This window comes from Streptomyces sp. KM273126, assembly GCF_004337435.2.
GTDB lineage: Bacteria > Actinomycetota > Actinomycetes > Streptomycetales > Streptomycetaceae > Streptomyces > Streptomyces acidicola.
This window is the reverse complement of record NZ_SJXB02000002.1, coordinates 2,639,901-2,817,282: the sequence shown is the minus strand read 5'-3', so window position 1 is coordinate 2,817,282 and position 177,382 is coordinate 2,639,901. Positions and strand designations below refer to the sequence as shown.

Here is a 177,382-nt window from a genome sequence, read left to right as displayed (position 1 = left end):
CATGTAGTTAAGGTTAAACAGACGGACTTTAAGAATAGAAGACCTGAACAGCAACGTCTGCCGACGGTGTGCCGCGCACGCCTGCCTCTGCTGACAAATGGCCAGGCGGTGGCTCGCCGACGTCCGAGCCTCAGCACCATGCGGTGGCCACGCGCCAGCCTGACGGCGGGCAGCCTGTGCCGGGCTCCTGCCTGGGCGCGCGGCCGCCCCGCCGGCGGGGGCGGAGACCCAGGGGTGGCAGGCCGCGGCTGTCGGCCGACGGGGCGCCGGTCGCCGGGGGGCCGATGGCGCTCCCCACCGGCACCGGCGGCGTGCCCGCGGGCTGCCGGCGGGCCCGCGGCCGCGGGCCGAGGGGCCACGGCCGCCGTGGCCCGGCCGGCCTCGCCACGCCCCCCGTTCCCACGATCACAGGGGCCGGGGGCCGCCGACCGAAGAGACGGCGGCAGCTCGTCGGGGTGCGCGGGCGGGCACACTGCCGTCGCTGCGGACAGCCCGCGCGGTCAGCCGACGCGGGTCGGCTGGCGTGTATGCAGTCGGCGCCGTGCCGCATCGCCTGACCATCTTGATGACGGGCCAACGCCGTGGCCTGCGCGTGCCTGACTAACCGATCCGGCTGTTGGTCCTGTCACGCGAGGGAGCCCGCCGCGGCGCCACACACGACGCCGGTCGTGGTATCCGGCGTCGCCAGCCGGGATTCGCCAGACAGCCCGGGGCCAGCTCGCTGGACGCGGCCGCCGACCACACGCGACCGGTACGCCGGATGCCCACGACCAGTGCCCGTCACGCGGTCCTGTCGCAGGCCGGCACAGCTCAGCTGCCGCGATCCCAGGAAGTACGGGTGTCATCATCACGGCTCGCGACGGTGACTTCGCTGTGCCGTAGTGACAGACCGCCAGTACGAAAGCACGGCGCTGTGTCCGGTCAACGCGGCCTCACAACCCGAACTGGTGAGATCCGCCCGGCTGGCTGCCGGCCGCGGTCGGGGCAGACGCCCTTCGCAAAATAGCCCGCAGTCCTGTCGCCGACGGCCATCTCGGAGGCGTAACAGTCCGCCCATGCCTCCCCAGGCGGCCTCCGCAGCAGCCGCACCATACGCGCCCGCGGGCGGGGAGATCCCGAAGAAGGACGCGGCCGAACGCAGGGACCAGCCCTCAAAATATATATTGACGGTCCTGGTCGTCCCAGCCCGGTAAACGCGGAGATCGCGGCCGCCGCCCACCAGCCGCCACAGATCCCGCGACACCGGGGTAAATGGCAGGCCGCACCGTGACAGCCGCAACGTCTCTGCTCACCTGAGCTGACTGGGGGGGGCCCGCGCGCCGGCAAAAGGGCCTCCCACCCGCCTGCCTGTAACGCCCGCCAAGGGCGCGGGTGACGATCCCCGGGGCCGGGCGCCCGGGGCGGGATGCACGAAGTCCACCAGCCCGGCCCGGTCGCCCCGGCGAGGCCTCCGAAACAGGGCTGAACCCGACAATAAGACCCGGCCCGGCGTGTACTCGGGTGACTGACGCGGGCGACACGAGTGAGGTCACAGCCGCCGACGCCGGACGCGACGCTTCGGCCGGCACGGCGGCGGGCAGGCCCGGGCTGCTGCGGCGGCCAGAACGGCACTGGCCGCGGCACCCGCGCGTCTGTCACTACCCGCCGGAACGTCGGCAGACGGACCCGACGTTCTCCGTCCCCCCGACCGGGGCGGCCCCAGGGGGGCGGCATCGTTGTCCAGGCCACAGGCCGGCGCAGCGCCGGTTCGGCGGCGACGGAGTGCTTGAGCCACCATCGCCGAGCAGACGTTGTCGGGGCCTTGCCTGAGAGGACGGTTGCGCCGCCTGCGCCTTCCGGCTCCCGGCGCGGGCCCGGGTAGGCCGGGGCCGCGGCCGCCGCCGGTTCCCGCCCAGGGGGGGGGCGGGCCGCCGGGGCCGCGGACGACGGGGGGAGCCTGGTGGCTCCCGGCGGACACCCGGCGGAAATCGCCGAGCATCCCCGGGCCATGCGGAGTGAGCGGGAACGTCTCCCGGTCCAGGGACGGCAGCGGCGGTCCGTGTCCCGGACAGCACGAGGGTCGGGCCGCTTCGCCACCCGCCCGGCCCCGCCGGGCCCTGGTCCGTACGGCATCGGCGCCCGCGGCGCCGGACGACCACGCGCCCGGCTCGCGCGCGGCATCGGCGAGGACAGACATGGGCGGCGGCATCGATCGAGGTAGCCCGGCGAGAGGCCGGCCGCACGCCCCACGACCCGAACAGTCGCACGACCTCGACGGCGGCGGCTGGTACCGTCCTCGGTCGGCCTCGCCGGCGGCGGACGACCCCGCAGCGGCCGCCCGGGGGAAGGGCCGCGCGGACACCGTGCGGAGCGGCGGCGCGAACACCGGGGAAGACCCAAACTCAGTATTCTGCCCGGTGAAAGGACCACAGCGCCGGCGCCCTCGCCCCGGCGGCGGGGCGTTCCCGACGTTAACGCGCGGAAGCCCGCGACCAGCGTTCCGGTCGGCGGCCGCCACGACACCTCTCGGTGATCGACGCGCCGACGGAGGCGTCACCGTGCTCTCGACGAACGGCGCGCGCAGCGCTCTGCCCTGGGCGCCTGGAGCCCTGACCACGACGGGCAGCACGAACGCGCGCGCGCGTCCGGGCTCCTTCGCGCACCGGGCGCCTGCTCATGACCACATGGCCAGTTGGTGCCGCCCGGAACTCCACGCCGGCGACCAGGCGCTGGGGCCATCTCGTCGGCTGTCCGCGACAGGCTGGAGCGGGCGAGGATCCGGGGGTTGGCGTACGGAGTTGACCGGCGGGCGATACGGCGATCCAGGACCACCTTCCCGGCGCGCCCGAGGCGCCTGATGCCTGTCTTCACCGAAGCCTCAATTTCCGCAAGGCGGGCTGCCGGAGCGGCCGATCGCCGCCTGGGCGCGGCGGCCTGATCGTCGCCGACTGGGGTTCCGTGCTGCGCAGGCCGACGTGCTGCCTCCAGCGTCCGCACGACCTGCCCGTGTTGCCGGGCGAGCGGGACCACCCCGGAGGGCGGGCACGGCGAGCCGGGCGTGCCGTCGTTGTTGACCATGCTGCCGGCGCCAGCACCTCCGGCCGCCGGCCAGGGCCCGCGCTTGAGTGTCGCCGAGTTCGCCGCGCACATAGCTGCTTGCCCGGGCGTCGAAGGCGAAGCAGCACCTGTCCGGGGAGCACTTCGCAGCGCTCGGCGCTCATCATTCTTCGCCGTTGAGGCCGCCAGTTCTGTAGCAGGCACGGTCAGCGAGTCAGAGTGCGTCGACGGCGAGTTGGCCCGAGCGAGACCTGGTTGGCGATGCCGCGGCGGGTGCCGGTGTGCTGGGTGATGGCGGCCGGTAGATCCTGCGGCGGTCGCCGCGGGGGCCGTCGAGGGTCGGGCCGCGACATGTTCTCCAGCAGGTGATCTTCCAGCAGCAGCCGTTGCCGGGTCGACGACGGACCGCGACCGAAGAAGGCGGCGTCGACCTCCTCGACGGCGGAACTCCCGCCTCGGTGTATTTCGCTGTTGCCGAGATCGGCCCAATTTGGTGCCCGGGCATCTGCGCGACGGCGTCCCTGTTCTCCTCACCTCGGGGATGCGGCGCTGGCCAGAGGCCGACGACGGCGATCGGTTCCTGCCGATCCAGTACATTGCTGCGGAGGTCACCATTTTCGCTGCCCTTTCCATTACTGGAAATCACCTGGCAACGACCATACGTTTCGGCGAGTGTATCCGGAAGTTTTTTTTTGAGCCGGCTATCGCGCCGTTTCGCCTGAAGGGTCGACCGCTGACGACGGCCAATACCGGAGATAAAATTCCCGAGACTTACTGGAGAGCGGGGAGCACTCATATTTTTAGTAGAATCGGCAGGTAGGGAGATGCGGGGGTCGTTAAAAATGGTCGGGCAGAAAACAATCGGAGAGGAAAATGAGAAGAACTGGCGGACCGTGGATGGCTGTCTCACTGGACTCGGTGTGAATGTCCATCCAAATTTTCAGGGAAACACCCTTCTTACCGCGAGTGGGTCCCTGTCCTCGACCTGGTGGAGCCATGGCTCGGCGACTGGGCGATCGGAACCGGAGATCTACGCCGCGCCCTGCTCGACCAGGGGACCTGTCTGTTTTGTTCTTCGTAGCCAATCCGCCTGGTCGGCCGCACTATCTGCCACAGCAGGCGCCGAGGTCGTCGAGGTGGCGGGTCGCTGTCGCCGAGCGACTGCGATGAAGCCGAGTCGAGGCCATCCTCGATTTGTATTTTGCGCGGTGGCGGTCCTCGGCGCTCCGCACGCCACGCCGACGGCGTTGGTTTTCGGTACTGACGTGCCGGGGGACGCCGCGACATCGCCTTGCTGACGCGGTCCGGGCCGCCGCGCGACGTCCGCCTGCCGGCGCTCTGCGGCCTGATTCACGGCAAGCTGGTCGGCAGCGTCCAGCCACCCACAACGGGCCGGTCGGCACCGCCGTCTCTGCCGACTGTCGGCGCGCTGGAGAAGCATCGTGGCGCGCAGGACGGCCCTGGACGCCACCAGTCGAGGACGGCGTCAACGGGTTTCCACCGACGAATTTTCATCTCCTCGAATCTTGCCCAGGGCGAGGCCGGTCCGGGCCTCGACTGGGCCGCCGTATCGCCGGGTTCAGGAGGGCCACGATCGACTGCCGGATCGAGTGCAGAGCGGCATGGGGCCGCTCCGCGTTCTCGCCAGCTCGCACCCGGCCCAGGGCGACGACCTGTTCATCATCTCCGCCAGTCGCGTCATGAGGGGGCCCGCTACCGCACCGACTTCATCCGTCCACAGCCTACCTACGGGCGATCAGCGGGACCCAGCTGGAAAGCCCTCCGCCGATCTGCGCGCTCGGTTATCGTGCTCGGCCGGTTGAGGAGGAGTTCATGACAGTCAAGGACGTCCGCGGCAGTGGCCTGATGAAGTCTGGAGACCGTCCACCCGCGGACATCCGGCGGCGGGTCTCCTCGGCTGCCCTTCGAGCATCGCTGCGTCCATGATCCGCATGTTTCACGCGAAGCGCCACGAACACCTCCGGCCGCCACGGCCTCACCGCCTGGGCCGACAGCCTGCGAGCCTGATCGCGCCCGCGCAGCACGGCGAGAGCCGCCGCATTACGAAATGCCGAGATCGCGCGCACGGACATGGGAGCGCGGGGTCGGCCGTCGGCCCCGAACCCAGCCGGGTCCGGGGCCGACGGCCGTTCCCGCGCTGCGCTTGCCGTCTGTCACCGGCGGTGACGCGGTCGACCGTCATCGTCACACCCGGCGGCCGTCGCCGCCCGGCGGGCTTCGTCCTGTGCTTCGGCGGCGACTCAGACCAGCGCCCCATCCGGGCCTCGTGAGCCTGGCCCGGTGAGCGTGGCGACGTTCCCGGCGGTGGCCTGCGCCGGTCACTCCAAAGGCCGGCCTGCCACCTTGTCGCGCCTGCCGGTGGACATGGGATGCGCTTCGCCGGCCGGGAGAGAACGGCTGAGCCAGGGGGAGGGCTGGGGCCGCCCGGGTCCGCCTGACGGTCGCGGGTTATCATCGATTACCCGCGTTTATAGTGATAGGGTTGAAGGATGCCGGTAACGCCTCCCGATTATCATAACCCCGTCAATATATACGCCCCGCCGCCCCCCCGGTCCTCACAGGTGACTCCGCGGGGGCCCACCGGCAGGGGCGCCGGGGCCTCCGTGCCCGGTGAGAGGCCGGTGGTCCGGCGGGCTACGGGCGGGGCGTTGGGGCGGGTCCCGCCGGCGGCCGATGGCGGGTCGCGGGGCTTTATCCGATGGCGGGTGATGCCGTCCGTTCGTGAGCCGCGGCGGGCCGCGTGACGCGGGGCGGACTCGCGGGGAAATGGGTAATTGCCGAGGGCGCTGGTGGTGCGCCGCCCGCTGGAGCGGCAGGCGGGCGAACCGGCTGGCATGCGCGGTTGGAGCGAAGCCTTCGCGAGTCCGCGAGTCCACCTGAAACAAGATCGCCGGACTCAACGAAACCTGGGGCAGCTTCATACTGCCTGACTGTGTGACTGACCGCTACATACCGCTGGCAGAGGTCTGCGTGTCGCGGGATCCAGCATCGGCCGGTGCCAGCCGGTCGCGCCGGGCGGGCGGCCGGTGGAGAGGGCGGCGGGCTGCGACCTGGCGTCCGGTGCGGCGCGAGACTACCGCGGATTTCTGTAGTCAGCCCAGGAGAGCGGAGCGTTCGGCCGGGGACTAGGGTTCCGGCCGCGGGGGCCCATTATGGCGCCGCCGGGCCCGGGCAGCCGCGGACGAGGACGCCTCCATGCGCAGCCATGGGCGAGGGAGCCGGGCCGGGGGACGGTGGCGGGGGGGGGCACCGTCGTGCCGGCGGCACCTTTTCAGCGGGCCGGTGGGCTCCAAGGCCGGGCCCCGGCCCGGGCACGGCGTCCTCAGAAGCCGACCCGAGGGGGGCCATGGCCGAGGGGGGCGGGCGGGCCGGAGGCTGGGGTCGCGTCGGGCCGGCACGGGGGGGCGGGCGGCGGCGTCGTCCCAGGGCGAAGCGAAACAGCCAATTTTTCCGGGCCGTTTCCGTCGCCCGCCCCGGGCGCGGTCTCCAGAAACTACGCCCCTCCCGGACTGGCCGGTCGCCGCGCGGGCCGTCTCGCGGACCGCGGGGCGCTTTTTCGGACGCACGCGGGCATTTGGCCGCCGAGGCCCCGGAGCGGTCGTCGATCCGCGGAAAACCCCAATCGCCCGCCCGCGGGGGCGGTGGGGCCGGGACCCGGGGTCTCCCCAGCCGCCGATACGGGCCCCCCGGGCCCGCAGCGCGAGCCCCTCGGCACTTTCGGCAGCCGGCTCAGCGCTCCCGGAGGTAGCCGCGCCGGTCGCAGCGGCCACGGGGGGCGCAGGCACGCCCAGGTTGACCAAGATCATCTCTCCCTGGCCTCGAGGGAAGGCTCAGGGCCAGGCGTTGATGCGGTCGTTTCCGATAGCGGCCCCGGTAGGCCCCACCCCGCGGGCCCGGCGGGCCCGGCGCACACGTCGCCACCACTCGAGGCGGCCGCGCCCCCATCCCGTTGCGACTCCGCGGCCGCCGCGGGGCGCCCGCGTGAATCGCCACAGGTCGCCACACACGGCGCGGGCGCGGTCTCGGCTCCTGACCACTGCACTGCCGTCACCATGCCGGTGGTCGGCGAACACGCGGAGGGGCGCGCCCAGGCTCGACGGCAGGGTAAACGAGGTGGATTAACCAACAGGCAATCCTGCTGCCGCTGCCGCACATCAGCCAATGGGTGAGGACCACGGCCAGCTTGCGGGTTTTCTGAGGCTTTCGTCCGAGATGCGCGACCTGCGGCGTGTAAACGCGCAGGGAGATCACGAAAACCCAGTTCCCAGATGGGGCGGCTGGCGGTCAACCCACATTTTTCGCCGGCGTGCAGGGCGCGTCGTTGAGCGCTGCGGCGGTTCATCGTCATGGCACAACAGCCTGACGGAGGCCAGTTGTCAGGCAGGGCGTGGTAGGACTATAGTAGAGGCGCGCACCGCCGTCGCTTCAGTCCCTCGCCGGTGGAGATGGCATAATCGGCGAGTCAGTGACAGGTAGCCGTACTTTTTGCCATGATCCGCAGCGCCGCGGTAGGCGGCCGCAAGCGGGCACACGCAGACGACAATTTGATGGCGTTCTTTCGCCACTGGGTCTGAGCTTGCCAGAGACACAGATCATTCTCTGCGCCGTCGCGCGACCAGCCGGGCAGCAGACTCCGGCTTGTGGGCCTCACGACTCCCGGCGAGTCGGGCGCGCCTTCATTCAGCTTCGGCCGCGTTGGCGTTGCGTTCAGGACGATGAGTACTGAGGTCGCTCAGCGCGAGCGATTGGCGGCGCGATCCGCTCGGGCGCATCGCGCCTCGCTGCTGCTACTCTGATCATGGCGGCCGAAGCCTGCAGCTCCCTGAAGATCTCGCCGTCCGGGATCTCCGACCGGTGGCTCGGCAAGCGCCAACGCCGCCGCCGTACCTGCAGTGGCCGACACGATCAGCGCCTGTGACCCAGCCTGATCACCGAGCAGCGTTCAACGACACACGTTGGTATTCGCGAAGTACACAACATCACGGGGTATGTTGGCGCCACGACACCGGAGAAATGCGTAGTTGCCTGCCTGCAGAAATGCTGGTGACGTCGGCCGCCTGGTTGCTCGTCTCCGACCTGCATATCTCGCCATCTCGCACGCCTTCTTCCCCATCTTATTTGCGGAAGGTCGCGCTGGGTGGTCGTCTTCGGCATTGCCCGCGATACTCCTCGGTGAGTTTTCGAACCTGATCAACATCGCAGGTGACATCTGTTTTATAAATGACGACATTTGCGCAAGAGATTTCTCGAACACATGCGCCAGCCTGAGCGCTGATTTCCATCATCCATGGGTAGGGCTGTCTCGTACCCGCCCAGCGCATTCTCGAATCATTCGGCTGACGCAATCGTTACCTAACTTTTTGGTTCAGGACGGTGGCGACCTAGTGGGCATGACGATATCGCGCAGGTCATACCAACGTGTACTCGATTATGCCGTGTTTCCTGTTTTTATGGGGCAGGGTCAGATGGGGGGAGGCGCCGCGCACTGCCCCACTCTGATCTGAACCCCGATCTGTGGAGAACGGGTCTCCCCTGAAGCCCAGGCGACTGACTCCGCACAGCCCCGCCTGGTCAGGATCAGGAGGTCCGGCGCGACCACGAACGCCGGGCGATTACGCGAACTTCACCCCGGAGTGACGGCCTACCTCAACGTTATTCCCGTCCCTGCTCGGCTCGCCGAGGGGGTGGCGCATCCGACGACACTGTAACTCGCCGTGAAATTCGGTGTTCGCTGCCACATCGGATAGAGCGGCAGCGAGCCAGATGGCCGCAGCCTGCGTCCCACGGCGCGGCCTGAAGCCGCTCCCGGCGGGCCTTCGGCTGCCGTGCACCACACTTCCGGTGCCTGGCGTTACCAGCCGCGGCTCCGGTCCACCTGGCCTGCCGCGGCGGCCGTCGCGATCAGTACCAGTTCCGCTCCAGGGCGACCTTCGACAGCCGTCTATCGTCGAGGGCCGCGCGCTGGTTGCCGATCCAGCAGCACCGCTGCCAACCGGAGCCTGGTCTCCGCTATCGCTCACGTGCTTGCGAGGACGCCCAGATAGCCTTCACGCCGAACTGCGGCCGCGAAAGTTGGCGATCACTTGTCAGTCGTCTGGCGCGGCTTGCTTTCGCATATTCGATCCGAGGACCTTCGCAGCATCCGCATCGGCAGTGACGAGTCGCTGGGCAACACGTCCGTCTCGGCGCACGACGTCGCCCGGCCGGTCGGCAAGCACCGCCTGCGCAGCGGCGGATCGCTGCCACTACCGGGCACACGACGCCGAGGTCGTCGCTCGACAGCCGGCACGACCGGCAGTAGTTCGCGTCGCTGCCGCCCTCGGCTGCCTGGCGGGCGGTACCCGGGCGCTCTGAGCCAGATGCTCACTCTGCGCTCCGGAACTATGTTTATAGAATTTTCGGCAGCCTGCCTGCGGGCGGCGGACAGACCCCACATGACGTCGAGACCATCATGCCGAGCCCAGCGTCTCGCCCATGGCTGGCGGGCGTGGGGTGAGGGCGCGCATGCCGCGATCATCACCTGCGTTAGCCAGCGAGGCTTCACGCCCCTCGGTCCGGTCGACGCGGGGCGTGAACGGCACCTTCAGGTCGCCGACCCGCGCGCAGCCAGCACGGAGGCCTGATGTGTTGCCAAAGTAGGATAATCATCCCAGTTGGGCGCCCCTGCCGATGTGCTTTCCGCCGCCTTCCCGTTCCTGGACGGGTCAGCGGCTTCGCTCGACGATGCGGGCAATGTTCTGAGCGCCTCCAGCAGTTTTCGCCAGCCTGCCGAACGCCCGGCTGGCGAGTCCGCCGTTCCCGGGTCGGCATCCACACAGGGCGCGCCGCCGTGCACCCAGCGCCCGGCCCACCGCCTGGACAGATCCGGCATCGACCTCAGCACGTCGGCGAAGTATACCGGAAGTCGCAGCCGCGGGCGTCGACGCCCTCCCCAACCGAGCTGAGGGAACGTCAGGCCGGGCGATCAGGAGAGCTAGCCGGCGGTGAGCGCCCAGATCGCCGCAGCTTCAGCCCACTGCCGGGCCTGATCGGCGGTGCTGCGCCGCGACATCCGGGCCCCGGCCGCATTGGCTTGACGACGTGGTAACGACGAGCGTGTGCTGAAGGCTCCGGCTGACGCCTCGAAATGGTGCCGTTCGGAGCGCAGGCGGACCGCGCGCACCGGCTCTCGGCGTCGAGCAGCTGGCGGCCTGGAGCTGCGCGGGCCGGCGATGTCCACGCACACGACCAGTACGGCGCACAGATCTCCGATCGATTTCGACAATCGTTATGAAACAAGCCGCCGAACGGCGAGTTGGGGCGGTTCCTCCATCGAGCCTGAGCCGCCGGCAGTTTCCAACCAAATAGCCGGGGGCGCGGCTGTCATGCTATCGCCGGCGGGGATCGCGTTGCCAACGACCGCCTGCCGGTTTTCGACTGCCCGAAGTCCATCGACCACGATCAGGTCGTCCTGTCGGCGGCACTCGGCTCAAAGGCCAGTCCACATCCGGTGTTGTACGAGGGAGGGAGACACCATTTGAGGTGCCTTCGTGCCAATGTCTTCGTCTGGGCAGCAGATCCAGCGAGGGCACGAGGACACAGCACACGGCTCATGCTAGTGTGACACCCGGCGCATCTCTCCTGACCTCGGCCCGCATGATCACCCAGGCTCCGCAGAGCTGGCAATCAGCGATCTGTGAGGGAACGGAGGAGCATCAGTCGGCTCGCTGCACGCGGCTCACCGCTGATCTCGTGCGGCCTGTGGTCGACATCTCCTGTCCGTTTTCTCCTGGAGAGGGCGAAGGCAGAAATCAGGTCCCGCATCAGGTGAGTGCTGCAGGTTATGGCTGACGCGCTCGCCTCACCGAGCACTGACAGCGTTCTCCGGTAGGGCCCATGTTCCCGAGCGCTCAGAAGGGCGTGCTCTGCGTCCAGACGGTCTCGGACTTAAAGAGTATAGACTGCAGAAAAACTCTAGCTGGTGGGCCGCTGACGCAACTTCACGTCGGAAGACAGCCTATCTCGTTTCTGTCCAAGAGCCGCCGAGGGGTCTCCGTCACCATCCCGGCCTTTTCGCGGAATCGGCCCTGAGGTCTGGGAGCGGAGCGACGGCCTGTCAACTATCGAATTATATAGGCGCGGCGAGAGTTTCGTCAGGCTTGATTGTTCTGCGTTGTCTAATGGTGCAGGGCGTGTGCACGACGGTCTCGTCAGTGCTGCATGGCAGGGCGCGGTGACTCCGACTGTATATACAGGGGGGTCAAACGGGACGGAAGGGTGCTTACGGCTGACACTTCTCCACTCGCGGGTCCTGCGTCGGCGGTGTTGCGCGCTGTTGCACGATCGGAGAGCCGGATGGACTTTTGAGGACTTCACCGACTTCCTTTTGGACGGCGATGACGGCGTGGCCTCAGCATTCTGACGAAGTCACCTGTCGGCGGTATTGTGAACCGACCGCTCTGCCCCCGCATCACCTGCTCCCGGGTTCACGGGCCACTCTTCAGCCGCCACCAGTGGTACAGCCATCAGCACGGAGCGGTGCCGACTGAGCGAAGGGAGTCGCCGATCGGGCGAAGCCTGAGTCCAGCCGCAACGCGGCCGGGACTTCAGAGCGCAGCGGCGAGCGCACCTGCTGGCTGCGTCAGTAGGTTGGGCGGCGAGCTTCGCTCGCCGCCCAACCTGCTGACGCAGCCAGCAGGTTGACGCTCCTTCCGCTGCGCTCTGGGAGCGAGTCCGGCCGCGTTGCGGCCGGACTCGGGCTTCGCCCGGTCGGCGACTTCCGCTTCGCTTCAGTCGGCACCGCACTCCGTGCGGTGAAACCGGGCATGCCGCCCGGGTGGCGGCAAGAGGGTGGCCCGTGGACCTGACGGGGCGGGGTGATGCGGGGGCAGGGCGGTCAGTTCCCAATACCGCCGACCAGAAGTGGCTTCGTCAGGATGCTTGGTGTGAAGGCCACACCCGTCATCCTCGCCGGTGTCAAAGAAGTATTCGGAGGTCCGGTTGGAGAGTCCTCAAAGTCCATCAGCTCTCCGATCGGTGCAACGAAGCACCGCAACACCTCGGCCGGATCAAGCCGGTGGAGGAAGGACACGGTGAAGATTTCGCCCATCGGGCCATCAAAGCCGCCCAGCCAGCGGAACGGCATCAGAGCATCGGACACGGTGCCCCCTGTAGAAGTCTCTAATCTGAGTCAGGTCACCACACCCTGCCATGCAGCACTGACGAGACCGTCGTCGCACGTACCGCCATGGGAATAACACAGAGCTGAGCGTTCCGCAGCGCTCCAAGCCTGACGAAACTCGCTTCTCTTGCCCGCGCCTGCCCAACCACTCTCTTCGTGGACTTGACGGGCCGTCCGCTCCGCTCCCGGACCTCAAGGCCGATTCCGCCCGCGAGAGGCCGGGAGGTGGTGACGGGAGGCCTCAGCGAGAGAAGCAGTCCGGGACTGGCACCCAGACAAGAAACGGGTTGATGGGCTGTCAAGGCACCGTTCGACTTGCGATGAGACCCCGTCAGCGGCACCGAGCTACGTTCGAGGGATTTTCTCTGCAGTGCTGCTTCTTTTTTAAGTCCGAGATAGACTCTGGACGCAGAGCGCACCACTCTTGGAACGCTCGGAGGCTTATGGAGATCTACCGGAGAGCCTTGTCAGTGCTTCGGTGAGGCGGAGCAGCCGCGCCAGATCAGCCGTAACCCTTTTAGCACTTCTACGTGCAGGTTTACCGTTTCCTGCCGCTTGAATCGACCGGACACCGCCCAGGAGAAAGCAGACAGGAATGTCGACCACGAACCGCGCAGATCAGCGTGAGGCCGCCCAGCGAGAAGCCATTGATGCGATCCTCCGTTCCCTCGAACTTCCTGCAAGATCGCTGGTGCCGGAGCGGGGTCTGCGGACACAGGTGATCATGGCGACCGGGTCCGGGAAGACCCGGGTGGCGGTCCGCAGCGCTGAGGAGCTCCACGCGGGCCGTGTGCTGGTCCTCGTGCCCTCGCTGGATCTGCTTGCCCAGACCGAGGCTGCGTGGCGCGAGGGCGGCCGCAGGGGCCCGATGATCGGTGTCTCCTCCCTGCGGGGTGAGGAGGTGTCCTTCCCCAACACCACGGATGTGGACGAGCTGGTGGAGTGGACGAGGGGCCTGGACAAGGTCACTGTGTACGCCACGTACGCCAGCCTCGGTCTGGGCACGCTGGAGCGGGCGCACGCCGCCGGCCTTTCGGCCTGGGACCTGATCGTGGTCGATGAGGCACACAGGACTTCGGGCCGGATCGGGAAGCCGTGGGCGGTCGTTCACGACAACACCCGCATCCCGTCCCTGCGGCGGCTGTACATGACGGCCACGCCCCGGCTGTGGCAGCTGGACGAGGACCAGGAGCAGGGCAGCGCGCCGGGCGAGCTGGTGGCCTCGATGGAGGACCACCCCAACTCGCCGTTCGGCAGCAGGTGTTTCACCCTAACGTTGTCGGAGGCGATCGATCGGGGCATCTGTGCGCCGTACCAGGTCGTGTGCGTGGACATCACCGACACGCAGCTCCAGGCCGCCATGCTGCTCGGTGCCGAGGGCCGGTCGGACCAGGTGCGCGGGGCCCGGCTCGCCGCGCTCCAGACGGCACTGGTGAAGGCGTCAGCCGAGGAAGCCTTCAAGCGCACGCTCGTGTTCCACCACGTCGTCAAGGAAGCCGAAGCGTTCTCGGCCGGGGCCCCGGATGTCGCGGCGCAGCTGCACGCCGCCGATCCGGAGCTCTACCCGGCGACAGTGTGGGCGGACTGGCTGTGCGGCGATCACAAGGCGCTCCACCGCCGGCGCGTGCTCGGGGAGTTCTCCTCCCTGATCGCCACGGACGGCACGGTGGTGGAGAAGGCGTTCCTCAGCTCGGTGAAGGTGTTGGGCGAGGGCGTCGACACCCGCAACTGCGACTCCGTGTACTTCGCCGACGTGCGCGGGTCGATGCCGGATCTGGTCCAGGCGGTGGGCCGGGCGCTGCGGATGCAGCCCGGCGAGGGCAAGATGGCCTCCCTCGTGGTGCCGGTGCTGCTGGCTCCCGGGGAGACGGCGGACAATATGCTCACCAGCCGGGCGTTCGGCGGGCTGGCGAAGCTGCTGGAGGCGCTCAGAGCGCACGACACCCGCATCGTCGAACAACTGGCCCAACAGCAGGCCCCGAGCCGCTACAAGCCCGTCCAGAAGGACGCCAAGGGCAAGGAGAAGAGCGGCGGCGGGGAGGGGTCCGGCGGTCCGTCCGCATCGGCGAAGGCGCTGCTGAAGTTCTCCACGCCGCGTGACCCGGCCGCGCTGGCCGCGTTCATCAACCTGCGGGTTCTCAACCCCGAGCACGAGCACTGGCGGCGCGGCATCGAGGCCTCCGTGCTGTACGCGCGCGAGGTCGGCGACCTGAAGGTGCCGTTCACGTACCGCGTGCCGAAGGGGACCGAGGCAGTGGAGGCGGGGTGGCCGGCCTCGCTGGCCAACTTCCCGCTGGGGCAGTGGATCGCCGACGCCCGCCGCTTCTACGCCCGCGGGGACATGGGCGAGGACCGCGTCCAGCAGCTGGAGAAGCTCGGCATGATCTGGTCTCACTTCGACGTCGCGTGGGAGGAGGGTCTGTCCGCCGCCCGCGGGTGGGCTGCCGAGAGCGGGCACCTTCTCGCCCCGCTGGACGCCACCTACCAGGGCGCGAAGGTGGGCATCTGGCTCAAGAACGCCCGGGCCGCCGCCCGTAAGGCAGCCGAGATCGAGCAGCGGCGTGCCGAAGGCCTGCCGGTCGTGTCGTCGGCCGGCGCACTGTCAGACGACCGGCGCGAGCAGCTGGAGGAGATCGACCCGTCGTGGTGCCCCACGTGGCCGGTGGAGTGGCAGCGGGCGTTCCACCTCACCCGGCTGCACCTGGACGAAGGCGGTGCCCTGCCGACCGAGCCGGGCGACGTCGTGCGCCAGGGCGAGGACCTCGGGCGGTGGGTACGCACCCAGCGGCTCGGCTTCGGCAAGCTCACCGCCGTGCAGCAGTGGATGCTGGAGCAGGTCCTCGGGATCGAGCCCGCCACCGAGGACGAGAAGCCCAAGCCGCGCCAGACGCAGGCTGACAAGTGGTCCGCCAACCTCGCGGCCGCCACCCAGTTCTACGAGCGTGAGGGCCATCTGAACGTCCCTCGCAAGCACGTGGAGACGGTGCTCTCCGAAGAGGACTGGGAGCTCCAGTTCCGCCTTGGTGCCTGGATCGGCAACCAGCGCTCCCGCGCGGCCTCGTTGTCGAAGGAGCGCATGGAGCAGCTGTCGAAGATCGGGATGCGGTGGTCATGACCCTGGGCGGAACGAACTTACTGATCGCGACGGCCGCCGTGGCGCTGGTGCTGGGCTACCGGGTGGACCGGGTGCGGCCGTGGCAGCGGCTGGGCAACTGGGCTGAGGACCAGGCGCAGTTCACCGGAGTGTGGGTGCACGGCGGCCGGGCCCGCCAGGGGCGACGGCCCGAACCCCGCCGTGTCCCAGGACACGGGCCTCTGCGGCCATCAGCAGCCGTCGCTGCCGCTCATCCAGATGTGGCAGCAACACCGAGAATTTCACGGCGAGTTGGGTACAGATGTCGTCCGGGATGCGCATACCACATCAACGAGCCATAGGACGGGAACCAACACGTTGATGATCTGCAAGCCCTTAGGTGGCCGTCACTCCCTGGGGACGACCGGGAGTTCCATGTCTCGCGTAATCGCCCAGCGTTCGTGGTCGCGCCAGACCTCCCTGATCCTGATGAAGCCAGGCGAGAGGCCCTCTCTGCGGAATCCGAGTCGCCGCACCAGGCTCAGGGAGGCCACGTTCTCCGGCTGGATATCAGCTTCCACTCGGTTCAGGTCAAGTCGTTCAAAGGCGTAGTGCACCGCCAGCGCGACACCCGCTGACATGTAGCCCTGCCCCGCATAGGGCAGGAACACGGCATATCCGAGTACACCTCGTTGGTATGACCCACGCACGATGTCGTTTATGTTGATCATGCCCACTAGGTCGCCGCCGTCCTTGAGGCAAAGGACCATGCAGACGGCGGTGCCCTGATCGGACTTCTTCAGGTATTCCGAGAATGCGCTGGGCGTACGGGGCAGCCCCACCCATGGATGATGGAGATCAGCGCTCAGGCTGGCCAGTTCGAGAAATCTTGCCTCGTCATCGGCTGCTACCGGCCGGAGTGTCACCTGCGATGACCGATCAGGTTCGAAACTCACCGGGGAGATTGTACGCGTCTACGCGGGCAGGAATCGAGAGTCTGCGAGAGGCGGCCATTTGCCCCGCCCGGGGACGCGACCTTCCGCCTTAGGCGATGCGTGGCATAGGCTCTGGGGAAGAACGTGCGAGAGGACGCTGATGGCGGACTCGTTACCGGGTCAGGAGACGAGCAACCAGGCGGCCGACGTCGCCGGAGGCGTCCTGCAAGGACGAGATTTCCAAGGCAATACCTTCCATTTCTCCGGTGTCGGCACGGAGCTCCCCGGGCCCCGGCAACTGCCCCGTGATGTTGTGTACTTCACGGGCCGGCACAGCGATGTGGGTCGGTTGGACGCGCTGCTCGGTGATCAGACGGCTGGGTCACAGGCGCTGATCGTGTCGGCCCTTGCAGGTACGGCCGGCGTCGGGAAGACGGCGCTTGCCGTGCACTGGGCCCACCGAGTCAGGGATCGGTTCCCGGACGGTGACCTGTATGTGAATCTTCAGGGGTACGGGCCTGGCCCGCCCTTGGCACCCGGTCAGGTGCTTGAGAGCTTCTTGAGGGCCATGGGCGTACCGCCCGAGCGGATCCCGCGCGAAGTCGAATCGCGAGCAGCCCTGTACCGTACGTTGCTGAGCGGCCGCCGGGTACTCATCGTCCTGGACAACGCCAACACGGCCGAGCAAGTGAGGCCTTTGCTGCCCGACTCGCCGGAGTCGCTGGTCGTGGTTACAAGCCGGAGTCTGCTGCCCGGCCTGGTCGCACGCGACGGCGCCCGCAGGGTGGTCCTGGACATGCTGTCTCCTGGCGAAGCGCAGACCCTGATGAGCAAGATCGTTGGCGAGGACCGTATCGCTGCCGAGCCCGATGCGTCCGCACGTATTGCCGAATTTTGCGGCCACCTGCCGCTGGCGCTGCGGATCATGGCAGAGTACGCGGTGACACACCCACGCAGGTCACTGTCCGAACTCGCGCAGGCACTCGCCGACGAGAACGGCCGATTGGATGCCATCTCCACCGGCGAGGACGAGCTGACGACGGTGCGCACCGTCTTCTCGTGGTCCTACCACGCCCTGCCTGACGAACTGGCCCGCCAGTTCAGGCTGTTGAGCCTGCACCCCGGCTCTGACATGTCCGTGGAAGCCGCCGCAGCGCTCAACGACATATCACCAGCAGCCGCACGCCGGCTCATGGACAGGTTGACCGCCAACCACCTCATCGCAGAACCCATCGAGGGTCGCTACCGCTTTCATGATCTCCTGCGCGTTTACGCCCTGGAGTGCGCTGCCGCGGACGAGCCTCCAGAAACCCGCAAGCAGGCCGTGGATCGCGTTCTCCTGTGGTATGTGCATGCGGCGGCGGCAGCCAGGATTGCCCTGTTGGTGGGCGATCCTGATACCTCGTTTACCCTGCCGTCGAGCCTGGGCGCGCCCCACACTCCCGTTCCCGTGTTCGCCGACCACCAGCAGACGCTTGCGTGGTGCGATGGCGAACTCGACAACTTCGAGGCAGTGGTCAGGAAGGCCAGGCAAAACGGACGCCATGATGTGGCGTGCTGGTTGCCTGTGGCGATGCACCCGTATTTCCAGCGCCGTAATCCCTTCGGCTCCTGGACGGCCACTCACACAACAGGGCTGGAAGCGGCTCGGGTGGTGGGCGACGTGTGCGCCGAAGCAGAGCTGCACCGGGGCCTGGGTGGGGCCTACTACTACCAGGGCCGCTATCAGGAAGCTTTGACCCATCAACGCCTGGCCCTGGACTGCTATCGCTCCCTCGGGCGCCAGGGAGAGATGATCTTGGTCAACCTGGGCGGTGCCTGCGCCAATCTTGGCCGCTACGACCAAGCTTTCAACTACCTCCAGGAAGCGCTAGTGACAGCACGCCGAACCGGCTACCGAAGTGCCGAGGGCTTCGCGCTGCAGAGCCTGGGGGCCACATATCAGCGGCTGGAAAGATTCAAGGAGTCGGCACCGTACTGCAGGCAGGCGATTGAGGTTTTCCGCGAGATCGACGACCGCTTCGGCCTCAGCATGGCGCTATCACGGCTGGCCTATGCCCACATGCGTCAGAAAGAACTGCCGCAAGCGATCGAATTCCTTCGGCAGGGACTGGACAACGCACGTGACATCGGCGACCGGCCCGGAGAGGCATGGTTTCTGGAGACGCTGGGGACCGCGCTGCACCAGGCTGACGACAAGAACACAGCCCAGGAAGAATGGCTGGGTGCGCTCGCCCTGTACGAACGGCTCATGAACGACGACGCCGCCGCCCGCTTGCGTGCGCAGCTCTCCCGGCCTGACCAGCCTCCAGCAACGCCGCTACCTCGACTATGAAGTACCTCGGGTCACGACTCTGAGGACGCCGGCGGAACGCCGAAGGAGTTGCCGGAAAAGTCCCGGCCTTGGAGTACCGGCCCGCTGAAGGTGCCACCAGCGACGGTGTTGTGCGTGCCACCGTCACCCGTGCGCACGAGCTTGGCTCCCTCGTACCACTGCCGTAGCTGCGCATGGAAGTCCTCGTCCACGGCTGCCCGTACGGCGAGCGCCGTGCTCAGAGACTGCGCACGACTCGCGTCGCCCGGAGCCTGTCCCAGCCGAACCAGCTCCGCTTCTCCTGAACTGACTACAGAGAATCCACGACCGTCCTCGCCACGTCGCAGCGGACGCCGAACCAATGTGGTCAGCCCCGTCCAGGCTTGCCGGCCAACCTCTCCACCGGCACCGCCCGCCAACGCGACCAACAACCCGGCCGATACTGGATCCACTGGGCCTCCTCCGCACCGAGACCTCTACCCAGCGGCAGCCTGTAGCAGTCGGGTCAGGACCGCACAGTGGGCAGTATGAGCTGCCCCAGGTTTCGTTGAGTCCGGCGATCTTGTTTCAGGTGGACTCGTGGACTCTACGAAACTCGGGGCAGCTCAACCGCACGCACATGCCGGGTAGCCGGTTCGCCCGCCTACTGCCGCTCCAGCAGACGGCGCACCACCAACGCCCTCGGCAGTACAGCGCCCCGGCCGGCTCCCCCACCTTGATCCACCCCACGATCACACCGGCCCTGCCCGCCCCACCGCATCCGAACTCACGAACCTGAGACAGCATCACCCACCATCGGATAAAGCCCCACGACAGCGATCCCGCCCATCAGGCTCTCGCCTCGTGACAGTGCCCGCCCTACCCAACACCCCACTGGCCAGCGCCAAAACACCAACCACCAGACCAGCACCACCGACTCTCACCAGCACCGACCCCAAGCCGAGAGGCCGCACCCGAAGAATGGCTGGCTCATGCCGGTGGAGTACACCGGGATCGCCCTGGTATGAAGGTCAAGGAAGGGCGGCAGCACGCCTGCGCCAACCTCAAGGTGATACGAAAGGTTGATAATCGGGGCATGACCGCTACATCCTTCAACCCCCATGCGCTGCTCGCGAAGAGCCAGATCGGTGTGCTTGCGACCATCAAGGCGGACGGGCGGCCCCAGCTCTCCCCTGTCCAGCCGTTCTACGACGAGCCGGCGAGCGTGATCTATGTGTCCACCAGCGCGGGCGCGGCCAAGGTGGCGAACCTGCGGCGGGACGCCCGGGCCACGCTGGAGGTGACCAGCCCCGACGGCATGTCGTGGGCCACCGCCGAGGGCATCGCCACGCTCACCGGGCCGGGCACCGCCCCTCACGGGCCCGAGGTGGAGGCGCTGGTGAACTACTACCGGGTCGCCGCCGGGGAGCACCCGGACTGGGACGAGTACCGGGCGGCGATGGTCTCCGGCCGCCGGGTGCTCATGACGATGACGGTCGACCACGTCTACGGGGCCGACATCAGCTGACGGGACGGCAAGCGCGGGAACGCCCCCGCGTTCACGGGAACGGCCGTCGGCCCCCGGACCCGGCTGGGTTCGGGGGCCGACGGCCGTTCCCGCTTTCCCTTGTTGCTTTCCCTTGTCCGTGCGCGCAGTCGCCGCTCAGGCGTGCATGTGCAGCAACGTCTCGCCGTCCTGCTTGCGCAGGACCGCGATCAGGTCGCGCAGGCCCTTGTCGGCCCGGGCGATCTCGTCGTCCGTGAGGTACACGGACGGCTCGAGGCGGAGGGTGTTCGTGGCGCTCGCGGTGGGGAACATGCGGATCGCGTGGGCGCGCAGCAGGTAACCGGCGAAGAGATAGCCGAGGAGGCCCGCCTGCGCCTGGTCGCGGATGATCTCCGAGGTGGACTCGGACTGGTCGTGGAACTCCAGGCCGATCATCAGGCCCTTGCCGCGGACGTCCTTGACGATGTCGCCGAACTCCTCCCTCAACCGGCCGAGCATCGCGAGGAGTTGGTCGCCGCGCTCGGCGGCCAGCCGGTACGCCCTGCCGTCGTCGGCCTCCAGCAGGTCCACGGTGCGGCCGGCGATGAGGGTGGAGAAGCTGTCCTTGGCGTAGGTGGAGCTGTGGACGAGTTCGAAGTCGGTGCGGTAGCGGGAGCCCCGGATCAGGGTGAGCGCGGCCTTGGCGATGCCGCCGCCGAGGCTCTTGGCGAGGGTGTAGTAGTCGCCCTGGAGGCCGAGGTGCGAGCTGGCGAAGAACGCGCCGGAGCGGCCCATGCCGCTCTGCACCTCGTCCACGATGATCGGGCAGTCGATCGTGGCGCAGACCTCCTGGACCCGGCGTACGGCGGCCCGGTCGAGGACCCGGATGCCGGCCTCGCCCTGGATGGGTTCGAGGATGAAGGCGCAGATGACGGGCAGTTGCCGTTCGGTCAGGCGGACGACGCCGTCCTCGACGGTGAGGTCCAGGACCGTCCTGCGCTCCTGCGCCACGGTCTTCTCCAGCGCGTCCGGCTGGTCGAGCGGCACGAAGCGGCACTGGGCGGCCAGGGCGGTGAACGGGGTGCGGTAGCCGACGTTGTGGGTGAGCTGGACGCTGCCGACCAGCTTGCCGTGGAAGGAGCCCTCCGGGGCCAGGAACACCGGACGGGCGGACATGCGCTTGCTGTTGGCGGCCCGGACCGCGTCGAGCAGGCGGTCGATGTCGCCGGCGTCCCCCGGCGCGGCGTCGGGGCCGAGGAGGTCGGTGGCGCCGTCGGTGGCGATGCGGGCGCCGGACCGTACCGCCGCGCGGGCCTCGTCGAGGTGGGCCTCGATCTCCTCCGTCAGCTCGGCCAGCTTCATCACCCGGTCGAGCTCGGCGTGCTTGACCGCCACCTCGACGGCCTCGGCGCCGCTGTTGGCGAAGACCGCCGAATAGTGCTCGTCGGTGCCGAACTCCCGCTGGAGGATGCCGTTGATCTTCCAGGCGAGGTCGTTGGCATACGGGTGCCGGGAGAACTGGGCGTGGATCGGGGTCCCCTGGTCGAGCAGGGACTTGGCGTAGGCCACGATCTCCGGGTTGTTGTGCCCGAGTATCGCCGAGCCGTAGCCGCCCACCAGGTCGAGGACGGGGATTTCCGTGCCCTGGTCGTCGCGGTAGAAGAGGGTGTTTCCCTGGGAGCGGATGTATTCGACACCGAGTCCGAGTGAGGACAGCCATCCGGCAAGGTGCGGTTCCGCCAGTTCGAGTTTCTCGACCACCGGGTTTTCCTCTCCGATTGTTTTCTGCCCGACCGATTTCGGCAGACCCTAACATTTACATCTCCCACCTGCCGGTTCTGCCGTAATGAGTCAGTAACGTCCCACTCTCCGGTAAGTCTCGGGAACATCTCCGGTAATTGGCCGTCCTCGTGGCACGTTCATTCCGGAGCGAACGGCGCGTTACCGGGCCGGGACTGGGCTTTGGGCCGACTCGAAAAAACTCCGGATACGCTCGCCGGGAGCGCATGGTCGTTACCCGAGGTGATTTCCAGTAATGGAAGGGCAGCCGAGCGAAAATGACGAGTGAGCGACACTCCGCAGCAACCAAGCCACTGGATCGGCAGGAACCGATCGCCGTCGTCGGCCTGTCCTGTCGGCTGCCCGGCGCCGCCGGTCCCGAGGCGTTGTGGAGGCTGTTGCGCGAGGGCCGGGACGCCGTCACGCAGATGCCCGAGCACCGGTGGGAGCCGATCTCGGCGGACGCCCGCAGCGAGATACGCCGGGGCGGGTTCCTGGACGCCGTCGAGGAGTTCGACGCCGCCTTCTTCGGGATCTCGCCCCGCGAGGCCGTCGTCATGGACCCGCAGCAACGGCTGCTGCTGGAGATCACCTGGGAGGCGCTGGAGGACGCGGGGATCGTCGCGGCGAGCCTCGACGGCAGCCCCACGGCCGTGTTCGTCGGCACCGCCCGCGAGGACTACACGAGCCTGCTCTACCGGCAGGGCTCCGCCGCCATCACCCAGCACACCGTCGCCGGCACCCACCGCGGCATCATCGCCAACCGGGTCTCGTACGCGCTCGGGCTGAACGGGCCCAGCCTCACCGTCGACACCTCCCAGTCGTCCTCGCTGGTCGCCGTGCACCTCGCGTGCGAGAGCCTGCGCGCCGGAGAGGCAGAACTGGCGCTCGCGGCAGGCGTCAACCTCAACCTTCTGGCCGAAGGGGTGGTGGGCGCCGAGCGGTTCGGCGGGCTCTCCCCGGACGGGTGCTGCTTCACCTTCGACGCCCGGGCAAACGGCTATGTGCGCGGCGAGGGCGCCGGCATGGTCGTACTCAAGCCGCTGCGGCGGGCCCTGGCCGACGGCGACCGGGTGCACGGCGTGATCCTCGGCAGCGCGGTCAACAACGACGGCACCACGCCCGGCCTCACCGTGCCCAGCGCCGCCGCACAGGAGAAGGTGGTCCGGCTCGCCCAGCGGCGGGCGGGGGTCGTGCCGGACGCCGTCCAGTACGTCGAGCTGCACGGCACCGGAACCCCAGTCGGCGACCCGATCGAGGCCGCCGCGCTCGGGGCGGCGGTCGGTGCGCTCAAGGCACCCGGGGACCCGCTGCGGGTGGGCTCGGTGAAGACGAACATCGGGCACCTCGAAGGGGCCGCCGGCATCGCCGGGCTCATCAAGACGGTCCTCTCCGTCCGCCACCGTATGCTCCCGCCGAGCCTCAACTTCCGTACGCCCAACCCCGAGATCCCGCTCGACACGCTCAACCTGTCGGTCAACGACCGGCTGGGCGAGTGGCCGCACCCCGAGCGCCCTCTGGTCGCCGGCGTGAGCTCCTTCGGCATGGGCGGCACCAACTGCCATGTGGTCGTGGGCGAGGCGCCCGGTGCGCGGGAACCCGAGACCGCCCCGCGCACCCGCCCCGCGGACGCCGTGCTGCCCGTCGTGGTCTCCGGGCGGGGTACAAAGGCGCTGCGCGCCCAGGCCGGGCGGCTCGCCGAGTTCGTCGAGAGCCACGGTGACGCCGAGCCCGCCTCCGTCGGCCGGTCGTCGGTTTTCACCCGGTCACGGCTCGGTCACCGGGGTGTCGTGCTGGCCGCCGACCGGGACGAACTGGTCGCCGGGCTCCGCGCGTTGGCGTCGGGGCTGCCCGCCGCCGGGGTGGTGACGGGGGCCGAGGCGACAGGCCGGCTTTCCATGGTCTTCACCGGGCAGGGTGCCCAGCGGATCGGGATGGGCACCGAACTCCACGCCGTCTTCCCGGTGTTCGCGGCCGCCTTCGACACGGTGTGCGCCCATCTCGACCCGCTGCTGGAGCGGCCGCTGCGCGAGGTCGTCGCCACCGGCGAGGGACTCGACGAGACCCGGTACACCCAGCCCGCGCTGTTCGCCGTCGAGGTCGCGCTGTTCCGGCTGTTCGAGTCGTGGGGCGTGCGGCCCGGCCTCCTCGCCGGGCACTCGATCGGTGAGGTCGCCGCCGCCCATGTCGCGGGGGTCCTCTCGCTCGCCGATGCCTGCGCGCTGGTCGCCGCCCGGGGCCGGCTGATGCATCAACTGCCCGCCGCGGGCGCCATGGTCGCCGTACAGGCCGCCGAGGACGAGGTGCTAGGGCTGCTGGCGGGCCGGGAGGGCGAGGTGGCGGTCGCCGCCGTCAACGGCCCCGCGGCCCTCGTGCTGTCCGGGGACACGGACGCGGTGCTGGAGATCGCCGCCGTCCTGAAGGACCGGGGACACAAGACCAAGCGGCTGACGGTGAGCCACGCGTTCCACTCGCCGCACATGGACGGGATGCTCGACGATTTCCGCCGGGTGGTCACCGGGCTGGCCTTCCACCAGCCCCGTATCCCCGTCGTCTCCACGGTGACGGGCGAGATCGCGGCGCCCGAGCTGCTGACCTCCCCCGAGTACTGGGTCGAGCAGGTCCGCCGGCCGGTGCGGTTCATGCGGGCCGCGCGGACCCTGGAGGCGCAGGGCGTACGGACCGTCCTCGAACTGGGGCCCGACGGCGTCTGCTCGGCGATGGTGGCCGAGAGCGTGCTCGACAAGGACTCCGTCGCCGCCGAACCGGCGCTGCGCTCGGGGCGGCCCGAGGAGCGGACGGCCTGGACGGCGCTGGCGCGGGCGTTCGTCCGCGGTGCGGCGGTGGACTGGGAGGCCGTGTTCGAGAGGGCCGGGGGGCGTCGGATCGATCTGCCGACGTACGCGTTCCAGCGGGAGCGGTACTGGGTGACGGATCTGGCCCGCGCGGAGGATGCCGCGGCCGGTGGTTCCTCCGTGCCCGCGCTCGGGCCCGGAGCCCTGCCCGCCGCCGTGCGGCCGAAGCGCACCGTCGCGTCCGGGGCGGCGGGTGAGCGGTCGGCGGCCGAGCTGGTGACCTCGCATGTCGCCGCAGTCCTGGGGTACGCCGCCGGGCGGGCCGTCGAGATGGACGTGCCGTTCCGGGACCTCGGGTTCAGCTCCCTGATGACCGTGGAGCTGCGCGAGAACCTCGCCGGGGCGACCGGGCTGCGGCTGCCGACGGGGCTGGTGTTCGACCATCCGACACCCAGGGCGCTGGCGGAGTTCGTCGCGGCCGGGCTGGCGGGGGCGGACACGGGCGGGGCCGGTGAGGTGCTGCCGGGCGCGGTGGCCGGGGCCGGTTCGGGCTCGGGTGGGCAGGACGCGTACGACGGGCCGATCGCGATCGTCGGCATGGCCTGCCGGTACCCCGGTGGTGTCGCCTCGCCCGAGGATCTGTGGCGGCTGGTGGCCGAGGGCGGCGACGCGATCTCCGCGTTCCCGACCGACCGGGGCTGGGCCGAGGACCTCTACGACCAGGACCACGAGCGGTCCGGCAAAAGCTATGTCCGCGAGGGCGGGTTCCTGCACGACGCGGGCCGGTTCGACGCGTCCTTCTTCGGGATCTCCCCGCGCGAGGCGCAGGCCATGGACCCGCAGCAGCGGCTGCTGCTGGAGACCGCCTGGGAGGCGCTGGAGCGGGCCGGACTGGTCCCGCAGGAGCTGCGCGGCAGCCGTACCGGGGTCTTCGTCGGCGCGACGGCCGGGGACTACGGGCCCCGGATGCACGACGCGCCCGAGGGCGTCGAGGGGCATCTGCTGACCGGCGGCGCGGCGAGCGTGATGTCCGGGCGGATCGCCTACCAGTTCGGGTTCGTGGGGCCCGCGGTGACCGTGGACACGGCGTGCTCGTCGTCGCTGGTCGCGCTGCATCTGGCGGTGCAGTCGCTGCGGCGCGGCGAGTCGGGTCTCGCCGTCGCGGGCGGGGTGACGGTCATGTCGACGCCCGGCATGTTCCTGGAGTTCTCGCGGCAGCACGGGCTGGCGGCGGACGCGCGCTGCAAGGCGTTCGCGGCGGCCGCCGACGGGACCGCGTGGGCGGAGGGCGTGGGCCTGCTGGTCGTGGAGCGGCTCTCCGACGCGCGCCGCAACGGCCACCGGGTCCTCGCGGTGGTGCGGGGCTCGGCCGTCAATTCCGACGGCGCGTCCAACGGGCTGAGCGCCCCGAACGGGCTGTCGCAGCAGCGGGTGATCCGGCAGGCGCTCGTCGACGCCGGGCTCACCACGGCCGACGTCGACGTCATGGAGGCGCATGGTACGGGCACCGCGCTGGGCGACCCCATCGAGGCGGAGGCCGTCCTCGCCACGTACGGGCGGGACCGGGCGGGCCGGGATCCGGTGCTGCTCGGTTCGCTGAAGACCAACATCGGGCACGCGCAGGCCGCGGCCGGGGTCGGCGGCGTCATCAAGATGGTCCAGGCGATGCGGCACGGCGTCGTACCGGCCACGCTGCACGCCGACGAGCCGACCCCGCACGTCGACTGGACCTCCGGCGCGGCCGAACTGGTCCGCGAGCGACGGCAGTGGCCGCACACCGCCGCACCCCGGCGAGCCGCCGTGTCGTCCTTCGGGATCAGCGGCACGAACGCGCATGTGATCGTGGAACAGGGGGACGTGGCGGAGCCGGCCGGGGCGGACACGGCGGCCGTGGCGCCGCTGGGAGGCACGGCCGCGGCGGCGGGTCTGGCCGCCGACGGCCACGAGGCACGCACCGCCGGTGCCGACCTGGCCCCCGCGGGCATCGCGCATGCGGCCCCGGCGACCGGCGCGGACGCGGTCCCGTCGGCCGACACAGCCGCGGCCTGCCCTGCCCCCGTGTCCCCTGGGTCCTCTCCGCCCCCACCGAGGACGGCCTGCGCGCGCAGGCCGGGCGGTTGCGGGAGTTCGTGGGGGTGCGGGCGGGGTGCGCGTCGGGGACGTCGGGCTGGCGCTGGCGACCACGCGGACGGCGTTGCGGCGGCGGGCCGTGGTGCTGGGCTCGGACGTCGGCGAGCTGCTGGCCGGGCTGGACGCGGTCGTCGACGGGGCGGGAGCGCCGAACGTCGTGCGCGGCACCGTCGGCGAGACGGGGCGGACGGCGTTGCTGTTCACCGGGCAGGGCGCCCAACGCCTCGGGATGGGCCGGGAGTTGTACGAGGCGTTCCCGGTGTTCACCGAGGCGCTGGACGCGGTGTGCGCGGCGCTCGACCCACATCTGGAGCGGCCGCTGCGCGAGGTGCTGTTCGCCGAAGAGGGCAGTGCGGCGGCGGAGCTGCTGCACCGCACGCGGTACACCCAGCCCGCGCTGTTCGCCGTGGAGGTGGCCCTGTTCCGGCTGCTGGTCGAGCGGGACGGGGTCGTGCCCGAGCTGCTCGCCGGGCACTCGATCGGCGAGCTGGCGGCGGCCCATGCCGCCGGCGTGCTGTCGCTCGAGGACGCGGCCGCGCTGGTCGCGGCCCGGGGCCGGCTGATGCAGGCGGCCCGCTCGGACGGGGCGATGATCGCGATCCAGGCCGACCCGGACGAGGTCGCCGAGTCGATCGCCGGGCACGCCGACGCCGTCTCCCTCGCCGCCGTCAACGGGCCCCGTTCCGTGGTCCTCGCGGGCGACGAGCCGGTGGTCACCCGGATCGCGGAGGAGTGGCGCGAGCGCGGCGGCCGCACGCGCAGGCTCCAGGTGAGCCACGCCTTCCACTCGCCGCACATGGACGGCATCCTCGACGAGTTCCGCGAGGTGGCCCGGTCCCTGGCCTTCCACCCGCCCACGATCCCCGTCGTCTCCACGGTCACCGGGGAACCCGCCGGGCCCGAGCTGCTGTGCTCCCCCGGCTACTGGGCCGACCAGATCCGCGCCACCGTCCGCTTCCACGACGCCGTACGGTCGCTGCGGGCGCTGGGGGCCGGGCTGTTCGTGGAGGTGGGCCCGGACGCCGTCCTCACCGGCATGGCGCGGGAGGCGTTCGCCGAGGACGAGGACGACGGCGGCTCCGTGACGAGCGTCGCACTCTCGCGGGCCGGGCGGCCGGAGGCGGACACGTACACGACCGCCCTCGCGCACCTTCACGCGGCCGGCGGCGAGGTCGACCTGACCGCGTACTTCCCCGGCGCCGCCCGGATCGACCTGCCGACGTACGCCTTCCGGGGCGACCACTTCTGGCTGGCCCCCGGCGCCCGCTCCGACGCGCGCGGGCTCGGGCTGGACCCGGCCGGTCACCCGCTGCTCGGCGCGGCGGTGGAGATGGCCGGCGGCGAGGACCTCGTCCTCACCGGCCGGTTGTCGCCGCGTACGCACCCTTGGCTGGCGGACCACGTCGTGGAGGGCGCGGTGCTGCTGCCCGCCACGGGCTTTCTGGAGCTGGCCTTCGCCGCCGGGGAGCGCGTGGGCGCGGACACGGTCGAGGACCTCACCCTGGCGACACCGCTGGTGCTGCCCGAGCGGGACTCGGTGCGCGTCCAGGTCAGGGTCACCGGCCCGGACGGCACGGGCGCCCGGTCGTTCACGATCCACTCGCGCCCGGCCACCGCCAACGACGACACGGCGGCGGACCGGCCGTGGACCCGGCATGCCACCGGTGTCCTCGCGCCGGCCGCCGGTCCGGCCGTGACGGCCGGGGACAGGGGCGCCTGGCCGCCCGCCGGCGCGGTGGCGCAGCCGGTCGACGACGCCTACGCCGTGCTGCGGGACCTCGGCTACGGCTACGGGCCCGCGTTCCAGGGCGTGCGGGCCGTGTGGCGGCTCGGCGACGACCTCCTCGCGGAGGTGGCGCTCGCCGGCGAACAGCGCGAGGGGGCCGCCCTGTTCGGGCTGCACCCGGCGCTGCTCGACGCCGCGCTGCACCCGCTGCTGCCGTCGGCGGCCGAGGACCCGGGGCGGATCCGGCTGCCGTTCTCCTGGGCGGGGGTCCGGCTGCACGCGGCCGGGGCCACCGCGCTGCGGGTGCGGATCTCGCCCCTCGGCACGGACACCTTCCGGCTGACGGTCGCCGACGGCACGGGCGCTCCCGTCGTGACCGTCGACTCCCTCGCGCTGCGCCCGGTCGACCGCGGCAGGCTCGCCACGGCCACCGCCGCCCGCGACGACTGCCTGTTCACCGTCGACTGGCCCGCGCTGCCCGCGCCGGAGGTCCCCGCGTGGAGCCGGAGCGACCTCGCCGATCCGGCCGGCCTGTCCGCCGTCGCACCGGCCGACCTCGTGGTGGTCACCCTCGCCGCGGACGGGGAGGCGACGCCCGCCGCCGCGCGCGCCGCGACCGTACGGACGCTGGAGCTGGTTCAGCGGTGGCTGGACGACGAGCGGTTCGCGGGGTCCCGGCTGGTCGTCGTGACCACCGGTGCCGTCGCCGCGCTGCCCGGCGACGACGTGACCGACCTGGTGCACGCGCCCCTGTGGGGTCTGCTGCGCACCGCGCAGGCCGAGCACCCGGACCGGATCGTGCTCGTCGACCTCGACGGGAAGGGCGACGCGCGGGCACTGGTGGCCGCCGCCGTGGCCACCGGGGAACCGCAGATCGCCGTACGGGACGGGCGGTCGCACGCCCCGAGGCTGGCCCGCGCCACGGACCGCCGCACCGATCCGCCGCGTCTCGACCCGGACGGCACGGTGCTGATCACCGGCGGTACGGGCGGTCTCGGCGCGCTGTTCGCCCGGCACCTGGTGACCGGGCACGGCGCCCGCCGGCTGGTGCTGACCAGCCGGCGAGGACCCGACAGCCCCGGCGCGTCCGCGCTCGCCGAGGAACTCACCGGGCTGGGCGCGCGGGTCCGGATCGTCGCCGTCGACGCCGCCGACCGCGGCGCCCTGGCCGAGCTGGTCGCCGGCATACCGGCGGAGCATCCGCTGACCGCCGTCGTGCACACGGCCGGTGTCCTCGACGACGCCACGGTCGGCTCGCTGACCGGGGCGCAGGTGGAGACGGTCCTGCGGCCCAAGGTCGACGGGGCGTGGCATCTGCACGAGCTGACGCGCGGTCACGATCTGGCGGCGTTCGTGCTGTTCTCCTCCGTGTCGGGCATCACCGGTATGGCGGGCCAGGCCAACTACGCCGCCGCCAACACCTTCCTCGACGCGCTCGCTCACCACCGGCGCGCGCAGGGCCTGCCGGCGCACTCGCTGGCGTGGGGGCTGTGGGATGCGACCGCCGGCATGGGCGGCACGCTCTCCGAGGCGGACGTGGCCCGCTGGACGCGGACCGGTGTCGTACCGCTGGACGCGGAGCGGGGGCTGCGGCTGTTCGACGAGGCGCTGGCCGGCCCCGGGGCGCTCGTCGTGCCCGCCGCGCTGCGGCCGGGGCGGGCCGGTGCGGGCGCCGGGCAGGTCCCGGCCGTCTGGCGGGGCCTGGTCCGCACCCGCCGGGTCGCGCGCACGGCGAGCGCCCCCGGCACCGGGGACTGGCCGGCGCGGATCGCCGCGCTGCCGGAGGAGGAACGGTACGCCGCGGTGCTCGCCGTGGTGCGTGCGTGCGCCGCCCTGGCCCTGGGGCACGCCTCCGGTGACGCCGTGGACGCCACACGGGCGTTCAAGGAGCAGGGCTTCGACTCGCTCACCGCCGTCGAGCTGCGCAACCAGGTGAACAGCGCGACCGGGCTGCGGCTGGCGTCCACGGTCGTCTTCGACCATCCGAGCCCCGACGCGCTGGCCCGCCATCTGCTGGGCCGGATCGCGGGCGAGGCCCCGGCCGCCGTGGCCGAGGCGCCGTCCGCGACCGGCAGCGACGAGCCCATCGCGATCGTCGCGATGGCGTGCCGTTACCCCGGCGGGGTGGGCTCGCCGGAGGACCTGTGGCGGCTGGTGTCCTCCGGGACGGACGCGATCAGCGGCTTCCCCGCCAACCGCGGCTGGGACCTGGAGAAGCTCTACGACCCGGACCCCGGGAGCACCGGCACGTCGTACGTCCGCGAGGGCGGGTTCCTGCACGACGCGGACCTCTTCGACCGGGAGTTCTTCGGGATCTCGCCGCGCGAGGCGACCGCGACCGACCCCCAGCAGCGGCTGCTCCTGGAGACCGCCTGGGACGCCTTGGAGAACGCGGCGATCGACCCGGCCGCGCTGCGCGGCAGCAACACCGGGGTGTTCGTCGGCGCGATGTACGACGACTACGCGTCGCGGCTGCCGTCGGTGCCCGCCGAGTTCGAGGGGTTCCTGCTGGTCGGGAACACCTCCAGCGTGATCTCCGGGCGGCTCGCCTACGCGTACGGCCTGGAGGGTCCCGCGGTCACCGTGGACACCGCCTGCTCGTCGTCGCTCGTCGCCCTGCACCTGGGGGCGCAGGCGCTGCGGTCCGGGGAGTCCGACCTGGTGATGGCGGGCGGGGTGACCGTGATGGCGGGGCCGGGCTCGTTCGTCGAGTTCAGCCGGCAGCGGGGGCTCGCGCCGGACGGCCGCTGCAAGTCGTTCTCCGCGCACGCCGACGGCACCGCGTGGAGCGAGGGCGTGGGCCTGCTGCTCCTGGAGCGGCTGTCCGACGCCCGGCGCAACGGGCACCAGGTGCTCGCCGTGCTGCGCGGGTCCGCCGTCAACCAGGACGGCGCCAGCAACGGGCTCACCGCGCCCAACGGCCCCTCCCAGGAGCGGGTGATCCGGCAGGCCCTCGCGGGCGCCGGGCTGCGGGCCTGCGACGTCGACGCCGTGGAGGCGCACGGCACCGGCACCGCGCTGGGCGACCCGATCGAGGCGCAGGCCCTGCTGGGCACGTACGGCGCTGACCATGACGCCGAGAACCCGCTGTGGCTGGGCTCGCTGAAGTCCAACATCGGACACGCGCAGGCCGCGGCCGGGGTCGGCGGCGTCATCAAGATGGTCCAGGCGATGCGGCACGGGGTGCTGCCGAAGACCCTGCACGCCGAGGAGCCCTCGCCGCACATCGACTGGGACAGCGGCGCCCTCGCCCTGCTCACCGAGGCCCGTGAGTGGCCGGAGGCCGGGCGTCCGCGCCGGGCCGCCGTGTCGTCGTTCGGAATCAGCGGCACCAACGCGCACGTGATCATCGAGCAGGCGGAGGAGGAGCCCGCGACGGCCGGCGCCCCGGGTTCAGGGGACGTGGCGGGCGCCGGGGATCCGGCGGGTGCCGTCGCCACCCCGGGCTCCGGGGATTGGGCGGCGGCCGAGGACCGTCCGGCCCCGGGCACCGCCCTGGCCTGGCTGCTGTCGGCCAAGTCGGACACGGCGCTGCGGGCGCAGGCCGAGCGGCTGCGGGCGTTCGTGGCCGAGCGGCCCGGGCCCGCACCCGTCGACGTCGGTTTCTCGCTGGCCACCGGCCGGACCCGGCACGAGCACCGGGCCGCCGTGCTGGGGCACGACCGGGACGAACTCCTGCAGGCCCTCGACGTGTTGGCGCGGGGCGAGGACACACCCTGCGTCGTCCGTGACGGCGGCGGTACGAGGGGCAGGACGGCGTTCCTGTTCACCGGGCAGGGCAGCCAGCGCCCCGGCATGGGAGGCGACCTGTACGCGGCCTCCCCGGTGTTCGCCGCCGCCTTCGACGAGGTGTGCGCCCACCTGGGCGCCCACCTCGAACGGCCTCTGCGAGACCTCGTGTTCGACGGCGGGGACGAGCTGAACCGCACGGTGTTCGCGCAGCCCGCGCTGTTCGCGCTGGAGGTCGCGCTGTTCCGGCTCGCCGAGTCCTGGGGCCTCACGCCCGACCATCTGCTGGGCCACTCGGTCGGCGAGTTCGCGGCGGCGCATGTCGCCGGGGTGCTGTCGCTGCCCGACGCGTGCGCGCTGGTGGCGGCCCGGGGCCGGCTCATGGACGCCCTGCCGGAGGGCGGCGCGATGCTCGCTGTCGCGGCGGCGGAGGACGAGATCACCCTGCCCGACGGGGTGAGCCTCGCCGCCGTCAACGGCCCCGAGGCGGTCGTGGTCTCGGGCGACGAGGACGCGGTCGCGGCGCTGGAGGAGCACTGGCGGGCCGAGGGACGCAAGGTCAAGCGTCTCGTCGTCTCGCACGCCTTCCACTCCCACCGCATGGACGGCATGCTCGACGCCTTCGCCGAGGTGGCCCGTGGCGTGACCTTCCACCCGCCGACGCTGCCGATCGTGTCGACGGTCACCGGTGACCTGGTCGACGCCGCGCGACTGTGCACCCCGGAGTACTGGGTGGCGCAGGTGCGTCAGGCGGTGCGGTTCGCGGACGGGGTACGGCGGCTGGAGGCCGCCGGGGTCACCGACTATGTGGAGCTGGGCCCCGACGGGGTGCTCTCCGCGCTGGTCGAGCCGTGTCTGACCGCACCGGCGGGGACGGTGGTCCCGCTGCTGCGTGCCGGACGCCCCGGAACGCGTACCGTCGCCGCTGCTCTGGCGCTGCTCGCCCTGCGCGGGGCCCGCGTCGAGTGGAACGCGGTCTTCCCCGGCGCCCGCCGCACCCCCCTGCCCGGCTACGCCTTCCAGCGGCAGCGCTACTGGCTGACGGCCCCGGCCGCCTCCGGTGACGCCACCGACCTCGGCCTCGACTCCCCCGGCCATCCGCTGCTGGGCGCGGCGGTGGAGGCGGTCGACGGCGACAGCATCGTCCTCACCGGCCGGGTCTCCCCGCGTACCCACCCGTGGCTCGCCGACCACGCCGTCATGGGCAGCGTGCTGCTGCCGGGGACCGCGTTCGTGGACCTCGCGCTGCACGCCGCCCGCCGGGCCGGCTGCGCCCGGGTCGACGAACTCGCCCTGACCGCGGCGCTGGTGCTCCGCGAGGACGACGACGTACGCATCCAGGTGTCCGTCGGCGCCCCCGACGACTCCGGCCGACGTCCGCTGACCGTCCACTCCCGTCCCGCGCGGGCCGACGGCGACCGCCGCTGGACCCAGCACGCCGAGGGAACGCTGAGCACGGGCGAGCCCGCCATGGCCCTCCCCGAGGGCGTACGGCGGCCCGCCGACGCCGTGGAGATCGACCTCGACGGGGTCTACGACGCCCTCGCCGAACGGGAGTACGCGTACGGTCCGCTGTTCCGGAACCTGCGCCGGCTCTCCCGCCACGGGGACGACCTGCACGCCGAGGTCGCCCTCGCCGAGGAGCACCGGGCCGAGGCCGCGCGCTTCGCCCTGCACCCGGCGCTGCTCGACGCGGCCCTGCACCCGCTGCTGCCGGGGGTGGCGGACGTGGCCTCCGGGCCGATGGTGCCGTTCTCCTGGTCCGGCATCAGCGTGCCCCCGGCCGGAACGGACCCCGGCGCGCTGCGGGTCCGGCTCGCGGTGACGCAGTCCGACGACACGACCGTGGTGGTCGCCCTGCACCTCGCCGACGAGACGGGGCTGCCGCTGGCCACGATCGACGAACTCCGGCTGCGCCCCCTTTCCCCCGGCGACCTGGCCGCCGCGGGCGCCCGGGCCCGGGAGGGGCTGTACGGGGTGCGGTGGACCCCCGTGCCGACCGACCCGGCCATCACCGCCGACGACGGCCCCTGGGCCGTGCTGGGCGAAGGGCGCCCGCTGCCCTTGGGTGCCCGGCCCGTCCCGTCGTACGACGACCTCGCCGCGCTGCGGGAGGCGGTCGACGGCGGCGCCGAGGTCCCGTCGACGGTGCTGCTGCCCCTGCTGCCACCGCCGGCCGGGGACGGGCCTGAGAGTACGGCCGCCTGGGACGGTGCGGCGAGTACGGGCAGGACGACCGGCGGGGACGGTGCGGCGGGCGCTGGGGCTGCGAGCAGTGCGGTCGGTGCGGACGCTTCGGGCGGTGGCGGCGGGTTCGCCGGGCGGGCCCGGGCGGTGCTGCATGAGTTGCTCGGCACCGTACGGGACTGGCTGGCCGACGACCGGTTCGCGGCGAGCCGGCTGGTCGTGCTCACCCGAGGGGCCGTCGCCCCGGACGGTGAGGACGTCACCGATCTGGCGCGCGCCGGGGTCTGGGGTCTGCTGCGCTCCGCCCAGGCCGAGCAGCGGGACCGGTTCACGCTCGTCGACCTCGACGGCCACCCCGGCTCCCATGAGGCCCTCGGCGCCGCGCTGCGCACCGGCGAACCCCAACTCCTCCTCCGGGCGGGCGAGGTGCTCGCCCCGAGGCTGGCGCCGGCCGAACCGGGCACCCCGGCCGGGCCCGGCGGGGCCGGGCCGGGCTGGCGGCGGGGCACGGTACTCGTCACCGGCGGCACCGGCGCCCTCGGCACCATCCTCGCCCGGCACCTGGTCACCGAGCACGGCGCCCGTCGCCTGCTGCTGACCAGCCGACGCGGACCCGACGGCCCCGGCGCCCGGGAACTGGCCGAGGAGCTGACCGCGCTCGGCGCCCACGTCGAGATCGTGGCCGCCGACGCCGCCGACCGTGATGCACTGGCCGCGCTGCTCGCCGGCATCCCGGACGACCACCCGCTGACCGCCGTCGTGCACACCGCCGGCATCACCGACGACGCGACGGTCACCTCGCTGACACCGGACCAACTCGACGGCGTACTGCGGCCCAAGGTCGACGGCGCGTGGAACCTGCACCAGCTGACCAAGGACGCGGACCTGTCGGCGTTCGTCCTGTACTCGTCCGTCGCCGGTGTCGTCGGCACACCGGGTCAGGCGAACTACGCCGCCGCCAACACCTTCCTGGACGCGCTCGCCCACCACCGGCACGCGAACGGCCTTCCCGCGCACTCCCTCGCGTGGGGGCTGTGGGCCGAGGGCAGCGCGCTCAGCACCCATCTGTCCGACGCGGACCTCAACCGTCTGGCCCGCCTCGGACTGCTGCCCCTCACCAACGCCGAGGCCACCGCGCTGTTCGACGCGGCGCTCGCCCTCGACCGGCCCGTGCACGCCGTCACCCGGATCGACACCGGTGCGCTGCGCAGGGCCGAACACCTGCCGGCGGCGTTGCGGGGGCTCGCCCCGCGTCCGGCGCCCCGGGCCGAGCGGCAGCAGGTGCCGCTCCCGCAGCGGCTGGCCGGGCTCCCGCCGGCGGATCAGCGGCAGGTGCTCACCGATCTGGTGCGGGCGAGGACGGCCGCCGTCCTCGGGCACACCGACGCCACCTCGATCGGGACGACCCGCGCCTTCAACGAGCTGGGCTTCGACTCGCTCACCGCGGTCGAGCTGCGCAACCAGCTGAACAGCGCCACCGGGCTGCGGCTGCCCACCACGGTCGTCTTCGACCACCCCAACCCGGACGCGCTGGCGGCGTATCTGCGCGCGGAACTCGTCGCGGAGGTCGCCGGGCCGTCCCCCGCCGATCCGGTGCTGGCCGACCTCGACCGGCTGAGGGCCGCGCTGCCGGACGCGCTCTCCGACACGGCGGCGCACCGGAGCATCGTCGACCGGCTGCGGGAACTGCTCGACCTCGCCGACGACGACCTGCCCGACCTCGACTCCGCCACCGACGAGGACCTGTTCGCCCTGGTCGACGAACTCGACTAGCGCGCAGGGCCGCACGGCCCAGGACCGTTCCCTCCCCCGGACGGGCCCGGGCGACCCCACGACTTCTGTGCCGATTTCCCCATGGAGCTGAGACGACGTGACGACCGACGAGAACCAACTCCGCCAGTACCTCAAGCGTGCGGTCGCCGACGCCCGCGCGAGCCGCAAGCGGCTGCGTGAGGTGGAGGAGCGGGAGCAGGAGCCGATCGCGATCATCGGGATGGCGTGCCGCTACCCCGCCGGCGTGCGCTCTTCGGAGCAGCTGTGGCAGGTCGTCGCCGACGGCGTCGACGCGGTGTCGGCCTTCCCCGAGGGCCGCGGCTGGGACGTCGACGACCTCTACGACCCCGACCCGGACGCGGTCGGCAAGTCGTACACCCGGTACGGCGGTTTCCTGCACGACGCGGACCTGTTCGACCCGGAGTTCTTCGGGATGTCGCCCCGTGAGGCGCTGGCCACCGACCCCCAGCAGCGGCTGCTCCTGGAGACCGCGTGGGAGGCGTTCGAGCGGGCGCGGATCGTGCCGGAGTCGGTGCGGGGCAGCCGTACCGGGGTGTTCGTCGGGGCGATGTACAACGACTACGGCTCGCGGCCCCATCTGCCGGCCGAGGAGTTCGAGGGCTACCTCTACGGCGGCAGCGCGGGCAGTGTCGCCTCGGGTCGGCTCGCCTACACCTTCGGTCTGCAGGGCCCGGCGGTCACGGTCGACACCGCGTGCTCGTCCTCGCTGGTCGCCCTGCATCTGGCGGCGACGGCGCTGCGCCGGGGGGAGGCCGATCTCGCGCTGGCCGGCGGGGTGACGGTGATGTCCACGCCCACGTCGTTCGTGGAGTTCTCCCGGCTGCGCGGGCTGTCGCCCGACGGGCGGTGCCGGTCCTTCGCCGCGTCCGCCGACGGCACCGGCTGGGCCGAGGGCGTCGGTCTGCTGCTGCTCGCCCGGCTGTCCGACGCACGGCGCGAGGGCCGTCCCGTGCTGGCCGTGATCCGGGGGTCGGCGATCAACCAGGACGGCGCCAGCAACGGGCTCACCGCGCCCAACGGTCCCGCCCAGGAACGGGTGATCCGTCAGGCGCTCACGAGTGCGGGGCTGTCGCCGGCGGACGTCGACGCGGTCGAGGCGCACGGCACGGGGACGACGCTCGGCGACCCGATCGAGGCGCGGGCCCTGCTCGCCACGTACGGCAAGGAGCGGCCCGCCGGCCGGCCGCTCTGGCTGGGCTCGCTCAAGTCCAACATCGGACACGCGCAGGCCGCGGCCGGCGTCGGCGGCATCATCAAGATGGTCGAGGCGATCCGCCACGGGGTCCTCCCGAAAACCCTGCACGCCGAGGAGCCCTCCCCGCACGTCGACTGGGACACCGGTGCGCTCGCCCTCCTCACCGAGCACCGCACCTGGCCGGAGACCGGACGCCCCCGCCGCGCCGCTGTCTCGTCGTTCGGCTTCAGTGGCACGAACGCCCACGTGATCGTGGAGGAGGCGACAAAGGACACGACGACGATGGAGGCCGGTGAGGGGGTCGACGGCGGGGCCGGGGCCGGCGGCCCGGCCGGGGCCGGCGGCCCGGCCGGGGGCGTGGCCGCCGGCGGCGTTGGCGGGGTCGCAGGTGTGGGCAGGGTCGGTGCCGGAGCCGGCATTGGGGTGACCGCCGAAAACGGCGAGGGCGGCCCCGCGCGGGCTCCGCAGCGTCCCGCCGGAGGCGAGTCCTCCGCCTGGCCCGGCCGCCCCCTGCCGCTGGTCCTGTCCGGCAAGGGCGAGCGCGCCCTCGCCGCGCGGGCCCGGCAGTTGCTCGGCCTCCTGGCCGTCGGCGAGACCGCTCGGGTCTCCGACGGCAGCCCCACCGCCGGCGCCGGCCTCGCCTCCGTCGGCGGCCCTGGCAACGCCATCGGCCCCGCCCCCGTCACCGACATCGCCCACGCCCTGGTCACCACGCGGGCCGCGTTGGACGACCGGGCCGTGGTCGTCGGTGCCGATCTCGACGCGCTGACCGCCGGGCTGGCCGCGCTCGCCGAGGGGAGCGGGGCTCCGAACGTGGTGCGCGGTGGTCGTGCAGGGGCGTCGCGGGTGGCGTTCGTGTTTCCCGGGCAGGGGTCCCAGTGGGCCGGTATGGCGGCCGAACTGCTGGACGCCTCACCGGTGTTCGCGGCAGCCATGGCCGACTGCGGGGCGGCGCTGGCACCGGTCACCGACTGGGATCTGATCGAGACCGTACGGGCCCGGCAGCCGCTGGAGCGGGTGGACGTGGTCCAGCCGACGCTGTGGGCGATCATGGTGTCGCTCGCGGCGGTGTGGCGTGCCCACGGGGTGCGGCCCGCCGCCGTGATCGGCCACTCCCAGGGGGAGATCGCCGCCGCGTGCGTGGCCGGCGCGCTGTCCCTGGCCGACGGCGCCCGGGTCGTGGCCCTGCGTGCCCGCGCCATCGCCGAGGACCTCTCCGGCCGGGGCGGCATGATGTCGGTCGCGCTGCCCGAACCCCGCGTGCGCGAACTGATCGACGGCTACGGCGGCCGGGTCGCGGTGGCCGCCGTCAACGGCGCCGCGTCCGTGGTGCTCTCCGGTGACGCCGACGCCCTCGACGAACTGCGCGAGACGGTCGTGGCCGACGGCGGCCGCGCCAAGCGCCTCCCGGTGGACTACGCCTCGCACTGCGCGCACGTCGAGTCGATCCGTGAGCGGCTGCTGGCCGACCTGGCGGGCATCGAGGCCCGCCCCTCGCAGGTGCCGTTCTACTCCACCGTCACCGGCGGCCTGTTCGACACCGCCGGTCTGGACGCCACGTACTGGTACACCAACCTGCGGCAGAGCGTGCTGTTCGAGCCGACCACGCGGACCCTGCTGGACGGCGGCCACGGTGTCTTCGTCGAGTGCAGCCCGCACCCGGTGCTGCTGCACAGCATCGAGGAGACCGCCGACGCCGTGGGCACGGCCGTCATCGGCGTCGGCTCGCTCCGCCGTGACCAGGGCGGGCCCGACCGGGTGCTGGCCGCGCTGGGCGAGGCATTCGTGGCCGGGGTTCCGGTGGACTGGCCGGTGGTGTTCGAGGGCCTGCCGGTGCGCCCCGTCGAGCTGCCGACGTACCCGTTCCAGCGCGAGCGGTACTGGCTGGAGCAGTCGGCGCCCGCGTACGCGGCGGGCCCCGGCCCCTCGGACCACCCCCTGCTGGGTACGGCGGTCACGGTGGCGGGCGCCGACGAGGTGCTGTTCACCGGCCGGGTCGCGGCGGCCGCCCAGCCGTGGCTGTCCGGGCACACCGTGTCCGGCACCGTCGTGCTGCCGTCGGCGGCCCTGGTCGACGCGGTCGTCCGGGCGGGCGCCGAGGTGACCTGCCCGGTGGTGGACGAACTGGCCGTGCGGGCCCCGCTCGCCGTCCCCGACACCGGTGAGGTCCCGCTCCAGGTGCGGGTCGGCGCACCGGACGACTCGGGCCGGCGCACCGTCACCGTGCACGCCCTGCCGGACCCCGGCACCGGGCAGTGGGCGGAGCTGGCCTCCGGGACCCTGCGCGCCGAGGACGGCACGGCCGCCGGCCTCGCGGGGAGCGCCGGCGGCGTCGAGGTGCGGCTCCCGCAGGAGCACGCCGCCGACGCCGGCCGTCACGTCCTGCACCCGGCGCTGCTGGAGGCCGCGCTCGCGGTGGACGGGGGCGAGCCGTTCGCGGTCCGCTGGCGCGGGGTGCGGCTGCACGCCCCCGGCGCGACGGCCGTACGGGCCCGGCTCGCCCCGGCCGGGGAGAGCGCCGCGGAGGAGGGGGCCGTGTCCGTCGTCCTGACCGGCCCGGACGGGGCGCCCGTCGCCACCGTCGACTCCGTCGTCCGGCGCTCCCCCGAGCCGTCGGAACTCATCGGCGGCCCCGGCCCGCTGCGGGCCCTGCACCACGTCACCTGGACGCCGCTCACCCCCCGCCGGCCGGACCGGCCGGTCGCCTGGGCGGCCCTCGGGCGCCTGCCGGACGAGGAGCCCGGTGTGTCGTACGCGGCGCACCGGGCGTACGACGGCGAGTCCGGCGTCCCCTACTACGAGGACCTCGCCGCTCTCGGCCGGGCGGTCGAGTCCGGTACGGCGGTCGATGCCCTCCTCGTCCATCTCCCGGCGGCCGGCAACGACACCGAGGTCGTGGACGGTGTGCACTCGGCGACCGGGAGGGTGCTGGCCCTGCTCCAGGCCTGGCTGGCCGACGAGCGGCTGGCCGCGACCCGGCTCGTGCTGGTCACCAGGGGCGTGGTGGCCGCCACGGCCGGCGAGGTGCCGCACCTCGGCGCGGCGGCGGTCCGGGGTCTGGTGCGCTCGGCGCAGTCGGAGAACCCGGACCGGATCGTCCTCGTGGACGCCCCCGGCACGGGCGCGGACGCCGTGCATGTCCCCCCGGCGCTCCTGGCCGCCCTGCTCGCCTCGGACGAACCGCAGGCCGCCGTACGCGACGGCCGGCTCCTGGTGCCCCGGCTGCACCGGGTCGCCCGAGCCGACACGGGCGACGGCATGGCTCCCCGCTGGCGCCCGGACGGCACGGTCCTCGTCACCGGCGGCACGGGGGCGCTCGGCGCCGCGGTGGCCCGGCACCTCGTCGTCGAGCACGGCGTCCGGCGGCTGCTGCTGGCCTCCCGCCGGGGCGAACGGGCGCCGGGGGCCGAGGAGTTGCGTGCCGAGCTCACCGGGCTCGGGGCCGAGGTGCGGATCGCCGCGTGCGATGTCGCCGACCGTGACGCGCTCAAGGCACTGCTCTCCGAGATACCGGCCGGGCACGCGCTGACCGGGGTCGTGCACGCGGCCGGGGTCCTGGACAACGATCTGCTCCCGGCGCTGACGTCCGGTCAGCTGGACGCGGTGCTGGGTCCGAAGGCGGACGCCGCGTGGCATCTGCACGAGCTGACCCTTGAGGAGGAGCTGGCGGCGTTCGTGCTGTTCTCCTCGGTCGTGGGCGTGTTCGGCGGTCCGGGCCAGGCCAACTACGCGGCGGCCGGGGCCTTCCTGGACGCGCTGGCCGAGCGGCGCCGCGCCGAGGGCCTGCCGGCGAGCTCGCCGGCCTGGGGGCTGTGGGAGGTCGAGGGCGGGATCAACGCGGGGCTGACCCCGGCCGACCGGTCCCGTTTCGCCCGCGACGGCTTCGTACCGACGAGCACGGCGGAGGGGCTGGCGCTGTTCGACGCGGCGTTGACGGTACGTCACCCGGTGCTCACGGCGGTGCCGTTCGACCTCGCGGCCGTACGGGCCTCGGGCGGTCCGGTTCCGCCGCTGCTGCGGGCCCTGGTGCCGGTGGCCGACCGCCGCCCGGAGCGGACCGGCGCCGAGGGGGGCGTGCCCCTCGCAGAGCGGCTCGCCGGGATGAACGCGGGCGAGCGGCGGGAGTTCGTGCTGGGCCTGGTGCGCGGCGAGGTGGCCGTCGTGCTGGGCTTTGGCGACCCGGCCGCCGTCGAGACCCAACGGCCCTTCCAGGAGCTGGGGTTCGACTCGCTCACCGCCGTGCAGCTGCGCAACCGGCTGGGTGCGGTCAGCGGCGTCCGGCTGCCGGCGACCGTGGTGTTCGACCATCCGACCCCGGCGGCCCTCACCGCGTTCCTGCTCGCCGGGCTCGGGTCCGGGGAGGAGTCCGCCGGGCGGTCCCCGCTCCTCGCCGAGCTCGACAAGCTGGAGGAAATCCTCTCGACGGCCGGCGACACCGAGAACGCCGGTGCCGCCGACGCGGACGAACGCGCCGCCGTCACCGTCCGGTTGCAGACGATCCTGTCGCGCTGGATGGACGCCTGGGGCGGCACGCCCGGCGACGCCGGCCCGGAGGACCCGCTGGAGTCGGCCTCGACCGACGAGCTCCTCGACTTCATCGACAACGAGCTCGGCCGCGCGGGCAGCTGATGCCCCGCGCGGAACCGTCGTCCCGCACGCCCCCGGTGTCCCGCACCGCTGTCACTGCCGTCACTGCCGTCCCCGAGAAGATGTGAGTTGTCCCATGGCGGATGAGAAGAAGCTGGCCGACTACCTGAAATGGGTCACGGCCGACCTGCGGAAGGCACGCAGCCGCATCGCCGAGCTGGAGTCCGGGCGGCTGGAGCCGGTCGCGATCGTCGGCATGGCCTGCCGCTACCCCGGCGGGGTGGCCTCGGCCGACGATCTGTGGCGGCTGGTCTCCGAGGGTCGGGACGCCATCTCGGAGTTCCCCGCCGACCGGGGCTGGGACCTGGAGGGGCTGTACGACACCGACCCGGACACGCCCGGCACGTCGTACACCCGCGAGGGCGGGTTCCTGGACGGCGCGGCCGACTTCGACGCCGCGTTCTTCGGGATCTCCCCGCGTGAGGCGCTGTCGATGGACCCGCAGCAGCGGGTGCTGCTGGAGACCGCCTGGGAGACCTTCGAGCAGGCGGGCATCGACCCGACGGAGCTGAAGACATCCTCCAACGTGGGTGTCTTCGTCGGCGCGGTGGACCAGACGTACCTCGGCCTGGAAGGGCCCGAGGAGTTCGAGGGCTATCTGATGACCGGCAAGCTCAGCAGTGTGGTCTCCGGCCGCATCTCGTACTCGTTCGGGTTCGAGGGGCCCGCCGTCACGGTGGACACGGCGTGCTCGTCGTCGCTGGTCGCGCTGCATCTCGCGGCGCAGTCCGTGCGCAGCGGGGAGTCGGCGCTCGCCCTGGCGGGCGGGGTGACGATCAGTGGTACGCCGGGCGGGTTCGTCGACTTCTCCCGGCAGCGGGGCCTCGCCGCCGACGGCCGGTGCAAGTCGTTCGCGGCCGCCGCCGACGGGACCAGCTGGTCGGAGGGCGTGGGGCTGCTCCTCGTGGAACGGCTCTCCGACGCCGTACGCAACGGACATCGCGTCCTGGCCGTGTTGCGGGCCACCGCCGTCAACCAGGACGGCGCCTCCAACGGGCTCACCGCGCCCAGCGGCCCCTCCCAGGAGCGGGTCATCCGCCAGGCGCTCGCCGAGGCGCGGCTGGACGCGGCCGACGTGGACGCGGTCGAGGCGCACGGCACCGGCACCCGGCTGGGCGACCCCATCGAGGCGCAGGCGCTGCTGGGCACGTACGGTGCGGCCCGCCCGGCGGAGCGCCCGCTGTACCTGGGGTCGCTGAAGTCCAACATCGGGCACGCGGTCGCCGCGGCCGGGGTGGGCGGCGTCATCAAGATGGTCCAGGCGATACGGCACGGGGCGCTGCCCAGGACCCTGCACGTCGACCGGCCGACACCGCTGGTCGACTGGTCCGACGGCGCGGTGGAACTGCTGGCCGAGGAGCGCCCCTGGCCGCACACGGGCCGCCCGCGCCGCGCCGCCGTCTCCGCGTTCGGGGTGAGCGGCACCAACGCCCACGTGATCATCGAGCAGGCCCCCGAGCCGGCGGAGGCACCGGCGGACACGACGCGCCCGGCGAACGCCTCGACCGCGACGCCGTCCTCCGGCACCGCAGCCACCGCCCCTTCGGCCGCCCCCTGCACGGACACGGCCTCGGACGCCGGCACCCCCGCTCCCCCGGTCCCCCTCCCCGCCATCCCCTGGACCCTGTCCGCGCGGACGGCCGGTGCCGTGCGGGGGCAGGCGGAGCGGCTGGCCGAGTTCGTCGAGCGGCATCCTGAGGTGTCGGCCGAGGACGTGGCGCACGCGCTGGCCACCACGCGGGCCGGGCTGGAGCACCGGGCCGTGGTGGTGGGCGCCGATCGCGCCGAACTCCTCGCCGCGCTAAGCGCGTTCACGCCGGACGCGGTGGCCCCGGCCCTGCCGCGCGGCGCGACCGGCACGGGCAAGCTGGGCTTCCTTTTCACGGGGCAGGGTACCCAGCGCGCCGCGATGGGCCTCGAACTGCACGCCGTGTTCCCGGCGTTCGCGGCGGCCTTCGACGAGGTGTGCGCGCACCTCGACCCGCTGCTGGACCGGCCGCTGCGCGAGGTGATCGCGTCGGGCGACCGGCTCGACGAGACGGGTTACGCGCAGCCCGCGCTGTTCGCCGTCGAGGTCGCGCTGTTCCGGCTGTTCGCGTCATGGGGCGTACGGCCCGACCTGCTCGCCGGGCACTCGATCGGCGAGCTGGCCGCCGCGCATGTGGCGGGCGTCCTCACCCTCACGGACGCGGCGGCCGTGGTGGCCGCCCGAGGCCGGCTGATGCAGGCCCTGCCGAGGGGCGGGGCGATGGTGGCGCTGCAGGCCACGGCCGACGAGGTCGAGCCGCTCCTCGCCGGGGCCGGCGGACGCGTGGGCGTCGCGGCGCTCAACGGCCCGTCGTCCACGGTGGTGTCGGGCGACGAGGACGCGGTCGCCGGGATCACGTCCACGGTCCGCTCCTGGGGCCGTGCGACCAAGCGGCTGGTGGTCAGCCACGCGTTCCACTCCCCCCTGATGGAGCCGATGCTGGAGGAGTTCGGCCGGGTCGTGCGGGGCGTGACCCTGAGCGCGCCGGAGATCCCCCTGGTGTCCACGGTCACCGGCCGCATCGCCACCGAGGCGGAACTGCGTTCGCCCGACTACTGGATCCAGCAGGTACGGCAGCCGGTCCGCTTCGTGGACGCGGTCCGCACCCTCGCCGAGCGGCAGGTGACCACCACCCTGGAGCTGGGCCCGGCCGGGGTGCTCACGGCGATGGTCGACGACTGTGTGTCCGGCGTCGGCGCCGTGACCGCCGTGGCCGCCGTACGGTCCGGCCCGTCCGAGCCCATGGCGGCGGTGGCGGCGCTGGGGCGGCTGTGGAGCGCGGGCGTGCCCGTGGACTGGCCGGCCTTCTTCGCCCCGGCGGGGCCCCGGCGGCGGGTGGACCTGCCGAGCTACGCGTTCCAGCGGAAGCGGTACTGGCTGGAGGCCGGCCCCGCCGAGGCGTCCGGGCGTTCCGGGGGCGCGGCCGGCCATCCGCTGGTGGACGCGGCGGTCGGGATCGCCGGCCGTGACGAGCTGGTCCTCACCGCCCGGCTCACGGCCCGCTCGGCCCCGTGGCTCGCCGGGCACACCCGGCACGCCGAGGTCGTGCTCCCCGTCTCCGCGCTGCTGGACGTGGTGGTCCGCGCGGCCGACGAGGTCGGCTGCACGGTCGTGGACGAGCTGACCGTACGCCGCCCGATCGTCCTGCCCGAACGCTCCCGTGTCCGTGTCCAGTTGGCCGTCGGCGCGCCGGACGCCACGGGCACCCGCGCCTTCACCGTCCACACGGGCGCCGACGAGGACCACCCGGCGTGGACCGTCGCCGCCTCGGGGACCCTGAGTCCCGTCGGCCGGGAGACCCCGTTCGAGCTGGGGGCGTGGCCGCCGGCGGGCGCGGAGGCCCTGGACGCGGCCGACGGGGAGCGGGCGGCGTACCCGGGTGTCTCGGCGGCGTGGCACCGCGACGGGGAGCTGTTCGCCGAGGTCGCGCTGGACGAGGACACGGACGTCGACGGGTACGGGCTGCACCCGGCGCTGCTGGAGGCCGCCCTGCACGGCACGCTGCTGGCGGCCGGGCGGGGCGGGGTCGTCACGGAGGTGCGCGGGGCCCGGCTGCACGCGGTCGGCGCCTGCGCGCTGCGGGCGCGGCTGACCCCCAGTGCCGAGGGCGGCTGGGCGGTACGGCTCGCCGACCCGTCCGGGCGGCCGGTCGCGTCGGTCGCCTCGGCCGTCGCCCGCCCGGTCGACGCGGCCGAGGTCGCCGTGGCCCGGTCGCGTCCGCTGGACTCACTGTTCCGCCTCGCCTGGGACCCGGTCGTTCCGCAGGGCCGGGACCGCGCCGCGCTGGCCGTGCTGGAGACGGGCAGCGGGGACCTCGGGGTGGAGGACGTCCGCAGGTTCGCCGATGTGGACGCGGCGCTGGACTCGCCGGTCCCGTTCGACGCGCTGCTCGCCCCGTTCGTGTTCGCGCCGGGCGGTGATGTGGCGGCGCGGGCGCAGGAGGCGACACGGCGGGCGCTGGCCCTCGTCCGGTCGTGGCCGTCGGACGAGGGGTCCGCAGACACCCCGCTGGTCGTGGTGACCCGGGGCGCGGTCGCCACCGGCCGGGGCGCCGACCGGCGGGCCGGGGTGTCCGACCTGGTCGCCGCCCCGGTGTGGGGTCTGCTGCGCTCGGCCCAGTCGGAGATGCCCGGCCGGATCGTGCTGGTCGACCTGGACGACGACCCGGCGTCGGCCAAGGCCCTGCCCTCGATCGTCGCCTCCGGCGAACCCCAGGTCGCGGTGCGCGGCGGCACGGTGCTGGTCCCGCGTGTGTCCCGCCTGGCGCCGGCCGACGACGAGCCGGCGCCCGCGCCCTGGCGGCGCGACGGCACGGTCCTGATCACCGGCGGTACGGGCGCGCTGGGTGCCCTCTTCGCGCGGCACCTCGTCCGGGAGCACGGGGTGTCCCGGCTGCTGCTGGTCAGCCGCAGCGGCCCGGCGGCCCCCGGTGCGGACGAACTCGCCGACGAGCTGGCCGAGCTGGGCGCCAAGGTGATGATCACGGCGTGCGACCTGGCGGACCGGGAGGCCCTCGGCGCCCTCCTCGCGACCGTCCCGGCGGAGCATCCGCTCACCGGGGTCGTGCACACGGCCGGGGTGAACGACGACGGGATGATCGCGGCCCTGACCCCCGAACGGCTGGCGGCCGTGCTGCGCCCCAAGGTGGACGCGGCGTGGAACCTGCACGAGCTGACGCTCGGTCATGATCTGTCGGCGTTCGTGCTGTTCTCGTCGGTGGCGGGTCTCGTGGGCGGTCCCGGCCAGGCCAACTACGCCGCCGCGAACACCTTCCTCGACGCGCTCGCCGAGCACCGTGCCGCGAGCGGTCTGCCCGCGGCCTCGCTGGCGTGGGGCCTGTGGGACGCGGCGGGCGGCATGGGCGGCGTCCTCAGCGAGGCCGACCTGAAGCGGATCGCCCGCACCGGTCTGCTGCCGGTGACCGAGGAGCACGGCCCGGGTCTCCTCGACGCGGCGCTGCGGCTGGGCCGGCCGGCGCTCGTGGCCACACCCCTCGACGTGGCCGCCCTGCGCGCCCGCCCCGCCCAGGTCCCGATCGTCCTCGCCGGTCTGGCGCGGACACCGGCCCGCCCGGCCGCCCGGGACGACGCCGCGGGCACGCGGTCGCTGGCGCAGCGCCTCGACGGGCTGCCGGAGGAGCGGCAGCGGGGGGTCGTGGCGGAGTTCGTGCGCGGCGAGGTCGCCCTGGTGCTCGGGCACCGCGACGTGTCCGCGATCGGCGCCGACCGGCTCTTCACCGAACTCGGCTTCGACTCGCTGATCTCGGTGGAGCTGCGCAACCGGCTCGGCGCCGCGACGGGACTCCGGCTCTCCGCCTCCGTGGTCTTCGAGCACCCCACCCCGGCCGCGCTGACGGAGCACCTGTGCGCCGAACTCCTCACGACCGCCGCCGCAGCGGCCCCCGCCACCGCCGCCGTGGACTTCGCCGCGGAGGTGCGGCTCGACGACGACGTACGGCCGGCCGACGAGATCAGCCGGGTCTGTGTCGACCCCCGCGAGATCCTGCTGACCGGCGCCACCGGGTTCCTCGGGGCGTTCCTCCTGCGTGACCTGATGCGCTCGACGCGGGCCCGTGTGCACTGCCTGGTGCGCGGCGCCGACCGGGCCGACGCCGAACGGCGGCTGCGAGCGAACCTGGAGTGGTACGAGGTCCTCGACGAGGTGGACCCGGACCGGATCTGCGTGGTCGTCGGCGACCTCTGCGCGCCCCGGCTGGGGCTGACGGAGGACGAGTTCGACGATCTGGCGCGCTTCGTCGACGTCGTCTACCACGCGGGCGCCACGGTGAGCTGGCTGCGGCCGTACACCGAGCTGCGGCGGTCCAACGTGGACGGGACGCGGGAGGTGCTCCGGCTGGCCGCCCGGCACCGCACCGTGCCCGTGCACCACGTCTCGACGAGCGGGGTCTTCCCGGCGCCGGCGCCCGGCGCCGAAGGCGTCCCGGCGAAGGTGACCGACCCGACCGGCCCCGCCGAGGAGCTGTGGAACGGGTATCTGCAGAGCAAGTGGGTCGCCGAGCAGGTCATCGGGATCGCGCGGGAGCGCGGGCTGCCGGTCTCGATGTACCGGGTGGACGTGGTCTGCGGCGACCAGCGGGCCGGTGCCTGCCAGACGAAGGACTTCGTCTGGCTGAGTCTGAAGGGCCTGCTCCAGGCGGGCGCGGTGCCGGACCGGCTCGCCGGGTCCTTCCACATGGTGCCGGTGGACTACGTCAGCGGGACGATCACCACTCTCGCGGCGCGGGAGGAGGCCGCGGGCGGCACGTTCCACCTGTTCAACGAGCAGGACCAGGCCTTCGCCGACTTCGTCGGCCATCTGAGGTCGTGCGGCTACGAGTTGCCGGTCCTGGACTGGGACAGCTGGCGGGAGCGGGTGCGGGCCGACCGCGACAACGCGCTGGTGCCGCTGCTCGACGCCTTCGAGGCCCTCATGGCGGGCGACGGCCGCGCGACCTACCCGCCGCTGGAGGTGTCGGAGACAAAGCGGGCGCTGGCCGGCACCGGCATCGCGTGCCCGGAGATCGGACGCGAACTGTTCGAGAAGTACGTGGGGTTCTTCGAGCGCGCCGGTTACTTCCCGAAGGCCGGCGCCCACCTGGTGCCGGCGGCCGGCGCATGAGCCGCGCCCCCTTCGCGTGGCTTCGGATTTCTACACAGTGAGGAGCGACAACCGTGGGGACAGCTGAGCGGAACCGCGCGGTCGTGCTGGGCGCGAGCACGGCCGGGCTGCTGGCGGCGCGTGTGCTGGCGGACGCGTACGACGAGGTCGTCGTGGTGGACCGGGACGAGCTGAGGGACGACGACCTGCCGCGCAAGGGCGTGCCGCAGGGCAACCACGTCCACGCACTGCTGGCGCGTGGCCGGCACATCATCGAGGAGCTGCTGCCCGGCATCACCGACGAGCTGATCTCCACCGGCGCGGTGAGCGGTGACGTCACCGGGAATGTGCGCTGGGTCATGGAGGGGCAGCGGATGCCGCAGCCCCACTCGGACATGCTGCTGCTGTCGATGAGCCGGCCGCACCTGGAGCAGCGGGTGCGGAGCCGGGTGCGGGCGTTGCCGAACGTGTCGTTCCTGCGCCGGCACGACATCACCGGGCTGCTGACGTCCAACGACCGGCGGACGGTCGTCGGGGTGTCGGTGGTGGAGGACGGCCGGTCGCGCGAGCTGGCCGCGGATCTGGTGGTGGACGCCACCGGGCGACGCTCCCGCACCCCGGCGTGGCTGGCGGAGCTGGGTTTCCCGGAGGTGGAGGAGGACCAGCAGCGGATCGGGGTCGGTTACACCACGCAGTACTTCCGGCTGCCGCCCGAGCTGATGGACGACGACATCTCCATCGACGTGGTGGCCTCGCCGGACACCGGGCGCGGCGCGATCTGCGCCACCATCGAGGGCGGCCGCACGGTGGTGACGGCGTACGGCTTCCTCGGCGACTACCCGCCCCATGACCCGGAGGGGTTCCTCGCGTTCCTGAAGTCACTGTCGGGGACGGACATCTACGACACGGTGAAGGACCACGAGCCGCTGGGCGACCCGGTGGCGTACCGCTTCCCGGCGAACCTGCGCCGCCGCTACGAGCTGATGACCTCGTTCCCGGCCGGGCTGCTCGTCCTCGGCGACGCGGTGTGCAGCTTCAACCCGGTGTACGGGCAGGGCATGACGGTCGCCGCCCTCGGTGCCATGGTGCTGCGCGACCATGTGTCCCGGCCGGGCGCGCCGCGTGCCGAGGAGTACTTCGCCGGCCTCGCGGAGGGGGCGGTGGACGCGGTGTGGTCGATGACGACCGGCGCCGACCTCGCCTTCCCGGGTGTCGAGGGCGAGCGCACCGAGGAGTGGCGGGAGGAGCAGGCGTACGTGGGGCAGCTCCTGGAGGCGGCCACCCGCGACCACTCGCTGCTGACCGCGTACGCCCGCGTGGTCTTCCTGGTCGACCCGCCGGAGGCGCTCGTCGCCCCGGAGATCCAGTCGGCCGTCCGCGCGGCGTCCCCGGACGCCCCGCTGGTGGCCGAGCCCCACTGACCCTTCGCCTCCGGCTTTTCCCCGGACTTCCCCGACAGCTTCTCTGTGACGGCTTCTCTCTGATGGCAGGTGACATGAACGACACTCCCGTTCTGGTACTGGGTGGTACGGGCAAGACGGGCCGCCGTGTGGCGCGGCAGCTCGCCGAGCGCGGGCGTACGGCCAGGGTGGCGTCCCGCTCGGGCGCCCGGCGGTTCGACTGGCGGGACAAGGAGACGTGGGCGGCGGCCGTCGAGGGCGTCGAGGCGGTCTACGTGGTGGACGAGCAGGGGCCCCACGCGGCGGAACTCCTCGCCGATTTCGCCTCGTTCGCCATCCGGCGGGGTGTCGGGCGGCTGGTGTTCCTGTCCGCGCGGACGCTGGAGCAGTGGGCGCACGAGGAGGGCCGGTTCGCCGCCGAGCGGGCGGTGCGGGAGTCGGGGGCTCAGTGGACGATCCTGCGGCCCACGTGGTTCTCGCAGAACTTCAGCGAGGACCGGCTGCTGGCGCCGGACGTCGCCGCCGGCGAGGTGATCCTGCCGGACGGTCAGGGCGTGGAGCCGTTCATCGACGCCGAGGACATCGCGGCCGTCGCCGTGGCCGCGCTCACCGAGGAGGGGCACGCGGGCGAGCTGTACGTCCTGTCGGGGCCGCGGCTGATGACGTTCGCCGAGTGCGTCGACCTGATCGCCGAGGCGGCGGGCCGGAAGATCCGCCCGGTCGTGGTGGACCGCGAGGAATACGCCCGGCATCTCGTCGGGCGTGGCTACGCACGGGATTTCGCGGATTTCATGAACGAGCTCTTCGACACCATTCGTGACGGCCGGACGGCTTATCTCTCCGACGGTGTGCGGCGGGCTCTCGGCCGGGAGCCGCGTGACTTCCGCGTATACGCAGCCGACACGGATTGGGACGCGGTCTCGGCACGGTAACCGCCGGCTCTCCACTGCTGGTCGGGGGTGGTTACCGGGGTGTGGTCCGGTCGTTCCGGGCGGCCAGTAGCGTTCAACGGGTCGAAATGCGCGGCGCGATGCCCAATCCGCCCGATGTCCATCTGTCAACTCTCGTCCGACTCCCTCGCGGGGGAATGAATGGAGCGGCTCATCCATGGCCAGCGGAAAGTACGACAAGTATTTGTCGAGCGACATCGCGACGCATCAGGAGATGTTCGGCGAGGCGTTCAACTCCGGTGACGCGGACGCCGTCAACTCGATGTACACCGAGGACGCCGTCGGCGTCTGGGACCCGGGTGTGCCGCTGACGGGCCAGGCCCGTCGGGACCGGGTCAAGGAGTTCATGTCCTACGGCCCGACCGTGGACGCGAAGGTGCTCCAGACCCTCGTGAGCGGTGACACGGCGATGCTGATCGTCGAGTGGTCGATGGAGACCAAGGACGCCGACGGCAAGCCGGAGCACCTGGAGGGTGTCGCGGTGGACGTCCTCCAGCGCGGCGAGGACGGCAACTGGCGTTACGCCGTGGACAACCCCTACGGCGTCAGCGGCCCCCGCACCGCAGAGGAGGCCGCCGGGGCGTAGCCCCTGCGGGGCCCGGGCGCGACGGGCGCCCGGGCCTCCGTGGGTTCAACGGCGCCCGTCGGCGAGGGTGCTGCGGCGGGCCGGGGCCGCCCCGAAGGACTGGCGGTAGTCCGTGGGCGTCACCCCGACGTGCAGGGTGAAGTGGCGGCGCAGATTGGCCGCCGTGCCCAGGCCGCTGAACTCGCTGACCCGCTCGATCGGCAGGTCGGTGGTCTCCAGCAGGGTCTGCGCGTGCGCGAGGCGCTGGTTGAGCAGCCACTTGAGCGGGGTCATCCCGGTGGCGGCCTGGAGGCGCCGGAAGAAGGTCCGGGTGCTCATCCCGGCCTGCTTGGCCATGCCGTCGACGGTGAGGGGCTGGTCGAGGCGGCGGGCGGCCCAGTCCATGACGGGGGCGAGGCTGTCGTCGTCGGTGACCGGGACGGAGAGGTCCACGAACTGGGTCTGGCCGCCGGGCCGGTGACCGGAGACCACCAGCCGGCGGGCGAGCTGGTTGGCGACATGGGCGCCGAGGTCATGGCGCACGATGTGCAGGCACAGGTCGAGTCCGGCCGTCATACCGGCGCTGGTCAGGATCCGGCCCTCGTCCACGTAGAGGACCGAGTCGTCGACCTCCACCTCGGGGTAACGCTTGGCCAGGTCGGCCGTGTTCAGCCAGTGCGCGGCGGCCCGGCGGCCGTTCAGGAGACCGGCCTCCGCGAGTGCGAACGCCCCGGTGCACAGGGACACCATGCGGGCGCCGGCGTCGTGGGCGCGGCGCAGCGCGTCGACGAACTCGGCCGGGAGGGACTCCCCCCGGTTGACGACGGCGTCCGGCACCGAGGGCACGATCACGGTGTCGGCGGTGACGAGGTCCTCGACGCCGTGGGTGGTGCGGACGGAGAACCCCCGTGCCGGGCCGGCGGCGGAGGGCGGGGTCACCGAGCACGCCCGCAGGTCGTACCAGGGGTCGGCGAGGTCCGGCTGGGGATCGCCGAAGACCGCGTAGGCGATGGCCGTCTCGTAGACCTCGCACACCTGCATGTCCGTGTCGTTGACCAGAGCGATGGCGACAGACCCAGGATTCATACCGCCAAGCCTACGGCAGGAATTTTGCGAAGGTCGGCACTTCTGCCACTGTCCGTCGCCCGCACCGCGGTGCGAGGGTTGCGGGCAGCGGGTTGGTCATCGCCGAGATGCAAACCATGCAAACCACAGTGTGAATTGGAACGGGAGTACGCAATGTCGAACACCAACGCAGCCCAAGCTCCGGTGTCGGTCATCGGCCTGGGTCTGATGGGCCAGGCATTAGCCGCTGCTTTCCTCAAGGCGGGACACCCCACCACTGTGTGGAACCGCACGACCGCCAAGGCCGACCAGCTCGTCGCCGAGGGCGCTGCCCGCGCCGGTTCGGTCGCGGACGCGGTCGCGGCGAGCCCGCTGGTCGTTCTCTGCGTCACGGACTACACCGCCGTGCGCGAGCTGCTCGACCCGCTGGCCGGCTCGCTCAAGGGCAAGGTCGTGGTGAACCTGACGACGGGCACCTCGACGCAGGCCCGCGAGACCGCCGGGTGGGCGGCGGGTGTGGAGACCGCCTACCTCGACGGCGCCATCATGGCGATCCCGCCGGACATCGCCACCGACGCCGCCGTCCTGCTGTACAGCGGCCCGAAGGCGGCCTTCGAGGAGCACGAGGCGACGCTGCGCGCGCTGGGCGCCGCCGGCACCACGTACCTGGACGCCGACCACGGGCTGTCCGCGCTCTACGACATGTCGCTGCTGGGCATCATGTGGGGCATCCTCAACGGCTTCCTCCAGGGCGCCGCCCTGCTGGGCACCGCCAAGGTGAAGGCCACCGCCTTCGCCCCGCTGGCCAACACGATGATCAACGTGGTCACCGAGTACGTGACCGCGTACGCCCCGCAGATCGACGAGGGCAAGTACCCGGCCGGCGACGCCACCATGACGGTCCACCAGGACGCGCTGGAGCACCTCGCCGAGGAGAGCAAGACCCTCGGCATCAACGCCGAACTGCCCCGCTTCTTCAAGGCGCTCGTCGACCGCGCGGTGGCCGACGGCCACGCCGACAGCGGCTACGCGGCGCTGATCGAGCAGTTCCGCAAGCCCTCCGCCTGACGGACGCGTTCCACCCGGCCTCCGGGGTACGGCCCACCAGCCGTACCCCGGAGGCTTTTTGTATTCCACCTGCACGTAATTCTCACATTTCAATCCTCGGCAATCCCCCTGCCGTCCGCCAAACGGAATTACCCGCGGAAGACCGAAAATCGCCGCTGCTCGACTACGTTTGGCAGCGTTTTCCGGACACAGTCCGAGGATCCGGGGGAGTGCCCGGCATTCATGCCGGCGACACATCGAGGAGAAATGTGAGTACACCCAACGAGCACGGCGCGATATCGGCCAACGAGAACGCGGCGTCCGGTTCCGGCCGGACCGCGTCGCGGCTGCCGCGGCGCACCCTGCTGAAGGCGGTCGGAGCCACCACGCTCGTCACCGCGGCGGGTGCGGCCGTCGCGCGTCCTGCCGCGGCGGCGGAGCTGAAGGAGGACTTCGACGTCATCGTCGTCGGCGCCGGCCTCGCCGGGGTCACCGCCGCGCGCGAACTGAAGGCCCAGGGCAAGCGCGTCCTCCTGCTGGAGGCGCGCAACCGCATCGGGGGACGGACCTGGACCGACACCTACCAGGGGCAGCAGATCGAGCGCGGCGGCGCCTGGGTCGACCCGCTCCAGCCGTACGTGTGGCGGGAGCTGGACCGCTACAAGGTCCCGATCGTCGCCGACGCAGGGGTCGAGCGAAGCATCCTGCCCACCCTCGACGGGTTCCAGGAGTACGACCCGGCCGAGGCGTACGCCCGCCAGAAAGAGCTGTTCACCCCGTTCTTCGAGGACGGCAACCGGGAGTACTTCGAGCGCCCCTACGAGCCGCTCCACCGCGAGGACCTGGTGCGCAAGCACGACGGGTTCTCGCTGCGCGACCGGCTCGACCAGCTGACGTACGCCCCTGAGGAAGAGATCCGGCTCACCAGCACGACCTCACTGTACGGCGGCTCCAGCAAGCGCGGCGCGCTGACCCACCTCACCCAGTGGTGGGCGCTGTCCGGCTGGAACTTCGACGGCTTCCACGGCGTCAACACCTACCGTCCGAAGGACGGCACCATCTCCCTGCTCAAGGCCATCCTGGCTCAGGCTGCGCCCACGCTGCGCCTGAACTCCCCGGTGGCCTCGGTCGAGCAGGACGGCAGCCGGGTCCGCGTCGTCACCCGCGCCGGGGAGCAGTTCGTCGCCCCCGAGGTCATCATGGCCGTACCGGTCAACGTGTGGAAGACGATCGAGTTCACCCCGGGGCTGCCGGAGGCGCACCGCACGGCCTCCACCGCGGGCATCGGCGTGCCGCACGAGAAGAAGCTGTGGCTGGACCTGAAGCAGCCCGCCGACCGCTTCGTCGCGGAGGCCCCGGAGGGGCACCCGATCTGCATCATGGGCCGCTTCGACGTGGGCCAGCCGGTGGTGGCGTTCAGTGTGAAGGACACCTTCGACGCAGGGGACGGCAAGCAGGTCGAGGCGGCGGTGAAGGACATCCTGCCGGACGCCGAGCTGCTCAGCTACACGGCCCACGACTGGCACGCGGACGAGTTCGCGCTGGGTGTCGGCGCCTTCCGCCAGCCGTTCCAGCTGACCCGGCTGCACCGCGACATCCAGAAACCGCACGGCCGCGTCAGGTTCGCCGGCGGCGACATCGCCGACGGCTGGAGCGGCTACATGGACGGCGCCGTCGAGTCGGGCATCCGCGCGGCCGGCGGCAAGCTCCTGACCGCCGCCGAGATCAAGCGTCTGACGAGCGCGGCGGCCCTGCGGGCCCCGCAGGTCGACCGCCGGCTGTACCGCTCGATGTCGGCGTTCTGACCCGCGCTCCCGGCCTGGTCTCCTCCTGATCTGCCGGCGGTCTACGGGCGGTCTTCGGAAACCGGCGCCGCATCACCGGCAGCGGACTTCGGTCCGCTGCCGGTTTCAGATCTCTCACGCATTCCTTTTATGCCCGCGGAATTCACCGTGGGCCGAGAAACGCGAGGATAAGGTCAGGATCATGAGCATAACTTCGGATACTCTCGCAAAGGATCCGGCGGAGTCGCTGTTCGCCTGGTTCCGTTCGATGCTCGACACCCGGCCGGTGTACCGGGACCCGGAAAAGGGATGGCAGGTGTTCGGTCACGCCGACATCTCCCGGATCCTCGCCGACACGACCACCTTCTCCTCGGACACCGCCCGCGCGTTCAATCCGCCGCAGCCCGATCTCGACTTCTTCGACACGGGCAATCTGGTGACGACGGACCCGCCCCGGCACCGCCGGCTCCGCTCGGTGATCAGCTCCGTGTTCACCGCGCGGGCCGTGACCGGGCTGACGCCCCGGATCGAGAAGATCACCAACGTCCTGCTCGACGGGGTGGGCGGCGCCGACCGCTTCGACCTGATCGACTCGCTGGCCTACGCCCTGCCCATCAATGTGATCCTGGAACTGCTGGGCCTGCCGGTCGAGGACGAGCCGCTGTTCCGGGTGTGGGGCGAGGCCCTCGGCACCGTGGACGCCGCGACCGTCCCCCCGGAGCAGCTTCAGAACGAAGTCGTCCCGGCGGTGCGGGAGATGAACGCGTATCTGCTGGAGCACGTACGGCGGCTGCGCAAGAACCCCACTGACGATGTGCTCAGCAGGCTCGCGGGCGCCCAGGCCGACGGCACGTACCTGGACGACGGTGAGATCGTCGGGGTGACCGGTCTGACCATGTTCGCCGGGCACGCCACCACGATGGCCCTCATCGGCAACGCCGTCCTCCTCTTCGACCGGCACCCGCAGGCCGGGGCCGCGGTGCGCGCGGACCGCTCACTGCTGCCCGGCGCGCTGGAGGAGGTGCTGCGGCTGCGGCCGCCGTTCCCGAGGCTGGCCCGGATCACCACCGCCGACACCGAGCTGGGCGGTCACACGATCCCCGCCGGGTCGCTGGTGACGCCGTGGATCGGGGCCGCGAACCGGGACGGCTCCCGGTTCCCCGACCCCGACCGGTTCGACATCCACCGCACCACCAGCCACCTGGTGTTCGGGCAGGGCATCCACTTCTGCCTCGGCGCGCCGCTGGCCCGTCTTGAGGCGAAGCTCGCCCTGAACATCCTGATGGACCGTTACCGGGACATCGCGGTGGACGAGACCGGCTCCCTGGAGTTCGAGAACCCCAGGCAGCTGATCTCGCCCACTCGGCTACCGGTACGGGTGTCCGGCTGACCTCGGCAGACACAGGTCCGGCGCGGCGGTCTGCAGGCCGCCCGCGCCGGGGCCGCACCGCTCGTCCCTGAGGGAGGCCGAGCCGGATGCCAGGATGCGGCGCAACTGGGTGCGACGGGCGGCCGGATCGTCACCCGCCCCCTCCAGCAGCGCCTCCAGCAGTCCCCCGGCGGAGGTGTTCAGACCGCCGGCCGTGGTGGACATCAGGAACTCCAGCAGCCGGTCGACGGCCGCGTCGGAGATCGGCTCCAGGGTGAGCGTGAGTCCGTGCCGGATACCGCTGCCCCACTCCGGGCGCCGTTTGAGCAGCTCCGGCCGGGCGGTGGCGATCACCAGCAGCGGCAGTGAACCCACCGGCGGCGCAAGGTCCTCGACGAAGTCCACCAGCACGTCGTCGGCCCAGTGCAGGTCCTCGAAGACCACCACGAGCGGGCCCCGCCCCGCGATCTCCGCGAGCAGCTGCCGCGACGCGGCCAGGACGTCGCCGACCGCGACCCGAGTGCTCGCGCAGACCTCCGCGTCCAGGAGCGGGGGCAGACACGTCAGCATCCACTGCCGCTCCTCCTCGGCCTCGACCAGCCGCTCGACGGTGGCGGTGAGCTTGGCCCGTGCCGTCTCGGCCGAGTCGCCCCGCAGGATCCCGCAGCAGGACGCCACCAGGTCGTACAGGACTTCCAGCGGCTCCTCGCCGATGACGGGCCGGCTGCGCACCACCAGCAGCCGTACGGCCTCCGGGTTGGCCGCGAGCCGCCGCTCGAACTCCATGATGAACCGGGTCTTGCCGATGCCGGGCTCCCCCAGCACCGTCACCAGATGGGGCGTCGCCTGGTGCCGGGTGCGCTGGAGCAGACCGCGCAGCACGTCCAGGTCGTACTCGCGGTCGATCACGGGTACGGCGTGCAGGGCGACGTACTCCTGGCGGAAGCCCCCGACCTGCCAGCCGGGCGAGGAGTCGCCGCGGTGGTAGGTGACCGCGAACTCGGTGGCACGGCGGGTGTCGTCGCAGACCCGGATCTCCCCGGCGGGGGTGAGGGACAGCAGAGTGTGGCACTCGTCGAGGAGAGCGCCGTTGACCGACGGCGGGACCTCGCCGCGGTCGGGCTGGTAGCGGACGAGCGCCCCGCCGGTGGCGACCGCCGCCTGGATGGAGACGCCGCGCGCGGCGGCCGTGGCCGGTCCGGCGGGGGCCGCCGCGACACCGAGGCGGTCGCGGATCGTCATCGCCGCGTGCACCGCCCGTTCGGCGTCGTCCCCGCCGGTGCGGGGCACCCCGAACAGGGCGAGCCAGATCGGGCCGATCGAGGCGGTGACCGTACCACCGAGGCACTCGACCTCCTCACGGATGACCATGGCCGCGTTCTCGGCGGCCTCATCGATCCGCTCGGGCACGCTGTCGCCCTCCCCCGGGCTGAGCCGGGCGCGCACGATGAGGACGCTGACGTCCTTGCGCTCGGCCACCATGGTCCGCAGCACCGGCGGCACAGGCGCCGCCGTGGCCGGCAGATCGACGGTCGGCAGCCGGGTGGCCGGCTCCTCGCAGGCCATACCCTCGTCGCCCCGGCGGTCGCGGGGCACGGCCGGTGCGGCGAGCGTCCCCGGCTGCGCGGATACGGTGTCCAGGCCGCCCGAAACGCCCTGGAGGGCCGGCTCCGCGCGGTCCTGGGAGGCGCCCGTCATGAGCAGCTCGATCTGCTGCCGGACGCCGACCGGGACCAGTACCGGGTCATGGACAAGGATGGCCTGCTGCAATGCCTTGAGGGCATGGCCCGGTTCGAGCCCGAGTTTTTCCACCATTTCAGCGCGGGCACCGTGATAAACATCCAAAGCGTCCGTCTGCCGCCCCGATCGGTAGAGCGCCAGCATGAGCTGTCCGAGCAGCCGTTCCCGCAACGGCTCGGTAGCAACCGTTTTCTCCAACTCGCCGAGGATGCGGTGATGATGACCACACGCCAACTCCGCCTCGAAATAGTGCTCCAGAGCATCCAGCCGGGCGTTCCTGACAGAAGTCAGCTCAGGCCAGTCGATTCCGGTTTCCACCAGATCCGCCAACACCGGTCCCCGCCACAGAGCCAGTGCGTCACGCAGCAGCAGAGAAGCGTTCTCCGGCGATCCCGCCGCCAGTTCCACACGGCCCTTTTCGACCAGTCCCCGGAAGTTGTACAGGTCCGTCCGGTCCGGCGCGACCCGCAGCATGTAACCCGGAGCCTGGCTCAACAGCTCCACACAGCCGGCATCGCGCTCGTCCGGAGAGAGCGCCCTGCGCAGTCTCCACACGGAGTTCTGCAGTATTTTCCGGGCCGACTTGGGCGCCTTGCCGACCGGCCACAACGCCTCTATCAACTGACTGCTCGCCACCACCCGGTTGGTGTTCAGCAACAGAAACCCGAGTGTCGCGCGCTGTCTCGTTCCACCCAGTCCGACCAACTGGTCACTGCAAACGACCTCTAACGGGCCCAGCATTCGAAACCGCATCGCTTTCCCCCACTACAAGATTGCTCAAGCTCTTGCAAGCGATCGCCTTCGAGGTCCCCTTGCACGGGCATACCCAGGTGTCAACCGTGCCACCCCCGTGTCCCCCGTCTCCGCAAGTCGACGCGCCGAGTCGATCACGAATACCCGTCCTCAAGTGACACACGAGCCTTGTGTTCCGGTCAAGTTTTCTCAGGAGGCGGAACGTTTTATGGCCGGATCCACGCGGCTCACAGGCTCCGCACAGCCGGAGGCCGGTGACAGAGACCGGCCGCCACCGGCCGCCCCGGCCGGTGACCGTCCACCCCGGCCGGTGACCGTCCACCCCGGCCGGTGACCGTCCACCCCGGCCGGTGGCCGTCCACCCCGGCCGGTGACCGTCCACCCCGGCCGGTGGCCGTCCACCCCGGCCGGTGGCCGTCCACCCCGGCCGGTGGCCGTCCGCCCCGGTCAGCCGGCGCGGGCCGGCAGCAGTCCGCGGATCAGGCCGATGACGTCCCCGGCATGGTCGTTGAGGAAGAAGTGACCGCCCTCGAACACCCGGGTCCGGAAGTCGCCCGAGGTCTGCTCGCCCCAGGTTCGGACCTCCTCGACGGCCGCCTCCGGGTCGCGGCCGCCGGCCAGGGCGACCACGGGACAGGACAGCGGCCGGCCGGGGGTGTCCTCATAGGAGGCGAGGGCCCGGTAGTCGCCGCGCAGCGCGGGCAGGATCAGCTCCAGCAGCTCCGGGTCGTCGAGGACCACGGCGTCCGTGCCGCCCAACCCGCATATCCGCCGGACCAGTCCGGCGTCGCCCACAGGCCAGTCCCGGTTCCTTCCCCGGGCGGCGGCCGGTCCGCGGCGGCCCGACACGACGAGCAGTTGCGGCTCGCCGCCGGGCAAGCCGTACAGCCACCTCGTACGCGAGCGAAGCCCCCATGCTGTGCCCGAATAGCGCCCGGGGCCGGTCTCCCGACGGGCCCAGCGCCCCGGCAATCAGGTCGGCCAGCAGATGCAGATCCTCCACCGGAGCCTCACGCAACCGGTCCAGCCGCCCCCGATACTGCACAACCGCCACATCCACCACCGGAGCGAGCGCGACAGCCAAGGGCCGCCAGTAGGAGGCGAAGCCACCCACGTACGGGAAACACACCAGCTCACACGCCGCCCCACTGCCACTACCAGCAAGCGCACTCCCCGCCGATACGAAAACGTCGAAACCAGACGTTCCCTTATTGGCTCACCTCGACCCACCCCACGATCACGCACCCAACAGCCACCCCACAACACCTACTTCACGGCACCTTCCCACCCCACCACACACCCAGGGACCTCCCGAACCAGCTCGCGCACCGCGCATCCAACCGCATCGCCACATCCCCACACCACGCCCCGCCCGGCAATTCCTTCACCACCCCCCACCATGCCCCACCTGCCCATCCCCCACCGCAATCACACCAACACCACCACGCCCGACCCCACACACACGCACGCACGGCCACCCCATCCCCGAACCGGCCAATGACACCAACACCCGCCCCACCCCACCCCCGGCCCCCAGCAGCGCCAAGCCACGCAGACCTCCTTGACGCTCCAGCCCCGCCCAGAACCCATCACGGCATTGCAACCCAGCTCAGCAGCCCGACCGGAATATTGACACCCTTCAGGCCTCAGCGAGATCATCCAGCAGCCGGGATCCGGCTTGGCCACCCCCGCGCCCGCCTGTGGAGACAACGAGCTGGATACGTGACTCCGTAGCGTGCACGTAGAAAGTGCCTTTCTGCTGGGCTGACCGGGACCTTAGGAAAGTCTCGTCGTCCCAGCTCAGAAGGCACTTTCGCGTTCCCACTCATGATCCGGACACGGCCGCAAGTGAAACACGCAGGCTGGTGCGCCTGATGTGCCGGCCTGACGGCTATGCCAGCCCGTTCCAACGGGCGCCTCCCCAGCGGGACAGCGCGGTGGCGATCTCGGGAGGCACGCCAGGTTTGTCACCGAGTCCCCAGATTGTGATCCAGCCGTCCCGGTCCGGGGTGCGGCCGGGCGGGGGCACGCGGTCCGGGGCGAGGCGCACCTGGATGCCGTACGCATGGCCGTCACGGCCGAAGGCTCCCAGTGCTCGCACGGAAACCTGCTCCACGTCCAGCCACCGGAGGCTGAACGGTTCGTGGCCGATGATTTCGATCAGCTCCTCGTCGAGGCGCAGTTCGATTTCGTGCCGGGGCACACGCCTGGCGGCGAGCCAGAGCAGTGGTGGCAGCGCGATGAGGAAGACCGCGAACCACCAGAGGACGGGGCGCTCGGTCACGGCGAAGTAGGTGCAGAGTGCCCCGCCGAGCCAGGGACCGACAAAGGTCGTCGGACCTATGGTGACCGCTACGCTGCTGGCACCGCTGACACGGACCTCCCGTGCCGTCTCCTGCCGCTCCGCCTCCCAGTCGTTCGCTTCCTGGCCGCCCAGCCGCTGCTGAAGCCGGGCGTGGCGGAACTGGTAGACGCCGCCCACCTGACGGAGGATCCCCAGCCGGTGGGCGTCCCGAAGGAAGACTGTTACCGACCACGGCAGCCGACTGCACAGGGCCAGCACGGTCCGGGCTGTGGTCCACCGTCCCCAGCGGCTCGTCGCCACGAGCCCCGCGGCAGCCAGGAGCCAGGTGGTGAGAGCCATTCCGGTCAGGACGGCGGTCTCGTTACTCGCCCGCAGGTACGACACGGTGAGTCCCGCGAGGGCGGGCGCGATTACCAGTGCGGAGACCAACGCCACTCTGCGTTCGCCGCGCAGCAGCGTGTCAGGCCCGACTGGCGCGTCGCTGTCCACCGGCCGGGTCAGCACCACGCCCAGTGCCAGCGGAAGCAGGGCGCCGAGCCGCAGTACGAAGGGGTGTTCGGCGCCCATGGCCATGACGGCGGTGAGTGAGGGCACCAGGACGGCGGCCGACACCACCACCGCCGTGGGCCGCGCGGGCCGGCGCGGCTGACCGCCGCCCGTACGATGCAGCGCCTCGGCGATCTTTCCACCGACCAATCCCAGGATCACGGCCAGCAGGGCGGCCACACACAACCTGAGCACCGTCACGACGTCCTGGGCGCGGCCGGCGAGGACCGCGGTGGCAAGGTATCCGGCCCCCACTCCGAGCGCCAAGGCCGGTAAGGCACCGAGTACGAGCGTGAACTTGCTCATGGCGGTCCGAGAGGACGGCCCGCGCAGCCGCCACCACGCCAGGTCCCGGGTGTGCAGGCGGTCGAGGTGGGCCGCGAAGAACCGAAGCCACAGGTCCGCCGATCGCGGATCCCACTGCCGTACGGGTCTTACCTGGTCCGGCGACGCCGGACCGTATGTGAAGACAGCCGGGACGAGTCCCTCAAGCAGGTGTTCCTCGATCGCCGTGGCGCTAGGGAAGCGGTGCCGGTCGGTCAGTTCCTCGGGGCGAGTTGCCGGGCCCGCGTACACCTGGGTCGCGAGCCACAGGATCAACGGAGACGAAAGGACCGAGGCCACAGGGCCCCGCGGGTCGGCGGCCATGTCGTCGAAGACCCGCTGCCACAGTGGGAGCCGCCGGGGGTGGACCATGGCGCGCAGGTGGGCAAGGACGGCCTCAGTGGGTACGGGCAGGGCCTCGATGACTGCGGCGGAGTCCACAACGCGTTCGCTGCCCGCGGCCGCCGCGTACTCAGCACTCCGTGAGGTCAGCACCACGGAATCGCCCTGCCCCAGGGCCCGGTTGAGACCGGTCAGGGCCGCCGCCCTGCGCGATTCCGGAAGCTCGTCCAGGCCCTCCAGCACGGGAAGCACACGCCGGTCCCGCACAAGACGCCTCACGCTACGCCGGTCCAGGCCCGGTGCCCGGCCGGCATAGTCCTCCGCGATACGGTCGGCGAGCCAAGCGTCCAGGTGTTGCTTCGCCGGGTCCCACGTCGTCAGCAACAGAATCACGGGAACCGGATCGTGTGTCCCGCGCTCTCTCAGCAGTTCGAGCGCAAGCAGTACGGCCAGCGACGACTTCCCCGAGCCCGGAGGTCCAAGAACGACCAGCCTGCGCTGCGGCAGTGCCCGGAAGGCGGTGGCCAGTTCAGGTAGTCCGTCCCCGCGGCCAGGCACCTGCGCGCCTGCCTTGCCACGGTGGTCGGCGATGGACCAGTCAGCCTGCCAGGGTACCGACAGCCCCGCCGAGCCGCCCAGGCCACGCAGTGCCGCCTCGTCCCGCCACTGGGCGTGCACCAGGCTCGCGAGTTCGCCGGCGACCCGATCCAGCGGCGTGGTGTCCGGCGCGGCGTGGACGTGGATGTCTCCGCTGATCTCACCAGCCTGGATCACATAGTGTGCGGTACCGGAGAACACGTTGCGCACCTCACGCGTCATGCCGTGTCAACGCCGATCCACCATTCCGAGTTCCCCACTCAACGAGAGCGCCCGGAGCAGTTCAATCAGCCGCAAGCGGCCCGCGCCGACTTCGACCGCCTCGCCGAAATCGTCACCGGCGCCTACGCACGCATCGGAACCCCCGCGGCCGGGAAGCCTGGCTCCAGGCCTCCTCCATCACCCGCCGCGCGCTGCGCGTGCAGAGCCACGGCGACCTGGTCAGCTGGCTGTTCCAGCCGCAGCCCGGCCGGCCGAGGGGCTGCCCGCGATGGCCTACGCCGTCGCCAGCGCACCGCTGGTCTCGCACCCGCATCACCAGCCTCGTGCAGGTCACCATCACCCTGCACCTGACCTGTTCAAATCGGCTGCCAGGTTGGCTTCCGCAGCGGTCGCCTCGACCTGGCTCCTCTTGTGCTCCGTCCCCGATCTGCGGGGCCGAAGCGGGTCGGCCGACTGGTCCGTGCGGGAAAAACACATCAGGCGATTCGGCGGAACTCAGCCGACCATTGCGACCGTGCTGCCCTCGCTGTCCCAGCGGCTGCGAAATTACAGCCGTATGTCGGCGGGATGACATCCGAGTTCTTGTGACCAGCGCAACAGCACTTCTAGGGTCCGTGCACTCCTGCGGCACCCAGGCCGCAGCACGCGCGAAGGAGCGCCATGCGAGATCGGTCCCTACTGATTGCAGATGTTCGGATCACCCCGATCCTGATCGAGGATGCGCCGCTGTTGAATCTCCAGGGCGTCCACCAGCCGTGGGCGACTCGGGCGATCATCGAGGTGGAGACGTTCGGGGGCACCGTCGGGGTGGGCGAGACCTACGGTGACACCGAGCATCTGGAAGCACTCGAACTGTTTGGTGCCGAGCTGGTGGGGATGTCGGTCGCGTCGCCGAACCTGCTGTGGAAGGTGGCCGAGCGCGTCCTGAAGCCCGGGGCGGTGGCGTCGTCGCTGACTGATGGCAAACCGAGTAGCTGGGTGACGGGCGTTGCCAGCGTGCGCAAGCTGCACGCCATATGCGTGTCCGCGTTCGAGGTCGCCTATCTCGACGCGCTTGGCCGTTCGCTGGGCCTGCCCGTCCATGAGTTGCTGGGCGGCAAGGTCCGCGACCGCGTGGACTACGCCGCTTATCTCTTCTACAAGTGGGAGAAGCACCCGGTTCCGGGGGCACCTGTCGACGACTGGGGCGCGGCTCTCGATCCCGTCGGCGTGGTCGCTCTTGCACACCGGTTCATCGACCGTTACGGCTTCAAGTCGATCAAGCTCAAGGGTGGTGTGTTCGAGCCCAGCCAAGAGGTCGCCGCGATCAAGGCGCTCAAGGAGGAGTTCCCGCAGCTGCCCGTGCGCCTGGACCCGAACGGGATCTGGTCGCCGGAGACAGCTACCAAGGTGGCTCGTGAACTGTCCGGTGTCGTGGAGTATCTGGAGGATCCCACCAGCGGGCAGGAGAACATGTCAGCCGTCCGCAAGGCCACCGGTATCGACCTGGCCACCAATATGTGCGTGACGACCACGGACGAAATCCGTTCCGCGGCGGAACTGGACGCGGTACAGGTCATTCTGTGTGATCACCACTTCTGGGGCGGCCTGCGGGCCACACACCAGCTCGCCGGGATCTGCGAAGCTCTCGGGCTCGGGCTGTCCATGCACTCCAACACCCATCTCGGGATCAGTCTCGCCGCCATGACTCATGCCGCTGCGGCCGCTCCCGGTGACCTCTTCGCTTGCGACACACACCGTCCGTGGCAGCCCGAGGACGTCATCGAGTCCCCGCTGGAGTTCGTCGACGGCGCAGTCGTGGTGAGCGATGAACCCGGACTCGGGGTGGAACTCGACCGCGACAGCCTGGCCCTGCTGCACAAGCGCTGGCAGAGCAGTGACGTTCGCCGACGCGACGACGTCGGGGCGATGCAGGTAGCCGATCCGTCCTGGGTCAAGCCCGAGTTTCCACGCTGGTAAGGGGACATCATGACCAGCATCACTACGCCCCCGGCTCCAGACGCCAGAGTGATCCGCAAGGTGGCTCTCGCAAGCACGGTCGGCAGCATCATCGAGTGGTACGACTTCGCGCTCTTCGGAGTCGCGGCAGGCGTCGTCTTCAACAAGCTCTTCTTCCCCGCGGACGACCCACTCGTGGGCACCATGCTGGCCTTCGCGGTCAACGCCGTGGCCTTCTTCATCCGCCCGGTCGGCGGTGTGATCTTCGGCCACTTCGGAGACCGGATCGGCCGCAGGAAGGTTCTCGCGATCACTCTGGTGATCATGGGCGCCTCCACGACGCTGATCGGTCTCCTGCCGACGTACGAGCAGATCGGTGTGGCTGCTCCGGTCCTCCTGATCCTTGTACGTTGTCTGCAGGGACTTGGAGCGGGGGCCGAGTTCAGCGGCGCCGTGATCATGGTTGCGGAGTACGCCCCCGAAAAGAAGCGCGGCCTTTACACAAGCCTGCCCAACACCGGCGTTGCCGTCGGTCTCCTGTTGGCAACAGGCCTCTTCACCCTGGTGCTGCAGCTGCCCGAGGCGGCGCTGCTGTCGTGGGGCTGGCGTATCCCCTTCTTGATCAGCGCGGTCGGTGTGGGCATCGGTTTGTACATCAGGCTCCGTCTGGACGAGACACCCGAGTTCGCGGCGCTCCAGGAAAAGGAGGACAAGCCTCGGCGCATGCCGGCGATGCAGCTTCTGCAGACGCAGGGCCGTGCCGTGGTTGTCGGTATTCTCGCCTGCTTCGCCGAGTCGAGCACCAGCTATCTGGCGAAAACGTTCGTGCTCGCCTACGTGGCGGACCAGCTCGGACTCTCCGAGCAGATAGGGCTCACCGCAGTCATGGTGGCCTCGGCCGTCAGCATCGCGACGATCCCGTTGTTCGGGCACCTCGGCGACCGGTTCGGCCGCAGGCGCGTCTACCTGGTGGGCACGGTCTTCGTCGGGTTGTTCGTGGCCCCGTTCTTCCTGCTGCTCAATACAAAGTCGTCCATGCTGATCGTGCTGGCTGTCGTCGGCCTCTACGCACTCGGAGTACGGGCCATGTCGGGCACGCAGGGGGCATACCTGTCTGAGATGTTCAAACCGGATGTCCGGTTCTCCGGAGTCGCCTTCGCCCGGGAAATCTCCAGCCCGCTGGCAGGCGGTGTCGCTCCGCTGATCGCGACAGCTCTGCTGGCGGCGACGGGAACGTGGTGGTCCGTGGCTGCATACATCGCGGCGATGTCTGTCATCTCTGCAGTCGCTGTGATCATCGGCCCCGGGACGCCCAAGCCGGCACGGCCACAGGCCCCAGAGGTCGTGGTGGAGCAGGCAGCCACAGCGACCGGGGCCTGATCGCGGAGAAGACCCATCGGATACCGAGCGCGTTGTGTGCCTTGACGCCCTGGCGCGGTTGCCGTCGCCAGGGCATCAGGCCTGCTGGTAGCCCAGCCGGCGGGAGATGAGTGCTGCCGTGCTGGCGACGACGGGGCCGATCTGCTCGGCTCTGCGGGCAACGCGGCCGATCGGGCCGGAGGCACTGATGGCCGCGATCGGCCGCCCCTGGCCGTCGAGAACCACTGCCCCGCAGGCGGCGGTGGCGGTGTTCACTTCGCCGTTGTCCAGCGACCATCCGCGGCGGCGCACGAGCGCCAGATCCCGCTCCAAGACGGAACGGCTGTTCAACGTGGCAGGCGTGTGCTTCTCCAGAGGGTGCCCGAGCAGGACATCGCCCAGTTCCTCCGCGGGCAGCGCGGCGAGCCACGCCTTGCCGACGGCTGTGCAATGCAGGGGCCGTACCGCTCCGACACGGGCGCTGACCGGGCTTGGACGTGGCCCGGGCTGGCGGTGCACAAACACCATGGTCCGGTCGAGCCGCACGGCCAGGCCTGTGGTTTCCTGCGTCAGATCCGCGAGGTGACGCAGCGGTTCGGGTGCCACATGCGCAACCTGGGATCGCTGCAGAACCGACAAGCCCAGCCGCAGCGCTTCGGGGCCGACGACCCAGCGTCCCGGTTCGTGGTGTGGCTGGAGCATTCCCCACGCCTCAAGGCGATGCGCGAGGCGGTAGACCGTACTCCGACTGGTTGATGCGGCCCCGGCAAGATCGGCGACAGTCGCCTCGTGTGCTGTCGCCATGTAGCGCAGGATGAGCATCGCGCGGTCGAGAATCCCTGCGCCAGGCTGGTCTCCGCGAGGGTCGGTGTTGTGCAGCATTGCAACGCCTCCACAGTGCTTTGGGCGTTCATCGGTCGACGCGCAGATCAGGCCGTTCACCAGCCGGGCGAAGCGGGCACACATCCGAGTCGCACCGAAAGGGCCTCGGCAGAAGTTGTACAGGGGGCCGACTCGTGCGAGCCAGCTCTCGGGGCCTGTCCCCGAGTGGTTGAGGTGAGCTCTCGGCGATCCTGCGGTGACCCCGTGGCCGGGTGTCGCCCGGCACGGTGCTGACAGGGTAAGTCATCGCTCGTCGCAACAGATTCGGGGGAATGCACCGAGATCGTCCAGTGCATGTGCGCCTTGCCCCTACGACAGAACAACCAGACAATACGCTGAACCGAGGTGCGATGCCGTGACCACTTGGAGAAAAGGTGGGATTCGGCGAAGTCTGCCAGCCCATGATTGCGGCCGCGCCAGCTACACCTTAAGGCCGGCCGACACGACCTTAACCTCGCGCTTTCATGAAGCGGACTGTCCGGCAGGCGGTCAGGAAGCAGAAAGTGCCTCTGCCCAGCAAGAATGAGGATTGTCGAGGTCCCTGTTCCTGCTGAAACCAGAGGCATTTCCCAGGTGAAGCACTCTATCGGGTCCTACCCCCGTGTCCGCGTCCAGGACGACGGCCGCCAGGTCGTCTCCCAGGCTGAGTCGGTCCTGCTCGTCGAAACGGTCCACAAGACCGGTCTTGACCAGGTCATATCCCAGGCTCTGGCTCCGTGGCGGAAGCCGCGGGCCGTCCACGATCCCGGCAAGGCCCTCCTGGACGTCGCCCTGGCGGTCGCACTGGGCGGGGACTGCCTCGCTGGACGTCGCGATGCTGCGGTGTGAGCCCGCCGTCTTTGGCCCGGTCGCCTCCGACCCGACCATCTCCCGCCTGATTGACACCCTCGCCACCTCCGGCGAGGAGACCCTGCAGGCCCGCGCCCGGGCGTGAGGGGGGCGGATGCCGTCACGCGGTCAGTCGGGCGGGGTGGTGCGGTGGTCCAGTAAGTCGGCCACGTACAGTGGCCGACCAGCGTGGATGTCGCCGGGAGCGGCGCAGCGGGTGACCTCGAAGTGCCAGTCGAAGTTCCCCCGGGTGTGCGCCTTGTACGCCTCGGTAAGCGCCAGGGCCTGGTCTCAGCAGCTCTCGTCGATGCCCGCCGCCGCGAGCTGGGACGGCAGCTCCCGCTCAGCCGTAAGGAATGCGTGCACACAGTCGGCCAGCATCGCGTTGACGCGCTCGCGCGCCTCGGCGACCGTCACCCGGTCGTGGTGGAAGACGAGGGCGACCGCGTTGTGGAAGTAGCCCACGGGCTCTTCCTTGATGAGCGACACAATGTCGTTGAACAGCCCCTGGTGCCGGGCCGCGGTACTGCGCATCACCTTGAGCGCGGGCAGCCGGTGGACACTCTCGGGCAGATCGATGCCGGCGCCCATCTCAGACAAGGCGAAGAAGAGGTGCTCCGCGGCACCGATCTCACGGTGAAGACCGCACTCGGTCAAGGTCTGATAGCGGGACGTGACCCGGTCCAGGGTCTCGGTGTAGTAGGTCCACAGCCAGGCGGTGGTCCAGGCCACGAAGTTGCGCCGCCAGCGGTGCGATCTCCCTGCCGCCAGGCGGCGCCACAGATCTGCTCCAGCAGCCTCCAGACGGCGCTCGCACCCCCGTCCGTCGAAGAAATCGGACCAGCGAGCCGGATGTGCTCCCCGCGCGAGCGTGGATGGTCCCTCGGCATCCAGCTCGCGGAAGCCCGTTCGACCGCGCTGTTCCAGCTCGCCACCGAACTGCCCGCGCGGTCCTCGCCCGCACCCTCGGTATCGGCATCACCGTCGCCGCCAAATGGCAACGGGCTGCCGCTGGAGACTGGACTGCCTACGCAGCCAAAATCAGTCGCCGCACCTCACCGCAACCTACGATCCAGGAAACAGGAGTACCGACGTGAGATTCGACGATCGCCGCGTGGTCATCACCGCCGCCGGCCGCGATTTCGGACGCACTTTGGCCATCCGGCTCGCGGACCTCGGCGCCGAGGTCTTCCTCTCCGCGCGCACGCGCGCCGCCGCTGAGCGTGTCCGCGACGAGATTCGCGGCCGAGGGCCCCAGCAGGTCCACGCCTTCACCTGCGATCTGACGGACCCGGCCTCGATCCGCGACTTCGCTGCCGATGTCGGCCGACACACCGACCGCATCGACATGCTGATCAACAACGGCTCCCGCTATCTCCAAGGACCAGACCTTCAATCCGCCTCCGATGCCGACGTCGTCGACACCATCGCCTCCGGTGCCACCGGCACCGTCCTGACCGTGAAGAACTTCCTCCCTCTCCTTCTTAACTCGGACAAGCCGGATGTGGTGAACATGGTCTCTGCCTGCGGAACGGCTGGTCATCACCGCTCGGAAGCGCACGACGCCTTTTACGCGGCCAAGAGTGCCCAGGCAGGGTTCGCCGAGATCCTCTCCAAGCGGCTGCGGCCCCAGGGGGTCCGGGTGATTTCCCTCTACCCGCCGGACTTCGTCAACCCTGATCCGCTTTCCGAGGAATGGGAGAACACACCGCGCCAGGCCAAGGACGCGCTCACCGCGCAGTCGCTCGTGGAGTGCATCCTCTTCGCCGCGGCCCAGCCGCGCGACTGCTTCATCAAGGCGTTCCACTTCGAACAGGTCTGACTGGCTCCTGGCACGTCCATGCCCGGCGACTAACACCGGGGTCCGGGGCGGCACATGGGCCCCGAGCCGAGGGCATTCAGACAGTTCCAATACCCGAGCACACCATTATCGGGCCTGCTGGGCATTCCGGGTCATATCGGCCTCGTTCAGACGTACGAACAGTCACGCCGGACATCGGCCTGGCCCTGCAGCCACTGATGCGCGTCGCGCACGGCGTCGGCCAGCTCCGTCTCGTGTTGCCGAACTGGCCCCGGTCAGCTCGGCTATCTCACGGCACACCCGATTCACCACGACTTCGGACTCCACCTTGCGGGCAGTGGCCAGCTGTCGCAGCAGCACCTGCGCTCGCGCGCGTGCGTCCGGGACCTTCCTGACCTTGCCCACGCTCCACCGGGAGACGGGCCGGGTGCTGCGGGAATGCACGATCTGTTCCACCGCCGGTGTAGACAGACCTCGCTCCGTCATCCCGCATTCGTCCAGTGCGAACCACTCGGTGGACCGCGCGAACGCCTCGGTGCCGATACGGACCCGGCGGGCGGTGCCTTCGCTGTCCAGCCGGATGCGATGGATATACCAGCGGCGGGTCAGCGTGTCCCGGTCCACCGGCACCGACATTCCGAGCACCGGCTCGCGGCCGTCCTGGTCCCACGACGGTTCCACCGCCTGGTCCAGGTGCACACGCAGCCCGCCGTGCTGGAACCGGATGTCCACCACCGAGCCGATCGGCACCCCTTCCGGCCGGACGAACTCGAGTCGGCCTCCGGGTCCCGGCTCCGGAGCCAGGCAGCGGCCGCCGACTTCACATACAGGTAGTCGGCACTGTTCACCCCACGGGCGCGACGGCCGCACAGGTGAGGGTGCCCGTCGGGGCCCGGGTGGTGGGCGAAGCGGCAGACCCGGTCGGTGTCAGCTTGGCTGTCAGCTGAAGGCCGCAGCCTCCGAGCAACAGACCGCACCAGAACGTGTCGTGCTCGTGACGGCGGCGGAAGGCATCCAGCTCGATCGCCTCCGGCGGCAGCATCAGCGGCTCCTCCGAGTCCGCACCACCCAGCACCGCCGTCTGAATCTGCCGCCTGTCACCCCGCACGAAACCCCCCACCTTCCGCCCCAACTCGTCGTGCCACTTGAGACGTTGTGAACCTTCCCCTTGATCGTGGACACCCGGAGACTGGGACATGAGGTTCCAGAGGAAGTAGTGCCAGGTGGGAAGCAAGAGCAACCGCAGCAGGCGGTACACGGAGGAGTTCAAACGGGACGCGGTCGCGCTCGTGCGCTCTTCTGGGAAGACCGTCACCGAGGTGGCCCGGGAGCTCGGGGTCAGTGCTGAGGGACTGCGGAACTGGGTCAAGCAAGATGCGATCGACTACGGGCAGGGGGCGCCGGGAGAGCTGACGACAGCCGAACGCGAAGAGCTGCGCCGGCTGCGGAGGCTGGCCGCCGAGCAGGCGGAGACGATCGAGGTACTGCGAAAAGCGGCGGTCTTCTTCGCGAAGGAGAGCGATCGATGAACGAGGTGTACGCGTTCATCGAGGCGGAGAAGACCACCCACCATGTTGCCCTGTTGTGCCAGCTGCTGAAGGCGGCCCGCTCCTCCTTCTATGCGCGGCTGGCCGGTAAGAAGACCCGGCGGGCGAAGCAGGCCGCTGTGCTGAGGGGTCTGATTCGTCATGCCGCCTCCCCGGCCAGCTCCTGGATGGGGAGCGGGCGCACACGCTGCAGGTGGGCAGGGGCTCTGGCCTTCCGGACGACGTGACACACTGACGGCTCAGGCAGCGGAGAACGGGGGTTGATCCGGTTGGGTCTGGAGATCGAGAGCCGGCCGTCGGAGCTGCCGCACATCGAGCGGGTGTGGCGCAGCCGCAGCGACGACGTGAGCCGGATGACATCGATCGCGACATCGCACTGGGAGCTCGTCTTCTGGGAGCACCACGGTCAGGTCCAGGCGGCGGTACTGGGCCCGGAGCCCAAGGCCTGCCTGGCCCCCGTCCCCAAGGACGCCACGTTCTTCGGCATCAGCTTCGCCCTCGGCACCTCGATGCCGCACATACCGATCAGCCGGCTCGTGGGCGGTAGCGCGGAGATACCCGACGTGACGCGGCGCTCCCTCTGGCTGAAGGGCTCTGCTTGGCACCCGCCCGATTACGACAACGCGGAGGCGTTCGTACAGCGCATGGTGCGTGAGGGCATCGTGGACTGCGACCCGATCGTGCCCGCCGTGCTCGGCGGCGCCGCCCCTGATGTCTCCAAGCGCACCCTCCAGCGGCGCTTTGTCGCGGCGACGGGCCTCACCCGGGGCGCCATCCGGCAGATCCGCCGCGCCCGCGAGACGGCGGTACTGATCCAGGAGGGTGCTCCGGCCCAGGACGTCGTGCACCGGCTGGGCTACTTCGACCAGCCGCACCTGGCGCGGTCCTTGACCCGGTACATCGGCCGGACCGCCACTCAGCTGAGCGCTCCAGGCAGGGCCGAGCCCTTGTCGCTTCTGTACAAGACCTCAGTCTCGATGCCCGCATAGTCTTCCTGGCGTAGCCGACGGGGTCGGCTCCTCCCGGTCAGAGGGCCGTCCCGGCCGGGACCGGGCAGACGCCCCCGAACTCATCACGGAGGAATCATGCGCAAGGTCGTTTCGGGTCTGTTCGTCTCGCTCGACGGTGTCGCGCAGTCGCCGAACGAGTGGCAGTTCGCTTTCGACGAGGAGATGGGCGCGGCGCTGGAGGAGACACTGGAGACGGCCGACACGATTCTGCTGGGCCGGGTGACCTTCACCGAGTGGGCCGGGTACTGGCCGACGGTGACCAGCGGTGAGGACGCCGGTTTCGCCAAGTGGATCAACGATTCGCCCAAGTACGTCGTCTCCTCCACGCTGGACAGCGTCGAGGACTGGGCGAACAGCACGCTCATCAACGGCGATCTGGCGGCCGCGATCGAAAAGCTGAAGGCAGGCGAGGGCAAGGACATTACCGTCGCGGGCAGCCCGACGCTGGTGCGTTCGCTGCTGGAGCAGGACCTGCTGGACGAACTGGTACTGCTGATCCACCCGGTGGTGGCCGGCGAGGGTCGCAAGAAGCTGTTCGCCGACAACGCCACCCTGAAGAAGTTGCAGCTGGTGAGCGCCCAGCCGACCAGCAGCGGCGTGATCATCGCGACCTACCGTCCGACGCGCTGAGCGCTGCTCGGCGCGGGCTTGGTACAGGGACGGGCAGGAGATCGATCCGCTTGTCCATGTCGAGGTGGAAGGTACCGTACGGGTTGATGTTCGACCAGAAGAGCGCGGTCAGCCCGCGCCGGTCCTCATCCGAGCTTCTCGGCACCGATGCCCTCGACCTGCTGCATCCCGTCGATGGCGGCCCCTACGCCCGCGCCGCAGCCCTCGTGCACACCCTGGGCCGATGCCGCTGGCTCGAACACTCCAACCTGACCGTTGCCTGCGCGCTCGCCGTCATGTACCTCGAAGCCAGCAACATCCCCGTCAGCCCCACCTGCGAGCAACTCACCGCACCCGCCCACGAGTTGAACAACCCGGGCTGCACCGCCGAACCCATCGCCACCTTCCTGCCCACGCGGAAACCCTGACGCAAGTGAACAACTCCCCACACCCTCGGAGATGATCCCCAGCCCACGGCCTTGTGGCTTTGTTCATGAGAACGTTCACCACTTCGGGAGCTGGTGGAGCCCATCGATGGATTCGAACGGCGCTTGAGTTCCCGGTCCGGATCCATGACAGTCTCAGGGAACGCCCCCGAGCGTTGTCTCCCGCAGGAGGCTGTCAGTCCCTGTTCGTAGGATCACGGCATGTCTGATGCCTTCACCGTCTTGTGGACCCATGACACGTGCCGTGCGCTGCGCAAGGCAGGGCGCGTGGGCGAGCGACCGCCGGTCGCCTTCAGCGGCGCTCACTCCTCCTTGCCCGCGTGGTCGGGTGCTCGTGCTGGGGACGAGGTGTACGCGCTGCACGTCGAGCAACACGAAATGTTCGTGGTGAGTCAGATGCGAGTGATCGACGTGGAGCGTCGCGACTGCTGCGGCATAGCCCCCGCCACCTGGGAGGACCCTGCGTATCCCGGGCATGACGACTGGTCCATGCTCGGCGCTGGCGGCTGCGGGGGTCAGGCGGTGCACGTGGACGCGACGCCCGTACGCTTCGACGTAACCGTCTCCGGTGAACTGCTTACCAGACTTACCTGGCGCAACCGGCGAGGGCAGACTCGCCGTCTGAAGCACGTGGTGGATGGTCGCCTCGAAAGATCGATCAGCCTCCAGGGGTTCTACCGTCTGACCCCCGAGGTCGCTGACGCGCTGGCGGAAGTCGTCAGCAGTACTGCCCCTCGATATTGACCGGCGAGCGCGGCATCAGCCACTCATCGCACCCCTATCTGCAGCAGCTGTAGAGAGTCGAACAGGACCGAGCTCCACTACCTCCCGAAGTGGTGAACATCCGCTGTCTGTTCTCAGGTTCTGGCTCGCTTTCCGTGATGCGGCCACGCTGAGTAACGTGCTGAGTGTGGAGAGTTTGACGGCTCATCGCAGTAGAGGGTGCAGCCGGGGTCTGAAGCCGCCGGTGTCAAGCAGCCTGCGCGTAATGTAGTTGGTCAGGTTGCGGAAGCCGAGGGCGGTGTCGCGCAGGTGTTCGAGTCGGCCGTTGATGGCCTCGGTCGGACTGTTGGACGTGCCGGGTCGATCGAAGTAGGCCAGCACGTCAGCGGCGCGCTGTTTCAGTGTTCTGCCGAGTCGACTCAGTCCGGCCGGGACGCCGTGGCTGATCGTCTTGATGACGGCGGCGAGTTCGGTCTTGCCGGCGCGGCGGTCGGGTTGCCGGTAGGCGGACACGATGCGCTGGTAGGCACCCCAGGTCGCCTCGACCGCAGCGTGCTCATCAGCAGTGAATACACTGACGAGTCGGGCGTGTTGGCGGTCGGCGAGCAGGCCGACGCCGGTGCGCAGCACTCTGCGGATGCCGTAGAGCGGATCACCGACCCGGCCGCGGTGCCCCGGCGGTCTTGAAGCCGGTGAAGCCTCCATGGCCACGATCTTGATCCCGTCGTGGAACGCTGGTGTCTGGGCCTTGAGCCAGGTTTTGAACACCTGCTTGGATCGGCCTTCGACCATGTCCAGCAGTCTCGACGGTCCGGTGCCGTCGCGGACCGGGGTGAGATCGATGATGACGGTGACGAACGTGTCCCCGCGGCGGGTGTGGCGCCACGCGTGCTCATCTACGCCCAGGACTTGGACACCGTCGAAGCGGGTCGGGTCGGCGATCAGCAACTGCTGGCCGATAGCGAAGACGGCGTCGTTGGCGGTGTGCCAGGACACCCCGAGCCCGGCGGCGATCCGGGCGATCGACATTCGGTTTAGAGGAAATCTCATTTGGCGGGTTGGGTAGCCTGCCTGTGTGGGAATTGTTGAGCGGCTGGTGCCGGACGAGCTGTGGGAGTTGTTCCAGCGAGTGGTGCCAGAGGCGCCAGTTCGGCCTCAGGGCGGTGGCCGGCGTCGGCATGGCGACCGGGAAGTGCTGGCCGCGATTGTGTTCGTCGCAACGTCGGGCTGCACATGGCAGCAGTTGCCGACGGCGCCGTTCGGTCCGTCGGGAGCGACAGCTCATCGGCGCTTTGCGGAGTGGTCGAAGGCCCGGGTGTGGGCGAAGCTCCATCGCCTGGTCCTTGACGAACTCGGCTTGCCCGAGACGGTCGGCGGAGGCCTTCTGCCCGCCGCCGGAAGTCGCCCGGACGCATTCGACCTCGCATCGAGGACACATCATGATGCACCGCTGCGCGTTCATTCCACCGCACATACTGGACCACATCGCCCAGGCGCAGGCCCGCGAAGGCCTTGAGCCCACGGCCGCCCAGCGTTCGGCTGTGGTGTCCGCACAATTCCGCAGGATCCGACAGAACGTGGCCCCTGAAGTCCCGGGCACGCCGCCCGTTCAGGAGGTGCCGCGGAACATCCCAAATACGCTGACCTTGCCCCCGCCCGGATCCGCGGGACGTCTCATCTACGACGACCAGAACCTGTGGAGCTACAACGTCCAGCTGGTCCGAGGCGAGGGCGACCCCGCAGTGGCCGAGGAGAACGCCAACCAAGCGTACGACTACCTGGGCGCCGTACGGGACTTCTACAAGAACGTGCTCGGCCGCAATTCGATCGACAACGCCGGCCTCAACCTGGTCGCCAACGTCAACTACGGCCAGCAGTTCGACAATGCGTTCTGGGACCCCAGCGCGTTGATCATGGTCTTCGGGAACGGCGACGGCGTGATCTTCAAGGACCTCACCACAGACGTCGACGTCCCCGGTCACGAACTCACGCACGGCGTCACCCAGTTCACTGCGGGGCTGAACTACACTTCCGACCAGACCGGCGCACTCAACGAGTCGTTCAGCGACATGATGGGGTCCGCCATCGACGCCCGATTCAACCATCACGACGCGGACACCCACAACTGGCTCATCGGCGAGGACATCATGGCCGATGACCTGTACGGCGAGGCGCTTCGCAACATGGCAGAACCCGGGACCGCCTATGACAACCCGGTCCTGGGCCGCGACCCGCAACCGCGGGACATGAGCGGGTACTACGAGCCAGCCGATCCGCACATCATGTCGGGGATCACGAACCGCTGGTTCTACCTGATCTGCAAAGAGGTCGGCATCGAGACAGGAGCTCTGATCATGTACCAGACGCTCCAGAACCTGTGGCCGACCGCGGTGTTCAGCGATGCGGCCGTCGTGGCCGCGACGCAGGCCCGCATCCTGGCCGAGAACAAGCAGGTGCCCCCGGAGGCTGCCCAGGTGGTCCGCGCGGCCGCGCGCCAGCAGGGCTTCTGGTAGACAGACAGGCGCGGAAGCGGAAGGCAGAGAAACGTGGTGCGCGTGTCGCTGGAGCGCAGCGGGGGCTACACGGGCCTGCGCACCACTTCCTACCTGGACACTGAGCAACTCCCGGCGGAGCAGGCGGCCGAGGTCCAGCATGCCCTCGAAGTACTCCGCTCAGCACCGCCGGTGACGGCGGGCAGGGCCAAGAGCGCAGTTCCCCGCTACCGGCTGACCATCCACTGGCCATCCGGTGACCAGGCCGTGGAAGTGACCGAACCCGACGTCTCACCGGTCATCCGCCCACTGCTCACCGAACTCGCCAGGCGTGGCCTGGGAAAGTAGACGGAACGCCCTGGTGCTGCCCGCGCCGGCCCGTCGGGCCATCCGCTCCACTGTGCGCGCAGGGCGGTTTCAAGCTCCGTGATTGGTCAGGGTGTTGGGGATTCCGAGAGGGTCCTGCCGTCCACGGCGATGACCCGATGCGAAGGGCCGGTCGCCGCGGACTCGGCGGCCCGATGCTGACCGGCGAGGTAGGCGCTGACCGCCCGTTGAGGGCGTCACCGTCGAGGGCAGCGAGGACGCGTCCGATGGTCGCCGCCGACGGCGGGCGGCGCCAGCCCAGCAGATGCCGGCGCACCCCGAGGGCCGCCAGCACGCTCCGGCAGGCCCGCTGACCGAACTCGGCGACCTCCTCGATGCTTCTGGCGCCGGAGACCGCCGCGCAGGCGCACATCAGCAAGATCGCTGTCAGCGGGTACCACTGCCCGCGCCATGATCGCGGATCCGGAACCGCCCCGAGATGAACGCGCAGGTCAGCGCCCCGGCCCTCGTCCAGCGGACCCAGGTTCTCCAGCACGGCAGGGATAGGGGAAGATGCAACAGCAGGCACGGACACTCTCATGATCATCGGGCTTAGACGCCGACCCAATGTCCTGCGCGAAGTATGGACTGGAGGTTCCGGTCGGCGGCGGAGGCCCGACACTAATGGTCACCGGAGTCACCAGGGGGGCCCGCAGCATGACCGGCGCCACGGAGGCCCTTGGCGGGTCGGCTGCGGTCGACGATGCAGCACGAAGTGCCACGCGCCCGTTCTACGTATACGCCGTGCTCGCCAACTCGCTGTTCCAGCGTGGCGTATTCGTCCTCTTCCTTCAGCAGCGAGGCTTCTCCGCTGGGCAAGTGGCCCTACTGCAGACACTGCTCTACCTGGTCAGCGGACTTGCGGAGTTGCCGACGGGAGTCATCGCCGACCGAATCGGCAGGCGTGCCAGCATCGTGATCGGCCAGGTGCTGATAGCTGGATGCCTGCTCGGTCAGGTGGCGTCCTCGAACTACTGGGTGTTCCTGGCGCTGTTCATCGGCCAGGGCGTGGGCATGGCATGTGTGTCCGGCTCGGACACCGCTCTGCTGTACGACCTGCTCGTGCGTCGTGGCGCAACGGCCAGCTACGTCAAGATCAAGTCCCGGTTCACCATGCTCGGGACGGTCACCTCGGGAGCCGCCATCGTCCTCGGCGGCCAACTGCAGCAGATTTCCTGGGGAGTCGTCTACGTCGGTTCGGCGGCGTGCCTCGCCCTGGCCGTGGTGGTGCTGATGTCACGGGTGCCCGAGATCCGCGGCGCGGACGCGGTGGACGAGCAGGACGGAGCCGAGGAGGAGCACGGCGACGCCACGGCATGGCGAGCGATGCTTCGGGTCGCCACGCCGGCGCTCGTGACGCTTGTCGTGGTGTCCGGATTGATGCACGCGACTTTGACGCCGTACATCATTTTTACGCAGAAGACCCTCTCCGATCAGGGAGCGGGCACCGCATTGGTCAGCGTGGTCATAGCGGCGGGATTCTTCGCTGGCGGGCTCACTCCGCTGCTCTCGGACCGCGCGGACCGGCGCATCGGGTATCAAGCCATCGTCCCGGTGTCTCTCCTGACGCTCGCCGTGGCGCTCGGCCTGAGCGGCCTCGGCCTTGTCTGGGTCACCATCGCCGCGTTCCTGGTCCTGGTCGGGATTCCCGAGATCACCGCCGTGATCGTGGACAACGTGTTCAACGAGGCAGTGCCGTCGCGCCACCGGGCGAGCCTGCTGTCGATGATCGCATTCGTGGAGTCGGCGCTCATCGGCATCGGCTATCTCGTCCTCGGCGCGCTCATGGACGGGCTGGGCTCCAGTGTGGGCATGGCCACCTACGCCGCGGTCCCCCTGCTGGCATGTCTCCTGTGGCTCCCGGTGCTCTTTCGAGGGGCACGGGTGACCACCGAGATCGAGAAGCCCGCCGACCAAAAGGCATCCTGAAACAGACCATCTCGAGCAATGCCCTGCCCGATGGCAGGGGCGTTGCTCGTCGACATGTCGCTCCCAGTCGGCGACGGAGCTGTCATCGCGACGATCAGCGCCAAACGGGATGGGAAGAATCGCGCCACTGCGGCAGCTGTTCAGCCTGGATCCACCGCGTAGCGGTCGGCCTGTGGACGGCGAAATGAGAAGAGGTACCCGCTGACCTGCGAGAATGGGAGTTCCTACGCTTCCATCCGCCGCTCACAGCAAGGCACCTCGTAAGTGAAAGTCTCCCACACGCCCCTTAGACACCACAATGATCACGAACCCCGCGCCTACACTGCTCCCCACCCTCACCATCACGAACCGTCAACCAGCCCCCCAACCACGGAACTTGAAACCGCCCTGGTGTCGTCGCCCGCGTCATGCAGCGAACACTCGCGCTGACCGCCGCGATCTGGCACAACGACCGCACCGGACATACACCCTCCGCTCACTCACGTCGTACGATCACTGACCCCTTGGAATTGATCATCTAGCTCAGACACCAGCCGCAAAGTAGCGAGGTAGTCACGCACTCACCGCCATAGCGGCCTGCTCGTCGTGTTCGCGCAGCATTCGCATGACGGTGGCGGGCGAGGGGTGCTGGCCCTTTTTCGTGCCGGAGGCGATGACGAGTCGTTTGGCGATTCCACCGCCGGATCACCCAATTCCGGTGAAGGGACCACTACCGGGGTCCGTCATCGCCTGTGTGCCGACAACCGCGAGCAGGCTCAGCTTGTCCGCGGCGTCGGTGCCCGGGGCGGCGGTGTGGATGACTACGTGGAGGTCGCTGCCGGGCGCGTTGAGGACGTCGCAGTCGAGGACGAGCGGGCCGACGTCGGGGTGGTGGACGGTCTTGGTGTCCATGGTGTGGGTGCCTACCGCTTGGGAGTCCCAGAGCCGGGCAAAGTGGTCGCTGGCGCTGCGGAGGTCGGCGATCAGGGTGCGCAGGGGCCGGTCGGCGGGGTAATGGGCGGTCGCGGAGCGTAGGTCGGCGACGGTGGCGGTTTCGAAGCGGGCTTGTTGTTCGCGGGTGTGGGTCACGCGGTCGCGACGTCCGGTGAAGTGGCGCCACAGGACGTTGCGCTCGCGCTCCGTGTGCCCGGAGGGGTCGCCGTGCAGCGCGGCGTACATCTGGTTCCAGGCGATCAGGGTCCACGCCGCGTCGTACACCCCGACCGGGGTGGCCCGCATCTGGTCGAGCATGCGCTGGACGCCGGGGGTGAGGTGGGACGAGATGCGGTCGGTGGTGGACGCGGGTCGGCCTGCGAGAAGGAACAGGTGGCGGCGTTCCGGTTCCGACAGCCGCAGGGCCCGGGCGAGGGCAGTGAGGATCTGGGGGGACGGGGAGCTCGCGCGGCCTTGCTCGAGACGGATGACGTAGTCGATGGACATCCCGGCCAGCTGGGCCAGTTCCTGGCGCCGCAGCCCCGGCGCGCGGCGCACGCGTCCGGCCGGCAGGCCGACCGTCGCCGGGTCCAGCCGGTCGCGCCAGCGGCGCAGCGCGCCGGCGAGGTCGACGGCCGCGCCGTCGCCGGGGCGTCCGTTGTTCCCGTCTTCGTTCCCCGTATCACGCATGGGTTCAGTATCCGGCCAGGGCGGCGGGCATCACGCTCCCAACCTGGTACCGCTTTTACCAGGAAGAGCTTTGCACTCCCTGCGCCTGCACGCGGCTCCGACACTGACGGCATGCGAACCACACTCATCACCGGTGCCACCAGAGGGCTCGGCCTGGAGACCGCCCGGCGGCTGGCAGAGGCCGGGCACACCGTCTATCTCGGGGCGCGGGACGCCCGGCGTGGCGAGGAGGCCGCGCGGCGGATCGGGGCCCGCCCGCTGCGGCTTGACGTGACCAGTGAGGATTCAGTACGGGCCGCCGCGAAGCTCGTCCAGGAGGAGGCGGGCCGCCTCGACGTGCTGGTCAACAACGCCGGAATCAGCGGCCCCGCCACCTCCGCCGCGGAGGCCACCGCCGATGACCTGCTGAAGGTCTACGACACCAATGTCTTCGGCGCCGTACGGGTCACCCACACCTTCTTGCCGCTGCTCGAGGCGGGCGAGGCGCCCGTCGTCGTGAACGTCAGCAGCGGGCTGGGGTCACTGGCCGTCGCCGCCGACCCGCCCGCCCACGCCTCGTCCGTACCCGTGTGGCTCCCGGCGCTGTCGTACGGCTCCTCCAAAGCCGCGCTGAACATGGTCACCGTGCAGTACGCCCGCGCCCTCCCGCACATCAGGATCAACGCCGTCGACCCCGGCCTGACCGCGACCGACTTCAACGGCCACGCCGGAAACCGGACGGTCGCCGAGGGCGCCGAAATCATCGTGCTCATGGCCACCGCCGGACCCGACGGCCCCACCGGCGGCTACTTCTCGGGCGCCGGCCCGCTCCCCTGGTGACCACCCCGAAAGGACCAACAATGCCCAGCCAAGTACGCCGTGCTGAGATCGCCCTGGACCTTGCCTGCGTCCGTTGCTATCTCGGCTTCACCCGCCTCACCCGGGCCGCCCGCCACCACCACGCCGACGGAGGCGGCGGGGTCGACATAGTCATTCGTCCCTTCCAGGCCGAGCCCGAGGCGCCGTCCGCCGGTGAGCCGCTGTTCGAGGTGTGGAGGCGGACCCGGGGCGAGGCGTTCGTACGGCGGGTCGCGTCGGACACCTCGTTCGGCGTGGCGGACGGCTTGGAGCTCCGCTTCCAACTTGCCTTGTTCACCAACACCTTCGAGGCTCACCGGCTGGTCGCCCGCGCGGCCGGGCAGGGGCTCGGCGAGCGGATGGCGGAGCGGCTGTTCCGGGCGTACTTCACCGACGGGCTGCTGATCTCCGACCGCACCACCTTGGCCCGGCTGTCCGCCGAGGCCGGTGTGGTGGCAACTGCCGACACCTACGGCACCGCCGACGCGGCCGAGTTGCGCGCAGAACTTGGCCGTGTCCGCGCGGTTGGCGTCCATGTCGACTCTGTGCCGTATGTCCGCTTCGATGACGGGACGGTCCTCGAAGGCGCGCAGCGGGAGGATGCCTACCGCGCAGCGCTGACCGCGCTCACGCCAGCCGGATGAGCTGGGCTATATGGAGCTGGCCTGCAGGGGCGCTGAGCTGCTGTTCCAGGTGCTGACCGAGCGCGAGGAGAAGAACAGCGTCGCCATCGCCTCGAACGAGAGTTTCAGTGGCTGAACCAAAACCTTCACCGACCCCCGGCCCTGCGCGGCCATCGTTGACCGGCTCACCTTCGGCGGCAACCTCATCCAGACCGGCACCGAATCCTACCGCCGGGCCCTTGCCCAGGCCCGGGCCGCGGCACAAGACGCCTCCGGCTGACGTCGCACCACCAAGCCCTTCCTCGGCGGGAGCCGCATTTGTCTGCTCAGGAGGCGTCAAGGCGAAGGCGCCTGGTCTTGCCCGTCGTGACCAGTGCGGCGAATGTGCACAGTGCCAGCGTCCAGGTCCACCCGGAAAGGCGGATCTTCTGCGGACCTGACGTTCTTGCGCACGCGTTTTTGTTCCATAGCGCGCTTGACGGCCTGCCCCAGGGTCACAGCGGCGCCGCTAGGAGACCGCCGCCGAGGCGTCTTCCAGTCGCAGGTGATGGTCGCCGGGCGGAGAGAGATGTCGTTCACCGTCCAGCGAATGCCACGGGCACCGGGCTCGTGACCTCCACCAGGCCGTCCTCGACCGTGAGCGCGAGAGCACCGTGCGGGGTAGGCGCGCGGCCCGTGATCCTTCTCAGGCCGCCGGGGCGGGGCGCGACGCTGGCGACGTCGAATCCCGGAACGTCCGGGGTGACGCCGAGGACGGGGCTCTCTGCGATCATCGGTGCCGGCACTGCGGGATCCGCGCCGCCTGCCTGACCGGCCGCTTGCCCGTGAAACCCGGCGGCTGGATCGCACCTGCCTGCCCCGGCCCCGTCCCGAACTCGCCCTGGCCCACGGCACAGCTCGTCCCCCGTGCCCTCGACACGGCCGCTGGAGATGCCGCCGATGGCGTTGCCGTCCTCGTCCCCAGCTACGGACGTAGCCTCGCATTGGCCTGTGCACCTCAGGTGACCTTCACAGCGTTACGCGACGTCACTTAACCTCCTGTCGGCGGCGGGTGGTTGTGCGTCGGTGTGCATGACCGAGAGGAGCCTGGGCCGGGGTGGTGACTCGCATGGGATGGCGCTGTGAGGACTCGGGACCCGGAAACGGCGAGGAATGCGGCGATCCGTCCCCTGCTGCCATGGCTGCGGCGGTGACTCCCGTCCTCGTCGGACGGGACGATGCCCTTGCCGGGGTGACGGGGGCGTTGCGGTCCGGACCGCCGCTGGTGCTCATCGAGGGTGAGCCCGGTATCGGCAAGTCCCGGCTGCTGCACGAGGTGCTCGGGGCTCTCGGGGAGCGCGCGGTCCTGCTCGCGCCGTGCCCGCCCGTCCGTGAGCCGTTTCCGCTGGGTCCGATCGTGGACGGGGTGCGGCGTCTGCGTCCGACGCCGTCCGGCCTGGGTCTGAGCCCGCTCGCTGGCGCGTTACGGCCGTTGTTTCCCGAGTGGGTCGGCGAACTGCCGCCGGCACTGGAAGTGCTGGAGTACCCGAAGGAAACCCGGCACCGGCTGCTGCGCGCGATGACAGAACTCTTCGAGCGGCTCGGTGTCTCGACGCTCGTGGTCGAGGACGCGCACTGGGCGGATGCAGCGACGCTGGAATGGCTGCTCACCGTGTGCGCATCCGGTGAGCTGCGGATGTCGATCGTGCTGACGTATCGTCCGCACGACGTCCCCGAAGGGTCGCTGCTGCGACGGCTGACATCCCGCCGACCCGTCGGCATGACCCTGACCAGGGTCGAGCTCCAGCCGTTGGATGTGTGGCAGACCGGGGAGCTGGTCCGGTCGATCCTCGGCGTGGACGAGGTCTCCGAGCAGTTCGCCGGGCTGCTGCACCAGCGCACCGACGGCGTCCCGCTGGCGTTGGAGGAGACCGTCCGGTCGCCTGTGTCCCCGTTCTGGGTGCCGCGGTGGGGAACAGACTGATGTGCTTGAAGTCCGGCGGCAGCGTGATCAACGGACCGTATGGCGCGGCGCCCAGGTTGACGACCGCGGGAACGGCGTAGCCAGTTCCACTTCGGATGTGCGCACCGCCGGAGCACGCAACGCCCGAACAGACACAGCAGGCAACCCACCCGACTCCACCGGCACTCCGCGCTGCTCCTCTGGAACCACACCCCGAGCACACCAACAACCCACCGGCCAGTGGATAAGAACTCACGAAACTGAGACAGCGTCACCCCTTATGAGACAACCCCCGAGGACAGCGTCACCCACCTCGGTCTCTCACCCCTACGACAGTGAACCAACACCCCAAAAACGGCCCCCGACCAGCAACAAATCCCCCAATCCCAACTGTCTCTCACAACCACCGTCCCAAAACGAAGAGATCGCAGCGGAGCCGACCGGGTCAAGCCAAAGGACTGCGGGCTCGGGCGGCCGTTGTCGCTCTACAGCTCATCGGTCTCCAGGGCTTTCCGCGCCACGGCGATGAGCTCGTGTCGCAGCTGGAAGAAGTCCTGCTGGAGGACCTGCCCTTCGCGGTACGCCCGCCCTTGCATGTCCCTCCACGCTCAACAGCGCCCGGCTCCACAGAAGTGCCACAGGGCCCTCCCGGCTCCCACCTGCGAGCAGTCCGGATACAACCCTCGCGGCCCGTCGCGAGTCAGAGACGCCGCGATGAGGTGAGGGCCTTCGCGCAACCGGGCCACAGGAATGGCATACGATGCGCGCGACCCACATAAAGATCAGATAAGAGGATGTGCACGTCATGACAATCCGCGCCCCATATCGCTCTCTTCACGGCATATCAGCCGTTGCCGCCCTGCTCGCGATCGGCGCGGTGGGATGCTCGGACCTCTCCGATGCCGTCGACAGCGCCAAGGACAGCACAAAGAAGGTGGCTCGCCAGCGCTCGGTGTTCTCGCTGAACGTCGGCGACTGCTACAACCCGACTGGCAAGGCCGAGGGGACGGCGTACGCCGTCGAGATCGTGCCCTGCGACGAGGCGCACGAGGGCCAGGTCGTCGGCGAGTTCGCGATCGACAAGGGCAAGGAGTACCCGGGCGACGACGCGGTCTCGACGATCGCGGACAACCGCTGCCCGACCGAGGCGCAGAAGTACGCCACGGATACCTGGGCGCTCCCAAAGGGCGTCGCCCTCTTCTACTACACCCCGACCAAGGAGAGCTGGGCGACGGGTGACCGCGCGGTGAGCTGCACCTACACCGCTGAGAAGGGCACGTTCAACGGCTCGCTGGACACCGCGAAGTCCCTCAGGCCCGAGCAGAACACGTACCTCAAGGGTTCGAACGCGGTCTACGAGGCCCTGTGGGCAAAACAGCCCGAGAAGGACACCGTCGAGGACGACCTCGCCGGCTACAAGGCGCAGGCCAAGGCCGTCGCGGCCGCCCTCGACGCACACGTCAAGGGCCTGGACGGCATCGAGGGCACCGAGGTCGGCAAGCTCCGCGCGACGCTGACGAAGGCGGCGGGGAACTGGAAGAAGGCCGCGAACGCCGCCGATGCCGACGCGTTCTACATCGCCTACGACCCGGCGTTCACCGACATCGACCCGAACAAGTCGGTCGCCGCCCGCAAGGAACTGGGCCTGGCCACCACCGTCCCGGCCGACGAGGCCGAGGTCTGGGCGGACTGACGCTCCGTCGGATTAGCGGGGCCGTGCCCGTCAAGGCTCCGGCCCCGCTTCCTAGGCGTTCGGCGGGCACGGTGTCCTCGGATTTCTCCAGCGGGCGGGCCGGGGCGGCGGTCGTCCGGCCCCCGCGGACAGACCGGTGACGGTCTGGCGTCGGGGCTGCGACGTCTGCCGGTGTTCGGCGGGTCAGGAGCGGAAGGGGAAGGGGAACCGGCGTGCTTTCCGATCGGCTTCGGCCTCCTCCTCCGCCCGCCTTCGGGCTTCCTCCACGGCGCGGGCCTCTTCGGCCGCCGCTTGTTCCCGCTCCGCCAGTTCGGTCTGGCGTCTGCTCTTGATCACCAGGGCAGGGGCGGGTGGAGGGCCAGCAAGGAGGGGTGGTGTCGGGGGCGGCCAGGCGCAGCAGTCCGTAGCCGATTCCGGCGACGCCGACCATCAGGGATGGGCTGTGCACTCCGTCCGGCATGCCGCACACCCAGCCCCGTTCCTCCAGGGCGTCCAGGGTCGCGTCGACCTGCCGCAGCGCCGTGTTCCGCGCTGTTCCGCCCGCCAGCAGCAGCGCCTCCAGGTTGCCCAGGTCGCCGTGGCACAGGGAGAAGTTGTGCCCGAAGCCGACGCGGGCCACCGTGGCCAGGGCCACGGTGTGTTCTTCCCGCAGTCGCGGGTGGTCCAGTTGGCCGCGCAGTTCCCCGCGGGCCAGGGCGATACCCGCGGCTCCGTGGCACCACAGCACGGGGTAGGACGGCCCGTGCGGTGAGCCGTCCTGGCGCACATCGCGCCAGTTGGCGGCGTCCGCGTCGAAGAGCGTGTGCTCGTAGTCCAGTGCGGCCCGTGCGAGAGTGGGCAGCCGCTCGTCGCCGAGCAGGGTCCCCGCCCGGGTGAGCGCCCAGGCGATGCCCGAGGCGCCATGCGCGAATCCGGCCAGGGGGCGTCCGGCCGTATCGGCCAGCGACTGAGGCAGCCAGCCGGTCCCGCCGCCCGGCTGGAGCCTGGCCTGGTCCACGAGCCGGTCGGCGCAGCGTGCGAGGGCGTCGGTCACGGCGGCGGCGGGGCGTACCGCGGCCCAGGCTGCCAGTCCGGCGATGGTGCCCGCGCAGCCGTCGATGATGTCGAAAGAGGTGTCGTCCCCCGCGGTGGCGGCCGCCCGGGCTACGAGGGTGGCGCCGAGGGCGTCCAGTTCGGTGTCGGGGCAGTGGGCGGTCAGGTGGGCGAGGGCGTAGAGGATGCCGCCGATGCCGGTCAGGCCGCCGGTGAGCCGGTCGGCACGGCGCCAGATCTGCAGGCGGAGGGTGACGCCGGCGGCCTGGGCGGCGGTCTGGTGTGCCGCGTCGCCGGTGAGGCGGGCGAGGTGGTGGAGGAAGAAGGTGATGCCGGCGGTGCCGCTGTAGAGGTCCGGGCCGAGTTCTGCTGGGGCCCATCGGCCTGGCGGGGTCCAGTTGGGGCCGATCCAGGCCAGGTCGGCCGGTCCGTGGTGCGCCTGGTGCAGCAGGTGGTCGGCGGCCTGGGCGGCTGCGGTCAGGGCGCGGGTGAGGAGCGCGGCGGGGTCCGGGGCGGTGGGGGCGAGCGGAGGGTGAGGGCGGCCGGGGGTGGTGCGGTTCGCTCGCGCCGGCGGCGGTGGTCACCGACAGGCGCAGCAGCTGGCGCTGGCGGGCCAGGTCGTGGGGGCCGAGGGCATGGAGTTTGTCCAGCGCGGCGTCGAGTGCGGGCCGGTCGGTGACTGCGGGGATGAGGGCGCCGGTGGAGGCGTGGGCATCGACGCTGTCGGGGCGCACGGTGAACAGAGGGATGTCGTTGTTCCACAGGTCGGCGCGTTCGTGGACGAGGAATGCCTCGGCGCTGTCCTCCCAGGCCGCCAGGGCCCACAGCCGGTCCAGGTGGCGGTCGTGGTCAAGGGCGTCGCGCAGCAGGTCGGGGTGGTGGGCGGCGGCGAGCAGGCTGCGGTATTCGAGGGTGTCGCGGAGCAGTAGCCGGGTGTGGTCGGTGGCGAAGGCCCGCAGCAGGCGGCGTACGTGGGGCTTGTCGCGGGCCAGGAGGGTGTAGGCCTCGGTGAACCCGGCGTCCAGGTCGTCGGCGAAGTCGGCCAGGTGCAGCGGCTGGTCGGGTGGGACGGGGCGGCTGGCGGCGGCCTTGAGGGCCATCGACCGGTAGACGATGTGCATTCGGTCAGTGCCGTCCTCGGCGACCTGGGGGACGGTGCGGGGTGGCAGCCGGGCGGGATCCCAGCCCAGGGCCGAGACATCGGCGCCGCCGTTGCCGTCCTCGTCCCACATGCGCTGGGGCAGCAGGCCCGAGCGCAGGACCGAGTGGGCGGCGTCGTGGCGTGCCATGCGCTCGGAAGGGGAGAGGCTTTTGGCAGGTTCGCGCAGGTCGGGGTGGAACAGTGCCTCCAGATCGACCAGGACGGGCTGGTCGCCGACGGCGATGAGGTTCTGCGCGTGGCAGTCGACGGCCTCCAGCGCGTACAGCAGTGCTGCCAGGACGCCGGCGCGGTGGTAGAAGGCGCGCAGCTCGGTGTGGGTGCGACAGGGCCGGGCCGTCACGTGGGCCGTCCAGCCGTAGCCGTCGCCGGGGAGGTGGGCCACCTCCAGCAGCGGCAGGCGCAGCCGCGGGTTGAGCCAGTGCAGCAGGTCCTGGAAGTGCTGGTCGACATCGGTCGGGCGGGGCTTGTAGACGAGGTGGGTGCCGCCGTGGAAACGCAGGGCGGTGACCGTGGCGCCGCCGCGGTGGGCGTCGCCCAGGCCGTTGCGGATCTCGATGAGGGGGCCGAGCGGGGCGCCCGCGGCGAAGGTGCGGGAGAGGGCAGGCAGGTCGGCAGCCAGGCGGCGCACAAGCGTGAGGTGGGTGTCGGTCCACTGGCCGGCGGCCACCGTCAGCCGACGGGCCAGCACCGGGTATTCGGCCAGCAGCCGCAGCGCCTGGGCCGGGTCGGCCAGACGGCGCAGAAAGTCGCGGTAGCGGTCCTGGGGCGTGGCGCCGGTCAACTGGCCGGTGAGCCGGGCGGCGTGCAGCTCCACGATCATGGTGCGTACCGCCATCGCGTGTGCGGAGGCGGTCAGGGACGGCACCAGGTGGGCGGTGATCTCCTCAGGGGTACCCAGCGGGGTCGGCCCCAGGTCCGCGATGCCCTGCCGTAGCCTGTCGCGGGCGGCGGCCAGCAGCGGGGCGGCCACGGTGGCGAAGGCGTCTTGGTAGGGGATGGCCAACGCAGCGGGCGGGGGGTATGCGAAGGTTGCGGCCAAGTGCCGCAACCAGGGTTCGGGCGTGCCGAGCCGGCCGACCAGCGCGTCGGGGGGCTCGGTCAGCAGCCCGCGCAGCAGGCGGGGGTCCAACGCGTCGGCGGCCAGCCGGCGTTCGAACCAGCCGTCCTGGTCGAAGGGCCGCTGGGCCCGCCAGCGGGCCAGTGTACGGTCGGCGCGCGGGCCGAGGGAAGCATCGGTGGCCGAAGCCCGGCCTCTGCGGTTGAGCGGCAGGGCACGGGCGGCGGCCAGGCGCAGCGGGGATGTGTCCAAGGGCAGCGGGGATGCGTCCATGGACGGCTGAGATGTGTCCACCACGGCAGGGCCCCCGGATACGTGCCTACGCAGGACGCCGCACCCCGGGCGGGGTGCGGCCTGTGTGACGTGTGTCAGTAGGAACACATCTGCGCGCAGCTGGAGTACGACTCGCAGGTGTTGGCCGCCTGCGCTGCGGACACGTAGACCTCGCTGGCCGGGTCACCGGCCGGGTGGGACTGGAGTTCCTGCGCGAGCCCCAGCCGGAAGTCCTCGTCCTTGAGTGCACGGACCTGCTCTGCCGTGGTCAGCACGGCGCCTCCCCGAATCGGTTCGTATCTCGCATGGTCGATCGAACTGCTCATCATGACAGCAGGGGACGGCACCACACCAGAGTCCGGATCACCGTAACCGGTCCCGCCCGCCGGCCTGTGGGGTTCCAAAAGTCCCTCATACGCGCTGGCCTGGGCAATCGCCGGTTTTGCCGATCCTTGTCAGGCGGCGTTGCGGTACTCGTGATCAGCCCGCCGAGTATGTCGTGGCGCTGGGTTGATGGGGCTCCTTGAAAATCTGCAACCCCTGCTCAGGGTGCCATCAGACCTGCTCGACGGATCTCCCCACCCATTCCGGGCCTGTCCTGGGACGGAACACCAATGGCGAGGGACCGCCCGATAGCCCGTCAGGGTCCGGGTGGTGTGTAGTTGCACATGCCGTAGCGGCATGTGGTGTCGTCGAGGGCACCACAGCACGAAAGGCCCTGTCTGCGATGTACCCCTCCGCCACGCCTCCCCGCGAGGTCAAGATCGGCGATGCCGCCGCCTTCGCCGGAACCACCCCGCGCGCCATTCGTCACTACCACCAGATCGGTCTGCTGCCGGAGCCCGAACGAGGCGGAGACGGACGCCGCCGCTACGGCTACGACGACATGATCCGCCTGCTATGGATCCGCAAGATGTCCGAGGCCGGCATCAGCCTGGACGACATGCGGGCCGCCTTCGACGAAGCCCGGGACGTTGAGGACGTCCTGGGCCGGCTGGAGGAGACCCTGGCCGCCCAGGAGGCCGACATCAAGCGTCAGCGCGCGGCAGTCCAGCGCCTGCGGGTCGTGGGCAGCCCACTGGGCTTGCTCTCCCCGTTGGTCACGGACCGGCTCAGCCACCTGCCTTCTGGCGCACTGCGCCCCTCCGACCTGGACGCCCTGCTGGTCACGGAACGGATCTTCGGGCCGCTGGGCGCCGCAATTCAGGCCAGCGTGTTCATCACCCTGGCGACCCATCCTGGCCTACGGGCCGAGGCAGACCGCCTCGACGCGGCCGACGCCGCCCTCGATGACACCGTCGACCCCCACGACCCGCAGGTGGAGGAGCTCGCCGCGCAGCACTGCGCCCACCACACGGCCCTGCTCCAGGCCATTGAAGCGGCCGGACTGGACGCGGCCGAGGAGAAGCTCTTCGAGATCTACGACGCCGAGGCGAGCGACGAGGAGGACGCCCAGATGAGTGCCTTCGAAGCGGTAACCAAGATGCCCTACGGCTTCTCCGCGGCCCGGACGCGGTGCATGGAACTCACGGCACGGCTCCTTGACGGGGACCTCTCCGCAGGCAGCTGATCGCTGGTGTGGCCGTGCGTGAGGATCCCGGATTGGCCACCGACACGAAGCCGGGGTCTCGACGTCTCGACACGGCCCGCACACTCCACGAGCGGGAAACCCAAGCCGACGACCCGGGCCACGCTCCTTGAAACTCCCCACTTCGTTGATCACCAGAGCGAGTGATGCGAGGAGCATTCCTGGCCGTTTTCAAGAATCCCCATCAGGGTCCGCTGCGCGGGGAATGGAACTCCTGCTCACGGCGCTGCGTCGTCCAGGCCGCCCGGAACCGGTGGGGTGTCGAGTTCGTAGAGAAGTTTGCGGACCTGCTGCACGTCCGCGTCGGGGGCCTGGATGTCCAGGTAGAGGGCGAGGGCCTGGCGTAAGGCTGCACGGGCCTCTTGGCAGGCTCCCATCGCCCGGTGGGTCTGGCTGAGGTGGACCAGAGTCTCGGCTTCGTTGTAACGGTGGCTCAGTGCGCGGTTGAGGTTCAGGCTGCGCTCGTAGCAGTCGAGGGCCTTCGCGTGTTCGCCAAGCTGGTGGTAGGCGTATCCGAGGGTGTCCCAGGTGCTTGCTTGGCCTCGGTCGTCGCCCAGTTCCTCTTGAATGGCCAGCGCCTCCTGGCAGCGACGTACAGAGGCGGTGTGGTCCCCGAGCTGGGCGTGGTCCCAGGCCACTGCGTTCAGGGCGCGGGCCTGCCCTGGGAGGTTTCGGAGGGAGGTGAACAGGTCGACGGCGCTCTGGTCGTGGCGAAGCGCTGCGGGCTTGTCGCCTTGGCGCTCGTACAGCCAGCCCAGGGCGAGGTGAGTGTGGGCAGCCGCGAGGAGGTTGCCGCTCGTCTCCGAGAGGGCCAGGGCATGGGCCAGTTCGTGGTGGGCTTCGGCGAAGCGGGCGGTCTCTGTGTAGGCCCAGGCGAGCGTGCGGTGCGAATCGGCCTGGGCTGCCGTATCCCCGAGGCGGACCGCGGCGGCGAGCGCCGTGGTGTGCACAGCGGTTACGTCGGCCCAGCGCCCTCGGCGGGTCAGGAACGTGGTCATTGCCCACGCCAACCGCCATGCCTGGGTGTTGCGTCCGGTCCATACGGCGTGGTCGACGGTGGCCGTGAGCACGGTGTGCTCGGCCGCGAACCACGTCATGGCCTGGTCGTGCGTGGCGAATTCCTCGGGGTGCGTGCCCTCTGCCGCCGTGGCCGGCCGGAGCGGATCCCGGTGGGGAAGCAGAAGCCGGTCAGCCGCGTACGCCGTGTGTGCGTAGTGGTCGAGTACACGGGTGAGCGCCGCGTCCGCTTCCGTGGCGGGCGCGACGGTCTCTGCGAGTTCAAGGGCGTATGCACGCAACAGGTCGTGGCAGGTGAAGCGGCCGGGGACGTGTTCCTGGATGAGGTGGTGGGCCTGGAGCCGGCGCAGCCGCGTACGGAGCTGGCTGAGCGGCAGGGCTGTGAGGCTGGCGGCGGCGGACAGGCCGATGTCGGCGCCGGGCGCCTGGGCGAGCTGTCGGAACAGCCGAGCGGATTGAGGATCGAGGGCGAGGTAGGACGAGGCGAAGACGGTCCTGACATCACTGGTCGCCTCGCCGCTCTCCAGGGCGTCGAGCCGGGTCGCGGTGTCGCGCAGTTCGGCCGCCAGGGCGCTCAGAGTGAGCACTGGGTTCGTGGTGAGACGGGCAGCGAGGACGCTGATGGCCAGTGGGAGACCGGCGCTGTGTTGGAGGAGCTCGGCTGCCGCGGCGGGTTCCGCGTCGAGCGGGTCGGCACCGAGGCGGCGGACGAGCAGGGCGCGCGCCTCGCTGATGTCGAGTGTCTGCAATGTGAGCTGGCCGGCACCGTGGGAGGCGGCGAGTCCAGGGAGTTGGTGACGGCTGGTGATCAGGACCGCGCAGGTGGGGCTGCCTGGCAGGAGAGGTTCTACGTGGTCGCTGTCGCGGGCGTTGTCGAGCACGATGAGTAGTCGCTGGCCTGCTGTGAGGCTTCGGTACAGCGCGGCCTGGGACTGCGGGGCGGTGGGAAGGTTCGCGGGGTCGGTGCCAAGGGCCTCCAGGAATCCCCGCATGACCGCGTAGGGGTCCATCGGTTCGCCGGAGGGGGTAAAGCCACGCAGATCGGCATACAATTGACCGTCGGGGAAATACTCCTGCTGGTCGTGGGCCCAGCGCAAGGCCAGCCAGGTCTTGCCGACGCCGCCGGTGCCGCAGATCGCTGCGATGGGTACGCTGCCTGGTGTGCTCTGCGGAGCCAACAGCTTGTCCAGACCAGCCAGATCATCGCCGCGCCCGGTGAACAGCGGTGGCGGGGCGGGCAGTTGTCTGGGACGCGCTGCGGCGGTACGTGCTGGATTCGGCTTGGCGCCCCGAGCCGGTGCCGCGAGCCGTGGATCGGAGACCAGGATCTGCTGGTACAGCTCCTGCAGCGGTGGTCCCGGGTCGATGCCCAAGTCGTCGGCGAGACGGCGACGCAACTCCTGATAGCAGTTGAGGGCGTCGGCGGGACGACCGCCACGGTAGAGAGCGAGCATCAGCTGGGCGGTGAGCCGCTCGTCCAAGGGATGGCTCTCGGCGTGAACGGGCAGCGTGGTCAGCAGTTCGGCGTGAAGCCCACGGCGTAGTTGGATCTCGCCCCAGTCCAGGACGGCGGCGAGCCGTTCCACGCGTGTCGTCTCGCGCTGGGCGTTGAACCAGGGGGTGTCCATACCGGGGCACACGTCGCCTCGCCAGAGCGCAAGGGCCTCGTCGAACAAGCGTGCGGCATTGTCCTCGTCCCCCTCATACGCGGTGGTTCTGGCCCTGGCGGCGAGGTCCCGGAAGCGGTGCAGATCGACGGCTGAGAGGGCGACGGACAGCTCGTAGCCTCCCGACCGCCGCGTAATCTGCGCTTCCCCGGCCGCGGTCCGTAACGCCTGGCGCAGCCTGGAGAGGTAGCTGTACAGCGTCGACCGGGCGCGCTGCGGAGCTCGCTCTCCCCAGACGCGGTAGGTGAGTTGGTCCACCGTCACCACTTGGTTGGCTTCGATCAGCAGCACCGCCAGAACGCGCTGCTGTCGCGCGGGCCCCAGGTCCAGCCGGTGACCGTCGGCCTGGATCTCGATCCCGCCCAGCACACGGAACTCCTCCCCCACACGAACCACCCCCGAGGCAAGACCCTAAATCCGAAGGAAGGGGCTCTGAACACCTGTTTCAAGCCTTCAGCTTGACTCTGAAGCTCCTATAGATCGTCAAGTGGCTGGAGATGCCGATGGTGCGCTGGTGAGGTGGCGGTAGACCTCTCGCGCGACAAAGCGCTTGAGGCATCTGAAGATGTCCTTCGTCTTGAGCCCTTCGAGGGTGCGTCGTGCGACGTAGTCGCGGGTGCGTGGGTCGTGACGCATGCGGACCAGGACGATGGCGTGCAGCGCGCGGTTGGCCTGGCGGTCGCCGCCGCGGTTGAGCCGATGGCGATCAGTGCGGCCCGAGAAGGCCGGCACGGGTGCGGCGGCACATAGGTGGGCGAAGGACGCCTCCGAGACGAGCCTGTCGGGGTTGTCCCCGGCGGTGACCAGCAGTTGCCCAGCGGTTTCGGTCCCGACGCCCGGTAGCGCGAGCAGGCCGGGTGCGGCGTGGGTGATGAGGGCGCGCAGCTCGGCGTCCGCTTCCGCGATCTCCTCGCTGAGGTGCTGGTATCGCTTGGCCAGGCGCTTGAGCGCAAGTTTGGGGGCAGCGGTCGGGGTGGTCAGATCGAAGTCGTCCCGTCTTGCCGAGCAGAGTCGGCGCCTTCGCAGGTCGCCCGAAGCAGAGCCAGACGACCACCCCGAGATCCGCCGCCCTCATTCCTGTTTCAATCTCATCCACCACTCAATCCGGTGACATACAGTCATGATCCGCGAACACGAAGTTACGATTGCAGTATCGGCGCGACGCTCAAGAGGTGTCGTGGTGTCAGGCAGAGCCGATCATCTGGTCGTCAATCGTCATGGCTCATCCCCAAGGAGTGTTCGTGAAGCTCTCCCCCCGCCCTCTGCGAGCCGTCTTTGCGGCAGCGTCAAGCACCGCGCTGGCCATGCTGGCGTTCCCAAGTCCGGCTCACGCCGAGTTTGAGCGCGGTTCGGAAGTGCGTCAGGCGGCGCCGGGCTCCCTCGCCCCGTGCGGCTTCTTCCGGTACAGCGTCCGCGAGTCCCAGTTCGCCGCGTACAACCACTGCGGCCCGACGACGGTCCGGGTACACGTCGACGTCAGAGGGGGCGGTAGCACGAATGACTACCACCTCTGTGTCAGCCCCGGCCGCACGCAGCTACCGGGCGCAGGTCCGAACTATCTCAACGCGTACTACATCGGCGGCGCCGGCTGCCGGAGCGGAGAACGCACCGGACACACCCCCCACTGAGTCTTAATCCGACTTCGGTGGCAAACGGTCCAGGTTCTCCGACAAGAGCAGTTTTTCGATACATACTGTCTCTGTCAACGCGGTACAGCTCCTCCAGGGCTCCTGGCGCCCGTGGGGGTGCGTGTGCGTCATGGCGACGCCCCTTCACTCGGGGTCGACCGGGTCGGTGAAGATCAGGGTCGGGGTCACGGCGGAGAAGGCCGTTGTCGAGTAGGACGGGCTTGGGCAGGCCCCAGGAGTCATCGGCGGTGGCGTGGGACACTCGCCACCGTCATCGGCATCGTCGCGGTGACGCGCTTCCTGCTCCACGACGCCCAGAAGCCGGCGGACCTCACGGGCTGCTTCGACACTGTGCTGGACTTCACCAGCGAGGACCGCGCCGCCTACCTGCGGGGCCTGCGCACCGTCCTGAACCCGGCATGGAGGACAGCTGTGACTTCACCGCGGATCGCAGCACCGACGTTGAACGACGTGGCTGAGAAGCCGGAACCGCTGATGCCTCTGCGCGAGCGACGCAGGCCCGACCACCCGCCATGGCAAGCCGCCGGTCCAGGCCGTCGTACTTCCTGCACTGCTCACATGACATCAACTTCCCCAGCATCAAAAAGAATTGAAGCAAAGTGAAGTGCTGCAGGGGCGTTGCAGCAGAGATACTTGAAACGCCGGCGCCAGCGCCGAAGTCGCGGTCGCCGGTGCTCTCACCGTGGCGCTCGTCGGCCTCGCCCCAACGGCCGCCTCGGCCGCGACGCAGGTAACCGACGTGACGGTGACCCTGCGGATCACGATCGGCGTCGGGGATCCCTCATGGCCTGCGGACTCCGACGTCATCGGCGTGCCGTCCAGCAGCAGTGGCAGCGGCCGGGGCTGGGAGTGCCGCCAGGGCTTTACTACGGGCGTCCCCAAGGACGTCACGGTGACCGTCCCCGAAGGCACATTCCTCCCGATCTGGAGCAGCCACGCCTGCTACGACTCGCTGACAAACGGCACCGCCGACGCCACGACGGACGGTGAGGTCATCGAGGTCGACGTCCCGTAGCGCCGGGGTCCAATCGTGAGCGAAGGCCATTGTGCGTCATTGAAGCCCTTCGCCCACGATCGGGCCGGGTGCAGGGCCATTGCGTGATCGGTATCTCTCCTGTTTCGTCAGGTGAGGCCGAGGGCGTGTTGAGGTCGGTTGTAGTTGCGGCCGGTGCAGCGGAGATGTTGGCTGCGCCATCAGGCGGCGGGCGGATCGGCGCTGTCGTTGCGCCATCACAGCGTGTACGGGCCTCGGATGCCCCGGGACACGCCGTACGCCGGGGTCGCTTCCTTCGTCCGTTCGGCGCACGCCCGGGGGGAGGCGCCGCGCGTTTTCGAGGACGGCCGACAGTGGCGGGACTCGTTCACCGCCAGCGCCGGCGCCGGCGCCGATGGCATGCACCTCCTCGCCTTCGATCAGGCCGCAGATTGATCAGATCGAATGAGGAAGCTTCAGGAACTCTGAAGTTACGTCACTGACTGGCCGAGCACGCGGACGAGAGAGAAACCCCAGGCCAGGGTTCAGGACCCCAGCAGGGGCCACGGGAACTCACGGGATGTCGCACAGTTGTCGTTGGTGGGGCCGGGTGTCGTGGTGCCGGACGATCAGTGTTCTGAGCTGATCGGCCTGCGCCCTGGCCCGGTCCCGCAACGGGCCAGGAGAGAGCGGGTCGGCGGCCGAGGCGACGGCCGCCCCACCTACTTGCTTCCGGGCTCACCCGCCCACCGTCCGATCACGGCGCAGAGGATCGTGAACAAGCTGCGGGAACACGGCCTGGAAGTCATCAGCGCGCGCAACGCCGCCATTCTCGAAGCCGTGGCCGACCTTCCTCCCATCGTGATCAGTGACCTCTTCGGCGTCAGCGCTACCAGGCGCCCACAGATGGGCTCGGTTCGCCCGGGACAGCTGGGCGGACTACCCCGCTGCCTGCACGGACGACGACGCGGGTCCGCCGGAAGGCTCTTGATGCCAGTGGCCAGTTCGGATTCCCCACCGGCGGTCACCTGACAGGGAGCTATCTGGCCGCGCCCCCGTCACCTTCCGTCATTACCGGGACCATGCCGGCGACCTGTCTCCGACGAGGCGGTGGCCGCCAGCATCTACGGAAGCGGCCTGACCGGACCCGTGGCAACGCGCGTACCGGGCCGCGGATCCTTCTTCGACCGGGAACGTCGCCTGTCACTGCAATTGATTGAATGCCTGGTCGGCATCGGCTACGGCCTCGGGGTGGACGTCGTGGGCGGTTCGACCGTCGGCGATCTTCTGCCAGTTGGTCCGGGCGAGCACCCGTTGGACCGCGAGTACCTGGGCGGCTCGCAGGCGTGCCTGGATGCCTTCGCCGAGGGCGTCCGCCAGTGCCTCCTCGTCCTCGAGCTGGTACCGCGTGAGCCGTCCCGCCAGGCTTGGTGTGGTGAACACCAGCCTATGGAACGCCACCACCTCGGGATAATCGTTGAGGCCGGTGACCGGGTCGTACCGATCGAGGCCGGCCCGGAAGTGCCGGTGCAGCGCCGTCACCGGCTTGATGCCGGACCTGCGGTCACGTACGACGCGTGCCGCCTCGCCCTGGTGGTCCGCAAACCGGTGCAGCACCAGGTCTTCCTTGGTGGGGAAGTACCGGAAGAGGGTCGGCTTGGAGATCTCGGCCGCCGCGGCGATGTCGTTGACCGAGACGCGGTCGAAGCCGCGCTCCAGGAACAGCGAGACAGCCGCGTCGCCGATGGCGTCGCGCGTTCGCTCCTTCTTGCGGGCCCTCAGTCCCGTCGGCTCGCCCATATGACCAGTGTAACATTCATAACCAGGTTGCTTTTTTAACCGAGTAACGTTTCCATGGTTGGCGTGAATCAGATAGACATTCCCCCCGTGCTCGTAACCGGGGCGACGGGCCGGGTCGGCCGCGTCGTCATCGACCAACTCCTCGACGCGGGCGTGCCGGTCCGCGCCCTCACTCATCGCTCCGAGGCGGCGGCGACGCTGCCGGCGAAGGTCGTGGTCTTCACCGGCGACCTCACGGCGCCCGAGTCGCTCGACCCAGCATTGAATGGCACCGGTGCGGTCTTCCTCGTCTGGACCGCCCCGCCTCAGACCGCCGCGGCAGTCGTCGAGCGGCTGGCAGCCCGCGTGCGGCGGGTCGTCTTCCTCTCCTCCCCGCACCAGACGCCGCACCCCTTCTTCCAGCAGCCCAATCCCATGGCGGTGCTGCACGCCGACATCGAGCGGCTCATCGCGGCCACCGAACTCGAGTCGACGATCATCCGGCCGGGGATGTTCGCGTCGAACTCGCTGGCCTGGTGGGCGCCCGCGATCCGGGCCGGCGAGGTCGTCCGGTGGCCTTACGGCGCTGCCGAGACGGCACCGGTCGACGACCGCGACGTCGCAGCCGTCGCGGCGCGGACGCTCCATCAGGACGGATACGCCGGAGGCGATTACGTCCTTACGGGCCCCGAATCGCTGACCCAAGCTGCGCAGGTGGACGTCATCGGTGACGCCCTGAAGCGCCGGATCGCATTCGAGGAGATGACGCCGGACGAGTTCCGAAGCCTGTCGGAGGGCACGGTGCCCAGCTCGGTCGTCGACATGCTGCTCGCCGCGTGGGGCGCGGCGGTCGGACAGCCCGCGTACATCACCACTGCAGTGGCCGACATCCTCGGGACGGCGCCGCGAACCCTTCGCCAGTGGGCCGCCGACCACGCCACCGCATTCACGGAGGGTTCGTAACCTCGACGACCGCGACCTGCGCCCCCGGCCGCAGCCCACAGTCCGCCGTCGCCCCGGCCCCCGCCTCCGGGATGTGCCGGGCGCGCGGGCGCGTGAGGCTCAGGCGGCCCGGGGCATCGTGCGTACCGACAGGACGCAGGCTGCGGTCCAAGTGCGCGACGTCGATGGGGAATTACACGCCAAGGGTGTGCGCGCCGCCCGCAGGCGTCAGGACGCGGCGGCTCCAGCGGGACGGCGGCCGGCCACCGTCAGCTCCGCCCTGCGTCCCTCCAGCGGCCCATCAGTGCGCACACCCGCTTGCCCACCAGTTCATCCACCCCGGTGCCTGTCGCCTGCTGCGGGGTCGGCCCGAGCAGGATGAAGCCGGCAGACGAGCACTCACCCCGGGCCACGCGGCGGAGACCTTCGCGGTGGCGTCACCGAGCACGACTTGGGTGTCGCCTGCTGACCCGACTGAATAGTGCAGGGTTAGAACACCGCCTCTTCACCAGTCGGCCACCCCAGACACCTCGCGCACCGTCGCCACCGCCATCGCTGTCCTCGCCTGGACGTTCACCAGCGCCTTCGCCCTGCGCGGACTAAACCTGCGCCCACGGGTGTTCACCACCATCCACTCCGGCGCCCCGCAGATCACCGTCTAGCCCCAGATCCAGGCCGACCGGTCCGACCGACGTGCCGCGCGCCAGGAAGCGGCGCTGCCGCGAGGTGAAGCGAATACCACGCAGCAAGGCGACCCTGCCCGAGTACGACCGTGGCGCGCTCCTACTGCGGTCGCATCAGGTCCAAGTCCTCACCCCATGCGTCCAGCACCGTGCCGTGCCCGGCCCGCCGGGCCACTGCCTCGACCTGGGCGAAGAGACGACGCTGTGTGGACACGTCGGCTGTTCCTGAGATGCGGTCCGCGGCGTCGAGCAGCATGGCGGTGTCCCACCCGGGCAGCGGGAATCGGGCAAGCTCCCATTCCAGATACTTGTTGTAGGGGCGGGGACGACGGTCGAGAGCGAACAGCAACTCCAGCAGAAACCGGATGCTGTCGGCGGCGTCGAGTCGGGCCGAGCGCGCATGTCCGTCGCGGTCGTTCTTGACCGAGCGGTAGAGGGAGTTGGCGTAGGCATCGAGCCATTCGCCCGCCTCTTGGAAGGCTTCATCGGCGTCGAGCTGTGCCTTGCTGGCCAGGACCTGGGCGAGACCTCCGTCGAGCCGGTCGAGCACGATCCGGGCACGGGCGAGGGCGTAACGCTCGAAGCGGGGCATTCCGGCGGCGCGGAACTCGTCAAGTGAGAGGATGACGAGGTCGAGTTCTGGGGTGCGGTGACCTGAGAACCGGGTGAGGGCCGTCGTCGCGCCATCGTTGAGAACGACGTACAGGTCGTGGTCGGAGTGCTCGGTGGTCATGCCCTCGTGGGCCCGGGAACCCTTGAGGACAAGGCCGACGACAGCTGAATCAGCGGTGGCGAGTTCGACAAACGCGTCGTAGGTGATGGGCTTCTGAGCAGTCATTGATGATCTCCGGTGTTGTGATGACGGGTACACCAGCTGGGCGGCCCCGAGCGCATCGGGGCCACACGCACCGTCTGCGGCGGCGCTTGGCCGCCGCCCGGAAGATCAACGCACATACGGACACTACCGTCCGGCCAGCCGAAGGGTCTCGCATTCGGCCGCCTCAAGCACGACAAGCACGCAGGTCAGTCTTGAGCCCCCGCAATCAACGCGCAGCCCGGGTGCGGAGGGGGAGGCGCAGCCGCTGTCGCAGGAATACCACAGCTGCGCAGGCTTCCTGCCAACGGGCAGCATCTATGCTGTGACCTGCGGCCACCGTCTGATCTTCTGTCTTCACACACCGATGATCAGCGGTACCGAAGCCGCCTCCGGACCGGTCCACCGACACGATCACGGCCTGGTCGAGGGGTGCTGCCCGGCCCAGCCGGTGGCGGCCACCACCTCGCGCGCGATGTCTGCGACAGTCCGCCCGTCCGTCGCGACTCTCATCGCATCCGGAGGAATCCGCTGGTCCAGCAATCGCGCCTTACGTGTGCTGCTCGCCCATTCTGTCTCCAGCTCCGAGCCCAGTTCCCGGCGCTCCAGCCGTGCCCGCGTGGTGGCATCGGTGGCCGTGAGGAGAACTCGCACGATCCGCACCCGGCTGCCCATGGCCCGTTCGAACATGCCAGTTGCCTCGGGCACCACGCTCAGCGTGTTCGTGTAGATCAGACGCCGGTAACCGCGCTGGGCGTAGTTCGTCCACACTGCAGTCAGATTGCGTTCAGTGATCTCCGCACGGTGTGGATCTCCCTCCGGAGCCGGATGCACCTGCCCCATGAAGTCACCGTCGATGACCGCGTGAGGGACCGCCGCACCACGCAGCAACGCCGAAACCTCCCACCCCACCGTCGTCTTGCCAACCCCGGCCCGCCCTCCGATGAGCAGCACTTCCGCGTAATCCATGGCTGCAGACTGGCAACACACCTCCGTCCCGCGCGATCGAATATTGACCAGCATTCCGGACGAGAGCCCTCCAACAGGATCGCGATCTATATTCCCGTGGAAGCGGCGAAATCCTCGACGGACGCGTGCGGGTGTGAGGCGCTCTTGGCGTGCGGGCCGTTCCCAGGGTTTGCGGAGATCTTCTGCGAGGGGCCAGGCAGGCCGGAGTTGAGTGTGTGAGGCAATGACGAGCCAGGTCCAGCGATCGGCGGCGACCGGCTCGCGGAGCCTGGGAGCGGTCCACCCTAACGTCTCTTGAACATCCTGAAGGTGTGCTCCAGATCGAATCTTCGCAGAAACGCCTGCCAGAGCCGGTCCACATCCGCAGCAGTAGCGGCAGTGGCTGACCACCACAGCCAGATCGGCCTGGGGCTGGGGTCTCCACGGAGGTGGTCGACTTGCAGACGGATGACGGTGCCTTCGATGACCGGCAGCTCTCCTTCGGGGTGGTCGGCCCCAGGCCGAGCGCCGGACCAGCAGCGGGTGCAGGCGGTCCCAGGCAGTGGCGACGGCCTTCCCGTAGTGGGTGGTGTCGGTCACCGTGGTGACGGACGGGACCGGCCAAGTGGCCGCAACCCCGAACGCGAACTCCGAACCGCGCTTGGGCTTGCGCCCGCGTTTGCCCGCCGGCTGCGGCGGGGGTGGGAAGTACAGGACGCGATCGGAACGCATCCGGCCCAGCAGTTCAACGGGCAGGTCCGCGAGCAGGAAAGCAAGGCGGGTCACGTCATAGCCGGCATCGACGATGACCAGGACGGGGCGGGTCACCGATCTGCCACTGGCATGCCACATACAGGCGCTGGAACACTTCCGGGATCTGGGCGGCGGTGACGGCGATCGCGTCGTCCCACGGACACAGCCGGACCACGTCCAGCATGGCAGTCCACGACGTCCGCCCTTCTCCAGGGCGGCGACGAAGGAATAGGGCCATCCGGGGATCATCTGGGCCGAGCCCCTGCCCCGACCATATGTGTGACAGAACAGCCGGTCCGGGCTGGTATTTGCGTCCGGTCGCAGCCAGTTGCTGACATCAATCGCCAGGACCAGCCGCCCTTCTGCCGTTCGGGGAAGCGGCAGCCCCGCCATGGCCCTGCGCAGCCGAGACAGATCCATATGCCCGCGGTTCAGCCCGCCATACAACGCACCATGTCCACACTGATGCTCAGGCGCCAGGGACAACTCGACCAGCGTGTCGTGCTGGTCAAGTGCCTCTGTGACGGAGCACGGGATCAGGCGAAGGCCGCTCTCACGTCAGGCACTCAGCGAAAAAAGTCAGCAAGTTCGAGACCATGTTCGACTGCAGACGATAAACGCCAAGCTTAGGCGGTTTCGTTTGGATTATCGGACGGATCAGGGGAAGATGCCCGCGATCGTTCACCCATTCGGCGGTCTGGGGGCGGTCAGAGCACCGTTCGCGTGATCCCGGGCCGCCGCTCAGCCGACGCCAGGTGGCCGCCATGTTGATCGCGGTTTCCCCTTCTCTTAATGGGAGCACGACAGGTGATCCCTCATAAGAGAAGGGTTTGACATGCGCATCCGCACCATCGTGGCCGCCACGGCGCTGACCATAGCGGCCTTCACAGGCACGGCAGGCACGGCGCTGGCCGACGACAACAACCAGTTCTGTGGCAACACCGTCGCCCTACTGGCCATTCCTATCAACCTGCTCTCCAACCAGAACGTGGTCTGCGTGGCCGGTGAGCGATAACTCCGGTTGACAGGCCACCCTGCGTCCTTGAGCACCACTCCGCGCTCCCAGTTCCCGAACCGACATGGGGTGCCTCGGGACGCGGAACCAAACGAAGACGCCTAACCGGCCAGCCTGAGCCCCCGCCGCCTTCGTGCGGCGGGGGCTTTCTCGCGTCCAGGGGGTTGTGCGTTTACCACCGCCTCCACCTCCCCGATGACCGGATCGCCGCTGTCGTGCACGCCCACCTGACCGCACGTGACTGCCTGCCCGGAGGGCACTGGGTGGACGCCGGATATCCAGGCGCCGCTCAGATCGTGGCCGCCCGCACCGAGTACGGCATCGCCCTGCACGGGGCGGTCGCGGCGAGCACCAGCACACAGGTCGGCACGGGAGGCGGCTACGACCAGGAGGCGTTCAGCATCGACCGGGCAGAAAAGAAGGTCACCTGTCCCGGCGGCGCCACGAACACCCACATGGAGCGACCGGCTCTCCCAGCAGGGACTGCCCGTGATCCGGGTGCGGTTCTCCATGCTTGACTGCCGTCCTTGCCCGGTTGCGGGACCGGCTGCTGTTCGCGCTGCTGCCGGACACCGGGGGGCGGATCGGCGAGGCCCTGGGCCTGCGGCACGAAGACATCGAGCCGGCCGAGCCGAGGCTTTACCCGATCGGGGCACCGGACGGCACCGGGGCCTTTCCCGTGCCGCCGTCGAGCCGCTCGCGCTGGCATGCGAGCAGGACGCCCATCGGCGCCAGCGCCAAGGGCAGGAGCACGAGCGCTACCGCAACCGGGGTGATGATGACGAGGACGCCGGTGACCCACACGTTGTCCCCGGTGGTGGCCAGCATGAGCAGCCCCGCCCAGTGCGCCACGTACGTCCCGAGCCACTTCAGCACCATGAAGGCGACGGCGACCGCGAGCGCACTCAGCAGACAGATCCCGGTGGTGCGCAGACGTGCCGTACGGGTCAACGTCCAGGAACGGCGCATCGCTGCCGTCGCCGAGGAGTTGTCCGCCACCCGTACGGTGGTGGCCAGTGAGAAGCGGGTGAGGAGGACGAACCCGAGCGCCCAGATCACGACGGGCAGGATCCGGCCCACCAGGATGAACTGCACGGTCGCGGGATCGTGGTACGTGGGCCACACGACCCCGGGCACCATCTCCAACTCGACGACAACCAGGACGAGCAGGCCCGCCAGTCCCGGGACGAGGGCGCACACCAGGGTCAGCAACTGGACGCGGAGGGCGGCCCCGAGGTGCGGACGGGAGCGGCGCCACAGCGCGCGGAGGGTGAGAGCACCGGGGGCCGTGGCAGCGCCTGTGCCCGCCGCCGCGCGTTCCCGCGCGTACGCGACGGTGACGGCCTGGGCGGTGAGCAGCCAGGCGATCGAGACCATGGCGACGAGGAGCAGCAGCGGGTACACGCAGAACGCGACCTTGACGAGGCTGTCCCACTGGTCGGCGTACGCGACGTAGGAGTCCTCGTATTCAATGGCGAGCTCCGCGGCTCTTCTGGCTTCCAGGAAGAGGCCCCACGACGCGGCGAACGCGCCTGCCACGATCGCCCCTCCGACAAGCAGCGCCGCCGCGCCGGCCAGGGCGGCGGAGCCGAACACGGGGCGCCGATTGCGGCCGGTGATCCGCAGGGCCTCGGCCACGACGGGGGTGCCGGCCCAGCGGTCGTCCGAGCTGATCACAGGACTGCTGCCCGTCATGCCGCACCCTCTCTGTTCATGGGCCTGTGGACGGCGGCGTACGAGCGGTGCCACCACTGGGTGGCGTAATCGACCATTCTAGCCGCTGTCAGCGCCGCGCCCATCGCCTCCCGGTGGCGGAGGACCCCGCCCGGCAGCCCGCCGGAACGTCAGCAACGGTTTGCCGTCCGCGCCGCTTTGGCGGGGCCGCCAGCCTCGAAGCACAGTGTGATGCTGTCAATGTCACGCTGTCAGTGAAGGACTGTCTTCGACCAGGCTTCATCTGTCGCGGTAAATGTCGGATTTACTGCGGCGGGAGCCCCTACCGTGATCATCGCGCGTCCATCCAGCCGCTCTTGGATGCCGTGGCTGGCTACACGATGCGCCAGGTCCTTCACGTGGAGATCTACCAGTCCGAACCGGAACACCGGCCCCAGGACCTCGCCGATGCCCTCCGCCCAGTCCGCGCCGCGTCGGCAACCTCAACCGTTGACTCCGGGAGCGAAGCGCTTAGGTCACCGGTCACCTGAAGGTTGAGAAGGGAGCGTGTGGGGCTCAGTCGTACAGGACGACGAGTCGGCCGATGACCTCTCCGCGTTCGAGCTTGCCGATGCCGTCGCCGATCTGGTCGAAGCCGATGTGAGTGATGCGGGACGTGACCTTGCCGTCGGCGATGAGCTGGAGGACCGCTTGGCAGTCCTCGGGAGTACCCGCCTGGGAACCGATGAGCATGACCTGGTTGAGGGTAAGTGCCTGAAGGTTGATGGTCCCTTCGCCGACGCCCAGACCCACCAGCACGACGCGTCCGTCGCGCCGTACGGCTTCCACCGCCGCGTTGGTCGTGGTGCCGAATCCGGCGAAGTCCACGATGACGTCGAGCTTCTTGTCGGCGAATGCGGCCATGTCCGCCGCGACGTCCGTGACACCGAGGTCGCGGGCGAACGCGTGCACCTTCTCGTTCTTCTCGACTACGAAGACTTCGGCACCGACGGCGAGGGCAATCTGAGCACCCAGCGAGCCCAGCCCGCCGAATCCGATGACACCCACCTTGGTGCCGGCCGTCACAGCTCCCTGCACGATCATGGCGTGGTAGGAGGTGAGCCCCGCGTCGGTCGCGGCGGCCGCCTGATCCCACGCGATGCCGTCAGGCAGCGGGATCGCCAGGTTCTCGCGTACCGCGACCTTGGGCTGGAAGCCGCCGTTCGACGAGGTGCCCGGGCCTTCGATCGCGGCGGGCACGGCGACTCTGTCGCCGACGGAGAAGCGACGGGCACCGGGTCCGGTGGAAGCGACGACGCCCGCGATCTCGTGCCCGAGGGTGATCGGGCGGAAGGGGAGCAGAGAGGCCAAAGTGCCGTCGAGGAATCCGACGTCACTGTGGCACAGACCGACCGCCTTCACATCGATCACGATCTCCCCCGTGCCCGCTTCGGGTTCCGGGATGTCGTTGCAGGTGAGGGGCTTCCCGACCGCCGTGAACTGCCACGCCTTCATATGCGTTCCTTTCTCGTCCACCGGTCCTCGGTGACGGTTCGACCACCGAGGACCGGTGAACCTTGTGCTGATCTCCGGCCGCTCGTTCCGGTTACGCGGAGTCGTGCTTGGCGGCGGCGGAGAAGTTGGGGTCGACGCCGGTGACACCCATGGCGGTGAACGCCTTCCCGACGACGGCGCCCATGTCGAGGTGGGAGACGGAGGTGATGCCGCCGTCGACGGCGATGTGCTGGCCGGTGATGAACGCGGAGCGGTCGCTGGCGAAGAACAGGGCGGCGTTGGCGAGGTCGCGGGGCAGACCACCGCGGCCGATCGGGTGCAGTTCCCCGAGCGGCTCCTTGAGTGCTTCGACGAACGCCGGGTACTGCGAGGGATCGAGGTCGGTCCCCTTCGCCATGATCGGTGTGAGGATGAGGCCCGGCATGATGACGTTGGAGCGGATCTTGTAGGGGGCCAGTTCGTGAGTGGCGGTCCGGGCGACCTGAAGCACTCCGGCCTTGGCCGCGTCGTACGACACCGAGGACAGGCCGGCCTGGATACCGGCGATGCTCGACATGGAGACGATGCTGCCTCCGGTGCCCTGCTCCTTCATCCGGCGGCCTGCGTACGTGTGGCCCAGGACCACCGAACGGAGCAGAAGGTCGGTGGTCCGGGTGAAGCCGTCGGGGTCGAGGTCGAGGAGCCCGCTCTGCTCACCGAGGGCTCCGGCGTTGTTCACCATGACATTCAGCCCGCCGTACTGGCTCACGGCGCGGGCGATGAGCGCCTCCACGTCGGCCGCCACCGTGACGTCGGTGTGCTGGAAGGTGACGTCGTCACCGAGTTCCTTGTGCAGGGCGTGACCGGCCTCGTCGTCGATGTCGCCGACGACGATCCGGGCGCCCTCCTCCAGGAAGACGTCCACGATGCCACGGCCGATGCCGCTCACCCCTCCGGTGACGACGGCGACCTTGCCGGTGAGTTCCTGTGCCATTCCCGCGTACCTCCTTGGACGGCGGAAGACTGCCGGGCCCGGCCGCGGCACCCGAGCCGTCCACCCTGGTCAGACAATAATAGTACTTGGTTCCGAAATTCATCCGAGTGGTGAGGACGCGCTGACATGACCCAAGCCAGGCGACCCCGGGGACGACCGCCGCTGTCCTCGCGTGAGAAGGTCGAGGCGGTGGCGATCGAACTCTTCCTGGAACACGGCTACTCCGGGACCAGCCTCGCGACGATCATCGAGGCCTGCGGCGTCAGCAAGACGACGTTCTTCCGCTACTTCGCGTCGAAGTCGGAGATCATCTGGTACGCCTTCGACACGCACACGCGCCACCTGCGCCGACTGCTGGCGGAGGCGGACTCGTCCCAGCCGGCCATGACAGTGGTCCGGACATGTGTCGTGGACGCCTTGCGTGCTTCCATCGACGAGCGTGGAATCTGGATGAAACGCTTCATCATTCTCGACAGCTCCCTCGAGCTCAGGCCCGAGGGGTCGACCCAGTGGACCAGTTGGGCCGATGCGGTCAGCGAATACGTGGCCGGGCGTCTGGGCGTGAGCGAGCGCGGCCTGGTGCCGGCGAGCATCGGTGGCGCTGTCCAGGCCGCTTACCTCGCCACCCTCCGCGGCTGGCAGACCTCCTCGAAGCCTGCCTCCGAACTGCTGCTCGAACTTGACGCGGATCTCGCGCCACTGTGCGACGTGCTCCAGGGGTGGCTCGACCGGCAGGGACCACGTCGGTGAACCGCCGTGCAGCCGCACTCACAGAACTCAGCGGACCGAGATCAGACCGCCGTCCACCGGGATGAGCTGACCGGTGATGAAATGGGACGCATCGCCGGCGAGGAAGACCAAGACGGGCGCCAGGTCCTTCGCCGGGTCGCCGAACCTGCCTCCGAGCGGGATCTGCTCGGCCGTCTCCTTGTCGTGCGCGGCAAGCGCCTCGGGCGAGAGCGCTTCGCGGAACTTCTCGTACATGGGGGTGACCACATACGGAAGGACGGCGTTGACCCGGATTCCAGCGGGGCCCCAGTCGCGGGCGACGCTGCGGGTCCAGGTGTGGACCGCGGCCTTGGTGGCGCCGTAGACGGCGTTGTTCCGCTCCGCGGTCAGGCCCGATTCCGAGCCGAAGTTGATGATCGCGCCCGAGCCGGTCTCCTTCATCAGGGAGAAGGCCGCCGCGTTGGTGTGAACGGTGCCGAAGAAGTTGATGCGGAAGATGGTCTCCAGCAGGTCCTGCGGAACGTCATGGGCGGGGGCGTGGCGCTGGATGCCCGCGACATTGACGAGGACGTCGAGCCCGCCCATGCGGGCGGCCGCCTGGGCGAAGGCGGAGTTCACCTCCTCGCGGACGCCGACGTCGGCACGTGCGAAGGTGACCGATCCGGGACCGGCCTTGGCGGCTTCTTCGGCCACCCTGAGGCCGGTTTCCTCGTTGATGTCGAGGGACGTCACGGTGGCGCCCTCGGCCGCGTAGGCGCGGACCACGGCTTCCCCGATGCCCTGTGCACCGCCGGTCACGATGATGCGTTTGCCTGCGAGCTGCATGTGCTCTTCCGTCTCCTCACGCTGGTTGCGTGTCCTCATCGTCGTGTCCTCTTAGCCGTGTCCTCATCGCCGTGTCCTCATCGTTCGTCATCGCTCAGAAGCGATCCCTCTGAAGCGGGGGGCGGACGCCGAGAACCCCTTGCGGGCGGCATCACCCGTGTGGCGGTTGGCGACATGGGTGATGCCGCTGTCGACGACGATGCGCCGGCCGGTGATGACGTCAGGCCGTGGCTGCCGTACCGACGGGCCGGACGCAGGGCACGACCTCCTTGGCGATCCGGTGCATGGACTCGATCCACGGCTTCGGATCGTCGATGTAGTCCTGGGTGTTCAGGACGATCTCGCCGAAGCCGCCGATCCGCTCGTTCATCTCCTCGGTCTTGCGGATGACCGTCTCGGGAGACCCGCACAGCCACACGTGCTCAGCGATGAAGTCCATGTCGACGTCCGACACGTCGATACCGGTGCCCGAGTCGTCGATGTACCCCTGGAGAATCCCGAACCGCTGGTAGATCGGCACGAGGTATTTCTCCCAGCAGTGGCCGAGGCCGCCGTTGATGGCACGCTTCCTGGCCTCCTTGTCGGTGTCCGCGACAAAGATGTCCCGGCAGATGCGGAACCGATCCCGGTCCAGCGGGTGCCCGTTTGCCGCCGTGCCCTCGGCGTACGTGTCCCAGTGCGAGCGGGCCACGTCGACGCCCCCGAAGAACGAGATGGGCGAGAAGCCGTTCTCCCCGGCATAGCGCATCGACGACGAGTTGTGCGACAGCGCTGTCACCGCGATCTCCAGGGCCTCCGATCCGCCCCAGGGGGAGAAGTCCGGCATGACGTGCTCCTGGTGGCCGTCCTCGGCCGAGGGCTCCTCCTCGGGGAAGCCGCCGGTAAAGAACCGGCCCTCATAGTGGAACGGCTCGCGCTTCCAGACCTTGCGCATGATCTCCAACGCCTCGTCCCGGCGGGGACGCGCCTCGGACAGGTCGGCCGCCTGCCCCCGGATGATGGCGTCGCGCGGATAGGCTCCGGGACCTATCCCGAGGAAGTAACGGCCCTTCAGGACCCGCGAGAGCCAGCCGACCTGGATGGCCAGGGAACCGGGCTGATGCAGTCCCAGGAGATGCGCCATCGGGGCGAAGCGAATTTGCTCGGTCTCCCGGGCGCAGGCGCCGATGATGATTTCCGGGTTCGGCACGCTCTCCCAGCCCTGGGTGGCGTGCTCACCTATCATGAAATCGGTGAAGCCGGCTTGGTCGGCCTCCCGTGCCATGAGGACCGAGTAGTCGAATACCTCGCGGGGCGTGCGCTCGGGGCGCATATACGGAACGTTGAAGATGCCGCTCTTCATGGTCTGCTGCTCTCCTTTGAACCCGCGAACCCGGCCTCGTCCAAGGCGTGGTTCTGCGCTTGACCACAGTTGTCCTGCACGCGGAAGAGTCACGTTTCCGCCCATGGGCGGACGCTCTTTCCGCTAGACCAGCGTTCCTTCGCTGTCCTTGCTGGAGAATCGAGGGGCGACTTCCTCGGCGAACCGGATCAGTTCGTCGTTGTTGCGGCCCGGTTCCAGATGTCCCTGGCCGAACATGAGGAAGCACTCGTTGAATCCCAGGCGGTCGTGGGCCTGCTCGATCTGCCGGGAGATGTCATCCGCGGTGCCGATGAGCACATTGGGGAACTGCTGACCGTGGGGGATGAACCACTTGTCCCAGAACCACCGGTGCTCGGCCTCCAGTTGGGCGGCCTGCTCCTTGTCATCGGTCAGGATGAGAAAGCCGCCCCAGGCCCCGATTTCCTCGCGGGGCACGTCGCGCCCGGCCTTCTTCGCCGTCTCGGAGTAACGCTTCCACAGCGCCTCGCAGAAGTCGAGATCTGTGGCGAAAACAACTTGCTTTCCGCCCTCGCGGGCCCACATGTCAACGGTTCGCATGCTGTAGGCGAAGGCACCGTAGACCTTTGGGTGCGGGTTCTGGAAGGGGCGCGGGGCGATTCCGATTTCCTGGACCATGCCGTTCTCGTCCATGCCTCTGCCGAATTCCCTGTACCCGGGGTGGCCGGCCGAGCCGCCCTCCGGGGGAAACTGCCAGTACTTGCCCTTGTGGCTGAAGAGTTCGTTCTCCCACGCCTTCTTCAGTACCTGGACGGACTCCTCGAAGATCTCGCGGTTGGTGGCGTCCTGGTCGTCGCGGGCCTTGGCGTGCTGGACGTTGGTCGCGCCGATGCCGCGGATCGCGGCGTAGGAGTCCACCCAGCGCGCGTGGTAGCCGCGGGTGAAGCCTACGATGAGCCGCCCCTGGAGGATGTGGTCGAGCGTCGCGATCTCCTCGGCGACCCGGACCGGGTTGTGCGTGGGCAGGACGTATCCCAGGATCCCGGCGCTCATGCGCTTGGCGTGCGACCCGACGAACAGCCCCCACATACCAGGGTGGTTGGTGATCTCGAAGCCTTCGATCTGCAGGTGATGCTCGGGCGAGCAGTAGCTGGCGTAGCCCAGTTCGTCGGCGAGCCGGACATAGCCCTTCACCTCTTCGAGGTACCGCTGGTACAGGTCAGGGCGCTGCCCCGCCATGCCCTGCTCGAGTTCGTGGCGCCGACCGATCACACCGGTCTGCATGAGGTGGAATTTCACCGGTCCGTCTCCTTGTGTCTCTCGTGGCGGGCGATGGCGTCCACCCGGGCTCACACGGCGACGAGCTGCCGGAAGCGGCTGCCGTGGAAGACCAGCGGCGCGCGCTCGGGCTCGGCGCGCAGGGCGTGGATGGCCAGCAGGACGATCGCGTGGTCCCCGGCCGGAAACTCCTGGTGGATGGTGCAGTCGAACCAGGCCACCGCGCCGTGGACAAACACCGCACCGTCGGTGTTGCTGCTCCACTCGACCCGCGCGAACCGGTCCCCGGTCTTCTGGGCGAGGGTGCGGCAGGTCTCGTTCTGGTCCTGGGCGAGCATGCTGACGCCGAGTCGGCGCAGCCCGCGCAGTCGCGGCCAGGTGGTCGAGGTGTTCTGCACGCACACCGCCGCCAGGCTGGGCTCCAGGGAGACCGAGGTGAACGAACTCGCCGCGATACCGACCGGCTTGTCACCCTCCATCGCGCAGATGGCCGTGACACCGCTGGGGAAGCACCCGTAAGCGCGCTTCAGCAGCTCCGGGTTTCCGGTGTTGGGTTCCAGATCCACCCTGTGCCCCTCTTCTGTGAGGTGGGTACTCCGCAGGCCCTTCGCCACCCGCCGGCCCACGTGGAGGGTTCCTGGCGTTCCGCGGGATTCGAGTGAAGGAGTCGGTGGCTACAGGCAACGCCGACTGTGTGCGGTATCGCCAAGCTATCTACGCCAACGTAAACCGTCAACACTCTCGTAAATTGATCTTGAAGATGCTCCACCGCAGCTCACAGGCTTCTCAAGCAGTGCGTCGAAAGCGTTGACCGTTTACATGGACGTAGATAGCATCCACGGCACGCCGTTCCGGCAAGGCGGCGACAGAGCGACCGAGGACGAGCCGGGACCCGTCAGGCGGCTCATGGTCCTCCCCCACGACTCCCTCACTCCGACACTCCGACCCGACCCGCCCGTGCGAGAGCACCCGGGCGATCTGGAGGATGACGCAGAGGATGACGCAGATGACGCAACAGGACGAGGCGACGGCCGCGCTGGCCGATCTGGTGGAGACGGAGAAGATCCACCGGCTGCTGTTCGACTACGCGTACCACCTCGACATGAACCATCCGGACGAGATCGCGGCCCTGTTCACCGAGGACTGCTACGTCTCCTACGGACCGGGCTTCGGTGCCGAGGGGCGTGCCGCGTACCGCGAAACCCTGAGCGGGATCGGCAGCTTCTTCGCCGCGACCAGCCACCATGTGTCGAACATCGTGGTCGACTTCGACCCGGACCGGACCACCGCGACCGTGCGGTCGGTGCTCCACGCCTGGCACAGGTACACCAAGGACCGCCCGGACGGGCACTTCTTCGGCCAGTACCACGACGAGTTGGTCCGTACGGAGAAGGGCTGGCGCTTCGCCAGGCGCGAGCTGCGGGCGTCCGGCGTGGTGGACTTCCACGTCAAGAGGCAGATCCCGATCGGCCGGGCGGTCTCGTGACGGCCTCGTCGGAGCCGGGCGGCACGGGGCCTCCCGCGTCCGGCGGGGGCGGCGCGGGCGGCGCGGGCGGCGTGCCGGGCTACCGCAACATCCGGGTCGAGCACCGCGGCCCGGTGAGCTGGATCGTTCTCGACCGGCCCGAGAAGGCCAACGCGCTGTCGAACGAGATGCTGGACGAGTTCTCCGACGCCCTGGACAGACTGGCCCGCACCGGTGGCCCGGTCCTCGCCATCCGCGGCGCGGGCAGGGGGTTCTGCTCCGGGTACGACATCGACCAGGTCGGCAGGACCGTGGCCGCGCCGGACCCGGTCGCCGACCGCGAACGGCTGGCGCACAACGTCAACCGCTACCTGGCGATCTGGGATCACCCGAAGCCGGTGATCGCCGCGGTGCACGGCTACTGCCTGGCCGGCGCGACCCAGCTGTGCGTGTTCACCGACATCACCGTCGTCACCGAGGACGCCCGCATCGGCGAGCCCGCGCTCCCGCTGGGCGGCGGCTACATCGCCCCGCTGTGGGCACCGCTCGTCGGCCCCAAACGCGCCAAGGAACTGGCCTTCGTCCCCGGCAACACGATCGACGGAAGGACGGCGGTCACCTGGGGATGGGCCAACCACGCGGTGCCCGAGGAGGAGTTGATCCCGACCGTGGAGACGATGGCCGCCCGTATCGCGCGCATCCCCTCGGACGTGCTGCGCGTCAAGAAGCTCTCGGTCAACCGCGCCATGGAGGCCATGGGCGTACGCACCGCCGCGGCCGGCGTCCCCGAGATGGACGCCCTGCTGCACCTGTCCCCGTCGGTGGCCCAGATGCGCGCCTGGATCGGCGAGGTCGGACTCAAGGAGGCCATCGCCTCCTTCCGGCGCGATCCCGAGGCCACACCCGAACCCATCGGAAAGGACGCACCGTGAGTTCCGGAGTCGAGTTCGTGAAGGACGGCCATGTCGCGCGGGTGGTCCTGGACCGTCCCGAGGCACTCAACGCGATCACCCCGCAGATGGACGACGCGCTGTTCGACGCCTGGACGGAGATCAACGACGATCCTGACATCTGGGTCGCGGTCCTGTCCGCCACCGGCGAGAAGGCGTTCTGCGCCGGCGGGGACGTCAGCGGGGCCGCCGAGGGCCCGAGCCGGCGCATGGCCCTCGGCGGGGGCCTCACCGGCGTCGGCGGTCCGCTGCTGATGCTGCGCAAGCCGCTGGTCGCAGCCGTGCAGGGCTACGTCATCGGCGGTGGGTTCGAACTGGCCATGTGCGCGGACGTTATCGTCGCGGCCGACACGGCCCAGTTCGGCATGCCGGAGACCAAGGTAGGCATCATCGGCGAAGCCGGCATCATGCACCGGGCCATCCGTCAGCTTCCCCACCACATCGCCCTGGCCATGATCCTCACCGGCGAGCGCATCCCGGCCGCGGCGGCCGAACGCTACGGTCTGGTCAACGAGGTCGTCGGCTACCCGGACCTCATGGAAGCCGCCGACCGCTGGGCCCAGAAGATCGCGGCCGCCTCGCCGCTGGCAGTGCAGGCAGCGAAGGAAGCGGTCCTCTCCCGGGTGGGCTGGCCGCTGGAGGTCGCCCTGGCGACCCGCTACGAACCCATCGAGGCCTATGCCTCCACCAAGGACCGCCTGGAAGGCCGTGCCGCCTTCGCCGATCGGCGCGCTCCCCGGTGGCAGGGCCGCTGACCGTCATGGAACCGCTCACGAAAGGTGTGGAGATGAGTGATCTGGAATCCCGCATCCGCAGGCTGGAGGACCGTGCCGCCATCGAGGACCTGGTGATCCGCTACTTCCTCGCGGCCGACGACAACGACCTGGAGACCCTCGGATCGACATTCGCGCCGGATGCCGAATTCCTCATGGGCGGCGGCTTCTCGGGCGGCTCGGACCGCGAGTCGATCGTGCGCTTCATCAAGGAGGACCGGGCCACCATGGGGGTCACGGTCCACACCCAGAACTTCACGCTCCTCACCTTCCACGACGACGACCACGCGGACGGTGTCGTCGGCGCCCATCTGGAGCTGGCACGCGGCGGGACGACGGTCTACGGCGCGGTGCGCTACCTGGACGACTATGTCCGTGCGGACGCGGGGTGGCAGATCAAGCGCCGCGAGCTGGCCGTCCTCCATGTCGGGCCGTGGGAGGACGTCGCCACCTCGCTCACCGCCGAACTGCGTTCCCGCTGGCCGGGGCAGAAGCCGGTGGCGGCCGATCTCCCCCGGTAGCCGGCCGGAAGGTCACGGCTCGCCGCGCCGCAGACCGTCGAAGAAGACGGCCGAGAAGGTCTCGACGGTCTGCTCCAGCGAATATTTCCGGTCGCCCGGCTTGAACCAGCGGTGGGTCCAGTTCACCATTCCGAAGAGTGCTTTCACCACCAGGGGCACGGCCAGGTCCTCCCGGAAAGTCCCCTCCCGCACCCCCGAGGTGATGATGTCCGTGACAATCGATTCAAATCGGCGGGTCTTCCGCGCCATTTCACGTGCCCAGGGCGTCGACTGGAATGCGACCTTCCCCATGTCTTCCTGGATGTAGACATACACATAGGGGTAGTTCGCCACATACGAAGTAATCTGCAACTCGATGAGGAGGCGCAGCTTCCGATGGGCATCCATATCCATGTCCGCGATCCGGACGGCCTCGGCGAGATTCTCGTCCAGCACCTTTTTCGCGGTGGCCTGGAAGACCTCCTGGAACAGCTCTTCCTTGCCTGAGAAGTAGTAGTAGATGGCCGCACGGTCGGTGCCGAAACGGGCGGCGATGTCACTGAGCGTCGCAGCCTCGTAACCTTTTTCCTTGAACACGTCACCGGCGATTTGCAGCAATTCTCCACGTTTCGCCAAGTAGGCGGCGCCGCCTTCTACTTGAGCGCTCTGCCGACGCTTACTCAGACCGCTGTGCGACGTTTTCGGGGTGCGTTTGGCGGGCGGACTCATAACGCGGAGCCTACCACCGCCGGGAGTGCGTTCATCGGGGGTCCGGGCGGAATGAATCAGAACAGCCAGAGCATAAGGCTGAGTTTGGGCGACATCGACGGGCGGAGATCGGCATGACGGAGAATGTTCGGTGGACCGAGGTGTTGTGCGTCGGCGACCTTCTGGTGCGGGCTGCCCATCGGCACCCCGGTCGCGACGCGCTGGTGCTTCCCGGTGTGCGGTACGCCTACGCCGAGTTGTACGAGCGTGCCGAGCGGACCGCACGAGGACTGGTCGCGCTCGGTATCCGCCCCGGAGAGCATGTGGGGCTACTCGCGTCGAATGGCGTCGAGTTCGCCGAAGGGCTGTTCGCCATCTCGCTGATCGGTGGGGTGGTCGTTCCGCTCAACGCCCGCCACAAGGCCACCGAGCTCGGTTACATCATCGACAACAGCGATCTCGTCGCCGTGCTGACCACCGCCGGTGCCGACCAGTACGTCGACTTCGCGGCGGTACTCAAGGAAGCCCTGCCGTCACTGGCCACCGCGAAGGTCCCGACCCGGCTGAGCCTGCCCGAGGCTCGCGGGCTGCGCGCGGCGGTGCTGCTGTGCGGTGCGGACCGGGCTGGATTCCTCGACCGCGCCGCGTTCGACCGACTCGCCGCCGACGTCGATCCGCGAAGGATTCTCGAACTGCGGCGCCGCGTCCGCGTCCGCGATATCGCGGCGCTTCTCTACACATCCGGCACAACCGCGAACCCCAAGGGCTGTCTGCTGTCGCACGAGGCCATGACCCGCGGTCCGGTGGAACGGGCCCGTTTCCGGCTCGGCACCGGTGACCACGATGTCACCTGGGCCGCCGGACCGCTTTTCCATATCGCCGCCCTGTCGCCTTTCCTCGGGTCGATCGGCAGCGGCGGGACATTTCTCACCGATGTCCACTACGAACCCGGCAGGGCCCGGGATCTGCTGGTCCGCGAGGGCGTCACCGTCGCCTTTCCCTGGTTTCCGGCAATCATTCAGCCGCTGCTCGACCATCCCGCATTCGACCCGACGGAGCTCCGGGCATTGCGATCGGTGTTCCTGATCGGCCCCAGCGTCCTTCTGGAACGCGTGCAGTCCGCTCTGCCCGAGGCCGAACTCATCGCGGCGTGCGGCATGACCGAGACGGCCGGCATCTATGCGCTCAGCGACCGGACCGACTCGATCGAAACGCGCGCCACGGCACAGGGCAGACCCTACTCCGGAATGGAGATCCGCATTATCGACCTGGAGACCGGAGAGGGCGCCGAAGTCGGCGTGATCGGCGAGCTACTGGTCCGTGGCTTCTGCGTCACCGACGGGTATTACCACGATCCGGAGGCGACCGCGGCCGCCTTCGACGAGGGCCGCTGGCTGCACACCGGCGACCTCTACAGCTGGACTCCCCAGGGCCAGGTGGCATTCCACGGCCGGCTCAAGGACATGCTGAAAGTCGGCGGCGAGAACGTCGCCGCCCTAGAAATCGAGTCCTTCCTCGCCCGGCACCCGGCGGTGCGGTGCGTCGAAGTGGTCGGCGCCCCCGATCCCCGGCTCGACGAAGTGCCGGTGGCCTTCGTCGAGGTCCGCGACGGGTACACGGTCACCCCGGAGGAACTGATGGAGTTCTGCCGGGGCCGTATCGCCCGTTTCAAGATTCCCCGCGCTGTCCGCTTCATCGAACCCGGCGGCTGGCCGATGTCCACCACGAAGATCGACAAGCGGGCTCTGCGCCGCATGCTGAACGAGACGGAATCGGAGCTGACACACCCGTGAACGACGGCCCGGCGGACATGACCGCGAGCACAACGCGTTCCCGCATCACGGTCGAAGCGGTGCGCCGCGAGGTGCTCGACCTCCTGGACGGCGTACCCGACGGCGACGGACTCGGCCCGTGCGACGCGGCGCTCATCGGGCTGGCCGTGCGCGCGGCGGTGTCGACGCTCGACCCGGACGGCATCGACGAGTACACCCGGCACGCGCTCGACGCGGGCGCCACTCCCGCACAGATCCACGAAACCGTCGTGGTGGTCTCCGGACTCGGGGTGCACTCACTGATGGAGGGCTCCCGCCGGGTGGCGGCGGTGCTGCGGGCGCGGGGCACAGAGCCGGGCGCGGCTGCCCTGGACGGACCGCTCGACGAGCGCCGCGCGGCCCTGCGCGCGCGTCTGCGGGGCGATGATCCGTACTGGGACGACTTCGAACGTGAGGTCCCCGGCTACCTGGACGCCCTGCTGCGCATGTCCCCCGAGGCGTACGAGGCGTTCTTCGCCTACTGCGCGGTGCCCTGGCGGACCGGGCACGTCCGCGGCCGGGTCAAGGAACTCGTTTCCCTGGCCGCCGACGCGACCCCGACCCACCGCTACCTGCCCGGGGTTCGCCTGCACCTGACGAACGCCCTTCGGCTGGGAGTGGGCAGAAGAGCCGTGCTGGAAACCCTCGACATCGCCGCCGCCGCGCCCGAGCACCTCGGCGTACCCGCGGCATCACCCGGCACAGGGCCGAGAGAGGCTGCCCGGTGAGCCAGTGCCGCGCGAGCCACCCAGGCGCCCAGTCGCTTTGGCAGGCGGTCCCGGGGGCGGGCGGCCCCGGTGGCGGGCAGGCCTCTCAACAGCGGTCAGTCGGTGCCCTCCGGCCCTGTGACACCACCCGCCAGGTCATACGTTCGACAGGGGCAACGGTCATGCGCCGCCCCGCAGCCAGGAGCCCCATTCCAGGGCCACGAAAGGGGACCCATGACATACGAAGCAGTCCGGTACGAGCAGGACGGCACGGTCGCCCGTATCACTTTGGCTCGTCCGTCGGTCTCGAACGCGATCGACTTCACCACCGCCATGGAGTTCGCGGGAGCCGTGCGCAGGGCCGCGTCCGACGAGATCCGCGCCGTCCTGATATCCGGTGAGGGCAAACGGTTCTGCTCGGGCGGGGATCTCGATTCCATGGCAGAGGCGGACGACCCGGCAGCGTACGTGCATGCACTGGCGACCGAACTCGACCGGGCGTTGCGGGACCTGTCGGCGCTTCCCAAACCGGTGATCAGCGCCGTGCATGGGTCGGTCGCCGGTGCCGGACTGGGCCTCGTACTCAGCTCCGACATCGTGGTAGCCGCTCGCTCCACCCAGTTCCTCTGGGCCTACGCCGGAGTGGGTCTGACCCCCGACTGCGGCGTGTCGTACCTGCTCCCGCGCGCGGTGGGACAGCAGCGCGCACTCCACCTCGCTCTGACGGGACGGGTGCTGTCGTCCGACGAGGCATCGCAGTGGGGCCTGGTGGCCGAGGTGACCGATGACGGAGAGCACTGGGAACGCGGCTCCGCGCTCGCCACACAGCTGGCGCGGGCACCAAGCCATGCCCTGGCCGGGGCCAAGAGGCTGATCGGATCGGCCTGGGAGGTGTCCCGCGAGGAGAGCTCGGAGAACGAGGCCGACACCATCGCGGAGGCGGTGACGACCGACAACGCGGTAGCTCTGATCGCCGCGTTCGCCAGTGCCTCGCGGCGAGGGTGACTCGTAGCGGCCCCTGAAGAGTGTCTTTACCGGCGCGGGCCGAGAGAGTCCGTGATCACGTGCCGCTTGCGGCCCGCTATCTCCTCCCCACCGTCATAGCCGCGCGAGGCGGCCGACACCGTAGCCGCGACCCGCACCGACTGCGAGCCGATGATCCCAGCGGTCGGCCCGGGTGAGCGGCCCTCGCACATCCGGACCCTTCCGCGCGGCCGGTCGTGGAACTCCGCCGTCCGGCCCTGGCGCCGCCGGCGTCGGAAGAAGGCACAGGCCTGGCTGGACCACCAGCGACGAAGCCCACCTGCACGAGACCCTGCTCGGTCTGCTCGCCCTGCTGCACGGCACCGCCAGCACGGAAGTCGGCGAAAAACAGCTGCCCAAGACCGTCGCCCGCCGCCCTCGGTCACGACCTGGAACAGCAACTCGGCGCCGTGTCAGCCCAGTTCCCCGTACCCGAGTTCGTCGTTGATCCACTCGGGGTCATCGCAGCCTCCGTGCCCGAGGAAGGCGTTCACCGAATCAATGCGAAGGCTCCGCCCGGACTGCTGCCGGTCCAGCGAGGGGCCTTCGCCGCGCAGGCAGGCAGGCAGGCAGGCAGGCAGGCAGGGGAAGAACAGCGTGATCGCCTCCAACGCGCCTTTTGAAAAACGCACTTGTTCCGGCGAACCCGTGTGAGGTGGCGGCAAAATTTCACGGGCTTGGCCTTGTGGAGGCGACGAAGAGGGTCGGTCGTGCCTTTTCCTGCCGCACTGATGACGTAGGCGATCGCGGTGGCGACATTCTCGGCGACATGGGTGGACTGGTAGGAATCCTGGGCCCACGGCTGCCCGTTCGACACCCACACGCTTCGAAGCCCGAGCGCGTTCGCGCCGGCGACATCGGCATGCGGGGAATCGCCAATGACCCATGCGCCGGTGAGGGACACTCCCACCGCATCCGCGGCAGCGTGAAAGATCTCCGCTTCGGGCTTCTTGCGGCCGACCTTCTCGGAGAACACCCGGCCCTGGACGACCTGGTCGAGTCTGGCACAGCGGATCTTGGCCGCCTGCTGGGCTGTGCGGCCGTTGGTGACGATCACGCAGGTCCAGCCGTCAGCCTGGGCGTTGTCCAGGGCCTCCCGGGAAGGGGCCGTCAGCACAACACGGCCGGCGGCGCCACGGTCAAGCAGGGGCAGCCTCGACCAGCTCGTTCACTGGCTTCGTGGCGAGTGTGTAGCGGACGCAGTAGCCCTTCATCACGGACGCTGAACCAAGTGTGAGTTCGGCGTGGCACGATCGCGCCGAGCCAGCAGGTGATCGACCTCGTGATCCGACGCCGCCGCCCCTCGCCCTAGGCGATGTTCGCGCTGATCGCGGACTTCTCCGACGCTGGAGAGGCTACGCCCAGCCATTGCCCGAGGGGAACGAATCACAGGACGACCCGCATCAGCGCCGGCGATCTGGGTGCCGCGGTCGGAGCGGCTTGACCTTGACGCTGGGTTAACCCTCCATCCTTCCGGCAGGAGCTTCCTCGCAGGTCGCCTGGAACAGCTCCGCAAAGGAGGCAGACGACCATGACGGCCCAATCGATCGCTCATCCGGCGATTCGCGTGCAAGGTCTCGCGAAGTCGTACGGGAAGCTCGAAGTGCTGTGCGGCGTGGACTTCGACGTGGCGCGGGGCAACATCTTCGCCCTGCTCGGCTCCAACGGGTCGGGCAAGACCACGACTGTGAAAATCCTCGCCACGCTTCTTAAGGCTGACGCGGGGACGGCGAGCGTCAATGGCTTCGACGTCGCCACGCAACCGGCGAACGTGCGGGAGTTCATCAGCCTCACCGGGCAGTTCGCGGCCGTCGACGAGATCCTCAGCGGTCGGGAGAACCTCGTACTCGTCGCCAAGCTGCGCCACCTCAAGAACCCGGGCGCGATCGCGGATGACCTGCTCGATCGTTTCTCGCTGACCGAGGCGGGCGCGCGCCGAGTGTCGACGTATTCGGGTGGGATGCGCCGCCGACTGGACATCGCGATGAGCCTCATCGGGAATTCGCCGGTGATCTTCCTGGATGAGCCGACGGCCGGGCTCGACCCCGAGGCGCGCATCGAGGTGTGGCATGCGGTCAAGGAGCTCGCCGGCTGCGGAACGACAGTGCTGCTCACCACGCAGTACCTGGACGAGGCCGAGCAGCTGGCCGACCGGATCGCGATCCTCCACCGGGGTCGGATCATCGTGAACGGCACCCTCGCCGAGCTCAAGCAGCTCTTCCCGCCCGCCACGGTCGAGTACGTCGAGAAGCAGCCGACCCTGGAGGAGATCTTCCTCTCGATTATCGGTGGCGACGACAAGAGCGACGCCACCGGCACGAACGACTAGGGGCCAAGGATGACCGCGTACTTCTTCGGGGACACTGCTGTTCTCACGAAGCGCACCCTGCGCCATGTCACACGCAGCATCGACACCATCATCACGACCGTCATCACGCCGGTCGCCATGATGCTGATGTTCGTCTACGTGTTCGGCGGCGCGATCGACACAGAGTCGGTTTCGTACGTGAACTACATGCTGCCCGGCATCCTGCTCATCACCATCGCGTCGGGCATCTCCTACACCGCGTACCGGCTGTTCACCGACATGAAGAACGGGATCTTCGAGCGATTCCAGTCCATGCCGATCGCACGGTCAGGTGTGCTGTGGGCACATGTCTTTACCTCTCTGGTCGCCAACCTGATCTCGCTCGTGATCGTCGTGGGCGTCGCTCTGCTCATGGGCTTCCGCACGGGGGCAGGAGTGTTGGCATGGCTCGCGGTCGCCGGCATCCTGCTCCTGTTCACCCTGGCGCTGACCTGGATCGCCGTGATCCCCGGGCTCTCCGCGGCGTCTGTCGAGGGTGCGGGCGCGTTCGCCTATCCGCTCATCTTCTTGCCGTTCATCAGCTCTGCGTTCGTGCCCACGGAAACCATGCCCGGCCCGGTGCGCTGGTTCGCCGAGCATCAACCGGTGACGTCGATCGTCAACACGATCCGCGACCTGTTCGCCCGGCAGCCGGTGGGCGACGACATCTGGATCGCGCTCGCGTGGTGTGTGGGCATTCTCGTCGTGGCGTACGTCCTCGCGATGGCCGCCTATCGCCGGAAGATCGCCTGAGGCAGGCTGAGACCCATGCTCACCATCAGCCAGCTTGCGGCGTGCGCCGGTGTGACGGTGCGGGCGGTACGCCACTACCACCAGATCGGGCTGCTGCCGGAGCCTGAGCGCAACCAGTCCGGGTACCGGACCTACGATGCTGCCGCGGTCGTGCGACTGATCCGGATCCACACCCTGGCCGATGCCGGTGTGCCGCTGGCCAGGGTGCAGGACCTCCTCGACGCCGGCCCGGAGAAGTTCGCCGGGGGCGTCCAGGAGATCGACAAGGATCTGCGCGCCGAGATCCGGCGGCTGCAGAACACCCGCAGCCGACTCGCCCGGCTCGCCGCCGGAGAGCACCTGGCGCTCCCACAATGCGTCGTGGACTACCTCGACCGACTGCGCGGTCTCGGCGTCGGGGAGCGGTACATCGAGCTGGAGCGGGATGCCTGGATCATGATCGCCGCGCAAGTGCCGCACCTGATCGACTCCGTGATTGCCAAGAAGCACGAGGAGCTGGACGACCCCGACATGGTGAGGCTCTACAGCTTCTTCACCGGGGAGCCCGACTGGCTGGCCGGCGATCCACGGATCGTCGAGATCGCCGACATCCTGGAGCGCCTGATGATTCGCGCCGTGGAGGCCGGCGAGGTGGGCGCCGACGACGGCATCGACGACCAGTTCGTCGCCCTGATGGACTCAACCATGCTTGATTCCTCACCGGGCGCCGCGCGGGTGTTGGCGATCCTCGAGGAGCGGGGTTGGAGGGGCTGGACCCGCATCGAGCGAGTGCCTGCCGACAGGCTCAGCACTGAGCTGCCGCCATCTTGAAGGCAGGTCAGGGGCCTGGTGTGACGTTGTTCAGGGTTTCCCGCTGGTCGCCGCCGGTGCAGCTCTTACGATCCGGCCCACGACGGACCCCGAGGTGCTGGAGCGGATCGCCACGCGTCGTGCGGAGCTGTACGGACTCGAAGAGCAGTTGGCCAAGACGAGTGCCCCTTCGCCTTGACGCTGGAGGGCGCGGGGCGCGACGGCTGGGACTTTTCCGCGCAGGCAGTGCCGACCACGGACAACGCCTCCGCGGGCGGCAAGCTGATCGCTTGGCCTCACCGTTTCGGTTGGGCTGAGGCAGCGTCGCTGATCGCAACTACTGGGTGATCGAGGCGATTTCGTTGCCTGGGCATGGTGGAGTCCCGGCGCGATGGCCGGGTTCTCCGGGGTCCCTCGGATCGTGGGCGGGCAGGGGACGGCTGGTCAGGCAACTGATTGGGGCAGTGCGGCGAGGAAGCCGTGGCCAGCTGACGCGGCGCCGACCTGAGCCTCTACCAAGCCGTCCGCGAGCTACAAACGCTCCTCGCGCTCTGGACCGACGCCTGCCCCACCTGCCACCGCGACATACCCACCCCGAGGCCAACCTGACCAAGCACTACTACGACCCGTTGTCCGGCAGCTTGGCGGTCAGCGCGTAAAGGCGGGTGACCTGCTTCACGTTCGCGTTGTCGTCGCTGACGAGCAGGAGCTTGAGCTTCCCATCGGAGATGTGGTCGGTGACGGCCATGCCCTCGATGTTGTCGAGCAGCTTGTTGGGCTGGGGCTGGGGGTCGGGTGCACCGAGGTCGGGGCACTTGGCGATGTCGACGAGTTGGGTCTTCTTCACGAGCTTTACGCCGGTCGGCGGGCCGGTCAGCTTCCCGACGCCGGTGACGTCGCTCGCCCGGCTCAGGTCTGCGAGGTAGATGCGGACGATGTTGCCCACGTTGCGGATGTGGCCGCGTTCGAGGACGAGGAGGCGGCCGTCGCCGACCGCGGCGATCTCGGAGATGTATTTGGTGTCCTTGTCGGCCGGGTAGCCGTACTGCTTGGCGACCGTGAACTTCTCCGCTCCCTGGCCCCCGCCCCGCGTCCAGGTCTGCAGCCGCAGTAGCGGATGACCCTCGTCGTCCGTGCCATCGTCCTTCAACTGCCCTTCCACGGAGGCGATGAGGGTCTTGCCGTCGGGCTGGAGGGTCAGCCCCTCAAGGGTCCGGTTCTCACGGGCCCGGTACGCGGGGTGCGTGGGATCCTCGACGTGCAGCGCGTCGGGCACGGGCAGTTGGCCGCGGAGCTTGCCGGACTTGTCGTAAAGCCGGATGGACGGCTCGATCTCCGAGGTGATCAGGCGGGTCCCGTCGTGGTCGATCGCCAGGGCCTCGGAGTCCGACGCTTTTCAAGCAGCCACAGGACGTCGCGACCGGCGGCATTCCCGCGGCACCCCATATCCCCGAGGCCGGTCTGGTCCCTGCAGCCGCCGCGCCCCGGCCGCCGGTCGCTGCTGCGCACCGCACACACCACTCGGCTGTCTTCGCCCCACAGTGGTGACCATGCCGAACCGAGTAGCCGTCCTGTCCGACATTCACGGAGTCCTGCCGGCCCTGGAGGCTGTGCTCGCCGAACCAGACGTCAGCACCGCCGACCGCATCGTGCTCACCGGTGACATCACCGCCGGCCCGCAACCGACCCAGGTTCTCGACGTGCTGACCAGCCTCGGTGACCGCGTCATCTGGATCAGCGGCAACGCCGACCGCGAACTCCTTGAATACCGCCGGGGGCAACGCGACACGATCCCCGATCCGATCGCTCCCTGGGCAGCCGCACAGCTCCGAGAGGACCATCTCGACCTTCTCAGCTCGCTACCACGATCACTCTCCCTGTCCGTGAACGGCCTGGGAAAGGTGCTGTTCTGCCACGCCACCCCTCGCGACGACGAGGAGGTCGTCCTGGTCGACTCCCGCCTCGACCGCTGGAAGGAAGTCTTCAGCGGACTCGATGCCGACATCCGCACCGTGGTCTGCGGCCACACCCACATGCCGTTCGTCCGCCTCGCTCACGGCCGACTCGTGATCAACCCCGGCAGCATCGGCATGCCCTACGGACGAACCGGAGCACACTGGGCCCTCCTGGGCCCGGGCGTCGAACTCCGCACCACGCACTTCGACCTCCAAGCCGCAGCCACCCAGCTCAGCCAGGACTCGGCCTACCCCGACATCACCGAATGGGCCGACTACTTCCTGCAGGCTCGCGCGACCGACGCCGACGCCCTCGCAGCCTTCGCCCCACGGGACGGACGCGACCACAGCCCGTGACACTTGCTCCCCATCCACGACAGCGGGCAGCCGAAGACCGACTACACCTACCAAGCCCGAGGGCCATACCGCCGTGGACCTCATGAAAGTGGCCAAGGACCTCATCGACGAGGGCTGGGAGGTGGACCCGGTGGACCTGGCCACCGTCACCCCGTACATCACCAGCAAGACCCGCCGCTTCGGTACATGGCACCTGGACATGGAGCCGCCCGAGAACGAGACAGTGGGCCGGTTACGGATGGCCGCATAACCGATGCACCTCGTGGATCAAGGGCGCGCATTCACCACCAGTGGCGATCAACGTCCCCTGCCGCTGCCGCTGTTGAGGGTGTGTCACTGAAGTGTCCACAGCCAGAGGCCTCCGACACCACCGCTGTTGTCGTCCGTAGCGCTTGCGAGGACTTTGCCGTCGGGGTTGAACGCCACCGAGTGGGTGAAGTCGTCGGTGGCTACATGAGCGGTACGGCCGTTGGCCACGTCTCAGAGTCGGACGCCGCCTTCGTCGCCGGTGGCAAGTGACTTACCGTCCGGGCTGAACACCACCGAGTCCGTGGGCTCCTTGGTGAAAATGCCGGTGATGCGGCCGGTGGCCACATCCCACATCCGCGAGTCGGAGGTGTAGGCGGCAGCGAGTAGTCCTGACGTCGGGGCTCAACGCCACGGCGGAGGTGAATTGGTCGATGAGTTTGTCGGACTCTGGCCAGAACGTCGCAGCATCCCGGCGGCTGTGCCGACTGTTCCTGCTGCAAGCATGCCGAGGATCATGGTGCGCCGGTAGATTCCTCGCCGGGTTGGCGGCGCTTCCGGTCGCTCGGCCGGCCTCTTGCGCTGCGCCGGGGGTGCAACGTGCGTGGCATGGTCAGGTGCTCTGAGGCGCGCCTGTAGTGCTGCCTGCCCGGCGGTCGGGTCTTGCCGGCCGCATTCTTGGCCACCGGGCATTTATCGGCGGTGTGGACGCTGCTGATCCTCCACGACGCCTTCGACGGCTGCACCCGCTTCGAACAGTTCCAGGAGAGCCTGGGAACCTCCTCCAGCATGCTCACCACCCGGCTGAAGAGCCTGGTCGCGGACGGGCTGCTGGAGCTCCGGCCCTACCAGACCCGCCCCGTCCGGCACGAGTACGTGCTCACCGAACTCGGGCGCTCCCTGCGCGCGGTGATCGTCACCTTGGCCGCGTGGGGCAACTCCCGCCTTACGCCGACGGAGCGCAGCATGATCCTCGTCGACGCGCACAGCGGCGAGGAAGTCGAGCCCGTCGTCGATGCCAAGACCAGCCGCCGACTCGACGACAGCGCCACCTACGTCTTCACCGCAGGCCCCGCAGCCAGCGTCGCGATGCGCGTCCGCTACGCGACACGGCCGGCCATTCCCGCGGACGAGGCGTAAGGCTGCCCGGATGAGCCTCGTACAGCCCTGAGCAGGCCCGGAAGCACGGGCCGCACCTGATCGGCCTGGCGACACCGGCTTGTCGCCGGCGTCACACCCGCCACTCCTCCTCAGCCGTTGAGAACTGGATCAAGTGAGGCGAGAAGCAACACCGGTCGCTTCCAAGGTTCTGTCAGCGATCTCGTGAACGCCGAAGTCAGCCGACGCTGCCTGGACTGGGCAACGGTGTCTGGCGCGGCTGGGCGCGGAGCCCGTCGAGAATGATCGCCAGACAGCGTCGCCACAGATCGGAGGGGTGTTCGCCTGGCAGGGCCATGACGGCGTCGAGCACTGCGGCGAATCGGTGCGGCGTCGGTCTCGGTGACCCCGTCGCGCAGCGCACCTTGAGCGCGGGCCCGCGCCACGAGAGCCTCGCGGGTCGGCCGGGCCGCTGATCGGTGTTCGCGGCGAACGGTCGATGATCATTCCAGTAGGCTGAGACCGCTGCGGCACCTCCACGTCACCCGTCCTCGCGGGGACATGGCCGACAGCAATCGAGTCGTCTCGGACGTGAGGATGAAGCAGCAGGTGCTGACAGCGGGCCGGTATCGGCTGCACGACGTCATCGGGCGGGGCGCGATGGGAGAGGTCTGGCGGGCGTACGACGAGATGCTCGGTAGACCGGTGGCCGTCAAGCTTCTCCTCGCCCAGGACTCCGACCCCACCGCCGCCGCTCGCTTCCGGCTGGAGGCCCAGACCGCGGGGCTGCTCAGCCACCCCCACGTGGTCGGCGTCCTCGACTTCGGCGAACACGAGGGCCGGCTGTTCCTGGTGATGGAGCTGGTCGAGGGCGACAGTCTCGCCCGCGTGTTCACCGCCGCCGGGAAGCTGCCGGCCGAGGAGGTGGCCCGCATCGCCGCCCAGGCCGCCGCCGGGCTCGCCGCCGCGCACGAACAGGGCATCGTGCACCGGGACATCAAACCCGGCAATCTACTCCTCGACGCAGGCGGAGCCCTGAAGATCGGCGACTTCGGCATCGCCCGGTTCGTGAACGACCCGGGCGCCGCGCTCACCGCGACCGGACAAATCGTCGGCACGAGCTTGTACCTCTCCCCCGAGCGCGCTCTGGGTAAGCCCGCCGGCCCGGCCGCCGACATCTACGCGCTCGGCTGCGTCCTCTACCAACTCCTCACCGGGCGACCACCGTTCGAGGCCGACACCGCCATCGCCATCCTCCACCAGCACCTCGACACAGCCCCCGTGCCGCCACGGGAACTCGGCGTCGATCTGCCACCCGCCTTCGAAAACTACCTGCTCAGCCTCCTCTCCAAGCGGCCCGAGGACCGCCCGACAGCACGCCAGGCAGCCGAGTGGTTCGCCGCAGGCTCCTGGCTGGGACGCCCCGAGCCCCTGCCAGCAGCCTCTGTGCCCGCACCCGTGACACGCCCCAGGCCGGAGGCAGGGGCCACGGCAGAAGGCACCGCGACCACGTATGCCTTCCCGTCCCGGCTCGGCGGAACCGCTCCAGCGCACCGGACGCGGCGACGACGGCGGCCGGGAGTACGCGCCTTCGTCGCACACCGGCCCCAAGCAGCGAAAGCCGCGGCAGCAGCGTTCGTCTTCGTCGCGGCACTGCTTGTCGGCATGGCCTTGTTCTCCCCCGAACACAGCTCGGCGGAGGCGCCGTCGACGGACCCACCGCAGACCACGAGCCCGCTTCCGTCCTCGCAGCCAAGCGGCCCCCCGGCCACGCCCTCAGCTCCGACCGCACTCCCGGTCGGCGGTGAGGAGAACGCGAACGGCCGACACGATGAGGAGGACGACCAGGCACGTAGCGAGCCCGACGCGAAGAAGGGCAAGGACGACAAGAAGCGGCAAGCCAAGGACGACGAGGACTGATCCTGCGATACGGGCCATAAGAGCAGGCCCGGGAAGTTCCTGCGGAGTTCGCGAACCTTCTCGCAGGTCAACCCTGCCGACGTGCCGTCCATTTATCGCAGCGCGCAGCGTCGAAAGGGACAACGTCGGCGGGCTCGCGGACGCGTTCGCCGAGGTGCTGGAGCCGGAGAACTGGCTGGTACGCCGGCTTCACCGCCCGTGACGAGCGCGTGGTCGTCTTCGCCGGGAAGGCCACGCGGCGCCAGCCGCATATCGGATCAGTCGCTATCGGCGCGGCGACGAGGCGGGCCGCGCCGAAGCGATCGCGTACGGCTGGTCGGTAGGAACTCCCGAGCATCAACTCGACTGGGGAGAGGAGTGACCCCTGCGGCGCCATTCCTCCGCGAGCAGCTCGTACGAGCGGACCCGGTCGGCGTGGTCGTAGGTGATCGTCGTGATGAGCAACTCATCGGCGCCCGTGGCCTCCTGCAGCTGTTCCAGCTGGTCGGCCACCCGGCCCGGGGAGCCGACGAACTGCGTCTCGACGCGGTCCTGCACGAGGGCCTGATCCTCGTCGGTCCACGTGTGGGCGCGTGCCTCCTCCGGTGTCGGGAACTCGATGGCGCCCTCGGCGGTGCGGATGCTGCGAACCCAGAGGCCGTAGCCGGCGGCGAGTGCACGGGCGGTGGTGTCGTCCTCGGCCACGACGACGTCCGCCGAGACGCTGACGTACGGCTTGTCGAGGAAGTCGGAGGGCTGGAAGAAGGCCCGGTAGCCCTCCACCGCCTCCAGGACCGTGGCCGGACTGACGTGGTAATTCGCGGCGAAGCGCAGACCCCGTGCGCCTGCGGCCTCCGCGCTCTGGCCGCCGCTGCTGCCCAGGATCCACACCTCCACGTCCGCCCCCTCGCCCGGCACGACGTGCGCCTCGACGCCCTCCGGAGAGCGGTAGGTGCCCGCCAGCAGGGCGAGGATGTCGTCGATCTGCTCGGCGTAGTCCTGTGACTCGGCGCCCGGCAGCAGGAGCAGTTTGCGTTGCAGGGCGAGGCGGGGTGAGCCGAGCAGGTGCTCGAAGGAGAAGCGGGGCGGGATGAGCAGGCCGTTCGGGGCGCGGCCGTCGACAACCGGGGTCGCGGTCGGCAGCGGAGCAGCCGGTTGTCCCGGTGGTCGGCCGCCCGAGCGGCCCAGGCCGAGATCGAGTCGGCCCGGGTGCAGTGCATCGAGCAGGCCGAACTCCTCCACGGTGGACAGCGCCGTACGGTGGCCGAGCTGTACGGCCCCGGAACCGAGCCGAATGGTGGAGGTGGCCGAGGCGGTCAGGGCCAGAACGACGGCGGGGGACGTTCCGGCCACACCGGGGTTCAGGTGGTGCTCGGCGAACCAGTAGCGGGCGTAGCCGAGCCGCTCGGTCCGCTGTGCGAGGTCGATGGAGTTACGCAGGGCGTCGGCCGCCGTGGCGCCGGACGGGACCGGGACAAGGTCGAGGACGCCGAGGGGGATGTCAGACATGGGCGGGCTCCTCCTCGGGGATCGGTGGCGTGGGAAGCACGGGGCCCCATGCGAACGGTGGGTCGGGGATCTCGCGCCGCAGCACGGGAGCGACCTCGGACTGGAACAGTTCCAGCGAGGCGCGATGCTGACGGTCCGTCAAGCCGCCTGCGTCCGCGTGCAGGTGCAGCACCGTGTGACCGAACCGCTCGTGGTAGCGGTGCACCTTGTCGACGATCTGCTGCGGGCTGCCGATCAGTGCCGAACTGCGCTCGACGAAGTCCTCGACGGTCGGGAAGACCGGCTCCAGGCCCAGCCGCTTCTGGAACGCCAGGTTGCCCTCGAACACGGGCCGGTACGTGGTGATCGCCTCCTGGGACGTACGGGCCACGTGGATGCCCGCCGTGCCCGCGCCGACGGCGATACCGGCCGGATCGTGCCCGTGGTGCTTCCAGCGCTCGCGGTAGTGGCGGATCAACTCGGCATACGGCTCTATGGGGTTGGTGACGTTCGCCGAGAACAGCGGGTCGCCGTAGCGGGCCGCGAGGTCGACCGACTCCCTGCTGGTCGCACTGCCGTGCCAGACCCGGATCGGCTGCTGCAGCGGCCTCGGCCACACCTCGGCGTCTGTCAGCTCCGGGCGGAAGCGAGTCTGGGCGGTGACCTTGTCCTGCCGCCAGATCTGCCGGAACACCTCGTAGCTCTCGGCGTTCCGCTCCCACTGGTCCTCGGACGTGACGTGGAACAGCTCGCGCTGGGCGGCGCCGTTGCCCTTGCCGATGATCAACTCCAGGCGTCCGCCGGAGAGATGGTCGAGGGTGGCGTAGTCCTCGTAGGCGCGCACCGGGTCCAGCAGGCTGAGTGTGGTCACGGCCGTGAACAGGCGGATCCGCTTGGTCAGTGCGGCGATGTGGCTGAGGACCACGGGTGGTGAGGAGGAGATGAAGGGCCGCTCGTGCCGCTCCCCCACCCCGAACCCGTCAAAGCCCAGCTCTTCGGCGAGCAGGGCGTTGTCGAGTACCTCGCGGAAGCGTTCGCTGGTGGGCTTCTGCACGCCGGTCACCGGATGCGGCGCGTGCACGATGAGGGTGATGGCGAGGAACTTCACGACGCCACCCGCTCGCTGCGTATGCCGTCGGGGTGGGCGAGGCCGAGGTGGTCGCGCAGGGTCGGGCCCTCGTACTCCGTACGGAAGACGCCCTGCTCCTGGAGCAGCGGGACGACCTTGTCGGCGAAGACGTCGAGGCCGCCCGGGGTGATGTGCGGGACGAGGATGAAGCCGTCACTGGCGTCTGCCTGGACGAAGTCGTTGATGGTCCGGGCGACGGTGGTGGGTGAGCCTATGAAGTTCTGCCGGTTGCCGGTCTCGATGACCAGGTCGCGGATCGACCAGTTGTTGGCGGCGGCCAGCTCCCGCCACTCGCGCGCGGTGGCCGGCGGATCGCGGTACATGCGCACCTGGGCGCGCCCTCGGGCGATGTGCTGCTCGCCGGGATCCGGGTCGATGTCGGGGAGGGGGCCGTCCGGGTCGTACGAGGACAGGTCCCGGTTCCAGACGAACTCCAGGTGCTTGATGGCCGTGGCACCACTGACCTGCTGCCGGCGCACCTCGCGCGCCAGCTCCGCGGCCTCGGCATCGGTGTCGCCGAGGACGAACGTCGCGGCGGGCAGGATCAGCAGCTGATCGGGGCGGCGGCCGTACTTGGCCAGGCGGCTCTTGACGTCCCTGTAGAAGGCCTGGCCCTCCTTCAGGGTGGCGTACCGGCTGAAGATCGCGTCGGCGTCGGAGGCGGCGAACTCGCGGCCCTCCTCGGAGTCGCCCGCCTGGAAGATGACCGGGCGGCCCTGCGGGCTGCGTGGAACGTTGAACTGGCCGTGGATGTCGAAGTGTTGGCCGGTGTGGACGAAGGCGCCCGCCTTCGCGTCGCGCAGGAAGGTCCCGGTGGCCCGGTCGGCGAGGATCTCGTCGTCGTGCCAGGAGTCGAAGAGCTCCCCCGCGGTGGCGAGGAACTCCCTGGCCCGGGAGTAGCGCTGCTCCTGCGGGAGGAAGCCGCCGCGGCGGAAGTTCTCGCCGGTGAAGGCGTCCCAGGAGGTGACCACGTTCCAGGCCGAGCGGCCGCCGGAGAGATGGTCGAGGCTGGAGAACTGGCGGGCGACCTCGTAGGGCTCGTTGAAGGTGGAGTTGATGGTGCCGGTCAGGCCGAGGTGCTCGGTGACGGCGGCGAGCGCTGCGAGGACGGTGAGGGTGTCGGGTCGGCCGACGACATCCAGGTCGTAGATGTTCCCGCCCTGTTCGCGCAGCCTGAGCCCCTCGGCGAGAAAGAGGAAGTCGAGCTTGGCTCGTTCGGCAGTGCGCGCGAAGTGGGCGAAGGAGCTGAATTCGATGTGGCTGCCCGCCTCGGGGTCGCTCCACACGGTGGTGTTGTTGACGCCGGGGAAGTGCGCGGCCAGGTGGATCTGCTTCAGGGGCTTGCTCATGTCGTACGGGTCCCTCCGGCTCAGGCGGTGGCAGCGATGGGGGTCCCCCCGGGTTCGAGCGAAGCCGAGAACTCGGGGGAATAGCGGTTGGCGGGGCGGGCCAGGCCCAGCAGTCCGCGCAGGGTGTCGGCCTCGTAGGCACGACGGAAGGCAGCGCGGCGCTGGAGTTCGGGGACCAGGCCCCGGGTGATCGCCGGCAGGTCTTGGCCGAGGACGGCGGGACGCAGCCGGAAACCGCTCAGGCCGGCCGACTGCAACTCCTGTAGCAGATCGGCGAGTTGGGCGGTCGTGCCGGTGAAGATGCGAGCGTCGCTGGTGTACGGGGAACCGGCGAGGGAGTCAAGGCGCTCTCGGCGTGCCGCAGCCTCGGCCGCGTCGTCGTCGAGAAAGACCACCAGGTCGCCGAAGACGTGCAGGGGCTCATCGGCGCGTCCGGCTGCCTCCTGCTCGGCGCGGATCTCCGCGACGATCGCCCGCGCCTGGCCGGCGTCGTGCGGGGTGACGTAGCCGACGTCGGCGGAGCGGGCCACCAGCCGGTACGGGACGGTCTGGTGAGCGAGTGCGGTGACGACCGGCTGGCCCTGCGGCGGGCGAGGGGTGATGGACGGGCCCTTCACGCTGAAGTGCTTGCCCTGGAAGCCGATGTAGTGCAGCTTTTCGCGGTCGATGAAGCGCCCGGTGGTGGCGTCCCGGACCTCCGCGTCGTCCTCCCAGCTGTCCCAGAGCCGGCGGACGACCTCCACGTAGTCGGCAGCCTCGTCGAAGAGGTCGGTCATCACCTCCTGCGCGGCCGGGCTCTCGTAGGCGTCAATGCGGGGGATCGTGCGGCGGCCGAAGTGCGCGGCCTCGTTCGGGCGGGCGGTGATCTGCACCCTGAGGCCGGCCCGGCCGGTGCTCACATAGTCCAGGGTGGCGAGGGCCTTGGAGATGTGGAACGGCTCCGTGTGGGTGACCACCGTGGTCGGGACCAGGCCTATGTGCTGGGTGAGCGGAGCGATGCGGGCGGCGACGAGGACGGCGTCCAGACGGCCACGGACCTGGTCGGTGCGGCCGTCCGGTTCGAGGAAGTGGGAGGACTGCAGGCCGAGGCCGTCCTCGAAGGTCACGAAGTCGAGCAGGCCGCGCTCGGCCTCGGCGACCAGATCGGCCCAGTATCCGGCGGTGAACAGGTCCCGGGGGCGGGCCACCGGCTCGCGCCAGGAGGCGGGGTGCCAGCCGGTGCCGTCGAGAGCGACAGCGAGGTGCAACGGAGAAGAGGGCGTTGAGAGGGGAGATGAGGACACGGGTGAGTGCCTTCCTGGAAGTCCGTACGAGAGATCACCGGCCCGCACACGAAACGGGGCTACGGCGGCTGGCGAGCGCAGCGAGACGGGGTTCCCCCCGGCCGAAGGCTGGGGGAGGGGTCAGGAGCAACAGAGCGCGCCGGCCACGCGCTGCAGATCGATGTGCGGCCGGGAGTGGAGGCGGACAGCGTGCAGCACACCTGTCATGTCCGTCACCTCTGTCCGTCGGGGCTCGGTCATCCGCGTCGGCGGCGCCTCACAGATCTCGTCCTGAGTCACAACACGACGGTCTCTCGGCATGTTCCCCTTCCCCTGCTCGTGGGGCTGCGCACCAGGACGATGGCCGAGGACGGTGAAGGACACGGCGTTGAGAGCGCTGAAAGCGCGACCGCTCTCGGCTGGGTACCAGTCCAGCGCGACACCCTGCATGGCGCTGCCGACGTTGGACACCGGACCCGTGCTCCAGTAGATCCGGTCGTCGCGGACCCGCAGCGCGCGGTGAACACCCCTGCCGGAGCGATGCTGTTGTCGGCCATGCCTCTCTTTCCGATGGGTCGGTCAGGGTGGTGCGCGCGACGGACGCGTCATACCGGAAGCCCTCAGGATGGCCGGGCGGCCGGGGCGGCGTGAGAAGGGCCGCACAGCGTGTTCGCCGAAGAAGGCGGGCGGCGACGCCGGTCCAAATCCGCGCGAGGGCACGGCAGTACACGGGCGGAGAAAGGACCGAAGGGAGCCAGGGGTCAGCGACAGGTCTGGTCGAACTGATCTGCGCGGCGGCCCACCCAGAACGGGTCGAGCAGCACGGTGCGTGCCTGTCCTGCGGTCTCCATGGCCGGATCAAAGCACACGGCGCAAGGAGCGTCCACCACGCGTCCCGGCACGTGAGACGGTCCCGCCTTCTCGAACAGGGCACCCGATTCCGGCATTGACGTACGAGAAGACCGCTCCGTAGCATCGCGACCGGCATTGAGTGTCAGCGTCAAGCCCTGGCTCGCTGACCGGCAACCCTCCCGCGCGGTGGGGTGCTCCAGGTGAAAGCCCGGCGGGATCACCGACGATTCCCGCAAGCGCGTGGCCCCGGGACCGGGGCCGGGGACAGGGAGGACCGGCATGCGGCACTGTGGTGACCCGGCTGACTCCTTCGTCGACGCCACGGCGTTCTCCCGGCTCTCGCGCCGGCGCCACATCGATCTGAAGCGCTCGACCAGCTGCCTCTGTCAGGCCTGACGAGCCCGGCCGACGCCGGTTGACGTCCGTCACCGGCCACGGCTCCTTCGTGGTTTTCCCCTTGCCACCGCTCTCGGTGTCGCCCCCTGACCCCCGTCTGTACAGCGCTCCCCCGTTGCCGGTGTCGATCCGGCCGGGGCCGCACGCCCATGCACGGCAGTGCCTCGCACGGCACCCTGTGCCTGGTGACACGAGTAGGAGAAACCCCTCCGTGACAGCACTCCCCGATTTCAGACTCTCCCGACCGGCTTTCGGGACCTCCCGATGGGCGCCCCTGGCCGCCCTGCTGACCACCAGTGTTCTGCTGACCGCCTGCGGTTCGGGCGGTGACGGCTCCGGCAGCGGAAGCGGCCGGGCGAAGTCCGGCGGCACCTTGACCTTCGCGGTGGGTTCGGACGCCGGCTGCGTGGATCCGCAGCAGGTCGGCAGCAACGAAAGCATCTACTCGGTGCGCCAGACCGTGGACTCCCTGACCGACCAGGACCCCGAGACCGGCAAGATCGTGCCGTGGCTGGCCAAGAGCTGGGACGTCAACGCCGACGCGACGACGTTCACGTTCCATCTGCGGTCGGGTGTCACCTTCAGTGATGGCTCCATGCTGACCGCGCAGGTGGTCAAGGACAACTTCGACGCGGTGCCGAAGCTCGGCGCCCTGGGGGTGCTGGCCCAGGGCTATCTGAGCGGCGTCAAGAGCACCACCGTGGTGGACGCGCTCACCGTCAAGGTGACCTTCAAGGAGCCCAACGCCCAGTTCCTCCAGGCGACTTCGACCCACTCGCTGGGCATCGAGTCGTCGGCTAGCGTGAAGAAGGCGCCGCAGGAGAAGTGCAGCGACGGAGTGATCGGGTCCGGGCCGTTCGTGCTGAAGCAGTATGTGCAGAACCAGTCGATCACCCTGGCCAAGCGCACCGGGTACGACTGGGGCTCCTCGCTGTGGTCCAAGAAGGGCGAGGCCTACCTGGACACGCTGGTGTTCAAGGTCGTACCCGAGGCGGGTGTCCGGGCCGGAAGTCTCCAGTCCGGTCAGGTGGACGCGATCAGCAGCGTGGGCAAGGCCAACGAGGCGGCACTCAAGGGCGGCCAGATCACCCTCCAGCACCGGGCCAACCCCGGCGTGGTGTTCGGCCTGGGGCTCAACAACGCGCGGCCCGTGCTGAAGGACACGAAGGTGCGCCGGGCGATCCTCGCCGCCATCGACCGAAAGCAGATCGCGGACACCGTGTTCCCGACCGGCACTCAACCGGCGACCAGCGTCCTGGCGCACACCACACCCGACTACACCGATCTCTCCTCGGACCTCGCCTTTGACGCGGCCGGGGCGAAGTCCCTGCTGGACGCGGCCGGTTGGCCGGCGGGCAGCGACGGCACCCGCGCCAAGGACGGCAAGAAGCTGAGCCTGACCATCACCTGGTTCCCCAACGCGGCAACCAACCAGCCCGCACTGGAGCTGGTCCAGCAGCAGTTGGAGGCCGTGGGGGTCGCCGTAGTGCTCAAGCAGCTCCAGGTCAGCCAGTTCGCCACCACGCTCCAGTCGGGCGACTTCGACGTGGTGTGGGGCAACGTGACCCGCTCCGACCCCGACATCCTGCGCAGCTCCTTCTCCACCGAGATGGCCAACTTCTACCGCCTGCCCGCCAGTTCACTGGACACGGCGCTGTCCGGGCAGGCCGCGACGACGGACACCGCGAAGCGCGAGCAGCTGGTGGACGAAGCGCAGAAGCTGATCGTGCAGAACGCGTACAACGTGCCGGTGGTGGAGCTCCAGACCCAGCTGGGCGTGTCGAGGAAGGTGCGCGACCTCGCCTTCGACTCGGGCAGCCGGATCCAGCTGCACGACACCTGGATCGGCTAGCGCATGCACCGCTATGTGATCAAGCGGCTGGCGCAGGCGGTCGGGGTGCTGTGGGCGGCCTACACGGTGTCGTTCCTGGTGCTGGACTTCCTGCCCGGTGACCCGGTCACCGCGATGGCGGGTGCCGGGATGGACTCGGGGGAGGTCGATCCGGCCCGGCTCGCCGCGCTGCGGCACGAGTACGGCTTCGACAAGCCGGTGCTGGTGCAGTACGCCGAGTATCTCGGCCGGGCGGTGCTCGGGGACTTCGGCGATGCGGTCTCCACGGGCCTCCCGGTGACCTCCACGCTGGCCGACGCGTTGCCGCAGACGCTCTGGTTGACGGGTGCCGCGCTGCTGCTCGCGGTGGTGCTCGGCGGCGGTCTGGCGGTGGTGGCGACGTACACCTCGCAGCGGTGGCTGAGGCAGCTGCTGCTGTCGCTGCCCCCGCTCGGGGTGTCGGTCCCGACGTTCTGGGTGGGGCTGCTGCTCGTCGAGGCGTTCTCCTTCCGGCTGCACTGGTTCCCGGCGTTCGGCAACGACGGGCTGCGGGGCCTGGTGCTGCCGGCCCTGACGCTGGCGGTGCCGACCGGCGCGCAGATCGCGCAGGTGCTGGCCAAGAGCCTGCTCACCGCCCTGGACCAGGCCTATGTGGAAACCGCGCGCGCCAAGGGCGCCGGCCGGTGGCGGGTGCATCTGCGGCATGCGCTGCGCAACGCGTCACTGCCCGCGCTGACGGTCGTCGGCCTGCTGGTCGGGCAGCTGATCGCCGGTTCGGTGGTCGTCGAGACGGTGTTCTCCCGCGACGGCCTGGGCCGGGTGACCGCGGCGGCGGTCACCGCCCAGGACATCCCGCTGGTCCAGGGAGTGGTGGTGTTCGGAGCGCTGATCTTCGTGGCGACGAACCTGGTGGTCGACCTCGTCTATCCGCTGCTGGACCCGCGGATCGTGGTGGCCTCGGACAGAAGGGCGAGCTTCGCATGAGTCAGAGCCTTGTCGACGACGGGTCCGAGGCCGCTCTCGGCCTCGCCCGACCGGTCAAGGCGGGATCCCCTGCGGAACCGGGCCGTCGTGCCGACGTACGGCGGGTGCTGCGGTTCCTGCTGCGCCGCCCCGGTCTGCTGCTGTCGGCCGCCGTCCTCGTGCTGGTGGTGCTGGCCTCGTTCTGGCCGGATCTGTTCACCTCGCAGGACCCGCTGAAGGGGGTGCCGTCCCAGAACTTCCGCGGTCCGAGCGGCAGTCACTGGTTCGGCACGGACGAACTGGGACGCGACGTGTTCTCCCGCGTGGTCCACGGCGCCCAGCTGTCCCTCAAGGCCACGCTGATCGCGGTCCTGGTCGCGTTCGTGGTCGGCGGTCTGCTCGGCGTGGTCGCCGGGTTCGTCGGCCGCTGGGTCGACGACGTGCTGATGCGCTTCGTCGACGTCCTCCTCTCCATCCCCGCGCTCTTCCTGTCGCTGGCCCTCGTCACCGCGCTCGGCTACGGCACGGTGAAGGTGGCCGTCGCGGTCGGTATCGCCGGCGTCGCCTCCTTCGCTCGGGTGGCGCGCGCCGAGGTCCTCCGGGTGCGGCAGGCGGTGTTCGTCGAGGCGTCCCGCTCCTGCGGGGCCCGCTGGTACTCGGTGCTGGGACGTCACGTCCTGCCCAACGCCGCCGGCCCGGTGATCGTCCTGGCCACGCTGGACTTCGGCGCCTCGATCCTGGCCGTGTCGGCGCTGAGCTTCCTCGGCTACGGCGCTCCCCCGCCGGCCCCGGAGTGGGGCACGTTGATCTCCGACGGCCGCAACTACCTGGCCAACGCCTGGTGGCTGACCGCGCTGCCCGGTCTGGCGATCGCCGCGACCGTGCTGGCCACCAACCGCATCGCCAGGGCGCTGGACGGCGAATGGGCCCGGCAGCGATGACCGACGAACGTGAGAATGGTGAGGACGGTAAGGGCGTGACCACACCACTGCTGGAGATTCGCGGCCTGTCCGTGTCGTACCGCACCCCGGGCGGCACGGTACCGGCCGTGCGGGGCGTGGACCTCGACGTATGGCCCGGGCAGGTGACCGCCGTGGTCGGCGAGTCCGGCTCCGGCAAGAGCACCACCGCGCACGCCGTCGCCCGACTGCTGGCGGCGAACGGCACCATCGACGCGGGCACGGTCCGCTTCGCCCGGCACGATCTCGCCACGCTGTCGGAGGGGGAGCTGCGCACCGTGCGCGGCGCGCAGATCGGGCTGGTCCCGCAGGATCCGACGGTCTCGCTCAACCCGGTCAAGCGGATCGGCGAACAGGTCGCCGAGGTGCTGCGCATCCACGGCCTGGCGACCCGCCGTTCGGCGGCGGCCGAGGCGGTCGCCGTACTGGACCGGGCCGGGCTGCCCGACGCGGCCGTCCGGGCCCGGCAGTACCCACACGAACTGTCCGGCGGCATGCGGCAACGGGCCCTGATCGCCATCGCCATCGCCGCGAAGCCCCGGCTGATCATCGCCGACGAGCCGACCAGCGCGCTCGACGTCACCGTGCAGCGTGTCATCCTCGACCATCTCCAGCACCTCACCGAGGAGTCGGGCACCGCGATCCTGCTCGTGACCCATGACCTCGGGGTGGCCGCCGACCGGGCCCAGAGCCTGGTGGTCATGTCACAGGGCAAGGTCGTCGAGGCGGGTGAGACCCATGCCGTCCTGGGCAACCCGCAGCACGAGTACACCCGGCGGCTGCTGGCCAGTGCCCCGAGCCTGACCACGGCCCGCCCCCGTACCTCCATGTCCGGCGTGACGGCCGATGCGGCGCCCCTGGTCGAAGCACGCAACCTGGTCAAGGAGTTCAGGCTGCCGCGCGCCGGGGGCGAGGCCCGGACTCTGCGCGCGGTCGACGACGTCAGCCTCACCCTGCGGCGCGGGCAGACACTCGCCCTGGTCGGCGAATCGGGCTCGGGCAAGTCCACCACCGCCCGTCTGGTGCTCCGCCTGGCCGACGCGACCTCCGGACAGGTCCTGTTCGACGGCACCGACGTCACCACCGCCAAGGGCGCCGCGGTCAGGTTGCTGCGCCGCCGCGCCCAGCTCGTCTACCAGAACCCGTACGCCTCGCTCGACCCGCGCTTCTCCATCGGCGAGGTGATCACCGAGCCGCTGCGGGCGTTCAAGGTCGGCGACCGCGTCTCCCGGCTCGCCCGCGCCCGCGAACTGCTCGACCGGGTCGCTCTGCCCGCCTCGACGCTGGAGCGCCGCCCGGCGGAGCTGTCGGGCGGACAGCGCCAGCGGGTGGCCATCGCCCGCGCCCTCGCCCTCTCCCCCGACCTGGTGGTGTGCGACGAACCCGTCTCCGCGCTCGACGTGTCCGTCCAGGCCCAAGTCCTGGACCTGCTCGCCGAATTGCAGGCAGACACCGGCGTGGCGTATCTGTTCATCTCCCACGACCTGGCAGTCGTACGCCAGATCGCGCACCAGGTCGCCGTCATGCGGGCCGGACGTGTCGTCGAGACGGGCCCGCCCGAGGACCTTTTCACCGAACCCCGCCACGAGTACACCCGCGAGCTGCTCGCGGCGATCCCCGGCGGCCGTCTCCCCTCCCCCGCCGCGAAAACCATCACGAGCTGAGGACCGGCGTCACATGAGCACACCCACCATCACATCGTTGGCCTTTCTCACCCCCGGCAACTTCGCCGACGACGACCCCTACCCGGGTCTTGAGGAGGCACTCCGGCTGTTCGAGTACGGCGAACGGCTCGGCTACGACGGCGCCTGGATCAGACAGCGCCACCTCGAACACGGCGTCGGCTCGGCGGCCGTGTTCCTCGCCGCGGCCGGACAGCACGGAGCGCATCGAGCTCGGTACCGCGGTCATACCCATCGGCTACGAGAGCCCGTTCCGCCTGGCCGAGGATCTGACACTGGCCGACGTCCTCACCTCCGGCAAGGTGAAGAAGTCGTTGGACACGGTCAGCGGGGCGGTGTCGGCCTGGGCGCGGGCGGCGGTGACGGCGAGGGAGGCCTCGACGGCGAGTTCCTCGTCGTCGGGAGCGCTGCGGGCGGCGTCGATGGCGGCACCGGGCCGGTCGAGGAGGGGGCGGCGCGGACGAGCAGGGCCAGCTCGCCGAACTGCTGGATCCCCAGCGGTTCCTCGCTGGCCCGGTCGGCGCCCGACTCGCCCCAGGGCCGGGCCATCGTACGGATCAGCTCGCCGACCTCCTCCAATACCGCGCGGGCGATGCCGGTGTCGACGGCCGGGTGGATGAACTGGCCGAAGGCGCCGAAGACCCCTGGCCGCTCGAAGGTGAGGTGGTTACTACTTCGTGTACGACACGAAGGTGCCCAAGGCACCGGCGATCAACAAGGGCGCCGGTGTTGAGGTCAGTGCTCCAGGTCGCCGACGGCCGCTCACCGGGGACGCGACCGATGTGCTGTTGATCCTCCATCGCCGCCACTCCGGCTCCGTCCCGCGGGCCGTCCGCGATCTGCACGAGCTGTTCGTACGCAATACCCGCGCATACGACGCCTCGTCGTGAAGTGGCCCGCGGTTCCTACCGCAGGTGTCCGTCCCCGGCACGGACCCTGCCGCGAACGACGTCAGATCACGGTCACCGGATGCCGCACCACCGCGTCGAACAGATAGCCCTGCGTGTTGGGCACGGCAACATCCGGCTGGCTGCGACCAGCCGAGTCGGTGGCACGGGCCAGGAGGTGGGTGGCGCCACGTGTCTCGGGCTTCCAGGTGACGGACCAGCGGGTCCAGGTGCCGGCACGGGACTGGTCGTGCAGTCGGACCGGCCGCCAGCTCGTCCCGTCGTCGGTGCTGACCTCGACCTGCGCGATGGCTCCCGCGCCCGACCAGGACCGGCCGTGCAGCACCTGGCCCTCCCCCACCGGGAACGTGGCGCCGCTCGCCAGCTCGAAGGCGCTCTTGATCGTCTGCCGGGTCAGCGGCGCGCTGCCCTCTTCCGGGTACGCGGAGCCGAACAGCCGGTAGAACATGGTGTTCCACGGCGAGTACAGCGGCTGCGCGGACACCTCGACGTCACCGACCCACTTGATCGACGCGACCCCCACCCACGACGGCACCAGCACCCGCACCGGATACCCGTGGTCGTACGGCAGCGGCTCACCGTTCATCTCGTACGCGAGCAGCACGTCGTCCAGCGCCTTGGCCAACGGCAGCGGCCGGCGCACCCGGCCGAGGTTCTCGCCATCACTGACGTACTCGGCGTCCAGGCCACGCGGCTGCACGTCCACCGCGTGCGGGGACAGCCCGGCCCTGCGCAGCACGTCGGCCAGGCGCACCCCGCGCCAGCGGGCCACGCCGACCGCGCCGAGCGTCCAGGCGGTGCCGGTGACCGTCTCGCCCTGCTGCGTCGAGTAGTAGCTGCGCCCGTTTCCGGCGCACTCGACGGACACGGTACGGGTGACGGCGGGCAGGGCTCGCAGGTCGTCGTACCCGAACTCGACCGGTGTGTCCTCGCCGGGCGCGCCGCGCAGTCCGTCACCCCGGAGCCTCAGCCGCCAGTCGTCGGCGTCCAGGACGGGGGTGGCGGTGTGGTTGCGGACGAAGAACAGCTCGTTGGGAGTGCGGTGGCCGGTGCCGCGCAGCGCCTCCCAGCGGGTCTCGGCGTTGGTGCCGCGCTGAATGAACCACTCGGGAGGCAACGGCTTGACGATCGGTGAGTCGGCGGCGCCAGCCGGACGCGGCGTGGGAAGCGCGGTCGCGGCGGCCGTGGCGGCGAGCAGGGTGAGCAGACGGCGGCGGCTGACCCCGTCCGCCCTGGCCTCCCCGGCGAGCCACTGGCGCAGCCTGCGACGGTCGTAGGCGGTTTCGTCGAGACGGGGTGCGGGACGGAGTGACGGCACAGCGGATGCGGGCATGGCGGGTCCTCGTCATCGGTGTGAGGCCGGACATGGTGAGAGGAGACAGCGCGAGCCGATGCGCGAGGCATCCACGGCCGGGCTGCCGGATCCAACAGGATCAGCGGGTACGGCTGTTGGAAGTGGGACCGAGGAAGCGCGGGATCAGCCGGGGAACCGACACAGTGCGGCAGCCACGCGGACGAGGTCCACGGTGCGGCGGCGCGTCAGAGGCTCCAGTGGCGGCATGGCGCGATGCAAGCACGCGGTGTGTGAAGGTGTCAACGGAGCGGCCTCATGGGGTGGTTGGTGCCACTCAGCGCCGGTCGACATGCCGGGCAAGCCGGGCGAGGGACTCGTGAGCGCTCTGCCCAGCGGTGTCGATCACCAGGTGTTCGCGCTCCCACAGCTCGTACGCCCGGGCGAGTGCCTGTGGCCAGTCGGGCAGGGGCAGTCCGGGGATGTCGGCCGACCGCGACGTCCCTGGGCGGGACGGTCGCTGAGGTGACTTCGGTTGGTCAGCTTGCTGTCGGGCTCTGCGGGACCTTCGCTCGCGTGAACCCGTGGCTCCGCTCCACCTTCGCCACATGCAGCGTGTAGCTCTGGTACCACTCGGCTTGCCCGCGCTTTTGTGCCGCGCGGTGCTCGGCGTTGCACCGCCACTCCGTGAGGGCGTCGGCGTCGCGGAAGTACCCGACGGTGATGCCCAGCCCGCCAGGAGTCTGCGCGTGGTCCATCCCCAGGAACCCAGGGACGTCCTTCACCAGGTCTTCCATGCGTGCGTTGGTCTCGCTGTAGCCGCTCTGGTCCTGGGTTCGCACTGTAGTGAAGACAGCCACGTAGTAGGGGGGTTCATAGGCCTCGACGAGCGTGACAGGCGCTTCGGAGTGATCACTCATGACGTCACTGTAAGACAGGGTGCCCCCAACGATCCGGCGTCTTTCCTGAACGGGATCCATAAGGGATCCGGCTCTGCTTGTCGTCAGCGGCTTCGACCAGCTCGTTGACGAGCTGGTCGCGAGCACGTAGCGGACGCGGAAGCCCCGCCGCGGCTTCGGTGCCCAGCGCAGCGAGTGTCCGTCAGTCTCTGCAACCCGACCCGGCAGCGGACGGCCTCGAACCGGGGCGCGCAGGACGGTGCGCCCTCAGCGCCCGCCCTGCCCGATGTCGTCTCGAGCGGTACTCCTCTCCCGGCGCACGGGCAGCAGCAGGGTGAACGTGGTGGGCGCGGCACGCGCCAGCGACAGGCGCCCGCCGAGGGTGACGGCGAGGTCGCGGGCGAGGGCGAGGCCGATGCCCGTGCCGGGTCCGCCACCGGAGTGGCCGCGCTCGAACAGCCGCACGCCGTCGCCTTCCACGGTGCCCTCGTCGGCGATGTCGAAGGCGAGGGCGTCATCCAGGTCCCGGACGGTGACGCGCACGGTGCCGCGCCCGTGGACGCGCGCGTTGTCCAGCAGCACACCCAGGATCTCGGCGATGGGCCCGCCCGGGACGCGTACGTCGTCCGGTGCGTCCTGGATCGCGAGCTCCAGACGTCTGCCGTCGCGGGCGAGGAGCCCGTGCCACCGTTCCTCGGTCCGTGCCAGCAGCTCCCCCACCGGCCGGTCCGGCGCCGTGGGCCTGGGTTGCCCGGCGGAGCGCGACAGCCGCAGCACCTCCTCCACGGTCTCGTGCAGTCGGCGGGTGTCGGCCAGGGCCTCCTGAAGCGCCGGCCGGGCGTCGTCCTGGGCGAGTCCGGTCTCCAGGGTGAGCTGGAGGCCGGTCAGCGGGGTGCGCAGCTGGTGGGATGCGTTGGCTGTGAAGTCCCGCTCGTGACGCAGGAGTTCGGACAGGCTGTGCAGCATGTCGTTGTGGGTGCGTGCGACCTGGTCGATCTCGGCGACGGCGCTGGGTGCGGCCCGCGCGGTCAGATCGCCCTCGGTCACCGCCCGGCAGTGGCGCGAGAGATCCTCCAGCGGTGCGGCGAGCGCCCGAGCCTGCCGCCGGGCGACGAGGACGGCGACGGTGAGCGCGACCACGGCCGTGCCCGCCAGGGCCGCCCAGCCGGCGAACACACGGCCTTGCACGTTGGCGACGGGGGAAGAGGCGCGCACCACGCCGATCACCCGCTCGGCGTGCGGGACGGGCACGGCGGCGACCAGGTCACCGCCCGACGAGGACCGGGTCACCCGGCCGGCCAGGGCACGGCGGACGGCGTCGTCGCCGTTCCGGGGCCCGTTTCCGACGCGCAGCCGCAGCCGCGGGTCGTACAGGCCCAGGTGCTGCCCGGACGCGGCCGCGGGCAGTTCCGCCGGGTCGCCGGTCGTATAGTCCGGGTTCACCCGGACGGCGGCGGCCAGGGCCGCCCGCTCCAGCGAGTCCCGCTGGCCGGCGTACAGGGAGTACCTGACGGCGAGGGCCAGGGGCACGGCCAGGAGGACCAGGGCGACCAGGACGGCGGTCAGGGCCACCCGCACCACACGCTGTCTCATGACCTCATCATGCGGGCCGCCCACCAGGCTGTACGGCCCCCGGCTCCGACTTTTGCCGTCGTCTAACCATCGGCACGCCGACCGTTAATCGGCTCCCTCCTAGCGTCTGCAACGTGACCGTCCGGTCCAGGGCACTCTCTGGAGGCAATGACCATGACATCTCTACGGAAGTCCGCCGCCGTCGTGGCCGGGCTGGTGCTCGCCTCGGCGGTGACCACCGGGTGCTCCGGCGCCGCATCGGGTTCCGGCTCGGGGTCCGGCTCGGGATCCGGATCGAGCGCGGCGTCCTCCACGCCGAAGACGTCGTCGGCCGGGTCCACGCCGAGCACGGCGGCTACGGAGACCAATCCGCCCGGCGACATCCCCGACAACCAGGCGTACGTCGCCTTCCAGCCGTCCAGTGGCTTCGCCGGCTTCACGGTGAAGGTGCCCGAGGGCTGGGCCCGTACGACGAAGGGCTCGACGACGGTCTTCACGGACAAGCTCAACCGCGTCCAGATCTCCCCCGTCGCCGCCCCGGCAGCGCCCACCGTCGGTTCGGTGACCAACACCGTCGTGCCTCAACTGCGCACCCAGGTACCGAAGTTCGCGAACCCCCAGGTGACCGTCGTCAGGCGGAAGGCGGGTACTGCCGTGCTGCTGACCTACCGGGGCGACTCCGCCCCGGACCCGGTCACCGGCAAGGTCGTGCGGGACTCGTTCGAGCGGTATGCCTTCTACCGCCAGGGCCACGAGGTGCACCTCACCCTGTCCGGTCCGGTGAACGCCGACAACGTGGACCCGTGGCGCATCGTCAGCGACTCCTTCGGCTGGCGGTGAGCGGCATGCCTGCACGGTCGCACGAGAATGCCCTGACTGCCCGGGAGCTGTACCGCTTCTTCCGGGCCGGCGAGGAGGAGACGCTCGCACTGCGCGGGGTGTCGCTGCGGGTGGCGCGTGGGGAGACGGTCGCCGTGGTCGGCCCGTCCGGGGCCGGCAAGTCCACGCTGCTGTCCTGTCTGGCCGGGCTCGACGAACCGTCGGGCGGCGAGGTGCACGTGGACGGCGTCCGCATCAGCCACCGGACCGAGACCCAGCGCGCCCGGCTGCGGGCCCGGCACATCGGCGTCCTGCTGCAGGCCCGCAACCTGCTGCCGCATCTGAGCGTGCGGGACAACGTGCGGCTCGCGCAGGGGGCGGTACGCGGCCGGCCCGTCGCGGCCGCGGAGGCACTGCTGGACCAGGTGGGGCTGGGGGAACGCCGGCACGCGCTGCCCCGGCAACTGTCCGGCGGGGAGACGGCCCGCGCCGGGCTGGCCGTCGCGCTGGCCAACTCGCCCGCCGTGCTGCTCGCGGACGAGCCGACCGGCGAACTCGACGGCGGCACCGAGCAGCTGGTCCTGCGGTTGCTGCGGGACCGCGCGGAGAACGGTTGCGCGGTCCTGGTCGTCACACACAGTGCGGAAGCGGTGCGGATCGCCGACCGCGTGATCCGGCTCGACGACGGCCGGGCCACGGAACCCGCCGGGACGGGTGCCCGGATTGCCGGCCCGGAGGTTCGGGAGGTGCGCCATGTCTCCGGCTGATGTGTTGATCGACTGTCGGGACGCCGCCCTCACTTTCGGCCGCGGCCCGAACGCGGTGGTGGCCGTGCACGGGGCCGCGCTGCGCGTCCACGCCGGGGACCGGCTCGCGATCGTCGGGCCCTCGGGGTCGGGCAAGTCGTCGCTGTTGCATCTGCTGGCCGGCCTCGAACAGCCGACCAGCGGCAGCGTGACCTGGCCCGGCCTGTCCGGGCTGCGGGACATCGGGCTGGTCTTCCAGGGCGACAGCCTCATCCCGGCGCTCGACATCATCGAGAACACCGCACTGTCGCTGGTGCTCAACGGGATGTCGGACGACCGGGCACGCGAGGCCGCCCTGAGCGCGCTCGCCCTGGTCGGCACGGCCGACCTGGCCGACCGGCTGCCGGAGGAGATCTCCGGCGGCCAGGCCCAGCGCGTAGCCGCAGCCCGGGTGCTGGCGCAGGCACCGCGGGTCATCCTCGCCGACGAGCCCACGGGCCGCCTCGACCACACCACCGGTGGCCGGGTCCTGGATGCGCTGCTGACCGCGGCCGACGAGACGGGCGCAGCTCTCGTCGTCACCACCCACGACCCGGCGGTCGCCGCCCGCCTCACCGCGCGGTGCACCATGCGCGACGGGCGGCTGACGTCCGCCGACAGCACGGAGGCGGACGCCGCCCACAGCCTTGGAGAGCCGTCATGATCAGCTCGTGGGCGAGCGGACTCGCCCGCCACCGCACCGGCCGGCTCCTCGCAGCCATGGCCGGGGTCGCGCTCGCCGTCGCCCTCGTCGCCGCGCTCGGCTCGTTCCTGACCGCGTCCAAGGCGACCATGACACAGCGGGCGGTGCGCTCGGTCGCCGTGGACTGGCAGGCCGAGGTGCAGCCCGGCGCCGACCCGAACGCGGCACTGTCGCTGGTGCGCACCTCGCCCGGCGTACGGTCCGCCGTCCCGGTCGGCTTCGCGCACACCAGCGCCTTCACCGCCACCGTCCAGGGCAGCACCCAGACCACTGGCCCCGGCATGCTCCTCGGCCTCCCCGACGGATACCGGACCCTCTTCCCCGGCGAGATCCGCTCGCTGACCGGCCGCCCCACCGGCGTGCTCCTGGCCCAGCAGACGGCCTCGAACCTGCACGCGGCCCCCGGCTCCACGGTCGGCATCCGGCTGCCCGGGGCGGGCGTGCGCCAGGTCCGCGTGGACGGGGTCGTCGACCTCCCTCAGGCCGACTCACTGTTCCAGAAGGTCGGCGCGCCCACCCAGTCCCAGCCCACCGCCCCGCCCGACAACGTGATCCTGGTGCCCGCCGCACAGTTCGCCTCCCTGACCCACCGCGCGACGGGCGTCACCACGCAGATCCACGTCGCCCGCGACGCGGCACTGCCCCATGACCCGGCCGCCGCGTTCACCTCGGTGACCCGCGCCGCCCACAACCTGGAGGCCAAGGGCACCGGTTCGTTGCTCGTCGGCGACAATCTGGGCTCCGCGCTCGACTCGGCCCGCCAGGACGCCCTGTACGCGCAGATCCTCTTCCTCTTCCTCGGCGTGCCCGGCGCGGTCCTCGCCGCCTCGCTGACCGCCGCGGTCGCGGGCGCCGGCGGTGAACGGCGCCGCCAGGAACAGGCGCTGCTGCGGCTGCGCGGCCTCGCGCCCCGCCGGATCATGTCCCTGGCGGGCCTGGAGGCGGTACTCGTCGGCGTCGGCGGCGGGCTCGCCGGTCTCGGCATCGCGGCGCTGACCGGCCGGCTCGCCTTCGGAACGGCATCCTTCGGTGCCGGCGCCGCCACCTGGACCCTCTGGTACGCCGTCGCGTTCGTCCTCGGCGCGGCGGTCGCCGCGGGCGCCGTGCTCGTACCCGCCCTGCGCGATCTACGGATGGTGACGGTCGCCGACAGCCGCAGGACCGCGCGCCGCACCGGATCTCCCTGGTGGATGCGCGTTGGCCTGGACTTCATGCTGTTGATCGGCTCCTGGCTCGTCTTCCGCGCCTCGTCCGGCAACCAGTACGCGCTCGTCCTCGCCCCCGAGGGCGTACCCAGCATCTCCGTGTCGTACTGGGCCTTCCTGGGACCCGCGCTGCTGTGGATCGGTGCTGCCCTGCTGCTGTGGCGCCTCACCCTCCTGGCGCTCACCCGCGGACGCCCCCTCCTGGCCCGGCTCGCACGTCCGCTGACGTCGACGCTGGCGGGGACGACGGCGGCCGTTCTCGCCCGGCGCCGCCGCACCCTGGCCCGCTCCATGGTCCTGCTGGCTCTCGCGGTGTCGTTCGCCGTGTCCACGTCCGTCTTCAACTCCACGTACAAGCAGCAGGCCGAGGTGGACGCACGCCTCACCAACGGCGCCGACGTCGCGGTCACCGAGCCGCCCGGCGCGCAGACCGCGCCGAGTGCGGCCGCCGCGCTGAAGGTCTTCGGCGTCCGCCGCGTCGAGCCGCTCCAGCACCGGTTCGCCTACGTCGGCTCCGACCTCCAGGACCTCTACGGCGTACGCCCGCACACGATCGCGTCCGCGACCTCCCTGCAGGACGCGTACTTCTCCGGCGGCAGCGCGCAGCAGCTCATGCGGCGGCTTGCCCACCGCCCCGACAACCTCCTGGTCAGCGCCGAGACCGTCAACGACTTCCAGCTCTCCCCCGGCGACACCGTCAACCTCCGCATCCAGGACGCCAAGACCAAGATCCTGCGCACGGTGCCCTTCCACTACGCCGGAATCGTCAAGGAGTTCCCGACCGCGCCCAAGGACAGCTTCTTCGTCGCCAACGCCTCCTACGTGGCGAAGGCAACCGGCAGCAACGCGGTGGGCGCGTTCCTGGTCGACACCGGCGGCAGCAACCAGAAGGCCGTGGCCGCGCAGCTGCGCGGGCGGCTGGGTACGAGCGCCACCGTCACCGACCTCACCCAGACGCGCGGCACCGTCGGAACCAGTCTGACCTCGGTCGACCTGACCGGCCTGACCCGGATCGAGCTGGCCTTCGCGGTCCTGCTCGCCGCCGGAGCCGGCGGCCTGGTCCTCGCCCTCGGACTCGCCGAGCGCCGTCGCACCTTCGCCATCACGAGCGTGCTGGGTGCCACCCGCCACCATCTGCGCGGCATGGTCCTCACCGAGGCGATCGTGCTCGCAGCCGGCGGCCTGGCAGGCGGCGCACTCATCGGGTGGGCGCTGTCCGAGATGCTGGTCAAGGTCCTCACCGGCGTCTTCGACCCGCCACCGGCCGCACTCGCCGTCCCCGGCGGCTACCTGATGCTCACCACGGCCGCAGCCGTGGCCGCCGTACTGGCCGCCGCCCTCACGGGCGTACGCCGGGCCAGGCGCCCCGCCGTCGAGGAACTCCGCGATCTGTGAGCACACCGGACAGCCCCGCAGCCCGTACGCTGCCCAGCATGCGCACACCCGCAGCACCGGACCGGGGCCGCTTCGGCGTCCTCATCGTGGAGGACGACAACACCATCGGCCACCACCTCGAAACCGGGCTGCGCAGCAACGGCTACGCGCCCACCTGGAGCCGCGCCGGCGCGGGAGCACTCGCCAAGGCATCCCAGGGGACTTACGACGCGCTGCTCCTGGACCTCGGTCTGCCCGACATGGACGGCCTCGACGTCGCCCGCGCCCTGCGCGCCCGGTTCCCCGACCTGCTGATCATCATCCTCACCGCCCGCACCGACGACATCGACGTCATCGCCGGCCTGGACGCCGGAGCCGACGACTACCTCGTCAAACCCTTCAGCCTGACCGTCCTCCTCGCCCGGCTCCGCGCCCACCTGCGCCGCCGGACCACCGCCTCCCCACCACCGGAACCCGTCACCCTCGGTGACCTCGTACTCGACGAGACGGCCCGCCGGTGCACCCTCCACGGCGTCGACATCCCCCTGCGCCCCAAGGAGTTCGAGCTTCTTGCACTGCTCGGCCGACACGCCGGCGAGGCCGTCTCCCGCGAGACACTCATGGCGCAGGTCTGGGACGAGAACTGGTTCGGCTCCACCAAGACCCTCGACGTCACCATGGCAGGATTGCGCCGCCGCCTCACCGCCGCGGCACAGGCATCACCCCACCCCGCGCACATGCCGCAGATCACCACCCTGCGCGGCCATGGCTACCGGCTGGAGGAGCAGTCCGAGTAGCCCGCACTGAGCAGCGCAGCCCTTCCTCCCCTCACCGCTGATTCGGGCCCGCACCGCAGTTTCATCTGAAATCCGAAAGCGGGGGCGGGGCACTGATCGGGGTACCGTCCCGGGGAGACGAGTGTCGACGGCTGCCGGTACCGGGGCTGCACTGACACCCGCTGTTCACCGTGATGTCGGGCACAGGCGGTATCGTCCAGCGGGGAGGTTCCCCGTCGTGGCGGTTCGATGCGGCCGCGACCGACAGCGCGATGGGGAGCGTTGATGATCTGCCCGCACTGCAACGCGAATCTGCTGTACAAGGAGCGGTCCGGCCGTACCTGCTCCAAGTGCACGAAGAAGTTCGCTTTCGACCCCAGGACCAATGAACTGGAACTGCACGATCTGCGGATCCGGAAGCTGGCCGGGAAGCTCACCGACAGCGGGCGACTGAGCGTCACCGTCGGCCAGTTGGAGGTCGCCGCCTCGCGCAGGAAAGCGCGTTCCGGCAGCGGCCTGGCGGAGGCGATCGGCTGTGCGGTGGTCGGCGTGCCCGTCGGCATCGGCCTGCTCATCGGCGGGGTGTACGCGGGAGGCGCGGGAACAGTCCTCTCCTTCTTCGGTGCGTTTGTTCTCTTCGGCGTTGTCGTGACGGTGGTCTCGGCCGTCAGACGCAGCCGTCACCGCAAGCACGGAATCGGGATCAGGGCCTCCCGTGGCTACCTGCTGCGCGAGTGGCTGGCCGTGTACGGTTCGCTCCCGGCCGGCGTCGTCGACGAGAAACGTGTCCGCGACATCCACCAGCCGGAGCATCCGAACGCCGTCCTGCTCTGCCCGGACCCGTCCGTCATCGCCTTCCTGGCCCTGAACGGAATCCCGGAGCGGTACGACGTCAGCCTCGTCGCCAGGCCGTACGGGGTGCCGGACGGGGTGCCCGTCGTCGTGCTCCACGACGCGAGCCCCGAGGGCTGTCTGCTCGCCCGGCGCACCCGTGAGGCGCTGCCCGGCCGGAGAGTCCTCGACGCCGGACTGCCGCCGAGCGCCGTGATGAATGCGCCGGGTGCGCTGTCACTGCGCGGCGTGCGGCCGTCCAAGGACCAGATGGGGCGGCTGCGCGCGGAGTCCACTCTGACCGGCCCCGAACTGGAGTGGCTGGCCAAGGGCTGGATCAGCCCGCTCGTGGCGGTGCCGCCCGCCAAGCTGCTCGCCACCGTCAGCGGTGTACTGGAGCGGGTGCTCGTCACCGATCCCGACCGACGTGAGGCGGAGGCCGTCGGCTTCCTCACCTGGCCCGGCGAGAGCCGGTCCGGCTGAGCCACGCCGACGGGGGACACCCACCGTTCACCGTGGCGTCGGGCGCCGGTTGAACCTTCCGCTCTGCGATTTCCCGTCACGGCTATACGATCTACGATCTGATGGTGGTCGACAGCGCGATGGGGGGCGTTGATGTCCGACGTGGACGGCGGTTCCGGCAGACCCGGACTGCGGGGTATGGAGCGCCTGTCGCGTGAACTGCCGCACGGAGTGGAGCTGTTCCACCTGCGCCCCGACGGCGGTGTGCTGTTCGCGGACCGCGAGGGCGCGCGCGTACTCGGCCCGCGCGAGGACTTCCTCCGATTCATCGACGACGGGAAGTTCGCGCACTACTTCATCGGAGACGCTCAGACGTCGCCCGACCGCCCCTCCAACGCCACCGTCAAACTGGGAGTCGTCGGCCCTCGGAGCGCGTTCACCCCGCATGCCCATGGCGGCGAGCACTTCGTCCTCAGCCTCGGTCACGCCTCCTGCGGTGTGTACGACGCCCCGCGCGGCAGGGTCACCGAAATCCGTCTCTTCCCAGGGGCGTTGATCCGTATCCCCGAGATGATGCCGCACTCCTTCGCCAACCGAGGTCGCAAGCCCCTGCACATCCTCGCCGCCAACACCGGTTTCGGTGTCGACCACGAGGACTACGCCATCACCGCCGAGGAAGCCGAGCGCCGCGGCGCGGAAGAAGCCGTACCGGTCGGCCGCCACGGTCTCGGCGGTCGCAGCGTCGGCACCGACTTCGGACTGCTCGCCGCCGCGCTGCGCGACATCGAACGCGTTCAGCGGGTGCGGGGTATCGGCTCCACCACGGTTCGGGAACGCTTCGCCGCCGGCCTGCGCCGTGCCGCGTCCGCGCTGGAGCGCCCCTGATGAACCCATGGCAGTGGGCGGCCGTCGTTCTCGCCGGCCTGGGCCTCTTCTTCGTGGTTGTCTTCCTTGTTGTCGTGCCGATCCCGGCCTTGGTGGAGTCGGTGCGCCACATGGTGAGGAGGCGAAGGGGGCCCAGGGTCCTCCCGTCGGCTGACGCCGAAGGCTGTCCGCTGGCCGGACGCACCCGGGAGGCGCTGCCGGGCCGTCTGGTCGTCGACGCCGGCCTGTCGCCGCGCACCGTCATGAAGGCGACGGGCCTGAAGGGCGTGAAGGCGGTGCCGCGCGCCGAGCCCCCGCCGGCGGACGCCCTGCGTCGGCTGCGTGACGGCGGCACGCTGACCGAGCCCGAGCTGGACTGGCTGGCCCGGGGCGATCGCTTCCCCCTCGCCGCCATGCCGCCCGCCAAACTCCCCGCCGCCGTCACCAGGGTCATCGAGCGCATCACGGCGGAGGTCGAGCGGGAGCGGAAACGCAGGGACGAGGCCGTCGGATTCCTCACCTGGCCCGAGACGACCGGAGCCGCCCCATGACCGCGGACCGCACGCCGCGACCGGGCCTCTCCGGCGACTCCGTCCGGGCCCGCCTGCTCGACCGGGCGCTGACCACCGCGATCGCCCGCGCCGGGACGCCCGGCAGGATCCGGTTCACCGAGCGGCAGCTCTACTACGAGATGTGCCGTGTCCTGCGCCCGGTGCACACCGTCCCGCGCAGGGTTCCGCTGACACCGGCGCCGCCCATCCGGTACGAGCGGTTCGAGGAGACCCTGCGCCGGCGCGACGGGGAGACACCCGGGCTGCTGGCCCCGCTCCCGGCCGCCCCGTCCAGGCTCCACCAGCCCGCGGAGCCCGATCTCTACGACTACGGGCTGCCCAGGCTGCTGGTCTGCCAGAGCCGGTCCGTGGCCCGGATGCTCCTCGCGAACGATCTGCATCTGGAGGCCGCCTGCCCGGTGTTCGCCGCCGACGACGCTCCGCTCGACCCCCGGCTGGTGGCAGGGCTCGGCCGGGTCGAGGGCGCCACCGTCCACGTACTGCACGACGCGAGCACGACCGGCATCGCCCTCACCGCTCGGGTGCGCGCGGAGGTTCCCGGGATACGGGTCGCCTCGATGGGGCTCGTACCGCGCCATGCAACGGCGCTGCATCTGATCTCCCAGCGTGGCGCCGCGCCCACGCCCGCGACTGCACCCGCCCTGGCCGGTGCGCCTTCCGGCCTGGAACCGCGCGAGTTGGAGTGGCTGGCGGACGGGCGGACGGCCGAGGTGGAATCCGTACCCCCGGCACGGCTGCTCCGTACGGTACTGCGCATGGTGCGCGGACCGAGAGCGAGCGGCTATTCCGTATGGACCGGGCTGCGTGAGCTGCGCACGGCGGGGTTCATGACATGGCCGTCGGACTGACGAGGGACACGAGGACTTGAGACGATGATCCGGCCACGCGAAATCCCGTACAGAGATGAACTGCTCGCCGACGGCAGCGTCCACCGCAGATATGAGGACGGGCGCGAGGAGTGGCGGCGGCGCGAGGGCGCCCACACGGTGCGCTGGCATGACAACCAGGACGGCTCCGGCACCGATGAACTGCTCGGGCAGCGGATCATCAAGCGGCAGTACGCGGACGGCCGGGTGGTCTACGGACGGGACCTCGGTTACGGCCGCACGGTCTGGGGCCGGGGCGAGAGCGTGATGGTCAACCGGACCTCGTTCGGCGGACGAATGGGCACGGTGCTCGGCGGACTGGGCCTGGTCGCCCTGACCGTCACCGCCGCCCAGCTGCCGCCGGAGGCCCTGAGCCCGGAAGAGGAGGAGGAACTGCGGCAACAGCAGGCCGCACAGAACTCCTCCGGCGGTGACGGGGGCGGCGGGGACATCGGCGACTCCTCGGACGTGGATGACGCGTGGGGCTCCGGCGATGACGGCGGCTGGAGCGACGACGACTTCGGGTGAGCCGTACGGCCTACGTCATACGGCATGGCGGACCGGCTGGACGCACCGGTTCGGTGAGAGAAAGGGTGGGTGACCATGGCGCGGTTCTGCGCCTGCCTGGCAGCGGAGCCCGAGAGGGCCAGGGAGCAACTGGCCGCGATGGGTGCCACCGTACGGCCCGACGGCCCTGCCGTCGGGCTGATCGAGGACGAGCCCGGCCATGCCACCGGGCCGTTCCACGCGTACGGGCACACCGCGTTGGGCGAGGTCACCCTCCACAACCGGCCCGCACTCCTCGCCGCGCTGGCCGCGTCCGGCGCCCCCGCACCGCCCGACTGCCCGGACGGCGAGCTGCTGCTGCGCTGCTGGGTACGGCTCGGCACGGCCGGAATCCGTGACGCCGAGGGCATGTTCGCGCTCGCCGTGCACGACAGTGACGGCGGGCTCGTACTGATCCGCGACCATGTCGGCGCCCGCACCCTCTTCTACGCCCATGCCGGCGGCTGCTGGGCCGCGTCCACCTCGCTGCGGGCCCTGCGCCGCTGGCCCGCGCTCGGAACGGGCCTCGAACTCTCCGCCGTGCGCTCCTTCCTGACCTTCGCCTATCTCCCAGGCGAGGAGACCCTGCTGCGCGGAGTACGCGAGCTGCTGCCCGGCCGCTGTCTGCGGCTCTCGGCGGACGGCACGGTGACGGAAGAGCACTACTGGGAGCCGCGGGAGCTGATCGAGGACGACGGCGCACCACCCGAAATCTATGCGCTGAGGCTGCGCGAACTGCTGGAGGAGGCGACCGCGCAGCGGCTGCCGGAGGCCGAGGCCGTGGGTGTTCTCCTGTCCGGCGGCGTCGACAGCTCGCTGGTGACCGCCCTCGCAGCCAAGTTGCACTCCCACCCCGTGCACACGTACTCCATCAGCTTCGGTGACGAACTCCCCAATGAGCTGGGCTACTCGGGCCTGGTCGCGGCCCACTGCCACACCCGGCACCGTATTCTCACCGTGTCCGGTGCCGCCGTGGCCGCGCGCCTCGCGGAGGCGGCGGCGCTGCTCGACAGCCCCGTGGGTGATCCGCTGACCGTACCGAATCTGATGCTCGCCGAGGCCGTGGCGGGTGACGGGCTACGGGTCGTTCTGAACGGGGAGGGCGGCGACCCGGTCTTCGGCGGACCGAAGAACCTGCCGATGCTGGTGTACGAGATGCACCGCGGCGATGTGGCCGGTGGAGATGCGCAGGACGCGCGCGAACTCGCCTATCTGCGCTCGTACCGCAAGTGCTACACGGATCTGCCCGACCTCCTGACCGCCGAGGTGCTGGACGCCCTCGCCGAGGCGCCCGCACCTCAGCGTTTCGTCGCCCAGTATCTGCGGCCGGAGGCCAGGGACGGGCGGATGGACCATCTGCTCAACCAGCTGCTGCACTGCAATCTGCGCACCAAGGGCGCCCATCACATCCTCACCAAGGTCGAACGTCTCACCGCGTCCCAGGGCATCGAGGGCCGGGCCCCGCTCTTCGACCGCCGTGTGGTGGACCACGCCTTCGCCACCCCGCCACGGTGGAAACTGAACGGCGCCGTCGAGAAGTGGGTGCTGAAGGAGGCCGTACGCGATCTGCTGCCCGGCACGGTCGTGGACCGGCCGAAGAGCGGTATGCGGGTACCGGTGCAGCAGTGGCTCGGCGGTCCGCTGAAGGAGCTGGCGGGGGATCTGCTGCTGGGTCGGGAGGCCCGCGCCCGTGGCCTGTTCAGACAGGACACTGTGCGCGGCTGGCTGCGCGGTGAGGGGGCGCTGCTGCCGAGACAGGGCGGCAAACTGTGGCTCGTGCTCACCCTGGAACTGTGGCTGCGTGCGTACGACATCCGCTGACACCCGCGACCCCCTGGCGGACCCGCCGTCGTCCGCCTGACATCCGCCTGGCGGACCCGCCGTCGTCCGCCTGACGTCCGCCTGGCGTCCACCTGTCGTCCGCCGCGATCCGTCAGTGTCGGCCGTCATCCGCTGTTGTTGCCGTCATCCGCTGTCGTCCGCCGAAGGAGACCCAGTTGGAAACCGTCCAGCTCATCGACCCCCGTACCGGCAGGGTACGGGGCAGCTCGGCAGTCGCCCGTGAAGCGCAGGTCGCCGCAGCGACCCGCGCTGGCCGCCGGGCCCTCGCGGGGTGGCGCGCGCTGACTCCGCGGGAGCGGTCCCGGCGGCTCGACCGGCTCGCGGGGCTGATCGAGGAGCACGCCGCCGAGTACGTGGCCCTGGAGTGCGCCGGTACGGGCAAGCCGGAGCACGAGGCGGCCGGTGAGGTGGAGCAGACTGCGGACCTTTTCCGCTTCTACGCGTGGGCGGCGCGCACCCGGTCCGCCCCGGCGGCGGGAGGGCTTGTCGCGGGCCATGAGAGCTGGGTCCGCTGGGAACCGCTCGGCGTCGTCGGGGTCGTCGTCCCCTGGAACTACCCGCTGCTGATGGCCGCCTGGCGATGCGCGCCCGCCCTCGCCGCGGGGAACACGGTCGTCGCCAAACCCGCGGAGACCACCCCCGACTCGCTGCTTCTGTTCGCCGCGCACGCCGGTGAGGCGCTGGGCGAGGCCGTGGCGCAGACGCTGCCCGGCGACCGCGAGAGCGGGCGGCTGCTGGTGGCGGGCGATGTGGACATGGTGGCGTTCACCGGCAGCGCGAGGGCCGGAGCCGATGTGGCGGCACGCGCCGGGACGAAGCGGGTCAGCCTGGAACTGGGCGGCAACAGCCCGGTCGTCATCCTGCCGGACGCGCCCGACGACACCTGGGAGCAACTGGCGAGGGCCACCACGTACAACGCGGGCCAGAGCTGTGCCGTACCCGCTCGGGTGATCACCCTCGGTGTGAGCTACGAGACCGCAGTCGACCGACTCGGCGAGGCGATGCGCCGGCGCGCGGCGGGGCGTGACTTCGGCCCGCTCAACAACCCGGACCAGGCGGCGCGTTACGACCGGATCGTGGCCGCGTCCTCGGCGAAGGTGACGGTGACGGGTGAACTCGCCCTGGAGGATGGAGAGTCGGGCGGCCACTGGCGTCCGGCACGGATCCTCGCGGATCTCCCTGACGACGATCCGGCGGTGGTGGAGGAGGTCTTCGGCCCGCTGCTGACCGTTCAGTCCGCACCGAGCGTCGAGGATGCCATCGCCCTCGCCAACGGCGTCCCCCAGGCGCTCGCCGCCAGCGTCTGGACCCGCGATCTGGAGGCGGGTCTGGATCTGGCCGGTCGCCTGGACACGGGGGAAGCCTGGCTCAACTGCCACCTGGTCCAGACGGCGGAGCTGCCGCACGGAGGCCGTGGCGCGTCGGGCCACGGTACGGACCTCAGCACGCTCGCCCTGCACGAGTACCAGCGCCCGAAGACGATCACGGCACGAGTGACGACGCCGTGGTCCGGCTGAGGACGCATGTCGAAAGGAGTGCCGTCCGCCCGAGGCGCGAGGCCCGCGGCGGGCGGCATTCGTCCCCATAGCCTTGGGGGGCGGTGGCAGGGCAGGGTCGACGCCGGTGACGCGCGGCGGTAGAACCGCTGCTCCGCGAGCGTGCGGCCACCTGGCCGGCCGGCCGTCGGCGGACACGGAGAAGCCCAGGTGCGGAACCGGACCTCGGCGTGCTCGCCACCCAGATCATCTCCTCTGCTCAGCGCGAGCTGTTCATCAGCCCTCGCCGAGCAGGGCTTCGACGACATCCGGCCCCGCACCGACGCCGTCCTCGCCTACCTGCGCGCCGACGGCATCCGTGCCGGCGAACTCGCCCGCGCCTCCAAACAACACAAGCAGGTCATCGGCTCCCTCATCGACGACCTCGAACGCCTGGGCTGCGTCGAACGCAAACCCGACCGTGTCCGGGGCCGCGCCTGCCGCTACCGCGCGCGAGAGCGCGGGGTCCCGAGCCAGGTTCAGGCGCTGCTCGAACTCGGCGCGTCCCACTGCCGAGGCCAACTGCTCGAACTCCACCCGGCAGACCGAGGCGGTCGCGAACCTCGCCCCGTCCGTCGCCCGCGCCTCAGGGGTGTCGGACGCGTCGGCCAGAGCGTCCGGGAGTCTGGCACCGCCTCCCGTGCACAGCAGCGGAGCGTCCGGCAACCGTTCGTGCTGCCGGGCGACGGCCTCGGTCAGAGTGCTCAGGTCGGTCGCGTTCGGTGCCGGCCGGTGGACCGCGGGCGCATTCAGACTCATCCACACCCCCAGCGGACCGGGTCCGGGTACGGCCGAGCGTTCGGGCTCACCGTCGACGACGGCCAGGCTGCACACAGCGCCCGCACCGACGTCGATCACGAGCGCTCGGGACACCCCCACTCGGCCGACGGCGCCGCGTGCGGCGCAGGCCGTGGCGGGCGTAGTGGCGATCACCGGATAGCGGCGGAAGTACTCGGCGGACACCAGTCCTCCGTCGTCACGCGCGAAGAACAGCGGCGCGCTCAGCCCTGCCGAACGCAGTGCGTGCAGCGCGTCCGCGACCAGGGCCGCCGCCCAGCCCTCCAGGGCCGCGTTGACGACGGTGGCGTTCTCGCGTTTCCCGCAGGCCCGATCTCGTAGGACAGGCTGATGTCCGCGCCGGGGACGGCGTCGGCGATCACCGCCGCGGCTTCGAGCTCGGGTTCGGGATGGGCCGGCGCTCCGGTTGCCCACACGGCGAAGACCGGTTGGCCTTCGGCGGCGGCGCGCCGGGCGAAAGCCTCCAGCGCGCTCCGGTCCAGCCGGGCCAGCGGACGCCCGGTCACCGTGGCGCCTCCCACGACCACGGCAGTGGACGACTCCACGCTGCTCCGCGTCCGCTCGGGCCAGTCGGCGAAGAGTGCCAGCGCCGGATGGCTCGCCGGTGCGATCCGCAGCAGCGCAACGGGCCTCGGATGCTCCGGCCAGCGGGCGAAGTCGGTGACGAGGGCGACCGACTCCGCCGAGGCCGCCCGGGGCCCCAGCGCCGTGAGAACCGCGCCCAGCGCACCGGCTGTCCCGAGCCTGCTGCCGACAATGGCCTGGGCCACGGTGTGTCCGTCGTGGCCGGTCACAACCGCCCCGCAGGTGGCGTGCCCGAGGTCGATGCCGAGTCTCACGCGCTCCATCCTTCCACCGGCCGGCTGGGGCCGCCGACTCCGCCCGGCCGGTCCCTGTGAATGGTGCCCGGCGCCGGACGCGGAGAACAACGGGGAGCGGAAAGCGGAGAACAACGCGGAGTATCCGCGCGGTGGTCATGGGTCAGGGTCGTCGACGATCCGGATGACCGAGTTGGGGCACAGGCTCGCGGCGAGGCGGGCGCGGGCTTGGAGTTCGGGTGGGGGCTGCTCGTTGAGCAGTACGACGGTGCCGTCGTCTTCGGACTGGTCGAAGAGTTCGGGTGCGGTCAGGGTGCACTGGCCCGCGCCGCGGCAGCGGTCGTGCTCGATCCGGATCTTCATGGCGTGGTCACCTGTCCCAGCTCAGGGGGAGCGCGTGAACGCCGTAGACGAACATGTCGTCACGCATCGGGACCTGCTCGGGCGGAACGGCCAGGCGGAGCGTGGGGAAGCGCCGGAGAAGGGCGGGGAAGGCGATCTGCATCTCGACACGGGCCAGTTGCTGTCCCAGGCACTGATGGATGCCGTGTCCGAAGGAGACGTGCTGGGAAGGTTCGCGGTTGAGGTCGAGCCGGTCCGGCTCGGTGAACTGACCGGGGTCGCGGTTGGCGGCGGGCAGTGAGGCCACGACGGTCTGCCCGGCGTGGATGCGTACGCCGTGGATCTCGACGTCCTCGCGGGCGACCCTGACGGTGCCGAAGTGCACGATGGTCAGGTAGCGCAGGAGTTCCTCGACCGCACGGCCGACACCTTCCGGCTGCTCGCGCAGGGAGCGCAGCTGATCGGGGTGGGACAGCAGGGCGTAGGTTCCCAGGGCGAGCATGTTGGCGGTGGTCTCGTGCCCGGCGATCAGCAGGAGCCGGCCGATGCCGGCCAGTTCCTCGTCCGTCAGCCCGGCGTCGGGGTCTTCCGCCCGGATCAGGGTGCTGAGCAGGGCGTCGTCGGGGTGTTCGTGTTTGTCGGCCACCAGGTCGCGCATGTACTCGCGCAGTGCTTCACGGGCCTGCCACGCCTCGTCCTCGGAGACATCCAGTCTGAGCATCGTGGCGGTCCACCGCTGGAACTTCTCCCGGTCGGCGTAGGGCACGCCGAGCAGCTCGCAGATGACCAGGGAGGGAATGGGCCGGGCGAAGGCAGGTACGAGGTCCGCGGGAGGACCGGCCGCTTCCATGACGTCGAGGTGATCCGCGACGATCCGCTCGATCCTCGGGGCCAGGGCACGCATCCGGCGCACCGTGAAGTAGCGGGTGAGCATCCCCCGGTAATGGGTGTGTTCCGGCGGATCCATGTTCAGCAGCATTCCGGGGCGGTCTTCCGGACGGAACAGGTTGCGGCGCACCGGCGAGGAGGCGTTCTCACGCGCCGAACTGAACCGGTCGTCGGCCAGCAGGGCCCGGACGTCCTCGTGCCGGGTCAGCAGCCAGCCCACCTTGCCGTCGGGAAAGGCCAGCGGGGCCACCGGCTGCTCGTCCCGCAGCCGCTGGTACTCCGGCGGCGGATCGAGCGGACAGGTACGGTGCGTGGGCAGTGACGCCGCGGGCGCCAAGGGTGCGCTCATGGGAACCGCTCCCTTCGTCCGGCCGTTCAGCCTCACACCCCAGAGTAGAACGAATCCGTACTATGTGCGCGGTACGGAGATCACGGCCCGGCAGCTTCAGGCGGCGCGGTGCCCAGCAGCGGGGCCAGCACTCGGTCCATGATCCTGTCGACGAGCATGATGTCGGGCGCCTCACCCTCGATCAGCACATGCGTCAGCACCACCGAGAACGGCATCTCCACCAGTAGTTCCGGATCCACCCCCCTGGGGATCTCACCCCGCCGACGCGCCCGCTCCACGAGCGATTCGGCGGCCTGCCGCAGTGGGCGGCGCAGCCGCTCGTGACGCAGGCGGGCCAGTTCGGCATCCGTTCTGCTGCCTTCCAACAGGGCGATGACCAGCCCCCGGTCGAGTTCCGTCCAGCCCGCCAGCCACGAGGCGAGCAGGTGCCGCAGATCCCCGAGGAAGGAGCCCGTGTCGTGGTCGGTGATCTGCGGCCGGTGCTGTTCCAGGGCCGCCACCGTCAACCGGGCCTTGGTCGGCCACCGCTGGTAGAGCGTGGCCTTGCTGGCCCTGGCACGCTGCGCGACCAGGTCCATCGTCAACCGCTCGTACCCCACCTCGGCCAGCAGCGCGAGTACGGCGTCGAGCACCTCCCGGCGGCGGCCGGGATCGCTCAGCGGAACCTTGCGCAGCCCCCGCGGCCCCGCTTCCGCACCGTCCGCAGCACCGCTTGCCACCGCGAAGCTCACCTCCCTCACCGCGCCCCGCGCCGCCTGTTCCCGACGCCGGTGACTGCACCGTAGCCTTTCACCGCCTGGCCGCGTACGGTCCTGCGCCGCTCCGTCGGAGCGCACCTGCCCGCCGCGACGAGCACGAGTCGGGAGCCCACCGCGCCCCCCAGCCGGGCAGGTCGGCGGCCGTCTCAGGAGGCCCTTGGCCGCGGGAGAGCGGCTCCCGGCATGGTCCTTTTGACCGTCGGCACTTCGTGAAGGACGCTGACAGATGGCGCATACATTCGCTTTCTGATGCCGTCCGGTTCACTCCCCGTCGTCCTTCGGCGGCACTGCCGGCCGGCGGCACCGGTGACCGGAACGGAGGACGACCGTGTGCGGTATCACAGGATGGATCTCGTACCAGCGGGACCTGCGCACCGAGCAGGCCACCGTGGACGCGATGACCGAGACGATGGCCTGCCGTGGCCCGGACGACCGCGGCACCTGGGTCGAGGGTCCCGCCGCGCTCGGCCACAGAAGGCTGGCCATCATCGACCTGCCGGGCGGCCGGCAGCCGATGAGCGTCCGGGAGGCCGGGACGACGGTGGCCCTGGTGTACTCCGGCGAGGTCTACAACTTCACCGAGCTGCGCAAGGAGCTCATCTCGCAGGGGCACCGCTTCACCACCGACTCCGACACCGAGGTGGTGCTGCACGGCTATCTGGAGTGGGGCGAGGCCGTCGCCGCGCACCTCAATGGCATGTACGCCTTCGCCGTCTGGGACCAGCGCGAGCAGAAGCTCGTCATGATCCGTGACCGGATGGGCATAAAGCCCTTCTACTTCTACCCCACCGCCGATGGTGTGCTGTTCGGCTCGGAGCCCAAGGCGATCCTCGCCAACCCGCTCGCCGCACGCACCGTGACCCTCGACGGGCTGCGGGAGGCGTTCGCCTTCGTGAAGTCACCCGGACACGCGATCTGGCAGGGGATGCGTGAGGTCGAGCCCGGGACCGTGGTGACCGTGCGCCCGGAAGGGACACGGACCCGCGTCTACTGGTCGTTGGAGACGCGGCCGCACTCCGACGACCGTGACGGCTCCATCGCCCGGGTCCGGGAGCTGCTCGAAGGCATCGTGCGCCGCCAGCTCGTGGCCGACGTGCCGCGCTGCACCCTGCTCTCGGGCGGCCTGGACTCCTCCGCCATGACCGCCCTCGCCGCCCGCGAACTCGCCGCAGGAGGCGGGAAGGTCCGCAGTTTCGCCGTCGACTTCGTCGGGCAGAGCGAGAACTTCGTCCCCGATGCCCTGCGCGCGACCCCGGACACCCCCTACGTGCACGACGTGGCGAACAGCTCCGGAACCGAACACCAGGACATCGTCCTCGACTCCCACCAGCTGGCCGACCCCGAGGTACGGGCCCACGTCATCCGGGCCAGGGACCTTCCCGTCGCCATGGGCGACATGGACGCCTCCCTCTACCTCCTGTTCAAGGCCATCCGGCGCCACTCGACGGTCGCCCTGTCCGGAGAATCCGCCGACGAGGTGTTCGGCGGCTACCAGCAGTTCTTCGACCCCGCGGCACGGGCGGCCGACACCTTCCCCTGGCTGGTGCAGTTCCGGCAGCACTTCGGCGACGAGGACAGCATCCTCAGCGAGGACTTCACCACAGCCCTGGATCTCGACTCCTACGTGCAGGACAGCTACCGCCAGGCGGTGGCCGGGATCCAGCGGCTCGACGGCGAGAGCGACTTCGAATACCGGATGCGACAGATCTGCCACCTCCACCTCACCCGATTCGTCCGCGTCCTGCTGGACCGCAAGGACCGCATGAGCATGGCGGTCGGCCTGGAGGTCCGCGTGCCGTACTGCGACCACCGACTGGTGGAGTACGTGTACAACACCCCCTGGCGGTTGAAGTCGTTCGACGGCCGGGAGAAGAGCCTGCTGCGCGAGGCCACGGCGGACCTGCTGCCCCCATCCGTCTACGACCGGGTGAAGAGCCCCTACCCCTCCACCCAGGACCCGGCCTACGCCGTGGCGCTGCAGAACCAGGTCAAGGAACTCCTGGACAACCCCGCACACCGGGTCTTCGACATGGTCAGCCGCGAGCGGCTGACCCGCGCCGCCGAATCCCACGCGCCCCACATCGGCCAGGCGTCCCGGCGCAGCCTGGAGACGGCACTCAACCTCGCCGCCTGGATCGACCTGTACTCCCCTCACCTCGTACTCAGTTGACCCCGGGCGAACTCCACGCCGGCGACAAGGGTCGCTACAGCGGACAAGGCGACCTGACGGCCGCCGGCTCTGCCAACGACGAGATCGCCCAAGACCTCACCGGTCAGCGGCCTCAATCCGCTCCAGGGCCGCCACCGGGATCCCGCGTATCGGGCCGCGCCCGTTTGCGCCGGCGTACGCCAAGGGGCATCGGAGTCTGGTGAACGAGCGGTGTAACTGGGGTGGTTGGTTCCACGAGCGGGGCGCCGTCAGGCAGGGGGAGGCTACTGTCGGTGACCGGGAGTGGTTGTCCGGCTTGTTGACCTCTTCGTATAGGCCTTACCGTCGTGCCGGATCCGCCCGCAGTGAGCGGGCGTTGCCCCGGTATCAGGAACTTGCCTTGCCGAACTTCTCATTCGGCCCGCCGATGGGCAGCCCGGCCAGCAGCGCACGCCGACTGGCCCTGACGTGCTCACGCATCACGTGCTCGGCGCTGTCGCCGTCCTTCTCGAGGATCAGCTCCAGGACGATGTGGTGCTCGCGGTCCGACTGCAGGGCACGTCCCGGCTGACTCAGTGACGTGTTGACCAGCCGGGAGTAGGCCAGCTGGTTCATCAGCATCCGGTAGTGGGCTTCCAGCTTGCTGTTGTCGGCCCCGGCGATGAGCAGGTCGTGGAACTCCTGGACCAACTCCGCATACCGCTCCCGGTCGTCCCGCGCCACCGCTTCGTCGGCCTCGCGCAGATTCTGCTCGAGCTTGTCGATCTCCGGGACCCGGCCACGCTGGGCGAGGAGGCGGGCGGCCGCGCCCTCGATGAGCTCCTTCATCACGAAGAGCTCCGTGATCTCGCGGCGGGAGGGGGTGGTGACGAACGTCCCGACGCGTGGCCGGATTTCAACCAGCCCTTCGGTCTGCAGCTGTTTGAGGGCTTCGCGTACCGGCGTACGACTGACGCCGAACTCTTCGGCGAGGGCGAATTCCGAGAGCGGAGCCCCTGGGTCGATGTCTCCCTTGATGATGCGCCTGCGCATTTCGGCGATCACTGTGGCCTGCATCGATCCGTTCTTCGGTTCGCTCTTTGCGCGATTCACCGAGCCCTCCTCCGCCTTCCGAGCCACCCGCCGGTCATCCCAGCGACGCGAGCGCGCCGCCGTCGAAGAACTTACCCGCGCTGTAGACCATCGGATGGTGCTCGGCGGCCGCAGCGTGTACGACGCGGCAGATGAACACGGTGTGGGTACTGGCCCGCAGCCGCTCGCGGATCTCGACCTCCATCTGCGCACTGCTTCGAGCGATCAGCGGGCTGCCGAACGGGCCGCTCTGCCAGTCGAGGTCCTTGAACTTGTCGGCGGCTTTGCCTGCGAACGTGCCGACGACGTCGAGTTGCTCCGTGGACAGGATGTTGATCGCGAGATGGTTCGCCCGGAACAGACAGTCGTGGGTGGACGAGGTGTGCTGGACGCACACCATCACGGTAGGGGGGTCGAGCGAGATGCTCGAGAACGCGTTGACGGCCAGCCCCCTGGGGATCTCTCCGTCCATCGCGGTCACGACCGTGACACCGGTGACGAACTGCCGGTTGACCCGCTTCATCACGTCAAGGTCGGGAGTGGAGGCAAGCGCGGCCATGAGGGTGCTCCTTGTCATCTCGATCGTCAGTCCTGTCCCACGCTGATGATGCCCAGCGCCGAGAGCAGCGCCCTGGGATCCCACGTCACGTGCTCCTCGACAACCCGGTCCCCCTCGAAGCGGGCGAACGTGGCGCCGCCGACTTCCACGCGCCGCTGGGTGGGCGGGACACCGAGGAACGAATTCACCTGGGTTCCGCTGCTGTGCCAGCGGATCGCGGCCCTGTCACCTTCGACCACGATGTCGTCGATGGTGGTGGTCAGGTCCGGGAACGCCGCTCGCGTGGAGAGGATCGCCGCCTTGAAGGCATCCAGGTTCTGCGGGTGCGGGTCTGTCCCGTGGCGCAGGTAGGCCGGGCTCAGCAACGCGTCGAGCGCATCGACGTCGCCGTGCCCCCAGGCCTCGGCCCATACCTTCTCGATGAGCCCACGGCGGGCGTCAGTGTGCGACATCGGTCTTCTCCTTTCGGTCTGCGCGCAGTTCCTTCCAGAACGACACCGCCAGACCGGCGATGATCACGAGGAACGGCAAGGACGTCACGATGACGGTGTTCTGCAGGGCGGTCAGTCCGCCTGCGAGCATGAGGACGACGGCGGTGACTCCGGTGATGACGCCCCAGAGGATGAGCACCGAACGGCGCGGGGTGAGCGAGCCGTCCGAGGTCATCATGCTCAGCACATAGGTGTTGGCGTCTGCGCCGGAGACGAAGAACATCACCACCAGGAGGATCGCGATCGCCGAGGTGAGTCCGGCGAGCGGGAAGTGGTCGAGGGTCGCGAAGAAGGCGCTGTTGATGTCGGCCGCGGTCTGCTTGGCGATGTCGCCGCCCTCGAACATGTCGATGTGGATCGCGGTGCCGCCGAAGACCGTGAACCAGGTGAAGAACACCACGCTGGGGACGACCAGGACGCCCATGACGAACCCGCGGATGGTGCGGCCGCGCGAGATACGGGCCAGGAAGACGCCGACGAAAGCGCCCCAGGAGACCCACCAGGCCATCATGAAGTAGGTCCACCACTGCATCCACTCGAGCCCGCCGAAGGCGGTGCCCTGCAGGCTCATCCGGAAGAAGTCGGTGGCCCACTGGCCGACGGACTCAACGTACAGGTTCGCGATGAACACGGCCGGGCCGACGATCAGCATGAACACGAACAGCGCGACCGCCAGCAGCGAACTGCCCTGGCTCAGGAACTTGATGCCCTTGCTGACTCCGGTCACCGCCGAGAGCGTGAACACCGAGGTGACTGCGGCGATGATGAGTACCTGGCTCACCGAGTTCACCGGGATCCCGAACAACTTCCCCAAACCGTTGTTGACTTGGAGGGCTCCCAGGCCGAGTGAGGTCGTGGTGCCGAAGAGCGTCGCGAACACGGCGAGCACGTCGATCGCCTTGCCGATGACGCCGTTCACACGGTCACCGAGCAGCGGCGCGAACATCTGACTCACCAGGGTGCGCCGGCCTTTGCGGTGGGTCGAGTACGCGATGGCCAGACCGAAGACGGCGAAGATCGCCCAGGCCTGCAGGCCCCAGTCGAAGTAGGAGTACTGGAGTGCTCTCACCGCCGCCGCCGGTGTGTTCGGCTCGGCGAGACCGTGCGGTGGTGTCGCCAGGTGGGAGATCGGTTCGGCGACGCCGTACGAGACCAGTCCGATACCCATGACCGCGCTGAGGATCATGGCGAACCAGCTGAGCGTCGAGAACTCGGGACGGTCACTGTCCTTGCCCAGTCGGAGGTCGCCTGCGGGGCTGAAGGCCAGGAACACCAGGAAGATCAGGATGGCGAGTGTGACCACCAGGTAGCTCCAGCCGAATGTGGCCGTCACCCAGTTCAAGGAGGTGTTCGTGACCTTGTTCAGGTTGTCCGTGAAGAGCACCGCCCAGGCCACGAAGACTGCGGAGACACCGAGCGAGGTCCAGAAAACGGAACCGAGCCTGCCGCCGTCGTCGTGGCCCTCGCCGGTGCCCTCCACAAGGCTTTCCTCGTCATTGCCCGACGGTGTCTCAGGCGTCGTTCCCGTACCGGCTTGCAGGTGACTGGACATGAAACTCCTTGAGAGTCCGCAGGGCCTGATGTCCCACGGCCCTGGCATGCAAGGAGCAGTAATGCATGGCACAGATAGAGCGTCAAGGGGTGCGCCACGACGAATCACATCCCGGCACCGACGCCACCGATGACCGCACTTCACAGCGTTATTGCTGGTTATCGCAGGGGCTCGGAGAGGGCGGGCAACTCTTCCGCTCAGCCTCTTGACCGTCGCGACGGACGATACCTATCGTCCTGTGCCATGCAAGAGCGTATGGAACGCCCTGACGAGAGCATCGGTCTCCGGAAGCTCGTGCTCTACCGCGATGTCGTCCTCACCGAGGCGGGCGAGGCACCCGCCCAGCCCGCGTGGCGCGCAAGTGTCGCCGCTGTCATACGGAACCCCTGGCTGGGTACCGGCCCCTCGGCCGGTCTCTCCGCGGAGCAGGGCCACATCGCCCCGGTGCTCGCCAAGTTGCTGACCGACCGGCTCATCGCCGCCCTGGGTGGCGTGGACGAGATCGAGTCGTTCGGCAAGGCCGCCATCGTCGGCACGGCGGGCGAGATCGAGCACGCCGGGGCACTCATCCACACACCGTACTTCGGCAACCTGGTCCGGGAGTTCCTCCAGGGCGAGTCGATCATCTGCTTCGCCGACACCCGTGCCGAGGCCGGCGAGACGCTGATCGTCCCGCTCTGGCACAAGACACACGCCGCGACACGCAGTCACTACCAGACCATCAACGCCCGCGTTCCGGACGCCCCGCGTGCGGACGAGATCGTCGTCATCGCGGCCGCGTCGACGGGACCGCGTCCGCACCCCCGGATCGGGGACCGCATGAGCGACCCCGTCGTCACCACCCAGAGCCTGGAGGCAGTCCCCTCATGAACGTGCGCAGGATCGTGACCGTCGTCGAGGAGATCCGCACCGAAGGCGGCCGCGCCCTCGAGCGCCCCGCCCGTATCGCCGTGGTCGCGGCGGTGATCGAGAACCCGTGGGCCGGTCAGGGCTTCGTGGAGGACCTCCATCCCGGCATCGAGGCGAACGCCTCCGATCTGGGCGCACTGCTGGCCCCCGCGGTGCTCGAAGCACTCGAGGCCCCCGCCGAGGCATACGGCAAGGCGGCCATCGTCGGCCTGGACGGGGAGATCGAACACGGGTCGGCACTGATCCACACGCTCAAGTTCGGCGACCACTTCCGCAAGGCCGCGAACGCCACCACCCTGCTGCCGGCGGTCGAGAAGCGCGGGCCCGCCGGCGTGGTCTTCGACATCCCGCTGAAGCACATCACCGACGCCACGATCCGTTCGCACCACCAGAGCTTCGAGGTCCGGGTCGGCGACGCCCCCCACGCCAACGAGATCGTCATCGCCCTTGCCGCGGCCGCCCAGGGGCGCCCCCAGCAGCGCCTGGCGCCGCTCTCGACCGAGCAGTAGGTACTGATGAGCAAGCCGACCGTGGTGCTGCTGCACGGCGTCGGGCTCGACCACACCATGTGGGAGCCCGCCGCCGCGCTCCTGACCGACCGCTTCACCGTGATCGCCCCCGACCTGCCGGGCCACGGCACCCGCCCGCCGGTCACCGACGGGGTGACACTCGCCGCCCTGGCCGACGGGGTGATCGGCGAGATCCCCGACGGCTCACACCTGGTCGGATTCTCGCTCGGCGCGCTGGTCGCCCAGCATGTGGCGCTGCACCACCCGAACCTCGTGGCCACGCTGACCTCGGTCAGCTCGGTGTGCGCGCGCACGGCCGAGGAGCGGGCATCCGTGCTCGACCGGCTGCGCACCGCGGAGGCCGACTTCGCAGCGAGCGCGACCGCCTCCCTCGAGCGGTGGTACGCCGGCACCGACGTCGACCCCGACCGGGTGGCCCGCACCGAGGCCACCCTGCTCGCCAACGACGTCAACTCCTTCCTCAACTGCTACCGCGTGTTCGCCACGGCGGACGCCGAACTCGCACCGGACCTGGCCGCGATCGCCGTACGCGCACTGGCGGTGACCGGCGAGAACGATCCCGGGTCCACTCCCGGGATGACCCACCGGCTCGCCGCGGCGCTGCCCGACTGCCGTGCCGTGGTCGTCCCCGGGGCGCGTCACATGCTGCCCGTCGAGCGCCCCGAAGCATTCGTCGGCGCCCTCACCACCTTCATCGGAGCATGCGCACATGTCTGAACCCACCACATGGCAGCACTTCATCGGCGGAACATGGGTCGAGCCCTCGTCGGGCGAGTACTTCGAGAGCACCAACCCGGCCACGCGCGAGGTCCTCTACCGGGCGGCACGCGGGAACGCCACCGACATCCAGCGAGCCGTGTCCGCCGCGCGGGAAGCCTTCGAGGACCCGCGCTGGCGCGACCTCAGCCAGACGCGACGCGGACACCTCCTGCGCCGCCTCGGTGACCTGATCGCCCAGAACGCCGAGGACCTGGCCCGCATGGAGACGCGGGACAACGGCAAGCTGCTGCGCGAGATGCGCGGGCAGCTGGCGACCCTGCCCGAGTACTACCACTACTACGCCGGGCTGGCCGACAAGATCCACGGCGACTTCATCCCCACCTCCAACCGCCAGGTGCTGAACTACACGGCCCGCGAGCCGCTCGGCGTCGTCGGCGCGATCACGCCCTGGAACTCCCCACTGACGCTGACCAGCAGCAAACTGGCGCCCGCGCTCTGCGTCGGCAACACCGTCGTGATCAAGCCCTCGGAGTACACCTCGGCCACGGTGCTCAGGCTCGCCGAGCTGGCGCTCGAGGCGGGATTCCCGCCGGGCGCGGTCAACGTCGTCACCGGGTTCGGCAGCGAGGCCGGGCAGGCCCTGGTCGACCACCGCGACCTCGCGAAGATCTCCTTCACCGGCAGCACCGCCACCGGGGCCCGCATCGCAGCGGCGACCGCGAGCCGGTTCATCGGCTCCACGCTCGAACTCGGCGGCAAGTCCCCCAACATCGTGTTCGAGGACGCCAACGTCCCCAACGCCGCGATGGGCGTCATCGCCGGCATCTTCGCCGCCGCCGGACAGACCTGCATCGCAGGCAGCCGCGTCTTCGCCCACCGGTCCGTCTACGACGAACTGCTGGAGCGGGTCTGCGAACGCGCCAGGACCATCCGCATCGGCGACCCCATGGACGAGCAGACCGAGCTCGGCCCGCTGGCCTTCGCCGACCAGCGCGACAAGGTGGCCGGCTACGTCGACCTCGGACGCGGCGAAGGCGCCCGGGTCCTCACCGGCGGCCGGACCACCGACGGCGGCCTCGGCGGCTACTTCTACGAACCCACCGTCCTCGTGGACGTCGACAACGAGATGCGCGTCGTACGCGAGGAGATCTTCGGCCCCGTCCTGGCCGTCATGCCGTTCGACACCGAGGACGAGGTCGTACGCCTGGCCAACGACACCGACTACGGACTCGCGGCCGGCGTGTGGACGACGAACCTCGCCCGGGCGCACCGGATGGCGGCGCGCCTGGACGCCGGGACCGTGTGGGTCAACACCTACCGCGCCATGTCCCCCATGTCACCACGCCAGGGCTTCAAGACCAGCGGCGTGGGCGTCGAGCACGGCACCGAGACGATCAAGGAGTACACGCGGCTCAAAAGTGTCTGGATCAACACGAGCGAGGAGCCCGTGGCCGACCCGTTCACGATGCGGAGCTGACGTGCCGCAGATCGCCATCACCCTCGCCGAGGGACGGACTCCGGCACAGATCCGGGACCTGATGCACGAGGTGCACGCCGCGGTCCTGCGCACCGTGAACACCCGGCCCGAGCACATCCGCGTCGTCGTCCACGAGGTCCCCCGCACGCACTGGGCCACCGGTGACGTCACCCTCACCGAAATGGACGCGGCCCGCGCACAGCGGTCCGGCGTGACCGCCGACGAGCACAGCGACCAGGGCGCCGCCCACCGCCCGGTCCCCACAGCAGACGAGGAGCAGTCATGAGGTTTTCGTTGTTCGTACACATGGAGCGCTGGGACGAGGAGGTCAGCCACCGGCAGCTCTTCGAGAACCTCTCCGAGCTGGCCCTGATGGCCGAGGCCGGCGGGTTCACCACCGTCTGGATCGGCGAGCACCACGCGATGGAGTACACGATCTCCCCCAGCCCGATGCCCCTGCTCGCCCACCTCGCCGCGAAGACCTCGACCATCCGCCTGGGTGCGGGAACCGTCATCGCCCCGTTCTGGCACCCGCTCAGGGTCGCCGGTGAATGCGCGCTGCTCGACGTCATCAGCAACGGCCGGATGGAGGTCGGACTCGCCCGGGGCGCCTACCAGTTCGAGTTCGACCGACTGGCAGGCGGGCTGCCGGCCGCCGACGGCGGAAAGCACCTGCGTGAGCTCGTACCGGCCGTCCGGGCGCTCTGGCAGGGCGACTACGCCCACGACGGCGAGATCTGGCAGTTCCCGACATCGACCAGCGTGCCCAAGCCGGTCCAGCAACCCACCCCGCCCATGTGGATCGCCGCCCGCGACCCCGCCTCCCACGACTTCGCCGTGTCGCAGGGCTGCAACGTCATGGTCACCCCGCTGATGAAGGGCGACGAGGAAGTCCGCGACCTCAAGCAGAAGTTCGACACCGCCGTGGCCAACCATCCAGAGACGCCGCGCCCCGACCTGATGGTCCTGCGGCACACACACGTCCACTCCCCCGACGAGCCCGACGGCTGGCGCCCGGCCGCGGAGGCGATCAACCGCTTCTACCGAACCTTCGACGCCTGGTTCGGCAACAAGACCACCCCGCGGAACGGGTTCCTCCCGCCCAGCCCGGAGTCGAAGTTCGAAGACCGGCCGGAGTTCCAACCGGAGTCGCTGCACAAGACTGCGATGATCGGCACCCCGGCTGAAGTCATCGAGCGGCTGCGCTCCTACGAGGAACTCGGCGTCGACGAGTACAGCTTCTGGATCGACACCAGCCTGCCGCACGAGGAGAAGCGCAAGTCGTTGGAGCTGTTCATCAAGGAAGTCATACCGGCCTTCCAGTGAGTCAGGGCCGTCCCACGAAGCCGCAACCAAGGAAGAACCGGACCTCGGTGAACACGACGCCAGCAATCAGCACCAAGGCCGCATGCGCTTGCCGGAGTTCACCGAAACCTTCGCCACGACCGTGATGCGCCGGCTCCCCGACCGCCACATCCGCCATTTCGACGGCGAGACCCACCTCGCGGCCGACCAGCCACTCGGCAGCCGGTCTCACCCACAGAATCAGCACCTCCACCCACAAAGCCCCGGACCCCGAACGCAAGACGAGCCTCGGCACCACGACGCGGGCCACCCCGGCAGCCACAACCAGCCCCGGGGCCAGCCGTGCACGCTGATCACCGGTACATCAGCGTGGGAAAACTCAACGCGGTGTCGCCGGACAGCCACCAGCGACACCGCGCGTCATTGACAGTCCGACCCCACACACGGTGGCCTCGGCGGACAGGCCTCAACGACGCCGGCCTCATCGACGTCTCCCGCGCCGTCCTCGACACCGCCGACGTCCGGGCGAAAGAGTGGCGAACACACAGCTCCACGCCCATCTGAAAGTCGAGCCAGTGCCGACCATGTGCTTCGGCGACTGGGCGTTGTGCAGCGCGGTCGATCTCATCGCGTGTCGTAGTGGTGGCGCGCGGTTTCGATCTCGTCGTTGTGGTCGGTGACCCATCGGGCGAGGGCGTAGACCGTTGCGCGCAGACTCTCGCCGAGTGCGGTCAGCTCGTATTCGACGCGGGGTGGGACTTCGGCGTAGGCGGTGCGGGAGACGATGCCGTCGCGTTCCAGGTGGCGCAGGGTGAGGGTGAGCATGCGCTGGGAGATGCCCGGGACCCGCTGGTGCAGCATGCCGAAGCGCAGGGGGCCTTGGCTCAGGAGGCCGATGACCAGGACCGACCACTTGTCTCCAATCCGGTCGAGGGTCTCGCGGAATCCGCGGCCGTTGTCCGGCCAGGTCTCGCATGGGTGGGGGATCTCGTCGGGCCAGGTCTCCTGCGAGTGCGGGGTGGGGGCGGCGGCGTGGTCAGGGTCAGCTGTGTGCTCTGCGAACATCGATGTGCCTTTTGTGAGGTCCTCGATACATCCCTACCGTGGGGTTACGCACTCATCGTAAGCATTCGAGGTAGCAGCATGTCTTCCCTCTCTTCCCCCCTTCCCACCATCGCGGTCGTCGGGGCCGGCCCGGGCCTGGGCCGCGCCGTGGCCCGCCGCTTCGGCACCGCCGGGCACCCCGTCGCTCTGATCGCCCGCAATGCTGACAAGCTCCAGGACGCCGCCGATGCCCTCGCCGCAGAGGGCATCACCGCCGGCGCCTACCCGGCCGACGTCACCGACGCCAAGGCCCTGACCGGCGCGCTGGAGGCGGCCGCCGAGGAACTCGGGCGGATCGGTGTGCTCTCCTACAGCCCGGCCCCCACGTTCCCCAACGTGGCCGGCCGGGTTCCCGATCTGAAGGAGCTGGGGTTCACCCCCGCAGCACAGACGACCCCGGAGTCGGTGCGGTCCATGTTCGACATGCTCGTCGGTGGTGCCCTCACCGCTGCCGCCGCAGTTCTGCCGGGCATGCGTGAGGCGGGCGACGGCGCCCTGCTGTTCACCACCGGCACGACCGCCCTCCTCCCGATCCCGGGGATGAGCAATTCCGGCATTGCCCTGGCCGGACTGCGCTCCTGGGCCCAGGGCCTGCACAACGACCTCGCCGACGAGGGCGTCTACGTCGGCCACCTGTGCATCGGTGTCCCGATCATTCCCGGTTCCGGTGAGGGCGACCCGGACGCTCTCGCCGAGCGCTGGTACCAGCTCGCCCGGGCGCGCGACACCTTCGAGACCACCGTCGGGTTCTGAACCGCTCCAGGACCGCCCCGGTCCGGTCGTTACTCAGTCGATGACTACACCGGCAACACCGATACTCGCGGCAAGGCGACCGGCGCCGACCATCGACGATGGCGCTCTGGACACGCTTGGAGCCCACCCCCAGTGGGCAGGCGGGGTGCCGGTGGTCAGCGGGGCGTGATGCCGTTGAACGCGATGTCGAGGAGGCGTGTGCTTGAGTCGGGGGCCGACTCGGCCGCGGTCGCGATGGCGTTGGCCATGATGAAGAGTTCCGCCGACTGCACATCCGCTCGGGCGGTGCCGTGCGCGCCGGCATTGGCGAGCAACTCCGCGAGGGCCCCCGTCGCCGGGTCGCTCACGGCTGATCAGGTTCCGCGCCTACGACCTGATCCGGATGCTGTCGCGCGACGGCCGACCCACCGGCCTGGGCGACGCGTTCGCCCAGGCCGGCCGGATCTTCAAGACCCTGCACCTTGCTGCAGTTCATCTCCGACGGCGGCTACCGCCGCATGATCGGCACCCAGCTCAACGTCCAGGAAGCCCGCCACCGCCTCGCGCGCCGGATCGCCTTCGGCAACCGCGGTGAGCTCCGCCAGCGCTACCGCGAGGGAGTGGAGGACCAACTCGGCGCCCTCGGCCTCGCCCTGAACGCTGTGGTGTGGTGGAACACCCTCTACCCGGCCGCCGCCGTCAAGAAGAGTCGCGCCGACGGGTTCCCCGCCACCGACGACATGTGTGCCCGGCTCTCGCCGATCGCCTACGAGCACGTCAACTTCCTGGGCCGCTACGCCTTCACCCGCGCCGACTCGTGCGCCGGCTTGCGGCCCTTCCACGACCCGGCCCGAGAAGCGGACGCTCCCGGCGTCCCGATGGCAGCACCAACGTGATGAAGTGGTGGCGGGGCAAGCCCGCACGGCCCGTGGACACCGACCCCGACCTCACTCACATGCGGCAAGAGCTGAGTGTCACGCGGGCGGCCGGGTGAGTTTGGCTGCCACGGCGTCGAGGACCCAGTCCAGGCCGGTCGCGAAGGATGCCTCGGCGTCCACGTCCGTGCCGTCGTACACGGCCTTGGTCAGCGCCGGGAAGCGACCCGTGGCCAACATTCTCGTCACATGCGGGCCGGAGGCGCGCTGCCAGTCGCGCTTGGACAGGCCCGTGGCGCGCTCGGCCCGCAGGTTCGCGATCTCGCGCCTGATCGCGCCGGTGAAGTAGGCGCTGACAGTCTCCACGGCGCGCATGACGGTGTCGAGGTCGGCGAGACCGTCGAGGGCGGACAGTGTGGCCTCGGCCACGGCGAGGCCGTTCGGGCCCAGGGTCGGGCGGCCGCCGAGCAGGTCGGCCAGCCATTCGTGACGGAGAGCGGCCTGTCTGGTGCGGTGGGCGAGGATGCGCAGCGCCTCCCGCCAGTCACCGGGCTGCTCCTCGGGGAGAATCTCGGCTTGGACCTCGTCCACCATGAGGTCGAACAGCTCGTCCTTGGTGGAGATGTATCCGTACAGCCGCATCGGGCCGGCATTCAGCCGGGCGGCTACCTTGCGCAACGACACGGCCTCCAGCCCGCCCTCGTCGGCCAGCGCGATGGCGGCGGCGACGATCCGCTCCCGGTCGAGCGGCACGGGTTGAGCCGGCGGCTCCGGCCGGTCCCACACAGTCATGGTCACACCGTTCTGTTGCGATGCATCGTCATGCGGAAATACAGTGTATCGCCATGAGACATCGTATCGCCGTGGTCGGGAGCGGCCCTGCCGGCCTCACCTTCGCCCGTGTCCTGCACCGCCATGAT

128 protein-coding genes, 15 pseudogenes and 1 riboswitch (1 of these 144 running past the window's edge) are annotated in these 177,382 nt (G+C 70.1%); of the genes and pseudogenes, 84 read left to right on the top strand and 59 right to left on the bottom strand.

What is annotated here, in order from left to right:
* Nucleotides 1–11,932: 11,932 nt before the first annotated feature.
* Nucleotides 11,933–12,196, bottom strand: a complete 264-nt coding sequence (locus E0500_RS43025) for a hypothetical protein (RefSeq protein WP_131569378.1) — start codon at nucleotides 12,194–12,196, stop codon at nucleotides 11,933–11,935.
* A gap of 616 nt (nucleotides 12,197–12,812) precedes the next feature.
* Between E0500_RS43025 and E0500_RS43020 the strand changes: the two genes are divergently transcribed.
* Nucleotides 12,813–15,332 carry a DEAD/DEAH box helicase gene (locus tag E0500_RS43020; protein WP_131569380.1) on the top strand — a complete coding sequence of 840 codons (2,520 nt, stop codon included), beginning with the start codon at nucleotides 12,813–12,815 and terminating at the stop codon, nucleotides 15,330–15,332.
* 365 nt (nucleotides 15,333–15,697) lie between these two features.
* On the opposite strand, the gene E0500_RS43010 is transcribed toward E0500_RS43020, so the two are convergent.
* On the bottom strand, nucleotides 15,698–16,246 hold the full coding sequence (locus tag E0500_RS43010; protein WP_309505327.1) for a GNAT family N-acetyltransferase: 549 nt from the start codon (nucleotides 16,244–16,246) through the stop codon (nucleotides 15,698–15,700).
* Nucleotides 16,247–16,385: 139 nt separating this feature from the next.
* Between E0500_RS43010 and E0500_RS43005 the strand changes: the two genes are divergently transcribed.
* Both E0500_RS43005 and E0500_RS43000 read left to right on the top strand, forming a co-directional pair.
* Nucleotides 16,386–18,560 (top strand): tetratricopeptide repeat protein, encoded by a 2,175-nt coding sequence (locus E0500_RS43005; RefSeq protein ID WP_131569383.1) that lies wholly within the window; start codon nucleotides 16,386–16,388, stop codon nucleotides 18,558–18,560.
* 1,054 nt (nucleotides 18,561–19,614) lie between these two features.
* Nucleotides 19,615–20,046, top strand: a complete 432-nt coding sequence (locus E0500_RS43000) for a PPOX class F420-dependent oxidoreductase (RefSeq protein WP_131569387.1) — start codon at nucleotides 19,615–19,617, stop codon at nucleotides 20,044–20,046.
* A 135-nt stretch (nucleotides 20,047–20,181) separates the two neighbouring features.
* On the opposite strand, the gene E0500_RS42995 is transcribed toward E0500_RS43000, so the two are convergent.
* On the bottom strand, nucleotides 20,182–21,765 hold the full coding sequence (locus E0500_RS42995) for an aspartate aminotransferase family protein (protein WP_165935168.1): 1,584 nt from the start codon (nucleotides 21,763–21,765) through the stop codon (nucleotides 20,182–20,184).
* Between the two features lie 296 nt (nucleotides 21,766–22,061).
* Between E0500_RS42995 and E0500_RS45725 the strand changes: the two genes are divergently transcribed.
* From E0500_RS45725 to E0500_RS42955, 8 genes and pseudogenes are all read left to right on the top strand, one after another.
* Nucleotides 22,062–30,293, top strand: a complete 8,232-nt coding sequence (locus tag E0500_RS45725; protein WP_399121080.1) for a beta-ketoacyl synthase N-terminal-like domain-containing protein — start codon at nucleotides 22,062–22,064, stop codon at nucleotides 30,291–30,293.
* A 4-nt stretch (nucleotides 30,294–30,297) separates the two neighbouring features.
* Nucleotides 30,298–30,387: pseudogene (locus E0500_RS45720) on the top strand (acyl carrier protein); the annotation flags it as partial.
* Between the two features lie 147 nt (nucleotides 30,388–30,534).
* Nucleotides 30,535–36,123: a type I polyketide synthase gene (locus E0500_RS45715; RefSeq protein WP_220141838.1), complete on the top strand. Its 5,589-nt coding sequence runs from the start codon at nucleotides 30,535–30,537 to the stop codon at nucleotides 36,121–36,123.
* A 136-nt stretch (nucleotides 36,124–36,259) separates the two neighbouring features.
* A pseudogene (locus E0500_RS42975) lies at nucleotides 36,260–41,968 on the top strand (SDR family NAD(P)-dependent oxidoreductase); the annotation flags it as partial.
* Nucleotides 41,969–42,050: 82 nt separating this feature from the next.
* Complete coding sequence (locus E0500_RS42970; RefSeq protein WP_399121013.1) at nucleotides 42,051–48,632, top strand: type I polyketide synthase; 6,582 nt, start codon at nucleotides 42,051–42,053, stop codon at nucleotides 48,630–48,632.
* 53 nt (nucleotides 48,633–48,685) lie between these two features.
* Nucleotides 48,686–50,032, top strand: coding sequence for an NAD(P)/FAD-dependent oxidoreductase (locus tag E0500_RS42965; RefSeq protein ID WP_131568947.1), 1,347 nt, complete (start codon nucleotides 48,686–48,688; stop codon nucleotides 50,030–50,032).
* Nucleotides 50,033–50,106: 74 nt separating this feature from the next.
* Nucleotides 50,107–50,943: an NAD(P)H-binding protein gene (locus E0500_RS42960; protein WP_131568949.1), complete on the top strand. Its 837-nt coding sequence runs from the start codon at nucleotides 50,107–50,109 to the stop codon at nucleotides 50,941–50,943.
* A 175-nt stretch (nucleotides 50,944–51,118) separates the two neighbouring features.
* Nucleotides 51,119–51,547 (top strand): DUF4440 domain-containing protein, encoded by a 429-nt coding sequence (locus E0500_RS42955; protein WP_131568951.1) that lies wholly within the window; start codon nucleotides 51,119–51,121, stop codon nucleotides 51,545–51,547.
* A 45-nt stretch (nucleotides 51,548–51,592) separates the two neighbouring features.
* Here E0500_RS42955 and E0500_RS42950 read toward each other — a convergent pair whose 3' ends face one another.
* A complete protein-coding gene (locus E0500_RS42950; protein WP_131568953.1) occupies nucleotides 51,593–52,612 on the bottom strand; it encodes a helix-turn-helix domain-containing protein in 1,020 nt (339 codons plus the stop codon).
* Between the two features lie 153 nt (nucleotides 52,613–52,765).
* On the opposite strand from E0500_RS42950, the gene E0500_RS42945 reads away from it, so the two are divergent.
* The 3 genes from E0500_RS42945 (at nucleotide 52,766) to E0500_RS42935 (ending at nucleotide 56,812) form a co-directional block, all read left to right on the top strand.
* Nucleotides 52,766–53,659, top strand: coding sequence for an NAD(P)-dependent oxidoreductase (locus E0500_RS42945; protein WP_131568955.1), 894 nt, complete (start codon nucleotides 52,766–52,768; stop codon nucleotides 53,657–53,659).
* A 248-nt stretch (nucleotides 53,660–53,907) separates the two neighbouring features.
* The gene (locus tag E0500_RS42940) at nucleotides 53,908–55,443 is read left to right on the top strand and encodes an NAD(P)/FAD-dependent oxidoreductase (protein WP_181587443.1); all 1,536 of its coding nucleotides are present in this window, start codon (nucleotides 53,908–53,910) and stop codon (nucleotides 55,441–55,443) included.
* Between the two features lie 181 nt (nucleotides 55,444–55,624).
* On the top strand, nucleotides 55,625–56,812 hold the full coding sequence (locus tag E0500_RS42935; protein ID WP_131568957.1) for a cytochrome P450: 1,188 nt from the start codon (nucleotides 55,625–55,627) through the stop codon (nucleotides 56,810–56,812).
* On the opposite strand, the gene E0500_RS42930 is transcribed toward E0500_RS42935, so the two are convergent.
* The 4 genes from E0500_RS42930 to E0500_RS42920 form a co-directional block, all read right to left on the bottom strand.
* The gene (locus tag E0500_RS42930; protein WP_399121009.1) at nucleotides 56,789–59,188 is read right to left on the bottom strand and encodes a BTAD domain-containing putative transcriptional regulator; all 2,400 of its coding nucleotides are present in this window, start codon (nucleotides 59,186–59,188) and stop codon (nucleotides 56,789–56,791) included. The two genes, E0500_RS42935 and E0500_RS42930, sit on opposite strands and share 24 nt — an antisense overlap.
* A gap of 543 nt (nucleotides 59,189–59,731) precedes the next feature.
* Nucleotides 59,732–60,025 carry a thioesterase II family protein gene (locus E0500_RS45710; RefSeq protein ID WP_399121007.1) on the bottom strand — a complete coding sequence of 98 codons (294 nt, stop codon included), beginning with the start codon at nucleotides 60,023–60,025 and terminating at the stop codon, nucleotides 59,732–59,734.
* Entirely contained in the window at nucleotides 59,946–60,338 is a 393-nt protein-coding gene (locus tag E0500_RS45705) for a thioesterase domain-containing protein (RefSeq protein ID WP_399121077.1), read from the bottom strand. The genes E0500_RS45710 and E0500_RS45705 overlap by 80 nt, the downstream gene beginning before the upstream one ends.
* A gap of 837 nt (nucleotides 60,339–61,175) precedes the next feature.
* Entirely contained in the window at nucleotides 61,176–63,620 is a 2,445-nt protein-coding gene (locus E0500_RS42920; protein ID WP_131565728.1) for an NACHT domain-containing protein, read from the bottom strand.
* 660 nt (nucleotides 63,621–64,280) lie between these two features.
* Here E0500_RS42920 and E0500_RS42915 point away from each other — a divergent pair.
* Both E0500_RS42915 and E0500_RS42910 read left to right on the top strand, forming a co-directional pair.
* Complete coding sequence (locus E0500_RS42915) at nucleotides 64,281–65,579, top strand: enolase C-terminal domain-like protein (protein ID WP_131565726.1); 1,299 nt, start codon at nucleotides 64,281–64,283, stop codon at nucleotides 65,577–65,579.
* A 9-nt stretch (nucleotides 65,580–65,588) separates the two neighbouring features.
* Entirely contained in the window at nucleotides 65,589–66,938 is a 1,350-nt protein-coding gene (locus tag E0500_RS42910; RefSeq protein ID WP_131565724.1) for an MFS transporter, read from the top strand.
* Between the two features lie 75 nt (nucleotides 66,939–67,013).
* On the opposite strand, the gene E0500_RS42905 is transcribed toward E0500_RS42910, so the two are convergent.
* Nucleotides 67,014–67,799, bottom strand: coding sequence for an IclR family transcriptional regulator (locus E0500_RS42905; protein ID WP_165935066.1), 786 nt, complete (start codon nucleotides 67,797–67,799; stop codon nucleotides 67,014–67,016).
* A 573-nt stretch (nucleotides 67,800–68,372) separates the two neighbouring features.
* Between E0500_RS42905 and E0500_RS42900 the strand changes: the two are divergent.
* Nucleotides 68,373–68,718 (top strand): annotated as a pseudogene (locus E0500_RS42900) (transposase); the annotation flags it as partial.
* A gap of 200 nt (nucleotides 68,719–68,918) precedes the next feature.
* On the opposite strand, the gene E0500_RS42895 reads toward E0500_RS42900, so the two are convergent.
* Complete coding sequence (locus E0500_RS42895; RefSeq protein WP_258574025.1) at nucleotides 68,919–69,521, bottom strand: terpene synthase family protein; 603 nt, start codon at nucleotides 69,519–69,521, stop codon at nucleotides 68,919–68,921.
* Nucleotides 69,522–69,720: 199 nt separating this feature from the next.
* On the opposite strand from E0500_RS42895, the gene E0500_RS42890 reads away from it, so the two are divergent.
* A complete protein-coding gene (locus E0500_RS42890) occupies nucleotides 69,721–70,449 on the top strand; it encodes an SDR family oxidoreductase (RefSeq protein ID WP_165935065.1) in 729 nt (242 codons plus the stop codon).
* A gap of 162 nt (nucleotides 70,450–70,611) precedes the next feature.
* Here E0500_RS42890 and E0500_RS42885 read toward each other — a convergent pair whose 3' ends face one another.
* Both E0500_RS42885 and E0500_RS44800 read right to left on the bottom strand, forming a co-directional pair.
* A complete protein-coding gene (locus E0500_RS42885) occupies nucleotides 70,612–71,178 on the bottom strand; it encodes a hypothetical protein (RefSeq protein ID WP_258573822.1) in 567 nt (188 codons plus the stop codon).
* Between the two features lie 94 nt (nucleotides 71,179–71,272).
* Entirely contained in the window at nucleotides 71,273–71,536 is a 264-nt protein-coding gene (locus E0500_RS44800) for a hypothetical protein (protein WP_258573820.1), read from the bottom strand.
* A 115-nt stretch (nucleotides 71,537–71,651) separates the two neighbouring features.
* Between E0500_RS44800 and E0500_RS42880 the strand changes: the two genes are divergently transcribed.
* The 6 genes from E0500_RS42880 (at nucleotide 71,652) to E0500_RS42855 (ending at nucleotide 74,784) form a co-directional block, all read left to right on the top strand.
* Nucleotides 71,652–71,957 (top strand): transposase, encoded by a 306-nt coding sequence (locus E0500_RS42880; protein ID WP_131565715.1) that lies wholly within the window; start codon nucleotides 71,652–71,654, stop codon nucleotides 71,955–71,957.
* The gene (locus E0500_RS42875; protein WP_131565713.1) at nucleotides 71,954–72,202 is read left to right on the top strand and encodes a hypothetical protein; all 249 of its coding nucleotides are present in this window, start codon (nucleotides 71,954–71,956) and stop codon (nucleotides 72,200–72,202) included. Before E0500_RS42880 ends, E0500_RS42875 begins: the two co-directional genes overlap by 4 nt.
* Before the next feature lie 42 nt (nucleotides 72,203–72,244).
* Nucleotides 72,245–72,964 (top strand): helix-turn-helix domain-containing protein, encoded by a 720-nt coding sequence (locus tag E0500_RS42870; protein ID WP_131565732.1) that lies wholly within the window; start codon nucleotides 72,245–72,247, stop codon nucleotides 72,962–72,964.
* A gap of 96 nt (nucleotides 72,965–73,060) precedes the next feature.
* A complete protein-coding gene (locus tag E0500_RS42865) occupies nucleotides 73,061–73,615 on the top strand; it encodes a dihydrofolate reductase family protein (protein ID WP_131565711.1) in 555 nt (184 codons plus the stop codon).
* A gap of 86 nt (nucleotides 73,616–73,701) precedes the next feature.
* Complete coding sequence (locus E0500_RS42860) at nucleotides 73,702–74,022, top strand: fic family toxin-antitoxin system, toxin component (protein WP_258573818.1); 321 nt, start codon at nucleotides 73,702–73,704, stop codon at nucleotides 74,020–74,022.
* A gap of 219 nt (nucleotides 74,023–74,241) precedes the next feature.
* On the top strand, nucleotides 74,242–74,784 hold the full coding sequence (locus E0500_RS42855; protein WP_131565709.1) for a hypothetical protein: 543 nt from the start codon (nucleotides 74,242–74,244) through the stop codon (nucleotides 74,782–74,784).
* Nucleotides 74,785–74,967: 183 nt separating this feature from the next.
* Here E0500_RS42855 and E0500_RS42850 read toward each other — a convergent pair.
* A pseudogene (locus E0500_RS42850) lies at nucleotides 74,968–75,888 on the bottom strand (transposase); the annotation flags it as partial.
* Between E0500_RS42850 and E0500_RS42845 the strand changes: the two are divergent.
* The 3 genes and pseudogenes from E0500_RS42845 to E0500_RS42835 form a co-directional block, all read left to right on the top strand.
* Nucleotides 75,839–76,120: pseudogene (locus E0500_RS42845) on the top strand (transposase); the annotation flags it as partial. The pseudogenes E0500_RS42850 and E0500_RS42845 overlap by 50 nt on opposite strands.
* Before the next feature lie 82 nt (nucleotides 76,121–76,202).
* Nucleotides 76,203–77,276, top strand: a complete 1,074-nt coding sequence (locus E0500_RS42840; protein ID WP_131565707.1) for a M4 family metallopeptidase — start codon at nucleotides 76,203–76,205, stop codon at nucleotides 77,274–77,276.
* Nucleotides 77,277–77,309: 33 nt separating this feature from the next.
* Nucleotides 77,310–77,603 (top strand): protealysin inhibitor emfourin, encoded by a 294-nt coding sequence (locus tag E0500_RS42835; RefSeq protein ID WP_131565705.1) that lies wholly within the window; start codon nucleotides 77,310–77,312, stop codon nucleotides 77,601–77,603.
* Here the strand turns inward: E0500_RS42835 and E0500_RS43390 are convergent.
* Nucleotides 77,569–78,162 (bottom strand): transposase family protein, encoded by a 594-nt coding sequence (locus E0500_RS43390; protein ID WP_258573816.1) that lies wholly within the window; start codon nucleotides 78,160–78,162, stop codon nucleotides 77,569–77,571. The two genes, E0500_RS42835 and E0500_RS43390, sit on opposite strands and share 35 nt — an antisense overlap.
* Nucleotides 78,163–78,278: 116 nt before the next feature.
* On the opposite strand from E0500_RS43390, the gene E0500_RS42825 reads away from it, so the two are divergent.
* Nucleotides 78,279–79,550 (top strand): MFS transporter, encoded by a 1,272-nt coding sequence (locus E0500_RS42825; RefSeq protein ID WP_181587441.1) that lies wholly within the window; start codon nucleotides 78,279–78,281, stop codon nucleotides 79,548–79,550.
* A 684-nt stretch (nucleotides 79,551–80,234) separates the two neighbouring features.
* On the opposite strand, the gene E0500_RS42820 is transcribed toward E0500_RS42825, so the two are convergent.
* Nucleotides 80,235–81,152, bottom strand: coding sequence for a helix-turn-helix transcriptional regulator (locus E0500_RS42820; RefSeq protein ID WP_131565703.1), 918 nt, complete (start codon nucleotides 81,150–81,152; stop codon nucleotides 80,235–80,237).
* Between the two features lie 111 nt (nucleotides 81,153–81,263).
* On the opposite strand from E0500_RS42820, the gene E0500_RS42815 reads away from it, so the two are divergent.
* The 3 genes and pseudogenes from E0500_RS42815 to E0500_RS42805 form a co-directional block, all read left to right on the top strand.
* Nucleotides 81,264–81,971 (top strand): SDR family oxidoreductase, encoded by a 708-nt coding sequence (locus tag E0500_RS42815; RefSeq protein WP_131565701.1) that lies wholly within the window; start codon nucleotides 81,264–81,266, stop codon nucleotides 81,969–81,971.
* A gap of 20 nt (nucleotides 81,972–81,991) precedes the next feature.
* A complete protein-coding gene (locus E0500_RS42810; RefSeq protein WP_131565699.1) occupies nucleotides 81,992–82,633 on the top strand; it encodes a DsbA family protein in 642 nt (213 codons plus the stop codon).
* A pseudogene (locus tag E0500_RS42805) lies at nucleotides 82,629–82,892 on the top strand (ATP-binding protein); the annotation flags it as partial. The gene E0500_RS42810 and the pseudogene E0500_RS42805, both read left to right, overlap by 5 nt.
* A gap of 295 nt (nucleotides 82,893–83,187) precedes the next feature.
* Here E0500_RS42805 and E0500_RS42800 read toward each other — a convergent pair.
* Nucleotides 83,188–83,385 (bottom strand): hypothetical protein, encoded by a 198-nt coding sequence (locus E0500_RS42800; protein ID WP_131565697.1) that lies wholly within the window; start codon nucleotides 83,383–83,385, stop codon nucleotides 83,188–83,190.
* A 404-nt stretch (nucleotides 83,386–83,789) separates the two neighbouring features.
* Here E0500_RS42800 and E0500_RS42795 point away from each other — a divergent pair, with 404 nt between their 5' ends.
* Nucleotides 83,790–84,575 carry an AAA family ATPase gene (locus E0500_RS42795; protein ID WP_165935064.1) on the top strand — a complete coding sequence of 262 codons (786 nt, stop codon included), beginning with the start codon at nucleotides 83,790–83,792 and terminating at the stop codon, nucleotides 84,573–84,575.
* A gap of 784 nt (nucleotides 84,576–85,359) precedes the next feature.
* The gene (locus E0500_RS42790; RefSeq protein WP_131565693.1) at nucleotides 85,360–86,247 is read left to right on the top strand and encodes a septum formation family protein; all 888 of its coding nucleotides are present in this window, start codon (nucleotides 85,360–85,362) and stop codon (nucleotides 86,245–86,247) included.
* Between the two features lie 183 nt (nucleotides 86,248–86,430).
* Here E0500_RS42790 and E0500_RS42785 read toward each other — a convergent pair whose 3' ends face one another.
* From E0500_RS42785 to E0500_RS42775, 4 genes and pseudogenes are all read right to left on the bottom strand, one after another.
* The gene (locus E0500_RS42785) at nucleotides 86,431–86,583 is read right to left on the bottom strand and encodes a hypothetical protein (RefSeq protein WP_181587439.1); all 153 of its coding nucleotides are present in this window, start codon (nucleotides 86,581–86,583) and stop codon (nucleotides 86,431–86,433) included.
* Between the two features lie 76 nt (nucleotides 86,584–86,659).
* Nucleotides 86,660–87,727, bottom strand: a pseudogene (locus E0500_RS45700) (lanthionine synthetase LanC family protein); the annotation flags it as partial.
* Between the two features lie 100 nt (nucleotides 87,728–87,827).
* Nucleotides 87,828–89,771, bottom strand: a pseudogene (gene lanM / locus E0500_RS45695) (type 2 lanthipeptide synthetase LanM); the annotation flags it as partial.
* Between the two features lie 95 nt (nucleotides 89,772–89,866).
* Entirely contained in the window at nucleotides 89,867–90,046 is a 180-nt protein-coding gene (locus tag E0500_RS42775) for a hypothetical protein (protein ID WP_131560448.1), read from the bottom strand.
* 452 nt (nucleotides 90,047–90,498) lie between these two features.
* Here E0500_RS42775 and E0500_RS42770 point away from each other — a divergent pair, with 452 nt between their 5' ends.
* A complete protein-coding gene (locus E0500_RS42770; protein WP_131560450.1) occupies nucleotides 90,499–91,341 on the top strand; it encodes a MerR family transcriptional regulator in 843 nt (280 codons plus the stop codon).
* A 236-nt stretch (nucleotides 91,342–91,577) separates the two neighbouring features.
* Here E0500_RS42770 and E0500_RS42765 read toward each other — a convergent pair whose 3' ends face one another.
* Together E0500_RS42765 and E0500_RS42760 are read right to left on the bottom strand one after the other, a co-directional pair.
* On the bottom strand, nucleotides 91,578–94,430 hold the full coding sequence (locus tag E0500_RS42765; RefSeq protein ID WP_131560452.1) for a BTAD domain-containing putative transcriptional regulator: 2,853 nt from the start codon (nucleotides 94,428–94,430) through the stop codon (nucleotides 91,578–91,580).
* Between the two features lie 96 nt (nucleotides 94,431–94,526).
* Complete coding sequence (locus tag E0500_RS42760; RefSeq protein ID WP_258574021.1) at nucleotides 94,527–94,895, bottom strand: IS110 family transposase; 369 nt, start codon at nucleotides 94,893–94,895, stop codon at nucleotides 94,527–94,529.
* Between the two features lie 365 nt (nucleotides 94,896–95,260).
* Between E0500_RS42760 and E0500_RS45690 the strand changes: the two genes are divergently transcribed.
* The 3 genes and pseudogenes from E0500_RS45690 to E0500_RS44795 form a co-directional block, all read left to right on the top strand.
* The gene (locus E0500_RS45690; RefSeq protein WP_399121074.1) at nucleotides 95,261–95,671 is read left to right on the top strand and encodes a DUF6355 family natural product biosynthesis protein; all 411 of its coding nucleotides are present in this window, start codon (nucleotides 95,261–95,263) and stop codon (nucleotides 95,669–95,671) included.
* A 703-nt stretch (nucleotides 95,672–96,374) separates the two neighbouring features.
* Nucleotides 96,375–96,707 (top strand): hypothetical protein, encoded by a 333-nt coding sequence (locus E0500_RS42755; protein WP_131560454.1) that lies wholly within the window; start codon nucleotides 96,375–96,377, stop codon nucleotides 96,705–96,707.
* 168 nt (nucleotides 96,708–96,875) lie between these two features.
* Nucleotides 96,876–97,050 (top strand): annotated as a pseudogene (locus E0500_RS44795) (NAD-dependent epimerase/dehydratase family protein); the annotation flags it as partial.
* An 818-nt stretch (nucleotides 97,051–97,868) separates the two neighbouring features.
* Here E0500_RS44795 and E0500_RS42750 read toward each other — a convergent pair.
* On the bottom strand, nucleotides 97,869–98,465 hold the full coding sequence (locus tag E0500_RS42750) for a TetR/AcrR family transcriptional regulator (protein WP_131560455.1): 597 nt from the start codon (nucleotides 98,463–98,465) through the stop codon (nucleotides 97,869–97,871).
* Between the two features lie 87 nt (nucleotides 98,466–98,552).
* On the opposite strand from E0500_RS42750, the gene E0500_RS42745 reads away from it, so the two are divergent.
* Nucleotides 98,553–99,407, top strand: a complete 855-nt coding sequence (locus E0500_RS42745) for an SDR family oxidoreductase (protein ID WP_131560457.1) — start codon at nucleotides 98,553–98,555, stop codon at nucleotides 99,405–99,407.
* 762 nt (nucleotides 99,408–100,169) lie between these two features.
* On the opposite strand, the gene E0500_RS42740 is transcribed toward E0500_RS42745, so the two are convergent.
* From E0500_RS42740 to E0500_RS45685, 3 genes and pseudogenes are all read right to left on the bottom strand, one after another.
* Nucleotides 100,170–100,907: a hypothetical protein gene (locus E0500_RS42740; protein WP_131560459.1), complete on the bottom strand. Its 738-nt coding sequence runs from the start codon at nucleotides 100,905–100,907 to the stop codon at nucleotides 100,170–100,172.
* Between the two features lie 390 nt (nucleotides 100,908–101,297).
* Nucleotides 101,298–101,852: an AAA family ATPase gene (locus E0500_RS44790; protein WP_258574020.1), complete on the bottom strand. Its 555-nt coding sequence runs from the start codon at nucleotides 101,850–101,852 to the stop codon at nucleotides 101,298–101,300.
* 540 nt (nucleotides 101,853–102,392) lie between these two features.
* A pseudogene (locus E0500_RS45685) lies at nucleotides 102,393–103,079 on the bottom strand (transposase); the annotation flags it as partial.
* Between the two features lie 340 nt (nucleotides 103,080–103,419).
* Here E0500_RS45685 and E0500_RS42730 point away from each other — a divergent pair.
* Nucleotides 103,420–103,599 (top strand): hypothetical protein, encoded by a 180-nt coding sequence (locus tag E0500_RS42730; protein WP_131560461.1) that lies wholly within the window; start codon nucleotides 103,420–103,422, stop codon nucleotides 103,597–103,599.
* 215 nt (nucleotides 103,600–103,814) lie between these two features.
* A complete protein-coding gene (locus tag E0500_RS42725) occupies nucleotides 103,815–104,117 on the top strand; it encodes a hypothetical protein (RefSeq protein ID WP_131560463.1) in 303 nt (100 codons plus the stop codon).
* Nucleotides 104,118–104,238: 121 nt separating this feature from the next.
* On the opposite strand, the gene E0500_RS42720 is transcribed toward E0500_RS42725, so the two are convergent.
* From E0500_RS42720 to E0500_RS42710, 3 genes are all read right to left on the bottom strand, one after another.
* Nucleotides 104,239–105,294, bottom strand: coding sequence for a hypothetical protein (locus tag E0500_RS42720; RefSeq protein WP_131560465.1), 1,056 nt, complete (start codon nucleotides 105,292–105,294; stop codon nucleotides 104,239–104,241).
* Between the two features lie 534 nt (nucleotides 105,295–105,828).
* Complete coding sequence (locus E0500_RS42715; RefSeq protein ID WP_131560467.1) at nucleotides 105,829–106,767, bottom strand: zinc-binding dehydrogenase; 939 nt, start codon at nucleotides 106,765–106,767, stop codon at nucleotides 105,829–105,831.
* Between the two features lie 91 nt (nucleotides 106,768–106,858).
* Nucleotides 106,859–107,740: an SDR family NAD(P)-dependent oxidoreductase gene (locus tag E0500_RS42710; protein WP_131560469.1), complete on the bottom strand. Its 882-nt coding sequence runs from the start codon at nucleotides 107,738–107,740 to the stop codon at nucleotides 106,859–106,861.
* A gap of 126 nt (nucleotides 107,741–107,866) precedes the next feature.
* On the opposite strand from E0500_RS42710, the gene E0500_RS42705 reads away from it, so the two are divergent.
* The gene (locus E0500_RS42705; protein ID WP_131560471.1) at nucleotides 107,867–108,490 is read left to right on the top strand and encodes a TetR family transcriptional regulator; all 624 of its coding nucleotides are present in this window, start codon (nucleotides 107,867–107,869) and stop codon (nucleotides 108,488–108,490) included.
* A 27-nt stretch (nucleotides 108,491–108,517) separates the two neighbouring features.
* On the opposite strand, the gene E0500_RS42700 is transcribed toward E0500_RS42705, so the two are convergent.
* From E0500_RS42700 to E0500_RS42685, 4 genes are all read right to left on the bottom strand, one after another.
* Nucleotides 108,518–109,333, bottom strand: a complete 816-nt coding sequence (locus E0500_RS42700; RefSeq protein ID WP_220141526.1) for an SDR family NAD(P)-dependent oxidoreductase — start codon at nucleotides 109,331–109,333, stop codon at nucleotides 108,518–108,520.
* A 181-nt stretch (nucleotides 109,334–109,514) separates the two neighbouring features.
* Nucleotides 109,515–110,636, bottom strand: a complete 1,122-nt coding sequence (locus tag E0500_RS42695; protein WP_131560473.1) for an LLM class flavin-dependent oxidoreductase — start codon at nucleotides 110,634–110,636, stop codon at nucleotides 109,515–109,517.
* 123 nt (nucleotides 110,637–110,759) lie between these two features.
* On the bottom strand, nucleotides 110,760–111,914 hold the full coding sequence (locus tag E0500_RS42690) for an LLM class flavin-dependent oxidoreductase (protein ID WP_131560475.1): 1,155 nt from the start codon (nucleotides 111,912–111,914) through the stop codon (nucleotides 110,760–110,762).
* A 50-nt stretch (nucleotides 111,915–111,964) separates the two neighbouring features.
* The gene (locus tag E0500_RS42685) at nucleotides 111,965–112,459 is read right to left on the bottom strand and encodes a flavin reductase family protein (protein ID WP_309505324.1); all 495 of its coding nucleotides are present in this window, start codon (nucleotides 112,457–112,459) and stop codon (nucleotides 111,965–111,967) included.
* A 431-nt stretch (nucleotides 112,460–112,890) separates the two neighbouring features.
* Here E0500_RS42685 and E0500_RS42680 point away from each other — a divergent pair, with 431 nt between their 5' ends.
* The 4 genes from E0500_RS42680 to E0500_RS42665 are packed head-to-tail and all read left to right on the top strand — an operon-like array spanning nucleotide 112,891 to nucleotide 115,602.
* The gene (locus E0500_RS42680; protein WP_220141525.1) at nucleotides 112,891–113,379 is read left to right on the top strand and encodes a nuclear transport factor 2 family protein; all 489 of its coding nucleotides are present in this window, start codon (nucleotides 112,891–112,893) and stop codon (nucleotides 113,377–113,379) included.
* Entirely contained in the window at nucleotides 113,376–114,290 is a 915-nt protein-coding gene (locus E0500_RS42675; RefSeq protein WP_220141524.1) for an enoyl-CoA hydratase-related protein, read from the top strand. Before E0500_RS42680 ends, E0500_RS42675 begins: the two co-directional genes overlap by 4 nt.
* On the top strand, nucleotides 114,287–115,063 hold the full coding sequence (locus tag E0500_RS42670) for an enoyl-CoA hydratase-related protein (RefSeq protein ID WP_131560477.1): 777 nt from the start codon (nucleotides 114,287–114,289) through the stop codon (nucleotides 115,061–115,063). The genes E0500_RS42675 and E0500_RS42670 overlap by 4 nt, the downstream gene beginning before the upstream one ends.
* 32 nt (nucleotides 115,064–115,095) lie before the next feature.
* Nucleotides 115,096–115,602, top strand: coding sequence for a nuclear transport factor 2 family protein (locus E0500_RS42665; RefSeq protein ID WP_131560479.1), 507 nt, complete (start codon nucleotides 115,096–115,098; stop codon nucleotides 115,600–115,602).
* A 12-nt stretch (nucleotides 115,603–115,614) separates the two neighbouring features.
* On the opposite strand, the gene E0500_RS42660 is transcribed toward E0500_RS42665, so the two are convergent.
* On the bottom strand, nucleotides 115,615–116,310 hold the full coding sequence (locus E0500_RS42660; protein ID WP_131560481.1) for a TetR/AcrR family transcriptional regulator: 696 nt from the start codon (nucleotides 116,308–116,310) through the stop codon (nucleotides 115,615–115,617).
* Nucleotides 116,311–116,423: 113 nt separating this feature from the next.
* Between E0500_RS42660 and E0500_RS42655 the strand changes: the two genes are divergently transcribed.
* The 3 genes from E0500_RS42655 (at nucleotide 116,424) to E0500_RS42645 (ending at nucleotide 119,812) form a co-directional block, all read left to right on the top strand.
* Nucleotides 116,424–118,082, top strand: coding sequence for a class I adenylate-forming enzyme family protein (locus E0500_RS42655; RefSeq protein WP_131560483.1), 1,659 nt, complete (start codon nucleotides 116,424–116,426; stop codon nucleotides 118,080–118,082).
* 17 nt (nucleotides 118,083–118,099) lie between these two features.
* Entirely contained in the window at nucleotides 118,100–118,828 is a 729-nt protein-coding gene (locus E0500_RS42650; RefSeq protein ID WP_131560524.1) for a carboxymuconolactone decarboxylase family protein, read from the top strand.
* A 213-nt stretch (nucleotides 118,829–119,041) separates the two neighbouring features.
* Nucleotides 119,042–119,812 carry an enoyl-CoA hydratase/isomerase family protein gene (locus tag E0500_RS42645; RefSeq protein WP_131560485.1) on the top strand — a complete coding sequence of 257 codons (771 nt, stop codon included), beginning with the start codon at nucleotides 119,042–119,044 and terminating at the stop codon, nucleotides 119,810–119,812.
* 508 nt (nucleotides 119,813–120,320) lie between these two features.
* Here the strand turns inward: E0500_RS42645 and E0500_RS44775 are convergent.
* Entirely contained in the window at nucleotides 120,321–120,947 is a 627-nt protein-coding gene (locus E0500_RS44775; protein WP_309505323.1) for an HAD family hydrolase, read from the bottom strand.
* 414 nt (nucleotides 120,948–121,361) lie between these two features.
* Here E0500_RS44775 and E0500_RS42635 point away from each other — a divergent pair, with 414 nt between their 5' ends.
* Genes E0500_RS42635 through E0500_RS42625 form a run of 3 tightly spaced genes read left to right on the top strand, consistent with a single transcriptional unit; the run spans nucleotide 121,362 to nucleotide 123,740 of the window.
* Nucleotides 121,362–122,159 (top strand): ABC transporter ATP-binding protein, encoded by a 798-nt coding sequence (locus E0500_RS42635; protein ID WP_131560487.1) that lies wholly within the window; start codon nucleotides 121,362–121,364, stop codon nucleotides 122,157–122,159.
* Nucleotides 122,160–122,168: 9 nt separating this feature from the next.
* On the top strand, nucleotides 122,169–122,930 hold the full coding sequence (locus tag E0500_RS42630) for an ABC transporter permease (RefSeq protein ID WP_131560489.1): 762 nt from the start codon (nucleotides 122,169–122,171) through the stop codon (nucleotides 122,928–122,930).
* Nucleotides 122,931–122,945: 15 nt separating this feature from the next.
* Entirely contained in the window at nucleotides 122,946–123,740 is a 795-nt protein-coding gene (locus tag E0500_RS42625) for a MerR family transcriptional regulator (RefSeq protein ID WP_131560491.1), read from the top strand.
* A gap of 598 nt (nucleotides 123,741–124,338) precedes the next feature.
* Here E0500_RS42625 and E0500_RS42615 read toward each other — a convergent pair.
* A pseudogene (locus E0500_RS42615) lies at nucleotides 124,339–125,097 on the bottom strand (esterase-like activity of phytase family protein); the annotation flags it as partial.
* 172 nt (nucleotides 125,098–125,269) lie between these two features.
* Here E0500_RS42615 and E0500_RS42610 point away from each other — a divergent pair.
* Nucleotides 125,270–126,031 (top strand): metallophosphoesterase, encoded by a 762-nt coding sequence (locus E0500_RS42610; protein ID WP_131560496.1) that lies wholly within the window; start codon nucleotides 125,270–125,272, stop codon nucleotides 126,029–126,031.
* A gap of 73 nt (nucleotides 126,032–126,104) precedes the next feature.
* On the top strand, nucleotides 126,105–126,281 hold the full coding sequence (locus E0500_RS42605) for a transposase (RefSeq protein WP_165934892.1): 177 nt from the start codon (nucleotides 126,105–126,107) through the stop codon (nucleotides 126,279–126,281).
* 83 nt (nucleotides 126,282–126,364) lie between these two features.
* Here the strand turns inward: E0500_RS42605 and E0500_RS42600 are convergent, their stop codons facing one another.
* Nucleotides 126,365–126,508 carry a hypothetical protein gene (locus E0500_RS42600; protein WP_165934895.1) on the bottom strand — a complete coding sequence of 48 codons (144 nt, stop codon included), beginning with the start codon at nucleotides 126,506–126,508 and terminating at the stop codon, nucleotides 126,365–126,367.
* A gap of 432 nt (nucleotides 126,509–126,940) precedes the next feature.
* On the opposite strand from E0500_RS42600, the gene E0500_RS42595 reads away from it, so the two are divergent.
* On the top strand, nucleotides 126,941–127,417 hold the full coding sequence (locus E0500_RS42595; RefSeq protein WP_220141523.1) for a helix-turn-helix domain-containing protein: 477 nt from the start codon (nucleotides 126,941–126,943) through the stop codon (nucleotides 127,415–127,417).
* 567 nt (nucleotides 127,418–127,984) lie between these two features.
* Nucleotides 127,985–129,295, top strand: a complete 1,311-nt coding sequence (locus E0500_RS42590) for a serine/threonine-protein kinase (RefSeq protein ID WP_181587508.1) — start codon at nucleotides 127,985–127,987, stop codon at nucleotides 129,293–129,295.
* 336 nt (nucleotides 129,296–129,631) lie between these two features.
* On the opposite strand, the gene E0500_RS42585 is transcribed toward E0500_RS42590, so the two are convergent.
* The 5 genes from E0500_RS42585 to E0500_RS45270 all read right to left on the bottom strand — a co-directional run bounded on the left by E0500_RS42585 (nucleotide 129,632) and on the right by E0500_RS45270 (nucleotide 134,730).
* Nucleotides 129,632–130,783 (bottom strand): LLM class flavin-dependent oxidoreductase, encoded by a 1,152-nt coding sequence (locus tag E0500_RS42585; protein WP_131560500.1) that lies wholly within the window; start codon nucleotides 130,781–130,783, stop codon nucleotides 129,632–129,634.
* Nucleotides 130,776–131,870 carry an LLM class flavin-dependent oxidoreductase gene (locus tag E0500_RS42580; protein WP_131560502.1) on the bottom strand — a complete coding sequence of 365 codons (1,095 nt, stop codon included), beginning with the start codon at nucleotides 131,868–131,870 and terminating at the stop codon, nucleotides 130,776–130,778. Before E0500_RS42580 ends, E0500_RS42585 begins: the two co-directional genes overlap by 8 nt.
* Nucleotides 131,867–133,240: an NtaA/DmoA family FMN-dependent monooxygenase gene (locus E0500_RS42575; RefSeq protein WP_131560504.1), complete on the bottom strand. Its 1,374-nt coding sequence runs from the start codon at nucleotides 133,238–133,240 to the stop codon at nucleotides 131,867–131,869. The genes E0500_RS42580 and E0500_RS42575 overlap by 4 nt, the downstream gene beginning before the upstream one ends.
* Before the next feature lie 20 nt (nucleotides 133,241–133,260).
* Nucleotides 133,261–134,487 carry an LLM class flavin-dependent oxidoreductase gene (locus tag E0500_RS42570; protein ID WP_220141522.1) on the bottom strand — a complete coding sequence of 409 codons (1,227 nt, stop codon included), beginning with the start codon at nucleotides 134,485–134,487 and terminating at the stop codon, nucleotides 133,261–133,263.
* A 156-nt stretch (nucleotides 134,488–134,643) separates the two neighbouring features.
* On the bottom strand, nucleotides 134,644–134,730 hold the full coding sequence (locus E0500_RS45270; RefSeq protein WP_309505340.1) for a putative leader peptide: 87 nt from the start codon (nucleotides 134,728–134,730) through the stop codon (nucleotides 134,644–134,646).
* Nucleotides 134,731–135,485: 755 nt separating this feature from the next.
* Nucleotides 135,486–135,599: riboswitch (SAM riboswitch) on the top strand.
* 34 nt (nucleotides 135,600–135,633) lie between these two features.
* Here E0500_RS45270 and E0500_RS45265 point away from each other — a divergent pair.
* From E0500_RS45265 to E0500_RS42550, 5 genes are all read left to right on the top strand, one after another.
* Nucleotides 135,634–135,750 (top strand): putative leader peptide, encoded by a 117-nt coding sequence (locus E0500_RS45265; protein WP_309505322.1) that lies wholly within the window; start codon nucleotides 135,634–135,636, stop codon nucleotides 135,748–135,750.
* Nucleotides 135,751–135,961: 211 nt separating this feature from the next.
* Nucleotides 135,962–137,602: an ABC transporter substrate-binding protein gene (locus E0500_RS42565; RefSeq protein ID WP_309505321.1), complete on the top strand. Its 1,641-nt coding sequence runs from the start codon at nucleotides 135,962–135,964 to the stop codon at nucleotides 137,600–137,602.
* A gap of 3 nt (nucleotides 137,603–137,605) precedes the next feature.
* Nucleotides 137,606–138,565, top strand: a complete 960-nt coding sequence (locus tag E0500_RS42560; RefSeq protein ID WP_131560510.1) for an ABC transporter permease — start codon at nucleotides 137,606–137,608, stop codon at nucleotides 138,563–138,565.
* Nucleotides 138,562–139,485, top strand: coding sequence for an ABC transporter permease (locus tag E0500_RS42555; RefSeq protein WP_131560512.1), 924 nt, complete (start codon nucleotides 138,562–138,564; stop codon nucleotides 139,483–139,485). The genes E0500_RS42560 and E0500_RS42555 overlap by 4 nt, the downstream gene beginning before the upstream one ends.
* Nucleotides 139,482–141,167: an ABC transporter ATP-binding protein gene (locus E0500_RS42550; RefSeq protein WP_131560514.1), complete on the top strand. Its 1,686-nt coding sequence runs from the start codon at nucleotides 139,482–139,484 to the stop codon at nucleotides 141,165–141,167. Before E0500_RS42555 ends, E0500_RS42550 begins: the two co-directional genes overlap by 4 nt.
* Nucleotides 141,168–141,509: 342 nt before the next feature.
* Here the strand turns inward: E0500_RS42550 and E0500_RS42545 are convergent, their stop codons facing one another.
* Nucleotides 141,510–141,890 carry a hypothetical protein gene (locus E0500_RS42545; protein ID WP_181587435.1) on the bottom strand — a complete coding sequence of 127 codons (381 nt, stop codon included), beginning with the start codon at nucleotides 141,888–141,890 and terminating at the stop codon, nucleotides 141,510–141,512.
* On the opposite strand from E0500_RS42545, the gene E0500_RS42540 reads away from it, so the two are divergent.
* A complete protein-coding gene (locus E0500_RS42540) occupies nucleotides 141,878–142,075 on the top strand; it encodes a hypothetical protein (protein WP_399120986.1) in 198 nt (65 codons plus the stop codon). The genes E0500_RS42545 and E0500_RS42540 overlap by 13 nt on opposite strands.
* A gap of 61 nt (nucleotides 142,076–142,136) precedes the next feature.
* Here the strand turns inward: E0500_RS42540 and E0500_RS42535 are convergent, their stop codons facing one another.
* The 3 genes from E0500_RS42535 to E0500_RS42525 all read right to left on the bottom strand — a co-directional run bounded on the left by E0500_RS42535 (nucleotide 142,137) and on the right by E0500_RS42525 (nucleotide 145,876).
* Nucleotides 142,137–143,426, bottom strand: a complete 1,290-nt coding sequence (locus E0500_RS42535; RefSeq protein WP_181587433.1) for a sulfite oxidase — start codon at nucleotides 143,424–143,426, stop codon at nucleotides 142,137–142,139.
* 497 nt (nucleotides 143,427–143,923) lie between these two features.
* Nucleotides 143,924–144,304, bottom strand: coding sequence for an antibiotic biosynthesis monooxygenase (locus tag E0500_RS42530; protein WP_131559384.1), 381 nt, complete (start codon nucleotides 144,302–144,304; stop codon nucleotides 143,924–143,926).
* 246 nt (nucleotides 144,305–144,550) lie between these two features.
* A complete protein-coding gene (locus tag E0500_RS42525) occupies nucleotides 144,551–145,876 on the bottom strand; it encodes a HAMP domain-containing sensor histidine kinase (protein ID WP_131559386.1) in 1,326 nt (441 codons plus the stop codon).
* A gap of 153 nt (nucleotides 145,877–146,029) precedes the next feature.
* Here E0500_RS42525 and E0500_RS42520 point away from each other — a divergent pair, with 153 nt between their 5' ends.
* The 13 genes and pseudogenes from E0500_RS42520 to E0500_RS45260 form a co-directional block, all read left to right on the top strand.
* Complete coding sequence (locus tag E0500_RS42520; RefSeq protein WP_131559388.1) at nucleotides 146,030–146,695, top strand: hypothetical protein; 666 nt, start codon at nucleotides 146,030–146,032, stop codon at nucleotides 146,693–146,695.
* A 5-nt stretch (nucleotides 146,696–146,700) separates the two neighbouring features.
* A complete protein-coding gene (locus E0500_RS42515) occupies nucleotides 146,701–147,441 on the top strand; it encodes an ABC transporter ATP-binding protein (protein WP_165934862.1) in 741 nt (246 codons plus the stop codon).
* Nucleotides 147,428–148,123 (top strand): ABC transporter ATP-binding protein, encoded by a 696-nt coding sequence (locus tag E0500_RS42510; protein WP_131559390.1) that lies wholly within the window; start codon nucleotides 147,428–147,430, stop codon nucleotides 148,121–148,123. Before E0500_RS42515 ends, E0500_RS42510 begins: the two co-directional genes overlap by 14 nt.
* Complete coding sequence (locus E0500_RS42505) at nucleotides 148,120–150,762, top strand: FtsX-like permease family protein (RefSeq protein ID WP_131559392.1); 2,643 nt, start codon at nucleotides 148,120–148,122, stop codon at nucleotides 150,760–150,762. The genes E0500_RS42510 and E0500_RS42505 overlap by 4 nt, the downstream gene beginning before the upstream one ends.
* Nucleotides 150,763–150,800: 38 nt before the next feature.
* Nucleotides 150,801–151,538, top strand: coding sequence for a response regulator transcription factor (locus tag E0500_RS42500; RefSeq protein ID WP_131559394.1), 738 nt, complete (start codon nucleotides 150,801–150,803; stop codon nucleotides 151,536–151,538).
* Between the two features lie 264 nt (nucleotides 151,539–151,802).
* Nucleotides 151,803–152,831 carry a hypothetical protein gene (locus tag E0500_RS42495; RefSeq protein ID WP_131559396.1) on the top strand — a complete coding sequence of 343 codons (1,029 nt, stop codon included), beginning with the start codon at nucleotides 151,803–151,805 and terminating at the stop codon, nucleotides 152,829–152,831.
* A gap of 132 nt (nucleotides 152,832–152,963) precedes the next feature.
* On the top strand, nucleotides 152,964–153,695 hold the full coding sequence (locus E0500_RS42490) for a cupin domain-containing protein (RefSeq protein ID WP_258573813.1): 732 nt from the start codon (nucleotides 152,964–152,966) through the stop codon (nucleotides 153,693–153,695).
* Nucleotides 153,695–154,225, top strand: a complete 531-nt coding sequence (locus E0500_RS42485; RefSeq protein ID WP_131559398.1) for a hypothetical protein — start codon at nucleotides 153,695–153,697, stop codon at nucleotides 154,223–154,225. Before E0500_RS42490 ends, E0500_RS42485 begins: the two co-directional genes overlap by 1 nt.
* The gene (locus E0500_RS42480; protein WP_131559399.1) at nucleotides 154,222–155,094 is read left to right on the top strand and encodes a hypothetical protein; all 873 of its coding nucleotides are present in this window, start codon (nucleotides 154,222–154,224) and stop codon (nucleotides 155,092–155,094) included. Before E0500_RS42485 ends, E0500_RS42480 begins: the two co-directional genes overlap by 4 nt.
* 24 nt (nucleotides 155,095–155,118) lie before the next feature.
* Nucleotides 155,119–155,640, top strand: coding sequence for a hypothetical protein (locus tag E0500_RS42475; RefSeq protein WP_131559401.1), 522 nt, complete (start codon nucleotides 155,119–155,121; stop codon nucleotides 155,638–155,640).
* 75 nt (nucleotides 155,641–155,715) lie between these two features.
* Entirely contained in the window at nucleotides 155,716–157,479 is a 1,764-nt protein-coding gene (locus tag E0500_RS42470; RefSeq protein ID WP_131559403.1) for an asparagine synthetase B, read from the top strand.
* A 176-nt stretch (nucleotides 157,480–157,655) separates the two neighbouring features.
* Nucleotides 157,656–159,017 carry an aldehyde dehydrogenase family protein gene (locus tag E0500_RS42465; RefSeq protein ID WP_131559405.1) on the top strand — a complete coding sequence of 454 codons (1,362 nt, stop codon included), beginning with the start codon at nucleotides 157,656–157,658 and terminating at the stop codon, nucleotides 159,015–159,017.
* A gap of 141 nt (nucleotides 159,018–159,158) precedes the next feature.
* A pseudogene (locus E0500_RS45260) lies at nucleotides 159,159–159,413 on the top strand (hypothetical protein); the annotation flags it as partial.
* Between the two features lie 477 nt (nucleotides 159,414–159,890).
* Here E0500_RS45260 and E0500_RS45255 read toward each other — a convergent pair.
* The 5 genes and pseudogenes from E0500_RS45255 to E0500_RS42445 all read right to left on the bottom strand — a co-directional run.
* Nucleotides 159,891–160,079 (bottom strand): annotated as a pseudogene (locus tag E0500_RS45255) (hypothetical protein); the annotation flags it as partial.
* Complete coding sequence (locus E0500_RS43375) at nucleotides 160,037–160,672, bottom strand: hypothetical protein (RefSeq protein ID WP_220141521.1); 636 nt, start codon at nucleotides 160,670–160,672, stop codon at nucleotides 160,037–160,039. The gene E0500_RS43375 and the pseudogene E0500_RS45255, both read right to left, overlap by 43 nt.
* 135 nt (nucleotides 160,673–160,807) lie before the next feature.
* Complete coding sequence (locus E0500_RS42455; protein ID WP_131559407.1) at nucleotides 160,808–161,014, bottom strand: ferredoxin; 207 nt, start codon at nucleotides 161,012–161,014, stop codon at nucleotides 160,808–160,810.
* Nucleotides 161,015–161,021: 7 nt separating this feature from the next.
* Nucleotides 161,022–162,230: a cytochrome P450 gene (locus E0500_RS42450; RefSeq protein ID WP_131559409.1), complete on the bottom strand. Its 1,209-nt coding sequence runs from the start codon at nucleotides 162,228–162,230 to the stop codon at nucleotides 161,022–161,024.
* Between the two features lie 80 nt (nucleotides 162,231–162,310).
* Nucleotides 162,311–162,949 (bottom strand): TetR/AcrR family transcriptional regulator, encoded by a 639-nt coding sequence (locus E0500_RS42445; protein ID WP_131559411.1) that lies wholly within the window; start codon nucleotides 162,947–162,949, stop codon nucleotides 162,311–162,313.
* Nucleotides 162,950–163,316: 367 nt separating this feature from the next.
* Here E0500_RS42445 and asnB point away from each other — a divergent pair, with 367 nt between their 5' ends.
* Nucleotides 163,317–165,158, top strand: coding sequence for an asparagine synthase (glutamine-hydrolyzing) (asnB, locus tag E0500_RS42440; RefSeq protein ID WP_131559412.1), 1,842 nt, complete (start codon nucleotides 163,317–163,319; stop codon nucleotides 165,156–165,158).
* A 366-nt stretch (nucleotides 165,159–165,524) separates the two neighbouring features.
* Here asnB and E0500_RS42435 read toward each other — a convergent pair whose 3' ends face one another.
* The 4 genes from E0500_RS42435 to E0500_RS42420 are packed head-to-tail and all read right to left on the bottom strand — an operon-like array spanning nucleotide 165,525 to nucleotide 168,810.
* On the bottom strand, nucleotides 165,525–166,229 hold the full coding sequence (locus tag E0500_RS42435) for a GntR family transcriptional regulator (RefSeq protein WP_309505320.1): 705 nt from the start codon (nucleotides 166,227–166,229) through the stop codon (nucleotides 165,525–165,527).
* 34 nt (nucleotides 166,230–166,263) lie between these two features.
* On the bottom strand, nucleotides 166,264–166,767 hold the full coding sequence (locus E0500_RS42430; RefSeq protein WP_131559414.1) for a flavin reductase family protein: 504 nt from the start codon (nucleotides 166,765–166,767) through the stop codon (nucleotides 166,264–166,266).
* A 26-nt stretch (nucleotides 166,768–166,793) separates the two neighbouring features.
* Nucleotides 166,794–167,219, bottom strand: a complete 426-nt coding sequence (locus E0500_RS42425; protein ID WP_131559416.1) for an ester cyclase — start codon at nucleotides 167,217–167,219, stop codon at nucleotides 166,794–166,796.
* Nucleotides 167,206–168,810, bottom strand: a complete 1,605-nt coding sequence (locus E0500_RS42420; RefSeq protein WP_131559418.1) for a BCCT family transporter — start codon at nucleotides 168,808–168,810, stop codon at nucleotides 167,206–167,208. Before E0500_RS42420 ends, E0500_RS42425 begins: the two co-directional genes overlap by 14 nt.
* A gap of 243 nt (nucleotides 168,811–169,053) precedes the next feature.
* On the opposite strand from E0500_RS42420, the gene E0500_RS42415 reads away from it, so the two are divergent.
* The 6 genes from E0500_RS42415 to E0500_RS42390 are packed head-to-tail and all read left to right on the top strand — an operon-like array spanning nucleotide 169,054 to nucleotide 173,772.
* Nucleotides 169,054–169,680: an amino acid synthesis family protein gene (locus tag E0500_RS42415; RefSeq protein WP_131559419.1), complete on the top strand. Its 627-nt coding sequence runs from the start codon at nucleotides 169,054–169,056 to the stop codon at nucleotides 169,678–169,680.
* Entirely contained in the window at nucleotides 169,677–170,228 is a 552-nt protein-coding gene (locus E0500_RS42410; RefSeq protein ID WP_131559421.1) for an amino acid synthesis family protein, read from the top strand. The genes E0500_RS42415 and E0500_RS42410 overlap by 4 nt, the downstream gene beginning before the upstream one ends.
* A gap of 6 nt (nucleotides 170,229–170,234) precedes the next feature.
* Nucleotides 170,235–170,966, top strand: a complete 732-nt coding sequence (locus E0500_RS42405; protein WP_131559423.1) for an alpha/beta fold hydrolase — start codon at nucleotides 170,235–170,237, stop codon at nucleotides 170,964–170,966.
* On the top strand, nucleotides 170,959–172,446 hold the full coding sequence (locus tag E0500_RS42400; RefSeq protein ID WP_131559425.1) for an aldehyde dehydrogenase: 1,488 nt from the start codon (nucleotides 170,959–170,961) through the stop codon (nucleotides 172,444–172,446). The genes E0500_RS42405 and E0500_RS42400 overlap by 8 nt, the downstream gene beginning before the upstream one ends.
* Nucleotide 172,447: 1 nt before the next feature.
* A complete protein-coding gene (locus tag E0500_RS44755; protein WP_309505319.1) occupies nucleotides 172,448–172,732 on the top strand; it encodes a tautomerase family protein in 285 nt (94 codons plus the stop codon).
* Nucleotides 172,729–173,772, top strand: a complete 1,044-nt coding sequence (locus E0500_RS42390; protein WP_131559427.1) for an LLM class flavin-dependent oxidoreductase — start codon at nucleotides 172,729–172,731, stop codon at nucleotides 173,770–173,772. The genes E0500_RS44755 and E0500_RS42390 overlap by 4 nt, the downstream gene beginning before the upstream one ends.
* A 1-nt stretch (nucleotide 173,773) precedes the next feature.
* On the opposite strand, the gene E0500_RS42385 is transcribed toward E0500_RS42390, so the two are convergent.
* Together E0500_RS42385 and E0500_RS42380 are read right to left on the bottom strand one after the other, a co-directional pair.
* Nucleotides 173,774–174,004 (bottom strand): hypothetical protein, encoded by a 231-nt coding sequence (locus E0500_RS42385; RefSeq protein ID WP_131559428.1) that lies wholly within the window; start codon nucleotides 174,002–174,004, stop codon nucleotides 173,774–173,776.
* Nucleotides 174,005–174,375: 371 nt separating this feature from the next.
* Nucleotides 174,376–174,816 (bottom strand): helix-turn-helix domain-containing protein, encoded by a 441-nt coding sequence (locus E0500_RS42380; protein WP_131559430.1) that lies wholly within the window; start codon nucleotides 174,814–174,816, stop codon nucleotides 174,376–174,378.
* Between the two features lie 78 nt (nucleotides 174,817–174,894).
* On the opposite strand from E0500_RS42380, the gene E0500_RS42375 reads away from it, so the two are divergent.
* On the top strand, nucleotides 174,895–175,608 hold the full coding sequence (locus E0500_RS42375; protein WP_131559432.1) for an SDR family oxidoreductase: 714 nt from the start codon (nucleotides 174,895–174,897) through the stop codon (nucleotides 175,606–175,608).
* A gap of 155 nt (nucleotides 175,609–175,763) precedes the next feature.
* Here E0500_RS42375 and E0500_RS42370 read toward each other — a convergent pair whose 3' ends face one another.
* A complete protein-coding gene (locus E0500_RS42370; protein WP_131559434.1) occupies nucleotides 175,764–175,955 on the bottom strand; it encodes a hypothetical protein in 192 nt (63 codons plus the stop codon).
* Between the two features lie 14 nt (nucleotides 175,956–175,969).
* On the opposite strand from E0500_RS42370, the pseudogene E0500_RS42360 reads away from it, so the two are divergent.
* Nucleotides 175,970–176,483 (top strand): annotated as a pseudogene (locus E0500_RS42360) (Tn3 family transposase); the annotation flags it as partial.
* Between the two features lie 78 nt (nucleotides 176,484–176,561).
* Here E0500_RS42360 and E0500_RS42355 read toward each other — a convergent pair.
* Nucleotides 176,562–177,254: a TetR/AcrR family transcriptional regulator gene (locus tag E0500_RS42355; protein WP_131559440.1), complete on the bottom strand. Its 693-nt coding sequence runs from the start codon at nucleotides 177,252–177,254 to the stop codon at nucleotides 176,562–176,564.
* Between the two features lie 53 nt (nucleotides 177,255–177,307).
* On the opposite strand from E0500_RS42355, the pseudogene E0500_RS42350 reads away from it, so the two are divergent.
* A pseudogene (locus E0500_RS42350) lies at nucleotides 177,308–177,382 on the top strand (FAD-dependent oxidoreductase) (it continues 1,042 nt past the right edge of the window).

What these genes read in the sequence shown, in the direction of transcription:
- E0500_RS43005 (WP_131569383.1), top strand. Translation starts at nt 16,386, where the DNA reads ATGGCGGACTCGTTACCGGGTCAGGAGACGAGCAACCAGGCGGCCGAC.
- E0500_RS42680 (WP_220141525.1), top strand. Translation starts at nt 112,891, where the DNA reads ATGACGCAGATGACGCAACAGGACGAGGCGACGGCCGCGCTGGCCGAT.
- E0500_RS42480 (WP_131559399.1), top strand. Translation starts at nt 154,222, where the DNA reads ATGACCGCGGACCGCACGCCGCGACCGGGCCTCTCCGGCGACTCCGTC.
- E0500_RS42795 (WP_165935064.1), top strand. Translation starts at nt 83,790, where the DNA reads ATGGCTGCGGCGGTGACTCCCGTCCTCGTCGGACGGGACGATGCCCTT.
- E0500_RS42665 (WP_131560479.1), top strand. Translation starts at nt 115,096, where the DNA reads ATGAGTGATCTGGAATCCCGCATCCGCAGGCTGGAGGACCGTGCCGCC.
- E0500_RS42825 (WP_181587441.1), top strand. Translation starts at nt 78,279, where the DNA reads ATGACCGGCGCCACGGAGGCCCTTGGCGGGTCGGCTGCGGTCGACGAT.
- E0500_RS42380 (WP_131559430.1), bottom strand. Translation starts at nt 174,816, where the DNA reads ATGTTCGCAGAGCACACAGCTGACCCTGACCACGCCGCCGCCCCCACC.
- E0500_RS42515 (WP_165934862.1), top strand. Translation starts at nt 146,701, where the DNA reads ATGCCTGCACGGTCGCACGAGAATGCCCTGACTGCCCGGGAGCTGTAC.
- E0500_RS42530 (WP_131559384.1), bottom strand. Translation starts at nt 144,304, where the DNA reads ATGAGTGATCACTCCGAAGCGCCTGTCACGCTCGTCGAGGCCTATGAA.
- E0500_RS42855 (WP_131565709.1), top strand. Translation starts at nt 74,242, where the DNA reads ATGTCTGATGCCTTCACCGTCTTGTGGACCCATGACACGTGCCGTGCG.
- E0500_RS42475 (WP_131559401.1), top strand. Translation starts at nt 155,119, where the DNA reads ATGATCCGGCCACGCGAAATCCCGTACAGAGATGAACTGCTCGCCGAC.
- E0500_RS42810 (WP_131565699.1), top strand. Translation starts at nt 81,992, where the DNA reads ATGCCCAGCCAAGTACGCCGTGCTGAGATCGCCCTGGACCTTGCCTGC.
- E0500_RS45725 (WP_399121080.1), top strand. Translation starts at nt 22,062, where the DNA reads ATGACGAGTGAGCGACACTCCGCAGCAACCAAGCCACTGGATCGGCAG.
- E0500_RS43000 (WP_131569387.1), top strand. Translation starts at nt 19,615, where the DNA reads ATGACCGCTACATCCTTCAACCCCCATGCGCTGCTCGCGAAGAGCCAG.
- E0500_RS42700 (WP_220141526.1), bottom strand. Translation starts at nt 109,333, where the DNA reads ATGAGGACACGCAACCAGCGTGAGGAGACGGAAGAGCACATGCAGCTC.
- E0500_RS42720 (WP_131560465.1), bottom strand. Translation starts at nt 105,294, where the DNA reads ATGACGGGCAGCAGTCCTGTGATCAGCTCGGACGACCGCTGGGCCGGC.
- E0500_RS42400 (WP_131559425.1), top strand. Translation starts at nt 170,959, where the DNA reads ATGTCTGAACCCACCACATGGCAGCACTTCATCGGCGGAACATGGGTC.
- E0500_RS42750 (WP_131560455.1), bottom strand. Translation starts at nt 98,465, where the DNA reads ATGGGCGAGCCGACGGGACTGAGGGCCCGCAAGAAGGAGCGAACGCGC.
- E0500_RS42910 (WP_131565724.1), top strand. Translation starts at nt 65,589, where the DNA reads ATGACCAGCATCACTACGCCCCCGGCTCCAGACGCCAGAGTGATCCGC.
- E0500_RS42820 (WP_131565703.1), bottom strand. Translation starts at nt 81,152, where the DNA reads ATGCGTGATACGGGGAACGAAGACGGGAACAACGGACGCCCCGGCGAC.
- E0500_RS42555 (WP_131560512.1), top strand. Translation starts at nt 138,562, where the DNA reads ATGAGTCAGAGCCTTGTCGACGACGGGTCCGAGGCCGCTCTCGGCCTC.
- E0500_RS42450 (WP_131559409.1), bottom strand. Translation starts at nt 162,230, where the DNA reads ATGAGCGCACCCTTGGCGCCCGCGGCGTCACTGCCCACGCACCGTACC.
- E0500_RS42625 (WP_131560491.1), top strand. Translation starts at nt 122,946, where the DNA reads ATGCTCACCATCAGCCAGCTTGCGGCGTGCGCCGGTGTGACGGTGCGG.
- E0500_RS42920 (WP_131565728.1), bottom strand. Translation starts at nt 63,620, where the DNA reads ATGACGCGTGAGGTGCGCAACGTGTTCTCCGGTACCGCACACTATGTG.
- E0500_RS45715 (WP_220141838.1), top strand. Translation starts at nt 30,535, where the DNA reads ATGGCGTGCCGTTACCCCGGCGGGGTGGGCTCGCCGGAGGACCTGTGG.
- E0500_RS42950 (WP_131568953.1), bottom strand. Translation starts at nt 52,612, where the DNA reads ATGAATCCTGGGTCTGTCGCCATCGCTCTGGTCAACGACACGGACATG.
- E0500_RS42865 (WP_131565711.1), top strand. Translation starts at nt 73,061, where the DNA reads ATGCGCAAGGTCGTTTCGGGTCTGTTCGTCTCGCTCGACGGTGTCGCG.
- E0500_RS42535 (WP_181587433.1), bottom strand. Translation starts at nt 143,426, where the DNA reads ATGCCCGCATCCGCTGTGCCGTCACTCCGTCCCGCACCCCGTCTCGAC.
- E0500_RS42500 (WP_131559394.1), top strand. Translation starts at nt 150,801, where the DNA reads ATGCGCACACCCGCAGCACCGGACCGGGGCCGCTTCGGCGTCCTCATC.
- E0500_RS42630 (WP_131560489.1), top strand. Translation starts at nt 122,169, where the DNA reads ATGACCGCGTACTTCTTCGGGGACACTGCTGTTCTCACGAAGCGCACC.
- E0500_RS42510 (WP_131559390.1), top strand. Translation starts at nt 147,428, where the DNA reads ATGTCTCCGGCTGATGTGTTGATCGACTGTCGGGACGCCGCCCTCACT.
- E0500_RS42905 (WP_165935066.1), bottom strand. Translation starts at nt 67,799, where the DNA reads ATGCTGCACAACACCGACCCTCGCGGAGACCAGCCTGGCGCAGGGATT.
- E0500_RS42425 (WP_131559416.1), bottom strand. Translation starts at nt 167,219, where the DNA reads ATGTCGCACACTGACGCCCGCCGTGGGCTCATCGAGAAGGTATGGGCC.
- E0500_RS42415 (WP_131559419.1), top strand. Translation starts at nt 169,054, where the DNA reads ATGCAAGAGCGTATGGAACGCCCTGACGAGAGCATCGGTCTCCGGAAG.
- E0500_RS42695 (WP_131560473.1), bottom strand. Translation starts at nt 110,636, where the DNA reads ATGAAGAGCGGCATCTTCAACGTTCCGTATATGCGCCCCGAGCGCACG.
- E0500_RS42390 (WP_131559427.1), top strand. Translation starts at nt 172,729, where the DNA reads ATGAGGTTTTCGTTGTTCGTACACATGGAGCGCTGGGACGAGGAGGTC.
- E0500_RS42420 (WP_131559418.1), bottom strand. Translation starts at nt 168,810, where the DNA reads ATGTCCAGTCACCTGCAAGCCGGTACGGGAACGACGCCTGAGACACCG.
- E0500_RS42710 (WP_131560469.1), bottom strand. Translation starts at nt 107,740, where the DNA reads ATGGCACAGGAACTCACCGGCAAGGTCGCCGTCGTCACCGGAGGGGTG.
- E0500_RS42740 (WP_131560459.1), bottom strand. Translation starts at nt 100,907, where the DNA reads ATGACTGCTCAGAAGCCCATCACCTACGACGCGTTTGTCGAACTCGCC.
- E0500_RS42815 (WP_131565701.1), top strand. Translation starts at nt 81,264, where the DNA reads ATGCGAACCACACTCATCACCGGTGCCACCAGAGGGCTCGGCCTGGAG.
- E0500_RS42790 (WP_131565693.1), top strand. Translation starts at nt 85,360, where the DNA reads ATGACAATCCGCGCCCCATATCGCTCTCTTCACGGCATATCAGCCGTT.
- E0500_RS42355 (WP_131559440.1), bottom strand. Translation starts at nt 177,254, where the DNA reads ATGACTGTGTGGGACCGGCCGGAGCCGCCGGCTCAACCCGTGCCGCTC.
- E0500_RS42945 (WP_131568955.1), top strand. Translation starts at nt 52,766, where the DNA reads ATGTCGAACACCAACGCAGCCCAAGCTCCGGTGTCGGTCATCGGCCTG.
- E0500_RS42470 (WP_131559403.1), top strand. Translation starts at nt 155,716, where the DNA reads ATGGCGCGGTTCTGCGCCTGCCTGGCAGCGGAGCCCGAGAGGGCCAGG.
- E0500_RS42860 (WP_258573818.1), top strand. Translation starts at nt 73,702, where the DNA reads ATGTTCGACCAGAAGAGCGCGGTCAGCCCGCGCCGGTCCTCATCCGAG.
- E0500_RS42550 (WP_131560514.1), top strand. Translation starts at nt 139,482, where the DNA reads ATGACCGACGAACGTGAGAATGGTGAGGACGGTAAGGGCGTGACCACA.
- E0500_RS44790 (WP_258574020.1), bottom strand. Translation starts at nt 101,852, where the DNA reads ATGGATTACGCGGAAGTGCTGCTCATCGGAGGGCGGGCCGGGGTTGGC.
- E0500_RS42875 (WP_131565713.1), top strand. Translation starts at nt 71,954, where the DNA reads ATGAACGAGGTGTACGCGTTCATCGAGGCGGAGAAGACCACCCACCAT.
- E0500_RS42655 (WP_131560483.1), top strand. Translation starts at nt 116,424, where the DNA reads ATGACGGAGAATGTTCGGTGGACCGAGGTGTTGTGCGTCGGCGACCTT.
- E0500_RS45270 (WP_309505340.1), bottom strand. Translation starts at nt 134,730, where the DNA reads ATGACAGGTGTGCTGCACGCTGTCCGCCTCCACTCCCGGCCGCACATC.
- E0500_RS42705 (WP_131560471.1), top strand. Translation starts at nt 107,867, where the DNA reads ATGACCCAAGCCAGGCGACCCCGGGGACGACCGCCGCTGTCCTCGCGT.
- E0500_RS42610 (WP_131560496.1), top strand. Translation starts at nt 125,270, where the DNA reads ATGCCGAACCGAGTAGCCGTCCTGTCCGACATTCACGGAGTCCTGCCG.
- E0500_RS42660 (WP_131560481.1), bottom strand. Translation starts at nt 116,310, where the DNA reads ATGAGTCCGCCCGCCAAACGCACCCCGAAAACGTCGCACAGCGGTCTG.
- E0500_RS42505 (WP_131559392.1), top strand. Translation starts at nt 148,120, where the DNA reads ATGATCAGCTCGTGGGCGAGCGGACTCGCCCGCCACCGCACCGGCCGG.
- E0500_RS42955 (WP_131568951.1), top strand. Translation starts at nt 51,119, where the DNA reads ATGGCCAGCGGAAAGTACGACAAGTATTTGTCGAGCGACATCGCGACG.
- E0500_RS42525 (WP_131559386.1), bottom strand. Translation starts at nt 145,876, where the DNA reads ATGAGACAGCGTGTGGTGCGGGTGGCCCTGACCGCCGTCCTGGTCGCC.
- E0500_RS42585 (WP_131560500.1), bottom strand. Translation starts at nt 130,783, where the DNA reads ATGTCTGACATCCCCCTCGGCGTCCTCGACCTTGTCCCGGTCCCGTCC.
- E0500_RS42715 (WP_131560467.1), bottom strand. Translation starts at nt 106,767, where the DNA reads ATGAAGGCGTGGCAGTTCACGGCGGTCGGGAAGCCCCTCACCTGCAAC.
- E0500_RS42915 (WP_131565726.1), top strand. Translation starts at nt 64,281, where the DNA reads ATGCGAGATCGGTCCCTACTGATTGCAGATGTTCGGATCACCCCGATC.
- E0500_RS42730 (WP_131560461.1), top strand. Translation starts at nt 103,420, where the DNA reads ATGCGCATCCGCACCATCGTGGCCGCCACGGCGCTGACCATAGCGGCC.
- E0500_RS42430 (WP_131559414.1), bottom strand. Translation starts at nt 166,767, where the DNA reads ATGGCCGCGCTTGCCTCCACTCCCGACCTTGACGTGATGAAGCGGGTC.
- E0500_RS45265 (WP_309505322.1), top strand. Translation starts at nt 135,634, where the DNA reads ATGCGGCACTGTGGTGACCCGGCTGACTCCTTCGTCGACGCCACGGCG.
- E0500_RS42375 (WP_131559432.1), top strand. Translation starts at nt 174,895, where the DNA reads ATGTCTTCCCTCTCTTCCCCCCTTCCCACCATCGCGGTCGTCGGGGCC.
- E0500_RS42575 (WP_131560504.1), bottom strand. Translation starts at nt 133,240, where the DNA reads ATGAGCAAGCCCCTGAAGCAGATCCACCTGGCCGCGCACTTCCCCGGC.
- E0500_RS42455 (WP_131559407.1), bottom strand. Translation starts at nt 161,014, where the DNA reads ATGAAGATCCGGATCGAGCACGACCGCTGCCGCGGCGCGGGCCAGTGC.
- E0500_RS42800 (WP_131565697.1), bottom strand. Translation starts at nt 83,385, where the DNA reads ATGATCGCAGAGAGCCCCGTCCTCGGCGTCACCCCGGACGTTCCGGGA.
- E0500_RS42840 (WP_131565707.1), top strand. Translation starts at nt 76,203, where the DNA reads ATGATGCACCGCTGCGCGTTCATTCCACCGCACATACTGGACCACATC.
- E0500_RS42645 (WP_131560485.1), top strand. Translation starts at nt 119,042, where the DNA reads ATGACATACGAAGCAGTCCGGTACGAGCAGGACGGCACGGTCGCCCGT.
- E0500_RS43390 (WP_258573816.1), bottom strand. Translation starts at nt 78,162, where the DNA reads ATGAGAGTGTCCGTGCCTGCTGTTGCATCTTCCCCTATCCCTGCCGTG.
- E0500_RS42520 (WP_131559388.1), top strand. Translation starts at nt 146,030, where the DNA reads ATGACATCTCTACGGAAGTCCGCCGCCGTCGTGGCCGGGCTGGTGCTC.
- E0500_RS42495 (WP_131559396.1), top strand. Translation starts at nt 151,803, where the DNA reads ATGATCTGCCCGCACTGCAACGCGAATCTGCTGTACAAGGAGCGGTCC.
- E0500_RS42405 (WP_131559423.1), top strand. Translation starts at nt 170,235, where the DNA reads ATGAGCAAGCCGACCGTGGTGCTGCTGCACGGCGTCGGGCTCGACCAC.
- E0500_RS42935 (WP_131568957.1), top strand. Translation starts at nt 55,625, where the DNA reads ATGAGCATAACTTCGGATACTCTCGCAAAGGATCCGGCGGAGTCGCTG.
- E0500_RS42410 (WP_131559421.1), top strand. Translation starts at nt 169,677, where the DNA reads ATGAACGTGCGCAGGATCGTGACCGTCGTCGAGGAGATCCGCACCGAA.
- E0500_RS42560 (WP_131560510.1), top strand. Translation starts at nt 137,606, where the DNA reads ATGCACCGCTATGTGATCAAGCGGCTGGCGCAGGCGGTCGGGGTGCTG.
- E0500_RS45690 (WP_399121074.1), top strand. Translation starts at nt 95,261, where the DNA reads ATGGCTCATCCCCAAGGAGTGTTCGTGAAGCTCTCCCCCCGCCCTCTG.
- E0500_RS43020 (WP_131569380.1), top strand. Translation starts at nt 12,813, where the DNA reads ATGTCGACCACGAACCGCGCAGATCAGCGTGAGGCCGCCCAGCGAGAA.
- E0500_RS42635 (WP_131560487.1), top strand. Translation starts at nt 121,362, where the DNA reads ATGACGGCCCAATCGATCGCTCATCCGGCGATTCGCGTGCAAGGTCTC.
- E0500_RS42770 (WP_131560450.1), top strand. Translation starts at nt 90,499, where the DNA reads ATGTACCCCTCCGCCACGCCTCCCCGCGAGGTCAAGATCGGCGATGCC.
- E0500_RS42650 (WP_131560524.1), top strand. Translation starts at nt 118,100, where the DNA reads ATGACCGCGAGCACAACGCGTTCCCGCATCACGGTCGAAGCGGTGCGC.
- E0500_RS42960 (WP_131568949.1), top strand. Translation starts at nt 50,107, where the DNA reads ATGAACGACACTCCCGTTCTGGTACTGGGTGGTACGGGCAAGACGGGC.
- E0500_RS42490 (WP_258573813.1), top strand. Translation starts at nt 152,964, where the DNA reads ATGTCCGACGTGGACGGCGGTTCCGGCAGACCCGGACTGCGGGGTATG.
- E0500_RS42485 (WP_131559398.1), top strand. Translation starts at nt 153,695, where the DNA reads ATGAACCCATGGCAGTGGGCGGCCGTCGTTCTCGCCGGCCTGGGCCTC.